Annotated in this window: 200 protein-coding genes, 15 tRNA genes, 7 rRNA genes, 1 riboswitch and 1 other annotated feature (2 of these 224 cut by a window edge); of the genes, 17 read left to right on the forward strand and 205 right to left on the reverse strand. The window is 44.1% G+C overall.

What is annotated here, in order from left to right:
* The 4 genes from ACN6KS_RS27185 to ACN6KS_RS27200 form a co-directional block, all read right to left on the reverse strand.
* A protein-coding gene (locus ACN6KS_RS27185) for a phage tail sheath family protein (RefSeq protein WP_440960877.1) crosses the window boundary here: on the reverse strand, window positions 1-793 show its 5' portion. Its footprint begins 530 nt before the window's first position; the window shows 793 of its 1323 coding nt (coding positions 1-793); its start codon is at window positions 791-793; its stop codon lies beyond the left edge, outside the window.
* Entirely contained in the window at window positions 793-972 is a 180-nt protein-coding gene (locus ACN6KS_RS27190; RefSeq protein WP_440960878.1) for a hypothetical protein, read from the reverse strand. Before ACN6KS_RS27190 ends, ACN6KS_RS27185 begins: the two co-directional genes overlap by 1 nt.
* Window positions 969-1382 (reverse strand): phage tail terminator family protein, encoded by a 414-nt coding sequence (locus ACN6KS_RS27195; protein WP_440960879.1) that lies wholly within the window; start codon window positions 1380-1382, stop codon window positions 969-971. Before ACN6KS_RS27195 ends, ACN6KS_RS27190 begins: the two co-directional genes overlap by 4 nt.
* A 425-nt stretch (window positions 1383-1807) precedes the next feature.
* Complete coding sequence (locus ACN6KS_RS27200) at window positions 1808-2302, reverse strand: ArpU family phage packaging/lysis transcriptional regulator (protein WP_440962452.1); 495 nt, start codon at window positions 2300-2302, stop codon at window positions 1808-1810.
* A gap of 286 nt (window positions 2303-2588) precedes the next feature.
* Here ACN6KS_RS27200 and ACN6KS_RS27205 point away from each other — a divergent pair, with 286 nt between their 5' ends.
* Window positions 2589-3017: a helix-turn-helix domain-containing protein gene (locus ACN6KS_RS27205; RefSeq protein WP_094876700.1), complete on the forward strand. Its 429-nt coding sequence runs from the start codon at window positions 2589-2591 to the stop codon at window positions 3015-3017.
* Window positions 3018-3048: 31 nt separating this feature from the next.
* Window positions 3049-3462 (forward strand): ImmA/IrrE family metallo-endopeptidase, encoded by a 414-nt coding sequence (locus tag ACN6KS_RS27210; RefSeq protein ID WP_094871793.1) that lies wholly within the window; start codon window positions 3049-3051, stop codon window positions 3460-3462.
* Window positions 3463-3563: 101 nt separating this feature from the next.
* Here the strand turns inward: ACN6KS_RS27210 and ACN6KS_RS27215 are convergent.
* The 20 genes from ACN6KS_RS27215 to ACN6KS_RS27310 all read right to left on the reverse strand — a co-directional run bounded on the left by ACN6KS_RS27215 (window position 3564) and on the right by ACN6KS_RS27310 (window position 11487).
* A tRNA-Pro gene (locus ACN6KS_RS27215) sits at window positions 3564-3637 on the reverse strand.
* Window positions 3638-3651: 14 nt separating this feature from the next.
* Window positions 3652-3725: transfer RNA gene (locus ACN6KS_RS27220), tRNA-Gly, on the reverse strand.
* Window positions 3726-3737: 12 nt separating this feature from the next.
* Window positions 3738-3811: transfer RNA gene (locus ACN6KS_RS27225), tRNA-Pro, on the reverse strand.
* Window positions 3812-3839: 28 nt separating this feature from the next.
* Window positions 3840-3916, reverse strand: a tRNA-Arg gene (locus ACN6KS_RS27230).
* 7 nt (window positions 3917-3923) lie between these two features.
* Window positions 3924-3998, reverse strand: a tRNA-Gly gene (locus ACN6KS_RS27235).
* A 6-nt stretch (window positions 3999-4004) separates the two neighbouring features.
* A tRNA-Leu gene (locus tag ACN6KS_RS27240) sits at window positions 4005-4088 on the reverse strand.
* Window positions 4089-4103: 15 nt separating this feature from the next.
* Window positions 4104-4176 (reverse strand) — tRNA-Lys (locus ACN6KS_RS27245).
* 5 nt (window positions 4177-4181) lie between these two features.
* Window positions 4182-4256 (reverse strand) — tRNA-Gln (locus ACN6KS_RS27250).
* Between the two features lie 43 nt (window positions 4257-4299).
* Window positions 4300-4375, reverse strand: a tRNA-Val gene (locus tag ACN6KS_RS27255).
* A 40-nt stretch (window positions 4376-4415) separates the two neighbouring features.
* Window positions 4416-4490 (reverse strand) — tRNA-Glu (locus ACN6KS_RS27260).
* Between the two features lie 11 nt (window positions 4491-4501).
* Window positions 4502-4577, reverse strand: a tRNA-Thr gene (locus ACN6KS_RS27265).
* A 1-nt stretch (window position 4578) separates the two neighbouring features.
* Window positions 4579-4654, reverse strand: a tRNA-Asn gene (locus tag ACN6KS_RS27270).
* A gap of 6 nt (window positions 4655-4660) precedes the next feature.
* Window positions 4661-4777 (reverse strand): 5S ribosomal RNA (gene rrf / locus ACN6KS_RS27275).
* Between the two features lie 75 nt (window positions 4778-4852).
* A 23S ribosomal RNA gene (locus ACN6KS_RS27280) occupies window positions 4853-7780 on the reverse strand.
* A gap of 240 nt (window positions 7781-8020) precedes the next feature.
* Window positions 8021-8096, reverse strand: a tRNA-Ala gene (locus tag ACN6KS_RS27285).
* 20 nt (window positions 8097-8116) lie between these two features.
* Window positions 8117-8193, reverse strand: a tRNA-Ile gene (locus ACN6KS_RS27290).
* 45 nt (window positions 8194-8238) lie between these two features.
* A 5S ribosomal RNA gene (gene rrf / locus ACN6KS_RS27295) occupies window positions 8239-8355 on the reverse strand.
* A 124-nt stretch (window positions 8356-8479) separates the two neighbouring features.
* Window positions 8480-10037, reverse strand: a 16S ribosomal RNA gene (locus ACN6KS_RS27300).
* The 16S, 23S and 5S rRNA genes sit together here with 14 tRNA genes alongside, the layout of an rRNA operon.
* A 358-nt stretch (window positions 10038-10395) precedes the next feature.
* On the reverse strand, window positions 10396-10626 hold the full coding sequence (locus ACN6KS_RS27305) for a hypothetical protein (protein WP_036680631.1): 231 nt from the start codon (window positions 10624-10626) through the stop codon (window positions 10396-10398).
* 252 nt (window positions 10627-10878) lie between these two features.
* Complete coding sequence (locus ACN6KS_RS27310) at window positions 10879-11487, reverse strand: stage II sporulation protein M (RefSeq protein ID WP_373455862.1); 609 nt, start codon at window positions 11485-11487, stop codon at window positions 10879-10881.
* 111 nt (window positions 11488-11598) lie between these two features.
* On the opposite strand from ACN6KS_RS27310, the gene pdaB reads away from it, so the two are divergent.
* On the forward strand, window positions 11599-12402 hold the full coding sequence (pdaB, locus tag ACN6KS_RS27315) for a polysaccharide deacetylase family sporulation protein PdaB (RefSeq protein WP_094871885.1): 804 nt from the start codon (window positions 11599-11601) through the stop codon (window positions 12400-12402).
* 51 nt (window positions 12403-12453) lie between these two features.
* On the opposite strand, the gene ACN6KS_RS27320 is transcribed toward pdaB, so the two are convergent.
* Both ACN6KS_RS27320 and ACN6KS_RS27325 read right to left on the reverse strand, forming a co-directional pair.
* Window positions 12454-13275: a PPK2 family polyphosphate kinase gene (locus ACN6KS_RS27320; protein WP_042192144.1), complete on the reverse strand. Its 822-nt coding sequence runs from the start codon at window positions 13273-13275 to the stop codon at window positions 12454-12456.
* A gap of 343 nt (window positions 13276-13618) precedes the next feature.
* Window positions 13619-14209 carry a KinB-signaling pathway activation protein gene (locus tag ACN6KS_RS27325; RefSeq protein ID WP_440962453.1) on the reverse strand — a complete coding sequence of 197 codons (591 nt, stop codon included), beginning with the start codon at window positions 14207-14209 and terminating at the stop codon, window positions 13619-13621.
* A gap of 129 nt (window positions 14210-14338) precedes the next feature.
* Between ACN6KS_RS27325 and gerD the strand changes: the two genes are divergently transcribed.
* The gene (gene gerD, locus ACN6KS_RS27330; RefSeq protein WP_440960880.1) at window positions 14339-15019 is read left to right on the forward strand and encodes a spore germination lipoprotein GerD; all 681 of its coding nucleotides are present in this window, start codon (window positions 14339-14341) and stop codon (window positions 15017-15019) included.
* A gap of 58 nt (window positions 15020-15077) precedes the next feature.
* On the opposite strand, the gene ACN6KS_RS27335 is transcribed toward gerD, so the two are convergent.
* From ACN6KS_RS27335 to ACN6KS_RS27710, 76 genes are all read right to left on the reverse strand, one after another.
* Window positions 15078-16178, reverse strand: coding sequence for an Mrp/NBP35 family ATP-binding protein (locus ACN6KS_RS27335; protein ID WP_094877198.1), 1101 nt, complete (start codon window positions 16176-16178; stop codon window positions 15078-15080).
* A 90-nt stretch (window positions 16179-16268) separates the two neighbouring features.
* Window positions 16269-17009 (reverse strand): N-acetylmuramoyl-L-alanine amidase CwlD, encoded by a 741-nt coding sequence (gene cwlD, locus ACN6KS_RS27340; protein ID WP_094871880.1) that lies wholly within the window; start codon window positions 17007-17009, stop codon window positions 16269-16271.
* A 78-nt stretch (window positions 17010-17087) separates the two neighbouring features.
* Window positions 17088-18257, reverse strand: a complete 1170-nt coding sequence (gene sat / locus ACN6KS_RS27345; RefSeq protein ID WP_440960881.1) for a sulfate adenylyltransferase — start codon at window positions 18255-18257, stop codon at window positions 17088-17090.
* Between the two features lie 37 nt (window positions 18258-18294).
* Window positions 18295-18987, reverse strand: coding sequence for a phosphoadenylyl-sulfate reductase (locus tag ACN6KS_RS27350; protein ID WP_094871877.1), 693 nt, complete (start codon window positions 18985-18987; stop codon window positions 18295-18297).
* A 234-nt stretch (window positions 18988-19221) separates the two neighbouring features.
* Entirely contained in the window at window positions 19222-19614 is a 393-nt protein-coding gene (gene rpsI / locus ACN6KS_RS27355) for a 30S ribosomal protein S9 (protein WP_025706574.1), read from the reverse strand.
* 20 nt (window positions 19615-19634) lie between these two features.
* On the reverse strand, window positions 19635-20072 hold the full coding sequence (rplM, locus tag ACN6KS_RS27360; protein WP_036680589.1) for a 50S ribosomal protein L13: 438 nt from the start codon (window positions 20070-20072) through the stop codon (window positions 19635-19637).
* 216 nt (window positions 20073-20288) lie between these two features.
* Window positions 20289-21083, reverse strand: coding sequence for a tRNA pseudouridine(38-40) synthase TruA (gene truA / locus ACN6KS_RS27365; protein ID WP_094871876.1), 795 nt, complete (start codon window positions 21081-21083; stop codon window positions 20289-20291).
* A 299-nt stretch (window positions 21084-21382) separates the two neighbouring features.
* On the reverse strand, window positions 21383-21748 hold the full coding sequence (gene rplQ / locus ACN6KS_RS27370; protein WP_019908254.1) for a 50S ribosomal protein L17: 366 nt from the start codon (window positions 21746-21748) through the stop codon (window positions 21383-21385).
* A gap of 34 nt (window positions 21749-21782) precedes the next feature.
* Entirely contained in the window at window positions 21783-22727 is a 945-nt protein-coding gene (locus ACN6KS_RS27375) for a DNA-directed RNA polymerase subunit alpha (protein ID WP_036680585.1), read from the reverse strand.
* 130 nt (window positions 22728-22857) lie between these two features.
* Window positions 22858-23253 (reverse strand): 30S ribosomal protein S11, encoded by a 396-nt coding sequence (rpsK, locus tag ACN6KS_RS27380; protein WP_019908251.1) that lies wholly within the window; start codon window positions 23251-23253, stop codon window positions 22858-22860.
* Window positions 23254-23272: 19 nt separating this feature from the next.
* A complete protein-coding gene (gene rpsM / locus ACN6KS_RS27385; protein WP_036680583.1) occupies window positions 23273-23641 on the reverse strand; it encodes a 30S ribosomal protein S13 in 369 nt (122 codons plus the stop codon).
* Between the two features lie 19 nt (window positions 23642-23660).
* The gene (rpmJ, locus tag ACN6KS_RS27390) at window positions 23661-23774 is read right to left on the reverse strand and encodes a 50S ribosomal protein L36 (protein ID WP_003322638.1); all 114 of its coding nucleotides are present in this window, start codon (window positions 23772-23774) and stop codon (window positions 23661-23663) included.
* A gap of 53 nt (window positions 23775-23827) precedes the next feature.
* Window positions 23828-24043, reverse strand: coding sequence for a translation initiation factor IF-1 (infA, locus tag ACN6KS_RS27395; protein WP_036652996.1), 216 nt, complete (start codon window positions 24041-24043; stop codon window positions 23828-23830).
* Between the two features lie 2 nt (window positions 24044-24045).
* Window positions 24046-24354, reverse strand: a complete 309-nt coding sequence (locus ACN6KS_RS27400) for a KOW domain-containing RNA-binding protein (RefSeq protein ID WP_042131215.1) — start codon at window positions 24352-24354, stop codon at window positions 24046-24048.
* An 11-nt stretch (window positions 24355-24365) separates the two neighbouring features.
* Window positions 24366-25118, reverse strand: a complete 753-nt coding sequence (gene map, locus ACN6KS_RS27405) for a type I methionyl aminopeptidase (protein ID WP_042192159.1) — start codon at window positions 25116-25118, stop codon at window positions 24366-24368.
* Window positions 25119-25122: 4 nt separating this feature from the next.
* Window positions 25123-25767 (reverse strand): adenylate kinase, encoded by a 645-nt coding sequence (locus tag ACN6KS_RS27410; RefSeq protein WP_094871874.1) that lies wholly within the window; start codon window positions 25765-25767, stop codon window positions 25123-25125.
* A 96-nt stretch (window positions 25768-25863) separates the two neighbouring features.
* Window positions 25864-27162 carry a preprotein translocase subunit SecY gene (secY, locus tag ACN6KS_RS27415; RefSeq protein ID WP_042131218.1) on the reverse strand — a complete coding sequence of 433 codons (1299 nt, stop codon included), beginning with the start codon at window positions 27160-27162 and terminating at the stop codon, window positions 25864-25866.
* On the reverse strand, window positions 27162-27602 hold the full coding sequence (gene rplO / locus ACN6KS_RS27420; protein WP_036680569.1) for a 50S ribosomal protein L15: 441 nt from the start codon (window positions 27600-27602) through the stop codon (window positions 27162-27164). Before rplO ends, secY begins: the two co-directional genes overlap by 1 nt.
* A gap of 40 nt (window positions 27603-27642) precedes the next feature.
* On the reverse strand, window positions 27643-27828 hold the full coding sequence (rpmD, locus tag ACN6KS_RS27425; RefSeq protein WP_036680567.1) for a 50S ribosomal protein L30: 186 nt from the start codon (window positions 27826-27828) through the stop codon (window positions 27643-27645).
* A gap of 14 nt (window positions 27829-27842) precedes the next feature.
* Entirely contained in the window at window positions 27843-28340 is a 498-nt protein-coding gene (gene rpsE / locus ACN6KS_RS27430) for a 30S ribosomal protein S5 (protein ID WP_036652980.1), read from the reverse strand.
* Between the two features lie 27 nt (window positions 28341-28367).
* Window positions 28368-28736: a 50S ribosomal protein L18 gene (rplR, locus tag ACN6KS_RS27435; RefSeq protein WP_094871873.1), complete on the reverse strand. Its 369-nt coding sequence runs from the start codon at window positions 28734-28736 to the stop codon at window positions 28368-28370.
* A gap of 84 nt (window positions 28737-28820) precedes the next feature.
* On the reverse strand, window positions 28821-29363 hold the full coding sequence (rplF, locus tag ACN6KS_RS27440) for a 50S ribosomal protein L6 (RefSeq protein WP_036680562.1): 543 nt from the start codon (window positions 29361-29363) through the stop codon (window positions 28821-28823).
* A 30-nt stretch (window positions 29364-29393) separates the two neighbouring features.
* Window positions 29394-29792 (reverse strand): 30S ribosomal protein S8, encoded by a 399-nt coding sequence (gene rpsH, locus ACN6KS_RS27445; RefSeq protein ID WP_036680560.1) that lies wholly within the window; start codon window positions 29790-29792, stop codon window positions 29394-29396.
* 32 nt (window positions 29793-29824) lie between these two features.
* Window positions 29825-30010 (reverse strand): type Z 30S ribosomal protein S14, encoded by a 186-nt coding sequence (locus ACN6KS_RS27450; protein WP_013312154.1) that lies wholly within the window; start codon window positions 30008-30010, stop codon window positions 29825-29827.
* 49 nt (window positions 30011-30059) lie between these two features.
* Window positions 30060-30602 carry a 50S ribosomal protein L5 gene (gene rplE, locus ACN6KS_RS27455; RefSeq protein WP_042131222.1) on the reverse strand — a complete coding sequence of 181 codons (543 nt, stop codon included), beginning with the start codon at window positions 30600-30602 and terminating at the stop codon, window positions 30060-30062.
* 31 nt (window positions 30603-30633) lie between these two features.
* Window positions 30634-30987 carry a 50S ribosomal protein L24 gene (gene rplX, locus ACN6KS_RS27460; protein WP_076286851.1) on the reverse strand — a complete coding sequence of 118 codons (354 nt, stop codon included), beginning with the start codon at window positions 30985-30987 and terminating at the stop codon, window positions 30634-30636.
* Window positions 30988-31036: 49 nt separating this feature from the next.
* A complete protein-coding gene (gene rplN, locus ACN6KS_RS27465; RefSeq protein ID WP_036680556.1) occupies window positions 31037-31405 on the reverse strand; it encodes a 50S ribosomal protein L14 in 369 nt (122 codons plus the stop codon).
* A 38-nt stretch (window positions 31406-31443) separates the two neighbouring features.
* Window positions 31444-31710 carry a 30S ribosomal protein S17 gene (rpsQ, locus tag ACN6KS_RS27470; RefSeq protein ID WP_042131223.1) on the reverse strand — a complete coding sequence of 89 codons (267 nt, stop codon included), beginning with the start codon at window positions 31708-31710 and terminating at the stop codon, window positions 31444-31446.
* A 43-nt stretch (window positions 31711-31753) separates the two neighbouring features.
* Window positions 31754-31951, reverse strand: coding sequence for a 50S ribosomal protein L29 (gene rpmC, locus ACN6KS_RS27475; protein WP_019908232.1), 198 nt, complete (start codon window positions 31949-31951; stop codon window positions 31754-31756).
* The gene (rplP, locus tag ACN6KS_RS27480) at window positions 31941-32375 is read right to left on the reverse strand and encodes a 50S ribosomal protein L16 (RefSeq protein ID WP_042131224.1); all 435 of its coding nucleotides are present in this window, start codon (window positions 32373-32375) and stop codon (window positions 31941-31943) included. The genes rpmC and rplP overlap by 11 nt, the downstream gene beginning before the upstream one ends.
* A gap of 2 nt (window positions 32376-32377) precedes the next feature.
* A complete protein-coding gene (gene rpsC / locus ACN6KS_RS27485) occupies window positions 32378-33043 on the reverse strand; it encodes a 30S ribosomal protein S3 (protein WP_042192169.1) in 666 nt (221 codons plus the stop codon).
* Window positions 33044-33056: 13 nt separating this feature from the next.
* Window positions 33057-33389, reverse strand: coding sequence for a 50S ribosomal protein L22 (gene rplV, locus ACN6KS_RS27490; protein WP_036680546.1), 333 nt, complete (start codon window positions 33387-33389; stop codon window positions 33057-33059).
* Window positions 33390-33422: 33 nt separating this feature from the next.
* Complete coding sequence (rpsS, locus tag ACN6KS_RS27495; RefSeq protein WP_036652940.1) at window positions 33423-33701, reverse strand: 30S ribosomal protein S19; 279 nt, start codon at window positions 33699-33701, stop codon at window positions 33423-33425.
* Window positions 33702-33773: 72 nt separating this feature from the next.
* Complete coding sequence (gene rplB, locus ACN6KS_RS27500; protein WP_042192171.1) at window positions 33774-34604, reverse strand: 50S ribosomal protein L2; 831 nt, start codon at window positions 34602-34604, stop codon at window positions 33774-33776.
* Between the two features lie 27 nt (window positions 34605-34631).
* The gene (gene rplW, locus ACN6KS_RS27505) at window positions 34632-34925 is read right to left on the reverse strand and encodes a 50S ribosomal protein L23 (RefSeq protein WP_036680537.1); all 294 of its coding nucleotides are present in this window, start codon (window positions 34923-34925) and stop codon (window positions 34632-34634) included.
* On the reverse strand, window positions 34925-35548 hold the full coding sequence (rplD, locus tag ACN6KS_RS27510) for a 50S ribosomal protein L4 (RefSeq protein WP_042192174.1): 624 nt from the start codon (window positions 35546-35548) through the stop codon (window positions 34925-34927). Before rplD ends, rplW begins: the two co-directional genes overlap by 1 nt.
* Window positions 35549-35573: 25 nt before the next feature.
* A complete protein-coding gene (gene rplC / locus ACN6KS_RS27515; RefSeq protein ID WP_094871872.1) occupies window positions 35574-36197 on the reverse strand; it encodes a 50S ribosomal protein L3 in 624 nt (207 codons plus the stop codon).
* A gap of 41 nt (window positions 36198-36238) precedes the next feature.
* Window positions 36239-36547, reverse strand: coding sequence for a 30S ribosomal protein S10 (rpsJ, locus tag ACN6KS_RS27520; RefSeq protein ID WP_017692074.1), 309 nt, complete (start codon window positions 36545-36547; stop codon window positions 36239-36241).
* Between the two features lie 226 nt (window positions 36548-36773).
* The gene (locus ACN6KS_RS27525) at window positions 36774-38120 is read right to left on the reverse strand and encodes a protoglobin domain-containing protein (protein ID WP_440960882.1); all 1347 of its coding nucleotides are present in this window, start codon (window positions 38118-38120) and stop codon (window positions 36774-36776) included.
* Window positions 38121-38434: 314 nt separating this feature from the next.
* Window positions 38435-39625, reverse strand: coding sequence for an elongation factor Tu (tuf, locus tag ACN6KS_RS27530; RefSeq protein WP_042192178.1), 1191 nt, complete (start codon window positions 39623-39625; stop codon window positions 38435-38437).
* A 109-nt stretch (window positions 39626-39734) separates the two neighbouring features.
* Entirely contained in the window at window positions 39735-41813 is a 2079-nt protein-coding gene (gene fusA, locus ACN6KS_RS27535) for an elongation factor G (protein ID WP_094871870.1), read from the reverse strand.
* 47 nt (window positions 41814-41860) lie between these two features.
* On the reverse strand, window positions 41861-42331 hold the full coding sequence (gene rpsG, locus ACN6KS_RS27540; protein ID WP_036680520.1) for a 30S ribosomal protein S7: 471 nt from the start codon (window positions 42329-42331) through the stop codon (window positions 41861-41863).
* Between the two features lie 44 nt (window positions 42332-42375).
* On the reverse strand, window positions 42376-42795 hold the full coding sequence (gene rpsL, locus ACN6KS_RS27545) for a 30S ribosomal protein S12 (RefSeq protein ID WP_036680518.1): 420 nt from the start codon (window positions 42793-42795) through the stop codon (window positions 42376-42378).
* A 133-nt stretch (window positions 42796-42928) separates the two neighbouring features.
* Window positions 42929-43180, reverse strand: a complete 252-nt coding sequence (locus ACN6KS_RS27550) for a ribosomal L7Ae/L30e/S12e/Gadd45 family protein (protein ID WP_042131229.1) — start codon at window positions 43178-43180, stop codon at window positions 42929-42931.
* 179 nt (window positions 43181-43359) lie between these two features.
* A complete protein-coding gene (gene rpoC / locus ACN6KS_RS27555; RefSeq protein ID WP_094877202.1) occupies window positions 43360-46971 on the reverse strand; it encodes a DNA-directed RNA polymerase subunit beta' in 3612 nt (1203 codons plus the stop codon).
* A gap of 115 nt (window positions 46972-47086) precedes the next feature.
* Window positions 47087-50632: a DNA-directed RNA polymerase subunit beta gene (rpoB, locus tag ACN6KS_RS27560; RefSeq protein WP_094871867.1), complete on the reverse strand. Its 3546-nt coding sequence runs from the start codon at window positions 50630-50632 to the stop codon at window positions 47087-47089.
* 423 nt (window positions 50633-51055) lie between these two features.
* Window positions 51056-51655, reverse strand: a complete 600-nt coding sequence (locus ACN6KS_RS27565; RefSeq protein WP_094871866.1) for a class I SAM-dependent methyltransferase — start codon at window positions 51653-51655, stop codon at window positions 51056-51058.
* Window positions 51656-51865: 210 nt separating this feature from the next.
* Complete coding sequence (rplL, locus tag ACN6KS_RS27570; RefSeq protein WP_036680508.1) at window positions 51866-52225, reverse strand: 50S ribosomal protein L7/L12; 360 nt, start codon at window positions 52223-52225, stop codon at window positions 51866-51868.
* Between the two features lie 66 nt (window positions 52226-52291).
* The gene (rplJ, locus tag ACN6KS_RS27575) at window positions 52292-52795 is read right to left on the reverse strand and encodes a 50S ribosomal protein L10 (RefSeq protein WP_042192187.1); all 504 of its coding nucleotides are present in this window, start codon (window positions 52793-52795) and stop codon (window positions 52292-52294) included.
* A gap of 64 nt (window positions 52796-52859) precedes the next feature.
* Window positions 52860-53012, reverse strand: a sequence feature (ribosomal protein L10 leader region).
* Window positions 53013-53079: 67 nt separating this feature from the next.
* On the reverse strand, window positions 53080-53772 hold the full coding sequence (rplA, locus tag ACN6KS_RS27580) for a 50S ribosomal protein L1 (RefSeq protein ID WP_036680504.1): 693 nt from the start codon (window positions 53770-53772) through the stop codon (window positions 53080-53082).
* Window positions 53773-53854: 82 nt separating this feature from the next.
* Window positions 53855-54280 carry a 50S ribosomal protein L11 gene (rplK, locus tag ACN6KS_RS27585; RefSeq protein WP_042131235.1) on the reverse strand — a complete coding sequence of 142 codons (426 nt, stop codon included), beginning with the start codon at window positions 54278-54280 and terminating at the stop codon, window positions 53855-53857.
* A 75-nt stretch (window positions 54281-54355) separates the two neighbouring features.
* The gene (gene nusG / locus ACN6KS_RS27590; protein WP_036680499.1) at window positions 54356-54889 is read right to left on the reverse strand and encodes a transcription termination/antitermination protein NusG; all 534 of its coding nucleotides are present in this window, start codon (window positions 54887-54889) and stop codon (window positions 54356-54358) included.
* Window positions 54890-54910: 21 nt separating this feature from the next.
* The gene (gene secE, locus ACN6KS_RS27595) at window positions 54911-55102 is read right to left on the reverse strand and encodes a preprotein translocase subunit SecE (protein ID WP_036680497.1); all 192 of its coding nucleotides are present in this window, start codon (window positions 55100-55102) and stop codon (window positions 54911-54913) included.
* A gap of 20 nt (window positions 55103-55122) precedes the next feature.
* Window positions 55123-55272 (reverse strand): 50S ribosomal protein L33, encoded by a 150-nt coding sequence (rpmG, locus tag ACN6KS_RS27600; protein WP_076099620.1) that lies wholly within the window; start codon window positions 55270-55272, stop codon window positions 55123-55125.
* Between the two features lie 390 nt (window positions 55273-55662).
* Complete coding sequence (gene sigH, locus ACN6KS_RS27605; protein ID WP_036680496.1) at window positions 55663-56307, reverse strand: RNA polymerase sporulation sigma factor SigH; 645 nt, start codon at window positions 56305-56307, stop codon at window positions 55663-55665.
* A 158-nt stretch (window positions 56308-56465) separates the two neighbouring features.
* Entirely contained in the window at window positions 56466-56987 is a 522-nt protein-coding gene (locus ACN6KS_RS27610; protein ID WP_094871865.1) for an NYN domain-containing protein, read from the reverse strand.
* A gap of 2 nt (window positions 56988-56989) precedes the next feature.
* On the reverse strand, window positions 56990-57754 hold the full coding sequence (rlmB, locus tag ACN6KS_RS27615; RefSeq protein WP_042131237.1) for a 23S rRNA (guanosine(2251)-2'-O)-methyltransferase RlmB: 765 nt from the start codon (window positions 57752-57754) through the stop codon (window positions 56990-56992).
* 37 nt (window positions 57755-57791) lie between these two features.
* The gene (locus ACN6KS_RS27620) at window positions 57792-58226 is read right to left on the reverse strand and encodes a Mini-ribonuclease 3 (protein WP_094871864.1); all 435 of its coding nucleotides are present in this window, start codon (window positions 58224-58226) and stop codon (window positions 57792-57794) included.
* A complete protein-coding gene (cysS, locus tag ACN6KS_RS27625; protein WP_440960883.1) occupies window positions 58223-59632 on the reverse strand; it encodes a cysteine--tRNA ligase in 1410 nt (469 codons plus the stop codon). Before cysS ends, ACN6KS_RS27620 begins: the two co-directional genes overlap by 4 nt.
* Before the next feature lie 49 nt (window positions 59633-59681).
* Window positions 59682-60374 carry a serine O-acetyltransferase gene (cysE, locus tag ACN6KS_RS27630; RefSeq protein WP_094871863.1) on the reverse strand — a complete coding sequence of 231 codons (693 nt, stop codon included), beginning with the start codon at window positions 60372-60374 and terminating at the stop codon, window positions 59682-59684.
* A gap of 511 nt (window positions 60375-60885) precedes the next feature.
* On the reverse strand, window positions 60886-62349 hold the full coding sequence (gene gltX / locus ACN6KS_RS27635; protein WP_094877208.1) for a glutamate--tRNA ligase: 1464 nt from the start codon (window positions 62347-62349) through the stop codon (window positions 60886-60888).
* A 53-nt stretch (window positions 62350-62402) separates the two neighbouring features.
* Window positions 62403-62891 (reverse strand): 2-C-methyl-D-erythritol 2,4-cyclodiphosphate synthase, encoded by a 489-nt coding sequence (ispF, locus tag ACN6KS_RS27640; protein ID WP_094877209.1) that lies wholly within the window; start codon window positions 62889-62891, stop codon window positions 62403-62405.
* On the reverse strand, window positions 62888-63586 hold the full coding sequence (gene ispD / locus ACN6KS_RS27645) for a 2-C-methyl-D-erythritol 4-phosphate cytidylyltransferase (protein WP_341135816.1): 699 nt from the start codon (window positions 63584-63586) through the stop codon (window positions 62888-62890). Before ispD ends, ispF begins: the two co-directional genes overlap by 4 nt.
* A gap of 95 nt (window positions 63587-63681) precedes the next feature.
* Complete coding sequence (locus ACN6KS_RS27650; protein ID WP_042131244.1) at window positions 63682-64770, reverse strand: PIN/TRAM domain-containing protein; 1089 nt, start codon at window positions 64768-64770, stop codon at window positions 63682-63684.
* A gap of 179 nt (window positions 64771-64949) precedes the next feature.
* Window positions 64950-65687 (reverse strand): CDP-diacylglycerol--serine O-phosphatidyltransferase, encoded by a 738-nt coding sequence (pssA, locus tag ACN6KS_RS27655; RefSeq protein WP_042192208.1) that lies wholly within the window; start codon window positions 65685-65687, stop codon window positions 64950-64952.
* Between the two features lie 64 nt (window positions 65688-65751).
* On the reverse strand, window positions 65752-66828 hold the full coding sequence (gene disA / locus ACN6KS_RS27660; RefSeq protein WP_042131246.1) for a DNA integrity scanning diadenylate cyclase DisA: 1077 nt from the start codon (window positions 66826-66828) through the stop codon (window positions 65752-65754).
* A gap of 14 nt (window positions 66829-66842) precedes the next feature.
* Window positions 66843-68210: a DNA repair protein RadA gene (gene radA / locus ACN6KS_RS27665; RefSeq protein ID WP_060625849.1), complete on the reverse strand. Its 1368-nt coding sequence runs from the start codon at window positions 68208-68210 to the stop codon at window positions 66843-66845.
* A 193-nt stretch (window positions 68211-68403) separates the two neighbouring features.
* A complete protein-coding gene (gene clpC / locus ACN6KS_RS27670; RefSeq protein ID WP_042131248.1) occupies window positions 68404-70872 on the reverse strand; it encodes an ATP-dependent protease ATP-binding subunit ClpC in 2469 nt (822 codons plus the stop codon).
* Between the two features lie 35 nt (window positions 70873-70907).
* On the reverse strand, window positions 70908-71972 hold the full coding sequence (locus tag ACN6KS_RS27675) for a protein arginine kinase (RefSeq protein WP_042131249.1): 1065 nt from the start codon (window positions 71970-71972) through the stop codon (window positions 70908-70910).
* A gap of 28 nt (window positions 71973-72000) precedes the next feature.
* The gene (locus ACN6KS_RS27680) at window positions 72001-72525 is read right to left on the reverse strand and encodes a UvrB/UvrC motif-containing protein (protein ID WP_042192214.1); all 525 of its coding nucleotides are present in this window, start codon (window positions 72523-72525) and stop codon (window positions 72001-72003) included.
* 30 nt (window positions 72526-72555) lie between these two features.
* Window positions 72556-73017, reverse strand: coding sequence for a CtsR family transcriptional regulator (locus tag ACN6KS_RS27685; protein ID WP_042131251.1), 462 nt, complete (start codon window positions 73015-73017; stop codon window positions 72556-72558).
* A 386-nt stretch (window positions 73018-73403) separates the two neighbouring features.
* On the reverse strand, window positions 73404-74576 hold the full coding sequence (locus tag ACN6KS_RS27690; protein WP_094871858.1) for a GNAT family N-acetyltransferase: 1173 nt from the start codon (window positions 74574-74576) through the stop codon (window positions 73404-73406).
* A gap of 420 nt (window positions 74577-74996) precedes the next feature.
* Window positions 74997-75113: ribosomal RNA gene (gene rrf, locus ACN6KS_RS27695) — 5S ribosomal RNA — on the reverse strand.
* Between the two features lie 127 nt (window positions 75114-75240).
* A 23S ribosomal RNA gene (locus ACN6KS_RS27700) occupies window positions 75241-78168 on the reverse strand.
* A 150-nt stretch (window positions 78169-78318) separates the two neighbouring features.
* Window positions 78319-78394 (reverse strand) — tRNA-Ala (locus tag ACN6KS_RS27705).
* Window positions 78395-78495: 101 nt separating this feature from the next.
* Window positions 78496-80054, reverse strand: a 16S ribosomal RNA gene (locus tag ACN6KS_RS27710).
* Between the two features lie 413 nt (window positions 80055-80467).
* On the opposite strand from ACN6KS_RS27710, the gene ACN6KS_RS27715 reads away from it, so the two are divergent.
* A complete protein-coding gene (locus ACN6KS_RS27715) occupies window positions 80468-81724 on the forward strand; it encodes an MFS transporter (protein ID WP_094870805.1) in 1257 nt (418 codons plus the stop codon).
* Window positions 81725-81736: 12 nt separating this feature from the next.
* Here the strand turns inward: ACN6KS_RS27715 and ACN6KS_RS27720 are convergent, their stop codons facing one another.
* The 31 genes from ACN6KS_RS27720 to ACN6KS_RS27870 all read right to left on the reverse strand — a co-directional run bounded on the left by ACN6KS_RS27720 (window position 81737) and on the right by ACN6KS_RS27870 (window position 116667).
* Window positions 81737-83581, reverse strand: coding sequence for a transglycosylase domain-containing protein (locus tag ACN6KS_RS27720; protein WP_440960884.1), 1845 nt, complete (start codon window positions 83579-83581; stop codon window positions 81737-81739).
* A 59-nt stretch (window positions 83582-83640) separates the two neighbouring features.
* Window positions 83641-84240, reverse strand: coding sequence for a hypothetical protein (locus ACN6KS_RS27725; protein WP_440960885.1), 600 nt, complete (start codon window positions 84238-84240; stop codon window positions 83641-83643).
* A 163-nt stretch (window positions 84241-84403) separates the two neighbouring features.
* Window positions 84404-85516: a sensor histidine kinase gene (locus tag ACN6KS_RS27730; RefSeq protein WP_256990457.1), complete on the reverse strand. Its 1113-nt coding sequence runs from the start codon at window positions 85514-85516 to the stop codon at window positions 84404-84406.
* 19 nt (window positions 85517-85535) lie between these two features.
* Window positions 85536-86243: a response regulator transcription factor gene (locus ACN6KS_RS27735; protein WP_094870809.1), complete on the reverse strand. Its 708-nt coding sequence runs from the start codon at window positions 86241-86243 to the stop codon at window positions 85536-85538.
* 161 nt (window positions 86244-86404) lie between these two features.
* Window positions 86405-88417, reverse strand: a complete 2013-nt coding sequence (gene ligA / locus ACN6KS_RS27740) for an NAD-dependent DNA ligase LigA (protein WP_094870811.1) — start codon at window positions 88415-88417, stop codon at window positions 86405-86407.
* 78 nt (window positions 88418-88495) lie between these two features.
* Window positions 88496-90832, reverse strand: coding sequence for a DNA helicase PcrA (gene pcrA, locus ACN6KS_RS27745; protein ID WP_094870812.1), 2337 nt, complete (start codon window positions 90830-90832; stop codon window positions 88496-88498).
* Between the two features lie 61 nt (window positions 90833-90893).
* Window positions 90894-91613 carry a heptaprenylglyceryl phosphate synthase gene (locus ACN6KS_RS27750; RefSeq protein ID WP_179281620.1) on the reverse strand — a complete coding sequence of 240 codons (720 nt, stop codon included), beginning with the start codon at window positions 91611-91613 and terminating at the stop codon, window positions 90894-90896.
* A 228-nt stretch (window positions 91614-91841) separates the two neighbouring features.
* On the reverse strand, window positions 91842-92708 hold the full coding sequence (locus tag ACN6KS_RS27755; RefSeq protein ID WP_440960886.1) for a phosphatidylinositol-specific phospholipase C/glycerophosphodiester phosphodiesterase family protein: 867 nt from the start codon (window positions 92706-92708) through the stop codon (window positions 91842-91844).
* Between the two features lie 122 nt (window positions 92709-92830).
* On the reverse strand, window positions 92831-94237 hold the full coding sequence (locus tag ACN6KS_RS27760) for an undecaprenyl-phosphate glucose phosphotransferase (RefSeq protein ID WP_042192233.1): 1407 nt from the start codon (window positions 94235-94237) through the stop codon (window positions 92831-92833).
* Window positions 94234-95133: a glycosyltransferase family 2 protein gene (locus ACN6KS_RS27765; protein WP_440962454.1), complete on the reverse strand. Its 900-nt coding sequence runs from the start codon at window positions 95131-95133 to the stop codon at window positions 94234-94236. Before ACN6KS_RS27765 ends, ACN6KS_RS27760 begins: the two co-directional genes overlap by 4 nt.
* A 157-nt stretch (window positions 95134-95290) precedes the next feature.
* Window positions 95291-96313 carry a glycosyltransferase family 2 protein gene (locus ACN6KS_RS27770; protein ID WP_440960887.1) on the reverse strand — a complete coding sequence of 341 codons (1023 nt, stop codon included), beginning with the start codon at window positions 96311-96313 and terminating at the stop codon, window positions 95291-95293.
* A 118-nt stretch (window positions 96314-96431) separates the two neighbouring features.
* On the reverse strand, window positions 96432-97295 hold the full coding sequence (rfbD, locus tag ACN6KS_RS27775; RefSeq protein ID WP_440962455.1) for a dTDP-4-dehydrorhamnose reductase: 864 nt from the start codon (window positions 97293-97295) through the stop codon (window positions 96432-96434).
* An 8-nt stretch (window positions 97296-97303) separates the two neighbouring features.
* Window positions 97304-98326 carry a dTDP-glucose 4,6-dehydratase gene (gene rfbB, locus ACN6KS_RS27780; RefSeq protein ID WP_440960888.1) on the reverse strand — a complete coding sequence of 341 codons (1023 nt, stop codon included), beginning with the start codon at window positions 98324-98326 and terminating at the stop codon, window positions 97304-97306.
* Between the two features lie 54 nt (window positions 98327-98380).
* On the reverse strand, window positions 98381-98929 hold the full coding sequence (rfbC, locus tag ACN6KS_RS27785) for a dTDP-4-dehydrorhamnose 3,5-epimerase (RefSeq protein ID WP_440960889.1): 549 nt from the start codon (window positions 98927-98929) through the stop codon (window positions 98381-98383).
* Between the two features lie 20 nt (window positions 98930-98949).
* Window positions 98950-99693: a sugar phosphate nucleotidyltransferase gene (locus ACN6KS_RS27790; protein WP_440960890.1), complete on the reverse strand. Its 744-nt coding sequence runs from the start codon at window positions 99691-99693 to the stop codon at window positions 98950-98952.
* Between the two features lie 50 nt (window positions 99694-99743).
* The gene (locus tag ACN6KS_RS27795) at window positions 99744-100640 is read right to left on the reverse strand and encodes a decaprenyl-phosphate phosphoribosyltransferase (RefSeq protein ID WP_440960891.1); all 897 of its coding nucleotides are present in this window, start codon (window positions 100638-100640) and stop codon (window positions 99744-99746) included.
* Window positions 100641-100654: 14 nt separating this feature from the next.
* Window positions 100655-101059, reverse strand: a complete 405-nt coding sequence (locus ACN6KS_RS27800) for a divergent PAP2 family protein (protein WP_440960892.1) — start codon at window positions 101057-101059, stop codon at window positions 100655-100657.
* 30 nt (window positions 101060-101089) lie between these two features.
* Window positions 101090-102208, reverse strand: a complete 1119-nt coding sequence (locus ACN6KS_RS27805) for a glycosyltransferase family 4 protein (RefSeq protein ID WP_341059364.1) — start codon at window positions 102206-102208, stop codon at window positions 101090-101092.
* Between the two features lie 5 nt (window positions 102209-102213).
* Window positions 102214-102657, reverse strand: coding sequence for a GtrA family protein (locus tag ACN6KS_RS27810; protein WP_440960893.1), 444 nt, complete (start codon window positions 102655-102657; stop codon window positions 102214-102216).
* A gap of 29 nt (window positions 102658-102686) precedes the next feature.
* A complete protein-coding gene (locus tag ACN6KS_RS27815) occupies window positions 102687-104903 on the reverse strand; it encodes a hypothetical protein (protein WP_440960894.1) in 2217 nt (738 codons plus the stop codon).
* A gap of 152 nt (window positions 104904-105055) precedes the next feature.
* Window positions 105056-106225 (reverse strand): glycosyltransferase family 4 protein, encoded by a 1170-nt coding sequence (locus ACN6KS_RS27820; protein ID WP_440960895.1) that lies wholly within the window; start codon window positions 106223-106225, stop codon window positions 105056-105058.
* Window positions 106226-106248: 23 nt separating this feature from the next.
* On the reverse strand, window positions 106249-107304 hold the full coding sequence (locus ACN6KS_RS27825) for a glycosyltransferase family 4 protein (protein WP_440960896.1): 1056 nt from the start codon (window positions 107302-107304) through the stop codon (window positions 106249-106251).
* A 6-nt stretch (window positions 107305-107310) separates the two neighbouring features.
* On the reverse strand, window positions 107311-108501 hold the full coding sequence (locus ACN6KS_RS27830) for a glycosyltransferase family 4 protein (RefSeq protein ID WP_440960897.1): 1191 nt from the start codon (window positions 108499-108501) through the stop codon (window positions 107311-107313).
* Window positions 108494-108943: a hypothetical protein gene (locus tag ACN6KS_RS27835; RefSeq protein WP_440960898.1), complete on the reverse strand. Its 450-nt coding sequence runs from the start codon at window positions 108941-108943 to the stop codon at window positions 108494-108496. Before ACN6KS_RS27835 ends, ACN6KS_RS27830 begins: the two co-directional genes overlap by 8 nt.
* A 41-nt stretch (window positions 108944-108984) precedes the next feature.
* Window positions 108985-110232: an FkbM family methyltransferase gene (locus ACN6KS_RS27840; protein ID WP_440960899.1), complete on the reverse strand. Its 1248-nt coding sequence runs from the start codon at window positions 110230-110232 to the stop codon at window positions 108985-108987.
* Window positions 110233-110246: 14 nt separating this feature from the next.
* Window positions 110247-111536 carry an ABC transporter ATP-binding protein gene (locus ACN6KS_RS27845; protein ID WP_440960900.1) on the reverse strand — a complete coding sequence of 430 codons (1290 nt, stop codon included), beginning with the start codon at window positions 111534-111536 and terminating at the stop codon, window positions 110247-110249.
* Window position 111537: 1 nt separating this feature from the next.
* The gene (locus tag ACN6KS_RS27850) at window positions 111538-112314 is read right to left on the reverse strand and encodes an ABC transporter permease (protein WP_440960901.1); all 777 of its coding nucleotides are present in this window, start codon (window positions 112312-112314) and stop codon (window positions 111538-111540) included.
* Window positions 112315-112344: 30 nt separating this feature from the next.
* The gene (locus ACN6KS_RS27855; protein WP_440960902.1) at window positions 112345-113286 is read right to left on the reverse strand and encodes a GDP-mannose 4,6-dehydratase; all 942 of its coding nucleotides are present in this window, start codon (window positions 113284-113286) and stop codon (window positions 112345-112347) included.
* Window positions 113283-114269: a GDP-mannose 4,6-dehydratase gene (gene gmd, locus ACN6KS_RS27860; protein WP_440960903.1), complete on the reverse strand. Its 987-nt coding sequence runs from the start codon at window positions 114267-114269 to the stop codon at window positions 113283-113285. The genes ACN6KS_RS27855 and gmd overlap by 4 nt, the downstream gene beginning before the upstream one ends.
* 30 nt (window positions 114270-114299) lie before the next feature.
* The gene (locus tag ACN6KS_RS27865) at window positions 114300-115376 is read right to left on the reverse strand and encodes a mannose-1-phosphate guanylyltransferase (protein WP_440960904.1); all 1077 of its coding nucleotides are present in this window, start codon (window positions 115374-115376) and stop codon (window positions 114300-114302) included.
* Window position 115377: 1 nt separating this feature from the next.
* A complete protein-coding gene (locus tag ACN6KS_RS27870) occupies window positions 115378-116667 on the reverse strand; it encodes a glycosyltransferase (protein ID WP_440960905.1) in 1290 nt (429 codons plus the stop codon).
* A gap of 167 nt (window positions 116668-116834) precedes the next feature.
* Here ACN6KS_RS27870 and ACN6KS_RS27875 point away from each other — a divergent pair, with 167 nt between their 5' ends.
* A complete protein-coding gene (locus tag ACN6KS_RS27875) occupies window positions 116835-119612 on the forward strand; it encodes an O-antigen ligase family protein (protein ID WP_440960906.1) in 2778 nt (925 codons plus the stop codon).
* Between the two features lie 75 nt (window positions 119613-119687).
* Here the strand turns inward: ACN6KS_RS27875 and galU are convergent, their stop codons facing one another.
* The 7 genes from galU to uvrB form a co-directional block, all read right to left on the reverse strand.
* Window positions 119688-120575 carry a UTP--glucose-1-phosphate uridylyltransferase GalU gene (gene galU / locus ACN6KS_RS27880; RefSeq protein ID WP_042131276.1) on the reverse strand — a complete coding sequence of 296 codons (888 nt, stop codon included), beginning with the start codon at window positions 120573-120575 and terminating at the stop codon, window positions 119688-119690.
* A 311-nt stretch (window positions 120576-120886) separates the two neighbouring features.
* Window positions 120887-123409: a DUF3656 domain-containing U32 family peptidase gene (locus ACN6KS_RS27885; protein WP_440960907.1), complete on the reverse strand. Its 2523-nt coding sequence runs from the start codon at window positions 123407-123409 to the stop codon at window positions 120887-120889.
* Window positions 123410-123614: 205 nt separating this feature from the next.
* Window positions 123615-125528, reverse strand: coding sequence for a stalk domain-containing protein (locus tag ACN6KS_RS27890; RefSeq protein ID WP_440960908.1), 1914 nt, complete (start codon window positions 125526-125528; stop codon window positions 123615-123617).
* 27 nt (window positions 125529-125555) lie between these two features.
* Window positions 125556-126665, reverse strand: coding sequence for a S1C family serine protease (locus ACN6KS_RS27895; RefSeq protein ID WP_280787228.1), 1110 nt, complete (start codon window positions 126663-126665; stop codon window positions 125556-125558).
* A 152-nt stretch (window positions 126666-126817) separates the two neighbouring features.
* Window positions 126818-127027 carry a hypothetical protein gene (locus ACN6KS_RS27900; RefSeq protein WP_042192275.1) on the reverse strand — a complete coding sequence of 70 codons (210 nt, stop codon included), beginning with the start codon at window positions 127025-127027 and terminating at the stop codon, window positions 126818-126820.
* A gap of 960 nt (window positions 127028-127987) precedes the next feature.
* Complete coding sequence (uvrA, locus tag ACN6KS_RS27905) at window positions 127988-130861, reverse strand: excinuclease ABC subunit UvrA (protein WP_440960909.1); 2874 nt, start codon at window positions 130859-130861, stop codon at window positions 127988-127990.
* Between the two features lie 494 nt (window positions 130862-131355).
* Window positions 131356-133347 (reverse strand): excinuclease ABC subunit UvrB, encoded by a 1992-nt coding sequence (gene uvrB, locus ACN6KS_RS27910; protein ID WP_440960910.1) that lies wholly within the window; start codon window positions 133345-133347, stop codon window positions 131356-131358.
* 274 nt (window positions 133348-133621) lie between these two features.
* Here uvrB and ACN6KS_RS27915 point away from each other — a divergent pair, with 274 nt between their 5' ends.
* Together ACN6KS_RS27915 and ACN6KS_RS27920 are read left to right on the forward strand one after the other, a co-directional pair.
* The gene (locus tag ACN6KS_RS27915; protein ID WP_280787229.1) at window positions 133622-134404 is read left to right on the forward strand and encodes a flagellar motor protein; all 783 of its coding nucleotides are present in this window, start codon (window positions 133622-133624) and stop codon (window positions 134402-134404) included.
* Window positions 134401-135237, forward strand: coding sequence for a flagellar motor protein MotB (locus ACN6KS_RS27920; RefSeq protein ID WP_094870856.1), 837 nt, complete (start codon window positions 134401-134403; stop codon window positions 135235-135237). Before ACN6KS_RS27915 ends, ACN6KS_RS27920 begins: the two co-directional genes overlap by 4 nt.
* A gap of 400 nt (window positions 135238-135637) precedes the next feature.
* Here ACN6KS_RS27920 and gcvH read toward each other — a convergent pair whose 3' ends face one another.
* On the reverse strand, window positions 135638-136030 hold the full coding sequence (gcvH, locus tag ACN6KS_RS27925) for a glycine cleavage system protein GcvH (RefSeq protein WP_094870857.1): 393 nt from the start codon (window positions 136028-136030) through the stop codon (window positions 135638-135640).
* A 237-nt stretch (window positions 136031-136267) separates the two neighbouring features.
* A riboswitch (glycine riboswitch) is annotated at window positions 136268-136366 on the forward strand.
* A 186-nt stretch (window positions 136367-136552) separates the two neighbouring features.
* On the opposite strand from gcvH, the gene gcvT reads away from it, so the two are divergent.
* From gcvT to gcvPB, 3 genes are all read left to right on the forward strand, one after another.
* Window positions 136553-137665 carry a glycine cleavage system aminomethyltransferase GcvT gene (gene gcvT, locus ACN6KS_RS27930; protein WP_440960911.1) on the forward strand — a complete coding sequence of 371 codons (1113 nt, stop codon included), beginning with the start codon at window positions 136553-136555 and terminating at the stop codon, window positions 137663-137665.
* Between the two features lie 106 nt (window positions 137666-137771).
* The gene (gene gcvPA / locus ACN6KS_RS27935) at window positions 137772-139124 is read left to right on the forward strand and encodes an aminomethyl-transferring glycine dehydrogenase subunit GcvPA (protein WP_440960912.1); all 1353 of its coding nucleotides are present in this window, start codon (window positions 137772-137774) and stop codon (window positions 139122-139124) included.
* A complete protein-coding gene (gcvPB, locus tag ACN6KS_RS27940; protein ID WP_440960913.1) occupies window positions 139121-140581 on the forward strand; it encodes an aminomethyl-transferring glycine dehydrogenase subunit GcvPB in 1461 nt (486 codons plus the stop codon). The genes gcvPA and gcvPB overlap by 4 nt, the downstream gene beginning before the upstream one ends.
* A 501-nt stretch (window positions 140582-141082) precedes the next feature.
* Here the strand turns inward: gcvPB and ACN6KS_RS27945 are convergent.
* From ACN6KS_RS27945 to ACN6KS_RS27970, 6 genes are all read right to left on the reverse strand, one after another.
* Window positions 141083-144097: an efflux RND transporter permease subunit gene (locus ACN6KS_RS27945; protein WP_440960914.1), complete on the reverse strand. Its 3015-nt coding sequence runs from the start codon at window positions 144095-144097 to the stop codon at window positions 141083-141085.
* Window positions 144098-144344: 247 nt separating this feature from the next.
* Window positions 144345-145499: a cation:proton antiporter gene (locus ACN6KS_RS27950; RefSeq protein WP_094870866.1), complete on the reverse strand. Its 1155-nt coding sequence runs from the start codon at window positions 145497-145499 to the stop codon at window positions 144345-144347.
* Window positions 145500-145721: 222 nt separating this feature from the next.
* The gene (locus ACN6KS_RS27955; protein WP_094870868.1) at window positions 145722-146045 is read right to left on the reverse strand and encodes an L-rhamnose mutarotase; all 324 of its coding nucleotides are present in this window, start codon (window positions 146043-146045) and stop codon (window positions 145722-145724) included.
* Window positions 146046-146162: 117 nt separating this feature from the next.
* Window positions 146163-147323 carry an ABC transporter permease gene (locus ACN6KS_RS27960; RefSeq protein WP_094870870.1) on the reverse strand — a complete coding sequence of 387 codons (1161 nt, stop codon included), beginning with the start codon at window positions 147321-147323 and terminating at the stop codon, window positions 146163-146165.
* The gene (locus ACN6KS_RS27965) at window positions 147316-148488 is read right to left on the reverse strand and encodes an ABC transporter permease (protein WP_094876530.1); all 1173 of its coding nucleotides are present in this window, start codon (window positions 148486-148488) and stop codon (window positions 147316-147318) included. Before ACN6KS_RS27965 ends, ACN6KS_RS27960 begins: the two co-directional genes overlap by 8 nt.
* A gap of 17 nt (window positions 148489-148505) precedes the next feature.
* Complete coding sequence (locus ACN6KS_RS27970) at window positions 148506-149441, reverse strand: ABC transporter ATP-binding protein (protein ID WP_094876531.1); 936 nt, start codon at window positions 149439-149441, stop codon at window positions 148506-148508.
* 241 nt (window positions 149442-149682) lie between these two features.
* On the opposite strand from ACN6KS_RS27970, the gene ACN6KS_RS27975 reads away from it, so the two are divergent.
* Window positions 149683-150840, forward strand: a complete 1158-nt coding sequence (locus ACN6KS_RS27975; RefSeq protein ID WP_440960915.1) for a sensor histidine kinase — start codon at window positions 149683-149685, stop codon at window positions 150838-150840.
* A 57-nt stretch (window positions 150841-150897) separates the two neighbouring features.
* On the forward strand, window positions 150898-151551 hold the full coding sequence (locus tag ACN6KS_RS27980; RefSeq protein ID WP_440960916.1) for a response regulator: 654 nt from the start codon (window positions 150898-150900) through the stop codon (window positions 151549-151551).
* A gap of 55 nt (window positions 151552-151606) precedes the next feature.
* On the opposite strand, the gene ACN6KS_RS27985 is transcribed toward ACN6KS_RS27980, so the two are convergent.
* From ACN6KS_RS27985 to ftsE, 5 genes are all read right to left on the reverse strand, one after another.
* Complete coding sequence (locus ACN6KS_RS27985) at window positions 151607-152926, reverse strand: PDZ domain-containing protein (RefSeq protein WP_440960917.1); 1320 nt, start codon at window positions 152924-152926, stop codon at window positions 151607-151609.
* Between the two features lie 83 nt (window positions 152927-153009).
* Entirely contained in the window at window positions 153010-154476 is a 1467-nt protein-coding gene (locus ACN6KS_RS27990; RefSeq protein WP_440960918.1) for a S41 family peptidase, read from the reverse strand.
* Window positions 154477-154601: 125 nt separating this feature from the next.
* Window positions 154602-155909, reverse strand: a complete 1308-nt coding sequence (locus ACN6KS_RS27995; RefSeq protein WP_440960919.1) for a murein hydrolase activator EnvC family protein — start codon at window positions 155907-155909, stop codon at window positions 154602-154604.
* 30 nt (window positions 155910-155939) lie between these two features.
* Window positions 155940-156854, reverse strand: a complete 915-nt coding sequence (gene ftsX, locus ACN6KS_RS28000) for a permease-like cell division protein FtsX (protein ID WP_094870884.1) — start codon at window positions 156852-156854, stop codon at window positions 155940-155942.
* Window positions 156844-157530 (reverse strand): cell division ATP-binding protein FtsE, encoded by a 687-nt coding sequence (ftsE, locus tag ACN6KS_RS28005; RefSeq protein WP_094870886.1) that lies wholly within the window; start codon window positions 157528-157530, stop codon window positions 156844-156846. The genes ftsX and ftsE overlap by 11 nt, the downstream gene beginning before the upstream one ends.
* A 229-nt stretch (window positions 157531-157759) precedes the next feature.
* Here ftsE and ACN6KS_RS28010 point away from each other — a divergent pair, with 229 nt between their 5' ends.
* Both ACN6KS_RS28010 and ACN6KS_RS28015 read left to right on the forward strand, forming a co-directional pair.
* The gene (locus ACN6KS_RS28010; RefSeq protein WP_280787242.1) at window positions 157760-159187 is read left to right on the forward strand and encodes a VanW family protein; all 1428 of its coding nucleotides are present in this window, start codon (window positions 157760-157762) and stop codon (window positions 159185-159187) included.
* A 150-nt stretch (window positions 159188-159337) separates the two neighbouring features.
* Window positions 159338-159739, forward strand: a complete 402-nt coding sequence (locus tag ACN6KS_RS28015) for a CBS domain-containing protein (protein ID WP_341135853.1) — start codon at window positions 159338-159340, stop codon at window positions 159737-159739.
* A gap of 46 nt (window positions 159740-159785) precedes the next feature.
* Here the strand turns inward: ACN6KS_RS28015 and ACN6KS_RS28020 are convergent, their stop codons facing one another.
* From ACN6KS_RS28020 to ACN6KS_RS28055, 8 genes are all read right to left on the reverse strand, one after another.
* Entirely contained in the window at window positions 159786-160388 is a 603-nt protein-coding gene (locus tag ACN6KS_RS28020) for a DL-endopeptidase inhibitor IseA family protein (RefSeq protein ID WP_179281624.1), read from the reverse strand.
* A 293-nt stretch (window positions 160389-160681) separates the two neighbouring features.
* On the reverse strand, window positions 160682-161287 hold the full coding sequence (pilO, locus tag ACN6KS_RS28025; protein ID WP_440960920.1) for a type 4a pilus biogenesis protein PilO: 606 nt from the start codon (window positions 161285-161287) through the stop codon (window positions 160682-160684).
* On the reverse strand, window positions 161274-162875 hold the full coding sequence (gene pilM / locus ACN6KS_RS28030; protein WP_440960921.1) for a pilus assembly protein PilM: 1602 nt from the start codon (window positions 162873-162875) through the stop codon (window positions 161274-161276). The genes pilO and pilM overlap by 14 nt, the downstream gene beginning before the upstream one ends.
* A gap of 15 nt (window positions 162876-162890) precedes the next feature.
* Window positions 162891-163640 (reverse strand): prepilin peptidase, encoded by a 750-nt coding sequence (locus tag ACN6KS_RS28035; RefSeq protein WP_440960922.1) that lies wholly within the window; start codon window positions 163638-163640, stop codon window positions 162891-162893.
* A 91-nt stretch (window positions 163641-163731) separates the two neighbouring features.
* Window positions 163732-164202, reverse strand: a complete 471-nt coding sequence (locus tag ACN6KS_RS28040) for a type II secretion system protein (RefSeq protein WP_280787248.1) — start codon at window positions 164200-164202, stop codon at window positions 163732-163734.
* Window positions 164203-164369: 167 nt separating this feature from the next.
* On the reverse strand, window positions 164370-165575 hold the full coding sequence (locus ACN6KS_RS28045) for a type II secretion system F family protein (protein WP_440960923.1): 1206 nt from the start codon (window positions 165573-165575) through the stop codon (window positions 164370-164372).
* Window positions 165575-166624, reverse strand: coding sequence for a type IV pilus twitching motility protein PilT (locus ACN6KS_RS28050; protein WP_440960924.1), 1050 nt, complete (start codon window positions 166622-166624; stop codon window positions 165575-165577). Before ACN6KS_RS28050 ends, ACN6KS_RS28045 begins: the two co-directional genes overlap by 1 nt.
* A 43-nt stretch (window positions 166625-166667) precedes the next feature.
* On the reverse strand, window positions 166668-168332 hold the full coding sequence (locus ACN6KS_RS28055; protein WP_094877554.1) for a GspE/PulE family protein: 1665 nt from the start codon (window positions 168330-168332) through the stop codon (window positions 166668-166670).
* 375 nt (window positions 168333-168707) lie between these two features.
* Between ACN6KS_RS28055 and ACN6KS_RS28060 the strand changes: the two genes are divergently transcribed.
* Entirely contained in the window at window positions 168708-173288 is a 4581-nt protein-coding gene (locus tag ACN6KS_RS28060) for a DUF5057 domain-containing protein (protein WP_440960925.1), read from the forward strand.
* Window positions 173289-173374: 86 nt separating this feature from the next.
* Here the strand turns inward: ACN6KS_RS28060 and ACN6KS_RS28065 are convergent, their stop codons facing one another.
* From ACN6KS_RS28065 to ACN6KS_RS28075, 3 genes are read right to left on the reverse strand one after another with little or no spacing between them, the layout of a single operon-like run.
* Window positions 173375-175174 carry a hypothetical protein gene (locus ACN6KS_RS28065; RefSeq protein WP_440960926.1) on the reverse strand — a complete coding sequence of 600 codons (1800 nt, stop codon included), beginning with the start codon at window positions 175172-175174 and terminating at the stop codon, window positions 173375-173377.
* A 14-nt stretch (window positions 175175-175188) separates the two neighbouring features.
* Window positions 175189-175734: a PulJ/GspJ family protein gene (locus ACN6KS_RS28070; RefSeq protein ID WP_440960927.1), complete on the reverse strand. Its 546-nt coding sequence runs from the start codon at window positions 175732-175734 to the stop codon at window positions 175189-175191.
* The gene (locus ACN6KS_RS28075; protein WP_440960928.1) at window positions 175718-176269 is read right to left on the reverse strand and encodes a type IV pilus modification PilV family protein; all 552 of its coding nucleotides are present in this window, start codon (window positions 176267-176269) and stop codon (window positions 175718-175720) included. Before ACN6KS_RS28075 ends, ACN6KS_RS28070 begins: the two co-directional genes overlap by 17 nt.
* A gap of 188 nt (window positions 176270-176457) precedes the next feature.
* Between ACN6KS_RS28075 and ACN6KS_RS28080 the strand changes: the two genes are divergently transcribed.
* Window positions 176458-177246 carry an alpha/beta hydrolase gene (locus ACN6KS_RS28080; protein ID WP_440960929.1) on the forward strand — a complete coding sequence of 263 codons (789 nt, stop codon included), beginning with the start codon at window positions 176458-176460 and terminating at the stop codon, window positions 177244-177246.
* 104 nt (window positions 177247-177350) lie between these two features.
* Here ACN6KS_RS28080 and ACN6KS_RS28085 read toward each other — a convergent pair whose 3' ends face one another.
* The 42 genes from ACN6KS_RS28085 to ACN6KS_RS28290 all read right to left on the reverse strand — a co-directional run.
* On the reverse strand, window positions 177351-178181 hold the full coding sequence (locus tag ACN6KS_RS28085) for a phosphoenolpyruvate hydrolase family protein (RefSeq protein WP_094871945.1): 831 nt from the start codon (window positions 178179-178181) through the stop codon (window positions 177351-177353).
* A 41-nt stretch (window positions 178182-178222) separates the two neighbouring features.
* Window positions 178223-179431 carry a Tm-1-like ATP-binding domain-containing protein gene (locus ACN6KS_RS28090; protein ID WP_440960930.1) on the reverse strand — a complete coding sequence of 403 codons (1209 nt, stop codon included), beginning with the start codon at window positions 179429-179431 and terminating at the stop codon, window positions 178223-178225.
* 198 nt (window positions 179432-179629) lie between these two features.
* On the reverse strand, window positions 179630-180829 hold the full coding sequence (locus ACN6KS_RS28095; protein WP_440960931.1) for a phosphoenolpyruvate hydrolase family protein: 1200 nt from the start codon (window positions 180827-180829) through the stop codon (window positions 179630-179632).
* Between the two features lie 144 nt (window positions 180830-180973).
* Entirely contained in the window at window positions 180974-182389 is a 1416-nt protein-coding gene (argH, locus tag ACN6KS_RS28100) for an argininosuccinate lyase (protein ID WP_440960932.1), read from the reverse strand.
* A gap of 93 nt (window positions 182390-182482) precedes the next feature.
* Window positions 182483-183718, reverse strand: coding sequence for an argininosuccinate synthase (locus ACN6KS_RS28105; RefSeq protein ID WP_440960933.1), 1236 nt, complete (start codon window positions 183716-183718; stop codon window positions 182483-182485).
* Window positions 183719-184010: 292 nt separating this feature from the next.
* On the reverse strand, window positions 184011-184979 hold the full coding sequence (gene argF, locus ACN6KS_RS28110; protein WP_440960934.1) for an ornithine carbamoyltransferase: 969 nt from the start codon (window positions 184977-184979) through the stop codon (window positions 184011-184013).
* Window positions 184976-186262, reverse strand: a complete 1287-nt coding sequence (locus ACN6KS_RS28115) for an aspartate aminotransferase family protein (protein ID WP_094871936.1) — start codon at window positions 186260-186262, stop codon at window positions 184976-184978. Before ACN6KS_RS28115 ends, argF begins: the two co-directional genes overlap by 4 nt.
* 70 nt (window positions 186263-186332) lie before the next feature.
* Window positions 186333-187163: an acetylglutamate kinase gene (gene argB / locus ACN6KS_RS28120; RefSeq protein ID WP_094877544.1), complete on the reverse strand. Its 831-nt coding sequence runs from the start codon at window positions 187161-187163 to the stop codon at window positions 186333-186335.
* A 42-nt stretch (window positions 187164-187205) separates the two neighbouring features.
* Complete coding sequence (gene argJ, locus ACN6KS_RS28125; protein WP_440960935.1) at window positions 187206-188438, reverse strand: bifunctional ornithine acetyltransferase/N-acetylglutamate synthase; 1233 nt, start codon at window positions 188436-188438, stop codon at window positions 187206-187208.
* Between the two features lie 20 nt (window positions 188439-188458).
* A complete protein-coding gene (argC, locus tag ACN6KS_RS28130; protein ID WP_094877542.1) occupies window positions 188459-189514 on the reverse strand; it encodes an N-acetyl-gamma-glutamyl-phosphate reductase in 1056 nt (351 codons plus the stop codon).
* Window positions 189515-189690: 176 nt separating this feature from the next.
* Entirely contained in the window at window positions 189691-190575 is an 885-nt protein-coding gene (locus ACN6KS_RS28135; protein ID WP_094871927.1) for a YitT family protein, read from the reverse strand.
* Window positions 190576-190726: 151 nt separating this feature from the next.
* A protein-coding gene (prfB, locus tag ACN6KS_RS28140; RefSeq protein ID WP_341135872.1) for a peptide chain release factor 2 occupies window positions 190727-191840 on the reverse strand; the annotation gives its coding sequence in 2 pieces (ribosomal slippage) (window positions 190727-191767 and window positions 191769-191840; 1113 coding nt in all).
* Window positions 191841-192259: 419 nt separating this feature from the next.
* Entirely contained in the window at window positions 192260-194767 is a 2508-nt protein-coding gene (gene secA, locus ACN6KS_RS28145; RefSeq protein ID WP_076285677.1) for a preprotein translocase subunit SecA, read from the reverse strand.
* A 279-nt stretch (window positions 194768-195046) separates the two neighbouring features.
* Window positions 195047-195595 carry a ribosome hibernation-promoting factor, HPF/YfiA family gene (gene hpf / locus ACN6KS_RS28150; protein ID WP_094871923.1) on the reverse strand — a complete coding sequence of 183 codons (549 nt, stop codon included), beginning with the start codon at window positions 195593-195595 and terminating at the stop codon, window positions 195047-195049.
* Between the two features lie 229 nt (window positions 195596-195824).
* Window positions 195825-197267, reverse strand: coding sequence for an S-layer homology domain-containing protein (locus ACN6KS_RS28155; RefSeq protein WP_440960936.1), 1443 nt, complete (start codon window positions 197265-197267; stop codon window positions 195825-195827).
* Window positions 197268-197651: 384 nt separating this feature from the next.
* Window positions 197652-197849 (reverse strand): cold shock domain-containing protein, encoded by a 198-nt coding sequence (locus tag ACN6KS_RS28160; protein WP_019915069.1) that lies wholly within the window; start codon window positions 197847-197849, stop codon window positions 197652-197654.
* 235 nt (window positions 197850-198084) lie between these two features.
* Window positions 198085-198420: a hypothetical protein gene (locus ACN6KS_RS28165; protein ID WP_440960937.1), complete on the reverse strand. Its 336-nt coding sequence runs from the start codon at window positions 198418-198420 to the stop codon at window positions 198085-198087.
* Complete coding sequence (fliS, locus tag ACN6KS_RS28170) at window positions 198413-198811, reverse strand: flagellar export chaperone FliS (RefSeq protein WP_440960938.1); 399 nt, start codon at window positions 198809-198811, stop codon at window positions 198413-198415. The genes ACN6KS_RS28165 and fliS overlap by 8 nt, the downstream gene beginning before the upstream one ends.
* Window positions 198812-198839: 28 nt before the next feature.
* The gene (gene fliD / locus ACN6KS_RS28175) at window positions 198840-200726 is read right to left on the reverse strand and encodes a flagellar filament capping protein FliD (protein ID WP_440960939.1); all 1887 of its coding nucleotides are present in this window, start codon (window positions 200724-200726) and stop codon (window positions 198840-198842) included.
* Window positions 200727-200743: 17 nt separating this feature from the next.
* Window positions 200744-201142, reverse strand: coding sequence for a flagellar protein FlaG (locus tag ACN6KS_RS28180; protein ID WP_440960940.1), 399 nt, complete (start codon window positions 201140-201142; stop codon window positions 200744-200746).
* A gap of 200 nt (window positions 201143-201342) precedes the next feature.
* Window positions 201343-203073 (reverse strand): flagellin N-terminal helical domain-containing protein, encoded by a 1731-nt coding sequence (locus ACN6KS_RS28185; RefSeq protein ID WP_440960941.1) that lies wholly within the window; start codon window positions 203071-203073, stop codon window positions 201343-201345.
* Between the two features lie 242 nt (window positions 203074-203315).
* Entirely contained in the window at window positions 203316-203558 is a 243-nt protein-coding gene (gene csrA, locus ACN6KS_RS28190; protein WP_440962456.1) for a carbon storage regulator CsrA, read from the reverse strand.
* Window position 203559: 1 nt separating this feature from the next.
* Window positions 203560-204006 (reverse strand): flagellar assembly protein FliW, encoded by a 447-nt coding sequence (locus ACN6KS_RS28195; protein ID WP_440960942.1) that lies wholly within the window; start codon window positions 204004-204006, stop codon window positions 203560-203562.
* Between the two features lie 117 nt (window positions 204007-204123).
* Entirely contained in the window at window positions 204124-204690 is a 567-nt protein-coding gene (locus tag ACN6KS_RS28200) for a DUF6470 family protein (RefSeq protein WP_440960943.1), read from the reverse strand.
* 15 nt (window positions 204691-204705) lie between these two features.
* The gene (gene flgL, locus ACN6KS_RS28205; RefSeq protein WP_440960944.1) at window positions 204706-205623 is read right to left on the reverse strand and encodes a flagellar hook-associated protein FlgL; all 918 of its coding nucleotides are present in this window, start codon (window positions 205621-205623) and stop codon (window positions 204706-204708) included.
* 15 nt (window positions 205624-205638) lie between these two features.
* The gene (gene flgK, locus ACN6KS_RS28210) at window positions 205639-207222 is read right to left on the reverse strand and encodes a flagellar hook-associated protein FlgK (RefSeq protein ID WP_440960945.1); all 1584 of its coding nucleotides are present in this window, start codon (window positions 207220-207222) and stop codon (window positions 205639-205641) included.
* A 54-nt stretch (window positions 207223-207276) separates the two neighbouring features.
* A complete protein-coding gene (locus tag ACN6KS_RS28215; RefSeq protein ID WP_042192416.1) occupies window positions 207277-207777 on the reverse strand; it encodes a flagellar protein FlgN in 501 nt (166 codons plus the stop codon).
* 12 nt (window positions 207778-207789) lie between these two features.
* Window positions 207790-208074 carry a flagellar biosynthesis anti-sigma factor FlgM gene (gene flgM, locus ACN6KS_RS28220; RefSeq protein WP_042192418.1) on the reverse strand — a complete coding sequence of 95 codons (285 nt, stop codon included), beginning with the start codon at window positions 208072-208074 and terminating at the stop codon, window positions 207790-207792.
* A 102-nt stretch (window positions 208075-208176) separates the two neighbouring features.
* Window positions 208177-208587: a TIGR03826 family flagellar region protein gene (locus ACN6KS_RS28225; protein WP_094871892.1), complete on the reverse strand. Its 411-nt coding sequence runs from the start codon at window positions 208585-208587 to the stop codon at window positions 208177-208179.
* A gap of 168 nt (window positions 208588-208755) precedes the next feature.
* Window positions 208756-209574, reverse strand: a complete 819-nt coding sequence (locus ACN6KS_RS28230) for a ComF family protein (protein ID WP_440960946.1) — start codon at window positions 209572-209574, stop codon at window positions 208756-208758.
* Window positions 209571-211586, reverse strand: a complete 2016-nt coding sequence (locus tag ACN6KS_RS28235) for a DEAD/DEAH box helicase (protein ID WP_440960947.1) — start codon at window positions 211584-211586, stop codon at window positions 209571-209573. Before ACN6KS_RS28235 ends, ACN6KS_RS28230 begins: the two co-directional genes overlap by 4 nt.
* A gap of 133 nt (window positions 211587-211719) precedes the next feature.
* Window positions 211720-212166, reverse strand: a complete 447-nt coding sequence (locus tag ACN6KS_RS28240; RefSeq protein ID WP_094877530.1) for a glycosyltransferase family A protein — start codon at window positions 212164-212166, stop codon at window positions 211720-211722.
* A gap of 237 nt (window positions 212167-212403) precedes the next feature.
* Complete coding sequence (locus tag ACN6KS_RS28245; protein ID WP_042131342.1) at window positions 212404-213126, reverse strand: response regulator; 723 nt, start codon at window positions 213124-213126, stop codon at window positions 212404-212406.
* A 4-nt stretch (window positions 213127-213130) separates the two neighbouring features.
* On the reverse strand, window positions 213131-214291 hold the full coding sequence (locus ACN6KS_RS28250) for a sensor histidine kinase (RefSeq protein WP_042192427.1): 1161 nt from the start codon (window positions 214289-214291) through the stop codon (window positions 213131-213133).
* A 57-nt stretch (window positions 214292-214348) separates the two neighbouring features.
* Entirely contained in the window at window positions 214349-217078 is a 2730-nt protein-coding gene (locus ACN6KS_RS28255; protein ID WP_094878371.1) for a stalk domain-containing protein, read from the reverse strand.
* A gap of 228 nt (window positions 217079-217306) precedes the next feature.
* Complete coding sequence (locus ACN6KS_RS28260; RefSeq protein WP_440960948.1) at window positions 217307-221347, reverse strand: Ig-like domain-containing protein; 4041 nt, start codon at window positions 221345-221347, stop codon at window positions 217307-217309.
* 201 nt (window positions 221348-221548) lie between these two features.
* Complete coding sequence (metK, locus tag ACN6KS_RS28265; protein ID WP_042192431.1) at window positions 221549-222751, reverse strand: methionine adenosyltransferase; 1203 nt, start codon at window positions 222749-222751, stop codon at window positions 221549-221551.
* Between the two features lie 341 nt (window positions 222752-223092).
* Window positions 223093-223359 carry an alpha/beta-type small acid-soluble spore protein gene (locus ACN6KS_RS28270; protein WP_341135886.1) on the reverse strand — a complete coding sequence of 89 codons (267 nt, stop codon included), beginning with the start codon at window positions 223357-223359 and terminating at the stop codon, window positions 223093-223095.
* Window positions 223360-223510: 151 nt separating this feature from the next.
* On the reverse strand, window positions 223511-224047 hold the full coding sequence (locus tag ACN6KS_RS28275; protein WP_341135887.1) for a hypothetical protein: 537 nt from the start codon (window positions 224045-224047) through the stop codon (window positions 223511-223513).
* 87 nt (window positions 224048-224134) lie between these two features.
* Window positions 224135-226912 (reverse strand): Ig-like domain-containing protein, encoded by a 2778-nt coding sequence (locus tag ACN6KS_RS28280; protein WP_440960949.1) that lies wholly within the window; start codon window positions 226910-226912, stop codon window positions 224135-224137.
* A 731-nt stretch (window positions 226913-227643) separates the two neighbouring features.
* Window positions 227644-227985, reverse strand: coding sequence for a hypothetical protein (locus ACN6KS_RS28285; RefSeq protein ID WP_440960950.1), 342 nt, complete (start codon window positions 227983-227985; stop codon window positions 227644-227646).
* Between the two features lie 218 nt (window positions 227986-228203).
* Window positions 228204-230686, reverse strand: the 3' portion of a protein-coding gene (locus ACN6KS_RS28290; RefSeq protein ID WP_440960951.1) for an S-layer homology domain-containing protein. It continues 1480 nt past the right edge of the window; the window shows 2483 of its 3963 coding nt (coding positions 1481-3963); its start codon lies beyond the right edge, outside the window; the stop codon is at window positions 228204-228206.

The raw sequence follows: 230686 nt of genomic DNA on the forward strand, positions 1-230686 counted from the left end.
TATCAATCCTAGTTCCGTCACTCAGTACTACCCCGTTCTTCACGCTGATCACACCCTCATGACCCGCAGTAGCATAATCCGATAGTACAGCCTGCACTTTCTTACCTTCCGTTTCCCGTAGTCGTCTTACCCAAGAGCTATACAGCGCCTTAAGCGTACTATCCTGCGATACTAGTCCAACCGTTTGGAACTCAAGCACCTCAAGAGCAGACAAGAAATCGCTGTGCGCACCATTTGTCACCGTACCATTAGCTCCGCCAATAAGCGGCATCCCTGCGGTTAGCTTCAAGCCTTCTACGCCATTTTTCTGGAATTGTACATAATCGTTGGCAACTAACTCTTCAGCCGTTCCAACCGTTTGCTTATTCAGTTCAGTTCCATTCAGCAGTGTCTTTACATCAAAAAGAGCATTATTCTCAATATTCTTCTCAATAACAACAGAAAGATCATTTCCGCGTACACCACCGTATTTAGCAGTTACCTGGAGTCCACTATTAGTTACCGCCGCTTTAACCCCTTCATTCAATCGATAGAGCAGCAAGGTTCCCACCCGTTTCAGTGCTTCGCGTACTGGCAGTAATGATAGATGTTCCAGATCATAACCTAGCAGCTTATTCACGTCGTCCTGCGGGGTGATCTTCATGATCACTCCAGCTTCTCCCCAAGATAAGGCAAGTGCCAAAGCAGTAATCCCGCGTTCTCCCATTTTGCCGATGGCACCTTGATTCGATGCTACATTTACGTACACCCCTGGGCGCACTTTGTTTTGAGTTGTCCATGTTTCGCCTGCCATCAGTTCAAAACCTCCTTATTAATAAACAATCCCATAGATTGCTTCGCTTCTTCGATCGTATAACTTTTGTCATCCTGCAAAATAACGTTCAGCACATCCTTTTCCTTAGCCGTAAAAAGCGATGAATTCACAATCTGCTCTTTACCAAAACGATCTCCACTACTCATCTTTGTGCTCATTTCAGTCTTTCTCCTCCTATCATTTGACCCATATTAATGGGGTCAGGCTTCTCACTTTGCAAATACACCATATAGTCCGTTGTAAAAAGCGGCCCATGCCCCTCTTTTCCAGCTTCCCAAGCTTGCCTAGCTACACGAAAGGCTCCGCCATCCTGCTCCATCCTTGCCATTGCCTCACTCAGCTTATCTGCCATTGTCTCAGCTTCCAGCAAGCTGCCTTGCTCATAACGGATACCAAAACGGTACACCGCTAAATATCTGCCTTCTCGCTGGCGATCCAGTGTCGCTGAAATCAGTCCGGGATAAAAATAAGCCGTCTGAGGTTTCTCCCCATCCACATACACAGGCACATTTGGAAAATATCGTTCCAGCGTACTCGTAATGTGTTTTCGTAATTGTTGTACCGACATCACTCCATTCCTTTCTGAAGGGCGACGATTCGCCGATCCTTGATGGTGTTAACCTTCAATCGCATTAACATTAAGAAGACACCCCCTCTACTAAATTTAAGAACAAAAAAGGATACTATCCGCTGTTGGATAATACCCTTCTACACTAGGCCCATGCCAAAAGAATCTTTCACCGCTAGATTTGTTCACATCACCAGTAGGGCTGAACGATTAGCAGAGCATTCATGCTCTTGCGGTGTTCTTTTTGCTTCATTTGCCATGTTATAAATATACACCCCTATTTGCCTTGCAGAGACGGTAGACCGACGAGGTTTACGCTAACTTTGGGATGGTATAGGGCGGTTTTTCGGAGAATCGTTCTATCCATAAAAAAAGACCGCATCATCCGCTCGGACGATACAGTCTTAAGTAACCCTCTATATTTCTTAGGTAATACTAACCTTCTCTTTTTTCACTCTAGGTGCTGTTATTAAGGTGCTAAGGGACAGTAGACCGAGATCCGTTAAAGCCAAAGCCATCTTGTAAAAAGCCTTCGTGCGTATCTTCACGTAAGTGTCCTTACTTACCGGTGGATCAAACACATGATTGTAGATCGTATAATCGTATGTTTCATCTCTTTTCATATAACGCTCTCTTACTAATTGCTGTTCCCTCGTATCGAGTCTCTCTACCACAGAGTCCATTGCTGAACAAAAAGCTCTTCTAGCAGCCGGTACATCCACATTATAAGAAGCTAACGCAGCAGTCTGATCAGTAACTGTATTCGTAGGGCCATGAAATCTTTCTGTGTAAGAATAAGTAGTACTGGCTTCCTTAGCTTCAAATGTAACGGTCTTAAAAATACGGTATTTCTCTAACATGCTCTCTATAGCGACCTGGGTTCGGCGACGGTCCAACTCTGGTAAGGCGGATAAGTTCATCATTTTATGCACTCCTTTAGGTTTGACAGAATGAGATTAAATTGCGGAAGTTTCCTAAGCAATGTGCTAAAATATATTAGTGTTCGTATTCTGTTCGTATTTTTCTATAATATACCACTTCTCTACCAATCTCGTAAAACCCCGTATTCGTCTGTTTTGGGCGAAATAGAATAGATTTCCCTCCATTATCTTGCCTTTTGGCAATAACATGCGCTTTGTTGTTTACCAATTGGCAAAAATGACTTATATTAATAATATAAGCATCATTCTATAAGGAGTGGTTGAGATGACAATAGAATTTGGGGATTACATGAAGGGACTTCGCGAAGCAAAGGGATTAACGATTAATCAATTGGCAGCAGCAGCGGGGATTAGCGGTTCACAAATTTCACGAATTGAAAATGGTCTAAGAGGCGTGCCTAAGCCAACTACTTTACGCAAAATTGCTGAGGCTACAGGCGTCCCTTACGAGGAGTTAATGGATCAGGCAGGCTATTTACAGGAACATCCCCTTCCAAGCGAAGAGATTGTCCCAGAGTGGGCTACAAGCAAGGATAAGCGTGACTTTCGTAAAATGCTGGAGGATGATGGAGAGCTGATGTTTGATGGAATTCCATTAGACAAGGATGACAAGCAGAGGATAAAAGATGTACTGACCGGATTATTCTGGGAAGCCAAACAGATGAACAAGAGAAATAAATCTAACAACACTTAATAACTACACTAACATGCTGCAGGTGAAGAATATGGATGAACTGATTAATAATCTGATTAAAAAATATAAAACCAACTGTCCGTTCGAACTAGCCTCAGCGCTAGGTATTCACATTCGTTTCATGAACCTTGGGACAGGCACAAAGGGATTATATTACCGAAAACTAAGAAGAAGATTTATCGTCATTCATAATGAGTTGCCAGTTGAGTGGCAGCGCTTCGTTTGTGCGCATGAATTAGGTCATGATCGCCTTCACAAGGGGATTAACCGCTTTTTCCTGGAAGAAAGCTCTTACTTCTCTCCTGGCAAGCTTGAGCGTCAAGCTAACGTTTTTGCTGTAAAGCTACTATCCATAGGCAGTAATCCTGAGCAAGAAGAATCCTGTAAAAGTTATTATCTACGGATTGGCATTCCATCAGAAGTACAGTTTCTTTTGGAAGAATGATAGAACATATGTTATATGAATTTATGCGTGTTTTAATTCTATACATAACAAAAAAAGCTCTTACCGAAGTAAGAGCTATCTAAGAGCAATTAAGCTGAGTATCGGGATGACACGATTTGAACATGCGACCCCCTGGTCCCAAACCAGGTGCTCTACCAAGCTGAGCTACATCCCGTTACTATAAAATTATGGAGCGGGTGATGGGAATCGAACCCACGCTATCAGCTTGGAAGGCTGAAGTTCTACCATTGAACTACACCCGCAAAGGTGAAAAATCGGGATGACACGATTTGAACATGCGACCCCCTGGTCCCAAACCAGGTGCTCTACCAAGCTGAGCTACATCCCGTTATAATACTATAAGTGCTTAATAAAAATGGCGCGCCCTGAGAGATTCGAACTCCCGGCCTTTTGATTCGTAGTCAAACGCTCTATCCAGCTGAGCTAAGGGCGCAAAATTATGGAGCGGACGACGGGAATCGAACCCGCGACCCTCGCCTTGGCAAGGCGATGCTCTACCGCTGAGCCACGTCCGCAATAAGTGGTGCGCGTGAAGGGACTTGAACCCCCACGTCGTGAAACGCCAGATCCTAAGTCTGGTGCGTCTGCCATTCCGCCACACGCGCATGTAATAATAAAAGTGAGCCATGAAGGACTCGAACCTTCGACACCCTGATTAAAAGTCAGGTGCTCTACCAACTGAGCTAATGGCTCGCACTTGGCTGGGGATATAGGATTCGAACCTATGAGTGACGGAGTCAAAGTCCGTTGCCTTACCACTTGGCTAATCCCCATTGATGGTAACTCTATGTTGCCCACAATCTCTCAGGAAGATTATGGTGGAGGCTGAGGGGATCGAACCCCCGACCCTCTGCTTGTAAGGCAGATGCTCTCCCAGCTGAGCTAAGCCTCCATATCTATGGGACCCTCTAAGGGTAAGTACAAGTAAAAGTTGGTGACCCGTATGGGATTCGAACCCATGTTACCTCCGTGAAAGGGAGGTGTCTTAACCCCTTGACCAACGGGCCTTGCAAATCTGTGGAGCTCTCAACCGGATTCGAACCGGTGACCTCTTCCTTACCATGGAAGCACTCTACCTGCTGAGCTATGAGAGCATGGCTCCCCGAACAGGGCTCGAACCTGTGACAACTCGATTAACAGTCGAGTGCTCTACCAACTGAGCTATCAGGGAATATCCGCTTGGCAACGTCCTACTCTCCCAGGACCCTTCGGTCCAAGTACCATCGGCGCTGGAGGGCTTAACGGTCGTGTTCGGGATGGGTACGCGTGGAACCCCTCCGCTATCGCCACCAAACGGGCATTTACAGCGTAAATGCTCAGGCTTGAGTCGCCTGAAAACTGAATCCGAATTGAATTTGCGTTTTAAATATAGGATAAGCCCTCGACCGATTAGTATTGGTCAGCTCCATGCATTACTGCACTTCCACCTCCAACCTATCTACCTCGTCGTCTTCAAGGGGTCTTACTAATTGGGAAATCTCATCTTGAGGGGGGCTTCACGCTTAGATGCTTTCAGCGCTTATCCCGTCCGTACGTAGCTACCCAGCCATGCTTCTGGCGAAACAACTGGTGCACCAGCGGTACGTCCATCCCGGTCCTCTCGTACTAAGGACAGCTCCTCTCAAATTTCCTGCGCCCACGACAGATAGGGACCGAACTGTCTCACGACGTTCTGAACCCAGCTCGCGTACCGCTTTAATGGGCGAACAGCCCAACCCTTGGGACCTACTTCAGCCCCAGGATGCGATGAGCCGACATCGAGGTGCCAAACCTCCCCGTCGATGTGGACTCTTGGGGGAGATAAGCCTGTTATCCCCAGGGTAGCTTTTATCCGTTGAGCGATGGCCCTTCCATGCGGTACCACCGGATCACTAAGTCCGACTTTCGTCCCTGCTCGACTTGTAGGTCTCGCAGTCAAGCTCCCTTATGCCTTTGCACTCTTCGAATGATTTCCAACCATTCTGAGGGAACCTTGGAACGCCTCCGTTACTCTTTAGGAGGCGACCGCCCCAGTCAAACTGCCCGCCTGACACGGTCCCCGTACCGGATTACGGTACTAGGTTAGAACCTAGATACGATCAGGGTGGTATCCCAACGGCGCCTCCACCGAAGCTTGCGCTCCGATTTCTACGGCTCCCACCTATCCTGTACAGATCGTACCCAAATTCAATATCAAGCTGCAGTAAAGCTCCATGGGGTCTTTCCGTCTTGTCGCGGGTAACCTGCATCTTCACAGGTATTAAAATTTCACCGGATCTCTCGTTGAGACAGCGCCCAAGTCGTTACGCCATTCGTGCGGGTCAGAATTTACCTGACAAGGAATTTCGCTACCTTAGGACCGTTATAGTTACGGCCGCCGTTTACTGGGGCTTCGGTTCATAGCTTCGGATTGCTCCTAACCACTCCCCTTAACCTTCCAGCACCGGGCAGGCGTCAGCCCGTATACTTCGCCTTGCGGCTTCGCACAGACCTGTGTTTTTGCTAAACAGTCGCTTGGGCCTTTTCACTGCGGCCCCCTCGTGCTATTCACACTACCGGGGCACCCCTTCTCCCGAAGTTACGGGGTCATTTTGCCGAGTTCCTTAACGAGAGTTCTTCCGCGCGCCTTAGAATTCTCTTCTCGCCTACCTGTGTCGGTTTGCGGTACGGGCACCTTCTCCTGGCTAGAGGCTTTTCTTGGCAGTGTGAGATCATGACCTTCGCTACTGTAATTTTCGCTCCCCATCACAGCCCAGCCTTAACGATGTGCGGATTTGCCTACACATCAGCCTCACTGCTTAGACGGACATATCCATCAGTCCGCGTCACTACCCTCCTGCGTCACCCCATCGCTCATAGCGGATTACGGTGGTACAGTAATTTCAAACTGTTGTCCTTCGACTACGCCTTTCGGCCTCGCCTTAGGTCCCGACTTACCCTGAGCGGACGAGCCTTCCTCAGGAAACCTTGGGCTTTCGGCGGATCAGATTCTCACTGATCTTTTCGTTACTCATACCGGCATTCTCACTTGTATGCTGTCCAGCGCTCCTTACGGTACACCTTCAACCCACATACAACGCTCCCCTACCCCAGATACATAGTATCTAGCCATAGCTTCGGTGGTGTGTTTAGCCCCGTTACATTTTCGGCGCAGAGTCACTCGACCAGTGAGCTATTACGCACTCTTTCAATGGTGGCTGCTTCTAAGCCAACATCCTGGTTGTCTGTGCAACTCCACATCCTTTCCCACTTAACACACACTTGGGGACCTTAGCTGATGGTCTGGGCTGTTTCCCTTTTGACAATGGATCTTAGCACTCACTGTCTGACTCCCGGCAATAAGTATATGGCATTCGGAGTTTGACTGAGCTTGGTAATCCTTGCGGACCCCGCACCCAATCAGTGCTCTACCTCCACTACTCTTATACCGAGGCTAGCCCTAAAGCTATTTCGGGGAGAACCAGCTATCTCCGAGTTCGATTGGAATTTCTCCGCTACCCCCACCTCATCCCCGCATTTTTCAACATGCGTGGGTTCGGGCCTCCAGTGCGTGTTACCGCACCTTCACCCTGGACAGGGGTAGATCACACGGTTTCGGGTCTACGTCCACATACTAAATCGCCCTATTCAGACTCGCTTTCGCTGCGGCTCCGTCTTCTCGACTTAACCTTGCATGTTAAACGTAACTCGCCGGTTCATTCTACAAAAGGCACGCCATCACCCATTAATAGGGCTCTGACTTTTTGTAAGCACACGGTTTCAGGTTCTATTTCACTCCCCTTCCGGGGTGCTTTTCACCTTTCCCTCACGGTACTGTTTCACTATCGGTCGCCAGGTAGTATTTAGCCTTAGCAGATGGTCCTGCTGGATTCATACGGGGTTTCACGTGCCCCGCACTACTCGGGATCCGTCTCGGAGAGAACACAGTTTAGGCTACAGGGCTTTTACCTCTATCGCGGGCCTTTCCAGACCTCTTCGCCTACCATATTCCTTTGTAACTCCATGTGAGACGTCCCACAACCCCTAAGAGCAAGCTCTTAGGTTTAGGCTGTTCCGCGTTCGCTCGCCGCTACTGACGGAATCACTATTGTTTTCTCTTCCTCAGGGTACTTAGATGTTTCAGTTCCCCTGGTCTGCCTCTACATCTCCTATGTGTTCAGAGATGAGTAACTGCGAATTACCACAGCTGGGTTTCCCCATTCGGACACCCCCGGATCAAAGCTTGCTTACAGCTCCCCGAGGCAGTTTCGTTGTTCGCCACGTCCTTCGTCGGCTCCTGGCGCCTAGGCATCCTCCGTGTGCTCTTATTAGCTTAACCAATCGCTCTGGTTATTGGCTTATTCGCTCATCTTGTTTTAAACAGCGCTCTCGAATAAATCCGTTCGCATTTCTGTTTAAAGCCAAAAGTCGCTTACAATCCAAAACCTTCGCTCAGCATCACTATTAATTCTTCACTTGTTTACACAAGTTTAGCTTAAAAGATGTTCTAAAACGCAAATTCGTTTCGGTATCCAGTTTTCAAGGATCAATGTTTAAAGAAGGTATTAAATTAAAATTATGGTGGAGCCAAGCGGGATCGAACCGCTGACCTCCTGCTTGCAAGGCAGGCGCTCTCCCAGCTGAGCTATGGCCCCATAAAAGATATAAAGTTATATGGTGGGCCTTGGTGGACTCGAACCACCGACCTCACCCTTATCAGAGGTGCGCTCTAACCAACTGAGCTAAAAGCCCATATAACATATATAACATTGTGAATCAACCAATGAATGGTTGTCCGCTTGGCGGCGTCCTACTCTCCCAGGACCCTTCGGTCCAAGTACCATCGGCGCTGGAGGGCTTAACGGTCGTGTTCGGGATGGGTACGTGTGGAACCCCTCCGCTATCGCCACCAAACGTATATGAAAGAGACTTACTCTTTCAAAACTGAACACGAGTGAGTGTTCGAACCCGAAGGTTCTATTGTGGAAGTTTAACTTCCGATTTGAATGTCTTCATTGCAAAAGACGATTCTCCATAGAAAGGAGGTGATCCAGCCGCACCTTCCGATACGGCTACCTTGTTACGACTTCACCCCAATCATCTACCCCACCTTCGGCGGCTGGCTCCCTTGCGGGTTACCCCACCGACTTCGGGTGTTGTAAACTCTCGTGGTGTGACGGGCGGTGTGTACAAGACCCGGGAACGTATTCACCGCGGCATGCTGATCCGCGATTACTAGCAATTCCGACTTCATGCAGGCGAGTTGCAGCCTGCAATCCGAACTGAGACCGGCTTTGATGGGATTGGCTTCACCTCGCGGCTTCGCTTCCCGTTGTACCGGCCATTGTAGTACGTGTGTAGCCCAGGTCATAAGGGGCATGATGATTTGACGTCATCCCCACCTTCCTCCGGTTTGTCACCGGCAGTCACTCTAGAGTGCCCAACATTACTTGCTGGCAACTAAAGTTAAGGGTTGCGCTCGTTGCGGGACTTAACCCAACATCTCACGACACGAGCTGACGACAACCATGCACCACCTGTCTCCTCTGTCCCGAAGGCCGCTGCTATCTCTAGCAGATTCAGAGGGATGTCAAGACCTGGTAAGGTTCTTCGCGTTGCTTCGAATTAAACCACATACTCCACTGCTTGTGCGGGTCCCCGTCAATTCCTTTGAGTTTCAGTCTTGCGACCGTACTCCCCAGGCGGAGTGCTTACTGTGTTAACTTCGGCACCAAGGGTATCGAAACCCCTAACACCTAGCACTCATCGTTTACGGCGTGGACTACCAGGGTATCTAATCCTGTTTGCTCCCCACGCTTTCGCGCCTCAGCGTCAGTTACAGCCCAGAAAGTCGCCTTCGCCACTGGTGTTCCTCCACATATCTACGCATTTCACCGCTACACGTGGAATTCCACTTTCCTCTTCTGTACTCAAGTCACCCAGTTTCCAGTGCGACCTCAGGTTGAGCCCAAGGTTTAAACACCAGACTTAAATGACCGCCTGCGCGCGCTTTACGCCCAATAATTCCGGACAACGCTTGCCCCCTACGTATTACCGCGGCTGCTGGCACGTAGTTAGCCGGGGCTTTCTTCTCAGGTACCGTCACTCCGATAGCAGTTACTCTACCGGACGTTCTTCCCTGGCAACAGAGCTTTACGATCCGAAAACCTTCATCACTCACGCGGCGTTGCTCCGTCAGACTTTCGTCCATTGCGGAAGATTCCCTACTGCTGCCTCCCGTAGGAGTCTGGGCCGTGTCTCAGTCCCAGTGTGGCCGTTCACCCTCTCAGGTCGGCTACGCATCGTCGCCTTGGTGGGCCGTTACCCCACCAACTAGCTAATGCGCCGCAGGCCCATCCCTCAGTGACAGATTGCTCCGTCTTTCATTCTTTCTTCAGGAGAAAAAAGAAATTATCCGGTATTAGCTACCGTTTCCGGTAGTTATCCCAGTCTAAGGGGCAGGTTGCCTACGTGTTACTCACCCGTCCGCCGCTAAGTTATTTTGAAAGCAAGCTTTCAAAATAACTCCGCTCGACTTGCATGTATTAGGCACGCCGCCAGCGTTCGTCCTGAGCCAGGATCAAACTCTCCAATTAGTATTGAAAAGAGCGATATGCTCATTTTGAAACATCTGACGAGAAAATTAATTCTCTAATTTTGGATTTCACTTTCGTGATTTCCCACTCACTCGTTGTTCAGTTTTCAAAGATCAATGTCTCTCATTTCGTCGTCGTTGTTTGTCAGCGGCGACCTTTATAATATATCACAGTGTTTCATTGTTTGGCAAGTCTTTTTTTCGAAAAAGTTTTTTTCAATTTTTCTTGCCTTTCGCTTCCCTTTTACACAAGCAAAAGGAGCGCGAGATATAATTTATCACGAGCACTCCTTTTTAGTCAAGCTATTTTATTAAAAAATCTTAAATTCATATAAGACTCTTGCATTTACCGCCTATCCTTAGTGTTTATACTGAGAAGAACGTCCACCCCACGCATACTTGGAAAGTTCTTTCTGAGGAGCAAAACGAGCATACATACGAAATACAGTCTTATATCTATTGGCGATGGCATGCCTGATATTTTGGTCCAAGCGCTGATCGCTCAAATCTAACAGCATCTCATCAAGTTCTTTCCGCAAAACATAATCCAGTTCCTTGCATTCTTTTTCGTTGAACAACATTCCCAACATATGCTTGGCCTCCTTCATGAAGTTGCAAGTAACGCATTCACTAAAACCCAAAACCCCTTGTACATAATTAGTTAGTCCATCTCATGGAGAAAGCTGCCTTAAGATCCTACTACACTAGATTAACCGGAGTACTCTTTTTATAACCATAATTATTAAAAATTCCCTTTATGGTTTCTCCACGATTATATACTTCTGACCTTTAGGCAATCCTTGGATGAATGGTTTTAATGGTATGCTCCATTCCCGGAAGTTTTATGATAAAAGCGAAAAAGTAATTGTACTTTCAATGATGGCAGCTACAAATAACAGGATTACTGTCCAAATAGATGCTGTAAGTGTTTGACGCATGAATGAAGTCCAGTCTACACCTCTGTTCTCTTTTTTAGTGGATGAGCTAAATATACTTGAAAGTACTTTCCCACCGAACTGAAGTCCAAATGCACAAGCAATAATGATCGCTGGAATCTCTATAATCCCATGTGGCAGCAGTCCTTTTACTATTAGTTCGAACAAATCCTGTCCTTGCAGTGCTGATAAATGAATCAGATAGCCGATAACCGCTCCGTTAATAAATAAGAATATGGCTGGCAGTATCCCGAACAACGCTCCTAAAAATATGATAAGAACACCCTTGATGCTGTTATTCAAAAATATAAATACAAAGAAGCTCCATTGCGGATTAGAAGAATCTCTAAGGCTGCCACTGATTTCACTGAGCCCCTCTAATTGCTGAACCAATAGCTTCTCCAGACTGCTAGTAGCTACCCACCCTACAACCGCTCCTACTGCGAAGAGCAGACAGGATAGCAATAAAGCCTTCCGGATTGTTTTTAGATCTTTAATAAACGTGAAGAACGACAACATAAATACCCTCCTGAAATAGTGATCTCTGTTTCTTAGGTCATAACCTTGCGGTACGAGCATACATTTAGAACAAACAAGCATTTCGCATGGGAGAGGAGCGCTGTCATTATGAATTCTTTTTATGTATTCAGCGGCAAAAAGATTAAACGATTCATCTATATCTTCGCCGCTGTGCTTCTTGCTGCTGGAGTTGTCTATGTCGAGAGGGGAAACATAACCGTTTTTTCTGAATCCGGACCTTCCGCGATCTACAGTGTACCCACAGAGAAGAAGCTGATTGCCCTGACCTTCGATATTAGCTGGGGGGAGAAAAGACCCGAACCAATTTTGAAGGTACTTGAAGACAAGAAAGTGGACAAAGCCACCTTCTTCCTGTCTTCACCATGGAGTAAAACTCACCCAGACATTGTAACTAACATCAAAAATGCAGGTTTTGAAATTGGAAGTCATGGTCATAAACACGTTAATTACAGCACACTAAGCAACGAAGAAATTCGTACACAGATCTCAACGGCTCACACCGTACTTACCGAATTAACCGGCACTGAACCCAATTTGATTCGTATGCCTAATGGTGATTTTGACAAAAGAGTCCTTCAGGTTGCCAGCGATCTCGGTTACAAGGTCATTCAATGGGATACAGACTCCCTGGACTGGAAGAACATCGGCGTAGACAATATCGTGAAGCGTGTAACGACAAAAGCGCATCCAGGTGATATTGTCCTTCTACATGCCAGTGATTCCTGTAAACAAACACATGAAGCACTTCCACTCATTATCGATGAGCTCCGCAGACAAGGTTATGAATTCGTTACCGTCTCTGAGCTGATCAGTCAAAGCAACGCCGAAGGTAAAGAAGTTCGCGACTCAGCTTCACTGAGTAATGCCGTTGAGGACGCAGCTGGGCTGTAAAAACACATTTCAATCTCTGGTGCCGTAATGGATGTTGATCTGACCAAAGGATTAATGACGTGGAGAGATGAGTTCCGATATGTCTGGTGTGGGGGTATTCAGCTTCGGATAGCTCAGATCCAGACTCTCCAGTGTCTTTACAACGATGGATAAGGTCAAATAGTTGCGGTACCATTGATGATTGGCGGGTATCCAGTACCAGGGTGCTTTATCTATGCTAGATTCCTTGAAAACATCTTCATATGCTTCTTGGTAATCATCCCAATACTCCCGCTCCTGGAGATCACTTGCATCGAATTTCCAATGTTTTTTGGGATCTTCAAGCCGTTCTTTAATCTTCTTTAGCTGCTTCTCTTTAGAAATATGCAGAAAAAGCTTGATAATTGTCGTTCCCTCTTCCACCAGCATTTCCTCGAACTGCCGTATGTAACGAAAGCGACGCTTCAAGTCATCCTTTTTTAACCCTCCGTGTACCCGCGGTACCAATACATCTTCATAATGCGAGCGGTTAAATGCAGAGATATATCCCTTAGGGGGCGTCTTCTGATGAACTCTCCATAGAAAATCATGAGCCTCTTCCTCTAGAGATGGTTTCTTAAAGCTGGTAACTATAAATCCTTGCGGGTTAATGCCTGAAAAAATATGCTTAACTGTGCCATCCTTACCGCTGGAGTCCATTCCTTGCAGAATAACAAGCAGCGAATGCTTTTTCTGAGCAAACAAAATATCTTGGAGCTCTGCCAAACGTGCTTTAAGCTCTTCTGTTTTAGCTTCCACTTCTTTTTTGGATTTAAAAACACCTGTGTCATCCGGATCCAGCTTGTTAAGCCGGATTTCTTTTGTGTCTTTTATCATATAGCGCTTGATGTCCATATATTCCCCTCCTAAAAGTTTTGTGAGCGTTACTACACTTGTGTTACTTCGTACAAAACTCACTTCGGAAGCATCTACTTAGTTTTGTAAAGCATATGCATCATTGGAACGCTTCGTACAAAACTTACTTCGAAAGCACACGCTTAGTTTTGTGAGCGTTACTCCACTTATGTTACATCGTACAAAACTCACTTCGTAAGCATCTACTTAGTTTTGTGAGCATATCGTTCTTTAAGATTAACCTCTACAAGCAGATTTTAATCGTTAAGCTTCCGTTAGAGCAAAAAACCCCGTCTTCTGAAATCAGAGCACGGGGTTCATTGTTTAGTGCCTTTCCCATTCATTATCCGGCTGCCGGCTTCAGAATACGGTGTAGCATCAAAATTTGGAATGCATTACAAGCGATAAGCGGAACAACAATAAATACCGTCGCACTATCAACACCTATACGGAGTACGCCAATAACTTCCACAATTGAAATAGCTGTCATAAAAAAGAGGGTTGGAATCAAAGCTGAGCTGTTTGTACTTTTTACTTTGAAATAAGACACTATAATAGCTGCTAGCAAAATAACGATTCCTAATATTAGATCAGACATAACATTTCTTTCCCCGCCAACGACGGTACGCAAAAAAATCAGTTCAAGCAATGCGAGTACAGAAAGCACTAGTTGTATGTATTTCCAAACCTTTTGTGGAAAAACTCCGTTGCCCATATAATTCAAAATCAAATAGGCAAAAAAACCAAGTTGCGAATAAACGCTTACAAGCATACCGTAGCCAAGCAGAATCAGCGGGTATAAAAAGAAATCCCCGACACTTTTGAAATCAATCTTACCATTTACGAATTGTAGTGCCAAACCAGCGATTACAGCCCCACCCGCTCCAATAAGAAGGGTAGTCCAAAATAAATGAAACCATTTTTTTATACTCAGCCAATTCACCTCCTCTTGTCAGATTTATTTTACCAAGGATACCGACAAAACGCCATTACACCCACAACATAAATGTGCTCTAATGCGGCATAATACATCAAGAGAATCCTATAAAGGAGGGCAGCGCCAATGAAATGGAGATTTATCGGATCTGTGGGTTTGGCATTGAGCTTTGTTATGGCCTTAACGGCTTGCGGAAGTGAGCAGAGCAGTTCTTCTTCCGGACAAGGCAGTTATAAAGAAACGAAGACCATGGTTTTAGATATATTGAAAAGCGATGAGGGTAAAAAAGCAGTTGAGGAATCATTATCAAGCTCCAGCTCTGGCGGTACCAGTGGAATGAGCATGAAGATGATGCCACTTCAAACATCAGAGGAAATTAAGACCGCTGTAAAGGATACTCTCACTGCGCCGGAATATCAGAAGGAGATCGAGAAAATAATGAAGGATCCAAAGTTCGCAGGTGACTTTGCTAAAGCCATTCAATCGCAAAGCAAGGAACTACACCTGCAGCTAATAAAGGATCCAACTTATCAGAAATCAGTTGAAGAAATTATGAAATCTCCAGAAATGATGACCATGTTTCTAAATCTCACCAAAACACCGGATTACCGAAAACAATCCATGAAAACCATTCAGGAATCTATGCAAACCCCTTTATTCCGTATGGAGGTATTAAATTTACTTAAAAAAGTCGTACAAGAAGAACTTGAACCAAAAGAGAAAAAAGAAAAAGGCAGCGAAGGTGGCGACAAGCAGGACAGCAGTGGCGGCGGTGGCGGCGGTAGCGGCGATGATTCAAGCTCTTAAAAAAGAGGCCTTATCCCACTAACAACGTGTGGGATGGCCTCTTTTTCATGTACAAGAATTAATGCTCATATTTTGAAATAAGTTTATCCGCAATTTCTGCAAATAATATGCCTGTTGGTGTCTCTTCTTTGTATACAGAAGGTGAAAAATCCGGTTCCGAAATATGGTTGTCCGGCGCACCTAACGGCACTTGTGCAAGCAGCTCCGTATGAAGCGTCTCGGCAAGCCTCGCTCCTCCACCTCTGCCAAAGATATAATCTTTCTTACCACAGTCAGTACACTCATAATAAGCCATATTCTCAATGACTCCAATAATCTCATGATCTGTCTGCAGAGCCATAGAGCCCGCTCTAGCCGCCACAAACGCTGCGGTAGCGTGTGGTGTTGTAACTATAATCTCTTTGCTGTGAGGCAGCATCTGATGCACGTCAAGTGCCACATCACCAGTACCTGGGGGCAGATCAAGCAGCATATAATCAAGTTCACCCCACCCGACATCATTAAAGAACTGGCGAAGCATTTTGCCAAGCATAGGTCCCCGCCAAATTACTGGACTATTCTCACGGATAAAGAAACCCATAGACATGACCTTCACTCCGAAACGTTCCACAGGAATAATCGTTCCTTCTTCAACAACAGGCCCCTCTTCGATACCCATCATATCAGGAATGCTAAAACCATAAATATCGGCATCGATAAGACCAACTTTTTTCCCTTTTCTCGCAAGGGCTACGGCTAAATTCACCGTTACAGTTGATTTACCAACCCCACCTTTACCGCTGGCCACGGCAATAAAGTTCACACCAGAGCTCTCGCTAATTAATTCATGGCCATCAAGGCCTGCAGCATGTCCCTTAAGTTTCCCAGGCTCATCAACTTCCTCAGTGCTTTCACCACGAAGTATAGCACGTTCATAATCGGTTGCATCACGAAGCCGGATATGTACATTAGAAGCCCCACCCGCTTCAAGCAATTCACGAACCTGTTGTTCTAGATCCATGCGACTTTGCTCTTCAGGATTCAGACATACGATAGATAAAGAAATACGATCTTCTTTAATCATAATGTCACGAATCAGCTGTAGTTCCACAAGGCTTTTTCCAGTTTCCGAGTCTGTTAATGGCTGCAGTATTTCCTGAATCTGTTCCTTAGTCAACATGGAAAGCACCTCTGTTTCCTTTCCGGATGTGAAATTCTCCGGAGTTTTTGTCTATTATAGCATTACCTGTCTCCCCATGAGTAGTCCTGACTATTCGGAGGCGTAACGAAGAATGCCACGATAAATGCTAGTCGCAACCTTCCGCTGATAAACATCATTTCCGAGTAGAGCGGATTCCTGTGGGTGTGATAAGAATCCTACTTCTACAAGTACTGCTGGTATTTTCAATGCTTTTAGCAGATATACAGTATTCACTGTCTTAGCCACACGATCGGTGTTCTCCAGCGTAGTCTTCAGCTCACTCTGCACAAATTCTGCAATGGCTTTATTATCCTTATGGTTGGGGTAGTAAAAGGTTTGTGCACCGCTCCAACGATTTGAAGGGACACTGTTCATGTGAACGCTTATAAAAAGGTCTGCGCCTTTCTCTTCGATGCTTCTTACTCTTTGTTTAAGATCTTCCGTCTTACGCTTAGAATAGCCCTTAGTGCCTTCTTGAGCCAAATCATAATCACCCTCACGAGTCATTACTACAATAGCCCCTGCCTGCTGCAGATAATCACGCAAATAAAGCGATACCGCGAGATTAATATCTTTCTCAATTAGTCCTTCCCGGCTAACCGCTCCTCCATCAGCTCCACCATGTCCCGCATCAAGAGCAATAACTTTTCCTGACAAGGGCAGACTCCAATAATTTAGTGTTTTAGCGGTAGGCATGTCATACGCTATAATTCCGATCATTATAGCTAGCAGTACCACGCCAAGCATACTTTTTTTGATACTGCTCCATGAAATCCAGACCGAGACCTTATTGTTCTTCCGGCCAGACATAACAAAGACCCCCTCGTCCCGATAGATAATACTCATCTATATGGGACAAGGAGGTCAAATAGTACTAGCTAATGAGGATTACGCGGTTACTTCTTGTGTCATGCCTTCAATTAGAATCTGTGCAACCTCAGGCCGTGTGAATTCTGGTGGAGGACATTGGCCATCACGGAGCAAAGCCCGTACCTTTGTACCCGACAATGTCATGTGATCGTCACTAGGATGCGGGCAAGTTTTACTGGATGCCATATTCCCGCATTTTTTACAGAAGAAGCTATGTTCAAAAAATAATGGAGTAATATCAAGTTCTTCCGCACTAAAATTAGAAAAAATCTCCTGTGCCTCATAAGTGCCATAATAATCACCTACGCCAGCATGGTCACGACCGACGATGAAATGGGTACAGCCGTAATTTTTGCGAACCATGGCATGGAAAATTGCTTCTCTAGGGCCTGCATAACGCATTGCCGCCGGAAAAACACCAAGGAAGGTACGATCCTCAGGATAATAGTTCTCCAAAAGCGCCAGATAGCTCTTCATCCGCACATTTGCCGGTACATCATCTGACTTCGTCTCACCAACAAGTGGATTTAGGAATAGAGCGTCTACAACCTCCATAGCGCACTTTTGAATGTACTCGTGAGCTCGGTGGACTGGATTACGTGTTTGGAAGCCTACAACCGTTCTCCAGCCCTTTTCAGCAAATATCTTCCGCGTATCCGCAGGATCAAAATAAAATTCACCGAACTTCTCTGGCTGTGGGCGGTTCAAGACTGTAATCGGTCCTCCAACATAAGTTACAGGACGCGCCAACAGCTTACTCACACCTGGATGTTCAGGGTCTGTTGTTTTGAAGACATTTTGTGCTTCAATCGTTTGATCTACAGTATAAATACTCTCAATATCCAATAAACCGTAAATCTCACCATCATCCTCACCGATTAGAGAAACTTTATCCCCAATGGATAAACCGGCAGCCACAACATCTTCTACAGCCAGTGTTATTGGAATGCTCCACACTGTGCCATCCGCTAATCGCATGTTTGTTACTACTGAATGATAGTCTTGCTCATTTAAAAAGCCAGTGAGGGGCGAAAATGCACCAACAGCTATAAGATCCAAATCAGATAAGGTCCAGGTATTCAAGGCAATTGCCTTGCTGTCACGTGCGAGATTCAGCAATTCTTCTCTTTCAGTACCCTCTGCTACACGGTTAACCAAAGTTCCGCCATGCGGACGTATTGAAGTCATCTTAGTCTCTCCTTCTATGTTCCCTCAGGGATATGTCTTACTTGTGCAATCCGCACTCTGTCTTCTCTGATCCAGACCAACGTCCAGCACGCGGATCTTCACCTGGCATAACCTGACGTGTACATTGCTCACAGCCGATACTTGGATAGTTACGGTCATGTAGAGGATTATAGATTACGTCATTTTCACGAATATAGTTCCATACATCTTCTGTCGTCCAATCCGCAATCGGATTAAACTTCACTAACCCAAATTTATAATCATACTCGACCTTTTTAGCATTAGCACGGGTAGGCGCTTGATCACGGCGAATTCCAGTAATCCAAGCCTCGTATTGAGATAATATACGAGTCAGTGGTTCAACTTTACGAATTCCACAACATTGGTTAGGGTCAACTGTCCATAACGCATCACCGTATTGAAGTGCTTGCTCCTGCGTTGTGAGCTGTGGAGACACACGTACAAACTCTAATCCGTATTTGTCTGCCATCAAATCTCTGGTTTCGTAGGTTTCCTTAAAATGATAATCTGTATCGAGATAAAAGACATCAGTAGATGGACTAACTTTGTGAAGCATATCAACAAGCACTACATCTTCGGCACCAAAGCTGCAGGCAAAAGTAATATTAGGAAAGGTTTCTACAGCCCAGCGGATAATTTCTTCCGGTGAAGCACTCTCTAATTCTTCGGCCTTTATTCTGATCAAATCTTCCTTCTCGAGCAAGTTCATTAAGGTATTCCTCCATCCAAAATATTAATCGTATGAATAAATGAGGTAAAAGAAGTAATAAAACCAACTATTTCTATATGAAATAGTATATAACTTTTACTGAGGAAGTCAATGAATTTCAACCTTCAAAATCAGTAAATAGATGCTAAAAAAGCCCATTTCTTGTTTGAAAGGGGCTGGAAAGAAAATAAAACCCTCGACCATATAGGCCAAGGGTTGAATTCTTGATAAATATTAACGTTTCGAGAACTGAGGCGCACGACGTGCAGCCTTCAAGCCGTATTTCTTACGTTCCTTCATACGAGGATCACGAGTTAGGAAGCCGGCTTTCTTAAGTGCACCGCGATATTCAGGGTCAACTTTAAGCAATGCACGGGAGATACCGTGACGAATTGCTCCAGCTTGACCGGAAATGCCGCCACCATGTGCAAGAACGATTACATCGTAGTTGCCTAGTGTTTCAGTCAGGTTCAAAGGTTGTTTTACGATCATTTTCAGTGTTTCCACACCAAAATATTCGTCCATCTCACGTTTGTTAATGACAATGCGTCCTTCACCCGGTACAAGGCGAACACGTGCTACCGAATGTTTACGACGACCTGTCCCATAGTATTGTACTTGTGCCATGAAACTGTCCTCCTCTATTCTTATCCGCGAAGTTCGTAAACTTCAGGTTTTTGTGCTGCATGTGGATGCTCGGCGCCTGCATATACTTTCAATCTCAGCTTCATGTGGTCCCCTTGACGAGTCTTAGGAATCATACCATGAACAGCGAATTCAATTACGCGTTCTGGTTTAGTGTTAAGCAGAGTTTCAGCATTAGTAACTTTCAAGCCACCTGGGTGCATCGAGTGACGGTAGTATTTCTTGTTTTGCAATTTCTTACCGGTCAAGTGAATTTTCTCAGCGTTGATTACGATAACGAAATCTCCTGTATCAACGTGTGGAGTGAATTGCGGTTTGTGTTTGCCACGGATCAAAGCAGCGGCTTCGCTGGCCAAACGACCAAGTGTTTTGCCTTCGGCATCAATAATGTGCCAATTGCGTTCAACTTCGTTCGGCTTCGCCATATAGGTGGTACGCATGAATGTTTCCTCCTTGTTCTCGTACGAAAATCTTCTGTTTCGTATATCTTGTTTCTCATTGAATTACAATTATGTGAGTTAAGCAAAGCATTTTTTGGCATTTCCTTGATCGGGGCTGTGGGATAGCCATCAAGAAAACACAACTTTTATATTACAGTATAAACATAACAAGTGCAAGTGATTTTTAGACATTCAGCCTATTATTTAGGAAGAAATTTATAGAAAAAAAGATTCACTTTCAGACTCGTCATATTCTACACTCCACAAAGCCAACCCCTTGGCCATAGCTGTCGGTCCAGCAGCAGAACGATCACATGCCGCCAATATCTCAGCAACATGATCAGCATCTATTTTACCTTCCCCCACATGGATCAAAGTCCCCATAATAATACGAACCATATGCTGAAGAAATCCACTACCTGTTATATAAGTTTGGATCACTCCCTGATCTAATGAAGAGGGTCGGCACATACTGCAGTCTACTTCCATATGAGCTTCAAAGACCGTTCGTATATGAGAGGCTTTAGTAGACCTCCGTGAAGCAAACGAGGTGAAGTCATGTGTCCCTACAATATGCGTTAAGCCTTGCTGCATCGCAGGAATGTCCAACCTCACCGGATGGTGAAGCTGCCAGCGCCGCTGAAACGGATCTGGAAACCTGTTGCCGTTAATCGTGTATCGGTAAGTTTTACGCTTAGCTCCTCTACGAGAGTGAAACGACAGCGGTACTTCCCTAGCCTCAGTAACCACGATATCTTGTGGCAGCCGGGCATTAAGCGCCAGACACCAACGTTCAAGTGGGATTCGAGAGGAGGTCGTAAAGTTAAAAGGCTGACCGTAGGCGTGTACTCCGGCATCTGTGCGGCCAGAAGCAGTAATCTTTAGCTCCTCACCTGTCAGATGGAGTATCGCTTGCTCCAGCCGATCTTGAATCGTATTGCCCTGAGGCTGGGTCTGAAAGCCATCATAATTTGTTCCGTCATAATTGACCTTCATCAATAGATTACGCATTCCGTTCTCCTTTTTAAACCGTTCAGCAGAAACGTCGATCGAAGCACTGTCTGATCTTATTCAAGAGGAAGAAATGGCTTTGCCGTCCCTAGAAGGACGGCATCCATTACACTTCACTCCATTACTTCAAAAAAAAGAGCCCCTGCGGGAGCTCCTTCAATTGAACCAAGGTGATTCCCACGGTTATTGGTACAGCAGAGTCTTGCGCCTCTGCAGCACAATAACGCTGATATTTCCCCCATCTTTACTCCAAAGAGGGCCGGATGAAAGGGAATCATCGGAAATCATTACTTGTGATACTACGCGCGGTCTACCAATTCAAGATAGACCATAGGCGCAGCGTCGCCACGGCGAGGTCCGAGTTTCAGGATACGAGTGTATCCACCTGGACGCTCAGTGTAACGAGGAGCGATGTCAGAGAACAATTTTTGAATTGCATCTTGTTCACCATCAACAGTCTCGCGGCGAACAAATGCAGCTACTTGACGACGAGCATGAAGATCACCTTTTTTAGCTTTAGTGATCAACTTTTCAGCGATGGAACGAACTTCCTTCGCCTTAGCTTCCGTTGTTTGGATGCGCTCGTATAAAAACAGATCCGTTACCATGTCGCGAAATAACGCTTTACGCGCACTGGAATCACGGCCCAATTTTTGGTATGCCATTGTGTTTTCCCTCCTTTACTGTAACAATCTGTAGCTATTCTTCTGTACGGAGTCCCAAACCAAGTTCCTCAAGCTTCTCCTGAACTTCTTCCAAAGATTTACGACCAAGGTTACGCACCTTCATCATATCTTCTTCAGTCTTCGTGGTAAGCTCTTGTACGGTATTAATACCAGCACGTTTGAGGCAGTTGTAGGAGCGGACAGAAAGATCAAGCTCTTCGATTGTCATCTCTAGCACTTTTTCTTTTTTGTCTTCTTCTTTTTCAACCATAATTTCGGCGTCTTTCGCTTCGTCCGTAAGACCTACGAACAGTACGAGGTGCTCGTTCAAAATTTTGGCTCCGAGGCTTACAGCCTCTTCCGGTCTAATACTGCCATCTGTCCAAATTTCAAGCGTCAATTTGTCGTAGTTGGTCACTTGACCAACACGTGTATTGTCTATGCCGTAGTTAACGCGTGAAATAGGAGTGTAGATGGAGTCAACCGGGATAACGCCAATTGGCTGATCGTCGCGTTTGTTCCGGTCCGCTTGGACGTAGCCGCGACCACGGCCTGCAAAAATACGCATGTGAAGTCTCGCACCAGGTCCCAGCGTTGCAATGTGAAGATCCGGGTTGAGGATCTCAACATCGCTGTCCGCACGGATATCACCTGCGGTAACGATGCCTTCCCCTTCGGCATCAATCTCAAACACTTTTTCCTCGTCTGAATGAATCTTCAGGGACAAGGCTTTAAGGTTAAGAATGATCTCCGTCACATCTTCCATTACGCCTGGAACGGTCGAGAACTCATGCAGAACGCCGTCAATTTGGACCGAAGTCACTGCGGCTCCTGGAAGCGAAGAAAGCAATATCCGGCGAAGTGAATTCCCCAGAGTCGTGCCATACCCACGTTCCAACGGTTCAACTACGAATTTCCCATAGGTACCTTCATCATTAGCTTCTACGGTCTCAATCTTCGGCTTTTCGATTTCTATCACGAGTTTACCCCTCCTTCAACGTCGCTCCTATATGAAACTGTCACCCCATCAGGTGCATCATGTAGTATGCCTAAACACCTATTATTAGCAGATGCGTCAGAATTATACCACATTTACAATACTGATTTCACTATACGCGACGACGTTTCGGCGGACGGCATCCATTGTGAGGAACCGGAGTTACGTCTTTAATAAGGTTAACTTCAAGCCCTGCAGCTTGAAGGGAACGGATGGCTGCTTCGCGGCCCGCGCCCGGTCCTTTAACCATAACCTCAACCGATTTCATGCCGTGCTCCATAGCTGCTTTAGCTGCTGATTCAGCTGCCATTTGCGCTGCGAATGGAGTCGACTTACGGGAACCTTTAAATCCTTGGCCGCCGGAGCTTGCCCAGGAAATTGCATTTCCGTGAGGATCTGTGATGGTAACGATGGTGTTATTGAACGTGGAACGAATATGTGCCACGCCGGATTCGATATTTTTACGGTCGCGACGTTTGGTACGTACGACTTTTTTCGGTTTAGCCATTGTCTCTTATCCCCCCTTATTATTTCTTCTTGTTTGCTACCGTACGACGCGGGCCTTTCCGGGTACGGGCATTGGTTTTAGTACGTTGACCGCGAACAGGCAATCCACGACGGTGACGAACACCGCGGTAACAGCCGATCTCAGTAAGACGTTTAATATTCAAGGAAATTTCACGACGCAGGTCACCTTCAACCTTAACCGTTTTGTCGATCGTTTCACGCAGTTTGCTGACTTCATCTTCCGTCAAATCACGGACACGTGTATTAGCGCTAATGCCTGTTTCATTAAGAATTTTCTGAGAAGTCGTTTTACCGATTCCGAAAATATAAGTCAAGGCGATCTCAACGCGTTTGTCACGTGGCAAATCCACTCCAGCTATACGAGCCATTTTACGCTACACCCCCTTCTTAACCTTGTTTTTGTTTGTGTTTCGGATTTTCGCAAATCACCATAACAGTCCCTTTGCGGCGGATTACTTTACATTTCTCGCAAATGGGCTTTACAGAAGGTCTTACCTTCATGTTAATTACCTCCTCAAAGTTTTGCGAAGCAAAACTTTTTTCGTAGTTCCCATCTATTTACGGTAAGTTATACGACCTTTTGATAAATCATAAGGCGATAACTGCACGACCACTTTGTCTCCGGTCAAAATACGGATAAAGTGCATCCGCAATTTACCGGATACATGGGCAAGTATTTGATGACCGTTCTCAAGCTCAACCTTAAACGTTGCATTTGGCAACGGTTCAAGGACAGTACCTTCTACTTCAATGACATCTTCCTTAGCCACAGTTAGTCTCCTTTCTCATCAGCACTTATTCCGGTGGGTCCAGCATACTTCATGACTGCGTAACGCAGCTTTCCGTTTGTTACCCGCCCAGTTTCTTCCAAACTGTTCACAACCTCACTGCTGATGAAGGGTATGAGCTCAAGATGAAGAATATTCTTCTTCTTTGGCCCATCAAACTTACGTTTGTCTCCATCTGCAATGTATACAAATCTGCTATCAACAACTGCGATAACAACGGCTGCCTCTCCGGCATCTTTACCTTTGAGAATTCTCACTAATTGACCAACCTGCGGGCTGCTCACAGTATTCAAGTGGAGATCACCTACGCATTCAGTTTTGTGAAAATTTCCATGCCGTCCGGAGTAACTGCTACTGTATGCTCAAAGTGAGCACATAGTGAGCCATCCACCGTAACGACAGTCCAGTTATCTTCCAGCGTTCTGACATGTCTCTTTCCTACGTTTACCATCGGCTCAATCGCGAGTACCATACCCGGTTTCAGACGTGGTCCGCGGTCCGCTATGCCATAATTCGGAATTTGCGGTTCTTCATGCAGTTTTGCCCCAATACCATGACCAACATACTCACGTACGACTGAGAAACCAGCCTCTTCGATGTATTGCTGGATAGCATGGGAGATTGTAAACAAGCGCACATCCGGCTTAACTAACGCCAGTCCCGCGTACAAGGAGCCTTCCGTAACGTCCAGCAAACGCTGAGCCTCTTCGGAAATGCTGCCCACACCGTAGGTCCAGGCGGAATCACCGTGATAACCGCGGTACTCTGCACCGATATCCAGCGTTACAATATCGCCTTCGATCAGTTTGCGTTTACCTGGAAATCCATGCACTAATTGTTCGTTGACTGAAGCGCAAATGCTGGCAGGAAAACCGTTGTAGCCTTTGAAAGACGGCACAGCACCTTGACTGCGAATGTATTGATCGGCGATTCTGTCGAGATCGCCCGTTGTAATGCCAGGCTCAATGGCCTCAGCAATAAGACGGTGACTCTCGGCAACAATTCGACCAGCTTCCCTCATAAAGGCAAGTTCCTGTTCGGATTTACAAATGATCATTACATTAACCCCGCAATAAAGATACGATTTCAGAAGAAACGACATTGATTTCGTTTTCCCCATTTACCTGACGCAAAAGACCTTTATTATCATAAAACGCAAGCAGCGGCGCTGTCTTATTATCATACTCATCCAGACGCTTGCCTACACTATCTTCATTGTCATCCGGACGTTGATACAATTCACCGCCATCAATGTCGCAAATGCCATCTTGCTTCGGCGGGTTGAAGATTAAATGGTAGGATGCTCCGCAAACTGTGCAGATACGACGTCCAGTAAGACGCGCCATCAACAGTCCACGGTCAACATTCAAGTTGATGACATGATCCAAAGAAGTATTCAAACGGCTTAGAATTTCATCCAGCGCTTCCGCTTGCGAAAGAGTTCTTGGAAAACCATCCAATAGAAAACCTTTTTCGCAATCGGACTGCTGCAGCCGTTCTTCAACTATACCAATGGTCACATCATCTGGTACAAGCAAACCTTGATCAATAAATGATTTAGCCTTCAATCCTACTGGAGTCTCTTGTTTGATTGCCAAACGGAAAGCATCTCCTGTCGAAATATGCGGAATGCCAAATTCTTTAATGATCTCTGCCGCTTGTGTTCCCTTGCCTGCCCCAGGAGGGCCCATGAATAAAATGTTCACGATTTCTCTCTCCCCCCAAAAGTTCGCCACCAAGCAAGAAACAGCACAATAGGTGCCGGGAAGAATAAAAACTTACGCTTCACCGGAACCTATCGCCTATTTATTGATGAAGCCTTTGTAATGGCGTTTGATCAATTGGCTCTCGATCTGCTTCATAGTATCCAATGCCACACCGATTACGATCAGCAGTGATGTACCGCCAATTCGAACTTCTTTAGGCAATCCGGATAAAGCACCGAAGAACATCGGCAATACAGAGATCAAAGCCAGGAACAATGCGCCAGACATAGTCAGACGAGACATTACTCTAGTCAAATATTTCTCAGTAGCTTTACCAGGACGGATACCTGGAATGTAACCACCATTCTTCTTCATGTTATCAGCCATCTGCTGAGGATTCATCTGCACGAACGTATAGAAGAACGTGAAACCGATGATCATCACTACATACAGAAGCATACCAAGTGGTGCATCAGTTGCCAAGTACTTGGCAATCCATTGAGCCCAGGCATGTGTTGACCAGAAACTAGAGAGAACAACTGGGAACTGAAGCAGTGATACGGCGAAGATAACCGGAATTACACCTGCCGCATTAATTTTCAGCGGAATGTGCGTATTCTGTCCACCGTACATTTTGTTGCCGACTACGCGTTTAGCGTATTGAACAGGAATCTTCCGAATACCTTGCTGTACGAAGATAACTGCTGTAATAATCGCTACAATCACAATCAGCACAATAACGACTTTAAGAATATTCAGGAACACTTGATCCGGCTGAATAAAGCTTGAGTTAGCCGTACTCGTGATATATCCCGGGATAGCGGCGACGATTCCCGCAAAAATCAGGATCGAAATCCCGTTCCCGATTCCCTTTTCGGTAATCTGTTCACCAAGCCACATCAGGAAAGAAGTACCAGCCGTCAAGATAATGGCAACCAGTAAGTAGTCAGCAAATGTCGCATTCGGCATCATTTGAGTTCCATAAATCCGGTTAAACCCTATCGACGTAGCAAAACCTTGGATCAGGGCCAAAATCACAGTACCATAACGAGTGATTTGCGCTAGTTGTTTTTTACCGTGCTCCCCTTGTTTAGCCCATTCAGCAAACTTAGGAACAACATCCATCGACAGCAATTGCACGATGATGGATGCTGTAATGTACGGATAAATACTGATCGCAAATATCGAGAAGTTTTTGAGCGCTCCGCCCGAGAAGGTGTTCAAAAGTCCCATCAAAGCGTCACCGCTTTGATTTGCTGTTTCCAGTACATCTTTGTTCACACCAGGAACCGGTACAAACGAACCGATACGGTAGATAATCAGAATGAACAAGGTAAACAGGATCTTTTTGCGCAAATCTTCCACATGCCAGATATTCTTAAGCGTCTTGAACATTAGATCACCTCGGTTTTACCGCCGGCAGCCTCGATTTTCTCTACCGCAGATTGAGAGAACTTATTTGCTTGTACAGTCAATTTAACGGTTAACTCACCATTGCCGAGAATCTTAATGCCGCTTTTGGAATTCTTGACAACACCAGTTTCAAGCAACAACTGCGGAGTCACTTCTGTTCCTTCTGCAAAGCTATTCAGATCTTCAAGGTTCACAATCGCATACTCTTTACGGGTAGGATTGACGAAACCACGTTTAGGCAGACGACGATAGAGCGGATTTTGTCCACCCTCGAAGCCCGGACGAACACCACCGCCAGAACGTGAGTTTTGACCTTTGTGACCGCGACCGGAAGTTTTACCATTTCCGCTACTTGGTCCACGACCAACGCGATTGCGTTCTTTTCGGGAACCAGGAGCTGGAGCAAGTTCATGTAACTTCATCGTTTGCACCTCCTTATGTTTGTTAATTTATGCGAGGCGATTAGCCTTCAATTTCAGTTACAGATAGCAAGTGACTCACTTTGTTGATCATTCCGCGAATTGCAGGACTGTCATTGTGAACCACTGTCGTGTTGAGTTTACGCAGGCCGAGCGTCTTAACAGTAACACGTTGTGTTTCTGGACGTCCGATTACACTACGTACGAGGGTAATTTGCAATTTTGCCATTGACGTTCCCCTCCTTAACCGCGCAATTCTTCGACAGATTTGCCGCGAAGTTTCGCGACCTCTTCAATGCGTTTCAGACGGGATAGTCCCTCCAAAGTTGCATTGACCATATTCATGGAATTCGAAGAACCCAGTGATTTTGTCAAAATGTCGCCAACGCCTGCCAATTCCAATACTGCACGAACTGGACCGCCAGCGATAACGCCAGTACCCTCTGATGCTGGTTTCAGCAACACACGTCCTGCGCCGAAGTGGCCAGTAACGAGATGGGGAATCGAAGTTCCTACGATTGGAATGTGAATCAGGTTTTTCTTGGCGTCTTCAATGCCTTTACGGATGGCATCCGGAACTTCGCCGGCTTTACCGATACCAGCACCGACGTAGCCATTGCCATCGCCCACAACAACGAGTGCACTAAAGCTGAAACGGCGTCCGCCTTTTACAACTTTTGCTACACGGTTAATGTGTACAACTCTTTCTGTCAGTTCTAAACTGTTCGGATCTACACGCAAGTCGTTAACCTCCTTTTAAGAATTATTCTAGAATTCAAGACCAGCTTCACGAGCTGCGTCAGCCAAAGCTTGAATCCGTCCATGGTACAAGTAACCTCCGCGGTCGAATACGACCACTGCATAACCTTTTTCTTTAGCACGCTCAGCGATCAATTGACCAACTTTTGCTGCAGCTTCAACGCTACCGCCATTACCGATGTTAGCAACTAGATCTTTATCAAGTGTAGAAGCGGATACGATAGTAACCCCTTTAACATCATCGATCAATTGAGCGTAGATGTGTTTCGAAGAACGGAACACGTTCAAACGTGGGCGCTCAGTAGTTCCCTGAATCTTCTTACGAACACGCAGGTGTCTTTTGAGACGAGCCTTGTTTTTATCTTCTTTTGTAATCATGACTTCCCTTTCACTCCCTTCAGTTTGCCGTAAACAGCTTCACTTTAAGATGCACGGGGTATCTTACAATTAAGTTCGAACTGGTTATTTCTTCTTACCAGCTTTACCTTCTTTGCGGATGATACGCTCGCCTTCATATTTGATACCTTTACCTTTATACGGTTCTGGCTCACGAACGGAACGAATTTTAGCAGCGTATGCGCCAACGCGTTCTTTATCGATACCTTTAACGATGATCTTCGTGTTCGCAGGAACTTCGAACTCGATACCAGCTTCCGGTGTAATTTCAACCGGGTGGGAATAACCAACGTTCAGAACGATTTTATCTCCGGATTTGCTTGCACGATATCCGACCCCAACCAGCTCCAGAGATTTCGAGAAACCTTCAGTCACACCAGCTACCATATTGTTGACAACGGAGCGGGTTGTGCCGTGAAGTGAACGATGCAATTTGTTATCCGACGGACGAACAACGGTAATTTCGTTATTTTCAACTGTAACCTTCATGTCTTTATGAAGCTCACGAGTCAAAGAACCTTTTGGACCTTTTACTGTAATAACGGCGTTGTCCAAAGTGACATCTACACCGCTAGGTACTGCGATTGGTTTACGACCAATACGAGACATGTGTTGCACCTCCTTATCTTGTGACGTTTATTACCAAATGTAGCAGACAACTTCTCCGCCAGATTTTGATTGACGAGCTTCTTTGTCGGTCATAACTCCCTTAGATGTGGAGATAATCGCGATTCCTAAACCACCAAGTACACGAGGCACTTCATTGCTCTTCGTGTATACGCGAAGGCCTGGTTTACTGATTCTTTTCAAACCAGAAATAACACGCTCTTGGTTAGGGCCGTATTTCAAGAAGATACGGATAATCCCTTGTTTGCTATCTTCAACGAATTCCGCATCGCGGATGAAACCTTCACGCTTCAAAATGTCAGCGATTTGTTTCTTCATAGTAGAAGCAGGCATTTCTACCGTTTCGTGACGCACAATGTTAGCGTTACGAATACGAGTAAGCATATCTGCAATAGGATCAGACATAGTCATGTGTGTAAACCTCCTTCCCGTTTATAAACTTCTTACCAACTTGCTTTTTTCACGCCAGGGATCTGGCCTTTATAAGCTAATTCACGGAAACAAATTCTGCAAATTTTGAACTTTTGCAATACCGAATGTGGACGACCACAACGTTCGCAACGTGTATATGCACGTACTTTAAACTTGGGCGTACGTTGTTGTTTAACTTTCATCGAAGTTTTTGCCACTTAGCCTGACACCTCCTAAACATTTTCGGAGAAAATGGATTAACCGACTTTATTTTGCGAAAGGCATTCCCAGCTGACCCAGCAGCTCGCGGGATTCCTCGTCCGTCTTAGCAGTCGTTACAATAACGATGTCCATACCGCGGACTTTATCCACTTTGTCATATTCGATCTCGGGGAAGATCAATTGTTCTTTAAGACCAAGTGTGTAGTTACCACGGCCGTCAAAGGCTTTAGTGGAAACACCACGGAAGTCACGTACGCGTGGAAGCGTTACGTTGAACAATTTGTCCAAGAAGTAATACATACGCTCGCCGCGCAGTGTTACTTTAACCCCAATCGGCATATTTTCGCGTAGTTTAAAACCAGCGATGGATTTTTTAGCTTTAGTGATTACTGGTTTTTGACCAGCGATCAACTGCATGTCATTAACTGCAGCATCAAGTACTTTGGAGTTTTGAACAGCGTCACCCACACCCATGTTGATGACAACCTTCTCGATCTTAGGCACTTGCATAACAGTTGTATAGTTAAACTTCTGCATCAAAGCAGGTGTTATTTCGTTGAGATAACGTTCTTTCATTCTTGCTGCCATGAAGATTTAACCTCCTTTCTTAAGGGCTAGATTAGTCGATAATCTCTCCGGATCTTTTAGCAATCCGAACTTTTTTACCGTTGTCCAATACTTTGTAACCGATACGTGTTACTTTGCCGGACTTCGGATCGATGTGCATTACGTTGGACACATGAATCGAAGCTTCCTGCTCAATAATTCCACCCTGTGGATTCAGCTGGTTCGGCTTTTGGTGTTTTTTCACCATATTTACGCCTTCTACCAGAACGCGGTTTTCACGAGGATAAGCAGCGATGACACGGCCTTTTTTGCCTTTGTCTTTACCACTAATCACAAGCACCACATCATCTTTCTTCACGTGCAGTTTATTGTTATGGGATTCCAGAACTTTTTTCACTCTAGGCATTTATTACACCTCCTATAACTAACCTTCAACTTATTGGTGCTCGTGTTTATTAGATTACTTCCGGTGCCAAGGAAACGATCTTCATGTAGTCTTTATCGCGAAGTTCGCGAGCAACTGGTCCAAAGATACGTGTTCCACGAGGGCTTCTGTCGTCTTTAACAACAACAGCTGCATTTTCGTCGAATGCGATGTAAGATCCATCTTTACGACGAACGGAACGTTTCGTACGAACAACTACCGCTCTAACAACATCACCTTTTTTGACAACGCCGCCTGGTGTTGCTTGTTTAACGGAACAAACGATCAAATCACCGATTGCTGCTGTACGGCGTCCAGTACCACCCAGTACGCGGATACACATCAGTTCCTTCGCACCAGAGTTGTCAGCCACATGCAAGCGTGTAAATGGTTGAATCATTATAATTTCCTCCTTCCGGAAAAACTCTTTTGATTATCTTAGATGATAACCGCTTTTTCAACCACTTCAACTAGTCTCCAACGTTTGTCCTTGGACAACGGACGAGTTTCCATGACTTTTACGGTATCGCCAATTTTCGCAACGTTTTCCTCATCATGTGCTTTGAATTTCTTCGTAGACTTGATGCGTTTGTGGTACAAGTTATGTTTCTTATAGGTTTCAACAGCGACTACGATGGTTTTATCCATTTTATCACTGACCACTTTACCGATTAGCACTTTACGTGCATTACGTTCTTCGCTCATTAGTTAGCCTCCTTCCTGAATACGGATCTGAGATCCGTCTCACTTAACTAATCCCAAGCACTCTTTGATGGATTACGGTTTTAGCACGAGCTATTTCCTTGCGCACGTCACGAATCCGAGTCGGGTTGTCCAGTTGGCCAGTTGCCAATTGGAAACGGAGATTAAAAAGTTCCTCTTTGAATCCAGCGATCTTTTGTTCAATCTCAGCAGTGGTTAAGTTGCGAAGTTCATTAGCTTTCATTTGCTTCACCACCCAATTCTTCACGTTTCACAAACTTAGTCTTAACAGGCAGCTTGTGAGCGGCAAGACGCATCGCTTCACGAGCGATTTCTTCCGACACGCCTCCGAGTTCGAACATAATCTTGCCCGGTTTAACTACGGCTACCCATTTCTCAACGTTACCTTTACCACTACCCATACGAACCTCGAGAGGCTTTTGAGTAATAGGCTTATCTGGGAAAATCTTGATCCAAACTTGACCGCCACGTTTGATATAACGTGTCATTGCGATACGAGCAGCTTCGATCTGACGGTTAGTGATCCAAGATGGTTCCATTGCAACCAGGCCGAATTCGCCGAAGTTCAATTCAGTACCACCTTTTGCCATACCCTTCATGTGTCCGCGTTGTTGCTTGCGGTGTTTTACGCGTTTTGGTACCAACATGATTAGTTGCCTCCTTCCTGAGCAGCTTGTTTCTTAGCTGGGGGAAGAACTTCTCCACGGTAGATCCATACTTTTACGCCGATAAGACCGTAAGTTGTATGTGCTTCAGCCGTTCCGTAATCGATATCGGCACGAAGCGTATGAAGTGGAACTGTTCCTTCGCTATAACCTTCTGAACGAGCAATCTCAGCTCCGCCAAGACGTCCGCCTACTTGAGTTTTAATCCCTTTTGCGCCAGAACGCATAGTTCTTTGAATCGCTTGTTTGAGTGCACGACGGAACGATACACGGCGTTCCAATTGTTGAGCAATGCTCTCAGCTACAAGAATTGCATCCAATTCAGGGTGCTTGATTTCATTGATGTTGATGTGTACTTTTTTGCCACCAGCGATTGCTGTAACTGCGCTGCGAAGTACTTCTACTTCTGCTCCGCCTTTACCAATAACCATACCTGGTTTAGCAGTATGAATTGTAACGTTCACGCGGTTAGCCGCTCTTTCGATCTCGATATGGGAAACAGCGGAATCCTTCAATTTGCCTTTAAGGTATTCCCGGATTTTGACGTCTTCCATCAGAAGAGTACCGAAATCTTTTCCTGCATACCATTTAGATTCCCAATCGCGAATGATCCCGATCCGGAGTCCGATTGGATTTACCTTTTGACCCACGTGTTATCCCTCCTTATTTCTCAGATACCACCAGTGTAATGTGGCTCGTGCGTTTATTGATCCGACTTGCGCGGCCCATGGCGCGCGGACGGAAACGTTTCATAGTAGGTCCTTGGTTAACGAAAACCTCGCTAACGAACAAACTGTTCACGTCCAAAGAATAGTTATGCTCAGCATTCGCAATTGCCGAATTAAGCAACTTCTCAACGACCGGAGAAGCGGATTTCGGAGTGTGGCGAAGAATAGCAATTGCTTCCCCCACTTGCTTACCACGAATCAAGTCAACAACCAGTTTCGCTTTACGAGCGGAAATCCGCACCGATCTTGCATGTGCTTTTGCTTCCATTGTTTAACCTCCTTTCAAACAGAGACCTTATTATTATCTTCTTGTTTTCTTATCGTCACCCGCGTGGCCTTTGTAAGTACGTGTTGGCGCGAACTCGCCCAACTTGTGACCTACCATATCTTCTGTTACGTATACAGGCACGTGTTTACGGCCGTCATATACACCAAACGTATGTCCGATAAACTGAGGGAAAATGGTTGAGCGACGGGACCAAGTTTTAACTACAACCTTTTTTTCAGCCTCGTTCAGTTCCTCAACTTTTTTAAGCAGGTAGCCATCGATAAACGGCCCCTTCTTTAAACTGCGACCCATGTGTGAATCCTCCCTTCATCCGGTTCTTCAAACCGCGAATCGACGCTTCGCGCTTTATTAACTTGAAGCGTCTTATTTCGTGCGGCGGCGAACGATATATTTATCAGATGCCTTGTTTTTCTTACGCGTTTTGTAACCAAGGGTTGGTTTACCCCATGGAGACATAGGCGATTTACGTCCGATTGGAGCGCGGCCTTCACCACCACCGTGTGGGTGATCGTTCGGGTTCATTACTACACCGCGTACTTCAGGGCGACGGCCAAGCCAGCGACTACGTCCAGCTTTACCGATTTTGATCAATTCATGATCTTCGTTACCTACAGATCCGATAGTTGCACGGCATACGCTAAGGATCTTACGAACCTCACCGGATGACAAACGAACGGAACAGTACTTTTCTTCTTTACCAAGCAATTGAGCTTCTGTACCAGCAGCACGAACCAATTGTCCGCCTTTACCTGGTTTCAACTCAATGTTGTGGATAACTGTACCGACTGGGATATTCTCCAGTGCAAGACTGTTACCAATTTTGATGTCGGCTGTTGGGCCAGACTCTACTTTATCCCCAACTTTTAGGCCTTTAGGAGCGATGATATAACGTTTCTCTCCATCAGCATAGTGGATCAAAGCAATATTAGATGTACGGTTCGGGTCATACTCGATTGTAGCAACGCTACCTGGTATGCCGTCTTTAGTCCGTTTGAAGTCGATAATACGGTATTTACGTTTGTGTCCGCCGCCATGGTGACGAACCGTAATTTTACCTTGGTTGTTGCGTCCCGCATGTTTGAACAGCGGAGAAAGCAACGATTTCTCTGGCTGGTTTGTTGTAATTTCTTCAAACGTAGACACAGACATGTGGCGTCTTGCCGGAGAGGTCGGTTTGTACTTTTTGATTGGCACTATAGTTTCCTCCTTACTTTAAGAGTATTATTCTACCGCTTCAAAAAATTCAAGCGGTTTGCTGTCCGGGCTAAGCTTAACGATGGCTTTTTTCCACTCTGGAGTGTAACCAGAATATTTACCATAACGTTTCAGTTTGCCAGGTACGCGCATTGTGTTCACATTAGTTACTTTTACTTTGAAAATAGCCTCGACAGCTTTTTTGATTTCGGTTTTGTTAGCACGGATATCCACTTCAAAAGCGTATTTCATTTCGCTCATGTAGTCGGAAGTACGTTCCGTAATCACCGGACGTTTGATAATATCACGAGGATCTTTCATTACGCGAACACCTCCTCTACCTTCAGAACTGCTTCTTTAGTGATGATCAGTTTGTCGTACGTTAGTACGTCAAGAACATTAATGCCGTCAGCCGCTACGAATTTCACCCCAGGGATGTTACGAGCGGAAAGTGCTACGTTATCATCATAGCTAGTAGCTACGATCAAAGCTTTGCGTTCCACTTTCAGGTTGTTCAAGATTGCTGCGAATTCTTTCGTCTTCGGAGCATTCATTGTCAAGCTATCCAATACGATAATGTCATTCTCGAGTACTTTCGAGGACAAAGCGGATTTGATCGCCAAACGACGAACCTTCTTAGGCAATTTCCAAGAATAGCTGCGTGGTGTTGGTCCGAAGACAACGCCGCCGCCTTTCCATTGTGGAGAACGAATGGATCCTTGACGAGCGCGACCTGTACCTTTTTGTTTCCAAGGCTTACGTCCACCGCCACGAACTTCAGAACGTCCTTTTACTTTGTGTGTACCACGACGAAGGGAAGCTCTTTGCATAAGCGCGGCTTCATGTAGAACGTGCTCATTCGGTTCAATACCGAATACTGTATCACTTAGTTCTACTTCACCAACTTCGTTGCCACTAATATTAAAAAGTGTTACTTTTGGCATTTCATGTTCCTCCTTTCTTAGGTAATTATTTCTTAACGGTTTGTTTAACTTTCACGAAGCTGTTTTTAGGACCTGGGATAGCGCCTTTAACCAGCAATACGTTACGTTCAACGTCAACCTTGATGATTTCAAGCTTTTGAACCGTGATAGTCGTGTGACCCATATGTCCTGGAAGGCGTTTGCCCTTCGGAACACGGTTAGCTTGGATAGAACCCATGGAACCTGGTCTTCTGTGGTAACGCGATCCGTGTGCCATCGGTCCGCGGCTTTGTCCCCAACGTTTGATGTTACCTTGGAAACCTTTACCTTTGGATGTACCAGTTACGTCAACAAATTCGCCCTCAGCAAAGATATCAGCCTTCAGCTCTTGTCCAACCTCGAGAGTCCCGAGATCAACACCGCGAATTTCGCGAACGTAGCGCTTAGGTGTTGCATTTGCCTTTTTGGCGTGACCCTGTTCAGGCTTATTGGAGCGACTTTCTTTTTTATCAGAAAAGCCCAATTGCACTGCTTCATATCCGTCGATATTCAGGTCTTTCTTTTGCAGTACTACACAAGGTCCTGCTTCGATAACAGTAACTGGAATTACGTTACCTTCTGGAGTAAACACTTGAGTCATACCGAGTTTTTTTCCTAAGATACCTTTCAATGTTGACACCTCTTTTCTTTTCCTAAGTTACTAATAAAGAATTACAATTTGATTTCGATATCTACACCGGACGGTAGATCCAAGCGCATCAAGGCATCCACAGTTTGTGGTGTTGGGTTCACAATATCGATCAAACGTTTGTGAGTCCGTTGTTCAAACTGTTCACGGGAATCCTTGTACTTGTGTACCGCACGGAGAATAGTAATGATTTGCTTCTCAGTTGGCAACGGAATCGGTCCAGATACACCAGCACCCGAACGTTTTGCAGTTTCAACGATTTTCTCTGCGGATTGATCAAGAATTCTGTGGTCGTATGCTTTCAAGCGAATACGAATTTTTTGCTTTGCCATTTTAGTCCCTCCTTCTATCGCCCAATTTATTATCGGACATACTCCGTGAAAATTTTCTGACGTCGACCTCATGGCAAAGGGGCCGGGTGTGTCAGTAACCTCTCACATCATCGCAACGTCTCAGAACAACATTTATTATTATATATAATAGGCGGCAGTATTGCAAGCTTAAATAACAAAACAACGCATATTTTTTTCATGCGCTGCTTTATTACTATTATATAGGTTAAAGATTCTCAGTGGCAGACTTAAAAACTTCAGCTGACTCGGCAGTCTGTGCTGTTGCTGACCCAATTCCCTCTATAGTCTGAATCAATGTTCTTATTTCTTCTTCTACTATAACAATCTCTTGTGTGCTACTTCTCATCGCCTCAACAATTTCAGAAAATAAAAGACTTGTCTCAACGGATTGATGTTTCCCGCTTCTGGTTAGCTCTTGTACCTTACGTATCTCCTCAACGACCTGTTGTGTGAGAATTCCTGATTTGTACGTCAGCTCTACGATCTGAATTACAGTATTCTTCGTATCCTCTGCCAATCGACTAACTTCTTGAGCAACTACACTAAACCCTCTACCATGCACTCCGGCTCTAGCCGCTTCTATCGTTGCATTAAGTGAAAGAATTTTAGTTTGATCTGCAATATCTTTTACTGAGTTTACGATTTTTTGAATTTGTTTAGAGGAATTACTTAATTCGTGGACTGAATGTTCCATTTCACTAGTACTTTGATAAATAAGATTAATCTGTTCTGTTAAGCTATCCAAATGCTCATGTCCATCTGTAGCCAACCCCTGCGACTCTACAGCGGATGTAGCTGTATGTTGGAATGTTCTACTCACTTCATTGCTACTGGCTACTAGCTGCTTCACAGCAGCATTTGTGTCGATACTAAAATCTATTAATTCGCTGCTGAATTCAGCAATTTTCTGCTTTAACTCATTTTTAACCAAAAGGTATTGTTGTTCCTTCTCTTTGACGTTTTCCTTCTCATATTCCTCTAGGACAAGTTGTTGTTCAAGGTTAAGCAGCTTAGTTACGGTCTTAACTACATGTAGACGTGAATGGTCATCCTGTGTTTCATTATAAATAACTTGTATAAAAACGTTCTGAAGATTTTGAAAAGCGGATAAGTACCATTTAGGCTCAAGTCCTACTCTTTTGTGAATATTAGCAATCTTCATTCGCTTTGCTATGTATTCTTCATCAACATTGCCATCAAAAATTTCAATGATATGCTCGCGGAGTGTTGTTTTCAACCTCTCAATACTACTATGCTCCAATATAATGGCTTCGAGTTTATCCACTCCTAATACCGAATTATAAAATTGATCAATGATATAGTCTATATTCTTTTCAACGCTAGGCTTTACCCTACGTAATAATTTCAAATCTGCTTCAGTTAGATCAATCATTCTCATTTGCTCATTGAGTTCGTCATAACCCTCAAGAGTATGAAAAAAATCTTCAGTACGCTTAGTCTGGTGTTCATGTTCTAGATTAGGGGTGTGAGAATCCTCATTATTATTACGTGATGTTATAGCATGCATGAATGAAAAAGGACATTTTCCCATGTTATCACTCTCCCCTTAATTACTATTTTTTTACAATATTACCTCACTTTCATTTTACTCTATGATTATTAAAATTGTAAACAATTTATCGTTGAATTTTGTAGAATTTTGTAGAATCATTCGAAATAATATACTTATTTTAGCTTATATTGTCGAATATTAGATGATTTATCCTCAAATGAAACGAAATATCAATTAATAGTCTATCGAACAAAATAAGAAATTAAGTAATAATACAACAAAAAGCCCCGGATTCTCCGCAAGAAGAATCCGGGGCACTATGATTCAGAGTCTACCCGCAGATAGAAACGAATTTATTTTTGGATGGAAGCTACGCTACCTGCTCCAACTGTACGTCCACCTTCGCGAATGGAGAATTTAGTACCTTCTTCAATAGCGATAGGGGAGATCAAAGCAACAGTTACAGTGATGTTGTCACCAGGCATAACCATTTCAGTACCTTCTGGCAAGTTGATGATGCCAGTTACGTCAGTTGTACGGAAGTAGAACTGTGGACGGTAACCAGTGAAGAATGGTTTGTGACGTCCGCCTTCTTCTTTAGTCAAAACGTAGATTTGAGCAGTGAACTCAGTGTGTGGTTTAACAGAGTTCGGTTTAGCCAATACTTGGCCACGCTCGATCATAGTACGGTCTACACCACGAAGCAAAGCTCCGATGTTGTCGCCCGCTTGAGCGGAATCCAGCAATTTACGGAACATTTCTACGCCCGTAACTACGGATTTCTTAGTTTCTTCGTGAATACCAACGATTTCGATTTCTTCTCCGACTTTAACTGTTCCGCGTTCTACGCGACCAGTTGCCACAGTACCGCGACCAGTGATGGAGAATACATCTTCGACAGGCATCAAGAATGGTTTGTCAGTTTGACGCTCTGGAAGTGGAATGTACTCGTCGATTGTTTCGAACATTTCAACAATCTTCTTAGCATATTCGCCTTCTGGGTTTTGAAGAGCTTCACGAGCAGAACCACGAATGATTGGAGTATCGTCGCCTGGGAAGTCATACTCGCTAAGCAAGTCACGAACTTCCATTTCAACCAATTCCAACAACTCTTCGTCTTCAACCATGTCGCATTTGTTCAAGAAAACAACGATGTATGGAACACCTACTTGACGGGACAACAGGATGTGCTCGCGAGTTTGTGGCATAGGGCCATCAGCTGCGGATACAACCAGGATAGCTCCGTCCATTTGCGCTGCGCCTGTGATCATGTTTTTAACATAGTCGGCGTGACCAGGGCAGTCTACGTGAGCGTAGTGACGGTTAGGAGTTTCATATTCAACGTGGGAAGTGGAGATTGTGATACCACGTTCGCGCTCTTCAGGAGCTTTGTCGATTTGATCGAATGCGATAGCTGCGCCACCGTAAGTTTTGGACAATACAGTAGTGATTGCAGCAGTCAGAGTCGTTTTACCATGGTCGACGTGACCAATAGTACCGATGTTAACGTGCGGTTTGTTACGTTCAAACTTTGCCTTTGCCATTTGAACAGTTCCTCCTTAATGTGGGGTTCCTTATATTTGAGCCGCCCGTATATATGCTTATCTTAGATGACTGAGTGATTATACTCGGACGGCAAGTTAAAACTAGTAATTATTCTCCGCCTTTGTTCTTAGCAGCGATCTCTTCCGCAATGGATTTCGGAACTTCTTCATAGTGAGAAAGCTCCATTGAGAATACGCCACGTCCTTGAGTACCAGAACGAAGAGTTGTAGAGTATCCGAACATTTCGGAAAGAGGCACCTTAGCACGAATAATTTGCGCTCCACCACGGGAATCCATACCTTCGATACGGCCACGGCGGGAGTTCAGCATACCCATAACATCACCCATATATTCCTCAGGAACAGTTACTTCTACTTTCATGATTGGCTCAAGCAGGACAGGCTTACACTTGTCTTTAGCTGCTTTAAGCGCCATCGAGCCGGCAATTTTAAATGCCATTTCGTTGGAATCGACATCATGGTAAGAACCATCAACGATGGTAGCTTTAACGTCTACAAGCGGGAAGCCTGCAAGTACGCCGTTTTTCATTTGTTCTTCGATACCCGCAAGTGCAGGAGCGATGTACTCTCTAGGAACCGAGCCACCGACAACTTTACTTTCGAATTTGCTACCAGTACCTGGCTCGAGGGGTTCAAATTCAACCCATACGTGACCGTATTGACCACGACCACCAGATTGGCGTACAAATTTACCTTCGACGCGAGCAGGTGCCTTGAACGTTTCGCGGTAAGCAACCTGTGGTTTACCCACATTGGTTTCTACTTTGAACTCACGACGCATACGATCGATGATGATGTCCAAGTGAAGTTCACCCATACCAGCCAGGATAGTTTGGCCTGTTTCTTCATCAGTATGAGCACGAAGAGTTGGATCCTCTTCAGTCAACTTACCGAGAGCAACGCCCAATTTATCTTGGTCAGCTTTTGTTTTTGGTTCAACAGCTATTTCGATAACTGGATCAGGGAAGTTCATTGATTCCAAAATTACTGGATGCTTCTCATCACACAGTGTATCACCTGTACTGGTGTCTTTCAAACCAACTGCTGCAGCGATGTCACCAGAATACACGATGGAAATCTCTTGACGGCTGTTAGCATGCATTTGAAGGATACGACCAATACGTTCACGCTTGTTCTTAGTAGCATTAACTACGTAAGATCCGGACTCTAGAATACCAGAGTATACACGGAAGAACGTAAGTTTACCTACATAAGGGTCAGTCATGATTTTAAATGCCAAAGCTGCAAACGGTTCTTCATCCGAAGAATGACGAACTGCTTCAGTTCCATCATCAAGATGTCCAGTGATAGCTGGAACGTCAAGAGGAGATGGCAAGTAATCAATAACCGCATCCAGCATAAGCTGAATCCCTTTGTTACGGTAGGAGGATCCAACAATTACAGGGAACAATTTAACTTCAACTACGCCTTTGCGCAGTGCAGCTTTAATTTCCGGAACTGTAATTTCTTCGCCTTCCAGGTACTTCATAGTCAGATCTTCATCAAGTTCAGCAACTTTCTCGATCAACTCGAGACGCAGCTCCTCAACTTTGGCCAAATATTCTTCCGGAATATCCGTTACTTCGATGTTTTGGCCTAGATCATCTCTGAACATGTGTGCTTTTTGCTCAACAAGGTCGATAATACCAGTGAAATCACTTTCTGCGCCAATTGGCAATTGAATAGCAACTGCATTGGCTTGAAGGCGATCACGCATAGTTTCGATTACGTTAAGGAAGTCTGCACCGATAATGTCCATTTTGTTCACATATGCAATACGGGGTACGTTATAACGGTCAGCCTGTCTCCATACGGTTTCAGACTGAGGCTCAACGCCCTCTTTTGCACTAAATACACCTACTGCCCCATCCAATACACGCAGGGAACGTTCAACTTCAACAGTGAAGTCAACGTGTCCTGGGGTATCAATGATATTGATGCGGTGACCTTTCCACGCAGCAGTCGTAGCAGCGGACGTAATCGTGATTCCGCGCTCTTGTTCTTGCTCCATCCAGTCCATTGTAGCAGCACCCTCGTGAACTTCACCGATTTTGTGCGTACGGCCTGTATAGAAAAGAATCCGCTCTGTGGTAGTTGTTTTACCAGCATCAATATGCGCCATGATCCCGATATTACGTGTATTTTTTAAGGAGAACTCTCTAGCCATGAAATGGATCTCCCTTCAAAATATAAGTTATTTGAATGACCTTAATCCTACCAACGGTAGTGAGCGAACGCTTTGTTTGCTTCAGCCATTTTGTGTGTATCTTCGCGTTTCTTAACAGAAGCGCCTGTGTTGTTGGAAGCGTCGATGATCTCAGCCGCCAAACGCTCTTCCATCGTCTTCTCACCGCGGTTGCGAGAGTAGTTTACGAGCCAACGTAATCCCAGAGCAGTACGTCTCTCTGGTTTAACCTCGATAGGTACTTGATAGTTAGCACCACCGACACGACGAGCTTTGACTTCCAAAACCGGCATGATGTTCTTGATGGCAGCTTCGAAAACTTCCATCGGATCTTTACCCGTACGTTCTTCAATCAATTTGAATGAATTGTACAGAATGCTTTGAGCGACACCTCTTTTACCACCCAGCATAATGCGGTTAATCAAACGAGTAACCAACTTGCTATTATACAACGGATCTGGCAATACGTCTCTCTTAGTAACTGGACCTTTGCGTGGCATGGATATCCCCCTTTCTTAAATGTTTATTATTCTAGAATTTTTTCTTATTTCTTAGCTTTAGGACGTTTAGCACCGTATTTAGAACGAGCTTGCATCCGGTTAGCTACACCTGCTGTATCCAATGCACCACGAACGATATGGTAACGAACCCCTGCAAGGTCCTTTACTTTACCTCCGCGAAGTAATACAACACTGTGCTCTTGTAAGTTATGTCCGATACCCGGGATATAAGCTGTTACCTCGAGACGGTTCGTCAAACGAACACGGGCATATTTACGAAGCGCTGAGTTTGGTTTACGTGGAGTCATAGTACCAACACGAGTGCACACACCGCGTTTTTGCGGAGCGCTCAAATTTGTAGCCTCACGCTTGAGGGCGTTATACCCTTTTTGAAGAGCGGGAGATTTAGATTTTTCGATTTTGGCTTGACGGCCTTTACGAACCAATTGGTTAATTGTTGGCATGTTGTTGCCACCCCCTTCCTGAAATGATAGCCGATTTAAGAACTCTAAGCCCACAGACCCAGGCGGTTCATAAAAAGACAAATGAAAAGTTCTTGCCGCTGGAGTTCACCCCAGTACAAAAACATTTCCGTAGCTATTGTTTTAAGACGGCTGCCATCGCAGCGCCAACTTCTATTCCGCAGGCCTTGCCCAAATTTAGCATTGTATCCACGTATGTGATCTTAACACCTTGTTTGTTACAAAGCATAACTATCCTGGAAGTAAGCCTTTGATCTCCGTCCTCTGCCACATAGACTTCTGCGGCTTGGCCCAACTCTACCGCCTTGACGGTTTGTTTGGTACCGATCTTGACCTGAGCATCCTGTAGTCCTCTATCATCAGTCATAATCATTACCTCCAATGAACAAGGATAACATGGCTACTCACGCACCTTAGACATTTTAGCATTATCAATAGATGGTGTCAAGAAATTCAGCAATAATATTTATCATTATTATACACAGCAGATATTCGTGTCACACCTATGAATAGGTATGACACGAGTTCACTACCATGATTGCTAATTTATTCAGCAGGAACCGGCTCTAAAGATTCAAGCGCGCTTTCTGCATTTGGATCACTTAACTTAACATTACGGTAACGATTCATACCAGTACCTGCAGGAATCAACTTACCGATAATAACATTTTCTTTGAGTCCAAGCAACTTATCTACTTTGCCTTTGATAGCAGCATCTGTTAAGACACGAGTTGTTTCTTGGAAAGATGCAGCGGATAAGAAGGAATCTGTCTCAAGAGATGCCTTGGTAATACCGAGCAAGACTGGTTTAGCAACTGCAGGCTCTTTACCAGACAAGATGGCTTCCTTGTTAGCAGCTTCATATTCATGAATATCCGCAAACGCACCTGGTAACAGACTTGTGTCACCTGCATCAATGATACGGATCTTCCGAAGCATTTGTTTGATCATAACTTCAATGTGCTTATCATTGATCTCAACGCCCTGGTTACGATATACACGCTGAACTTCTTGCAGAATGTAGTTTTGTACCCCACGGATCCCTTTGATTCGCAGCATTTCTTTAGGGTCAATCGAACCGTCTGTCAACTCATCGCCGGCTTCAATCTCTTGGCCTTCGCTGACACGTAGACGTGAACCATAAGTTATGGAATAAGTCTTGGATTCTGCTTCACCTTGAACCTCGATTTCACGACGATCCTTAGTTTCACGGATTTCCTTGATTACACCATCGATCTCACTGATTGTAGCCTGACCTTTAGGGTTACGGGCTTCAAACAACTCTTGAATACGCGGCAAACCTTGCGTGATGTCATCACCGGCAACACCGCCGGTATGGAACGTACGCATTGTAAGCTGGGTTCCTGGTTCACCGATAGATTGTGCAGCGATAATACCAACTGCTTCACCGATCTCAACGTGTTTACCAGTTGCCAAGTTACGACCGTAACATTTCTTACAAACACCATGACGAGCACGGCAGCTTAGTACAGAGCGGATTTGTAGCTTAGTTACACCAGCGTCTACGATTGCTTCCGCTTTATCTGAGTCAATCAAATCGTTGCGGTGAACAATGATTTCGCCTGTTTCTGGATGACGGACAGTCTCGAAGCAGTAACGACCTTCGATACGGTCATACAGATCCTCAATAACCTCTTTACCATCCTGAATACGACTAACTGTAAATCCTTTATCCGTTCCACAATCTTCCTCACGGACGATAACGTCCTGAGCTACGTCAACGAGACGACGAGTCAAGTAACCGGAGTCAGCAGTACGAAGTGCGGTATCGGCAAGACCTTTACGCGCTCCGTGAGTGGAAATAAAGTACTCCAAGACCGTAAGACCTTCACGGAAATTCGCTTTAATTGGCAATTCGAAAATCCGACCCGAAGGTGTTGCCATCAGACCACGCATACCACCCAGCTGAGTGATCTGCGATTTGTTACCCCGCGCTTTGGAGTCAACCATGAGCATGATAGAGTTGAAACGGTCCATCGATTTCAGCAGGATGTTCGTAAGATCATCCTTCGTTTTCGACCAGATCTCAATAACACGGTCGTACCGTTCGTCATTAGTGATCAGACCACGGCGATATTGGTTAGCAACCACATCTACCTTAGCTTCGGACTCTTTCAAGATCGTAACTTTCTCCTCAGGCACGATAACATCCGACACGGCAACGGTAACACCGGAACGTGTGGAATAAGTGAAGCCGAGTTGTTTAATTTTATCCAAAATCATAGAGGTTTTGGTTGTATGATAAGTTTCAAAACAACGTGCGATAATCAGACCCAGATATTCTTTACCTACAGCGCTGGCTTCAGGAGCGGATTCAATCAGCTCGCGAATATCTGCACCTTTTTCATAGATAAAGTATTTTTCTGGCGTGCCGTGCAGCAAGTTAGTCTTAGTCGCTTCATTGATATAAGGGAAACTACTTGGGTAAATTTCATTAAAGATAATCTTACCGATTGTAGTAATCAACATTGCGCCTTGTTGTTTTTCCGTAAAGCAAGTCTTACCCAGTGCTTTAACTGGAATAGCTACACGAGCATGAAGTCCTGCAGTTCCGCGTTGGTAAGCTGATACAGCTTCATTTACGGTACGCAGAATCATACCTGATCCTTTTTCCTCCTTGTTGTCCATGGTCAGGTAGAAAGTACCAAGGACCATATCCTGGGAAGGTGTTACAACCGGTTTTCCGTCTTTAGGGTTCAAGATATTACCGGATGCAAGCATGAGAATACGTGCTTCCGCTTGAGCTTCTGCTGACAGAGGAACGTGCACCGCCATTTGGTCACCGTCAAAGTCGGCGTTATAAGCCGTACATACGAGTGGGTGAAGACGAATAGCATGACCTTCCACCAAAATCGGTTCAAAAGCTTGGATACCGAGACGGTGAAGTGTTGGTGCGCGGTTTAGAAGTACTGGGTGCTCTCTGATTACTTCTTCAAGTACATCCCATACTTCAGGACTTACACGCTCAACTTTACGTTTTGCGCTCTTTATGTTGTGGGCTAGGCCCTTATTAACCAATTCCTTCATGACAAAAGGTTTGAACAATTCTAGCGCCATTTTCTTAGGAAGTCCGCACTGGTACATCTTGAGGTACGGTCCTACAACGATAACGGAACGACCAGAGTAGTCAACCCGTTTACCGAGCAAGTTCTGACGGAAACGTCCTTGTTTACCTTTCAGCATGTGGCTGAGAGATTTTAATGGACGGTTACCAGGACCCGTTACCGGACGTCCTCTACGGCCGTTATCGATGAGAGCATCGACAGCTTCCTGTAGCATCCGTTTCTCGTTCTGCACGATAATGTCAGGTGCACCAAGATCCAGCAGTCTCTTCAGACGGTTGTTCCGGTTAATAACACGACGATAGAGATCATTCAAGTCGGACGTAGCAAAACGGCCACCATCCAATTGAACCATCGGACGAAGCTCCGGAGGAATAACCGGAAGAACATCCATGATCATCCAATCAGGCTTGTTGCCGGAGTTACGGAATGCTTCAATGACTTCCAGACGTTTGATCGCCCGGTTACGGCGTTGGCCTTGGGCCGTACGCAGTTCTTCTTTGAGGAATTCCAGCTCTTTATCGATGTCGATATCTTGAAGAAGCTTTTTAACAGCTTCAGCACCCATGCCGGCTTGGAAACCGTAACCGTATTTTTCACGGTAGCTACGATATTCTTTCTCGGATAGAAGCTGTTTCTTTTCCAGTGGTGTTTCACCTGGGTCAGTTACAACATACGAAGCGAAGTAGATAATCTCTTCAAGTGATCTTGGAGACATATCTAGTGCCAAACCCATGCGGCTTGGGATACCTTTGAAGTACCAGATATGAGATACCGGAGCAGCCAATTCAATGTGACCCATACGTTCACGACGAACTTTAGCACGGGTAACCTCAACGCCACAACGGTCGCAGACTACGCCCTTATAACGGACACGTTTGTATTTACCGCAATGACATTCCCAGTCTTTTTGTGGTCCAAAGATACGCTCACAGAAAAGACCCTCTTTTTCCGGTTTCAATGTACGATAGTTAATGGTTTCCGGTTTCTTAACTTCTCCGCGGGACCATGAACGAATCTTCTCCGGAGAAGCGAGTCCGATTTTCATAAATTCAAAATTGTTAACGTCCAACAAGGAGCAACCCTCCTTAACCTAATCCTGATTTAGTACCGCTTTGCCCTCCTCTGACTGTTACATCAAAAGAGGGCGCGGTCCTTTATAAAATGGAACTTTAAAGCTCCAAGCGTGATTATTCTGCTCCGACTTCTGCGCCTTCTAAATTGAGGCTCAGCTTGTCGCCTGACGTCTCGTCCTCATCGTCCAATTCTCTCATTTCAATTTCCTGCTCGTCACCGCTAAGAATCTTAACATCCATACCCAGGGACTGCAGTTCTTTGATCAATACCTTGAACGATTCAGGAACACCTGGTTCCGGTACATTTTCACCTTTGACAATGGATTCGTACGTCTTCACGCGACCAACCACGTCATCGGATTTTACGGTCAAAATTTCTTGCAATGTATATGCAGCACCGTAAGCTTCAAGCGCCCACACTTCCATCTCCCCGAAACGCTGTCCACCAAACTGAGCTTTACCACCCAGTGGCTGCTGCGTAACTAGTGAGTAAGGTCCTGTTGAACGGGCGTGAATCTTATCATCAACCATGTGCGCCAGTTTGATCATATGCATGACGCCGACAGTAACTTCACGTTCGAAGCGTTCACCTGTCCGACCATCGTACAATATAGTCTTACCATTACGCTGCATGCCAGCTTCTTCCATCGTATCAAATACGTCATACTCACGCGCTCCGTCGAATACCGGCGTTGCAATGTGAATTCCCAGACGCAATGCGGCCATACCAATATGGACCTCAAGCACCTGTCCGATATTCATACGAGAAGGAACGCCTAGAGGGTTAAGAACAACCTGTACTGGCGTACCGTCCGGAAGGAACGGCATATCTTCTTCTGGCAGGATACGAGCAACGACACCCTTGTTACCGTGACGTCCGGCCATTTTGTCACCTTCAGAAATCTTACGTTTCTGAGCGATGTACACACGAACCAATTGATTTACGCCAGGAGGCAGCTCATCGCCGTTCTCACGTGTAAACACTTTAACGTCAACGATAATACCATCACTACCGTGAGGAACGCGTAAAGAGGTATCCCGCACTTCACGAGCCTTCTCACCAAAGATAGCGTGTAGGAGACGCTCTTCTGCAGTCAATTCAGTTACACCCTTTGGAGTAACCTTACCAACTAGAATGTCACCAGCACTGATTTCCGCACCGATGCGGATAATTCCACGCTCATCAAGATTGCGCAGAGCTTCTTCGCCCACGTTTGGAATATCACGTGTGATTTCTTCAGGTCCCAGTTTAGTGTCACGAGCTTCGGATTCGTATTCCTCGATATGAATCGAAGTGTATACATCTTCCTTAACTAGTTTTTCACTTAACAGGATCGCATCCTCGTAGTTGTAACCTTCCCAAGTCATGAACGCAACGACTACGTTACGACCAAGAGCAAGTTCGCCCATTTCTGTAGAAGGACCGTCCGCCAGGATGTCACCCTTCTTAACAATATCCCCTCTTTTAGCTAGAGGACGCTGGTTAATACAGGTACCTTGGTTAGAACGCATAAATTTGTGTAATTTATATTTAACGATATCACCTTTAACTTCTTTGCCTTCGACAGTCTCAACCCGGCGCAGCCAAATTTCATTAGCTGAAGAACGTTCGATAATACCGTCATACTTAGAAACAACACATACGCCAGAATCCTTAGCGGATTTATGTTCCATCCCTGTTCCGACCAACGGAGCTTTAGGAATTAGAAGCGGAACAGCTTGACGCTGCATGTTAGATCCCATCAGAGCGCGGTTGGAGTCATCGTTCTCAAGGAACGGAATGAGCGCCGTAGCGACGGATACGACCTGTTTAGGCGAAACATCCATGTAATCTACACGATTACTTGGCATTGTTGTAATGTTGTCAGAGTCTTTATTGTAACGAACGATTACCATGTCTTCCTTAAAGGAGCCATCTTCATCGATCAATACGTTAGCCTGAGCAACTACATAATTATCTTCCTCATCCGCAGTCAGATAATCGATTTGTTCAGTTACCTTACCCGTCTTTGGATCTACCCAACGATATGGAGCTTCAATAAAGCCATATTCGTTGATACGAGCAAAGGTGGACAAGGAGTTGATCAATCCAATGTTCGGACCTTCCGGTGTTTCAATTGGACACATCCGGCCGTAGTGACTGTGATGGACGTCACGAACTTCAAAGCCCGCGCGTTCACGTGTCAAACCACCAGGTCCGAGTGCAGACAGACGACGTTTATGCGTAAGTTCCGCAAGTGGGTTCGTCTGGTCCATAAACTGAGACAACTGGGAGCTACCGAAAAACTCTTTAATGGACGCGATAACCGGACGAATATTGATCAGAGCTTGAGGCGTAATAGCATTAGCATCCTGAATCGACATTCTTTCACGCACAACGCGCTCCATACGGGACAAACCGATACGGAACTGATTCTGCAGAAGTTCACCTACAGAACGTAGACGACGGTTACCCAGATGGTCAATATCATCGGTATTACCAATTCCGTGAAGCAAATTAATAAAGTAGCTGATCGAGGATATAATATCAGCTTGAGTAATGTGCTTAACAGACTTGTCGATGTTGCCGTTAGCGATCAGCTTAATAACCCGACCTTCTTCAATTGGCGAGAATACGTCAATTGTTTGAAGAGGAATATCTTCACTGTCCGTAACTCCGCCAGTAACACGGTAGTTTTTAAAGGCAACATTCTTTTCGAAATACGGAATCAATTCATCAAGCAGTCTACGATCGACCATTTGGCCGGATTCTGCCAGAATTTCTCCGGTAGAGTCATCAACCAAAGGTTGAGCAAGACGTTGATTGAAAAGACGGTTCTTAATGTGCAGCTTTTTATTGATTTTGTAACGGCCTACATTAGCTAGGTCGTAGCGTTTTGGATCAAAGAAACGCGCAACCAGCAAACTTCTGGCATTGTCTAGTGTCGGCGGTTCGCCCGGACGGAGTCGCTCATAAATCTCAATAAGCGCCTTCTCCGTGGAGTCCGTGTTGTCTTTATCCAGCGTATTGCGAATATATTCATCATTGCCAAGCAATTCCAGAATTTCGGCATCACTACCGAAACCGAGAGCACGCAAAAGTACGGTAACAGGAATTTTACGAGTCCGATCGATACGAACATACATAATATCCTTAGCGTCGGTCTCAAGTTCCAACCAGGCTCCGCGGTTCGGGATTACTGTGGCGGTGTAGGTTTTTTTGCCGTTCTTATCCACTTTTGTGCTGAAATAGACGCTTGGAGAGCGAACCAACTGGCTGACAATAACCCGTTCTGCACCGTTAATAATAAAAGTGCCGGTCTCCGTCATCAGCGGGAAATCTCCCATGAACACTTCCTGCTCTTTGACCTCACCGGTCTCCTTATTAATGAGCCGCACCTTTACACGCAGAGGAGCCGCATACGTCACGTCCCGCTCTTTAGCGTCGTCAACCGTATATTTCGGTTCACCCAGGCTGTAATCAATGAACTCTAGTACCAAATTACCTGTGAAATCCTGGATCGGCGAGATGTCCTGAAACATTTCCCGCAATCCTTCCTCCAAAAACCAATCATAAGATTTTTGTTGGATCTCGATCAGGTTCGGGACCTCGAGTACCTCGTTAATTCTCGCATAGCTCCGCCGAGTGCGTCGACCATACTGAACAAGATGTCCTGCCAACTTTACTCACCCCTCATGTCTACTCACTTAAAAATTGATTGCGAACCCTTGTTTGGAACCGTATAATGGAACCATACTACAAGGATTCAGTCATAAATAAAAGAAAAGCCCTTATCGAAATCTTCGAAAAAAGAGCGCACTTATCCATGACCAAAATACTCCTTATCCAGTAGATTTGCCCAAAACGTACATATTATACGTCACCAAGCAACAGTTTATGCGCTATTATCTATTACCGCGTAACACTCGCTACGCCAGAGCATAGAGAACCAATTCGCAAAAAACTTGCCGTACGGCTTGCGCTAGCCGGCGACAATATATCGCTTGACATTTTCAGCAAACTAAAGACATGGAGCCTATCTTAATACTGACATTTTATAATAATACCATTATCACTATCACATGTCAATAACCTATTGATTTTTATTTTTGAGCTTTAATAATACGATAACCTTTATCTTTGCCCACTTCTTCTACATTTGAGAACAAGCTTTCAAGTTTAGCTACCGCTGATGGAGCGCCCTGCTTCTTCTGAATAACAATCCACAGAAATCCACTCTCATTTAAATGCTCATAAGCTTCTTCAAAAATCTGATGCACTACAGCTTTTCCTGCACGTATCGGAGGATTGGTAAGAATCACATCGAACTTTTGTTGTTCATTCAATGCGCCGAGCACATCGCTTTCCATTACCGTAACATTCCGGATTCCATTGTGCTGGGCATTTTCACGCGCAAGTTCTACCGCACGACTATTAATATCAATCATCGTAACTTGCCCTTTGGGGGCTAGGTATGCTGCACTTATGCCTATCGGTCCATATCCGCAACCCACATCAAGCACTGCTGAACCGTCCGGAATATCCATAGCTTCAATGAGAACTCGACTACCGTAATCGATGTCTCCTTTAGAGAACACACCCGCATCACTTGTAAAACGAAAGCTTTTGCCTCTTAGAACGGTGTCGATGGTACGTCTGTCATGACGCACTTCCGGTTGCTGCGAATAATAATGTTGCGACATCTCTATCCTCCCTTTCCTTTATGTTAATAGTTTGTATTCACACAACCCTACTAACTCTATCAAGCATAAACGCCTCTGATGTCCTTATAAGGACGGTAAGCTTTCAGCGAGAAATATAAAGATAAAGTATAGTATAAAACTTATACTTTCTTATATTTTTATAAAATAAACCCCTTGAACAAGTTCAAGGGGTTTTCAGTATAGAAGGAATTACTTCACTTCTACAGCTGCGCCTGCTTCTTCCAATTTTGCTTTAGTAGCTTCGGCTTCGTCTTTGCTTACTTTTTCTTTGATTGCTTTTGGTGCGTTGTCTACAAGGTCTTTAGCTTCTTTCAAGCCAAGGCCTGTGATTTCGCGAACGATTTTGATAACGTTGATTTTGGAAGCGCCAGCGCCTGTCAAAATTACGTCAAATTCGGATTGCTCTTCAGCTACTGCTGCTACCGCACCGCCAGCTGCTACTGGAGCTGCTGCTGTTACGCCAAATTCTTCTTCAATTGCTTTAACCAGGTCGTTCAGTTCCAATACGCTCATGCCTTTAATTGCTTCCAAGATTGCTTCTTTACTCATGATTGAACCTCCATTTATAATTTAAATTTGTTTGTGGTATTGATTTATGCTGCAAGAGTCAAAGGCTTACGCGCTTTGTTCTTCTTTTTCAGCAACAGCTTTAACTGCAAGCGCGAAGTTGCGCATTGGAGCTTGAAGTACGCTAAGCAGCATGGACAGCAAACCATCGCGGGATGGAAGCTCAGCCAGTGCTTTCAATTGGTCCGCGTCGATGACACGTCCTTCTACTACGCCGCCTTTCAATTTCAAAGCGTCGTTTTTCTTGGCGAAATCGTTCAAAATTTTAGCTGGAGCTACTGCATCAGTTGTGCTGAATGCGATAGCTGTTGGACCAGTCAAAACTTCATCCAACTCAGTCAACTCAGCCGCAGCAGTTGCGCGACGTAGCAATGTGTTCTTCAGGACTTGAAACTCAACGCCAGCTTCACGAAGTTGCTTACGCAGTTCAGTCACTTGGGAAACGTTCAATCCACGATAGTCCGCTACAACAGTCGAAAGACTGTTTTGCAGTTTCGCAGTAACAACGTCAACCGCATCCTGTTTTGCTTGAATTACTTTTGCATTTGCCAATGTATACACCTCCTGAAAATTTATGTGTCGGCGTCCTTTCCAAGGAAAGCATCACCGCTCCTACGCAGGCATTAGAAAAGCCTCCGCAGAATCACGAAGGCTTGATAAAACGAAAGTTATACGAGCAAGCTCGTTACTTCTTGTTTCTATCACAACACCTCGGTAGGAAATTAAGCACTAAGGCACCTACTGTCTACGGTAAGCATATTCAAGGTTAAGATTGATACCTTAAGTTTCACAACTGTTATAGATTATCAAAATCGACTCAAAGAGTCAACCCTTATTTATCTGAAGACGGTTGTGTTCACACGAGCGCTAGGACCCATTGTGGAAGAAATCGAGATGCCTTTAAGGTATACACCTTTAGCAGCAGCTGGTTTCGCACGGTTCAAAGCGTCGATAAGAGCTTTAAGGTTATCGTTCAATTGTGCAGCATCAAAGGACACTTTGCCGATTGGCGCGTGAATTTGACCTGCTTTGTCAAGACGATATTCGATTTTACCGGCTTTGATTTCTTGCACAGCCTTGGAAACATCGAATGTAACTGTGCCAGCTTTAGGGTTAGGCATAAGACCTTTACCACCAAGCAGACGACCCAGTTTACCGACTTCACTCATCATATCAGGTGTAGCTACGCAGACATCAAATTCAAACCAGCCTTGTTGAATTTTGTTGATCATGTCTTGATCACCAACAAAATCCGCGCCAGCAGCTTCTGCCTCTTTCGCTTTTTCACCTTTTGCAAATACAAGCACGCGTTGTGTTTTACCAGTGCCGTGAGGCAGGACAACAACACCACGAACTGCTTGGTCTTGTTTACGCGGGTCTACACCCAGACGAACTGCTGCTTCAACGGTTTCGTCGAATTTTGCAGTCGCTGCCTTTTTCACAAGCTCTACAGCTTCTGAAGGCTCGTAAGTTGCTTCGCTGTTGATCAGCTTAGCAGCTTCTTGGTATTTCTTACCATGTTTAGCCATGAAAATGTTCCTCCTTTGTGGTGTTAGCGGAAATTCCTCCCACATACTTGCGGGTCACGAATGACCGATTCTTCGAAAACTACTAGTCTTCGATTGTGATGCCCATACTGCGAGCAGTACCTTCAACCATACGCATTGCAGCTTCTACAGATGCAGCGTTAAGGTCAGGCATTTTTGTTTCAGCAATTTCACGAACCGCAGCGCGGCCGATTTTTGCTACTTTTTTCTTGTTTGGTTCGCCGGATCCTTTTTCTACTTTAGCAGCGATGCGAAGCAGAACAGCAGCCGGAGGAGTTTTAGTGATGAACGTAAAGGAACGGTCTTCAAATACTGTAATTTCAACCGGAATGATCAAGCCAGCCTGGTCGGCAGTACGAGCATTAAATTCCTTACAGAATGCCATGATGTTGACACCTGCTTGACCTAACGCCGGACCTACTGGAGGCGCTGGATTCGCTTTCCCTGCAGGAATCTGCAGTTTCACCATTTTAATAACTTTTTTAGCCATGAGTGACACCTCCTTGCAAAAATAGTGGTCTTCGAACGCCATTGGCGCTCTCCCACAAGAAACCCTTAGCTTATGTTATATTTTCTCCACTTGAGTGAAATCCAACTCTAGCGGGGTTTCCCGTCCAAACATGTTCACATGCACTTTGATCTTGCTCTTGTCAGCCAAAATTTCTTCCACGGATCCAACAAAATTCGCAAACGGACCAACCATAATACGTACGGATTCCTTGATTTCGAAATCAATCTTCGCTTTAGGTTCAACCATGCCCATATGCTTCAGAATTTGTTCTACCTCTTCCGGAAGCAAAGCTGTTGGTTTAGACCCTGAGCCTGTCGAACCAACAAATCCAGTAACGCCCGGAGTATTGCGGACAACATACCAGGAATCATCAGTCTGAACCATTTCCACCAAAACATAACCCGGGTAAACTTTACGCATAACGGTTTTTTTCTTACCGTCTTTGTTTACAATTTCTTCTTCCATAGGAACAAGAACGCGGAATATTTTGTCTTCCATGCCCATGGACTCAACGCGCTTTTCCAAATTGGCTTTGACCTTATTCTCATACCCAGAATAGGTATGAACGACATACCATCTTTTTTCCATATCAAGCCACCTGGGACCTCTCTAAATAATCGCTTCAATCACAGCGGAAATACCGATGTCCAGAACCCAGAAGTAAATAGCGACAACTACAATTGTACCGAGAACGATCAATGTATAGTTGGTCAATTCTTTACGACTTGGCCAGCGAACTTTTTTGAGTTCACTCCAGCTCTCAGTGAAAAAGGAAAACATAGACTTGAAACTACGTTTCATGCCGACTACACCTCCACAGACTATCTGGTTTCGCGATGAGGAGTTTGCGAGTTACAATACTTGCAAAATTTCTTCATCTCCATGCGGTCGGGGTGATTTCGCTTGTTTTTGGTAGTCGCATAGTTTCTTTGTTTGCAACTTGTACAAGCCAAAGTGATAATTACCCGCATGATGTGCACCTCCCGAGACGTCCTTCTAACAATACAATTAGAAGACGTAAATATTGATCCTAAAAAAAGCCGCGAATTTAGGCCTACCTAAAACACTTTAGCATAATGTCAAGGTCTGTGTCAACGAAAGAATTCCGTTCTGCACTGGGTAATTTCGGGTGTTATAGTCATATGGCCGTACCCTGTCCTTGGGTCTATCTCTTCCTCACACTTCGCTGTCTTCCTTATCATTATGGGGCATTCCGACTGTGTATAAACCTACCCTCAACGGCAACAACTAAAATCGACTCAAATAGAATTTTATGGTGTTAGCTCCTAATTCTATCTAAGCAATTTCATGAGACTAAAAAAAGAACTCGATGTACGAGCCCTCTTGTGTTCATTATATCATTAATTGTCACGCACTTCTAGATATCTTTCTAATTTCCGCTTTACTCGTTGTAAAGCGTTGTCAATGGATTTCACATGTCGCTTAAGATCTTCAGCAATTTCCTGATAAGATCGTCCGTCTAAATACAACATCAGAACCTTACGCTCTAGGTCACTTAAAATCTCTGCCATCTTATCTTCAAGTCCAATGAATTCTTCTTGATTGATAATTAGCTCTTCTGGATCTAGTACCTGAGTTCCACAAATGACATCCATAAGCGTCCGGTCGGAATCTTCATCATAAATGGGCTTGTCCAGAGAAACATAAGAATTAAGCGGAATATGCTTCTGACGAGTGGCCGTCTTAATAGCGGTTATAATCTGACGTGTTATGCAGAGCTCAGCAAAAGCCTTGAATGAAGAGAGCTTGTCACCTTTAAAGTCACGAATAGCCTTATATAGACCAATCATTCCTTCTTGAACAATATCTTCACGATCTGCCCCGATCAAGAAATAAGAGCGGGCTTTAGCACGTACAAAATTACGGTATTTATTAATTAAGTGTTCCAATGCGCCACTGTCGCCACCACGGAAAGCCTCGACAATATCTTCATCACTTATGAAATCATACTCGGACAGCATTATTTCCTTGAGGTCGACACTCACCAAGAATCCCCCCGGCTGCAACGCAAGACACATCGTTACTTCGCGAAATATAGGATCAGTATATATTATGTTACCTTACACCGTCAACCGGATTTGTCCAAAATCAATCTGCAATAGCATAAAATGGAATAAAAATATCACCTAAATCTTCCCACTTGTCACTGCCTACGCCATTTTTCCAATTTACTACGCACATCAGGAGGCAGCTTATCTTCTAAGGAATGACGTGTAGAACTGATGCTACCAGGTTCAATAGCTTTTTTAACTTGCTTCTGGTTCTCCTCAATTTCCAGGTGTAGCTCCCTTGCAGAAATTCGCAATGCACCTTGAGCAAAAATAATATGCTGCTCTATAAGATCACTAGTAGCTACATAGATCTGCCGGCGCCGATTGCTAAATTCCCCAACCAGTCGCTCAATGCATTCATCTGCGGTTTCTTTTTCCTTGGTGAAATACACCTGAACCTTACCCTGGACAAATGACCTTCCTAACCCTGGAACACGGTATGCATCAAAAACTGCAATCACTCTTCGTCCTGAGTAAGCTTGGTAATCCGCCAGCAAATCCATTAAGCGGTCGCGTGCTTCCTGCATACCAATCTGGGACAGTGCCGCAAGTTCCGGCCAGCCACCGATCATATTGTACCCGTCCACAAGCAGCACATCGCGCCAGTCGGCCATAGTTATCCCTGCTGTTGCCGAAGGCGTACCACTTCATACATAATGACTCCTGCGGCGACAGAGGCATTTAATGAATTGATTTTTCCGGCCATCGGCAGCTTAAGTAATACATCACATTTTTCACGAATCAAGCGTCCCATTCCTTTATTCTCATTACCGATTACAACAGCTACCGGTCCTGTGAAAATATTGGATCCAAACAGATTCTGATCTGTATCCACATCCGTACCTACTACCCAGACTCCCTGCTCTTTCAGACGATCAATGGTCTGACCTAGGTTAGTGACCCGCGCAACCGGAACATATTCCACGGCACCTGCTGATGTTTTGGAGACGGTAGCAGTAATCTGAGCCGAACGGCGTTTAGGTACGATTACTCCATGCACTCCAGTACAATCTGCTGTCCGCAGAATGGATCCCAGGTTATGCGGATCTTCAATCTCATCCAGTAAAATCAAGAATGCAGGCTCTCCTTTGGCTTCAGCTGCAGCCAGCAGATCATCTACCTCGACATAGGCAAAAGGTGCCGCTTGAGCAACTACCCCCTGATGTTGAACTCCAGGCGCAAGTTGATCCAGCTTACGCTTGTCCACATGCTGAATAACAATCCCCGCTTTACGTGCTTCAGCGACGATTGGTGCGGTCAGATGCTTCTGGGCCGTTTCTGCAATCCATATTTTATTTAAGGTACGACCCGCACGAAGCGCCTCAAGCACTGAATGCTTCCCAGCCAATATTTCCTCTTCTGTCTTCAAATCTTCTTCCATGTTCACTTCTCCTATTCTCTATTTCGCAAAAGCCTTATCAAGGCTGTTTCAACATAAACTGTATGCCACTGTTCACAATTTCTTGTATTCTCTCCTGTTGACCTGTGTAGTATAAGTAACCTATCAGACACTCAAAAGCAGTAGCATGACGGTATTCAAGCACATCTGCATTCTTAGGAATACTTCCCGATTTAGCATTTCTCCCCTGACGGGCGACATCTTTTTCCTCTTCTGTGAGACTTGACTCCAAAAATCCAAGTATTGCACTCTGCGCCTTAGCGGATACAAGCCCTGTAGCAGAGCGATGCAAATGGTTTGGGCGCAAATTCGGAAGAGATACTAAATACTGGCGAACTGACACTTCGTAAATGGCATCTCCTACATAGGCAAGCACAATTGGCGAGAGGAGTCGCGCAGGTTTGGAAGGCTCGTAAGGAAACCACCCGTTCTGAAACTTGCGTTCCTCACTCATTTACGCCGCCACCGCATTCCTTGCGGAGTATCCTCAAGCAATATGCCCAAGCGCCCTAATTCATCACGAATCTCATCGGACCGGCTCCAATTCTTATTCTTACGCGCTTCAACCCGCTCCGCGATCAATCTTTCAACTTCTTCACTCGCGATCTCTTCTTCTTCATGCTCAGGTGTCAAACGCAGCACAGCATTCATTTCCCCAAAAGCTTGCAGCAGCGCAGCAAAATCAGCAGGGGCTGCTTCACTATTCGCAAGGGTATGGTTGGCAAGACTCACCCAATCAAACATAGCGGTAATCGCATCTGGGGTATTAAAGTCATCCTGCATTCTAGCATGAAAATTGGCCACAATAGCAGATAACTTATCATTAATCTCTAAGCTGACCTCACCCTGAGCACCTTCAGCAGCAAGTTCAAGACGATGCTTAACGTTACTTTCTGCAAGTGAGATACGTTCTACGCTCTTTTCAGCTGAAGTCATTGAATCCACCGAGAAGTTCAACGGATTACGATAATGGGTCGATAGCATGAAATAACGAATAGTCCCAGCTTTAAATTGCCCACGGATATCTTTCACAAGCCAACCGTTACCCAATGATTTCGACATTTTTTCATCACCGATGTTGATAAATCCATTGTGCATCCAGTAATTAGAGAGTGGCTTACCCGTCAGAGCTTCTGTCTGAGCGCATTCGCATTCATGATGCGGGAACTGCAAATCTTGTCCACCCCCGTGGATGTCCATCGTATCCCCCAAGAACTCTCTTGCCATGGCCGAGCATTCAATATGCCAGCCAGGGCGTCCATTTCCCCATGGGCTCTGCCAGTACACTTCACCTGGTTTTGCTGCTTTCCACAGCACAAAGTCCTCAGGTTTCTCTTTCCGTGAGTCTACCTCCACGCGAATACCAAACTGCAATTCATCTAGGTTCTGACGGGACAGCTTACCATAGTCTACAAATTTGGATGTACGGTAGTAAACATCGCCACCACTCTCGTAGGCATATCCTTTTTCCTCAAGCTCTTTAATGAATTCAATGATCAGCTCCATGCTTTCTGTTACCCGCGGATTCAGTGTTGCCGGCTTTACTCCAAGCCCTTCAAGATCCTCACGATAAGCATTAATGAAAATCTCAGCAACCTCAGCTACTGAGGTGTTCATTTCTTCTGCTTTGCGTATCAGTTTATCATCTACATCTGTGAAGTTCGTAACATACCGTACCTCATTACCGAGTTGCTCCAAATAATTCCGGACCATATCAAAGACAATAATAGGCCTAGCATTTCCGATATGCATATATCCGTAAACGGTTGGACCACATACATACATTTTCACCTTGCCCGACTCTTGAGGCACAAACTGCTCCTTGCTGCGTGTCATTGTGTTGTAAATTTGTAAAGCCATCCTATTCCAACCCTTTCTTTTGTCCCGATTCCTTAAGTACCGGATATGCTTAAATTTCGTAATCACCAATGTACTGCTGAGTTTCGACTAGCCGCTGCGCGGTCTTTTGCTTATCTTCTCCGCCAAGCTTCTCTCTGATCTCTTCGATCTCTTTTTGCAGAAAGCGAAGTGAATCTACAAGCGGGTCTGGCATCTTGGTATGATCCAAGCGATCGGATACACGTTCACCGTTACGTTTTACTACACGGCCCGGATTTCCTACTACCGTACTATTATTTGGGACTTCACGCAGTACAACCGCATTCGAACCTATATTTGAATTGTCACCGATACGAAACGATCCTAATACCTTCGCACCAGAACCAATAACTACATTGTTGCCAACTGTGGGATGGCGCTTACCTTTTTCTTTCCCTGTCCCCCCGAGTGTAACCCCTTGATAGATAATAACATCATCACCGATTTCACAGGTTTCTCCAATAACAATCCCCATACCATGGTCGATAAACAGCCTATTTCCGATGACAGCTCCGGGATGGATTTCAACACCGGTCATAAATCTACTAAACTGTGAGACCATACGGGCCATTGTATACCAGCGGCGTTTGAAAAAAGAATGGGCAATCCGGTGACCCCAAATGGCGTGCAACCCTGCATATGTGAAGACAACCTCGAACCAGCTGCGGGCTGCGGGATCGTTATCAAATACCGCCCGAATGTCCGACTTAATATGCTTAAACATCACGGTTCCTCTCTTCTTGACTCCCCCATCTCCTGTTTACAGGTACACAAGGAAGGTATTGTCTCCAATCCATCATTCTTATCATACATATGCTGTGGGTGTTTGCTTGGTTTGTTATATTAGAAAAGATACCCCGAAACAAAAAAAGCCCCTGCAGCATAAAGCTGCAGAGACGTTTAACCGCGGTTCCACTCTGCTTGAACGAATCAAACAGACTGCTGTTGTTACCATCGGCAGAGTTCCTTCGTTCCACTTGGCATCATTAACGGCGATGTACCCGGCGCGATCTAACGAACCTTTAGGATCGTTCAACCGTGCAGCTCACAGGCGCATGTTCTGCCCCGGACAAATGAATAACTCCCAGCCCGAAAGGGTATCCCTTTCTCGGTTATTCTCTCTGGCAATTGCCTTTATGGACGTACTTCTCCTGATCACAGCTATTATCATATGGTTCTATCTTAGCGTAAACGCTAAGGGACTGACAAGAGGCTTAATGATAAGTAATACTACCTTAAGCTCCTTTAATTTGTGATTTCAAACGTTCGATGACACGGTTTTGGCCGAGCAAAGCAATCGTTATATTAAGATCACGTCCGTGCGTTTGTCCGGTTAAAGCCACACGTATCGGCATAAAGAGCGCTTTGCCTTTGTGCCCTGTTTCTTTCTGCACTTCCTTGATCAGTACAGCCATATTACTAGCGCTGAAATCCTGACAAGCTTCAACCTTAGCTAGAAAAGCAGACAAAACTTCAGGCACTTGGCTTTCCGCCAGAACCTGCGCCGCTTCTGTTTCTAACTCCAGATGGCTGCGGAAGAATAGTTCAGATAGCTCTACGATATCGGAGGCAGAGGTCATCTGCTCTTGATACAGTGCTACAAGGCTTTCTGCCCATGCCTGCTGCTCATCATTCAGCTCAGCCGGTATTTTTCCCGCTTTTTGCAGATGTGGAATCGCTAATGCCGAGATCCGTTTAGGATCAGCATGCTTAATATAGTGATTATTTAGATGCGCCAGCTTGTGCTTATCGAATACAGCCGGACTTTTGGACAAACGGTCCGCATCAAAAATAGAAATAAGTTCTTCTTTACTGAAGATCTCCTCTTCTCCCTCTGGCGACCAGCCCAGTAGAGAAATGAAGTTAACCAAAGCCTCAGGCAAGTAACCCAATTCATCATATTGCTCAATAAATGTAATTACAGATTGATCCCGCTTGCTAAGCTTCTTATGGTTGTCACCCACAATCAGTGTCATATGACCAAATATTGGGGGTTTCCAACCAAGAGCCTCATAGATCATAAGCTGACGTGGTGTGTTGGAAATATGATCTTCCCCACGTAGTACATGGGTGATAGCCATCAAATAATCATCAACAGCTACCGCAAAGTTATAGGTCGGAATTCCGTCCTTCTTCACGATAACAAAATCACCCATTTCTTTCGTATCAAAAGAAATAGTACCTTTTACGATATCATCGAACGTGTACGTACGATCTTCTGGTACACGGAAGCGAATGCTAGCTACTCGTCCCTCAGCTTCAAAGGCAAGGCGTTGTTCTTCCGTCAAATCACGGTGTTTGCCGGAATATCGAGGGGTTTCTCCACGTGCAGTCTGTTCTTCACGTTCTGCTTCCAGTTCTTCCTCTGTGCAGTAGCAGCGGTAAGCCAAACCTTTATCCAGCAAATCCTGCCAATATACACGATATAGGTCAAGACGTTCAGTCTGGCGGTAAGGTCCGTACTCTCCGCCAACATCAACACTCTCATCCCAATCCATGCCTAGCCATTTCAAATACTTAAGCTGGCTCTCTTCGCCGCCTGCGACATTGCGCTTCACGTCTGTATCTTCAATTCTGATGATGAACTTACCGCCTTGATTACGGGCGAACAGATAGTTAAACAGCGCCGTTCTGGCGTTACCTATATGTAAATGTCCCGTAGGGCTCGGTGCATAACGCACCCGGACTTGATCCGTCATTATATTCCCTCCGCTTCATATGGTTAAAACTTAGATTTGCTACTTAGACCATCTCAAGATGATATCACATCTTGGAGTAGACAGACAATAGATTGTGCGGCAATTCCTTCGCCACGACCGGCAAAACCAAGCTGTTCAGTAGTCGTAGCTTTAACGTTCACCTTGGACGGGTCCGCGTGAAGCGCACGAGCGATAATCTCCGTCATTTGTGGAATGTACGGCGCCATCTTTGGTTTTTGGGCAATAATCGTTGAATCGATATTCCCAAGCTTGTACCCTCGCTCTCTAGCAAGTGCCCACACTTGTTCTAATAATTTCAAGCTATCCGCGTCCTTAAACGCTGGATCTGTGTCCGGAAAATGTCTGCCAATATCACCAAGTCCTAGTGCGCCTAGAATCGCGTCACTTACTGCGTGCAGCAGAACATCAGCATCGGAATGTCCTACTAATCCTTTTTCATAAGGAATCGTAACGCCTCCAATAATACAAGGCCTTCCCTCAACCAGTTGATGTACATCAAATCCTTGTCCTACAGCGATCATGATTGTCCCTCTCCCCTGTTTCTTTCTGTGAATTCTGCAAAATCCAAATCATCTGGCGTCGTAATCTTAATATTTCTGTAGCTTCCCTCTACCACAGAAACCGGAATACCAGCACGCTCTGCCAAGCTGGAATCATCAGTACCTAGAAATCCATCCCGCTCCGCGGCCGCATAGGCATCCAGCAATTCAGAAAGACGAAAAGTCTGCGGGGTTTGAATCGCCCACAGACTTCGCCGATCCGGCGTAGACAGTACTCTACCTTCGTTATCTACCTGTTTGATCGTATCTTTGACGGGTACAGCAAGAACTGAAGCGCCGATCTGCTTCGCTCGCTCGTAACATGCCTCAATTTCATTCGGCTGCACAAACGGACGAACACCATCATGTACCATTACCCACTGTGTCGTAAGTTTCAACAATCCTTTATGTACGGAATGCTGACGCTCAGATCCACCAGCCACTATAGCCTTAACCTTGTCCAGCTTATAGAGCTGTATCCATTCCCGGCAACGATCAATATCTTCCTTACCGGTTACAAGCACGATTTCGGAAATCAAGTCATGCTGCTGAAATACTTCCAGCGTATGAACGATTACTGGTTTACCCTGTAGTAACAGATATTGCTTGCTCTCTACAGTCCCCATTCGCGTTCCTCTGCCTGCCGCCACAATGACGACGCCCACACTGTTTGACATTACTCAGGCTCCTGTCTTTCACGTATATTCCCATCATAACGTGTTTGGCGGGCATTTCCAACCCATAGGACATTTGCCGTGCACTTTATCTACGCCTATTGTGCTTTTTCCAGCAGCTTTGGCTTCGCAAATATCATCCGTCCAGCTGAAGTTTGAAGCACACTCGTGACGAGAACCTCCATCGTGGTTCCGATATATTCCCGTCCGCCTTCCACAACGATCATTGTTCCATCGTCTAAATAGGCTACCCCTTGTCCATGCTCTTTACCATCCTTAATGACCTGAACTACGATTTCCTCACCAGGCAACACTACGGGCTTCACGGCATTCGCAAGATCATTAATATTCAGGACTGAGACTCCCTGTAATTCGCAAACCTTATTCAAGTTGAAGTCATTAGTAACTACTTTACCTCGCAGTACCTTCGCTAACTTCACCAGCTTACTATCCACCTCAGAAATTTCTTCAAAATCCCCCTCGTAGATTAACACCTTCACATCGAGCTCTTTTTGGATTTTATTGAGAATATCAAGTCCCCGCCGTCCGCGATTCCGTTTCAGTAGATCCGAAGAATCTGCGATATGCTGGAGTTCCTCAAGCACAAATTCCGGTATGACAATCGTTCCTTCAATAAATCCGGTTTTGCAAATATCAGCGATCCGACCATCAATAATAACGCTTGTATCGAGGATTTTATGTTCCTCCAGCCCACGACCTTCCGGCTCAGCCGCTTGCCCCCAGCGTCCAGTTGTCCAAAGTGCAGCTAGTTCCTCTTTTTTCTCCAGACCGATCCGCAGCCCCATATATCCAAAAGCTAACGTAACGGGTACCTGCAGCAACTGCCCAGCTTTTCCAAGCCAAATCATTGCAGGATATAACAGAAGAGATAGCAAAAGCCCCCCTGTAAGCCCAGCTGCACCTGCAGCTAATTCATTCATTGGTATACGCGAACAGTACAGAACCGCCTCCCGCAGTTTTGAACCTCCCCATTCCGCGCATAAAGACCCCGCAAACAAAAAAATAATGGCACCCAGCACCGTAAACAAAATGCTTCCCTCTACAGGTAAACTTTCACTCAGCTTTTCCATCCCCTTAGGGAATCCTCTTTCAAGCGCATGGTATAGCGAAAAACCAGACCAAGCACCACATATTAAAGCAAAAGACAATATCACTTTTTTCCACATAACCTAACGCACCTCCTTTTTATTCATCCTTGAATGATCAATACCTCACCAGTATGTTCCAATTTTCAAGACGATAAACTTGGGATAGCGCTGGAATTGCAAAAAGGCTTTGCCATCCCCTAAGGACGACAAAGCCTCTAGCTATAATTATATTAGTTCAACCTTACTACAAGACTGCTTTAACCGTTCTTCGAGTGATACACTTTATCTTCAGAACGTCTTCTACGACGGTGACGGCGTCTGGCTGTCAATCGATCAATGTTTTGTTTAAAACCATATAATGCGTAAATCCCAAGTAAGACGAAGATTAGCTTAGCAATTTGTTCAGGGAACACAACAGCAACAGCCACCGCAACAACAATGACTACTGGCGCTCCGACAACCACTTTTTTAGGTAATCCAACCTTCTTAAAATTAGGATATTTAACAGTGCTGACCATCAAATATGATAAAAGCAATGTAGCCACGATCATAAATGGAGCGGAAACATCTTTATTAAAAAGAGCTAATGTGGCAAGTACACCACCAGCAGCAGGAATTGGCAATCCGATGAAATAACCAGGAACTCCTGGATGAACATTAAAGCGAGCTAGGCGCAATGCACCAAACACCGGGAAAATTGCAGTTACTGTCCAGGCTAATGCAGAATTTAAATCATGCAGGCTTGAAACATACATAATAACAGCAGGTGCTACTCCAAAAGAAACGACATCAGACAAAGAGTCCAGTTCCTTACCAAATTCACTCTCACATTTAAGTGCACGAGCAACTCGGCCATCTAATCCGTCTAACAGCATAGCAATAATAACCATGATAGCGGCCATGCTAACTTTACCGTCAAAAGCCATCATGATACCAAACATTCCGAGCATCAAGTTACCTATGGTAAAAAGACTCGGAATTGATTTTTGTATCATTTCTTCACCTCAATTTTCTCACATTGGCCTTAAACAGCTCCAATATTACGTGATTGTATGTTATTTACATTTGCCTGTCAATAAGAACTTGCTTCTGTAAACGTTTGAGCCCATCCTGAATATTACGAGCCCGCACCTCCCCAATTCCGTCCACTTCATCCAGTTCAGCTATGCTTGCAGACATCAAATTAGGCAGCATTTCAAACCGCTCCACCAGATTATGAATGATCACATTTGGAAGCCGCGGAATCTTATTAAGCAGGCGATATCCACGTGGAGTAACCACCTCTTCAGAAGAAATTGCCGTAGAAGAGTAGCCCAACAATCGAGCAATATGGTTGTCATCCATTAGGTCATCATCACTAATACGTTTGAGACCGGCAATAATTTCACGAATTTTATCTTCTTGCTCTTCCTTAGCATAGTCTCTGTATAGGAGCCATGCTTCTTCCTCTGTATTTCCAACCAGTTCTTCCATCTGCATGCTGATTAAGCGCCCTTCGTTGCCTAGTTCATTTATATATCGTTTAATCTCCATTTTTATGCGCAAAACCATCTCTACCCGCTGAATCACTCCGACCACTTCGGCCACGGTTACGATTCCCTCATACTCCGAAGCAGACAAATTCGTCAGTCCTTGTGTAAGAACCGCTTTGTACTTTTCGAGAGTCTGAATCGCTTGATTAGCTTTAGCCAAAATAGCTCCGATTTCTTTTAACGCATACCGAATGGAACCTTGATACAGGGTAATGATATTGCGGCGCTGTGAAATAGAAACCACCAGTTTACCTGTTTGCTTCGCTACGCGCTCGGCGGTCCGGTGACGAATGCCTGTCTCGATGGAAGAGATGGACGAATCCGGAATTAGCTGTGTATTTGCATACAAAATGCGTTTCAAATCCTCACTAAGAATAATGGCACCGTCCATTTTGGCAAGCTCATATAAATAATTGGGCGAAAAATCGCAGTTAATGGAGAATCCCCCATCCACTACCTCCATCACCTCAGGACTATATCCAACGACGATTAGTGCTCCCGTCTTAGCGCGCAGCACATTCTCAAGACCTTCCCGAAAGGGTGTCCCCGGTGCCGCCAGTCTGAGCAGATCATTCATATTCTCTAATTGGTTATATTCTTTCATAATCCCTGTGCCCCCTAATCTAACGCGACCGATAGTGCATCTGCTACGGTACTGACGCCAATAATCTGGATATCTTGCGGGTGCTTCCAGCCTTTCAAACTTTTCTCTGGCATGATCACCCGCCGGAAGCCTAGCTTCGCGGCCTCCTTCACACGCATTTCCGCGCGCGAAACACCTCTTACTTCACCTGTAAGTCCTACTTCACCGAAGAAAACATCGTAAGGTTTTGTTGAAATATCACGAAAGCTGGAAGCGATACTAATAGCTACTGCTAAATCAATCGCCGGTTCATCCAGCTTTACTCCTCCAGCTACATTAAGGTAAGCATCCTGATTTTGCAGGAACATACCCATCCGCTTCTCCAGTACAGCGATAATGAGTGCCATCCGCTGGTGATCCATACCTGTGCACATCCGGCGAGGGGAGGGGAAATGAGTGGCAGCGACAAGAGCCTGAAGCTCAACAAGCACTGGTCTAGTCCCTTCCATACTGGCCACAACTGTAGATCCGGCTACGCCGAGTGGACGCTCCGACAAAAAGAGCTCTGATGGATTTTCTACTTCGGTTAGACCCACTTCACCCATTTCGAAAATGCCGATTTCATTCGTTGAACCGAAGCGGTTCTTTACAGCCCGCAGGAGTCTATACGTATGATGCCGCTCTCCCTCAAAATACAGCACACAATCCACCATATGTTCAAGCATCCGTGGGCCTGCAATAGCGCCTTCCTTAGTGACATGCCCAACGAGAACTGTAGCAATTCCCCGAATCTTAGCGATACGCATAAATCTTGTCGTACATTCCCGAACCTGGGTCACACTGCCTGGCGCACTAGTTACTTCTGGCATAAATACAGTCTGAATCGAATCGATAACAAGAAATTGCGGCTGAATTTGTTCAATCGCTTCTTCTATGCTTTCCATATTCGTCTCACATAGTACATATAGCTCAGCTGACAACGCCCCGAGGCGATCCGCACGCAGCTTAGTTTGCCTTACCGATTCTTCGCCCGAAATGTACAGTACTCGCAATCCCTGAGTTGTCAGAGCATGCGACGTCTGTAACAAGAGCGTAGATTTACCGATTCCTGGGTCTCCCCCTACTAGTACCAGCGATCCTGGCACGATCCCCCCACCGAGAACACGGTTAAGCTCACCTATACCTGTCAGTATGCGCGGTTCCTTGTCACTTTCTATACTTATGATCGATTGTGCCTTTTCTTTACTATGAAAAATAGGGGCATTCATTCCCTGTGTTTTGACTACGCTTTCTGTTTCCTCCACCATGGAGTTCCAAGCTTGGCACCCGGGACATTTTCCGAACCATTTTGGTGATTCGTATCCACAGTCGGTGCAGAAAAATTTAGTTTTTGGTTTAGCCATTTGTTCTCCTTACGGTTCCGAACTTTTAAATTGCGGATATTTTCTTCTAATGAAAGTTTACCATTTCTGCCCCTTTAACGAAAGGTCATTCGGAATTTGTACTAAATGTATATTTTTAAGTGATAAATTTATATTAAAAAAGCTTCCGCCCCTCTATAAACTGAGGAGCGGAAGCTTTTTTTATTCCATTTTTTTATTCGGATTCTACTTCTTTTTCAAGCAATGGCGCTACAGGAGCATCCACTTTATTCACTACAAGTTCTCCGCCAACTTCATCAATGTTGAGCGAATCACCCTTTTGGATATTTCCTCGGAGCAATTCCTCGGAAAGACGGTCTTCAATATGCTTCTGAATCGCACGACGCAATGGACGTGCACCAAAGGCTGGGTCGTAGCCTTCCTTAGCCAGGAAAGCCTTCGCCGCATCCGTGAGTACGAAATCAACATCATATTCACGCAGTCGCTTGCGCAGCTCATCAGACATCAACGTAACGATTTCAGCAATATGCTTCTCATCAAGGGAGTGGAAGACGATGATTTCGTCAATCCGGTTCAAGAACTCTGGACGGAAGCTCTTCTTCAGCTCTTCCATAACCTTGCCCTTCATATTACCGTATTCTGCTCCAGCATCTTGCACAGCTGTGAATCCAAGTGTCGAATTCTTCTTGATCGCTTGTGCGCCCACGTTAGAAGTCAGAATAATTAATGTATTACGGAAATCGACTACCCGTCCTTTAGAGTCAGTTAATCGACCATCTTCAAGTACTTGCAGCAAAATGTTGAATACTTCTGGGTGCGCTTTTTCAATTTCATCAAGCAGCACTACAGAATAAGGTTTACGGCGTACCTTCTCGGTTAATTGGCCGCCTTCTTCATAGCCAACATATCCAGGAGGAGCTCCGACTAAGCGGGACGTGGAGTGCTTCTCCATGTATTCCGACATATCAATACGGATGACCGCATTCTCATCGCCGAACATGGCTTCAGCCAATGCACGAGCCAACTCAGTTTTACCTACACCTGTAGGACCGAGGAAGATAAAGGAACCCATTGGGCGTTTCGGATCTTTAAGACCCGCACGCGCACGGCGCAGTGCCCGGCTAACTGCCTTAACAGCTTCGTCCTGACCGATCACTCGTTCATGCAGTAAAGCCTCCATGTTAAGTAGACGGTCGGTCTCCTCTTCCTTCAGCTTGCTTACAGGTATACCCGTCCAGCTAGCTACAACCTGTGCAATGTCTTCAGGTGTAACCTCTGAATCCGTGCGACCCTGTTTTTCTTTCCATTGATTCTTTGTCGTATCGAGTTCTTCACGGATTTTTTGCTCTGTATCACGCAAGGCCGCCGCTTTTTCAAACTCTTGACTCTGCACTGCGGAATCCTTCTCCTTGCGGATATCATCCAAGCGCATTTCAAGTTCCTTCAGATTTGGCGGGATGGTGTAAGAATGAAGCCTTACTTTAGATCCTGCTTCATCGATAAGGTCAATCGCTTTATCTGGCAAGAAACGGTCCGGGATGTAACGGTCGGACAACTTCACTGCTTCCACAATAGCTTCATCCGTAATCTTCACACGGTGATGCGCTTCATAACGATCGCGAAGTCCGAAAAGAATTTGGACCGCTTCCTCAGGAGACGGCTGATCCACCGTGATCGGTTGGAAACGTCGCTCGAGTGCTGCATCTTTTTCAATATATTTACGATATTCGTCAAGCGTAGTCGCACCAATGCACTGAAGTTCTCCACGGGCTAACGCCGGTTTCAGAATGTTAGATGCGTCAATGGCTCCTTCCGCGCCACCAGCACCGATTAGCGTATGAAGCTCATCGATAAAGAGCACGATATTACCTGCTTGGCGAATCTCATCCATAATTTTCTTGAGGCGGTCTTCAAACTCACCGCGATATTTTGTTCCAGCCACTACTGAGCCCATGTCGAGCGTCATGACGCGTTTGTCGCGAAGTGTTTCTGGGATTTCATTATTGATAATCTTTTGTGCAAGTCCTTCAGCGATAGCTGTTTTACCAACACCAGGTTCACCGATCAGTACCGGGTTATTCTTAGTCCGGCGACTCAGTACCTGAATAACACGTTCAATTTCCTTACTACGGCCGATAACTGGGTCTAGATTGCCTTCCTTAGCATAAGCGGTCAAATCGCGCGCAAGACCATCTAGGGTCGGTGTGCTGACGTTAGCCGGAGTCCCGCTATGACTAGAGGCAGCCTCGCTGCTTCCCAGGAGCTGAAGCACTTGTTGACGAGCTTTGTTCAAGCTGATGCCGAGGTTATTAAGCACACGAGCCGCGACACCTTCCCCTTCACGGATAAGTCCAAGCAAAATATGCTCAGTGCCAACATACGTATGACCCAATTTGCGGGCTTCGTCCATCGACAGCTCAATCACTTTTTTAGCGCGAGGAGTATAAGCAATGTTCGTAGGCTGTTCTTGACCTCTGCCAATCAATGTCTCCACTTCGTCCTGGATTTTTTCAAGACCTAGCCCTAAAGCTATTAATGCCTTAGCAGCAATGCCGTCTCCTTCACGAATAAGTCCGAGCAAAATATGTTCTGTACCAATATTGTTGTGTCCTAAACGAACAGCTTCTTCCTGCGCCAGCGCTAGCACTTTTTGTGCGCGTTCCGTAAATCTTCCAAACATCATATCTCCTGCACCTCCATGAATAGTAAATATCTATATTAATGTTGTGTTCCCAATGTCTCTCGGAGCAGTTTTGCCCGATACATATCTCGTTCAGTGGCGTTCAGCTCATCGCCGAACATCTTCTGCAGAAATCCTGGCTGTGTCTTAACGTTAAGTTCATTAAGCACTGAAATCGAAAGGCCTTCCAGAATGCCAAGGTCAACTCCAAGTCTCACATCAGACAGGCGTTGAGCAGATTCTTTAAGCTCCATAAGAGCTGCATAACATAAGATTCCGTAAGAACGCTTCACTCGGTCTGTTATTCTCAACGCGGAATCAACAAGCAACCGTTCACGTGCATTTCGCTCATGCTCTATAATCTGGGTAACTACACTGTGAAGGTTCTCTATAATTTCACTTTCCGTTTGACCGAGAGTGATCTGATTAGAAATTTGAAAGATGTTCCCTACTGCTTCGCTACCCTCACCGTAAATTCCTCTTACAGTCAATCCCACTTGGTTTACTGCAGACAATATGCGGTTGATCTGATGAGTCATTACAAGCGCTGGCAGATGCAGCATTACCGAGGCACGAAGCCCAGTACCCACATTGGTGGGGCAACTAGTCAAATATCCTCTTTTATCATCAAAAGCGTAATTGACAGCTGCCTCGAATATATCATCAATCGCCGTCGCACGTTCCCATGCTTCTCTGACCTGAAGACCAGGAAACAGACATTGAATTCGCAGATGGTCCTCTTCGTTAATCATGATGCTGACCGACTCATCTTCATTTAATAAGACAGCCGCACTGCGCGAATCATTAGCCAAGTTAGGACTGATTAGATGCTTCTCAACCAGTACCTTTTTGTCCAGTTCATTCACTTCATCAAGCTTTAGGAGTTGAAAAGATCCGAAATCTGCAGCTGCTTCCTCATGAAACACAGGAGCCAGTAGCTCTAATACTTCTTCCGATTGCTCTAAGGAAGCCAGCATTGGGAACGGAAGATGCTCTAGATTACGGGCAATACGCATACGACTGCTAATTACAATCTCGGAGTGACTACCTCCAGAACGCATCCAATCACTAAGCGCTTGTTCAGTAAATCGGAGACTTGACATGTCATATCCCCCCTATATATCAAAGACTTTACTCTTGTGCTATTTCTTTTTCAAGTTTACGAATCTGATCTCGCAGCTCCGCTGCTTTCTCGAATTCCTCTTGTGTAATACTTTGCTGTAATTCCTGCTTGAGTTCATCTATTTGGCGTCTAAATACAATCTGAGCTCCTGCACGTTTCGGAATCTTACCTACATGTGAAGTACTGCCATGCACTCGCTTAAAAAGCGGGTCCAGTGCACTGTTAAAATACTCATAACAGGAGCTACAGCCAAAACGGCCTAATTTGCTAAACTGGGAGTACGTCATCCCACAATTCTCACACTGCAGACTCTGCGTAGTCTTCGTTGCAGCCGACTTCTCCTTGCCGGCACCTTCAAGATCAAGCAGACCTGAGAGCAGACTGTGGATAGAGAATCCTCCAGCCGTTCCGGGAATGAGTTCACCCTTCTCCCGTGCACAGCTCTCGCAGATATGAAACTCTGTCTTCTCTCCATTCACGATCTTAGTGAAGTGGAGTGTTGCCGGCTTGACGCCACATTCCTGGCATTGCATAAGCGAAAGCCCCTCCCTTATGGTTGACAATTATTTGCCTAACAAAGAGATTAACATCGCCTTCATAATCTTGGCACGAATCTCATCCCGGTATGGAATCTTAACCGTTAGGCATTCCCGAGAAACAGCAGCGCGCATAAGGCACGCTTCACGCTTACTTAGAAAACCAGCTTCCTCCAGCTGATAAATCAGCCCTTCAGCAGCGTTCTGATCAATCCCGCCACCTATAGTATGGTTTAAATGGGCATGCAGTGCCACGTTTGGTGGTAATTCAAAACGTTGAATACGAATATATCCCCCGCCACCCCGCTTACTTTCCACCACATAACCTTTTTCCAGAGTAAAGCGTGTACTGATGACATAATTGATCTGTGACGGTACGCATGAGAACTGGTCCGCCAGGTCATTTCGCTGGATTTCCACCGTACCTTCGGGACTTTCATGCAAAATATTCTTCAGATATTGTTCGATAATATCAGAGATATTGCGCATCACTCATCCTCCAGTGCTTGAATCTTTATAATACCAATTGCAACTTGTATTCATAATGACAATGGTCTTTAATTGAACTTAAACATTTGTGGATAATCCCACGCGTTCAAAGGATCGGATCGCTGTCATTAAGCTTCGTTGACTTTGACTTTCTTTGACTTTTTAATATTATAACATATTCTGTGCTAATTCCAAGTGGATTCTCTTATTTTTCACTTTTTTCAGCGAATGTATTCGGAAATAAAGAACTCTCCCAACTTCTTTCGAAGGGGAGAGCCTAATTTTTGTCAAGAATAAACGTCTTCGTTGTCCTTATTAGGACGATAAGCGTTTATGCGAGAAATATAACGATAATGTATAGCGTTGAACTTATGCTTTCTTATATTTTAAAAATGATCAAATAAAGCTGTCTGTGCTTGTGGAATAATTTCTTCAAACCATTCCACTGCTGCTGCGTGGCCAGAGACACTTCCATAACGAGCCATCTCTGTTGGTCGTTTGTATCCAAGCATCAAGGCCGTCAATGTGCCTATATCACAGTTTAAGTCTGCTTCCGCCCGTTCCCCTTCCACTCGTGTCAAAGTAGCCGATCCCTCATTAGAGATGTTCCATGCCCACAATCCATCATTCCAAGGTGCATACTTATCTTCGATATATATAAGCTGCTTCTTTTGACTACTGTTTCCTCTGAAGGCGTATGTTTCAATGAATGACTTGACATTAACAATCCGCCCCATAAAATAAGGATAATTCTCTTGTTCTATACGTGGATCTGGCAGCAAGAAAGGTAACATGTCATCCGAAGGCACCAGCTTTAAGGATGCACCGGTCACCATCGAATCATGGTTCGCAAGAAATGTCCACAGCCCCTGCCGAGCTTGTTCATTCAAAAAAACAAATTCATCAATGACCAGTTCTCTGTTCTCTATCTTATACAGCACATATCCCTCTGGTTCACCACTCTTGGAGTAAAATACTGCACTCTTTCCTTCATCTTCTAGAACAGAGTTCTCCCACCAGTCCAAATCGCGCTTAAGTGTCCCGTTATAACTAACAGCGAATCGATTGTATAGGCTATCCAATACTTCGATATCTTTGATGTCCCGTTTAACCTTGCCCTCAACTTCAACCTTTTTGGGAAACTTCGCTACTGGAATAGAGTATTTCTTATATTCACAATAAACCTCCCAGCCAAATTTACGATAAAACGGAATCAGGAACGGGTGTAGAAAAGAGAGCGTTTGACCTGCCTCATTCATCGTATGCAGCGCATGAGACAAAAGATTTGCCACATGCCCTTGTCTGCGGTTCTCTGGCCATGTAGCTACTCCTGCTATACCACCCATAGGTACCACTCTGCCCTGTATGTAGACTTGGAGAGGAATAATCGTCAATTTAGCTTCCAATGTTCCATCCTCAAAAGCACCCCATACCTGTTCAGCCTTGAATCTTTCCTTTGCACTTGCCCTTTTTTCACTAGGAAGCTTGTACTGAAAAGCATATTCTGACAAGTTCATGCTCGCATCAAATTCTTCTGAACGTAACTGTCTTATTACCACAAACTCACCTCATCCTTTATAAAATTACTTTTAGGATAAGTATAACAAGAGCGTCAATTGTGCGCTAATCTATTGCATTATTTATAACTTTATTTTCAGTTATCCACAGCTCTATGCAGGTTTAAAAATAGTCTTGAAATCTTGTCCTATCCAAGTTAAAATAGTTATCCACTTATCAATAGCTCTATCCACATAATTCTCGCTATATCCACAGCAACCCGTGTATTACTTAGGTTTTTTGTTGACAGATCCATATAAATATGTATTTAATCCACACTATTTAGGGATTATTTTTCTCTCAATCATCTATCCACATGTGCGTAACTTTTCTGCAAATTCAAAAGTTTATCCACAAGTTTTCCACAGTCTACAATAAACGCAAAAAAGCCACTGTCGATTACTCAACAGTGGTCTAATTGTGCTTGGCAACGTCCTACTCTCCCAGGACCCTTCGGTCCAAGTACCATCGGCGCTGGAGGGCTTAACGGTCGTGTTCGGGATGGGTACGCGTGGAACCCCTCCGCTATCGCCACCAAACATGCGTCTGTCAAACAGACGCTGTCGCGTGAAATTTGCTTCATCACAGAAGTGCGAATAAATTCCATAGCGTAATCCAGGCTTGATGCCTGAAAACTGAATCCGAATTGAATTTGCGTTTTAAGTATAGGATAAGCCCTCGACCGATTAGTATTGGTCAGCTCCATGCATTACTGCACTTCCACCTCCAACCTATCTACCTCGTCGTCTTCAAGGGGTCTTACTAATTGGGAAATCTCATCTTGAGGGGGGCTTCACGCTTAGATGCTTTCAGCGCTTATCCCGTCCGTACGTAGCTACTCAGCCATGCTCCTGGCGGAACAACTGATGCACCAGCGGTACGTCCATCCCGGTCCTCTCGTACTAAGGACAGCTCCTCTCAAATTTCCTGCGCCCACGACAGATAGGGACCGAACTGTCTCACGACGTTCTGAACCCAGCTCGCGTACCGCTTTAATGGGCGAACAGCCCAACCCTTGGGACCTACTTCAGCCCCAGGATGCGATGAGCCGACATCGAGGTGCCAAACCTCCCCGTCGATGTGGACTCTTGGGGGAGATAAGCCTGTTATCCCCAGGGTAGCTTTTATCCGTTGAGCGATGGCCCTTCCATGCGGTACCACCGGATCACTAAGTCCGACTTTCGTCCCTGCTCGACTTGTAGGTCTCGCAGTCAAGCTCCCTTATGCCTTTGCACTCTTCGAATGATTTCCAACCATTCTGAGGGAACCTTGGAACGCCTCCGTTACTCTTTAGGAGGCGACCGCCCCAGTCAAACTGCCCGCCTGACACGGTCCCCGTACCGGATTACGGTACTAGGTTAGAACCTAGATACGATCAGGGTGGTATCCCAACGGCGCCTCCACCGAAGCTTGCGCTCCGATTTCTACGGCTCCCACCTATCCTGTACAGATCGTACCCAAATTCAATATCAAGCTGCAGTAAAGCTCCATGGGGTCTTTCCGTCTTGTCGCGGGTAACCTGCATCTTCACAGGTATTAAAATTTCACCGGATCTCTCGTTGAGACAGCGCCCAAGTCGTTACGCCATTCGTGCGGGTCAGAATTTACCTGACAAGGAATTTCGCTACCTTAGGACCGTTATAGTTACGGCCGCCGTTTACTGGGGCTTCGGTTCATAGCTTCGGATTGCTCCTAACCACTCCCCTTAACCTTCCAGCACCGGGCAGGCGTCAGCCCGTATACTTCGCCTTGCGGCTTCGCACAGACCTGTGTTTTTGCTAAACAGTCGCTTGGGCCTTTTCACTGCGGCCCCCTCGTGCTATTCACACTACCGGGGCACCCCTTCTCCCGAAGTTACGGGGTCATTTTGCCGAGTTCCTTAACGAGAGTTCTTCCGCGCGCCTTAGAATTCTCTTCTCGCCTACCTGTGTCGGTTTGCGGTACGGGCACCTTCTCCTGGCTAGAGGCTTTTCTTGGCAGTGTGAGATCATGACCTTCGCTACTGTAATTTTCGCTCCCCATCACAGCCCAGCCTTAATGATGTGCGGATTTGCCTACACATCAGCCTCACTGCTTAGACGGACATATCCATCAGTCCGCGTCACTACCCTCCTGCGTCACCCCATCGCTCATAGCGGATTACGGTGGTACAGTAATTTCAAACTGTTGTCCTTCGACTACGCCTTTCGGCCTCGCCTTAGGTCCCGACTTACCCTGAGCGGACGAGCCTTCCTCAGGAAACCTTGGGCTTTCGGCGGATCAGATTCTCACTGATCTTTTCGTTACTCATACCGGCATTCTCACTTGTATGCTGTCCAGCGCTCCTTACGGTACACCTTCAACCCACATACAACGCTCCCCTACCCCAGATACATAGTATCTAGCCATAGCTTCGGTGGTGTGTTTAGCCCCGTTACATTTTCGGCGCAGAGTCACTCGACCAGTGAGCTATTACGCACTCTTTCAATGGTGGCTGCTTCTAAGCCAACATCCTGGTTGTCTGTGCAACTCCACATCCTTTCCCACTTAACACACACTTGGGGACCTTAGCTGATGGTCTGGGCTGTTTCCCTTTTGACAATGGATCTTAGCACTCACTGTCTGACTCCCGGCAATAAGTATATGGCATTCGGAGTTTGACTGAGCTTGGTAATCCTTGCGGACCCCGCACCCAATCAGTGCTCTACCTCCACTACTCTAATACCGAGGCTAGCCCTAAAGCTATTTCGGGGAGAACCAGCTATCTCCGAGTTCGATTGGAATTTCTCCGCTACCCCCACCTCATCCCCGCATTTTTCAACATGCGTGGGTTCGGGCCTCCAGTGCGTGTTACCGCACCTTCACCCTGGACAGGGGTAGATCACACGGTTTCGGGTCTACGTCCACATACTCATTCGCCCTATTCAGACTCGCTTTCGCTGCGGCTCCGTCTTCTCGACTTAACCTTGCATGTTAAACGTAACTCGCCGGTTCATTCTACAAAAGGCACGCCATCACCCATTAATAGGGCTCTGACTTTTTGTAAGCACACGGTTTCAGGTTCTATTTCACTCCCCTTCCGGGGTGCTTTTCACCTTTCCCTCACGGTACTGTTTCACTATCGGTCGCCAGGTAGTATTTAGCCTTAGCAGATGGTCCTGCTGGATTCATACGGGGTTTCACGTGCCCCGCACTACTCGGGATCCGTCTCGGAGAGAACACAGTTTAGGCTACAGGGCTTTTACCTCTATCGCGGGCCTTTCCAGACCTCTTCACCTACCATATTCCTTTGTAACTCCATGTGAGACGTCCCACAACCCCTAAGAGCAAGCTCTTAGGTTTAGGCTGTTCCGCGTTCGCTCGCCGCTACTGACGGAATCACTATTGTTTTCTCTTCCTCAGGGTACTTAGATGTTTCAGTTCCCCTGGTCTGCCTCTACATCTCCTATGTGTTCAGAGATGAGTAACTGCGAATTACCACAGCTGGGTTTCCCCATTCGGACACCCCCGGATCAAAGCTTGCTTACAGCTCCCCGAGGCAGTTTCGTTGTTCGCCACGTCCTTCGTCGGCTCCTGGCGCCTAGGCATCCTCCGTGTGCTCTTATTAGCTTAACCTTGATTTTCCCTAAGAAAAATCTCACTAATAACATTTACTTGTTTACACAAGTTGCTAAAAGATGTTCTAAAACGCAAATTCGTTTCGGTATCCAGTTTTCAAGGATCAAGGTAAAAATATTCTAGACATAACAAATAGATGAAGTTTGTTGGTGGAGCCAAGCGGGATCGAACCGCTGACCTCCTGCTTGCAAGGCAGGCGCTCTCCCAGCTGAGCTATGGCCCCGCAAATTCCATCAAAACCGAACAAATGGATACGCGTTAAATGATTGTGGAAGTTTAACTTCCGATTTGAATGTCTTCATTGCAGAAGACGATTCTCCATAGAAAGGAGGTGATCCAGCCGCACCTTCCGATACGGCTACCTTGTTACGACTTCACCCCAATCATCTACCCCACCTTCGGCGGCTGGCTCCCTTGCGGGTTACCCCACCGACTTCGGGTGTTGTAAACTCTCGTGGTGTGACGGGCGGTGTGTACAAGACCCGGGAACGTATTCACCGCGGCATGCTGATCCGCGATTACTAGCAATTCCGACTTCATGCAGGCGAGTTGCAGCCTGCAATCCGAACTGAGACCGGCTTTGATGGGATTGGCTTCACCTCGCGGTTTCGCTTCCCGTTGTACCGGCCATTGTAGTACGTGTGTAGCCCAGGTCATAAGGGGCATGATGATTTGACGTCATCCCCACCTTCCTCCGGTTTGTCACCGGCAGTCACTCTAGAGTGCCCAACATTACTTGCTGGCAACTAAAGTTAAGGGTTGCGCTCGTTGCGGGACTTAACCCAACATCTCACGACACGAGCTGACGACAACCATGCACCACCTGTCTCCTCTGTCCCGAAGGCCGCCACTATCTCTAGTGGATTCAGAGGGATGTCAAGACCTGGTAAGGTTCTTCGCGTTGCTTCGAATTAAACCACATACTCCACTGCTTGTGCGGGTCCCCGTCAATTCCTTTGAGTTTCAGTCTTGCGACCGTACTCCCCAGGCGGAGTGCTTACTGTGTTAACTTCGGCACCAAGGGTATCGAAACCCCTAACACCTAGCACTCATCGTTTACGGCGTGGACTACCAGGGTATCTAATCCTGTTTGCTCCCCACGCTTTCGCGCCTCAGCGTCAGTTACAGCCCAGAAAGTCGCCTTCGCCACTGGTGTTCCTCCACATATCTACGCATTTCACCGCTACACGTGGAATTCCACTTTCCTCTTCTGTACTCAAGTCACCCAGTTTCCAGTGCGACCTCAGGTTGAGCCCAAGGTTTAAACACCAGACTTAAATGACCGCCTGCGCGCGCTTTACGCCCAATAATTCCGGACAACGCTTGCCCCCTACGTATTACCGCGGCTGCTGGCACGTAGTTAGCCGGGGCTTTCTTCTCAGGTACCGTCACTCCGGGTAGCAGTTACTCTACCGGACGTTCTTCCCTGGCAACAGAGCTTTACGATCCGAAAACCTTCATCACTCACGCGGCGTTGCTCCGTCAGACTTTCGTCCATTGCGGAAGATTCCCTACTGCTGCCTCCCGTAGGAGTCTGGGCCGTGTCTCAGTCCCAGTGTGGCCGTTCACCCTCTCAGGTCGGCTACGCATCGTCGCCTTGGTGGGCCGTTACCCCACCAACTAGCTAATGCGCCGCAGGCCCATCCCTCAGTGACAGATTGCTCCGTCTTTCATTCTTTCTTCAGGAGAAAAAAGAAATTATCCGGTATTAGCTACCGTTTCCGGTAGTTATCCCAGTCTAAGGGGCAGGTTGCCTACGTGTTACTCACCCGTCCGCCGCTAAGTTATTTTGAAAGCAAGCTTTCAAAATAACTCCGCTCGACTTGCATGTATTAGGCACGCCGCCAGCGTTCGTCCTGAGCCAGGATCAAACTCTCCAATTAGTATTGAAAAGAGCGATATGCTCATTTTGAAACTGACGATTCATTAAATGAATCTTTTTAAAAATTAACGCGTTCCATTTGTTCAGTTTTCAAAGAACTTGCTCCTAGCATTTCGACATTCAATGTCTCTTGCACAGGAATTTTAGTATATCATGTTGTCGTATTTCTTGTCAACTTATTTTTTCATCGTTTGTGTTTCATTTGTTCGATGCGTCATAAGCACAAGAGATAATATACCATGCCGTTCTTATGTTTGCAAGCTTTTTTTGAAATAAAAATAATCCACGAATAAATACTTTCAAACTAACACAAACCAACACAAATTGATTCCAATAATTCATAATCTGTGGCTAAATAGAATCTATCGTAATCCCATATATTAACTTCTAATGATACGTACGAAAGGAGTCTAAATGAAAAACAATCCATCTACTGCTACGAGCCAAACAAACACTAAGGACAAGGAGCAGCGTAATCTGCAGCAAGCAACAATTTATAAGATTTTGCTGGCTGTCAGCTTTGTTCATTTATTTAACGATTCTATTCAGGCAGTTATCCCTGCAATCTTCCCTATTCTTAAAGATAACCTGATGCTCTCCTTTGCTCAAATTGGGTGGATCTCCTTCGCCTTAAACATGACGTCCTCAGTGATCCAGCCAGTCATCGGATATGCCGCTGATCGCAAACCTCGTCCTATTTTGTTACCACTGGGCATGTGCAGCACATTTTTAGGCGTACTTTTATTGGCTTATGCCAACAACTATATCCTTGTATTGTTTTCCGTCATGTTAATCGGCTTCGGATCTGCTACCTTTCATCCGGAAGGCATGCGTGTGGCTCATATGGCTGCCGGTCAGCGGAAAGGTCTTTCGCAATCTATTTTTCAAGTCGGCGGCAATGCCGGGCAATCTCTAGGTCCAATGCTTACAAAATGGATTTTCATTCCCTTTGGGCAGATCGGGGCTCTTGGCTTCACTATCGTTGCGGCTGCCGGAATTGCCGTCCAGACCTATGTCGCTCGCTGGTATCGGGAGATGCTGGATGCGGGATATACGTTTCATAAGAAATCAACCGCACGCGCAATCGATCCTGCCCGCCGCAAAAGTATTCGCACGGCAACTATCATCCTTGTGTTCCTAGTCTTTGTAAGATCTTGGTACGGCGCTTCTATCGGCAGTTACTACGCTTTCTATTTAATGGACAAATATCAAATGACGCTTGATAAGGCCCAAATCTATATTTTTATGTATCTGGCAGCTGGAGCTGTCGGTACATTCTTTGGAGGCCCACTGGCTGACCGCTTCGGACGGCGTAATCTCATCCTTCTTTCTATGGTCGGAACAGTGCCCTTTGCGCTGGCTCTACCCTTTGTGAACCAAATGTGGGCAGCTATTCTCCTGCTGATTGGTGGTTTCATCCTTTTGTCCAGCTTCTCCGTTACTGTAATCTACGCTCAGATGCTTTATCCAGGCAATATCGGAACAGTTTCAGGGTTAATCACTGGTCTTGCTTTTGGGCTCGGAGGAATTGGCTCTTTGGTACTCGGCAATCTGATTGACACCATTGGAATTTCAAAAGTGTTTATTGCTTGTGGATTCCTCCCTCTTCTTGGTTTCCTTGCTCTCCTGCTTCCTAGAGACGAGAAACTAGAAGAATGGGCCGCTCAATAAACATCAGTAAAATCAGTAACCACTTAACGCCTTACTCATGACTGCAGAAAATAGAGCGGCAGCCTTCCCGCTGCCCTCTGTCATATAATTATCCCTATTTGTACGATCAAACCCCATCCACACTGCAGCTGTCCATTCCGAAGTATATCCAACAAACCACAGATCGCGATTAGCTTTCTTGCTCACGCCTAACAGGTCCAATTGGGTTGTTCCGGTTTTCCCTGCTACAGGTCTGTTCATTTGTGCTTTTTTGCCTGTTCCTTCATTGACAACATTACGTAACATCATCGTCATTGCCTCTGCGGTTCGTTGCGATATGACCTGACGGGATTCAGAGGGATGTGTGTATACGACCTTCCCTTTTGAATCCATTATCGTGCGTACCATATGAGCCTCATTCAGTTTACCTCCATTAGCAAAGACACCGTAGGCTTGTGTCATTTTAAGTGGAGATACTCCGTTATGAAGCCCTCCCAAAGCTATTGATAAATGGTTATCCTCCTCCGTCAGTACAATTCCTAATTTGGCTGCGAATTGCCGCGCAGATGAGATTCCAACCTGCTTCAAAAGCCAGACGGCTGGCGCATTTATGGATTTTTGTAGCGCTGTGTTCATGGTAATCTTACCTTGGTACACTCCATTCAAATTCTCAGGTACATAGCTTCCATAAGCGTATTTGCGATCAGACAGTATGCTATCCGGGCTATACTTCCCGCTCTCTAGTGCGGGTCCATAGTCAATGATCGGCTTGAAGCTGGACCCAGGTTGCCGCGCATCAATTGTAGCTCTATTCAAGCTCCCCTCGTTATGTTCACGCCCACCAATCAATGCTACCACTTCACCTGTACGATGATCCATAATCGTCATAGCTGCTTCTACCTGCTGATCTTTTCCGTCGGGCGGGAAAGATGAGTGCTTAAGAAAGGCCTGTTCAAGCGCCTGCTGTGCTTTAATGTTCAATCCTGTAACAATAATGTAGCCACCCGTCCGAAGCTCCTCCACAGACTTCCCAGTGATCTGAGCCGCTTCCTTAAGCGTAGCATCCACATAATGTACGCCAATGATTTCTTCTTTGTTTGCAGCGGGAGGATGATACTGTATATCTCTAGCCTTAATCATTTGTTCATTAGTGATCAGTCCTTGATCTAACATAATCTGTAGAACGAGATCCCTTCTTGTTTTGGATAATGTCCAATTATCTACCGGATTATAAATAGACGGTCCTTTAGGAATTCCCGCCAGGGTGGCGATTTGCCATATTTCTAGTTTTTTTAAATCGGATACGCCGAAGTAACGCTCCGCAGCTGCCTTTACTCCATATTGCCCACGCCCCATATAAATCTGATTGAGGTAAAGCCCTAGGATCTCTCGTTTTGTTAACTGTCTCTCTAATGCAAGAGCAATGGATGCTTCATTTAGCTTACGTATGACATTCTTGTTCCTGGTCAAATAAAGATTGCGAGCTAGCTGCTGAGTAATACTACTCCCGCCCTCGGAGAGATCCATATCCACAATATTTTTTAGAAAAGCGCGAGAAATCCCTTTATAATCTAACCCCTGGTGGCTATAAAAGCGCCGGTCCTCCACCGCTAAAAACGTATTGATCAATAATGCAGGCATCTCCTCCAGCTCCGCTGAATGTCTATACCCCGAGCCCGGTAAAGGGATCCTTCGTAATGTCGCCCCATCCGAGGCCTTAATGATGCTCGATTCCGGCAGCTGAAGTTTATCCTCTTGCTGCTTAACCACTTGCCCGCCGTATTGAAATACGTAAAGCAAACCCACGAGCGCTATTATTACTCCAATGATACTCCCATCAAATAATAAATACCCCAGACGGAGTATCCGGGTACGCATGATCCATCTGCCATCCTTGCCTGAACGGGCTACACTTTGTTTTTTTTCGGTAACGGCATTCATGACTCTATAATCAGGTTCTCTAAGAACCGCTCCATACTACGGGCTTCAACATTCGCTGCTTCAAGAAGTGCTTGGGCTTCCATCCCATCATCCGAATTGTCAGCCTCCTCTACCTCACGGAGAGCACGGAGAATTGCCCGAGTTCTTATCAATAAAGCTACTGCTGGTGTGTCCTGCATCGTTTCTGGTGCTACGCCTCTATTTGGAACTTCAATTCTTTGCATGCGATTCAGGTTAGCGGCGATTTGGCCTAATTCTCCTCCGGAGAGAACCTTGATTTCTTTTGTTACTCCCTTATCTGCTAACTCTGAGGTTCCAAGCAATACCGTGTGCAAATCATCGGCAATTTTCTGTGAACGGAGAATAAACAACCCGCTGAAGAATAGAACAAATAGAATTATGGCGCTGGGGATTGTTCCAATATGATTAATGGTCCAATGGATAAGACGAACAAAAAAGACGCCTGATTGCCCCGAATAATGTGCATACAGCAAAGCAACAACCCGCTGGACAGCAAAAAGAAAGGCAGCACTCAAAAGAGCACTCCCTATAAAAACATAAAGATAATGGATGCGAACCGTCCGAAGTTTGTGCATAGTAATCCCTCCTTGTGCTCATAAGAAGAAACGCCTTCGGCGTCCTTTTTAAGGACGATAAGCATTTCTTCGAAAAATATAAGGATAAAGTATAGCTTAAAGCTTATACTTTCTTATATTTCAAGGATAGCTTCCAAATCTTAAGAACCTGCCTAGAGTTTTCTTAAGATTCTATGAAGAAGGGGAAACAGGTGATGAAATCCGTGCGAAGTGGGGAGCTTTCTACATAAATAACGCCATTGTGGCGTTCGATGATACTTTTTGAAATGGCAAGGCCTAAGCCTGAACCGCCTGTATGCTGTGAACGGGACTTCTCTGCCCGATAAAATCGTTCAAAAATAAACGGAATATCGCTCTCTGCAATCCTCTCTCCAAAGTTGCTAATGCGGACAATCGCTTCATTTCCCTTTTTACTGAAACCAATCTCCAGTTTTTTGCCGCTTCTCCCGTAACGGATTGCATTCGTAATCAAATTCTCATAAGCACGAACTAATTCTTTAGGGGAAGCCTCTATCCACAGCTCATCAGCTTGGTCATCGATCTCGTAGGTCATTTCAGCCTTTGTTAGTTCAGGAACCGACTCCTCCGCTAACTGCCGTATAAATGCTTTTAAATCTAATCGCTCCATAGCCAGAGGGTATTCCCCACTATTTACGCGTGTATATTCAAAAAGATCGTCGATCAGTTTACGCAGCACAAGGGATTTGTTGTAGGCTATGCTCACGTAATATCGTATTTCTACTTCTTCCTGGCATCGATCTTGCTCGATATATTCCAGAAAGCCGAGGACAGAGGTGAGTGGGGTTCGTAAGTCGTGTGAAACGCCAGTAATCAAGTCATTTTTCGCATTCACAGCTTTACGTTCCTCTTCCACGGAGTGCTGCAAACGCTCAGCCATTTCATTAATATTCTCAGCCAGCACACCCAACTCGTCCGATGTTCTGACCTCAATGCGGTGAGTCATCCCTGAGCTCGTGATTTCCTGAATCCCTTTGGTGATCTCCTCCAGATACAGCACTACTTTACGAGTATAGATAAAAAAGAACAGCAAAAAGCTGATAATCCCGGCTGCGGTCAGTAGTGGCACAGAGCCAATATGATTAATGATCCAGCGTAAGATACGTGAATAGGGAGCCGACTCTGGAGCTGGATTCAGATAGATCATAAAATTAACGAGCTGGTAGCCAGCCATAAGTAACAAACCACCGGAAAGTACACTAAGTAAAAATGCAAATATAAACTTCCACCGGATCGTTGTTATATATTTCGAATTCAAGAAGCCTCACCTAATCCTTTCAGGAAGGTCCATCTAATTTATAGCCAACTCCCCAGACGGTTTGTATGTAACGCGGGCGCTTTGAATCGATTTCAATTTTGTCGCGGAGATTACGAATATGTACCATAACTGTATTGCCTCCATCTAAAAATGGTTCATTCCACACTTTATCGTAAATCTGTTCTAAGCTGAGTACTTGACCTTGGTGCCTTGCCAAAAGCTCTAGAATAGAAAATTCCCGCGGAGTCAGCTTAATCTTCTGTAGATCTACATGTACCTCATGCTTAGACGTATCTATGGTTAAATCTTCAAAGCTCAGTTTACTTTCACTCCCCAAGCTACTATTATCCTTATTAAATGCGTGGTAACGACGCAGCTGTGACTTGACGCGGGCCACAATCTCTAAAGGATTAAAAGGCTTGCCCACGTAGTCGTCCGCTCCTATGCTCAGTCCTGAGATTTTGTCCATATCGGTATTTTTGGCTGAAAGGATGATAATCGGCATCTTCCGCGCTTCACGGATCTTCATACATGCCGCTAGTCCATCCATCTTAGGCATCATGACATCAAGAATAATTAAATCCACTTCTTCCTTCTGCAGACACGCCAGCGCTTCCAACCCATCATAGGCTTTAAGCAGCCGGTAGCCCTCATTGCTGAGATAAATCGATAACAGCTCTACAATTTCCCTCTCATCATCTACTAACAATATCGTCTCTCTCTTCACGGAAGGGGTATCCTTTCAAATAGAGTAATAAGTATCTATAGCTTATATATTAGCAGATCAATCGAATGACAATAAGAAGAATACGCAAAAAAGGGTTCCAGCTCCTCTCGTACTTAAACGAAATGGAACTGGAACCTTTTGAGGTTCTAGTATAACTATGCTTACATCTCCAGCAATCGAATCAGCTCATCCTCATCCTCAATGACTTGAATGCCCAGCTGCTGCGCCTTGGCCAGTTTACTACCTGCCTTCTCGCCGGCAATAACTAAATCCGTCTTCTTGGATACACTACCGGATACCTTCGCTCCAAGTGCTTCTAAGCGTTCAGCGGCTTCGTCTCGGGTAAGCTTTTGTAACGAACCGGTCAACACTACCGTTTTTCCGCTAAAGAAGGAATTCGTACTAACAGGACGTGGTGCCTCAGGAGCTTTCGCTTCAACCCCAAGCGCGCGTAAACGCGAAACGTTCGCCACAACGATAGGATCTGCGAAGAAGTTAACAATGCTCTCGGCGACAATCCCGCCAATGTCCGGTAACTCAGCGAGTTCCTCTGCTTTAGCCTGCATCACAGCATCCAAATCGCGGAAATGATCAGCCAGCATCCTGGTTGTTGCTTTTCCTGTGTTAGGAATACCTAACGCAAAGAGGAACGAAGCGAGATCACGCCCCTTGCTATCTTCTAACGCTTGCAGCAAATTCTGTGCTTTTTTCTCTCCAAAACGATTTAGCTGTACAAGCTGCTCAAAGGACAATTCATACAGATCGGCAGAGTCATGTACATTAAGCTCGTCGTAGAGCTGGCCTGCCGTCTTCTCACTGAACGTCTCAATATCCATAGCATCACGCGAAGCGAAATGAGTAATCCGGCTAACTATTTGCGGCCTACAATTCAGCTTATTGTTACAGAAAAGATGCGCGCCGCGCATTTCCAGCGGATATCCACAAGCCGGACAATTTTCAGGAAAAATGATCTCTTCACCGTCATTCTCTTCTGTTACTTTGCCAAGGATTTCCGGGATAACATCATTAGAGCGCCGAATAAACACTCGTGAGCCTAAGGCGAATTTCAAGTTTTTGCGCTCAATATCGCCCACATTATTCAAGGTGCAATTCTGTACGGTAACTCCAGCAAGCTCTACAGCCTCAACACGAGCCAGCGGAGTCACTTTACCTGTACGTCCAACATTCCAGCTAACAGACTCTAGCACGGTCGTTGTTTCTTCCGCTTCAAATTTATAAGCCACCGCCCAGCGTGGAAACTTATCCGTATAACCAAGAACCTCACGGATACGGAAATCCGTCACCTTAATTACGGCCCCATCGATCAGGTAATCAAGACTTGAACGACTCTCCTCGATTCCAGCAAGCTGTTCGGTCACATCATCGAAATCATTGCAGTAAGTCAGATAAGGATTTACTTTGAATTTGTTATTCCGCAGAAAATCCATCATCTCCTGATGATCTGCGAAATCTACACCCTCTGCAAAACCTACATTATAGAAATAAGCATTCAACCGACGCTCTGCAGTCGTCTTTGGATTAAGATTACGCAGTGCACCCGCTGCTGCATTACGTGCATTCTTCAGCGGCTCTGCAGCCCGTGTATTATAATCAGCCAGCACAGACAGATTCATAATTCCTTCACCCTGAACCTCAATGACCCCTTCTTTAAAAGGAATCGTTAATGGAACAGACTTAATGGTCTTCACCTGTGCAAGGATTCCTTCACCCACTACACCATTCCCACGGGTTGATGCCTGTTCGAGAACACCATTCCGATAGGTTAGATTTAGCGTCAAGCCATCGAACTTCAGTTCTACTGCATAACAAGGATCAGGCAGAGGGTTGCCTGGGTTCTTAAGATTGTACTCATTCACTAAGCGAAGTACCCGCGTATTCCAGCTCCGCAGCTGTTCGATATTCTGTGCTTTATCCAGACTCCAAAGCGGAGCCAGATGCCGATGCGGCGTGAAGCCCTTAAGAAGATCTCCTCCTACACGTTGTGTAGGAGAATCCGGTAACACGAAGCCACTCTCAGCCTCCAGTGCTACAAGCTTGTCGTATAAAACATCGTATTCCTTATCGCTGACTAGCGGTGTATCCAGCGTATAGTAGTGGTAATTATAGTGATTCAATTCTGCAACAAGCTCTTCCATCACATGCATAGCATCCATGCAGGTACATCCCTCCGTCAATAAGTTTCCTAATGGTTAGCGTGGTCTAAATATCCGTTCGTTAATCGTTTGTTACTATTATTCCACCCTGGTAATCGGTGCAAACCCTGCAAGCAGTCGTTTTACACCCACTGGTGCCGGAAAAGCAATTTGTAGCTCCGTATCATTCCCGGTGCCCTTCACAGCTACAACGGTGCCAGTGCCCCATTTGCCATGCGAAACCTTATCACCCGCTTTGTATTCGCCAGCTGCTGCAGCCCCTGCTCCAGTGGCGCGCTGAGCGCCTCCGGAGGTTACGGTCACGCTGCTCTTGCTTGTCGTTGCTGACGCCGTGCTTCCGCCTGCCGACGTAGCTTCGGCCGCTCCGCCCCGGCCGCCAAAGTTCCCACGGCTACCGCCGCTAAAGCCGCGTCCGCCGTAAGCACCGCCTACGTCCGCGCCTCCGCGCTGGAAGCGGTCCTTCGTCTTAACGGTATCTTCCTTCAGCTCTTCTGGAATCTCCTCCAGGAAGCGGGACGGCTGGTTCGCCGTCGTCCGCCCAAAGAGTGTACGCATCCGTGCACAGGAGAGAAACAGTTGTTTCTCGGCGCGTGTGATCCCTACATAAGCAAGCCGACGTTCCTCTTCGAGCTCATCATTGTCCTGGAAAGCACGGCTATGCGGGAATACGCCTTCTTCCATACCGACGATAAAAACGGTCGGGAATTCCAGACCTTTGGCACTGTGCATTGTCATTAGCACAACAGCATCACTACGATCCTCTTCATCATCGTTGACACTATCAATATCTGCGATAAGGGCCAGATCCGTGAGGAAGGAGACCAGTGACTTGTCCTCGTTATTCTTTTCAAACTCCATCGTCACGGACAAGAACTCATCGATATTCTCTAGCCGGGAGCGAGATTCGAGTGTGTTTTCATTTTGCAGCTCCAAACGGTACTGCGACATCTCCAATATTTTTTCCGTCAGTTCAGTTACAGACAAGAACTCCACCATACGGTGCAGAGCTTCAATCATATCGTAGAACTCTACTAGCATATTCCGCGTCCGTCCGGCAAAGCCCAAATCATCAACAGTTTGCAGTACGCGGAAGATAGAAACACCACGTTCACCAGCCGCAGCTGCCAGCTTGCCAACCGTTGTATCCCCTAATCCCCGCTTAGGTACATTAATAATACGCGTCAGGCTGATATCATCATCAGGGTTAGACAACAGGCGTAGATACGCCAGTAGATCCTTGATTTCTTTACGATCATAGAACTTAATCCCGCCAACAATTTGATACGGAATATCTGATTTAATCAGAATTTCCTCGATTACCCGTGACTGGGCATTCGTACGATACAATATCGCGTGATTCTGATAAGCTTGGCCTTGTTTTACATTCTTACTAATTTCTCCGGTTACAAAGTACCCTTCGTCATGCTCAGAATCTGCTCTGTACACTTTAATCTTGGCGCCTTCTTCAGAGTCGGTCCACAGCTTCTTCGGCTTCCGTCCACTATTGAGCGCGATCACACCATTCGCTGCATTCAGGATATTAGCGGTCGAACGATAGTTTTGTTCTAAAAGAATGGTCTTCGCTTCTGGATAATCCTCTTCAAAATTAAGAATGTTCGTAATATCCGCTCCGCGCCAGCGATAAATCGACTGATCACTATCCCCTACTACACAAATCCGGTGGTGGCTATCAGCTAGCATGCGGCATAACATGTACTGCGCTCTATTCGTATCCTGATACTCATCTACATGGATGTATTTGAATTTCTTTTGGTAGAAATCAAGAACCTCGGGAACTTCTTTAAATAATTCGATAGTCTTCATAATCAAATCATCAAAGTCCAGCGAGTTATTGCTTCTCAAACGTCTTTGGTACATCTTATAAACCTTAGCAATAAGGCCTTCAAAATAATCGCCAACCTTCTGCTCATACTGCGCTGGAGTGATCAGTTCATTTTTGGATGCGCTGATTACAGCTTGTACAGCTTTTGGCTCGAATTTTTTCGTATCAATGTTCAGTTCCTTCATACAGTTACGGATTACCGATAGCTGATCTGTAGAGTCCAAGATGGAGAAGTTGGAGGTAAAGCCAATCCGCTCGATATCCTTCCGCAAAATCCGCACACACATAGAGTGAAAGGTGGATACCCAGATATCTCTTCCCTCAGGTCCAACGAGCTTAGATACCCGTTCCTGCATTTCCCGCGCGGCTTTATTCGTAAACGTAATCGCCAAAATCGCCCAAGGCGGCGCCTTTCGATTGGCAATCAGCCAGGCGATTCTGTGAGTCAACACTCTCGTCTTCCCACTGCCCGCACCAGCCATAATCAAAAGGGGTCCTTCAGTAGTTTCGACAGCCTGTCTTTGTGGAGGATTCAGTCGACTCACTGCATCTTGTATGCTAATAAGTTGCATGTGTAACATGCTCCTTTCTAAATATAAAATCACAAATCATAAGTAGTCCTTGGACTAACCACTACTCAAATTGCTCTTGTACTGTCTTCTTCACAGCCGCAACTGTTAGCAGTGCCTTCTGTACATCACTATAAATAATATTGCCGACCACTACTGTATCACATAGAGCTGCTGCTTGCTCGGCCTCCTCCTCACAAGTAATGCCCCCTCCATAAAAAAGCTGAGCCTGCTCCACCATTTCACGTACCGTCCGCACGGTCTCCATATCCCCGAACCTACCGCTGTATTCAAGATAAACAATCGGCAGTGACATCAGCCTGTCCGCAACCTGGGCATATGCTGCCGCTTCTTCAGCATCAATGGCCGTCTCAGCCCCTGTAATCCGTGCAACTGAAGATTCGCTATTCAGCACAATATAGCCTTCCGTTAGTAACGAATCCCATGGAATCATAAATCCATAGCGTTCAATCGCTCGGCGATGATGGCCTACAATCCAAGCTGGATCAGGCGTATTAAGCACCATTGGAATCATATAAAGATCAAATCCGGGCACAGCAGCTTCAAGTTCGGACACCTCGAGTGCACAGGGCAACTCAAACCGTCTTACTCTGGATAAGAGATCCACTGTGTTCTCATAGGTTACTCCTGTAGAGCCCCCTATCAGTATGGCATCCGTACCAGATAAGCAAACGGCCTCCAAATCCTCATCCAAAATCATCCGGTCAGGGTCAAGCTTAAACACATGCCGCCAAGGTTTGATCATTTGCTGCACTGATTTCATGAGAATCATCCTTAATAGTCATTTGGGCAAGACAAAGACACTCCTGCCGCCGCAAAAGATATAAATCTAGTCTATGCCAGCACAGCAGGTGTGTCAATTTAAAGCGAACAAAAATGCGAACATTTTTTCGCATATAAATTTTGGGAAACCCCGCAAAGTACCTGAATACACGCTAAGGAAAGCAGCAATTTGTGGGGATATATTAATGGCAATAAGTAGTCTACGATTTCAACGTACACCTGAGATGTTAATCAAATCCTTTTCGGGTACAAAATCAGTGTAAAAACCATCCACGCCCATACGGGCCAGTTCCCTAATTTCATCTTCTTCATTTACTGTATGAACATATACTCGAGCGCCAGTCTTCTTCAGCTTTTTAACAAAGCTCTTGGTGGCTCGGCTAACTGGCATGGTAATATCCACACCTGTTTTATTTACAAACTCAATAACCTGTTCATCCGTATCCTTGGATTGGTACAGGGTGTAGAGCACTTCCGGAAAAGAATATACCTTATTGATCTCATCCAGCATCGTCTGATTGTATATTTGTGGAATGATTCGATCTAATATGGCTGGATCCCGGCGCTGCGCCGCTTCTACCAACAATGTAAATTGTTTATTTATAAGTTCAGGTTTGATTTCTTTCGTATCGGTCACGATATAAGCATCTGGATAATGCTGCATCAGATCAAGCAACTTCTCAACATCGATCGGGGAGTATATATTTAAGATTGGACTGTCCATGAATTCCTTATAATCTAGCACTACCCCTTGTTTATTAGCAGGAAGTACATCCAACTGACCTAAAAGCTTACTCATGTTGCCTGACCACTCATGCCTGCCTACTAGCTGATCATCAGCCGATAATAACAAGTCTACTTCAAATACACGAGTTCCCTGTGCATAATTAGCAACAAATGCTTCAAAGGCATTGGTGTATGTATGACCGTTAATGCCACCCATGGCATGTGCTACGACCTTGTGAGCCTCAAAACCACTTGCAGGCTGTTCGTCTTCATTACTAAAAGCGATTACAAGTAACATGATAAGAGCTCCAATTACAATTACGGTAGCAACAATCTTTTTCTTATCCATAGTTGAGAGTTTCCTTTGCGAAGTTTAGATTATAAAACCAATAGAAAAACAATACCCCGCTCTACCATAGGTAGAAACGGGGATCCAATTAAAGTTTTAGAAAATCTGAATAAGTGCAGGAATCAATAAGCATTTTTGTTGACAAAGCCGTTGCGAATCGTTTTGAAAATAATTCGAATGTCAAACAGTAAAGACCAGTTCTCAATGTAGAAAATATCGTGCTTGATCCGCTCCTCGATGGAAGTGTCACCGCGGAGTCCATTACTCTGTGCCCAACCTGTAATTCCAGGGCGTACATGGTGCTTAACCATATACTTCGGAATTTCATCACGGAACTGTTCCACATAATATGGGCGTTCTGGTCGAGGTCCCACCACACTCATATGTCCCAGCAACACATTAAAAAATTGCGGAAGCTCATCTAGACTTGTCTTACGGATAAAAGTACCAAACCGAGTTCTGCGAGGATCTTCACGCGTACTCCAGCCTGTATCCTCTTCACCATCCTGCTGCATCTTCATGGAGCGGAACTTATACATCATAAAATTACGACGGTTCAGACCTACACGTTCCTGCCGGAATATAATCGGTCCCGGAGAGGTCAGCCGGACACCAAGAGCCACGATAAGCATCACTGGAGAGATCATAATAATTGCGAACAAAGAGAACACAATATCAAACAATCGTTTTGCCATCTTATTCCCCGTCATATCTAGTGGAATATCACGAACATTAATCATTGGCATGCCTGCAAAGTTATCAAAGTAAGGGCGGGCGGGTAAGTAGTCGAAAAAATCAGGGATAATCAGTGTGCGTACACCTGCTTTTTCACAGGCCGCAATAATTGAAGGGTACTTCGAATGCGCATCAAGTGGCAGCGCAAGTATAACCTCATCCACAGGCAGCATCTCTAGCATTCCAGACAACTGGTCAACTGTTCCAAGAATTGGTTTATATCGTTGTTCTTCAATTCCATCCCAAGTATGATAGTCATCTAGGAAACCAATCGCTTCGTACCCAAGCTCAGGGTACTGTTCTAGATTATTGTAGAATCTTTTGCCTAGCGTTCCTGCGCCTATAATGAGTACAAACTGTCGGTTGAAGCCCTTTTCGCGAAAAGATTTAAGCATTTTCTTCAGTACATAACGGTACAGCATAATAGAAAGAATGTTCAATCCCATGTAAAGAGCTAGATATGTTCGGGAGATATTTATTTCTTTCACGAAAAACATCAGACCAAGCAGAATGAAAATGCCCATAATATGCACTTGGAAAATCTTAATGAATTCATCGACAAACCGTTTCTTACGCTTCGGCAAATACAGCGACAGCAGTATACCGATTAACACTGCAATTCCGCCATAAATCATACTCCAGTAAGCGTACGACTCTACAGGCAACGGGTTTTCATACTCCATCCAACCACTTCTAAACTTTAGCCACCAGGCTATAAGGAAGGACAGCTGGATAACAAGAAAGTCAGCCACCATATAGAGCTGTGTCAAAAATTTCTGATTACGCCGAATCATAAATTCACCTCAGTATTCTTTTCGTTACGTGCACCTGTTTCATTAGCGGAGTTAAGACTCTGTGCAGGTGATGGAACTCTTTTAGGAGAGATTAAGGCATTCCGCAAAAGAGAAAGTGCGAACTTCACGCCAACTCCAGCATATACTGTTCCATTTATCATACTGTTGTACTTCTTACTATAATGCTTACGATGAAATAAAATCATTGCCCGGTGGAATTCATAGACGATCTTAAACGGTCTGCGTCTGGCACTGCCACCTTTAAGATGTACAATAGAGGTCTTCGGATAATAATAAATCCCCCAGCCAGCCTCTTTAATACGATAACACCAATCTAAATCCTCGCCGTACATAAAGAACTCTTCATCCAATCCACCCACCTGGTTAATCGTCTCCCGCCGCAGCAGCATAAACGCACCAACCAGACAATCTATCGGGTAATCAAGATCAGGGTCCAAATATCCTAACTGGTAACCATTAAACCTCGGACGATCCGGAAATAGCTTACTAAATCCAAAAGCATAATAGAAGGAAGCTGACGGTGTCGGAAATCCCCGCTTACAGGCTTTATCTAGCGAACCATCCGGTAAAATAATCTTACATCCTGACGCCCCAACATCGGGCCGACTGTCCATAAAGGAGATCATTGTCTCCAGCGTATCCTTACGCACTACTGTATCTGAGTTGAGCAGAAGCACATACCTTCCGGATGAAGCCTCCATACCTTGATTATTTGCACGGGCAAAGCCGACGTTGTCGTTATTTGCGATCAACATTACACCTGGAAACTCTCTACTAATCTTCTCTACTGAATCATCATGGGAATTATTGTCTATCAAAATAATCTCATAGGAATAGTTCGTTGCTGAGTCATATACCGACCTGAGACAATCCATCGTCAGGCGACATGTGTTGTAATTAACAATAAGTATACTTACATCTACATTCACTGCGTAACGCTCCTGACAAATATAGTAATCTACCGACAATAATTATAACATAAAACCTCCCTGAGAGGAGGTGACGTTTCAGGGAGGTTTTTCCAAATTCGATTTAGATTTTGTGTTTCTTTCTCTCTTTTATGGTGGTTTGTATATACTTCCGCTTCTTTTTTAATGCAGGGAGCTGAGTGAAAAAGAATTTCCATGCTGTGATTAACTGCGGCTCTCTAAGAAGCATATAGCCGTGCGCGGCAAGCTCATAGGGAAGAGAAATGAAGATTGTCTTCAGCATCGTTCGAGCAGGTTCATTCTTATAGATCATTTTGTAGCGGTTAATGTAAGATATTCGTCGGATGAACATCGCTTTGGTGCTGCGGCCAGACGTTTTCCAGCCACGTTCATGATACCCGATCGCCTCAGCATCATAGCAAGCTTGCCAGCCAAAGAGCTGAGCGCGCCAGGCGACGTCTACGTCCTCCTTATATGCAAAGAAGTCCGCATCAAAAAATTCACCATCGACACTAATGTCGTTGATCATCCGACGAGAATACACCGCAGCCGCTCCAGATACACCAATTACAGATCCAGACTGTGTCCATTGTGCTGCTGGCTCACCCGCACCGCGATCAAACGCACGCCGTGCTCTGTTCATACGGAGACCCGTGCTGTCTACCAGTCCATGATCGCCCTTTAGAAGAAGCTTTCCTGTGGCGCTGCCGATCTGTGGATTATTCTCCATCTGTGTGATAAGTCTGGAGATATAGTCTGGAGCCAGCGTTAGGTCAGGGTTAAGGACGAGCACGTAATCTGTCTCCGTTGCGGCTATCGCCTGGTTGTGGGCTGGGGCGAAGCCTGTGTTAAGCTCATTCTCCAGAAGGTCAATTGTTGGATATTGCTTTATCTCCCTTGCGGAGTTCATAGCTTCATGCCCCACCAAGAATGCAGCCGGTGAGTCCGATTTAAACTGGTGATAGAACGTTCTGACCTTATCCGCCGAACCATCAGTTGAAGCGTTGTCCACTACGACAATTTTTTTGACCAAATAATCCTGTGCCATTACTGCCTCTATACATTCTATGATGTCGTCAGCACTATTATAGGTGACGATATGTACACTAACTGATTTGTTGTTCATGGGTATCCTCGACTTTGTGATTTCTTGTTAACTACCTACTCCCTTCCTATTATAGCGAAAGAATACAAAAAACTCCCGCATCGTTATGAACGATTTGGGAGTTTCAATTGCTACTATCTTATTCTTTTAGCTCTAAGAGGAAATCTCTCAGGCCCTCACGCCAAGGTCGAATATCCTGAAAACCGTTCGTACGTATCGACAGATGCTCCATCACCGAATTCCGAGGACGTGGTGCAGGTCTCGGGAACTGTTCCGTAGCACACGGTTCAACCTTAGCGGTGAATTTCAAACCCAAAATATCCTCAGCCTCTGCAAAGATCGCCTGTGTAAATTCAAACCAAGTACATGAGTCACTATTTGACGCATGGTATACACCATACTTCTCAGTTTGGACAAGCTCAAGCAAGAATCGAGCTAAATCGACTGTATAGGTAGGCGAACCTTTTTGGTCATCTACGACTTGAAGCATTGGCTTTTCTTGACCAAGCTTTAGCATTGTTTTGACAAAGTTATTACCATATTTACCGTACACCCATGATGTGCGTACGATAAAATACTTAGAGGAAAGGGATTGAACTAACACTTCACCCGCACGTTTCGATTTACCATATATACTCTTAGGGTCTGTATTATCATACTCATGGTAAGGTTGTACTCCCAAACCATCAAATACATAATCCGTACTAATGTACACCAGCTTAGCTCCAGCTTTTTCAGAAGCTAGCGCTACGTTTCGACTGCCCGTTGCATTGATTAAATAAGCAGCATCGATGTCACTTTCTGCTGCATCTACTGCCGTATGCGCAGCACAGTGAATGACAGCATCCGGTCCAAACTCACCAATAACCTGGATACACTGATCCAGATCGGTGATATCCATCTCCTGACGGTCGCAGCCCATTACATGGTGACCTTGATGCTGGAGTAGCAAAACTACGTCCTGACCCAATTGTCCGGCCGCACCTGTAACTAGTACCTTCAGTTGCGCCATTATAGGGATTCTCCCAAACGATCACCATACTGTAATTCAGCATACTTTTGATATTCCCCAGATTGAATGCGGGTCCACCACTCGCGGTTATTGAGATACCATTGGATGGTTTCTTTAATACCTGTTTCAAACGTATGCTTCGGCTTCCAACCCAGTTCATTCATAATCTTAGTCGGATCTATACCATACCGGCGATCATGCCCCGGACGGTCTTGAACATAAGTAATCAGAGAATCGGGTTTGCCCAGTTCTTGTAATACCGTATTAACGATATGCACATTCGTACGCTCATTGTTGCCACCGATGTTGTATACTTCACCATTTACGCCCTCATGGATTACTAGATCAATCGCACTACAGTGATCCTCAACATACAACCAGTCGCGGATATTCATCCCATCTCCATAAACAGGCAATGCTTGATCAGCTAGTGCGCGAGAGATCATTAGTGGGATAAGCTTCTCAGGGAATTGGTATGGGCCATAGTTGTTTGAACAGCGGGTAATGTTCACGGGCAGTCCAAACGTCTCGTGATATGCCCGTACAAGCAAGTCCCCACCTGCTTTACTTGCGGAATAAGGACTGTTAGGAGCCAAAGGAGTTTCTTCGGTAAATAATCCAGTCGCTCCCAGTGATCCGTATACCTCATCCGTAGAAACCTGAACGAACTTGGTGACACTGTATTTTTTCGCCGCATCCAAAAGCACTTGTGTTCCAAGTACATTCGTCTTCACAAACACTTCCGGCTCCAAAATACTCCGATCCACATGCGATTCAGCCGCGAAATTCACCACTACATCAACACCTTGGCTTATCAGCGCGTCCATCGCCGCTACATCGGTAATGTCTGCCTTTACGAACTTGTGGTTCGGATGATTTTCAATTGACTTCAAATTTTCCAGGTTGCCTGCATACGTCAACGCATCTACGTTAACGATTTGATAATCAGGATGTTGTTGCAGCATGTATAATACAAAGTTGCTGCCGATAAAGCCGGCTCCGCCGGTAACTAGCAGTTTCATGTGTAGACCACCTTTTGTTCTTTGAAATTAATTTTAAGTCAGTACTTTCGACTGTTAATCAAAGTTTATTTCCGCATCTTTCAGTAATGGATGCCGCTCATCCTTATCCGATAATACTGGACTAGAAGTCGGCCAATCAATACCTAAGGCTGGATCATTCCATAATATGCCGCGATCATTTTCGGGGGAATAATATTCGTCCACCTTATATAACACTTGGGTGTTCGGAACCAATGTGCAGAATCCATGCGCGAAGCCCTTCGGTACAAGAAGTTGGCGTTTGTTATATTCACTAAGAATTACGCCTACCCATTGACCAAACGTAGGCGAATTACGACGTATATCCACGATAACATCGTAAATAGCACCGGTTAAGACACGGATTAATTTCGTTTGAGCCTTAGGATTTAATTGGTAGTGAAGACCTCGCAGGACACCGACCTCTACTGAGAGGGATTGGTTATCTTGAATAAATTGATAGTTAATTCCGACCTTATGCATGATTTCTTCGTTGTAGCTTTCCATAAAAAAACCCCGGTTGTCGCCATGGACAACCGGTTCTAGTAGGCTTGCGCCTTGTAACTTCAAAGGAGTGACATTCATTTTAGATCTCCTCCTCGTTTCTATAGTTTTAATTTTCCAAATTCTTCATCAAACATAATATTTCTGGCCAATTCATTGGCTCTCGCTAGTGACGAATGCGTACCCGCATCAGTCCACCAACCGCCTAGAACATCATACGTCAGTTCATTTCTTTTAATATATGCATTATTTACATCTGTTATTTCAAGTTCTCCTCGATTTGAAGGAGTAAGCTTCTTAATAATCTCGAAGACTTTACTATCGAACATGTAAATTCCAGTAACGGCATATCCACTTTTCGGTGTAGCAGGCTTCTCCTCAATAGATATGATATTATCACCTGCCAGTTCAGGCACACCGAAGCGTTGTGGATCGGAGACCTCTTGGATCAATATCTTAGCTCCGGTTCCTTGAACTTTGAAGTTCTCAATATATTGAGAAATATCCTCTTCGAATACGTTATCCCCAAGAATAACTACACTTTGGTCATAGCCAACAAATTGTTCTGCAAGTCCAAGCGCTTGGGCTATGCCGCCAGCTTCATCCTGAACTTTATAGGTAAAGGAAGCCCCCATAGAGTTACCGCTCCCAAGCAGACTTACCACATCACCCATATGTTCTTTACCAGTAACAATTAGAATATCCTGAATACCGGCCTGTTTGAGCTTATAGATTGCGTGGAAAATCATTGGGTACTTACCTACTGGAAGGAGATGTTTGTTAGTCACTTTTGTTAGAGGGTAAAGGCGTGAGCCTGTGCCTCCGGCTAGGATAATGCCTTTCACTAAAATAACCTCCAGCTATTTGTAAGTATTATAATAAATTTTCTATTAGATTAAATGAATTTTTTAATAACAACAACTAGAATAGCAAACAATATAACTGTAACCAAAATATGTTTATCATTTAATAATATTTCCTCAGGTTTCCCACCAGCATTTTTCATATGGATTAAGTAATAATACCTAAAAATCCCGTATAACACGAAAGGTATAGTAAACATCATTGCTGGCTCTTCCGACGCGGCATACATAGAATAAAACATAATCAGAACGCCAGTAATAATAGTCATTAGTTGATCTAGCATTTCCACACTATAGAAATTTAAGACTTTTCGTTGATTTGAGGGATCATTTTTAAATAACAATAGCTCATGTCTTCGCTTTCCAAGTGCTAAGAACAAAGAAAGTCCAAGAGTACATAAAATAAACCAAGAAGTAAGAACACCATCCACAGCTAAGGCTCCTGTAACAGCTCTTAAAACAAAACCCGCTGCTATAATCATGACATCAATTAGTACTACATGTTTTAAATAAAGGCTATACGAGAGATTCATTACGAAATATGCAAGTACTGCTAGTATTACAGAGTAGTTAATAGAATAGGCTAATCCAATAGCTATAATAAAAGTAATAATCCCGATCATAATCGCCGCAGGGATACTTATCGCACCTGATGCGATCCGTCTATGACACTTTTCTGGATGTAGTCTATCTTTTTCAACATCTACTATATCATTGATAATATATATCGTACTTGCCATAAAAGAAAATGAAAGAAACGCTAAAAAAGCATCTATCAAGGTAGAAGGATTTAAAATCGCTCCTGAAAAAATTGCTGACGCAAATACAAGTAAATTTTTCGTCCATTGTTTAATGCGCATTTCAAAAAGTATATCCGATATAACGGTATGCAATGTTCTTTTTTTCTGAAATACAAGTTGGTGATCCATATTAGACACTCCTACTAAAGAAGATATATTATATATCCTAATAAAATTCCCAGAACAATCCCGCCGGCCACTTCAATTTTGGTATGTCCTATTCTTTCTCTTAGTTTGATAGCAGATGATTCTGAAGTAAGCAGATTAATCTTCTCGGCATGTTGTCCAACATATTTCCTCAGACCCGTAGCATCAAAAATAACTATCATTATCAGGGCAATACCCAGGCCAAAGACCGGAGATTCAAAACCCTCTCTTAATCCAATCAGCCATGTAATTGTGGTTACTACTGTAGTATGGTTGCTAGGAAATCCACCATTCCCAATATATCCATGAGCAGCCTTACCAAAACGATATCTATTGATTAAATATTTTAAAGTACCCGCTACAAACCAAGCTACAAAAGGAACAAAACAATAATAGATCATTTTTATCTCCTATTCATATATAAACATAAATCAGATTTGTTGGAAACACTCGATGTATTTGGTTGCAGCACTCTCAACTCCGAATAGTTCATTGATTATTCTCTTGTCTTTAATGTATTTATCCTTATTTTCCAAAACTTTAATGATAGCTTCAGCTAGTTGTTGTACATCTTTTAACCCAGCCGTTTCCCCCATCATAGTCCTTCTGGTTATCTCTCTCACTCCAGGTAAGTCTGAGGCAACCACTGGTACACCAGCAAGCATCGCTTCAACTTGCACCATCCCAAAAGCTTCAAGAGAGTTTGTACTAGGAAGTACAAATAGGTCTAAAGAATAATAAAAATCAATCAGTTGTTGTGTAGATAACCTTCCCAAGAATTTCACATAGGTTTCATCCCAGCCAATATTTAATTTCAAGTCCTCATAAATGCTTCCACCAGCAATATTATTGTAATCGCCAGCAATTAAGAATTGAACATTCGGTAATACTTTTTTCACAATGGGAGCAGCTTGCAGTAGAATATCTATACCTTTTTCCTCAACTATCCTACCACAAAAACCTATATATGTTTCTTCTTTCTGAGATCTTTCACGAGAAGTATCGAATTCTTTATAAAACGATGAAGTAGGATGTATCTCCAACCATTTATCTTTAAAATCAGGTAGCACTCTTGAGCTCTTTGCATAATCGTAGGAACTGACCACAATTTTCCTGGCTCTTTTAAAACTCGATCGAGAGGATTTATCCATTAGTTTCACTATAATGGAATTCACGAAAGATTGAGGCAAATTCACATCACATTGATAAGTTAAAATCAGTTTTTCTTTACTCGTTAGGTGACTGATAATACCTGCCTCAGCCATTGGTTGATGTAGATTTACTATATCAGCATTTTTTTGAAGTTTATGAAACTTGCGTAAATAATCCAGGCTAATATAACCCTTGCTTACTTTAAATAATAGATTAGCACGAACTACTTTAACGCCATTAATCTCTTCAAACTCTAAAAGATGACTCTCGTGCTTAGCTGTTAGTACCGTTACCTCATGTTCCTTTGCCAACTCTTCGGCTAAAGACTTAGCACATTCAGAGAGGCCACTTATATATGGGTAATAATAATTAAGAACAATTAATATCTTTAATCTCATTTTGTTTACCTCTTCTTTGTATTAAACACAAAAAGTTTATTAACACCAAAAGTCGCAATAATAATAGCTAAACTGAGAAAGACTCTTGAAAAATTCACATTGTAATGCAACGCAGATACCAGTAAATAAAACAGTATGTTATCTATAAGTAAGGATACCAGTCTCACAATAAAAAATTTAATCAGCTGCTTACCGTCTTTATATTCCGAGGAGTCAGATTTAAAAACAAACTTCTTATTAAGAATGTAGTTCACAAATACAGCAAATATATAACTAACTATATTCGCGACAATATAGTACATCCCCAAACTCTCTAACCAAAAAAATGCCAACAGATTAATACCTGTCGTCACAGCTCCCCAGAATCCATACTTAATAAATTCTATTATATTTTTGATATTTTTTTGTTTTTTTTCGTTGGAAACAGTTGAACCTGTCAAATAAAACACCAACTATCGCTTAATTTAGGCTGGATAAATTATTTATTTTTCATATTAATATCGAGGTGCCTAAGTATAAACCCGAAATTCCTGTTATCACCAGTATCTACAGTATTCAATTTCCCATCTGATATAATTGATACACTTATGCTTTCACGAGGCTTTAAGTTTATCAATTCAGTTGTGATAGTAGTATCGGCCCCCCCTTCAGCGATCAACTTTTCTTTAGCGTATACTTTAATATCACGATTATCAAATATTCCCTTCTCAGTTTTCAAAGATATTGTCAGATTTTGTTCGTTATCAGTCGCATTAAAAAGTGATAATTCTGATTTATTAGAACTTGTCCATCTAAAATATCCAACCCCATCTTTTTCAAGATTATAAAATCCATCAGTTGGCCTAATCGCTATTGTAGGAGCATAAAGCAATACATACTTACTGTTATGCCAGAGGACATCTTCAGAATTAGATAAAAAAGAATAATAATCCTGCATGGAAACAACTGAATATTTAGTATTTTCAAATTGGTGTGGAGCAAGGAAACTAAAATAGGAATAATCAACTTCTGATGTTTTATTATGCTTAATTGGGACATCTTTTAATGCATATACAATAGCATGCTTATCTGCCGGAGAACTGCTCGTTATCCCTATAGGCTCATCTAGTGGAACCATATTAGCAGCGTTACGTAGTTCCATAACTGAATGATCAAAATAATATATATTACTTCCCTTATAATTCTGATAGACAGTCATAAGATTCATACCAGCAACAATTATTAAGATACAACTCAATATTATTTTCTTGATATAGGATTTTTTGAGTTTGAGTTTCCAACCATCAGCAAAATACGCGAAGAATATAACTACAAAAGGAGCTATCGTCGTAATATGCTTCATCTCTGCATAAGCATTTGAACTTAATCTTAAATAGATTTCATTCATGAAGAAAAATAAGATAATACCCAGAACTGCATATTTATCCCCATTTTTTTTTCGAAACATACCAACACAAATTACTGTTAAAAATAACAAAGGAAGTATAATCATGAGAAAATCATAACCCAACTGAATCGTTCGAGAGAACATCCCAAAAGAAGATACTGCTGCCTTTAAGCGTTCATAATCAGGTGCACCATACAAGTTACTAATAAGTTGTTTAAAGGGCATCATTCTTCCAAAATAAGCATCGATACTTCCAGAATCAACCATAACGCTTTTTAAGATATTCACATTAAACCTTGCCGCAATAAACATCCCCACAGGATTAAGAAGAAAAGATAACGCGCCAACTTTCAGAGATTCTAACAACACTCTTATTCTCATACCAGTTTCAGCATTAATAATCTTACAAAGAGTAATAATCACATAGATAAAAAACAAGTAAACTGCATATTCAGCATAGACTGTTAGAGTACCAACCAATAATAAAGCAGCTAAAAAAACAAGCCCTTTTTGTTTCTTTCTTGGGTTTACCACTAAATACAAACCTGAAAAACTTAGTAGACATGTTATACCATAAATTTGAGGTGCATACTGGGAGAATATAAGAAAGACCCATAAACCACCAGCCGCAAATATCATTGAAGTATACAGAGAAGTCCTTTTACTTACATCCAAGCAATAAGACATTAGAAAATAACATGAAAAAATTGTCAAAGTACCTAGTGTGTTCGAAAATAAATAGAATATTTCATGTGATTCAAGTTGAAAGATACACATGAAGAATGAGCCTAAAAGATCTGTACCAAATCTTGTGTTAGTGATCATATAATTAGCAAGAGAATTGAAGGGTACTTCTGAAGAATAAACAATAGGCTCAGTTATTCTATGTGATTTAAGCCAATCCATGCTTGACAGATAGAATGCAATATCATTGTTAGAATTCTGCAAGCTTAACAGCTCACCCTTAGAAATTATCGGAAACTGAAGAATAAATAAAGAGCTTAAAACAATAAGCAACAAATATTTATTCTCGAACATTGTCTTTAACCAAAGCACTCCAATATCCTTTATAAAATAGAGGGTGCATATTAATATGAATAAAAGGCCGGGAGCTATTACTTTTACCGGAAAAACAAGTGAAAGAAGTTGAATTATGCAGGTTAAAAAAACTGCTCCTAACACAGGAATGAAACTACAAAAACCTGTGTTAAAAAATAAATTTCTATCAAATCTAAATATTCTGAAACATAATAAACCAAAAACACAAAAAGTTAATATCATTAAAAATGATAATAAAATTGATAACATTACTATTAACTCCCTCTATAATTATCTACAAAAAAGCACCACAATGAGAATTAGATTAAATTACAATCAGTTAATATAGAAAATAAAGGATAATTATTCTCACGAATTACTCATTGGCTATATCGTCTAGACTCATTTATAGAAAAAAGTTCTTATCGTTCAATACATGTGATGAATTCCCCCACTATTACCTTCCAATCAAAATACTTAATAACATATTCTTTCCCACCGGTACCCATCTTGCCTCTTAAGTCATCATTCTTTAACATAACATTTAGACAATATTCAAATTCGTTATAATCGGTATAATACAACCCTGCATTACCACGATCACAATGTCCTACTAAAACATCACATTGTCCGTTAACTAGTACTGGTGTTTCATAGTATAGACTCTCAAGTACAACCATTGATAGGCTCTCGAACTTAGACGGCATCACTAGAATTTTTGCTATCTTCATTGCAGCAAACTTTTCTTCATCAGAGACAAAACCCAGCGGGATAATATCGGGATCCTTAGGAATATCAATGACCGATTTGCCAATCAATACTAATTTCGGGACATTGGGTTCTATTTTTTTATATTTTAGATAATAGTCAAATAACTCTTTACATCCCTTGGATTCATCAATTCTACCAACATACAAAATAAAATCCTCATTCACCTTAAATTTATCTTTAAATGCTTGAATATTTATTTCTTTTTCAGGGACATCTACTCCTACCCCGGCAACAACATTATTGATATATTGATTCTTAAAGGTTTTATGAACAAATTGTTTTTCCTCCTCTGTGAGAAAAACAATAGATTGAGGAAGGTGAAATAATGGCTTGAACATAGAAAAATAAATATAAGGCTCATCATGAGCTGTAGGGACAAGAATAGCTTTTTCCGCAGCCTGGGGAAGGCCAAAAAAAGTTGTGAAATAAAGATACGTAAAAAAAATGATCTTATGATATTGACCATGATTATTTTGGATATACTCAATGAGATCAAACGATGCCGGGCCTTGAGCTTTCATCCATTCTAATTCATCGTATACATTTCTGTTTTTTTTTGTGAAGATACCTTCATTAATTTTATTGAATATTTTATTATCTCTAGGAAAGTCAGTTTTAAATCTTCGAATAGTAATATTATTTATAGAATCTATATCATGTTCGTAATAATTCTCCCAGGTAACATAATCTATTGCTTTGGTAGTTATAATTTCCACGTCGTAAAACTGGCTTAGTTTCTCCGCAATTAAGCGGCAACTCAATTCAGACCCACCGTTAACTTCAAGTCCATATCTCTGTATTACAATAGCTATTTTTTTCATAAGCCCCCCACGATAACTTTTCGTCAAATAATAAATTGTTTCAATATATTTTTAAATTGATCTTCCGCACTCGTTTTCGAATATTTCTGCAGTTGATTTCTTTGATTATGATGGATTTTAGATTTCAATTCTTCGTCTTTTAGTATAACGTTCATTAGTTCTGCTATTTCCTTATGATTTTTTTCTAACGTTACTATTCCACCATTTCCCAGTGTCTCTGTAACTGCAGTACTTTTATACGCAACAATAGGGAGATCAAAATACATAGCCTCAATAATCGGAACACAAAAACCCTCATGCTCACTCATACACAAGAACAAGTCAGAATGATTATAATAATTAAGTATGTCATTAAATGGAATGTGTCCTGTGATATTCACAGAGTCTTCTAACTTTAAATGCTGAACTAATTTTTGTAGTTCTCTATAATATCTATCCATACCTTCATAAGATCCTACCAATGACAATTTAGAACTTTTATTAATATAATTACGATAATAATAGAATGATTTTATAATATCCTCTTGTTTTTTATTTGGAGCGATTCTCCCTACAAATAAAATATTTATATTTTCATCTTTTTTATCTATGGGAAACTTTTTAAAATCCGATTTCGTAGTATAATCTTCATAATTGATAATAATAGAGCTAGTAAATGTATTTTTATAGTTAAGCACTTCAAGTTCTAAACGATTAAACTCCGAATCCGCGATTGCCAAATCAATGTAATTAGATAGAAAGGCCAGTTGTTCTCTTCCTTCTTCACACAGTTTCTTCAACACACCACTGTATCCAACAAAGAAGTGAGCAGGAGTTACGTTATGATACACCAATATTTTCTTTTTTTTAAAACTTGGGATTTCATATGCCAAATCGCTACCTGTGGAAAGATGATAAATTATCGTTTGATCTTTTGGACACAAAGACGCTTTTTTGGCATACCTCTCCATTTTCGGATGTATGTTCTGTGCATAAATATTCGATTCAATCCCCATGTCCCTCAATATTTTCATTATATTAACAGCCGAATTGCTTACTGCATCTCCATAACTAAGTGTAGGAAGTATTTGATTGATCATTAATTTTTACTCCTGCTCCTGAAAACATGTTTTTAAGAAATCAATATATTCATCTATAACAAAATCCCAATCAAAATTTTTCTGAACATACAACTTTCCGTTATTGCCCATTTTATTACTTAAATCAGGATTTGATAGCATAAGTTCTAAACAAGCCTCGAATTCTCGATAATTTCCATAATATAATCCACCATTAGATTCAATACAAAAGTTCTTAGTTACAGCACATTCTTCAAAAACTAGAATAGGTCTACCGCTGTACCAACTTTCCATAATAACTATTGAAAAGCTTTCATTGGGTGAAGGATTACATAGAAGTTCTGATGCTCCATATGCATCATACTTATCTTGTTCCGGTATAAAACCTAAATCAATTACATTGCTTTTAATATCTTCAGGAATGTCTATTTGTCCACCACCGATTAATATAAGATCCACTTCAAACTTTTTTTCATTTCTAAATTTCGAAAAATAGTTTAATAGAATATGGACATTTTTACCGTGGTCTTTTCGTCCTGCGTATAGTATGAATGGGTTTTTAATATTATATTTTTCCTTGAATCTTTTAGGGGAAGATTCGAAACGGCTTATACCCAATCCCAAAACTCTCTGTTTAATATTCTCTATTGGAAATTGTTTATTTGCCCATTCCGCCTCTGCTGATGAAAAAAAGGAGAAACCCTTTACCTTACTATATACTTTTCTGAAATTTTCAAAATAAGCATAACTTTCATCATGAAATGCTGGGATAAGAACAGCCTTCTCTAGAACTCTCTGTGCACCAAAATATGTTGTACCAAACATGTATGGAATAAATATGAAACCTGAGTAGAGTTCCTTATTATCATCAAGATACTTTTCGAGCTCTAAGCTATTGACCATGTTCTCCAAAAATGTCTCTTCTTCTTCTATAGTAATAGATATATTATTCATTAACTTGTAATTAACTTCATCGAATTTTTGAGTATTTCTTTTTTTCACCTTAAACCTTCTAACTACAACCCCATTTATTAGTTCCATGCCTGGTTTATAAAAGTTTTCATTCCAATCACTACTAAACTGTTTAACACAGGTGGTTAGTATCTCCACTTTTACGCCTTTAGCAGCCAATCTCTCTGCAATATTTCTACATGCTGCTTCTGAGCCACCAGGTATGTCAATAGCATACCAAGGGATAACAAATGCTATCTTATTCATGTTTCCCCTTCTTTTCCACGCTATCATTATTTTGTGTTTTATCAATTATAGTGGAATTCATTTTTTGGAGTTCCATATTCTTTATTTGCGATATCAATTCATTATAAGTTTTCACTACATTCGCATTAAATTCCGTTTGTCTTTCAACAATCGGGTTAATATACCATCCAAGAACTTTTCTTATTACTTTTTTCACAAAAACTATTAACCCTCCAACAATTTTTCTGTTAGATATAATAGGAGTAACCGCTGAATTATTCCACGTTCTATTTAGCACTAATTGATATTCCTCTAATAACGAGATATTAATTGCTTGTTCATTATTGATCTCATTTAATGTAATTGTTAAATCATTGGGATATTCTCTTTTATTTATATTTTCTCTAATCTGTTTCATTATTTCTTTAACATTAACATTTTCATCATCGATTTCAATTTCCATTATTATAACTCCCTCTATACATTTTTCCATTATATTGAATTTTAAGTTTTACTATCAAGATATTCTTTATCAATGAAAATCGAGTTTATACCTGTATATGCATATTCTTCATAACCTCTTGTTTCAATAAAAGACTTAATTTCCATATTTTTAGTGTCATAGGCAAGTTTTATATCGTAATCAATCATTTCAATAACAATCATGAGTGGTCTGTATTTTACGTAATCTATGGAATGTAATATTTCTATATCTTTTCCTTCTAAATCAATCGATAAAATAGTTGGAGCTTTACCCAAATAATTTTCTGCGATATCATTGAAAGAGATAGAACTTATAACCTTTTTATCGATGACCTTTAGTGCTGGATTTATCTCACACATATCAATTGTTGATTCATAATTAGTAGTACTTAACCCATCTACGTTCATAATGTAAAACTCAACTTCATTCCCCGTTATTGTATCTACACAATTATTCAAAACAACATCTCTGTTTCTAAAAAATTTAAGTTCTGGTATCAAATTAGGGTTCGCTTCTACTATAACTCCCTTAGAACCTTGACTATAGAAGAAATAAGTATTGCTTAGGTTTTTCGGGTGATTAGCACCTAAATCGATATAAGTAACCTGACTGTATGGAATCCCTAGAACGCGTATAACATAATCTAAAATGTTATCTTCACCAGCTTGTGAGTATGAGTTCATGTAATAAGTCTCAGTGTTCTCTAGGATTTTAAGTTCATCCAACTTATTTAATCTATCTGCAAAACCACTAACCTCGTTTGAAATAAGCTGTTTCTCTTTTTCGTTCTGAAGAATTAGTTCATCATAGTATTTATACCTTTTATTGATATTATCTAATTGCTCATTATAAGAAGCTATCATCTTATCATACTGTTCCTGCTGTATTTGAAGTCGCAAAGATAACTCCTCATACTCAGATTGAGTACTCTGGATTTTACCATTTAAGTTTTTAGTGATATTTAGGAGCTCATTTAACAATTCAGTGCTTTTACCAATCGCCGGTGTAACAGCATTGTTAAACTCAATTTGTTGAAAGGCTAATGGATCCGTATACCATTTAAATAGTCTACTAACAACTTTTTTAAGTATATTTTTAAATGGATTTCTAACTTTCGATTGTAATCTCCAATGTATATCTGGATTATTATCTCTTGTTATTAGCATTTTATTAATATAACTTTCAATTTCAACGATTTTCTTATCAGTCACATTATTTAACGCATAAGGATCTTGTGGTTCATTTACAGAATCACTTTGTTCATTCAAATCAATTCTCCCCCTTACGTATTCGTTTTGTTAATCAACCATTTGTGATCTACAGAGAAGACTCCCACCGATCTGTCGCTAGAAACAACGGTGAAATCCATATAGTACTTTATAAAATCTAGCGCTCTATGACTACCATCCACAACTGCAACATTTAATTTATATCTCCCCGATAATAAATTACATTTATCATTAATAAATTCAACTGTACCAGTTGGATTAATATTCTCTAGTTTAATTTTATCTATCTCTGTGTTGTTCCCATAAATCAAAACATTATCCGAATTATAAAAGCCCATACCAAAAATATACTTTTTTTGTGGACTGTTAACTATATAATCAATCTCAATAGTGAATGGTTTCCCTCCCATGATAACATTTGTTGCTTCTCCACTATGATTGATAATTCTAGCATCAATAATTTCAACTTCTTTAGAGCCCCATCTTACATCTTCGCTGAATTGAGGTACAGATTCATTCTCATTTGTTTCTATTTTCTTCGTAATATCTTGTTCCTTTTTAATATCTTCATTGCTATCAAATTCAGTTTGTCTTTGTTCAACAAACTTCTCGTTCATATGTTGTTGATAGAGATTAATAATCTTATCGGGCTGCCCTTGCTCAATTATTTGACCCTTATCTAGCCAAATAACTCTATCGCAAATTTTTTCAACCGTACCTAAATCATGAGTCACAATTACGATAGTAGCACCATTTTTTTTAAAACTATCAATTTTATCAAAGCACTTTTTTTGGAAATTCTCATCACCAACTGACAGAATTTCATCTATGAGTAATATTTCTGGATCTACGTTAATCGCAACAGAAAAAGCTAGACGCATATACATTCCAGACGAATAAGTTCTCACGGGATTATCAATAAAATCTCCGAGTTCTGAAAAACTGATTATGTCCCCTAGTTTTCCCTCTATTTCTTTTCTAGATAGCCCAAAGATAGCAGCATTAGTATAAATATTTTCTCGACCAGTAAAGTCCGGATGGAAACCAGCACCTAATTCTATCAAACTAGAAATCCGTCCATCTACTGTTATTTTACCGCTATCAGGATATAGTATTTTGGTAATCAATTTTAACAGCGTACTTTTCCCACAACCATTATGACCAATTAAAGCAACCGTTTCACCTTTTTTTATATCTAGGCTAACCTCTTTAACAGCAAAAAAATCACTATAGTCATTACTTCGTAATTTCAATATTTTCTCTTTTAATGTAAGGGGTTTATCATGGTAGATCTTAAACGCCTTGTTTACATTTTCAATGGATATAACAACCGATTCTTCCATATTATAATTCCTCCGCAAATGACTTTTCACATTTTTGGAATACAGCGATCCCAACAATCAATATTACGATCCCAAAAACCCCAGCATAGGCCAATGGTCCCCACTCTGGAGATTTTCCATATAACAACACATTACGAAAAGCTCCTATCACTGGAACCATGGGATTAAATGCAACTAAATCAGCAGCTGACTTCGGAAAAATATCAACAGCAAAAACAATCGGAGTTACATAAAACCACACCATTGTTAAAATATTAACAATATGTTCTAAATCCCTAAATTTCACATACAAAGCTGAAAAAATAAGAGAAAATCCTAATGCAAGTATAAATTCTAACAAAAGAATTACAGGTAGCCATAACACATTAAGTGTTAATGAAACATTCGTAATTAATAGTGCTGGAAAAACAATAATTAATCCAAAAACATAATTCATTAAATTTGTACCAACAATAGAAAGAGGAAGGATTATTCTCGGAAAATAAATCTTCTTAACTAAATTTGCCTCTCCCACGATACTGGTTGTCGATCCTTGTATAGATGATGTAAAAAAAATCCACGGAAGTAGAGCAACAAAAAGAAACATAGGGTAGTTTTCCTGATTATTCTTAAGAATCAAAGGGAATACAATTGAATATACCAATAGTTGAAGTAATGGATTGACAAAAGTCCACAAAAAACCAAGAAAAGACCCTTTATAGCGCGAGCGTAAATTCTTTCTAATAACGCTTACTAACATTTGTCTGTAAGCAAAAACTTCCTTAAACGAATTTATCATTACTCAATCCACCTAAATCTATATTTGTGATTATCCCCTCATATTTAGCCAGTAATTATAAATATCAAGTAGACTCTCGTCCAAAGAAATTTTCGGCTTCCACCCCGTCAAATTTTCCAATTTCTTACTTGATCCATAATATTCATGAACATTAGAAGGTCTGAATTTTCCCGGGTCAACTATGACTTCAATATTTTTATTAGAAAAAGATACGAGTGTTGTTAAAATTTGCTCAATAGAAGTGCATATTCCAGAACATATATTGTATATTTCTGTACTCTCCCCTTTTTCAAATAGCAGCCGATAGGCTTCAACAATATCTCTGACATCGGTGAAATCACGTTTACTGCTTAAGTCACCCACGTGAATTTTCGGTTCACCTTTTTCGTTCTCTATATCAACAATTTGCTTTGCAAAATCACTAGTTACAAACCCTAGCTTCTGTCCAGGACCAATGTGATTAAAAGGTCTGGCATGTATAATATTCATTCCGTAAGATGCACTATAGTTCATTGCAAGTTTTGCAATTGCAAGCTTCGACACACCATATGGATTCATTGGATTAGTATCAGAGGTTTCTTTGATCGGTAGATCAGCTCCTACTCCATATTCTTCCGATGAACCTATCGAAATTAATTTAACCTTACCAATTAGAGAACTATTTTTAACTGCATCCAATAAAATAATTGTTTCCATTACATTCGAAGAGAAGGTTTCACTCACGTGATCCCATGAGTATTTCACTGAACTTTGTCCAGACAAATGAAAGATGACATCTGGACTTATATTGAGTAAAGCACTCTTAACGGATTCATAATTCGAAAAATCAATAGGGACTACATTTAGTCCTTTAATAAAGGAGGGGGAGGAACTTCTAGTTCCGCCCCAAACTTCATACCCATTATTCAATAGATTACTAATCAAGTATTGTCCTACAAACCCACTAGCCCCCGTGATGAGTGCTCTCTTCATTTTGTTATACCTGATGATGCAAATTTAGATACTTTCTCCAGATCACTATCCACCATCATCTTCACTAGCTGCTCAAAGCCTACTTCAAGCTCCCAGCCCAATTTTTCTTTGGCCTTGGTGCAGTCACCGAGTAACAGATCTACTTCAGCTGGTCTTACAAACTTCTGATCAATTACAACATAATCTCTCCAGTTCAACCCAACATGGCTAAATGCGATTTCCACCAATTCTTCAATAGTATGTGTTTCGCCAGTCGAAATCACGAAATCATCTGCTTTATCCTGTTGCAGCATCAACCACATAGCTCTCACGTAATCTCCAGCAAAACCCCAGTCTCTCTTTGCATCCAGATTACCTAAACGAAGTTCGCTTTGCAGTCCCAACTTAATTCTTGCAACCGCATCAGTAACTTTACGAGTAACAAATTCAATTCCCCGGCGCGGAGATTCATGATTAAACAAAATACCGGAGCAAGCATACATATTGTAGCTTTCTCTATAGTTTACTGTAATCCAGTGACCGTATACTTTAGCAACCCCGTAAGGACTACGAGGATAAAATGGTGTAGTTTCTTTTTGTGGAGTTTCTACTACTTTACCAAACATTTCACTACTAGAAGCTTGATAGAACCTAGCATCCGGTTTTACTAAACGCACAGCCTCAAGCATGTTTGTCACACCTATCCCTGTTGCTTGTCCTGTAGCAACCGGTTGAATCCAAGAAGTAGCTACAAACGATTGAGCCGCTAAGTTATATACTTCATCTGGGTTAGAGATGCGTACTGCATTAATCAGAGAGCCCATATCAAGCAAATCTCCATCAATAAATTCTATTTCATTCTGCAAATGTTCGATATTCTCAAGAATTGGCACACTTGTTCTACGGCGTAAACCAAATACTTTATATCCTTTAGAAAGTAAGAGTTCTGCCAAATATGAACCGTCTTGTCCTGTAATACCAGTAATGAGTGCGTGTTTAGTCATTGTAATAAATTCCCCTTTAATATTAATTAATTATAAATATTGTTCAAGCTTCTGCATACGTAATTCTTTAAGCAGTAGCTTAACCTCTTGTGCCTTATCTTTTGTACAAATTAAAGTTACATCTTCAGTATCAACTATTATTAAATCTTCAACTCCAAGAGTAGCAATTAACTTTCCATTACTCTCAATAATACAACGTTTAGTATCCAAATTTAATATGTTGCCCTTAATAACATTACCATTCTCATCGAGATCGCTTATTCTTTCTAGTGCAGTCCAACTGCCCACATCATCCCATCCGAACACACATGGAATAACATAAATATTATTTACTTTCTCCATAATTCCATAATCAATAGACTGGTCTGGCATCTTAAGAAACTCAGAACGAATAATTGCATCCCGGTCTTCAGAATCAAAAACTGTTTTCATAGTCTCTAATATATCATGCATCTCTGGCATGAGTTCTTTAATGTATCCTCTGATAGTCTCGATTTTCCAAACGAAAATACCGCTATTCCAATAGAAATTACCAGATTCGAGATAAGATTGAGCCGTCTCCAAATCAGGTTTCTCAACAAATTTATTCACTTTATGAACACTCAATTGATTGATTTCCTTGAATTGGTCACTGCTTTCAATATATCCATATCCGGTCTCCGGATACGTAGGTTGAATACCAAGGGTAACAAGATTGCTATTTTCCTGTGCTACCTCAACAGCAGTTTTCAAGATTTGTACAAACCCTTCTTCATTCTCAATAATATGATCTGAAGGTATAACTATCATAGTGCTATCTGGAAATCTGTCTTCAATAATAATGGATGCCAACCCAATACAAGGTGCTGTGTTTCTCCCAACTGGCTCAATAATAATATTCGCATGAGGCAAATGTGGTATTTGAGCTTTAATTAATTCAGCATAAAGTTCATTGGTAACAATGAAAATTTGACTGATATCAATCAACTTTTCTAATCTAGCTATCGACTGCTGAATCATCGATTTATTCCCTGAGATGTTTAAAAATTGTTTCGGAAGGTTCGTTCGGCTTTTAGGCCAGAAACGTTCTCCCTTTCCGCCCGCCATGATTACACAAGTAATTGTCATTTCATCCTCCAAATTTCCATAAAGAGATATATTCTAACCTCTTTTTAATCAATTCGCCTATTGCTTGCGGAGAGTAGTTCTTTTTAATATGCTCCTCACCTTTAGACGAAACTTTCTCATAAAAGTTCTTATCGTCACTAAGTTTACGCATATATTGGCTCGCATGCTTCACATCAGGATCGGCCCAATATTGATATGATTTATAAGGCCCATGATCATGATCTAGCTGCACTAATCTATAATCCACTAAGCACGAATTGTTATAGTCCATAAAATCCACATTAGATGACCAGTTTGTCCCAATAACCGGTTTACCTAGATACATAGCCTCTGCTAATCCAAGACCGAAGCCTTCGCTTCGATGAAGAGATACGTAACTATCAATTACAGAAATTAATGCATTGGTATCATTTCTAGATAGAGTTCTATCTATCAAGGAAATATTTTTATAATTTCCGATAAGCTCATGTAATTCATTCAACTCTTTCAAATCTCGCTCTACACTGTTCACCTTAATAACCAAACCAACAGAATCATCATCAGGTGAAAAAGCTAATTGAAATGCCATAATAGAAGCTTGCGGATTCTTTCTGGCCTGATAACTTTTCAGATCATACATAGAAAGAAAGAGAAACGTTTGTTCAGGCAAATTAAAATAAGTCCGATCCCTAACATCAGTAATACTAACTTCAATACTATGAGGAATCTTAACCACAGGAACCGGACTTTTCATAGCAATAGAGTCAACTACAAACGTAGAAGGTGCCCAAATCTCATCTACTAAATTAAAGCTTTCTTTCCAGTCGTCTGGGAAATCAGGTAATTCCCAATGCCAGAATCCAATATTATAACGATTTTTAAAAATAGAGTTCCCGTAATGCGCATAGATTTCAATCATTTGCTCAGCATTAATATGAAACAAATTAAGATTATACTCAGGGTCTGCCATTTCCTTATGTACCCAGGTATTATCATTCATGCTTGCAGAATTAGTACCTGTAAAATTGATAATTCCAAATGGAATCTCTACTGCATTCAGGCCTTTAGCAGCTATTCTGCAAGACTCTCCTATACCCATCTCCGCTCTAGAATACCCAACTAAATTCACACCCGTTAATGCACCTTTATTATTCTCCGATGTGCCATTCTTATGGATTGGGAAGGCTGTTTTAAGTAGCCCTTTTTTTATCTTCTGTCTAATTTCAAAAGAAAACAATTTGACGGCTACAGGCTTTAATTTTACAGCTAATTTATAAAGTTTTTTGTAAATAAAAGATTTAGCATTAGTCATAATCAATTAATCTTCCCATTTCGTTTCATTTATTGATTCCTCCGTACATTGTCTAAATAATGTAATTCACTTATAGTAATTAACATCATAGAATCTGATTAAAGTAGCTCATTGATTATCTAATATGCTAAAATATTGTCGTACCTACAGGAAAAGGAGATTATAACGTGTCGAAACCAGTATACGGTAAAAACGCCGCTCAGTCGAGAAATGTTGAAAAGACAGCAAGTCCGATATGGGCCTTGGTTGTTGCTTTTATTTTATTTTTATGTTGGGCCCCATTTCAAGTGGGATTATTTAACGGACAGCAGATAGACTTCGAGAAGCCCATATATGTGTCTGCGCTAGTATGTGTCCTTTTGCTACTAGTCTGCCTTGGCCTATACTACAAAAAGTTCAAATTAGATGAACAGAGGGACTTAGTAGCTTCAGCTTCAATATTACTACCTCTGACTTATGCTCTATCATTGTTTGTCGCAGTTTCGCATTACATGGCGATGAATATGTTGTTCATTCAAAGTATGTATGTTGCAGTTTTCATTATAGCCTTTTATCTCTTGAAGCAAAAGCAAGTAAATGTTGTCATTCAAAACGCTATATTAGCAATTGCTTATTTCATAGTTGGTTTTGGACTCCTGAATTGGCTAGGTAGCAGCAAACTAGCAGGAATCCTCGTAGGATGGTTTTCTAACACGGTTAGAAATGGTATTTATTTAGATGCTGTTATGACAGACTCTAACGGACTTCGTCTGACTTCGATCTTTCAATATGCAAATACTTACGCAGCATTCTTGATGGCTTTTCTGTTTGTAGCTATATTCGCTCTTATTCGCTCTAAAAAATGGTATGGAACGTTAACACACAGCTTTATGTTAGTTCCCATCATTTTATCGATTTTATTAACATTATCCCGTGGTGGTCTAGTATTGCTACCTGTCGTATTTATATTACTACTGCTGTTCCTGAAACCTGCACAGCAAATCCTCTGGATTCTACATCTTGGTGTAGCTGGTATTGCTTCGTTGCTCATTACGACTCCAGTGACTAACCTAGGTTTAGAGTTAAATACGAATTTCACTTCTTCCGGCGCCTTGAAAGGCTGGGGATATCTGCTTGGAGCTTCAATCGCTGTAACTGTAGTATCTTGGGTCATTCAGAGGTTTGTAGCCCCTTGGCTAGAGGAGAAGCTCGGCAATTGGTCCTCGCGTAAATTAACAGGTCTGTGGATTCCACTTGGTTCTGTTGCACTCGTCGGAATTGTAGCTTTCCTACTAATTAGTACAAGCGCAAAAAATATCTTACCTAGCAATATGGCAACTCGTCTTGAGAACATTAACTTCCAGCAACATAGTGTTCTTGAACGGATTACTTTTTATAAAGATGCGATGAAGGTAGTTAAGGACTACCCGATGCTTGGTGCTGGTGGTGGTGGATGGTCCTCACTATATGAGCATTATCAGAACAACCCTTATGTTAGCCGTCAAGTGCATAACTTCTTTTTACAATACTTGATTGAGGTTGGGATCCTTGGTTTCGTCGTATTCATGGGTTTCATTCTGTATATTTTCTATAAATATATTCGCGGGTATGTGAAACGGAATAAAAATGATTTTGAGAATGGTTTCTTTTATCTAATCATTGCTCTTTCAATTCTTGTACACAGTCTGCTTGATTTCAATATGAGTTATGCTTTTATGGGAATACTCGTCTTCCTTGGATTGGCTGGTATGGCAGTTGTCATGGATAGCAAGAAGCTACAAAAAAAATGGAACAAAACCGGTCTACGTATTGGTTACTTCTCTGTGCTTACAATTGGTACTGTATTCCTGTTATTCCTATCTATTAGCTATATCGGCTCCAGTAATGCCGCCCAAAAAGGTAAAAATCTAATTAGGGTAAGTAATTCATACGAAGAAATTAAGAAGCCTTTAATAGAGGCATTAAAATCCCGCCCAAGTCATCCTGAATCGGCCATTTCTCTATCATCTCTGGATCAGATGGTATTCAGTCAAACACAAGATGAGCAATTTCTTAATGAAGCTTATAGCGTATTAATTCGAGCACTAAAAGATGAGCCATACAACAAATTTCTTTTAGCTCAATTGGTGAACTACTACGATTTGAAAGACCAAAGTGATCTCGCTTACGGTGTTTACCGTGATAATGCAGATAAGTTCAACTGGGATATAGAATGGTACGATACTTTGATTAGCCGTTCTTTCTTATTAGGTCAACAAGCTTCTGTACAAAAAGACGATGCTAAAAAACAGGAGTTTTTCAAAACTGAGCTAGAAGCTTATGAACACGTTCTTGTTGGTGTAGAGCACCTTGCAACTCTTCCATCTGAACAGTTGCAAGGACGTCCATTCTCGGTAACACCAACGATCGCACTAAATGTCGCCAAAATGCAGCAAATATCTGGACAAGCAAATGATGCTGCTGCAACCTTGAAGCTTGGTTTTAATGAGAACTATTCCGATATCATCAACAGCGGAACGCTCTGGGATATGAATTGGTACGAAGCACTCATTAGTCGTGCTTATGAGCTGACGGAACAGGCTCGTGCCGGGAAAGACGATGCTAGTAAACTACTTAATCTCAAGATTGGTTTACAGGCTTATAACCAAGTGGTTGGTGACCTTGAGTATCTACAGACCCTTCCAACAGAAGAACAGAAGGGACGATCACTGACTCTTACACCAAATATTGCTCTCAATTCGGGTAGAATTCAATTAATGTCAGGACAGTTGCAGTCAGCTATAGAGACTTTGAAGCACGGCCTGAGTGACGATTATACGAATGCGACAAATCGCGAAATTGCTCGCTGGTATCTTGCTGCATTGAAAAAATCGAATAATCAGGATCAGACAATTTACGATAAGCTGATCGCATCTGATCCTGCGGAAGCAGCACAGATCGATGCAATTGCAGCTACAGAATTCTAATTAAAAAGAAGTGAAGAAAAGCACACCACTGAGATCACAATGGTGTGCTTTTCTTCGATTACATATGAGTCCTACTTAAAGCCCAGCCTTAGCAACTTCACTATCTACAAGCTCTTTCATATAGCGAAGTAAGTCATCTTTAAGCTCTTCATGCTGAAGTGCATAATGAATCGTGGTCTGAATGAAGCCCATCTTCTCACCAACATCATGGCGTTTGCCTTCAAAGTCATAAGCTATAATCCGCTCCACTTCACTTAAGCGGGAAATGGCATCCGTCAGCTGGATTTCTCCACCTACACCTACCTGCTGCTCACCAAGCATATCAAAGATGCGTGGAGTCAGGATATATCTTCCTAGAATCGCTAGATTAGAAGGAGCATCTTCTCTCTTCGGCTTCTCTACAAGGCGATTGGCCTTATAGACCCGCTCAGCCAATTCAGTTCCATCCACCAATCCATAGCGGGAAACTTCTTCCCAAGGCACAGGTTGGACACCTACAATAGAGGATTTGTACTGTTCATATACTTCCATCATCTGTTTGAGACAAGGTTTCTCCGACTCAACAATATCATCACCTAGCAGAACAGCAAATGGCTCATTTCCAATGAATTTACGCGCACACCAAATCGCGTGACCGAGACCTCTTGGTTCTTTTTGGCGAATGTAATGGATATCAGCCATCTCAGAGGATTTACGAACGGATTCAAGAAGTTCCCACTTCTGCTTCTCAGCTAAGTTAAATTCCAGTTCAAAAGAATTATCAAAGTGGTCTTCAATCGCACGTTTACCTTTACCCGTCACGATAATAATATCCTCGATTCCGGAAGCAACTGCTTCTTCGACAATATATTGGATCGTCGGTTTATCTACTATCGGTAACATTTCTTTAGGCATTGCTTTGGTTGCAGGCAAAAAACGGGTACCAAGACCTGCAGCGGGGATAATGGCTTTACGAATCTTCATCACATTAACTCCTTCTGTCGGTTACTCTTCCATCTAAAATACTCTGTATAGTAAAATTACATACTTCCTTCAATTATAGCAGTTATAGCAGACTAATGTCAGTGAGTTTGTTATATTTGTATATCAATTCCAATCAAACCCGGAGAGAAGGAATTATAAAGCGTTCATCGTAAGTTCCAACACTTTTCTAACACTCACTATATTATCTAGTATATGCAATTAACAAAGAGGACGAGATGATATCTATAAAAAAGGGCCAAGCAACTCCAGCATCCTCTGGTAGTCACCTAGCCCTATTCCTTTAACCTTTATTACTTCGCGTTAACCAATTGTCCACGTGTAACCCCCAGCTGGTTGGTAGCCTTCAAGCTCTTCCATACCTGCGTACCAGAGATCTCACCACGCAGTGCGCGACTATAGAGGCTAATTACCTCAGCCACTTGCTCTGGTGTCTCTTCCAGGAACTCCACACGGTACGAGGATACACCTAGATCACGGAAATTGTTCAAATACTCCGCACCGGACTGGTCAACTGCATTATAGACGGTATTGCGGCAGCCTTCATCCACACGAACTGGGTGAGACATTCCAATACGGTCTTGCAGGGAAGCGCGATGTTCTTCACATGGACGGCCACAGTTCGTAAAGTCTGTGCCTTCACTCATGAAGGTACAGTATACACAGTGCTCTGTGTGGAACATCGGCAAATGCTGATGGATTACGATCTCCATACGAGAAGTATCGCTATGCTCAAGCAGATCGACCATCTGTTGAATGTTCAAATCATAGGACGGTGTTACCATGTCACAGCCTGCCTCAAGGAACAGGTCCACTGCCTTATGATTGGCGATATTCAGTGAGAAATCGCCAATCAAGCGAGGATGCACAGCATCCGGTTGTTCCTGGCGGCGGCGTAGGTAATAATACAGCGCGCCTGTGTTGCGTACTAACACGGCATCAGGCTGCAAGCGCAGGATATTGGCGTGGTAGCCGTTCTCGCCCGGCATATGAATGCGCGGCGTGGCCAGCGCGATGCTGGCCCCTGCAGCCCGTACCGCATCTACCGCTGCCGGGAACTGCTTGATAAACTCGAAGTCGGCGTAGATATTTCTCACGCCGGCCTCGAGCGCAGCCTGCACCTGCGGCAGGCTGCGGCACAGCGCGGTGAGCTCCGCTTCACCAGCGCGCTGCGGAGCGACGCCCCTGCGGGTAACGTCGCCGTAGACCTCGATCGCCCGTTTCACGTACACGGGCGGTTTCGGGCGCTCGCCCGCAAGCAGCTCCACCGCTTGGCGGCGGATGCTGTTCAGCTCGCGCATAGGGACGATCACGTCGCCTTGCAGATGCGACTCTAGCGCATCAAGCTGGAACACGGTCCCGCCCAGGCGGCCGAATTGTTCTTCCAGCAGCGCGGTATCCATCGGACGCTTTTGCGCGGTTTCCAGCGCGAGCTCCGAGTCCACACGGACGGTAACGTTCTTCTGAACGTCCGTCCACCAGGTGGTCAGCTTCTCGCCGACGCAGCCTTGCACTCGCACATGTACCGGGAATACCCGGTACGGCTTCTCAGTCTCATACGTCTGACGTAGCGCCTTGTCTAGCGCAGGGTCATTCGTCTTCCAAATGCGGTCACCAACATTTAGACGGCGCAGGTCTACATCATTACGACCCGCTACGATGTCGATGATCCAGCCTTCTCCTGCTTCACCTTCGAGCTTCACACCTTTACGACGAAGATCGTAAACACGTCCACCTTCTTCTTTTTTCGTCGGATCCCCTGCATCAAACACGATTCCGTCTCCCCGCTTAAGCGGTGCGTGAATACGGCAGACTACGCCGTCACGAAGAATTTGTTCAACTGTTCCGAGATATACACCCCGGCTTTTCGGGAAAGTGCCGTCTACGAGCTTTTTATTGTTCGTTCCATCTAGGAAACCATGCGTGAAACCGCGGGAGAAGCTTTGTTGCAGTTCACGAACTTCTTCCTTCGATGGTTTGGACATATCGCCATCAAAATACCGATCAATTGCCTTACGGTACTTACTAACTACATTCGCAACATATTCTGGGGTCTTGAGACGCCCTTCGATTTTAAAAGAAGTTACGCCCGCCTCGATCAGCTCAGGCATAAGATCAATAGCTGCCAAATCCTTAGGGGAGAGCAAATAAGTCACATCACCCATTGGTTTAACTTCGCCATCCACCATCAGATCATAAGGCAGACGGCAAGCCTGAGCACATTCTCCCCGGTTCGCGGAACGTCCGCCCCACATTTCGGAAGTCAAACATTGACCTGAATAAGACACACACAAGGCACCGTGCACAAATACTTCCATCGGCAGACGGGCTTGCTCCCCAATCGTCTTAATTTGTTTCAGATTGTTCTCACGACCGAGTACCACACGTTCCAAGCTGAAAGGCTTAGTGAACTCGACCGCCTCCGGGGAAGTAATCGTCATCTGTGTCGATCCATGAATCGGGAAGTCTGGTGAGATTTCACGAATCATTTTGACCAAACCTAAATCCTGGACAATCACTGCGTCCACACCAGCATCTACACAAGCGTCAATCAGTTCTTTAGCATCCGTCAATTCATTTTCAAAAACCAGTATATTAAAGGTCAGGAAACCCTTCACACCATAACTATGCAAAAACGCCATAATTTCCGTCAGCTCGTCCATGCGAAAGTTGTTCGCTCTCGCCCGTGCATTAAACTTCTCTACGCCAAAAAAGATAGCATCCGCTCCGTTCGCTACCGCCGCACGCATGCAGTCCCAGTCACCTGCAGGTGCCAATAGCTCCACGTCTTCTCTGCGTATTTGTTGCTCTTTCATTTATATCCTCCCAAACCGCCATGTGGCGGGTCATTTCTAGTTGATTAACTTGATAATTGTATCAAATATCACATCTCAGCGCCATGTGTTTACCAACATTTATATAAAGAAAAGAACGCCCCCGCCATTTTTGCTACAGGGACGTTCTCGTCTAATTGAATTACACTCTGCTATTAGTTAGTAAAGAACTCCAAACATCCCTAAACTACTCATTCCCCGTAAACCGAAACGACTGGAGCGTTTTATCCAACAAAGCTTGCTGTTCTGCAGTAGCATTGGCATCATTCAGCGTAACAGTAATCGTGTAGACCACCTCATTTTTGCCAAAAACAACTTGCTTACTGCGGAGAGGAACACCATTCTTGATTTGATGCACAGTAAGGGTCGTAGCAGGAACACCAGCAAAGGTAGACTCCACTATACTTTCAATGTGAGGACCTTTAGGATCATTATTTTTATTCTGATAGGAATCTTTGAGCATATTTACAGCATAATCGACTGAGCCCTCAGGTTTCGAGTTGATCTGGAAACGTCCTCCGATGAACCGATACTCTACCAGTTGTGTCTCGAATACATCTTGATTGGGTGTCCATAAACGTGGAATGTCGATGGCATAGCCGTATCTTTTGGATACTTTGGTTATCGTTTTATTCTTGATTGTCTTATAATCGTCACTAGCGATTCGACCGAAGTTCTCCTTCATGTGATCAAAATCAATATCAATCGAGGATATAATGGCTTTAAACTTGGCCTTATCTTCTTCTTGTCCAGCAGGTGTCACATATTCAAAATAATACCGATACCCGTTCTTGAGCACGAGTGCCTGATATTCTGTCGTCCAACCGTTTCCAAAATTCAGCTGTGTCTCACTTATTTGCGCAGGTACGCCGGAGATTTCAGACTTCATGCTGTCCTTAAAAACATAAGCGTCCGATACAAAGTTTTCTTGCGTTTTTGTCTTCAACTCTTCAGCCCAGCTCTCTAGTGTAGAACCAGCAGGCGCCGATGTAATCGCCACACTCAAATGACTTCCTTGTTTGCTTTCATAATAGAAATGCTGGTCATCCTTAGTCCAAGCAGCAGGAACCTGTAGTGAGATGCCATAGTCCTCATTATAGGCTTCACTTAAGCCATTCTTTACGGTAGAGAGATCACGGATTTTGTTATCCTTAGTGTCAAAAGAGGGTCGAAAAGAGCCCAGCAATCCTGCATATTTGGCTAAGTCTTTATAATGAGTGGCTTTTTCATCGGTCAAATACATCTCGTAAAGTCTACCTTCAGCATAGATCAGCCTGCTTTCCCAGAGCGCTCCGCTGGAATCTTTACTGACCAATCGTGCATAGGGTACAGAGGCTTTCGGAAACGACTCCTGATCTAATATCAGCTCACCGCCTAACTCGACTTCCCGGACTAGTTGTTCTAATAACCCGTCTGCATCAACAGCAACTGCCTGATCACTTGCATGAATCTCCAAATAATAAAGATTGTCCGTACTGGAGAAAGTAGCCACACTCTCATCACCACCGCTATTTCCAGCAATCAATCCAGACGGATAATTTAGTGTCCATCGAAAATAGCTGTTCCCAATTTGCGTCTTCCCCACATCGCTATCAATACCAGTATCCACTGGCACATCGCCTTCATTATCTGCAGGAACTAAGGTAATGACGAGTTCTCCACCGTTACCTTGGGAAAGAGTTGCACCCAGGATGCTGGCCACAAAACGCAGCGGCACCATCAACACACCTGAAACCATCCGAGGAGCGGAGGTGAGTTTAACTTTAGTCGCATCCTTCCAGGCATTAATACTACCAATCATCATTAACCCTGTATGAGAGCCGTACGTTACTTTCACTATATCATTTCCTTCTAAGGAAACCTTGCTGCCAAATGTCTTTTTAAAAACCCCGAGCGGTACCATAACCGTTCCGTTCTCCATATAAGGCCGCTCGATAGTCACCTTCTTGCCATTCACCGTAGCTGAAGTACTGCCAACTTTAAGACTCAGCTGTAGCTTCTCTGTTTCTGCTGCCCGTGCGGTTTGTATCGGTAATATAAAAAATAGCAATAATAAAGCCAGCATCGCACACAATCCTTGTGTTAAAACTTTAAAGCCCATTTACCGTCCCCCTCACAAGTTTCCTGATCACTCTTCCGTATGCTCGTCCCCATCTGTTCCAGAACTGTCTTCACTTAACAGGGGATCACCCTGAGTGAGCACGACCTTTCGGACGACAATATCCCCATCACTTTGCATAACCAATCGTACCGTCTTACCCGGAGAATAGCTTTTGAACAATTCATTAATATCAACTAGTGAGACCACACGGTGGCCGTCAATGCTGTACAAGACATCGTCTTCGGCAACACCCGCCTTGCGTGCTTCAGCAGATATCACTTTTGTTACGGTAAGTGGATCAAGCGTTGGCAAGCCCACAATCGAGGACCAACTCGGCTCTAACTCCAGTCCAAGACTCGGGTGTTTTACTTCACCGTACTTAAAAAGCTGGTTCATAATATACTGCACGGTATCCGCCGGTATAGAGAAGCCCATATTCTCCACACCCACCGCTGAGTATTTCAGGCTGTTTATTCCCAGCACTTCGCCCTTCATATTCACTAGCGGGCCTCCGCTATTTCCGGGATTAATCGCTGTATCACTTTGGATCAGGCGATAAGCCGCAGCTACTTCACGGTTAAGGCCACTTATAACCCCTACCGTCGCTGAATTCCTTAGAGAAAAGCTAATCGGTGTTCCGATGGCCACTACCTTCTCACCAACAACGGTTTTACCGGTCGATGGAATAAACTTTGCAGGTTTAAGGGAGGTTGCATTGATTTTGATCAGGGCCAGATCACTAACTTCATCTAGATATGTTTCTTTAATGCTGTAGGTTTTGGAGTCTGACGTCACTACCAAGGCATTCTGCAGATCCTTGATGACATGTGCATTGGTTACGATCCATCCGTTCGACTTCACAATAATGCCAGAGCCATGCGTCAGATTGTACCGATCATCCGGTCCGCTATTCCCGCCACTATCGTCTTTGCCGATAATGCCCACTACGGAGGGGGTGATACTTCTAATAATCCCTGGGACAGGGTCTTCAGCTGCTGTAGAATTTTTGATTTTGTTTTTCTGGGTTGTCGTCGACGTGCTAACCTTCTTAGTCGTACTACCAAACGCATAAACCGACTCACTCCATACTCCTGACAGCAACACACCACATAACAGCAGGCCCAATCCTTTCTTCACCAGCTTCTCCCCAATCCTCATCAACCTTCACCAGACCCTCTCTCTGCACATGGATAAATTTTACATTATATAATTTGAAAAAAGACACCTTCAATGCGCCCACGGCGTTAAAGGAGTCTTTTGGTGCAAAGCTGTTCAATTTAATTCTTTCGTTAACTTAACCAATGCATCACCATGGCATAGTCAGAGATTATAAAAACCAACAAACTAACCGCTCCGAAAGCAATGGCGAACTTGTTCTTCTGGGGAGCTCTCAGTAACCGAACGACTCCAACCAAAATTAGGATCGTGAATAAAATCATAAAAACATCAAAGGTATGAAATTTAGACGGTCCTTGCGCGGCAACTTCTGCAAGTAGCATTACCTTACCTCCTCAAAAATGTTGTCAAGCAAGATCCAGTATTCCCCATATCCTCTTCTATGTTATCGCTACCATTTGGGCGATGCAATAGGTTTTGTAGAAAAATTATGTATTTGTCGCAAAAAATATATTTTATCCCTGCAAAATCCGCAAAAATGATGATATTAGTCACTGACGTTTAGCTTTCGATCAAAAAAAATACGTGAATCTAACCAGAGATAGCTTGCGTCGTGAAGGTTCAAAGAGGAAACCAGTTAGTGCTTTAAAGGTACTTTTTTGAAGGTGCTTTTTTGAAGGTACTTTTTAAAGTACTGAGGAATCAATTTGGAGTTCAGTTTAAAATTCAGAGATAGAACTTCACACTTGCGTTCAAATCTTACGTTTTTCAAGAATTAGGGAAACCCTCCCTAAAATCGTACGATTATCAGATCAATTTGAGGTTTTTAGGGAATTTCTCCTTAAAAATCATTAGAAATCCTGCTAAATGATTTTAACTTCCTGATAATTAGGGAGTTTTTACCGGGTTTCATCTTTTATGATCTAGAAACTCAGATTTTTAGGGAGGTTTTCCCTAATCTAATAAAACATTCGTTTGATAGAGTTAAGTCTATAACAATTAGTTATTAATTTTTCAAGGAACCATTGCGCCTATTGCATCCTATTACCCATTAAGCATACCAATAGCAACAGCATACTACTCATTAAATCTTACGACGGACATGCCCTACTTATGCCTATCTCATCTATGATTTTGTTTTCTTTTTATAGGAGTCATATAACGTTTACTAGAACACTCACATCAGAACGGATAATGGCTCTAATTTACAGGTGACTACTAGCATTTTACCTATCAATTGTTTTCACAAAATAATGATTTCGGACGGACAACAAACAAAAAGGTCACGGCAAATTGCCGTGACCTTTTTCATTTAGTAGTTATACTATCCAGCTATTTATAGCTTAGATGGTTTCTGCCGTCTCAAGCATAAGGGCTTTGGTACGCTCTGTATCACGAATCAGAACCGGCTTCAGATACTTACCTGTGTAAGACTCCGTAACGGTAATGAGCTTCTCTGGTGTTCCTGTTGCCAGCACAGTTCCGCCGCCACTGCCGCCCTCTGGTCCCATATCGATGAGATAGTCCGCGGTTTTAATAACGTCCAAATTATGCTCAATGACGAGAACTGATTCTCCGGAATCCACCAAGCGATGCAACACTTCTAGTAAACGACCAATGTCATCCACATGCAGACCTGTTGTCGGCTCATCCAAAATATAAAGGGTCTTTCCGGTACTACGGCGGTATAGCTCGGAAGCCAATTTCACGCGCTGCGCTTCACCACCGGATAATGTGGTACCTGGCTGACCAATCTTGATGTAACCAAGACCAACATCCATCAGTGTTTGCATTTTACGATGGATACGAGGGATATTCACAAAGAATTCTGTAGCATCCTCTACCGTCATCTCCAGTACATCAGAGATGTTTTTCCCTTTATACTTCACTTCCAGAGTTTCCCGGTTATAACGCTTGCCCTTACATACTTCGCAAGGAACATAGACATCCGGCAAGAAGTGCATCTCAATCTTGATAATTCCGTCCCCGCGGCAAGCTTCACAGCGTCCGCCTTTTACGTTAAAGCTAAAGCGTCCCTTTTGGAACCCGCGTACCTTTGCCTCATTCGTCTTCGAGAACAGATCACGAATGTCGTCAAATACACCCGTATAGGTTGCTGGGTTAGAACGTGGTGTACGCCCGATTGGTGATTGGTCGATTTCAATTACTTTATCGAGATTTTCCAAGCCGCGAATTTCTTTGTGCTGACCCGGACGTACCTTCACAGCCTTATTCAGTTGCCGTGCCAAGCTCTTATAAAGAATCTCGTTAATAAGCGACGATTTACCGGAACCAGAAACACCTGTCACCGCTGTAAACACACCTAATGGAATCTTCACATTCACATTTTTCAGGTTATTCTCCTTAGCCCCACGGATTTCTATCCATCGATCATCAGTAGCACGACGCTTAGCGGTTACCGGAATAAATTTACGACCACTTAAATAATCACCCGTTAAGGAATTCGGATCCTTCATAATTTCTTCCGGTGTTCCTTGCGCCATAACTTGTCCACCGTGGATACCCGCACCCGGTCCGATATCAATAATATAATCCGCTGCCATCATCGTGTCTTCATCATGCTCAACAACAATCAGCGTATTCCCTAAGTCACGCATATGCGCAAGGGTCGAGATGAGGCGATCATTATCCCGCTGATGCAGGCCAATACTTGGCTCATCCAGAATGTACAACACACCCATCAAGCTCGAACCAATCTGAGTGGCCAACCGGATACGCTGTGCTTCCCCACCAGACAGTGAGCCTGCTGCACGGCTAAGCGTCAAATAGTCCAAGCCTACATTTACAAGGAATCCAAGCCGATTACAAATCTCTTTTAAAATGAGATTGGCGATGGCTGTTTCTTTTTCGCTCAATTTTATCTCTTCAAACCAATGCTGACAGTCACCAATCGAGAGATCGGTAATGTCCGAAATATTTTGTTCGTTGATCGTCACCGCCAAAATTTCTTTCTTCAGACGCTTGCCTTTACATACATGACAAGGCTTTGCACTCATGAATCCTTCGATAAATTCACGAATACCATCCGAAGCAGTTTCACGATAACGCCGCTCAAGGTTAGGAATAATCCCTTCAAAAGCAACCATCGCATCTTTCTTTTGTCCAAAATCATTCTCATATTTGAAGCGAACCTTCTCACTGCCTGTACCATTTAGTAGTTTGTTCATATGATCAGGTGTTAAACTGCTCACTGGAACGTTCTGTGGAATATTAAAGTGTTCACACACGGATTTCAAAAATTGCGGATAGTAATTGGAGGTACTTCCTGTCCAAGCTAAAAAAGCGCCCTCTTCAATGGATTTCTCAGCATCAGGAATAAGCAGGTCTGGATCGACCACCATCTTTATGCCAAGTCCATCGCACTCTGTGCAGGCTCCGAATGGACTGTTGAAAGAGAACATCCGTGGTGCCAACTCTTCAATACTAAAACCACAAATCGGACAAGCGAAGTTAGAGCTGAACAGCAGCTCTTCCTGACCGATGATATCCACAAGGATTTTACCGCCCGAAAGTTTAAGTGCCGTCTCCAGTGAATCCGTCAGCCGGGTCTCCACATCGTCTTTAACGACGATTCGGTCTACAACAACTTCTATAGTGTGTTTTTTATTCTTCTCAAGTTCAATATCCTCAGACAGATCTCTTAGCTCACCGTCCACACGCACACGTACGAACCCTTGCTTAGAAATGTCTGTGAAGAGTCCTTTGTGTTCCCCTTTACGTCCTGAAATAATAGGCGCTAGGATTTGCAAACGAGTCTTCTCTGGATACTGCATAATCCGGTCTACCATTTGTTCAACGGTCTGGGAAGTAATCTCAATTCCATGTTCTGGACAATGAGGGTGACCGATCCGTGCGAAAAGCAGCCGTAAATAGTCATAGATCTCAGTTACCGTACCTACTGTGGAACGAGGGTTGCGACTTGTTGTCTTCTGATCAATAGAGATTGCCGGGGATAATCCGTCTATCGAATCCACATCCGGCTTCTCCATTTGCCCCAAGAACTGACGAGCATAAGCGGACAAAGATTCAACATAACGCCGCTGTCCTTCAGCATAAATCGTATCAAATGCAAGCGACGATTTACCTGAGCCGCTCAGTCCCGTCAGCACGACGAAACGGTCACGTGGAATCGTCACATCGATGTTTTTGAGATTGTGCGCCCTCGCGCCTTTAATTACAATATTTTCGTTCGCCAACGGAACCTCTCCTTAATGAATCAAATATCAACAAATATCAAATATCAAAGCTTTATCAAAAGCGTTTTCGATCCCTCCCAAACCCTCCCTTCCAAGGGAGGGCCCCAAGGGTTGCACCCTCTGGACACCCGCATTTATTGGCGAAGGAGGTTGGTAGGACGGGACTTAGTGACAGTGCTGCTTGGAGCGCTTATTCCTACGGGACCGCTTGGACGTTAGGCGCACACTAGCTAAGTGCGGGAAGTGCAAGATTACCGCAACTGCTATAACGTTGCAGGGCGCTGTCCCTGCGGGATACGCGTAAGTGCTAAGAGCATTGCGGAGCACTCTCCCTACGTAATACACGTAAGTGCTAAGCTGTCCCTGCGGGATGCGCTAACTACATACAGCACTGTCCCTACGGGATGCGTGTCCATCTATTTATTCAAAAAGAACGGCCTGGACAGCACCGTTCATTTACATATTTTAAATATCGGTGATGCATTTAAGGTTTATTACTCGGCCCGAAGCTCCAACAATGCGTCACGCAGCTCTGCCGCGCGCTCAAATTGCAAGTTCTTCGCTGCGTCCTTCATCTCGGCTTCCAGACGCTGGATCAGGCTTTGTTTCTCTTTCTTATTCATCTTGCCACCAACACCCGTGAGGTAATCCGCTTTAGTCTCAGCAACCTTCGTTGCCTCGATGATGTCACGCACCTTTTTATTAATGGTGGTTGGGGTAATGCCGTGTTTCTCATTATGGGCGATCTGGATGGCGCGGCGACGCGATGTTTCGCTCATCGCTTTCTCCATCGAATCCGTGATCCGATCACCGTACATAATGACTCGACCCTTGGAATTACGGGCCGCACGACCAATCGTCTGAATTAGCGAGCGTTCGGAACGAAGGAAGCCCTCTTTATCGGCATCAAGTATAGCGACCAGCGATACTTCCGGTAGATCGAGGCCTTCTCTTAGTAGGTTAATCCCTACTAGAACATGGAATGTACCCAGACGAAGATCACGTAAGATCGCCATCCGTTCCAGCGTTTTGATATCAGAGTGCATATAACGAACCTTAATTCCAATTTCCTTAAAGTAATCCGTCAGATCCTCCGACATCTTCTTCGTCAATGTTGTGACGAGTACACGTTCGTCTCGTTCCACCCGATCACGAATTTCACTAATCAAGTCATCGATTTGTCCCTCTGTCGGACGAACCTCAATGATCGGATCTAAAAGACCTGTAGGCCGGATAATCTGCTGCACCATGGTGTCACAGTGCTCCATTTCATAAGGTCCAGGTGTCGCAGAAACATATACGATCTGCTTCACCTTTTCTTCGAATTCCTCAAACTGAAGTGGACGGTTATCGAGCGCAGACGGCAAACGGAAACCATGCTCTACCAGTACCGTCTTACGCGCCCGGTCACCGTTATACATCGCCCGAATCTGCGGAAGTGTAACATGGGACTCATCAATAATGATCAGCATATCATCCGGAAAATAATCCATTAATGTATATGGGGTTGCCCCTGGTTCACGGAAGGTGAGTGGTCCGGAATAGTTCTCAATCCCTGAGCAGAAGCCCACTTCCTTCATCATTTCAATATCATAACGTGTCCGCTGTTCCAGACGTTGAGCTTCAAGAAGCTTTCCTGCGTCACGAAGAACCGTTAAACGGTCTTCCAGCTCTTTTTCAATGTTGACCAGTGCTACACGCATTGTTTCTTCTTTGGTAACAAAGTGAGACGCCGGAAAAATAGCGACATGATCGCGTTCCCCGATCAGTTCACCCGTCAGCACATCAATCTCAGTGATTCGCTCAATTTCATCACCGAACAATTCGACTCGAATGGCATGTTCACCCTGAGAGGCTGGGAAAATCTCGACCACATCACCACGTACACGAAAGGTACCACGTACAAAGTTGATATCATTACGCTGGTACTGGATGTCCACTAGCCTGCTCAAAATCTCATTTCGAGGTTTCTCCATCCCAACCCGCAATGACAAAAGCAAGCTTCCGTATTCCATCGGCGAACCAAGGCCGTAAATACAAGACACACTCGCCACAATAATAACGTCACGCCGTTCGAACAAGGAGCTCGTCGCGGAGTGGCGCAATTTATCAATCTCTTCATTAATACTGGAGTCTTTCTCGATATAAGTATCGGAGGAGGGAATATACGCCTCTGGTTGGTAATAGTCGTAGTAGCTGACGAAATAGTCTACCGAATTATGCGGAAAAAACTCCTTAAACTCACTCGCCAGTTGGGCAGCCAAAGTCTTGTTGTGCGCAATAACTAATGTCGGGCGGTTTAATTTGGAAATAACTTGTGCAACGGTAAACGTCTTCCCCGTACCCGTCGCGCCCAGCAGCGTCTGGTGCTTCTTGCCCTGCCGGATACCTTGTAGTAATTCCTCTATGGCATGAGGCTGATCGCCCTGGGGTGTATACTCGGACTCCAATTCAAAAGTCTTCGTACTGACGACTATATCACTCATTTGCCCGTCTCCCCTCTATCGTCTAAACTAGATTAATATATTATAATTGTTGTCTGAATGTTCTCTCTCCATACGATAGCAAGCTAAGCGCCTTTGGCGTCTCTAAAAGACGTTAAGCGTTTGTGCGAGAATTATAAGGTTTAAGTATAACGTGAAACTTATACTTTCTTATAATTAAAAATATGGAAGATAAGAATATGTGTTCCCGTTCATTATACAGTGTTGACTAGATCGATGCAAACCATAATACATAGAAATGTTAGGAGCTTGAAGCATGGATATTACCTCAATAATTGGCCTATTGGCTGGACTGGCTGCGTTAATTGGCGGCTATCTCTGGGAAGGCGGAAGCCTCTCAGGACTGCTGCAGCTTAATGCAGCTTTGATTGTGTTCGGGGGTACATTTGCCGCCGTTATGATCAGCTTCCCGGCATCTAAGCTGCGCTCCATTCCAACAGCACTACGCATGGCTTTCGGCAGCAACCCTGATCGTGATATGGAAAAAGCTGAAGAACTCATTGCAATGGCAACCGTGGCCCGTCGCGGCGGCGTTTTAATGTTAGAAAAACAAGCTGAAGAACATCCGGATTCTTTTACACGTGAAGGTCTGCTTCTTATTGTCGACGGCACTGATCCTGAGCAGGTAAGACAGATTTTGGAACTGGAAATGGACGCTAAAGAATTGAAGCATGAGAACTATGCTAAGATTTTTGAAGCTGCTGGTGGATATGCACCAACGATGGGAATTATCGGGACGGTGATGGGTCTCATCCGTGTACTTGGCAACCTTACAGATCCGTCAAATCTGGGCACATCTATCGCAGTAGCGTTCACTGCAACGTTGTACGGTGTAGCCATCGCTAATCTAATATTTTTACCCATTGCCTCCAAAATCAAATCCCGCAGTCAAAGTGAGCTACATAGCATGGAAATGCTGCTAGTAGGTATTCTTTCTCTACAGAATGGGGATCATCCACTGCTGGTACGTAAAAAACTGAACTCATTCATCTCAGACTCGGACACGAATGACCGTGCGGAAACTAGAGGCCTTTTATGAGACAAAGAGACCGGCGCAAGCGGCGTGTAGAGACTCGGGAAAGCCGTGACCGTTGGATGATTACTTATGCAGATCTAATTACACTTTTACTTATTTTTTTCGTTATATTGTATGCGATGAGCAGCCTGGATACTGACAAATATAACATCGTGACAGGCTCGTTATCCGAGACCTTCAAGTCTGGAACCACTGTCCTTGAGGGTGGGAACGGTATTTTAGATGCTGGGAAATCAACTGAGAACAAACCGGAAAGTACAGACGGAAATGAGGATGCAGCTGCAACTGCAAGACCGAATGACGGATCTGGTGAACAAGCGGAGAATGAAACACCTTCGGCACGTGAGCTCGCTTTTCGAGAACAAGAGACTAAACTTGCTGAATTAATGGGTGTGATCACCCACTATGTGGAGGAAAATAATCTCGGAGAACAAATTTTTGTTGCTGACAAACCGCAGGGGATAGAAATCACACTCAGTGATCGTTTTCTATTCGATATAGGTAAGGCAGACCTGAAATCACCAGCCTTCCCTGCTCTTCAGCAGTTATCTGGTTTATTCAAAGACATCGGCGCAAAGATTAGCATTGAAGGACATACCGATAATACGCCCGTATCCTCGGCTTCTCAATTTAACGACAACTGGGAGCTGTCTGGTGCTCGTGCGCTATCTGTACTGCGCTTTTTTCTAGACCATGAAGGACTGAAGCCGGATACTTTTCAATACGCAGGTTATGCTGACACCCAGCCCACCGCAGATAATACCACGATAGCAGGTAAGCAGAAGAACCGCCGTGTAGAGATCATTGTGCTGCGGCAGCTTCAAGAGGGTGAATAAAATATTGATTGTACTCAGAGCTAGATATAGTAGTTAGTGCGGGTGCGAATCTGCTATCAACATACTAAAATGACTTGCCACTATTAATTACGGAAATACTCCCTGATTAATCCCCTATTTAGTCAAAAATAGCGGTTTCACCGGAATTTTCAGGGAGAAATTGCCTAAAACTCTTTGTGTCACGCTATATTCGTCTAAAATAAGGGAGGTTTCCCCTAATTCCACAACTAGCAGATTCGCTTTTAAATAAAATCAAATAATTCCGAGCCGTCCCAGGGTATGACGCAAAAATCCCTACCCACCTCTAAATAAAAACACCAAACAGCAAGTCCCCAAAAACAGAAACTTGCTGCTACAAATATCACTCGTGATAAAATTAATATACTGTGAAAAATCCCAATTACTCTCCTACCAATGCACGATATCCGGCTGCATCCAGCAGACCTTTTACAGCATCAGCATACTCTCCGTCCACTTCAATTTCAAAAATCCAACCCTCGCCATACGGCTTATCGTTGATCAGCTCCGGACTAGCCTCTAAACCGTCATTAATCTTGGTAACCGTCCCCGAGACGGGTGAATATAATTCCGATACAGTCTTAACAGATTCGATACTGCCTACGCTGTCACCGGCTGAAATGGCCGAGCCCACTTCTGGAAATTCCACAAACACGATATCGCCTAACAAATGCTGAGCATGATCCGTAATCCCAATACGTACTACGCGTCCTTCCACTTGCTGTGCCCACTCATGCTCTTCGCTGTAAAGAAGGTGATCTAAAACTTCACTCATTTCAAGCCGCCTCATTTCCAAATTGGAATTCTAAATTTAGTTATAGCCTAAGTGATCCCAGAGCAGAATGTCAATATTACTAACAGTAAAATAAATTTGTCGTTTTTTTGACTTTTTCTTGTTGACAGCGCCCTCCTATACCCGTTTAATGGAGACATACAAGAAGAAACGACGTTGTCGTCTTTTTTATAGACGATAACCGTTTCTCGGAGAAATATAAAACAAATACAGTTGCGGATGATGGCATAGGGAGAGACTGTCTCACTTGAAGACGGCGCCGAAGGAGTAAGCCCTAACAGGGGTGAATCTCTCAGGCAAAAGGACCTTTGTCGGACGTACCTCTGGAGAGCATCAGACGCGGGGCTGAGTGCGTCAGGTCACCAACGGGGAAACTTGCAGGTTCGTTACGGCAGGGTAACTCTCAGGTACAAAGGACAGAGCAGAAAGCGATTAGTGCATTTATGCATGATTGCTTCTGCCTGTCCTTTTTTTCGTATGTAATCAGACTAGGGGAGTGACGATATGGATGCTTTGAAAAGAACACCTTTTTACGATCTCTATTCCGCTTACACGGAGTCCAGGTGCATTGATTTTGGCGGCTGGGAGCTGCCAGTACAGTTTACAGGTATCGTGAAGGAGCATGAAGCTGTTCGCCAGCAGGCTGGACTGTTCGATGTATCGCATATGGGTGAATTCATGGTGATCGGGAGCGGTGCTGAAGCCTTTTTACAGAAAATGACGACCAACGATGTCAGCCGCCTGACCGATGGTGCGGCACAATATACGCTGCTCTGTTATCCAAACGGCGGTGTGGTCGACGATTTGCTCGTGTACCGAATAAGTGAAGGCCGTTATATGCTTGTCGTAAATGCCTCCAACATCGATAAGGACTTCCAGTGGCTGCAAGAGCATCTGACCTCTGAATTCGGTGAAGTCACACTCACTAATGTCTCTGACGAGACGCTTTTGCTTGCCTTGCAAGGCCCGTTGGCAGAGACCATACTCGCGAAAGTTACTGATGCTCCGATCTCAGAACTCAAGCCTTTCCACTTCATCGAACGCGCAACCGTCTGCGGTGTAGAAGTACTGATCTCCCGTACGGGTTACACCGGCGAAGATGGCTTCGAGATCTACGCTCCGCTGGATGGGGCAGCAACGTTATGGAACGGCCTACTCGCAGCTGGCACTCCTCACGGATTAACACCTGCTGGACTGGGCGCCCGTGATACGCTGCGTTTTGAAGCAAAATTGCCGCTGTACGGTCAGGAGCTGTCAGCTGACATCACCCCTCTTGAAGCTGGAGTACAGTTCTTTGTGAAGCTGGACAAAGCGGACTTTATCGGTCGCGATGCGCTATTGCAGCAAAAAGAAGCCGGTCTACCCCGACGTCTGGTCGGCTTAGAAATGATTGACCGGGGCATTCCGCGCTCCCATTACCCAGTCTATGCGAACGGCGTTAAAATCGGAGAGGTCACAACCGGAACCCAATCACCAACGCTGAAACGCAATCTGGGATTAGCTTTGCTTGATACAGCTTACAGTGAAATAGGCACAGAGGTATTCGTAGAGATACGCGGCAAGCAGCTTAAGGCTGTCGTGATTAAAGCCCCTTTTTACAAGTATAAACGCCTTTAGCGTCCATATTGGGACGGTTAGCTTTTAAGCGAGAAATAGAAGGATAAAGTATAGCGTGAAAATTGTACTTTCTTATATTTTAAAAAAGCCAAGGAGTGAAACCTTAATGAAGCACCGTTATCTGCCCATGACAGCACAGGACCGCGTAGAGATGATGGAAACCGTCGGGATTCAGTCCATAGATGAGCTGTTCTCCGATATTCCTGAAGCCGTCCGTTATCAAGGCACTATGCCGATGTCTGAACCACTCGATGAGTACGCCCTGCTACGTCACATGAAAGGTCTCGCTGACCGAAATGCTGATTTCGATTCGCACGCCAGCTTCCTCGGCGCCGGATTATACGACCATCACATCCCTGTGGTGATCAACCATGTCATTTCCCGTTCTGAATTCTACACTGCTTACACCCCTTATCAACCGGAGATCAGCCAAGGCGAACTGCAGGCGATCTTCGAATTCCAATCCTACATTTGCGAACTAACCGGTATGAAAGTAGCCAATGCCAGCATGTATGATGGCGCAACCGCATTATCCGAAGCAGCAGTCCTCGCAGCTGGTGCTACCAAACGCAAAAAATTAATTGTTTCCCGCACCGTTCATCCTGAAGCGCGCCAAGTGTTACGCACATCGGCTAATGCTTGGGGGCTTGAGGTCGTGGAGATTGACTATAAAAACGGCGTTACCGATCAGGTGAAGCTTGCTGAAGCCATTGATGGTGATACAGCTGCAGTACTGATGCAATCGCCTAACTTTTTTGGCAGCATCGAAGATCTTAGCTCTGTTGAGCCGCTGATCCATGCTGTTAAAGGGTTGTTCGTCGTCAGTGCAAATCCGATCGCTCTTGGCGTACTAGAAACACCAGGCAAGCTCGGAGCCGACATCGTAGTCGGTGACGCTCAGCCACTTGGTATTCCAGCTTCCCTCGGCGGTCCAACCTGTGGATTCTTCGCGGTAGCTGAGCACTTGATGCGTAAGATGCCGGGCCGTATCGTAGGCCAAACGGTTGACCGTAACAGAAAACGCGGTTTCGTTCTGACGCTGCAAGCACGGGAGCAGCATATCCGCCGAGAAAAAGCTACCTCGAACATCTGCTCCAATCAGGCGCTGCTGGCTCTCTGCGCATCGGTTTACTTGTCCGTTATGGGCAAAGAAGGTATGCGTGAAGTAGGCGAGCTAAACATTCGTAAAAGCCATTATGCCGCTGATAAACTTAGCCAACTAACAGGTGCTGAATATGCCTTCTCTTCCCCCTTCTTTAACGAGTTTGTCTTGAAGCTTCCTGAGGGAAGCAGCGTTAGCGCAATTAATTCGAAGCTGCTGAAGGAAGGTTATCTCGGCGGTTATGATCTGGGCCGTGATTATCCTGAGCTTGCTGGACATATGCTGGTAGCCGTTACGGAAAAGAGAAGCAAAAACGAAATTGACCAATTTGCTAGCGCACTGGAGGGCTGTTTATGAAACCGGAGCAAAGTCTAATTTTTGAATTAAGCCGTCCCGGCCGTTCGGCCTATTCTTTGCCACTGTGCGATGTGCCGCAGGAAGAAAGCTTAGAATCTCTGATTCCATCAGGTTTACTCCGTAGCGAACCCGTCGTGCTTCCAGAAGTATCGGAAGTGGATGTCATTCGCCACTACACTTCCTTGTCACGCCGCAACTTTGGGGTAGATAACGGCTTCTATCCACTCGGTTCATGTACGATGAAATACAATCCGAAGATTAACGAAGATGTTGCCCGCATCGTAGGCCTAGCTAAGATCCACCCTTACCAGCCAGAAGAAAGCATTCAAGGCGCACTGGAATTAATGTATACCCTGCAAAATGACTTGTCTGCACTAACCGGCATGGATGCTGTATCTTTACAACCTGCCGCAGGTGCTCATGGGGAATGGACCGGTCTCATGATGATCCGCGCCTACCATGAAAGCCGCGGCGAGACCCGCACGAAGGTTATCGTGCCGGATTCCTCACACGGCACCAATCCTGCTAGTGCTTCAGCCGCAGGGCTTGAAACGATCACGATCCCATCCACAGATAAAGGGATGGTTGATCTTGAAGCGCTGCGGGCAGCAGTCGGCAGCGATACTGCCGCGCTAATGCTGACTAACCCAAGCACACTCGGCTTGTTCGAGACCCAAATCGTCGAGATTGCTGAGATCGTGCATGAAGCAGGCGGCTTGCTCTATTACGATGGAGCGAACTCCAATGCTATTATGGGCATTACCCGCCCCGGTGATATGGGCTTTGACGTTGTGCATTTGAACTTGCATAAGACAATGAGTACCCCGCACGGCGGCGGTGGCCCTGGAGCCGGACCTGTTGGCGTAAAATCCATCCTGATTCCGTTCCTACCACAACCAACTGTGGTGAAAAACGAAGATAACAGCTTCTCACTCGACTTCGGCGGACCTGAATCCATTGGACGCGTGAAAGCTTTTTACGGCAACTTTGGTATTCTCGTTCGTGCCTACGCCTATATCCGTACCTATGGCCCAGATGGACTGCGTGAGGTATCCGAAAATGCCGTGCTGAATGCGAACTATATGATGCACCGTCTGGCGCCGTATTTTGAAATTCCGTATCCGGGCGTATGTAAGCATGAATTCGTAATGTCCGGCAAAAACCTCAAGCAGTATGGTGTGCGCACCTTAGACGTTGCTAAACGATTACTCGACTTCGGCTACCATCCGCCAACCGTGTACTTCCCTCTGACTGTTGAGGAATGCATGATGATCGAGCCTACGGAAACCGAAAGTAAAGAAACGCTCGACGGCTTCATCGATACAATGATCCAGATCGTGAAAGAAGCGCAGGAGACACCGGAGATCGTAATCAACGCACCGCATACCACAGAGATTAGCCGTTTGGATGAGACACAAGCCGCGCGTAAGCCGGTATTGAATTGTTCTTGCGGTTAATAGATAGTGAGCAATATTAAAAAAGCAGGCCACGATAATCGGTTTATCGTCGGCCTGCTTTTTAGTATGCGAATAAAAATCAACACTATGATCTACTCGGCCTGCACCTTCGCAAAAATCTGGAGTTATGATATTCTAATTTGGAGGTAGCGTTTTCCCCTTAGAAAGGAATGTATTCCTTGTGAAATTTGAATTTGTCCATAATGTATTCCACAGAAAATATTTATTGTCCCTTCCCTATTTGCTCCTCGCATTATTTATGTTATCCGCCTTGTCTTCATCCCATAGAATATTCTCTATCATCCCTTTCATATTAATTATGCTAAATGCGTTGTATATCGTTGTAAAAATCATAATTCATAAAATCAAAACTTAGATCTCTCGCACTGTTCAAATACGCAAGTAAATTCTCATTTTCTAAATAATAAGACCCTTCCCAGCATCATTTAAAATGACTGAGAAGGGCCTATTTCAGTTGTTTATCACTATAACTTTTTGAAATTAAGCACCATGCGTCGGAATTTCTACTTTCACCGCGCCCTTGCGCTCCTTAGCCGATTTACGGAAGTAGAACAGCTCGTAAATCGCTGGAACCACAACCAGCGTAAGCAGCGTTGCCGCGGTCAAGCCACCGATGACCACAATCGCCAAGCTTTGCGAGACGATGCTGCCCATCTCGGCATGGCCGAACAGCAGTGGAGTCATGGCGCAAATGGTAGCAATTGCCGTCATCAGAATCGGACGCATCCGTGTTCCTGCCGCTTCCAGAATGGCTTCGCGAACACCCATATGCATTTCATTCTGCTTAATACGGTCAATGAGCACAATGGCATTGGTCACGACGATACCGATTAACATCAACGCCCCGAATAAAGCGGTGAAGTCAGGCGTTACGCCGGATACGATCAGCCCAACAATCGCCCCAATCGCAGCCAATGGCAAGGAGAACATGATTGCCAGCGGAGCACGAAGGGTTTTGAAGGTGAGGACCATGATCAGATACACCAACCCGATGGAGATCAGCGCTGTCATACCAAGGTCAGCGAAATCCTCTGACTGATCCACCGAGGCTCCGCCTGCAAATAGAGTCACACCCTTTGGAAGGGTAAGACTATCGGTTTGTTTTTTAATATCCGCTCCGATTTCAGACACCTTCTTCGGATCCACTTCCGCTGTGATTCTCGCATATGGCTTCCCATCTTTATGGAACAACAGTGCTGGTTCATTCCGAACCTCATAGGTTGCTAGTTGTGACAATGGCTTTGGACCTTCAGCAGTCATGAGCGTCATTGCCTTTAAATCTTGCTCTGTCTTTGGCTCAGCTATAGGATCTAACACTACTCCAGCAGGCGTACCGTCCAGTTCGATTTGCCCTATAGGGATCGGATTCAGCATAGCCGACAATTGCATGGTAATTTCTTGTGCATTCGTCTGTATTGGATCTACCTTAAATGTAAAGACAGGTTTGGTATCCTCCATATTGCTACTGACCTTCTGAATACCCTCCACAGTCTTCAGCTTATCCGTAACTTCTGCTGCAACAGCAGTAATATTAGTAAGATCATCACCCACGATATCAATATACTCGCTAGTGGAGCTTGAACCCATCATACTCATTTGATTGGCCACCAGGGTTGCTCCTGCATAGGAATCCTTCACATCACGGACATAATCGATGAAGCCTTGCGCATCTGCACCTTTTTTCATAACAACGGTATAGTCCACTAAGGTCTCTGAGCTGACACTCCCCCATTGTGCTGCGTCCGCACTATTCCCAGACTGCATGATCACTGTTTCTGCTTCTGGACGTTTCATCAGATCTTGCTCTAGCTGCTTTCCTTTTTCCAAAATCTCTTTAACAGGAACATCCTTCGGATAGTTCAACTGAACAGAGACATAGCTGGCATCTGAAGCATCAAGCGCACCTTTTGGCATCGTCACATAGGCTGCGATGGAGCCAATCAGAAGCAGAAGACCTAGGGATAAAGTGATCCATTTCCGGCGAAGATTCCAATCAAGGAATCGGGTAAACCATTTAGATGGCTCATGTTCTTTCATAGAAGTTCTTCTGAGCAGCCATGAGCTTAACAATGGAACCACCGTCAAGGCTACAACGAGTGAAGTAAGCAATGAATACGTTACAGTTAAGGCAAACGGAAGCAGGAAAGCCTGCAAACTACCACGCAGAAGACCCATCGGCAGAAATACCGCTACCGTTGCAATCGTAGATGAAGTAATTGCTCTAGCCACTTCCCCAGTTGCGCTTATGATCATTTCACGGGAGAAGGGTTCTTTTTGCAGCCTACGGTAAATGTTCTCAATGACTACGATACTATCATCCACCAAGCGACCGACCGCAACAGCCACACCACCGAGCGTAATAATATTCAGACTTATACCGGATATATCCAATAGATATAAAGTAACTGCTAAGGAAAGCGGGATAGAAACCGCCGTAATCAGAGTTGCCCGCAGGTTGCGCAGGAACAACAGAATCACGATCGTAGCGAACAACGCGCCAAGCAATACTTCACGCAGCATACTGTTCACCGAGGTAACCACCATATCTGATGTGCTGAATACCACCGCTGCTTCTGCATTTGGAATGGTTTTGTTAATATGTGCTACGGTATCTTGGATATGATCTCCGACACTCACTGCATTTGCGTTAGCTTCTTTGGTTACTATGGCGAAAAGAACATCTTTCCCATTCGAGCGGCTAACGCTTTCTTGATCCTGCTTCAACTCGACAGCAGCAATATCCTGCAGCTTAACGTCTGCGGAAACAGGGAGTTTTTTTAACGTATCGATACTATCTATTGAAGAAACCACGTTAACATTCCCCGTCTGCCCTCCAATCGTCTGCTCCCCAAGGGATGCCGATACATTACGTCCTTGAAGTAACCCTAACACTTGAGGCGTCGTAATACCTTTTTCAGCCATTAATTTCGGATCTAGCTTCACTCGCACTTGCGGAGTTACTTTGCCATATAAGGCGACGTTGGCTACACCTTCAGCTTGTTGCATCTCTGGAATGATCGTTTCTTCCGCAAGCTTAAGGTTTTCTTTAGTTAGCCCTTCATCAAACGAAAGCGTAACCTGCGACACGGGAATCATGGAAGTATTCAATTGAAGTACAAAAGGAGCCATCACCCCTTCAGGGAATTGCAACGAATCTACAACCTTTTGCACCTCCCCAGCAGCATCCTTCATATTCGTTTTCGAATCATAAAAAATATTCACCTGTGCGTATCCGTCTCCGGAAGTAGACAATATTTCTTTCTTTCCCTTTACAAAAGCAGCCCCAGCCTCAATCGGCTTCGTAACCTTTGTTTCCATCGCATGGGCATCCTGACCCGGACCGAGCACCGTTACAGTCACTTGCGGATTATCCGCCTCTGGCATAAATTCCATCGGCAGCGAAGTGTAGCTCAGCCCTCCCACTACTAGCGCCATTACCACTAAAAGCCCTACCGCCGCCTTGTTACCGAACGACCATTTGGTTAACCATTTCATACTCGTTTCCCCTTCCACCCCGTATATTTCTGGTACTCCTTTTATGACTGCCCCATTATGTATTATTTTCCATCCCGAGATTTAGTTTAGACATTTTTAGCCGAAGTCAAAACAGCCCTACGGCTGGTTTTATACTCCGTCTTGAGGCGGGGAACTTTCTCCTTCTGAAGTACAGGAAACTAGAGCACAAAAAAAAAGCGCCCCATAAGCCATGTAAATGACTTATAGGGCGCCCTTTTCTTTTGCTTTATTTCTCTCCAGCGCGCACTGGATCGCGGAACATATATTTTAAGAGTGGTGGTGTTACAAGTGTAGTTACAATGACAACAATAATTACCGAAGTGAAATACTGCTGCTGCAACAATCCGCTACTCAGACCTGTTGCCGCGATAATCAATGCAACCTCACCCCTAGAAATCATCCCTGAACCAATAATAAGCGAGGAATGGTTATTAAAACCTGTAAGACGCGCACCCAGACCGCCACCAAACAATTTGGTCAGAATGGCAATCACCGTCAACAAGAGGACAAATCCCAGTTGACTGCCAACTCCTTCAAAGGAAACATTAAGTCCGATACTGACAAAGAAGACCGGAACAAAAATCGAATAGGCAATAGGCTCCAGCTTAGATTCCACAGTGTGCTTAAAAGAGGTTTGAGAAATAGCAATCCCAGCTGCAAAAGCACCGATGATGCCTGCCATCCCCATAATTTCAGCAAAATACGCGAACGCAAAGCAAATCATTAGCGCAGCTGCAATAACAGCCTCTGTCACCTTTAGCGGAGCCATCCATTTCATCACCCGCGGCACAACAAACCAACCCACAACAAGCGCTACAGCGAAGAACAGCACTTTTTTCGTAATTAAAAGACCAATGGATACTGATTCTCCTGTGCCAAAAAAGCTCATTAATACAGCGAGCAAAATAACAACCAGAATATCATCCACTACAGCGGCTCCCAGAATGGTAGAACCTTCCCGTGTATTTAGCTTATTCATATCCTTCAGCACCTGTACTGAAATGCTGACCGATGTTGCACTAAGAATGACGCCCATAAACATAGCATTATGATAAGCAAATCCAAACATTTCTCCGATGGCGAATCCACCTAGAAAAGGTAAAATAATACCTCCGACGGCTACTGCGAAAGCTGACTTCCAGTTCTTGCGCAGTTGCTCCAAATCCGTCTCAAGCCCTGCTATAAACATTAACAATAGAACACCGATCTCCGAAAAATAATGAATAAACTCTCCATTTTGAATCCAACCCAGTACCGCAGGACCCAGTATAATACCGACAATTAGCTTACCCAGTACCGACGGTTGTCCCAGTCGTACAGATAAATCACCAGCTAGCTTGGTGAATAGTATAATCAGCATAAGATATAGAACAAACTCCATGTTTCATCCACTCCCTTGTTGTATATAAGAACTGCCAACCAGGGACTTCTCCAAGCCAAAAAAAGACAAAGAGGAGCCCTTGTTGACAGGCTCCTCCAAAAAACAAAAAATTATTCAATTTAACATTATTAAATATATTATAACCGTAATATAAAAGACTGTAAACATGATACGCCGATAATATACAATATGCAAATTTTAGAAATTGCAGAATCGTCTTCGCTATTTTAGGTAGAACACTTCGCGTAAAGGCAACATTGGCACCTCATCATTGAAATCAAATGATCCTTCAACCATCTTTGAGGTAATGGCATTCCATCGGTTGCAGGCGTCGCTTTTGGCAATATAATTGAAAGCTGCTTCGGTATCCTCACATTCAAAGCAATAAAAAAACTGATTCCCATTCTGAAAGATAGAATAGTTAGAAATACCAGCCTTACTGTGCTCCTCCAGAACTTCTGGCCATGGATTTAAATGCATCGCTACATACGCTTCCAGACATTCTTCCCTCACCCGCCATGTCCAAGCCATTTTATTGCTGCTCATCTGTTCATCCTCCTAGAAATGTCCTCTACTGTACATTATAAGAATCAAATACATTGGATACCTATTATTGTACCTGAAGGTAACAGTCCAAGCTATGAATATCTAGCCTTATGCTTTCTAAGCATTAATTCCCGCTTCACTTGGGCGGAGAATGGCAGAACCTATCGCCAGCAACACTGCCGCCATAAGGCCTAAGATCGCAAAAGGTAACCATAACTCATTCCAGCCCCCGCCGGTTGCAGCGATGTCGATCGCTTGAATGGCCCATTTTTGCGGAACAAAGTTAGCTGCCTTCTGCATATAGTCCGGCATAATGGATAAGGGCCAAAAGCAGCCGCCAAGCATACAAGTCGGTGTGATAATTAGGGAATTCAGCATACCCGCATTATTAGGATTTCGAATTAATCCTGCCACCGTACTCGCGATCCCCATGGACACCAGCATAAATGCCGCAAGAACGAGGAAATATAGATAGATTGGAACTTCATAATCATAATGCAGCACCCAGCGACCTAAAGCCAGCACTACGAGGATCTGAATCAATCCGACCATGAAGCTGCCCAGAAAATTACCAATCGCAATTTCATAAGAACGAACCGGAGCACTGAACATCCGCATCATGGTCCGGCCTTTTCGATCATCCATAATTAGAGATACAGAACTCGTGACGAGGCTCATGAGGAACATTAACGTTAAGCCTGTTACGACTCCCAGTCCCTCCCGAGGATATAAATTATAATCGGTTCGGATGCTGCCAATACTGTGCTGTTCCGCTCTTTGCATAACAGTAGTAAACTGTGCGTCATCGTCGCTAGATCCTTCATTAGCTGCTCCAATGATTGTGGCGGTACTCCGCATTTCATCCGCAATTGCGCTCGCTTTTAATTTAATCATAACGGAAGTTTCATTCGTCTTCAGCTCATACACACTAATTTGTGGCTCTTCTCCGGCAAGGAGTGCCGAGGTGAAGCCTGCTGGGATTAGAATCCCCGCTTCTCCATTCTGAGCAACTACGCCTTCCCTTAAAGCATTCTCGTCAGCTTTTTCTACAAATTTATATTCTCCGGAATTGTTTAATTCAGTTAGCAAGTGCTTACCTGCAGTCCCGTTATCCATATTGGAATACAGCACAACAGCTGGGTTCTCCCCTATCGTTCCAGTAACGGAAACAATACCGGCGAGCACAATACAAGGAAGCAAAATATATATGAGCACACCCTTCCTAGTACCAATGGTTCGTTTCACCATGTTCCAGCCAATTGTTAAGATTTTATCCATGATAACCCACCTTCCGGTACGAAATGGCCGCTGCACTGAACAACACAAGACAGATCAGCGATAACACTCCCAAATTCGGCATGATTTGCGATACATCGGCATGCAGCATCATTTTCAAGATTGCTTGCATGGCCCAATGATTAATCGTGAAAGCCCCTATAGAATTCACCCATGATTCTGGAAGAGGTGCCATGCCTCCACTAATAAAGGTCATACTTACTGTTAGCAGAGTTACGATACTCCTTGCGCTTGCTCCAGTCTTGCTGAACATAGAAATAACGATAGATAATGTCATGGAGGCCACGATCATCAGCAGGCAAAATAGGAACAATAAGCCCGGCTGATTCCCCCAATTCACCCCGAAAAGCACATTCGTTAGAATAATAATGGCTGCGCACTGCACTATACTTACAACACCTACGCCAAGCATTTTACCTATGAATAATTCAGATCCTTTAACGGGCATTGCGTTTATCCGGAAGAGGGTATGATTCTCTTTTTCATTAAAAAGAGAAGTACAAACCGTCAAGCCGCTATATAGCAGAAACATCAGCATCATGGACACCGCATAGAACTGTGAAGAAGTATACGAAACCCCTCCCTCACTCAGTTCTCCAAGCTTTACAGAAGGCAGATTACTGGTAGAACTAGATGCCATAACGTTCATAGCTGCCGGACCCAGTGTCATCGCCACAGACTGCTTATAATTAAGACTCCTCAGAAAATTATCGAATACCGTCCCAGCCACCAGGTTATCTGTACTTTTTTTACCCAGTATAAATTCCAGCTGTGCTTCTCCACCGCTCTGTACCTTACTATCAAAGCCTGGCGGGACAATCACCGCATAACCATATTTTCCTGTTCGCAGACCGCTTTCTGCTGCATCCCGACTATTTACGGTAATCGGGGTAATGATATCCTTAAGCTCAGATGATTTTAACAAACTGTCCATCATCGACGAGCTCTCGTAACCCTCCCCAGAAGGATTAACAACAGCCACTCGAACAACATCAATCGTAGAGGGACCTTTGTCACCAACGACACCGGAGAGGGAAGCACCTAAGAGAAAGATCAATAACAGGGGCAGTAAAAACATATTTAATATCATAGAACGTGAGCTAAATAGTCTTCGCAGCTCATAGATCATAATCGTCCAAGTATTCATCAGAATAATCCCCCCCTTTAATCTCTTAAGGTCCTTCCGGTCAAGTTTAGAAACAACGTCTCCAGATCAGGTTCTTCAATATTTAGCGAGCCGATAATCCCTTTATGCTTAGCAAAAATAAAAAGGATGTCCTGTAGCTCCCCTTGTGAAGAAGGAAGATACAGCTCGACTACTTCCTCCTTTGCTTCTACGCGTCTAATTCTAGGGTGAAGCGTCAACTCTTGGACAAGCTCTGGTGTGACATTAGTGGCTTTAATGACGATTTTTTCTTCCTTGGCAACGCGTTCCCGCAGTTCTTTTTCCGTGCCGCAAGCAATGATATGCCCTTTATCCATAATGGCTACCCGATCACAAATGGCCGCAACCTCCTCCATATAGTGACTGGTATAAATAACTGTTGAGCCGAGTCGATTGAGCTCTTTAACTGATTCAAGGATATGATTACGAGATTGCGGATCAATCCCCACGGTAGGTTCATCCATAATAATCAGCTTAGGACGATGCATAATCGCGCAGGCAATGTTCAGACGTCTCTTCATCCCTCCGGAGAAGGTTGAGGGTTTCTCTTTGGCTCGGTCGCTAAGCCCTGTGAACACAAGAGCTTCTTCTACCCGTTCCTTCAAGAGCTTGCCACGCAAACCATACAATCTTCCGAAAAAGGTAACGTTATCCGCCGCTGACATCGTGTCGTATAAGGCTAACTCCTGTGGAACCAAACCAATTCTTTTCTTCACCTCAAGCGATTTCGAGGACACAGGCAGACCGTCGATCACAATGTCTCCTCCGTCAATCTTAAGTAGACCACAGATCATACTGATCGTTGTACTTTTACCCGCTCCGTTCGGGCCCAACAAGCCAAAAATTTCTCCTTCTTCTATCGTCATATTTACATGATCTACTGTTAGCTTACCTTCATATCGTTTCACCACATCGGTTAATACGGCGATTGCCATCCGTTCATCTCTCCTGTCATTTACGCTTTTATAGTTCCAATTCTAGCTTAAAGCGAATGTTCAAGGAGGTACGAAAGGTCATCTTTTGAAGGTGACTTAAGTCATCTCCTGAACTATATTAGTTGAACTTAAGATTTTTCTATTAAGGTAAGTCCGTGACTGCGGTGAATGTTTTTTAGTTCAACTTATATAGTGAGAAAATATGCTAAGATTAGAAAAAAACATAAAGGATGACACAGGCGTGACTAGAGAGCTAGACCTATTGCGTTACTTACTCATCATAGTTCCTGCATGTATTAGCATTTACATCTACCCATATGCCGACTATGGGATTTTCACGTTACATATTCTGATGCTTCTATTCCTTGTAGTCATGGTGCCAAAGCTGCCCCTGTCCTTTCATGCCTTGATAAGCATTGTGGAAATACTGTTCACCGCCTGGTTATGTTACCAGTACGGCAGCATAATGATTTTCCCCGCGATTTCAGCATTGCTTTATTATTCTAGACTTCAGCCTCAAGCAGTGCCTCTCGTGTTTACGGTTGTGCATCTGATTACCTTAAACATCGCGCTCCGGGATTCCCCACAGCTTATAATCACTATCATCAACATTATGTTTCTGCTCATTGCTTATCTCAACGAATTGCTACAGAGGGCGGGGCGGGGCCGTGAGAACACCCTCCATCTATACGACGAGCTGCGAAAAAAGCATTTCGAGCTGGATGAAGCCCGCAACCGACTGCTGGAGTTTAACGCCCAAGTAGAAGATGCAGCCGAGTCCAAAGAACGGGTTCGTATCTCCCGCCAACTCCATGACGATATCGGCCACCGTCTCATTCGTATTAAAATGATGATGGAAGCTGCGTTACTTACCTTACCCACCTCCCCAGAGAGCGGGATGCAAATGATGGAGCTCATTCGAGATCAGTTGTCAGCCAGCATGGACGATATGCGCTCCGCAGTGAAGCGTATCAACTATACGCCACAATTAGAGGGCGCTTACGCGTTAGACCGACTGCTCGAAGAGACAGGGCGCGATACAGGAATTGAGACCTCATACCAAGTGCTTGGGATACCTTATCCGCTATATCCTAGTATTCAAGTGATCTTGTATAAGAACGCCCGGGAAGCCATAACCAATGCCCTACGTCATGGAAAAGCAACAGCCATTTGGATTGAAATCTACTTCAGCGATACTGGAGTTACTATGGAGGTCAGCAACAACGGGACAGTTCCCGAAGGCAGTAAGCTAAGCAAACTACCGGAAAGTGGAGGGGTGGGAATGAAAGGAATGTTAGAACGAACGCAGCTGATTGGCGGAACCTTGGAACTACTGCAGGAGCCACATTTCACCATTGTTACGCGGTTGCCCATTTATAAGCAGGGAGAGATTGTATAGGGAACGTAGGACTCGAGGCAAAGATGAAATCTAAATTATGAAAAAGGAGCCACGCTAATGATTAAGGTGATGATTGTAGATGACGATCCTTTTATTCGTCAAAGTCTGCAAGTGCTGCTAGGGATGGACCCCGATATTGAAGTGATCGGAGCGGCAAGTGAGGGGAATGAAGCCTTGCGTTTGCTTCAAGCGGGGGACATAGCCGATGTGATTCTAATGGATATTCGGATGCCCGGCTGTGGTGGGGTTGAAGGGACAGAGAAGATTAAGCAGGCTTTCCCTCAAGTTTCGATACTGATGCTAACCACCTTCGATGACGATGAGTATATCATTGAAGCGCTTCGCAACGGAGCCAGTGGATATTTGCTCAAAAACATACCGCCAGACCGTATTATACAAGGCGTCAAAACAGTCCATGAAGGTAATATGCTGATTCACCCTGATATTGCGCGCAAGCTTGCCACCTTTCTACAGCCCGCTGCTCGCCCTGAATCTCCAAAGGTACAGCCATTGGAATCTTTTGGACTAACCAAAATGGAACTGGCCGTTGTCGCCTCTATCGCTGAGGGGCATAGCAACAAAGAAATCGCCGGACAGCTGTTTCTTAGCGAGGGTACGGTCAAAAATTACATAACAGATATTCTGAGTAAATTAGAGCTGCGGGATCGGACGCAGATTGCTATTTTTTATTTGAAGGGTGGGCGGGGATAGGAGTTCTACAAAAAAGCCCGGACTCCATATTTCCAGAGTCCGGGCTTAACTTTATCTATCCTTCTGCCGATTCCTTCTTGGCTTTATCGACTTTATCGACTTTGTTCTGTTTGATTCGCCCAATCGGAAGATTCCGGCTGCGAGTACCTGTCTTCATCGCAATGATGCTGAAAATGCTAGAAGGCTTCGCCTCCGCAGTAACTGCTCCATCTGTCTCCGGTACCAGAATGATCCCGAGCTGATGATGGTCCCCGTCGTAGATCGGGCTCTGAAGGTATTTACTCTCCCCTTCACGGTTCTGCACCTCCAGCTTGCAAAACGCTGGATTCATGCGCAGCGCCTCATGTAGCTGCGCGGCATCGGTCAACAGAACCCCGTTGACCTTCAGTAAAATCTCGCCGGGCAAGATGCCCAGCTCCTGCCCGGGACTGCCCGGCAGCACGGCCAGCACTTTGCGGCCGCGCGGTGGATGCACGAAGATGGGACTGATGCTGCGCTCTTCCAGAGCGCTGTACCAGCTTAACCCTTCGTGCAGCACCATCGCTGCGAGCGCCGCGAGCAGGGTCAGCGGGCTCCACCAAGCGGCAAGCAGGCTTAAGCCGAGCAGGACGATGCTGTACATCAGCAGCCGTCCTGAAGTGCGGGCCGCCTTGCGCCCGGGCAGCATGCCCTGCGTCATCTCGCTGAAGCCAATGATGACGGGCAAAGAGACCATGCCAAGCCCGCCGCCCAGCAGCGGCTGCCATGGCAGATCCGTTCCTGCGCCCGAAGGGATCAGCAGGAACAGCGGCAGCGGCCAGAAAGCCTGCAGCTGATAGCCGCCGACAACCATGCCGCGCTTGCCCTTCAAGAAGAGGGGCGTCGCAAGCTTTGCTCCTTGCCAGCGGGCCAGCAGCGCCTCCGCCATGTGCAGTAGCGCAGCTAGCACTAGCAAGGCGGGAATATCCATCTCCCGTATGGCTGTTGTAATATTTCCGACCGTTCCACTATGTAAGGCATCCGGAAAGAACGACAATACAAATTGAACAACGCCTAGCAGACCTATAGAATAGGCGAAGCACAAATACCGCACACGCAATAGCGATAGCAATATACTAACTACCCAAATGCAGGCTACAGCTGTACCTGATAAGGATACCCCTAACAATATGGCTGCAATAGACACCACTAGTCCCATTACCAGCCCGCTCCACACCGTTCGCCACGTTTCTTGACCCCAGCTATGTAACTTCACATGAATCAGCTTACGTTCTAATGCCACCTGCCGACGGTAATACAACGCAATAAATATAATAGCAATATAGTAATATGGCTGGATCAATAAGTGTAAGAACGCCGTGCCCAAGCTTCCTAATAAATCCTGAATCACATTCAAACTGTTCGTCACACTCCTTTTCTTCCCTGAATATTAGCCCTTAATCTTTTTAACAGAAAAAAAGAAGGCTGAATTCAGCCTTCTTACTTTTTCGACGCTGCCGCCTTAATTTCCTTCTGAATTTCAGCAATCCCTCTATTCCGTTGGTTGTCGTGGGTAGGATCCTGGATCACCTTGATCAGTGCCACCTCCAGCGCCTCCGCGGTCTTGGCATCGATCATCCCTGTGACTTGAAGTTTCGCTTCACTCTGGAATTTCTTCACTGCATTCTTAGTGCCAGTATCGAAATAGCCATCTTTACGACCAGGCTTGTAGCCTAAGCCATCCAGCATCGTCTGCGCACTCTTTACATCACCGTTGTTCATGTTATATTGCAGCGTCACGCTCTTGTTAATCGGAGCCACTGAGAAGTAATCCGGCTGCGCTACCGCGATATCCGGTTTAATTCCCTTTCCGTGGATCCATGTGCCGTCCGGTGTAAGCCATTTAGCAATGGTAACCTTCAGCAAGCTGCCATCTCCAAGCTGTTTGTCAAAACTTGTCTGCACCGTGCCTTTACCAAATGAATTATCACCAATCAGCTTGGCTCCCGCTGACTGCTGCAAGGCACCCGCCAATATTTCCGAGGCGCTCGCGCTACCTTTATTCATTAGCACTACCACTGGATAAGCCTTGCTCGACCCCTTGGAGGTGCTAACTTCGCGTTTTTTATCTTTGTATTCTATTTGAACTATATTTTTACCAGCTGGAACGAACTCCTCAGCCATCTCAATAACAATCGGGAGGACACCGCCTGGATCATTACGGACATCAATAACCAACCCCTTCATGCCTTGCTTCTCCAGCTTCCCAAGCTCTTCCTTGAATCGTTCTGCGGTATTTAGGGAGAACTGAGTGACCTCGATTACCCCTACTCCGTCTTTTTCCATAGTTGAGTATACCGTCTCAAGCTTCACATCATCCCGGGTAAGAGCAAACTCCAGAGGCTCTACAGAGCCAGAACGTTGTATTTTCAAAGTGGCCTTACTGCCTTTTGGTCCGCGTATCTTCGCAACAGCCGCATTTAGGTCCAAGCCTTCTAGCGATTCTCCGTTAACAGACAGGATGATATCTTTGGCCTGAATCCCTGCTTTTTCAGCAGGTGAACCTTTGATTGGGGAGACCACGACTACCTTGCCGTTATCCGAAGAAACTTCTGCACCGATACCTGAAAAGGAACCCTCTATGCTCTCTTCAAATTTCTCAGCTGTTTCTTTGCCCATATAGTTGGAATAAGGATCGCCTAGCGCTTCCATCATACCGTTGACAGCACCATCTATCAGCTTCTCCCGATCTACCGTCTCGTAGTAATTGCTCTCAATCAAACTGAGCGCAGTCCCAAGCTTCTGGGATTCCTTCTGCTGTAGACCTGCAACCTGCAACGCAGAGGCCAATCCTTGTCCTGCAGCTTGTCCAAAGACATGAGTATAACCCGTCACGCCCAAGGTTACTAAGCTACCGCATAGCAGGGCGGCGATAATCATAAACGCCGCGGTGCTTTTTTTTAACATGATGTTCCCACCGTCCCTTCTTGTCCATCTTGTAAACAACATCCTAAGTCCGTCCTGAAAGGTACGGTATCTCTTCCAGTATATGCCGTACAATCAAATAATATGAGTGATAAGTTCGTTAAAAATTAGAGATAAGGCATAGGATTCACTGTCTTACCATCAATCCGCACTTCAAAATGAAGGTGAGGACCCGTTGAATTACCTGTGGAACCAGATTCAGCAATCACATCTCCGCGATTAACTTTATCCCCAGAACTAACCCTAATACCGCCTTTGCGGATATGTCCGTAGAGGGTCCAAACCCCGCCTCCATGATCAATAATTACACAATAACCATAGCCGCTATACCATTCAGCTACGATTACTGTTCCGGAATCAGCTGCATGAATACTGGTTCCTTGTGGAACCGCAAAATCGACCCCGGTGTGTACTTTACCCCTCTCACCTGTGATCGGATGTGTCCGTGGTCCATAAGAGGACGAGATCCTTGCTGATCCTACAGGAAGTAGAAACGGTCCATCTCCACCTGAATATCCCGTTTCACTAGAGCTGGAGCTAGAACTACTGCTTCCCTTACTAGCTGCAGCTGCAGCCTTCTTGGCAGCCGCCGCAGCTCTACGAGCCGCTTCCGCCTTAGCCGCTGCTGCTCTGCGAGCGGCTTCCTCTGCCTTAATCTTATCCTTTTGCGTTTCCAGCGCAGAGCGTTCGCTTGCCAGTTTGACCAGCTTTTCATCCTGCTCTTCACTTAAATCATCACTTTCTTGAATTTGCTTATCATAGAATGCGATAAGCTCCTGTTTCTCAGCTTCTTTCTCCTTCAGCAGACTTCTCTGTTGTTCCAAAGAAGTATACAGCTGCTTGGCTTGGGCATATTGCCCTTCAAGCTCTTGTTTCTTCTCTATCACCGTCTGCTTGTCCAGCTTATGTTGAACTAACAGCTCCTGATCCTGATCCACAATCATCTTAAGTGAATCCGCGCGATCCAGAAAATCAGCGAAGCTTGTCGATGAGAGCAAAACATCCAAGTAAGAAACCGCTCCATCGGTATACATCAAGCGAACACGGGACCCCAAGACTTCCTCTCTGGAGGCGACTCGCGCCTCTGCTTTATCCAATTCCGTTGCAGTAACATTCAAAGATTGTTCTGTGTCGGAAATTTTGGTAGAGATTTCGGTCATTTTGCCCTTAACTTGATCCACTTGCTGTAAGACATATTGCAGATTGAGATTCGTCTTATTCTTATAATGCTGTGCTTCCTGCGTTTGGGACGCCGCTTTCTCCTGCTGCGCCTTAGCTTCCTGCACCTCTTTTTGCAGCTGCTTTAGCTGCTTGTCGATTTCGGCAACACTTGTTTTTTTGGCATATCCATCAGAGGTCTGGAATATAGTGACAGCTAGTAACATTACGGCTAGTCCGGCAGCAATCTTCTTCAACTTGCACTCCCCATCCTTCACTTTTTAATATTAAACTTTCAAGAACCTACGAATAGAAACCGTGCTTCCCCAGACGCCGATCAGCACGCCTAGTCCAACTAGTACACCAACGACCAGCATCCAAATACTATCGAACGGAATTAGCTGCAATTGGAGCATAGGATCTCCCTGTACAGTCGATTCCAAAGTGCTGTAACCCAAATACAAGACAACGGAGGTAATGAGCGATCCGATCAGACCGATCAGTGCTCCTTCTATAAAGAAAGGCCAGCGAATAAAATAATTTGTCGCACCTACGAGCTTCATAATGCCAATCTCCTTACGACGAGCAAGTATCGTAACCCGAATCGTATTAGAGATGAGGAACATAGACATGAGCCCCAGACCTGCTACAAAAATAAAACCAATGTTCCGTACAGCGCGGGTTATTTTGAACAAGGTTTCGATCGAGCCCTTGCCATACTTCACTTTATAAATAGGCTGCTCGGTATGTGTCTTGTTGAGTGCTTCGATCTTCTCAGCCACAAAGGCTACCGTAGTAGGTTCAACAACTTCTACCTTAAGCGTATCTGGGAGAGGGTTATTGTCTTCATCGAACCCTTCCAGAAGCTCAGCTGCGTCCTCACCCATGTCTGCACGGAGATCTTTAAGCCCTTGGTCCTTGGAGATGAACGTAATCTTGCTGACCTCCGGCATATTACCAATTTCAGTCTGCAAAGTCTCACGCAGCTTCTGATCTACATTTAGTGCCAAATGCACATTAATCTGTACCTGACTGTCTGCCCCATCCGCTACGGCATTCACATTAAGAACAAGAAGAATAAATACACCTAGGACAAAAAGAGAGACAACTATGGAAGTGATCGAAGCAATCGACATCCAGCCATTACGGAATACGCTTTTGAAGCCTTCCCGCATGTGTCGCAAGAAGGTCTTAAAACTCATAGCCATATTCCCCTCTCGCCTGGTCTCTCACAATGTTTCCGTTCTCAATCGCAAGCACCCGCTTGCGCATTTTATTCACGATATCTCTATTATGGGTAGCCATTACAATGGTTGTTCCACGAAAATTAATTTCGTCCAGCAACTGCATAATGCCCCATGAAGTCTCAGGGTCTAAGTTTCCTGTAGGCTCGTCCGCAATAATAACAGATGGGTTGTTAACGATAGCCCGGGCAATTGCAATCCGCTGCTGCTCTCCACCTGAGAGCTGTGAGGGCTCACGATTTGCTTTATTTTTGAGTCCAACCAGATCGAGGACTTCATTCACACGTTTCTTGATGACCTTCTTCGGTGCTTCAATAACTTCCATGGCAAAAGCAACATTCTCATACGCTGTCATCCTTGGCAATAACCGGAAATCTTGAAACACAACGCCGATATTACGGCGCACATATGGGATTTTACGTTGTTTAAGCTTCCCTATGTTAAAGCCTCCCACAGAAATTTGACCTTTAGTTGGCACTTCTTCTCTATAAATCAATTTCATAAAAGTAGATTTACCCGCGCCGGATGGACCGACAACATACACGAATTCATTGCGGTCAATTTTTACTGAAACTCCTTGCAGTGCGTGAGTTCCGTTAGGGTACGTCTTCCATACATCTTGCATTTCAATCATTTTCTCACTTCCCAATTATGACATTTTCCACTTGTGTGAATCGACAGAGTCCAGCTTAAGTTTCCATAAACTTCAATATTTCCGCAATGTATCTATTGTAACAAATCTGTAACCGATTGAGTACCCCGTAACTGCCCCACTATTCGAAAGTTTTGTAATGTCTGTACATATACATATAAAAAGCACCTACTGTGCTGCTCGCAGAAGCCATCCAGGAAGGAGATTATTCATGAAAAAAATCCATCTTACCCTCATAATAGTCATTGCACTCATTCTTATAGGCTCATTAATCTATGGGGGATTTCAACTATATGGCCATAAAAACACGCTTCCAAAAGGTACAACCCTTGCCGGATGGGAAGTGGGCGGGCTGAATATCTCAGAGGTACGTTCCGAACTGGAGAACAAGCTACAGGCCCTTGAATCTATCCCCCTTGTGTTGCAGGTCGAAGGGAATTCTGAGCTTACCCTCAAACTTAAACAAGCTGGAATGACCTATGAAGCCGCTGCTTTTGAGCAAGGTCTACAAGATCTTACAGAAGGGCGGCTATGGGATCGGGTAAAAACCCGGTACAACTTCCCCCAAAATTGGAGTCTTGAAGCCCATCTGGATATTGCTCAATTACAGTCCATCCTGAGTCCCGCTTGGGAGAGAGAATCCTTCGGAGATCCTGTGGATGCTACACGGCGAATTACCGGAGATGATCGTGTAATATATACGTCTGAAAAGACTTCCCTTGAAGTGGACTGGACAGGAATGGTGACCTCACTATGGGCTGCTGCCCCCACACGGTTTAATCGTCTGATCACGCTGCAAGAAAAGGGGATTACACTGGAAGTTCCTTTAACCATATTACAGCCAGACATCACTTTAAACGCTTTAAAGGAGCAAGGCATTGAGCGAAAAATCATGCAATTCAGTACTTCTCTCGGTGCAAGTGGCCCTGGGCGAATCTACAACGTTGAATCAGCGGCCAAAGCAGTGAACGGAACCGTGCTCCCACCTGGAGCCGTTTTTGACTATGGCAAGGCTATTGAAAAAGCAAAAATTGAATATGGCTTCCGAGAAGCGCCAGTCATTGTGAACGGTAAGCTTCAAGCCGGCATCGGCGGCGGAATCTGCCAAGTTTCCAGTACGCTGTACAATGCCGCTCTGCGCACCGGACTGGAGATTGTGGAGCGCCGCAATCACTCCTTGCCGGTCAACTATCTACCCAAAGGCCAGGATGCCACCTTCGCTGAAGGCTATATCAACTTCCGTTTTCGCAATACGACTGGCAAATATCTAGTCATTAAAGCGGCTGTGCAAGGCCGATCACTAACGATTAAGCTCTTCGGTACTTTTCCGAAAAATGTTACATATAAGGTCCATTCACAAATCGTAGAGGTGCTGCCTCCAGTAGACAAGTATGTAAACGACCCTTCCCTCCCTCGTGGCGGCTCACGCGTTATACAAAATGGAAAAACCGGATATGTTGTTGAGACTTACAGCACCCGGTTTGTTGACGGTAAATCCACTGAGGTAAAGAAATTATCGCGTGACGTGTATTACGCTCAAAAACGATTAATCGCTATCAATCGTGGAGGCGTAAGCAAATCTGTTATTCCAGAAACACCTAGAAAGCAGTTAGTAGAGGATGGCGTTCGAAGTGAATAAATTACCTACAAAAAAACGGTCAGACCTCGTGAGGTTCTGACCGTTTTTGCCTGTGCATCTATTTTACCTGTAGATGATCTTTGTCGCCTTTAAAATTTACGATTCGGGGGTACATTAGAAATAGACCTATAATCAGAAAGGATGAACATCATGTCAACAGCTCTTGTAAATGATCTTTCTAATATTGTCCGCAGTGCCCCTGCTATTTTTGCCTCACGTACTTGCAGAGAAGCCCTTCGCGTCATGTTCCAGCACCCAGAATCCAAATGCATCGTCGTCTGTAACGCCACGAATGAACCGCTTGGATTGTTAATGAGCGAACGTTTCTTTTTAAAAGCCACAGGAAGATCAGGAGTAGATCTGTTCTACAAAGAGCCTGCCATGAAGCTTATGAACAAAACTCCACTCATATTTGATATTTCTACTCCACTTGAATCCGTATTAGATACTGCTATGAGCCGCCCAGATCCTATGAAGAATGATTGTGTCATTATTACCCGCAAAGGTAAATTCGCAGGTGTTGTATATATCTCTGACCTGAAGCGCAGTTAGTTCATAGCCCCTGCCATCCTCTTTCCTCTAATACCTTCCCCTTTCCTCAGAAAAGAATATCCGGTGACGTGTCGATTCTCCAGTATCCCTCCACTTTCTTCAGCTTCACATACACCGACTCACTGCTTTCCTGCGCATCTGGATAAGGAACGGTCAGTTCAAATTCAGCGGTTGTTGCAGTTTTGGAGAGCATGCGGGCGGTGGCTTTTTCATACATCAATAGATTGCCCACATCTGCATTAACCTGCGACATTCTTCCGTTATACTCCAAAAATTGAGTCTGCACATAATATGCCGCTGCATTATGAGTGTAGGCTTTTTTTATGTAATTCATCAGCTTCGTCTTTGTGCCAATGTCACTGGACAGATAACGGTACTCCTGAGCTTTATACGTGAAGGTTTCTATCGGGAAGATGTTTCCGCCTTGATTACTATAGAAATAAAGAGCTCTTGCATGGACTACCAGCGGAATGATGCTTTTCACCGTCAAATTATTAATGGTAGCAGGGCCCTCTTTCCCAGGGGCAGATACAGCCACCTTCTTGATTTCGGCACTCCCTGCTGACGGCGAAGCCGCCATAGCTCCCCCACCTGCTGAGATAAGGCCTATGGAAAGGGCCAACGAACCAATCATCCACTTTTTGTTCATTCGGAATTCCTCCTTTGTCATCCAAGCTAAAACGCCTTCGGCGTCCCTAAAGGACGGTAAGCGTTTATGCGAGAAATATAAAAATAATGTAAAGCGTGAAACGTATACTTTTTATATTTTGAAAAATACAGGCGATAGCCACTGTTTCAGCTTATGCACCCCGCAAGCTAAAATACCCAATAAACAGTAGGATGAAAACGCATTTATATATTTTTAGTAACGAATAAACTCCACCCTCCTGATTTACAGGAAAAATGGAGTCGCATAATGGTGTTATTGCAATGGTTAGAGATCTAATTCGATGATGGAGTGACAGCCTCATAATAAGCTGTGAAAGCTACGTTAGCAGTCAAAATACTTTCAGGGCTGTTCGCAGAACGCTCTTCATAGGATTGCTGGAAATTAAATGAGTCTACATTCACTATACGGGACAGCTTCTGCAACTCGTCCATCCATTGTCGTATACCCGTATACGTACCTTCTATTACTGCATTCATTTTAATCTGTTTAACCGTCGGGAACAGCACTTCAGCCGAGCCCGTCATTTGCTGAATCGGATTAGCCTCATCCAAAATAAAGCTGACGTCCTTTAAGCGTGCTTCTGAGGAAGTGCTAACGCCCCATAAATCAACAATCAAGCCTTCGCTGTCATCGCCTTTCGGGAGTGCTGCCAGGAGCTCCTGTTGTTCTGAATCCACAGAAGTAGCACTGCTTTTTAGTTCATTAATTTTAGTTTGGAGAATCTCTGCTTCTTTTTCCAGCTGGCTAACCTCGGCGTTCTGTGCGGATATTTCCTTATTGGTCGGCTGAACACCTAACATATAAAAGGCAAACAGCATCAAGAACAGAATCAATACACCTATTACGATTGGAGAACGATACTTATTAATCTGTTCCATCGCTGTTCACCTCCTCTTGGCTTGCATCTGTTCCAATTTCCTGCTGCTTATTTTCTACTAAGTTTACTTTATAAATGGCTGTATACATAGTAAAAGAAGTGTTTGCATCCGTTGTTCCTTCGGTCAGCTTCAGAATCGGTGCGTCCACCGTAAAAGACATTTGGCGTAGTTGTCTCAAATAACTGGAGGCATCTACCATAGTAGGTACATTTACAGTCAGATCAATAGCTGTTCGGTAGGTGTAGTTAATGTCACGGATAAAAGCACCCGGTGGTAACCCTTCGACTAATTCATCCAGAATCGGAACAGCAATTACCTTATTGTTCTGAATCTCTGCGATTGCCGTCTTCCGATCTAACTGTCCGGGTCCGCTGTTCTTAAGTTTCCCAAGCTCTACCTGTAGCATTAAACTGCGATCCTGTAAACCTTGCAGCTCCTCTTTACCATTAGAAATTTGACCCTTATTAGCCGAAAAATAAATCCCCGTCCCAATCGTTCCCACCAGCCAGATCGCCACAAGACCCATGGTCACATAGGGGAATAATAACGTCTCCCGATCCTCTCTTGGCAGTAGGTCAATCGTGTCCACGCTGATGACGCTTTTCAGGGCTGTCCCTGCTGCTACTCGGTAATCATTTAGCTCAAGATCAGATACAGCATCGTTACCCATCTGGTCTAGACTTATCGGTGTAATGTCGAGTTCTGCCAGCGACTGCTGAAGCTCTAGATCTAGCTGTTTACGAATGGATGGGGCACCTGTTATAACTAAGTTTTTAATACGAGTCGAGCCATCGTGCAAGCTGTATTGGTAGAAGCTGAGCATCCGTGAGATTTCCGCAGTGATTTCCACCATTTGTTCCGGTGATAATTGCTCTTCCACAGCAACTGCTGTTTCTGCCAAAACCTCACTGTCTGCCATGAACCCCAATGCCGCAACATTTCTACCCTTATGCAGATCAAGCAAGTTAATCGTACGAATGAACACCGGATTTCCGTTTCTGAACATGTAAACGTCCATGACGGATGGCTCTAAATTAATTAGCATCGTTTCTGCAAAGCTTTCCCTATGTCCAGTGGTTATACTGCGCGCCAAGGCGGTTGCCGAAATTTCAACACTGCTTATACGGAGGCCCGCACGCTCCAAAATTTCCACATAATCCTGTATCGATTTCCGTGGAGCGGCAAATACGAGTAAATGACTATGCTCCTCATCCACTTCGAGCGTCACATAGTCATAAACAGGATTTTCAAATGGTAAATGCAGCCCCGTCTCCACTTCCAGCTTCACGAGCTGCTCTACCTGCTTATCGTTGGTACTTGGGATGCTCATTTTGCGGATGATGATCTGCGAAGGTGGAATAGACAAGGAAACCTTACTGCCCCTTAGCCCTTCCTTCTTCACCCACTGTCTTACCCGATCAAAAAGTGCCTCGCTATCCGCCACCTGATTCTCAATGATCATGCCTGGAAGGAGCGGGAGATACCGTTTTTTGCGGACTTCCCATGACTGTTTATTCTTAAAACTAATATAACGAATTCCGGTAGCTTCAATTGAAATTCCGGCCACTTTAGGGCCTAATCCAAGCATATAATCGATGTCCTCCTATCCGATGAGCGAGAGATACGCGCCAATGATGTGTGAACCATATCCGTAACTAATTAATGCCCCTATTGCTAACCATGGTCCAAAAGGAATCGGTTGTTTTCGTTTGATGATTCCGAGCAGCATCAGCAGTCCTCCGACCACACTTCCAAGCAGACAAGCCATCAGAAAAGCCAAAATAACATTAGGAAATCCAATCACTAAGCCCAGCAGCGCAAATAACTTCACATCCCCGGCACCCATCCCACCTAACAGAACAAAGGGGATCAAGACACCTCCACCAAGTACAGCTCCCAGCAAGTGATGCCATAACGGCCCCTCTGGAAAGAGCAATACAAGAATGAGCAGGATCGGCAAAAAGAACAGCAACACCTTGTTCGGAATCAGCATGTACTTCAAATCGGCAATCGTCACAATGACCGCCAGACTCACCAGAATGAATCCGAGAATCCCCTTCCCCGTCAGACCAAATTGCATGTACACCCATAGAAAAAGCAAACCCGTCGCCGCTTCTCCTAGTGGATATAAAGGCGACACCCTTGTGCCGCAGTAACGACACTTGCCTCCTGACAGCAGGTAGCTTATCACCGGAAACAAATCACGCGCCTTCAGCTGCGTATTGCAGTTCGGGCAATGTGACGGTGGATTAAGCAAAGATTCCTTAGCTGGCACCCGCAGTGCCACTACGTTATAGAAGGAGCCTAGAATCAGGCCCAGTAAGGTGATGTAACTTGCGATGATTATCGTCATGGATGTCCTCTGTTGGCTTTTGGATTTTAAAAAAGGAATCGGGAAGTCCGATTCCAAGATGGAAAATATATTCTATGGATAGAAATAATTCTTATTTTTTAGCGCTTAAGACACTAACAGCTGGGAATTTTTTCAGATCCGGTGTTGTATTAGTTCCAACGTCTAACGTAACAGCGTCACCATCTGAAGTTGTAGTATCCACCAACTGACCTGTAGTAGTACTAAAATTAACAGTTCCCTTAATAATCTCAGCTTTTGTACTAGGAAGATAAATTTTATCTAAATAACCTTTAGTTATGATCTCTTCAACTTTTACCGATCCTGCAGTCTTAAAATCCCCATTATTCTCACCCATTACATATAACCTAGCAGCATCATAGACTTGACGAGCCGTTGCCACATCAGAATCCTTTTTTGCACCGGAAATTACATTTCCAATCAAAGGTATCGCAATAACCGCAATAATCCCCAAAATAACGATAACCGCCAGCAACTCGATCAGCGTGAACCCCTTTTGATTTTCCTCTTTACTTAATCTTCTTTTAATCGCTTGTGCTAACATTTGTTTTCCCCCTCTAAGTGGTGTGTGGTAATACAGTTTATATCTTTTATTTCCGTGAATCCCGCTACAATGCTCGTTCTTCCTTGTCTAGCGCCAACAAAAGCTCTGCAATCCTGCCCCGCCTCCCCGGCGTCACCCCTCTCAATATCTTCAAGGAACCGTAAGGTTCACATATTGCCGTACAGACTGAACATCGGCAGCATAATAGCGGCCACAATCACACCTACAACACCTGCTAGAAAAGCAATCAACAACGGTTCAAGCAGCGACTTCAGACGATCAACGGTATTCTCCACGTCCATCTCATAGAAATCAGCTACCTTAGACAACATCGTGTCGAGTGCCCCCGTCTCTTCACCAATCGCAATCATCTGTGTAACTAGCGGCGGGAAGACCCAAGCTTTTTTTAGCGGCTCAGATAGTGGATTTCCTTGTCGCAACGAATCGCCCGCACTTCGGATGAATTTCCCAATCACCTTATTTCCGGCTACTTCCTCTACAATCACCAAGGATTGCAGAATCGGGACTGAGCTGGCATAAAGAGAAGAAAAAGTACGCGTAAACTGAGCAATCGAGCCTTTTTGATTCAGCTTGCCGAACACCGGAATCTTAAGCTTGGCATAATCGAGTGCGTAGGCACCCTTTTCTGTATGTTTTGTAATCTGAAAAGCTATCACTAGGAGAAGAACTCCGAGTATCCAGAAATACCATTGCCCTTGAATGCTTTTACTCAGTGCCAATACCATCTTTGTAATCGCCGGAAGCTCTGCATTCATCGATTCGAACATCGTTACAAACTGTGGAACAATCGCCCAGAGTAGGTATATAACCGCTCCAATCGCCATAACCCCGACCGTAATCGGGTAAGTGAGCGCAGACTTGATCTTCTCTGTCGTGGTGTGCTGTTTCTCAAAAAACATCGCCAGCCTGTCCAAAGTTCCCTCAATATCACCGGATTCTTCACCTGCTCGGATCATGCTGACAAATAGCTGCGGGAAGATTTTTTTATGATCCTGAACGGCTTGTGAGAACGAGATCCCGCGCATGAGGCTAGAATTCACATCTACTAACGCTTTGCGCAGCGGCTTACTCTCAGTTTGCTCTGCCAAAATACGCGTTGCATCCACAATCGACACCCCAGCACGCATTAGCGTGGCGAACTGCCTACAATAAATAATGAAATGAAGCGGCTTAACCGGATTCCCGATATAAATGTCCATCGATAGAATCGTTGTTTTTCGTTCGATCAGCGAGAACACTGTAAGCCCCCGCTTACGCAGCTCTTCCATCGCCGTAGGCTTATCTGTTGCGGTTAGCTTTCCTTTAATGGACTTACCTGCGGTTGTCTTTACTTGATATTCAAAAAGAGGCATCAGTTACCCACCTCCGTCATAAATGCTTTTACGGCAGTCGAGTCAATCAGACCTTGAGATAAATAGTCGCGGATACTCATGTCCAACGTATGCATGCCTTGCGCGCGTCCGGTTTGCATTACATTTTTAATCTGATGTGTCTTTTCGGTACGAATGAGATTGGCTACGGCAGGTGTATTCACTAAGATCTCTGTTGCACATATCCGCCCCCGTCCCCCTGCTCTTGGAAACAACCGCTGACTGACAACTGCCAGTAATACTGAGGCTAGCTGTGAACGAATCTGTCCCTGCTGATGACCCGGAAAAGCGTCAATAATTCGATCAATCGTCTGTGGTGCGTCTGTTGTATGTAAGGTGGCCATCACAAGATGACCTGTCTCCGCGGCAGTAACTGCTGCTGTAATGGTCTCCAAATCCCGCATCTCTCCAACGAGAATAACATCCGGATCCTGACGTAACGCGGCACGAAGTCCGCTCGCAAAGCTAGCTGTGTCGCTACCCACTTCACGTTGATCCACTAGACAGGTTCCGTGACTATGCAGAAATTCTATAGGATCTTCAAGTGTCACAATATGCTTGCTTTCGGTCTTGTTAATGTAATTCAGCATAGCTGCTAACGTAGAGGATTTACCGCTGCCCGTAGGGCCTGTAACTAGAATCAAACCTTGTGGTTTGAGTGACAAAGTGGACAAAATCGGAGACATCGACAGCTGTTCCAGACTCGGAATCTCTGCAGGAATGGCCCGGGCAGCGATACTAATCTCACCCCGCTGACGATAGACATTCACCCGAAATCTTACGCCGCCATCCAGCGGATAAGAGAAATCCACCTCACCTGCATTTCGAAACACTTCATTTCGTTCACTGCCAAGCAGCGCTTCTGCCATTTCTGCCGCTTCATCGGCTGTTACTGGTGCACCCTCAAGTGGGTGAAGCATTCCATCCATACGTATCACCGGAGACGAGCCTACAGAGATATGTAAGTCGGAAGCTTTGGAGGAGTAAGCCGTCTGCAAAAGCTGTCTAATATCCCGCGTATACGTTGGCATCCGCTGCTCCCCCTAGATTAAAATGCAATACACCTTATAAATCCTAATGTGAGACCGTCTCGCGCATGACCTCTTGTAACGTCGTGATTCCCTGACTAACTTTGAGTAGTCCGTCATCCATCAGTTGAACAAGTCCACGCGCTTTTCCTGCGACACGTAGTTCTTCTACCGAAGCAGTGTTCGTAATAAGCTGCCGCAAATGATCGTCAATACTGAGTACCTCATGAATCGCTATTCGGCCACGATAACCGGAACTGCTACAGCTACCGCAACCTCGACCACGATGTAATTCGTCCGCTGGCAACCCCAAGCTACGTAACATAATCGCTTCCTGCTCAGACGGTTTGTAGGTTTCTTTGCAGTCGGTGCAGATTTTACGAACGAGCCGCTGCGCTACCACACCTATTAGTGAAGAGGCAATCAAGTAAGGCTCCACCCCCATATCTCGCAAGCGAGAGACGGAGCTAATCGCATCGTTTGTATGTAAAGTAGACAGCACTAGATGACCTGTTAATGAGGCACGAACTGCAATTTCAGCAGTTTCTGCATCCCGTATTTCACCCACCATTACAATATTCGGATCTTGTCGGAGAATCGAACGTAGTCCCGCCGCAAAGGTTAACCCAATAGCCGAGTTTACGTGCACCTGGTTTACGCCCTCAAGCTGATATTCCACTGGATCCTCAACCGTGATAATATTTGCACTTTCTACATTGAGCTGATTCAGCGCTGAATATAAAGTCGTTGTCTTCCCACTACCTGTAGGTCCAGTGATTAGCAGAATTCCATAAGGACGAGCAATCATTTCCTTAAAAGCTTCCGCATTCCCCTCACTGAATCCCAAAGCATCTACAGATTTAACCCCAGTGCTTAAATCTAGCAACCGCAGCACAATCTTCTCTCCGTGCATCGTAGGTAATGAGGACACGCGAATATCTACCATTTTGAAATCAAACTGCATTTTGATTCGGCCGTCTTGTGGCAAACGCCGTTCTGCGATATTCAGTCGGGCCATTATTTTCAGACGAGCGGTTATAAAGCCCTGCATTTGCTTAGGAATAATCCGCTCTGTCCGTAAAGTTCCATCAATGCGGTAGCGGATGGTTAGATTATTTTCACCTGGATCCATATGTATATCAGACGCCCGCAGGGCAACTGCCTGCTGAATCATTTGATTGACCAAACGAACAATCGGAGAGTCCTCGTCTGTAATCTCTGTTTCTTCTATTTCTTCCTGTGTCGGGAGTTCTACTAGCATCTGATTCATAGAATCACGCATCCCATAATGACGCGCAATCGCCCGCTGCAGCTCATCCCTCGTAGAAATAGCAGGTTCAATCCGGAACCCTGTACTCATTCGCAAATCTTCTATCGCAAAATAATCCAGCGGATCGGCCATCGCAACCATCAGCTTACCGCCTTCTTTTAAAAAAGGAAGTACCTGATAACGCTTAGCCATACTTTCAGGGATAATCTGCGTGATCGCAGGATCAATCTGGTATTTGAATAAACTGACATGCGGAATGCCGAGCTGAAATTCAAGCACTTCAATCAGCTGCTGCTCCGTAATATAGCCTTGAGAGATTAGCAGATCGCCAAGCTTACGCTTGCTCTTACGCTGTTCCGCAAGTGCTTCAAGCAGCTGTTCCTGTGAAATAATATTATTTTCTACCAGCAAATCTCCAAGTCTCTTTTTCGCGATGGCCATGCCCGTTCAGCTCCATATGCCGTTATTGGTTATACCTTTATGCCGACCTATATAATGGATAATACTAGAAATAAACAGAAGATAAATTACCAGTTCTATTTCTGCAAAATATGAAAATTATTTTTTCCATAATTACGGATTCATCATTTTTGTTAAACTAGCGTATTTTTCAGTATACTTGGGACTTTAGTAATAAATTTATAGGTATATTTCAATAGATTTATGTTGTCTATCAATGCTGAATGTCCTAGAATGTATATAACATAGATTGGATAATTTTACAACGAAATCAGCTGAAAAAGCTGTCGTAAACTAGCATATACAACATCAATTCGACCATATCTACCAATAGTTAACAATCAGGGAGAGATGACCATGAAATTTGCCAGTAACAAACGGATTTATCTTTTTACAGTAACGATCTTGCTTCTCCTTCTGCTTGTTCTGCCACTCAAAAATCACTTCACGAATGTCGAAGCCAGTTCAAATGATTATCAGATTCGAATGTTGGAGGTTACGGAGAGTGGGGTTAGTGAGCTTGCGTCTCTAAAAACGGGAATATCTGGCCTTACCATTGATACGATGAGTATGAAGCGCTTTGTGGCGCTGCGGGATGATCTGGATGGAAAATACGATGCGATTTATATCGGGAAGGGGACTTACAATCCTGCACAAGTGAGTAATCAGCAACCGGCCTCGGAGGAGAATAGAGCTAGAGCACTGGACACCAGAAGCATGAAGAACGATATTACTAAGCTGAAGGCAGATCAAATTACGAAGGAATTTATTAATAAAGGATTATATGTTTTCTTTCATAGCCAACCCTTTAATGACAAAGATAATAAACCACAAGCAGAACAAGGTATACTATACAGCTCTTTTAACAGTTACCGTCTTTCCTCATCCAACCCAAAAGTTAAATTTGTGGATGATGCTGGACTCGCAAATATCTTTACCGATTTAAAAAGACAAAACTCAACGTACATAAATGATCTAAAGCAACGTCCCCGCCTTCAAATTACGAACAGAATTCCCAACTATGACCCTAATGCAACTAACAGCAAAATCTATGTTCCTGGGGAGAAACTTTCTTTTAATTTCAATATCACTAACGCACCTAATTTACAAAGCTCTCCGCTCTCAGTCAAACTATATATCGGTCTTGATAAGTCCATCAAGATGGGAGAAAAGCAGGTCGTTGCTGAAACAGAGCTTAATACATCCAGCGGAACTATCGAATACACTTTGCCAAAAACATACTCCGGCTTACTCTATTGGAAGTTAGAAATCAATGATTATCATAAATCGCAATTAAAGGATTTTGACAGCGGGGTAATTCGTTATCGCGGAGAGAAGACCATCGTAAATATTCTTCAGGTTATGCCTGACACTCTAACGGAAAGCAGCCTCCTGAACACTAGTAATATGGATCCACTGTTTTTGAATACAACCGATTATCAACTTAATATAGCGGTCAAAACTATGACCCAATTTAACACATATGTGAATGAAAAATATGCTGCAACACAAAGTTACGGATTAAACGGCACCTATGACATGCTCATCTTTGGTTTTGTCGACGAATACTATAAGAAATCCAACTTAAACACTAATGCAACCAACGCGATTACACAATTCACTGGTACCTTCAAGCAAAGCGCCTTGTTCACTCACGATACCATCATTAATTTAGATGCAAATAAAAAGAACTGGATCAATAATTTCATGGGGATTACCGGTCAGATGAATCCGGAGACCAACTTAGGCCATAATGCCATCAATCTTTCCACCAAGGTTAAGCCGGTGAATGACGGGCTTTTGATGCAATATCCTTTTTATCTAAGCAAGCGGGACGACAGCAACCAGCAAATCGATATCTCCACACCACAAATTGCACCAACACATAACCAGTACTTCACGCTTAATCTTGAAGATCCCGAAGTAGTATCATGGTATAACATTCAAAGCGAAGCGTCAGGTACGAAGATAAAACCAAATGGTGACTATAATCAATACCAACGTGATACCGAGGATAGTTGGAATCAATATTACACATATTCCAAAGGCAATATTACCTACTCGGGTACAGGTCATTTTTTTGGAGTAAGTGATATTCCCGCCAATCTAAGAAATTTCCCAGTTTGGGAACAAAAATTGTTCGTTAATACCATGTATCGTGCTTTTATTGGTGCCAATCATGCTCCTGAGATTACGGTACATACACCGGCTAATGGCTCATCGGTTCCTTCTTATCAAAACACAATACTTGTCGACTATACAGTCACTGATCTGGACTTTAACGATCGTGATCTGACAACTGAAATTCGCTTTAAAAATGAGAGCACGTATTTTACCGACATTGAAATGAATAAAACGAGCATTAAATCAGGGAAAAGTATATATAGAACGGTTAAAAATCCGCTTCCAAATGGGGGCGCACTCGACATCGAAATTAACGCATGGGACCAAAACGGAGCTCTCTCAAGTAAAACTATCAGAGTAAATGTCCTGCCGTCGAACACCAATTTGAGTGTAACACGCTCTCTCTCTCAGAATGTTGTGAATGGTAAAGTAGAAAAGGGAGAACCGGTCACTCTTAGTTATTCCATCACCCCAAAATCTGTACCTTTTGATAAAGTAGGTACGGTCAACCAGACCTCTAACACACAATTAATATCGGATATTGTATTTACTGAGAACCTTCCACCTAACCTGGAGATTTCAGGAGAACTACCAGCCGGTACGATTGTCACTGGAAATGTAACCAGTGGGTTTAGATTGACACGCAATCTAAATAACATAACCTATTCATTAAAAACGGTGAACGGCGCCCAAATCTATAAACCAGACTCTGAGCAACCTATAACGTTCCAAATCACAGTTAAACCGACTCAGATCCAAACCTATACTTTAAATGACTCCAAGCTTAGTTATGTCGATATCCATGCCACATTACCACCTCTGGGAATCACAGGTGAATACAACGCATTTATCCTTCAGACAACCTCACTTCGTGGGGGAACTATTAAGGGTCCATTAGCTTCCGGGGGCACAGTCAACTTCAACAACGCTGGTATTACAGTAAATGAACAATTCAAAGACAAAGTTCCATACGGTATTGTCACGGGCGGAGATGTTTCTCTTCCTGAAGGTACGGTTTACGGAAACATATTGGTTAAGGGCTCCGTTAAAGACCAACGACCTGGTTCTATTCAAAATGGTACTATCACATACGGTGAACTTCTCAATTTCAACAAGCATGAGAGTTATCTCCTTGGACTCTCTGATGCTATTGCTAAGCTGCCTTCCAATACTTCAACGACTCATGAATATGGAAAACTTACGGTAACAGGTAGCTCATCTATCAATATTGTTAATATTTCCACTTCAGTATTAAATACGCTTAACAGCTCCGAGCTCAAGGTTCCGCAAGGATCAACCGTAATTGTTAATGTACAGCAGGACGGTACCAGTGAACCATTCTTACATTTCCCGCTGGGAAGTGACGGCAGCCGTGTGCTATTCAATTTCTCTGGCACAAAGCCTGTGCGGATATCCCAAGCCAATGTATACGGAACCATTCTAGCACCACGGTCTGCCATAACATTCGATGGAGGTCAGGTGTATGGAACAATTATTGGAGCTTCAATGACTATGAGTTCAGCAACTTTATTTCATGTTCCTTTTACCGGTAACCTACCAGCGGAGATCTATCCGCTACTTGTCCCAGCACCAACAGATCCTTCATCAGCTAATTTATCGCGTACTACGATTTCGTTTGAGACCTTAACCTTTACAGCCGAATATAAAATTAAGGCTCTACAATTAGAAAGCAGGACCATCTATGTCGGAGAAGGAATGCGTTTAATTCCGACAGTCATTCCTTCAGATATCCCTGATCTGACGTTTCTGTGGACAACTACCGATACTAATTATGTACAGTTGGATTCAAGCAGTGGTTACATCACAGGCCTCGCCAAAGGCACAGCAACTGTTCATGTGGCTGCACTAGATGGTAGCGGCAAACAGGCTACAGCAACCATAACGGTAGCTGAGCGAACTCCACGATCCTTAACGATTGATGGAGATGGGACTGGTGAAATTAACGATTCTATCCCTTTAAGTGCTATCTATGTGCAAGGCAACCTAAATAATCAAGGACCAGAGGCCAATATTACCTATACCTGGTCGGTCACCAATGTCACCTCTGGAGCAAGCAATGCTGTCATTAATACCAATCCAGACTACCCAAGTGATGATACCAAAAAGGTATTCAGTGCTACACAGTCAGGAACTTACTTGGTGAAACTCACTGTAAATTCTAGTAATCGTGATCCAATCACTGCAGATAAGACAATCGTAATCACTAACCCGCTAAAGTCACTGTCGATTGAAGGTCCAATAACGGTAATGGTAGGGGGGCAAATTGATCTAAAAGCAATTAGGAATCCTGCTGATTCCGATCCATCAACGCTAATCTGGGATTTCGTGCAATCAACGGATAACAAGATGGCTACAATTACGCCTTCTAGTGACGGGTCAACCGCTAAATTGACGGCTGGTAATACCGCTAAAGAAGGACTGCTGATTAAGGTTTCATTCCAAAAAATCACTTCAACACACATGGTTAATATCGTTGATTTAAATGGATTAAGATTCCGGGATCAGTCCATTACTTTAGAGGTAGGCCATACTTTCCAGTTAACCGATATTTTATGGGCATTCCCAACCTCCATCTCAATAGATCAAATCAAAGATAACTTGAGTTGGGTAAGCGACAATTCTGCAATTGCCTGCGTCAATAATGGAACCAATATTAATACCAGGGGAACTGTTACAGGCGTTAAAAAGGGATCCACACTCATCACAGTGACTTATACCGGAAGCACAGGTACAACAGTAAAAGCAGATATTACGGTTAAGGTTGTGGCACCTCAGAATGACGATCGTTACTAAACTTTACATTTAAACAACAAGAAACATCCAACAAAAAAAGGGTATCCCTAAGCAATCGCTTAAGGATACCCTTTTTTCAACTAGTCTTAATGACTTACAAGTTCCAGAGGCCCCACGGTTACATTCACCTGCTGTACACGCGGGAGGCTAGACTGCTGATGAGTAAAAACATCCTGATTATATTGAATCTTAAAACGGTGACCCGAATTATATCGATCCGTATCCTGATTTTCGAAAGTAAAGCCGAGTGCCGGATCTAAGGGCTCAGTCACGCCTCCTAGTACTGCGTTTACTGTAAGATCCCCTTTAGCGAAAAAACCTCCGTTTAACCAAAAGATTGACCCCACTCCGTACAAGTTAGCATCACTATCCGTGTAAAAAAAAGCTTTCATATAAAATGAATCCTGCTCATCCTTTTTCTTAGGTGGATTCGTGAAAGTGTCAATTCGGTTAATGAGCACATCTCCTTGAGATATAAGGACTAACTCCTTACTACTTAATCCTTGGATCACGGCGTCCTCGACTTTCGTTTCCCCTAAAACAAACATAGTAGAGTTGAATTTCACCTGGCCTTTAATAGTAACATTTCCTGTAACTAGAATATTAGCTTGAATCTCCAAAAATTTAGTTATATCTGGGCTATAGTTATTTACCTCCAGATCACCATTAACAATAAGCCATTTGGGCTTGTTGGAAGGATTACCTGTTTTGGCTTCATCACTGAACTTCAACTGTTTGTAATCAATTCCATCGATAAGCAGATTACCGTTATAAATCGTAGAATTATTCAAATCCTTATCCAACAAGGAGTTCTGATACATTCTCAATTGTTCTAAGTATTCGCTGTACTCTAGTTTGTAATTATCCTTTTCTTCTTCTGTTGGATTATCTTTAAGTACTGGCTCAGTGTAGGGTGGATTCTCATCGGGTAGTCTATCTAATGTTGTTGTGCTTAAATAATTCCCCAGTTGATTATCCTTAATAGCTTGCTCAAGTTCAGACTTTTTCCCAGTCAACCCTGTCGCTTCCTCCACTTTATCAAGAAAGGATCCCAACACATTGATCTGAATGAACTTTTTCTGCGGTTTGATAAACACCTGTTCTTCATGAATACCAAAAATAGTAGGAAGAATGCTTGAGGCATTATTCTTATTCACAGCTGCATCAATAACTCCATTTCCAGAATATTTGATACTTTCAAGAGATTGTACATGTACTTCAGGTTGAGGCTCGGTAGAAGTGGCTATAGTTTGGTCTTTCAATAATTCCACTCTAGGATATTGAGTCCTTTCTTTTAGACCTTTCACTCCCTTGTATGTATATACGGCCGTATCACTGATGTGTAATTCTTTACCCGCATATATATTGCCATGGAGACCAGGCGCTCCGTTTAAAGTTAATACTTTTTCCGATCCAAAAGCATATTTAAGAAAATCAGGATAGGTATCAATGACAATCTTTTGTCTCAGCTGTCTGATGACGCCATTAACTGTGGCTTGTGCTTCAATATTGACATAGTATTTTTGCTTATCCTGCTTCTCATAGGTGATGCTTTTGATCGTTCCACCAGCTCCCGATAACTCCGTACTTACGCCGTCGCTTAACCCAACGATTTTGGCGGTCACCTCATTAACAATACTTTTAATCTCATCTTCCATATGATCAGGATCAATATCCTTACGTCCATCCAGCTTCGTCTGTATGTAAGCGACCGCTTCATCCAGCCCTTTCTGTGCAAGGTGTAGACTTTGTACGTCGTTCTCTCTGGTCTCCGTTCGTTGTGCCCCGCCCACCGTCGCCCCGAGCACAGCTAGTCCGAGTATCGTAAGTAGAAGAGCAACAAACATAACTAGTACTAGAGCTGATCCTTTTTCGTTATTCCTCATCCCTCCTACTCCTCCTAGAATCCGAATTTGCTTTTTAACTCCAATGGGTAGTCCCTTCCGTTGTAGCTCTGAACTAGTGATAAATCTATCGATATCAGACCACTGTCACACGGAACGGCGTTCTGACACTCTAAAGTAATTGCAGAACCCTGTGCCAGCCTAGAAACTATGTTTGTTCTTGTGTCCGCTGAAGGATCTATCACATCGGGTGGAGCTATCGTAAGAATGCCATTAGCAATACGAATCCGCGATTTGGTGCCGTCCTGGCGCTCTAACGTAATGAAGCTATCAATAATCTGTGTCTTATCAGCATTCTGGATCATCGTTGGGGTAATCTTATCGGGCGCAAAGGTATAAAGCTCCGTAATTATTGCGGACATTAACAAATCCCCTTCATCCCGCAATGAGTTTTCAATCGATATTTTATGATAACTGCGTAAGCCTAACATCATGATCCCTGAAATAATTCCTGCAGCAACTGTAAATAACGATAGGGCTACAATTAGCTCCACTAAAGTGAATCCACCCTCCCTGCGGAAAAGGTTAACGAATTTTTTCATCGGTAATGTATCCCTCCAAAACAGATTGGGTCTGAGGTCCACTAGAAGAATCCGCTCTGCTGACTTTTACCAATACCGGCAATAGATATGCTGCCATCTTCTGTTCATCTGAATCACTTGGGCTTGGGCTTAAGCTTGGGTTATGCAATTCACGCTGATACTTAATATCGATCTGATAGTTGACCCCATTGATTGAAGGGTTCAAAACCTGATTTAAGATGGCAATATCTTCAACAAGCTGTTTGTAATCATCGCATTTCACGGAATCATCCATATCCTTTTGACATTTGGATGCTTCTAGCAAATCGTTCTCTGTTAAGTAATCCCACATCTCCTTAAAATCCTGCTTCTCCACATAAAACAGCGCGTTCCGCGCTAGATTGACCATAATTGTCTTGTTCTGGTTCGATTTAGAGTAACTCATGGCGTTTGTAAAGTAAGACGTAAGTACCAGTGAAACTATCGATAAGATCACAATAGCGGCCAGCACTTCGATCAATGTAAATCCTTTTTCCTGCTTTAGGCCTGATTTCATCCTACTTTTTTCCTCCTGCCTACGAGAATGCTTTCATATTTGCACGTTTCTTCCTTATTTTTCTACTTCCATTATATTCTCTCATATCGAGCTACAGCAATCCTCAAAACCCTTATAATTCAGATATTTCTACAATATCTCTCACTTTTGGTCTATGCTATGATTTGGAAAGAGAGGGGATGTGTCAAATGGCTTTAATAGAATGCAAATTTTATTCGGAAGCGCTAGAATTGAATACCTCAATGACTGTAATTTTGCCGCAAAAAACAACTACACAAATCGGGATGAGCAACGTGACTAGAGGCGAACTTCACCCTACGCTTTATTTGTTGCACGGTTTGTCAGACGATGATTCGATCTGGCTGCGCCGGACTTCTATAGAACGATATGTAGCAGAGATGGGAATAGCTGTAGTTATGCCGAATGTACATCGCAGTTTCTATACAGATATGGCTATGGGAGGTCGTTATTGGACCTTTATTAGTGAGGAGCTTCCGATGCTGGCGCGTTCATTCTTCCCGTTATCGGATAAACGCGAGGAAAACTTTGTAGCCGGGTTATCCATGGGTGGTTATGGAGCGATCAAGCTGGGACTGCGTAAACCGGAGTCTTTTGCAGCGGCAGCTAGTTTGTCGGGAGCACTGGATATGGCGCATAATTTTATGAACGGGGAAAATCCAAACGTCAGAAGCAAAGAATACGAAATGATTTTCGGAAAAGAAGATATCGCCGGAACGCCCGAAGACCTTTTATGGTTGATAGAGGAAGTAAACCGCTCCACGGGACCAAAGCCAGCGTTGTATCAATGCTGTGGCACAGAAGATTTCCTATATACCGATAACTTGACATTCCGCGATGCCTGCCAAGCAACCTCACTTTCTTTAACCTATGAGGAAGGTCCAGGGACTCATGAATGGGGCTATTGGGATACCAAGATCCGCGATGTACTGGCATGGCTGCCGTTAAGTAATAATTAGCTTTTTCTAATAGACAACAAAAAGGTGCAGCCATAAGCTACACCTTAATATCTGTGCTATGCAGATTGCCCTCTTCGGAGGGTTCTTTTGTTGCCTTATGCCTTTTATTTAGTGATCTTTTTAAATAATCCTGTCTGTTCCGTAATCCCTTTTTCAGCAGCAAATCTTTCAATACTCGATGCACCAAAGAATCCGTCTATGCCTTCTGTCCGTTCAATTACGTACGCCGCATCTTCCGGCTCTGCAATCGGTCCACCGTGGCAAATCACCATAATATCTGGATTTACTGCTTTCCCTGCCTTAATAATCGCTTCGATTCTTTCTACACAATCATCCAATGTCAGGGCCGTCTTCGCTCCAATTGTACCTTTAGTAGTCAATCCCATATGTGCCACCAAAATATCTGCGCCTGCTTCTGCCATGGCTTTTGCTTGCTCAGGATCAAATACGTAAGGAGTTGTGAGCATATCCAATTCATGCGCTGCTCTAATCATATCTACTTCTAAACCATATCCCATCCCGGTCTCTTCCAGGTTCTGTCTGAATACGCCATCGATCAAACCAACGGTTGGGAAGTTTTGCACGCCGCTAAAACCTTGATCCTTAAGCTGTTTCAAATACACCTCCATCACTCTAAAAGGGTCCGTTCCACACACGCCTGCTAGAACAGGAGTATTTTTCACAACAGGTAATACTTCAGAGCCCATTTCGACTACGATTTGGTTGGCGTCTCCATAAGATAGTAGCCCTGCCAATGATCCACGACCTGCCATTCTGTATCTTCCTGAATTATAAACAATTAGCATATCCGCTCCGCCAGCTTCACTGCTCTTTGCAGTAATCCCTGTACCGGCTCCCACGCCTAAAAGAATTTTTCCATTTGCTACTTCTTCTCTAAACTTCTCCATGATTTCAGTTCTTGTATTTTTGTTCATGTGAAACGCCTCCATCATTAATTAAATGTTCTGTGTTAGTGTTATTTGCTCATGAGATCTATTAGCTTCTGTGCGGCAGCTTCTGCAAACTCCACATCATTAATGGCACAATCCATTTCGATAACCTCTACAACATTTCTGTTTACACCATTTCTTAAGGTATCAAATAACATTTGATCTTCCTCTACCCCATAAAAAGCTTCGCCTGCGACATCAATGCCAGATATCCCTTTAAGCGGCAGCATTAACACCGTTTTCTCTTTGGCCATATTTAATTTCTCGACAAGCTTTTTGCCGATGGCTTCATTTTCTTCTACTGTTGTTCTCATCAAAGTAACTGTAGGGTTATGCTTATAGAATTTATGTCCAGCAAATTTCTCGGGTACCGTATCATAAGGACCAAAGTTACACATATCAAGCGCACCTACCGACACAACCTGTGGAATATGATGTTTTCCAGCAGCTTCTAACCGATGAGGTCCAGCATTTAGCACACCACCAATAATTTCGTCCGCCCATTCTGTTGTGGTCAGATCCAATACACCTTCAATAAAACCAGCCTCGATTAGTGCTTCCATGGACTGGCCACCTACACCTGTTGCATGGAATACAAGCACTTCATATCCTCTAGCTTCAAGATAGTTACGGGCTGCCGTCACACAGGGGGTTGTTACCCCAAACATTGTTGTAGCTACTAATGGTTTTTTCTCTATCACTTGTTTATTCTCAAATTTAAGCATACCGGCGATGGCGAAGGCTGCATTCGTAAAAATCTTCGTCGAAATGGAGTTCAGTCCTGCAACGTCTACTACAGATGGCATCATGACAATATCACTAGTGCCTACATATGGAGCAGTATTCCCTGAAGCTACGGTCGAAACCATCACTTTTGGTACACCAATAGGCAGTGCCCGCATACCAGGAGTGACAAGCGAGGTACCTCCAGTACCCCCAAAGGAGATAATGCCATCAAACTTGCCTTGCTTATATAATTCAGGTACTAATTTTTCCATACCTTTAGCTAATAATTCTGTCGCTAACGCTCTATCTTTCTTGGCAACGAGCTCGTCTATACTTACACCCGCGGCTGCTGCTACTTCTCGGTTAGAGATATCCGGTGTAAAAGTGGGCTCAAACACACCCGTATGAATCGTAAACGAACCTAACTCCAAGCTTTCAAGCAAATTTTTAATGTAGAGATATTCTTCACCCTTGGTGTCAAAAGTTCCGGCAATGGCAATCGTCTTCATTTCTTCAACCTCCTCTTCAGATATCTGCAACAAGTATAAATACCTTCGGCGTCCTTTTGAGGACGGCAAGCGTTTAAACGAGAAATATAAGGATAATGTATAATGTGAAACTTATACTTTCTTATATTTCAAAAAAGCATGATCAACTTATGAGTTAATCATACTTCTTTGAATTATGAATGAAAACGCTTTTATGTCTTATGTTTTTGTGTTTATGTTAGATTTATATTGTTTGGGAGAATAACCTTTATACTTCTTAAACATTTTGCTAAACTGCGCATAGTCTTGGTAGCCAACTAATGGCGCCAGCTCAGATAACTGGATAGGGTCTCTATGTAATATTTCCGCTGCCTTATCTATCCGAAATTGCACGAGATACGTTTGGAAGCTGCAGCCTACTTTTTTGGTAAACAAGCTACTTAAGTAACTTCGGGATACATGGGCCACCTTAGCTAAATCTGCAAACAAAATCTCATTCCTATAATTTTGAGCTATGTATTCTTTTACAAATTCAACATAATCATAGTGCTTGGTGATGCCGTCTAACATTTTGACCATAAAATCATCTTCATCCAGCGTCCCCGACACTTTAAAAGCTTTGGTTATATTCGTAATGGACTTCTCCGAGGGAATTCTTTCAAAAGCAGAGCCCCCGATATACCCCATCAAGTTTTGATTATTACTGTACATATACTGCACATCAATTGGCGTTTTCACAGGACCACCATACACCAATTTAATTAAATCGGGCTTTAGCTCATTACATGTATTAAAAATCTTGTCCGCCTTAACCTTGGCTACCTCCAGAGAGAATACTTTTTTGGCTCCTAATAATCCCCCTTCGGTTAAGCCTAAATGTGCACAAATTACATCCGCTCCAGCTTCTATCATCTGAGCAGCTTGAATTTCGTCAAATACAAAGGCTATGGTAAACAAATCTTTTTCATGGGCAATCCTTATAGCTTCTACTTCGAGTAGATAATCATTTCCCTCTTCTTCCAGCGCTTCTCCAAATTGACCATCTATCAAGCCAACCGTGGGGTAATTATTAATTCCGGAAAATCCCTTATTCTTTATTTCACTGATATAGCTCTCCATATCTTTTGTCGGATCGGTTGCATTAAGGCCAAAAATAATAGGAATGTCTCTTACCAAAGGGATGATCTCCCTAGATGCAAAGTCCATCACCATATCATTGCTATTACAAAAAGGCAAAATCCCAGCAAGAGAGCTCCTCCCCATCTGGCGGAATTTACCCGAATTTAACATCAGTAGAAAATCAGCGCCACCCTGCTTCGCATACTTTGCGGTTATTCCAGCACCTGTGGCTACTCCAATAATATGATTCCCCAGCTCTAATTGGGATCTAAGCTCGTCTAGGATTTGCTCTCTACTCATACTTACGCCCCCTCCTATCCTACTCTAAGGATAACCGTAAAGAACACTGCGAATCCAGTTATGTTGTACTTAGAGCCCTTTTAGATAAAAAAATCCCGCCTGCGACCTATAACAGTCTGAGGCGAGATTCGGTATTGATACGGTTTACAATATAGCGTCACCGTGTTTTACTACCCATTCATTAGCTTCGTGCAGTGCCTGCTCCGCGCGTTCGATCGCAGCCTTCACCTGAACAGTAGCTGTGCCGCCATAAACGTTACGGGCGTTAACTACAGCTTCCGGCTGAAGAACAGCATAGATATTCTCGTCGAACAGGGGTGAGAATTGCTTGAACTCTTCCAGCGTCAGATCCAGCAGGAACTTGCCTTCGTTAATGCAGTAGAGCACTGTTTTTCCGATGACTTCATGTGCTTGGCGGAAAGGAAGACCTTTGCCTACCAAGAAGTCGGCGATATCCGTTGCATTCGAGAAGTCCGTGTTCACGGCTTCACGCATACGTCCCTTGTTCACCTTCATGGTGGAGATCATCGGCGCGAACAATTGCAGTGCACCAGTCAGCGTAGTAACGGTATCGAACATGCCTTCTTTGTCTTCCTGCATATCCTTGTTGTACGCCAGTGGCAGTGATTTGAGTACCGTCAGCAAGCCAATCAGGTTACCGTATACACGACCTGTTTTGCCCCGTACCAATTCTGGTACATCCGGGTTCTTCTTCTGCGGCATAATGCTGCTGCCTGTACAGAAAGCATCATCCAGTTCTACAAAGCTGAACTCTGTACTGCTCCACAGCACCAATTCCTCACTAAGTCTGGAAAGGTGGGTCATTACAAGGGCTGCATTCGCCAAGAACTCCACGATGAAATCGCGGTCGCTGACAGCATCCAGACTGTTCTCATATACACTGTCAAAGCCCAGTTGTTCCGCTACAAAATGGCGGTCAATCGGGAAGGTCGTTCCAGCAAGCGCCCCTGCACCGAGTGGCAGCACGTTAATCCGTTTGTAGCTATCCGTCAGACGTTCTGCATCGCGGCGGAACATGGATACGTATGCCAGCAAGTGGTGAGCAAACAGGATCGGTTGAGCCCGTTGCAAATGCGTATACCCAGGGATGATCGTCTCTACATTGTCTTTAGCTTGCTCGATCAAAGCTTCCTGCAATTCATGCAGCAAGCTAACTAGCTCAACTATACGGCCACGTAAATATAGATGCATGTCCGTTGCCACCTGATCGTTACGGCTGCGTCCTGTGTGCAGTTTACCACCGACCGGACCGATTTCCTCGATCAGATGTTTTTCAATATTCATATGGATGTCTTCATCCGCTACGGAGAAAACAACCTCACCAGCGTTAACCTTGTCCAATACTTTGTTCAGACCTTGCTTAATCGTCTCCACATCTTCTTGTGGAAGGATTCCGCACTTGCCCAGCATTGTGACATGTGCCAGACTGCCTTGTACATCTTCTTTAGCCAAAGCCTTATCAAATCCAATGGAAGCCGTATATTCCTCCACCAGTTTGTTCGTTCCTTTAGTAAACCGTCCGCCCCAAAGCTTGCTCACCTGTAGTTTCCTCCTCTTGGACGCCAGAGGGCCGCTCCTATCCTGACGGGAGGAACGGCCTTCGGAATGCCCGTTTAAGTTTATGTTACCGTTCTATTTTGAAGCTCCATTTACACCTGTAGAAACTTTAAGGCGCAATGCGTTCAAGTGGATAAAACCAGTTGCATCTCCTTGATCATAAGCTTGTGTAGGATCAGCTTCCATCGTTGCAATCTCAGGATTGTACAGGCTAACCGGGCTCTTCACTCCAGCGCCAATGATGTTGCCTTTGTACAGTTTAAGACGAACAGTACCCGTTACATTTTGTTGGCTCTGTGTTACAAGAGCTTGCAGTGCAATACGCTCTGGTGCGAACCAGAAACCGTTATACACCAAAGTGCTGTAACGAGTGATCAGGCTGTCACGCAGGTTCATCACTTCACGGTCCATCGTGATGGATTCCATTTTGCGATGAGCGACGAACAGGATGGTTCCACCCGGAGTCTCATACACACCGCGGCTCTTCATGCCGACAAAACGGTTCTCAACCATATCCACACGTCCAATACCGTGTTTACCGCCTAGCTCATTCAGTTTATCCATCACTTGCAGTGGGGATAAGGACTCACCATTCAGGGCTATGCAGTCTCCCTTAACGAAATCGAGTTCCAAATATTCCGCTTCATCCGGAGCATCTTCAGGAGCGTTGCTCAGCAGGAACATTCCTTTGTTCTCCGGTGCACTTGGATCAAACCAAGGATCTTCCAATACGCCGCTCTCATAGCTGATATGCAGCAGGTTACGGTCCATCGAATACGGCTTCGCCGCAGATGCTTGTACAGGAATATCATTAGCTTCCGCATAAGCGATCATTTCCGCACGGCCTGGGAATTGATTGCGGAATTCTTCCAGACGCCAAGGTGCGATTACCTTGATGTCTGGTGCCAAAGCAGCTACGCCAAGCTCAAAACGGACTTGGTCATTCCCTTTGCCTGTCGCGCCGTGTGCGATAGCTGTTGCACCTTCAGCGATGGCGATATCCACCATGCGTTTAGCGATCAGCGGACGAGCAATACTAGTTCCAAGCAAGTATTGGCCTTCGTAAAGCGCGCCGGATTGGAACATAGGGTAGATGAAGTCGCTAGCGAACTCATCGCGCAGGTCATCGATGTATACTTTCGATGCGCCGGTTGCTAGTGCTTTTTCTTCCAGACCGTCGAGCTCTTCCTTCTGGCCGATATCGGCTGTGAAGGCGATGATCTCCGCGTCATAGGTTTCTTTAAGCCATTTCAAAATAACGGATGTATCTAGTCCGCCGGAATAGGCGAGTACAATTTTTTCTTTAGCCATGGTGTGGCAACTTCCTTTCGTGTGGGCTATATAAATTAAAATAACCGTGCTCTCGCTAGCACTTTAACGATTATTCGCAACTACGCTGAATGTTTGGACTTCCGGTCGCTGTTATCATCAGATTTCTTTTATTTCAAACCGCATTATGCGGATGAAATCTGATGATAAAGGCGAACGCTACGCTCCTACAGTTCCAAAAATTCCGCTCCATTACTCCATCGTCCAAAACCTAACTTCGCCCAACATTAATTCAATTTATATAGTGATTTATATTTTATATTATTTAAATTCCTTAACTCATCAGCGCAGCCATTAAAGCCTTCTGCGCATGCAGGCGGTTCTCAGCCTGATCAAAGATCACCGAGTTAGGGCCGTCAATCACACCTGTGCTGACCTCTTCCTCACGGTGGGCTGGCAGGCAGTGCAGGAAAAGATAATCGCTCTTCGCGCCTTTTACAAGCTCCTCATTGACCTGATAGTCTTTGAATGCCGCTTCACGCGCCTTTTGCTCCTCTTCGAAGCCCATGCTCGCCCACACATCGGTGTAGATGACGTCGGCGTTTTGCACAGCTTCTTGCGGGCTGTGAGTGACCACAATCTTCGCTCCGGTTTCTTTAGCGATCTCACGGGCTTCTGCTACAACCGCTGCATCCGGCTCGTAACCTTCCGGTCCAGCGATAGATACGTCCACACCCAGCTTAGCGCCACCAATCATCAGGGAATGTGCCATATTGTTGCCATCGCCGATGTAAGCCAGCTTCAGGCCTTTAAGCTTCCCTTTGTGCTCGTAAATCGTTTGGTAATCCGCCAGCACTTGGCAAGGATGTGCCAGGTCGCTCAGACCGTTGATTACTGGAATAGAAGCATAACGAGCCAGATCTTCTACTTTTTCATGGCCAAAGGTACGGATCATAATGCCGTCGAGGTAACGTGACATTACTTGTGCTGTATCGCCAACCGTTTCACCGCGTCCAAGCTGGATATCATTTTTGCTTAAGAAAAGGGCATGCCCTCCCAGCTGATACATTCCAACTTCAAACGACACGCGCGTACGAGTAGAAGACTTTTCAAAAATAAGACCGATTGTCTTCCCTTTCAGCGGCTGGAATTCTTCGCCATTTTTTTGCTTCTTCTTCAGCTCAATCGCAGAATCTATTAAGTACGTAATTTCTTCCGGGCTGTAATCGTTCAGCTCCAGTAAATCACGGCCTTTCAGTTGCTGTGCAATGGTGATCTTATTACTCTGTACGCCCTGACTCATGAGCTTACCTCCCCGTTTGCTTGTTTAGCATAAGTATGAATGAGTTCGGATAGGATGTCCACCGCCTGGTCGATCTCCTCTTTGCTTACATATAGATTAGGCAGCAGGCGAAGGACATTAGGACCCGCTGTCACGAACAACAGGCCTTTCTTTTGTCCAGCCAATACAATATCGCCCGCTGGTGATTGACATTCAATCCCGATCAACAGTCCTTTACCACGGATATCCTTCACAAAAGAACAGTCCGCCAGCTTCTCTTTCAAAAGACCTGTCAGGTACTTACCCATTTCTTCGGCACGTTGTGGAAGCTCATCCTCCAGCATCGTTTCAATCGTCGCTGCCATAACCGCTGTTGCGAGCGGTGTTCCCCCGAAGGTGGACGCATGGCTGCCCGGTGAGAAAGCCTCACGCAAATAGCCTTTGCCAAGCATTAAGCCTGCTGGAAACCCACTAGCAATCCCCTTAGCCAAGGTGAAAATATCCGGTTCAATTCCATAATGCTGATGAGCGAACAACTTGCCTGTACGTCCCATACCGGTCTGTACTTCGTCTACAATTAGAAGCAGTCCGTGTTTCTCACATAGCGCCACAACAGCGTTCAAGAACTCAGGTTCTACCTCAAGCACGCCACCCTCTGCAAGTACCATCTCCAGCATAATAGCAGCTGTGTGATCGCCAATAGCAGCCTCTAACGCTGGGAGATCATGCAAAGGTACCGTCTTAAAGCCTGCTGGAAGCGGCAGGAAGCCTTCTTTTACCTTTTGCTGACCTGTAGCAGTCAGTGTAGCTAACGTACGACCATGGAAAGATTGTTCAAACGTAATGATTTCATAACGATCAGCACCCTTTACCTTCTGGTGGTAACGGCGAGCCAGCTTAATAGCAGCCTCATTCGCTTCTGCCCCACTATTGCAGAAAAATACTTGATCAGCGCAGCTATTCTCTGTCAAAAGATTTGCAACTTTGTCCTGTCCCGGAATATGGAACAGGTTCGAGACATGCCAGAGCGTGTCAATCTGATCCTTCAGCTTCGCACCGACTTTTTCAGGAGCATGACCTAGACTGGTCACAGCTAATCCACTTGTAAAATCAAGATACTTATTGCCCTTATCATCCCATACCCAGGTGCCCTTGCCTTTAACTAAGCTAAGATCATATCTGGCGTAAGAAGGGAATACCGCGCTAAGCTTGCCTGCTGCAACATCCGGTGTACCTGATCCTACGGTATCGGTCTGCTGTGCCCCTGCTTGCGAATCCAATTCCGTTTGTGTAAGCTTGCTCATTCTAAGTCACTCTCCCATCTTGTGCTCCTGTGTACCAGGCTGCACCTCTAAATGATATTCATCTATGATTCTACGAACGAATAATACGTGTGCCTATCGCTTCACCTTGCAGTACTCGGCTAAGCACCCGCGGTTCTTTTCCATCCACAATAATAACCTCTGAAACGCTGCCTTGAATGCAATCGATAGCTGCCCGTACTTTTGGGATCATGCCGCCGTAGATTTCTCCACTTTCGATTAAGGCTTCGATTTCCTGTACGGTAACGGATGGAAGTACAACCTTTTGGCCTTCCACCGTACTCATAATGCCAGGGACATCTGTGACTACGATCATTTGGGGAGACTCTACATAAGAAGCGACTGCCCCTGCTGCTGTATCTGCGTTAATATTGTAGCGCTGACCTGCAGCATCAACTCCGATAGGCGCAATGACTGGGATATAACCCATGCCAATAATTCCTGTTACAATCTCAGCCTTTACTTCCGTTACTTCTCCTACCAAACCTACTTCAGCGCTATTAGCTACAGGTCTAGCAGTAATCATATTTCCATCAATGCCGGATAGCCCTAGAGCTAGACCGCCACTTTCTTGAATTCGTCTTACAATCGCCTTGTTAATGCTCCCTGCCAACGTCATCTCAACGACATCTAGCACGGCTTCAGTAGTTACTCGCAGACCGTTTACAAAGCTGCTTTCAATGCCCAATTTTGCTAGATTCTCTGAAATGGCTGGCCCTCCGCCATGAACAATTACAGGCTGAATGCCTTCTTGCTGCAAATCTCGCAAATCCTCGAAAAAAGAATCCGGAAGCGCAGCTAACGTACTGCCGCCGCATTTCATCACAAACAATCCACTGCCATCTAATGCATCTATAAGTTCAAGCTCGCTGTTTAGCGTCATATAATCGATATCCTTCCCTTGTGGGCTTAAGCACGCCACAAATTAGGTACGATATGCAGCGTTAATCCGCACATAATCGTAAGTTAGGTCACAGCCCCAAGCTGTAGCCTTTCCGGTTCCATCATGCAAATCTACAGTGATCAGCACAGTTTCACTTTTTTGCAAATAAGCCAAAGCCTTTTCCTCGTCAAAAGCAACTGGCTTCGAGTGCAAGAGCACCTCAATCTCACCTAATGAAATATTTACATGCTCTGGCGATACCGGAACACCCGCACGCCCAACCGCAGCAATAATCCGTCCCCAGTTCGCATCCGCTCCAAAAATAGCAGATTTCACTAGACTAGAGCCTACCACTGTCTTGGCAATCGCTGCTGCCGCCTCATCATGAACTGCACCATTCACTTGCACCTCGATCAGGTGAGTCGCACCTTCGCCATCCCGCGCAATAGCCTTGGCTAGCGTCTGGCAGACATGCGTGAAGCCAGCAGCAAAAGCGTCCCAATCCGGATGAAGCCGAGTCAGCTTCTCATTACCTGCAAGCCCACTAGCCATCGAAACTAGCATATCATTCGTGCTTGTATCTCCATCCACTGTAATCATATTAAAAGTAACGTTCGTAGCAGAACGAAGTAGACTGTGTAAATCCTCCGCTGAAATATCAGCATCTGTAGTCATAAAACCGAGCATGGTAGCCATGTTAGGATGAATCATCCCGGAGCCCTTCGCGGCTCCAGCAATAATAACTTCTACACCACCAACAAGCACCTTTACGGCAACCTCTTTTTTAACTAAATCAGTTGTAAGGATGGCCTGACAGAATTCTTCCGCTCCAGCAGCCCCACCGTCCAGCTTCTCTGGCAGTGCAGTAATACCGCTACGTACGCAATCCATCTTCAGCAGCTCACCGATCACACCAGTCGAAGCGACAGCAACATCATTAACCTCTACGCCCAAATGTTGAGCCGCAGCAGCGCGCATCTCATAAGCATCGGCCTCACCTTGTTCACCTGTGCAGGCATTAGCATTCCCGCTGTTCACGATTACCGCCTGCAACGTTCCGTTCAAAAGACTTTCCCGTGTCACCTTCAGAGGAGCCGCCTGAAAAACATTCGTCGTATACACAGCTGCCGCCGTTGCCGGAACCTCGCAGACAATCACTCCGAGATCGTTGCGATCTGTTTTTTTCAGACCACAGTGCAGTCCTCCGGACTTAAAGCCTTTAGGTGAAGTAATGCTGCCACCTTCCAAGGTAGTAAATAATTCAATCTCGCTCATGTTATTTGTACCGCTGATCCTTATGGATACACAGGTGTGTAGCCGAGGCCAAGGGTTTCCTCCCATCCCATCATCAAATTAAGGTTCTGTATTGCCTGACCTGCCGCACCTTTTACAACGTTATCAATGACGGAGACGATCGTCACCCGCCCTGTACGAGCATCTGTTGCAAATCCGATATCACAATAATTAGAGCCGCTAACTTCTTTTGTCGCTGGAATCACACCTGCATCGCGCACCCGCACATAAGGTCTGCCCGCATAATATTCACGATATAAATTCACAAAATCCTGCTCCGTATAATTGCCCGTCATTCCTGCATACATCGTACTCATAATACCTCGGCTCATCGGCACGAGATGTGTGGTGAACGTTACGGTTACCTTTTCTCCAGCAATCTCCGTGAGCGTCTGCTCAATTTCTGGTATATGTTGATGTTTATTTATTTTATAAGTTTTTAAGTTCTCGTTTATCTCTGCATAATGCACCATCAGACTCGTTCCGCGTCCTGCTCCGGTAACCCCTGATTTGGCATCAATAATAATACTGTCATGCTTAATCCAGCCTGCCTGAATGGCAGGAATTAGTCCAAGAAGTGTAGCCGTAGGATAACAGCCTGGATTAGATATAAAATCAACCCCAGCCGCGCGCTCTCCGAACACCTCACAAAGTCCGTATACAGCCTGCTCTAGGTATTCATCAGCCGGAGCCGGATGTTTATACCAGTGTTCATACTCTGCGCCATTCTTCAATCGGAAATCACCGGATAGATCTACGACCTTTAGTCCAGCTTCCAGCAGCTGCGGCACCAGCTTTGCACTTACACCAGACGGTGTAGCCGTAAAAACCACATCCGCCCGCTCAGCCATCTGAGCCGGATCAACGCCATCCAGCCTTCGGTCAATAATGCCCGTCAAATGAGGAAACCCTTCCTCTATTGCATCCCCTGCACTTGATGAGGAAATCACCGAAGTAATCTCTACCTTAGGATGACTTTGTAGTAGCCGAATCAGCTCTACGCCTCCATAACCCGTTGATCCAACAATCGCCGCCCTCAGCTTGCCTTCCACTGTCATCCCCACTTCCTGCTTATCATGAATATATTATTTAATATAATGCATACCGTCTTAGAAATATGTATTATTATACATCCCAATTAATATAAATACAACACAATATGTGAACTTTATTTCCTCCTAAATATAACCTCATTTACAAAAAAAGAGAAGCGCCGCCTCCCCCGTAGGTGAGATTACGCTTCCCTTTTAAACCCTTCGCCCAGCACTTCATGAGCTTCGGTAATAATCACAAATGCACTTGTATCTACAGATTGGACAATCGCTTTCAGTCTCGACACTTCATTCTGGCCTACCACTACCATCAGAACGGTACGTGCATCACCAGTATACCCGCCATGTGCGTCCAGCTTCGTCAGACCACGATCTAAATCATTTAATATCGCTTCAGATATTTCTTCCGTCTTGTCAGAGATTATGTACGCAACCTTCGTATAACGAAAGCCTACCTCTATCGCGTTAATGGCCTTACCTGTCACAAATAATCCGATCAGCGCATACAGTGCTTGCTCCATACCGAGTATAAATGCAGCTAACACAATGACTGTCCCGTCTAGCAGCACTACAGAAATCGAGAAGCTGAGACCGGATATCTTTTGAATAATCTGCGCCAAAATCGTGAGTCCACCTGTCGATCCACGTCCACGGAACACAAGACCTAGTCCCACTCCGACACAGATACCGCCATAAATGGAGGCTAAGAGTGGATTGGTTGTAGGTGCAGGTAAATCTTTCGTCACAAGGATGAACAACGGCAGTACAAAACTCCCAAGCAGTGAGCGTACTCCATATTGCTTACCTAGGAAAATTACCCCGAGCACAAACAGTGGAATATTAAGTGCCCATTGCGTGTAAGCCGGTTCAGCTCCAAACCAGGCTTCAGCCAATACAGACAGACCGGATACACCACCAGAAGCAATATGATTCGGCAGAAAAAAGAGATTAAACCCCAGCGCTGTCACTAACGAACCGAGCAGAATTAGCGTTGTATCCACTACATGTCGGAGTGGTCCATTTAGAGGAATTAGTGGGGGTTTATTACGTGAATTGATTTTTTGCATTTCAAGGCGCTCCTTAAAGTGTCATCTTGCTTTACGTAAGAAGAAACGGGTACACCATCCATATCAAAGAATGGGATCCGTTTCCTCAAAAAATCAATATAAAGATAGTATGGAGTAACCTTATACTTTCCTATATTCCCGAAAAAATCCCTTAGTCCGCCTCAATCTTGATCTGGCTACGTAAGTAACCATCAATGAATGCATCCAGGTCTCCGTCCATGACTGCACCCACATTCCCTGTTTCTACGGAAGTGCGGTGATCCTTGACCATGTTATACGGATGAAATACATAGGAGCGAATCTGACTGCCCCAGGCAATATCGGATTGCTCGCCGCGAATCTCATCCAAGTGCTGCTGCTGTTCTTGCAGCTTGCGCTCATACAGCTTGGAACGCAGCATTTTCATCGCTTGCTCACGGTTTTTGATCTGTGAACGTTCGTTCTGACAGGTTACCACCACACCCGACGGCAAGTGAGTAATCCGTACCGCAGAGTCCGTGGTATTAATATGCTGTCCACCGGCGCCGCTCGCCCGATACGTATCGATTTTCAGATCCTCAGTACGAATCTCAACGTCTACATCATCGGCAATTTCCGGAACGACATCACAGGATACAAAAGAAGTATGCCTTCTGCCCGAAGAGTCAAAAGGAGAAATCCGTACAAGCCGATGGACACCCTTCTCAGCTTTTAGGTATCCGTAGGCGTTGAAGCCTTTAATAAGTAGCGTGACACTCTTAATTCCTGCTTCATCACCCGGTAAATAGTCCAACACCTCAACCTTGAATCCACGTTTTTCAGCCCAGCGCGTGTACATACGCAGTAGCATTTGTCCCCAGTCTTGGGATTCCGTTCCGCCTGCACCCGGATGAAGCTCTAGAATAGCATTCAGCTTGTCATACGGCTGATTAAGCAGCAATTGCAGCTCAAATTCATCCAATTTTCTGCCTAGGCTGCTAATTGTCTCCCCAATTTCTGCCGCCAGATCTGCATCGCCCTCTTCATCCGCAAGCTCTGCCATCATCGCAGCATCATCGTATTCCTGTTGAAGCTTCTCGTATTGATCTACGGAAGATTTCACAGCATTCATCTCGGCGATTACGCTTTGCGCTTGCTCACTATTATCCCAAAATCCTGGAGCCGCCATTTTCTCTTCAAAGTTAGAAATCATCTCTTGCTTAAGATCTAAGTCAAAGAGACCCCCTAAGGTCAGTTAGTTTCTTGCCTATTTCACGCAAATCCTGCTTTACATTTGGTTCTATCATAGGTCACTTCACCTTTCAAAATAGTGTTACGGTCGTCGCTCTATTGGAGATTTAGTGGGATATAGTGATCAAAGTTCGCTTACGCCTTACGGATTATTCTTCCGATCGCTGTTGTTTCCAGATTCCTTGAATGGATAACCGCATCGCGGTTGGAATCCGGAAACAAAGGCGAACGCTACGCTTCTACAGAACAATTCCGCCTGCTCCGCTCCATGATCACCAAACTACTAAAGATCCAAAAAAGCGACTGGGCCGTAAACGGGGGATCCCCCCGGGCCCAGCCGCTCTTTATGGTTAGTATACCCATGGAAGCGATAATAAGGACTAGATAAATGGCAAGAGCAGAGAAAACCTCAATCAAACACCAACTTTATCTATACCTTAGTTCGCAAAATATGGTGTATTTCTAAATGTTTGTCTTATGCGTTTTGACCGTGACAATTCTTGTACTTCTTGCCGCTTCCGCAAGGGCAAAGATCATTACGGCCAGTTACAGCTTCAACGTGAACCGGACGTTTCTCAACAGGTTCGCTGTTTGTAGAGATCTTGTCTTCATCAATAACGGATTGACGTTCCTGATTCGCTTCGATGTGAGCCTTCATAATATAAGTAGCTACTTCTTCTTGAATCGTAGCAGTCATAGTATTAAACATCTCAAAGCCTTCGAATTGATATTCACGAAGTGGATCCGTACCACCGTAGGCACGCAAGTGAATCCCTTGACGCAATTGATCCATTGCATCAATATGATCCATCCATTTGCTATCTACGGAACGAAGCACGATTACCTTCTCGAATTCACGTACGAGCTCTGAACCCAGACGTTCTTCACGTGCTGCATATTTCTCAAGCACACGTTCGAAAATAAACTCGATAATCTCCTCAGCTTCCTTACCCCATAGAATATCACGGGTCAAAGCACCTTCTTCAAGCAGCTTGCTGTTTACGTAATCAGCAACTTCTTGCAGTTCCCAGTTCTCAGGAATATCATCGCTACAGTGTGCGAGAACGATACGCTCAATTACAGGCTTGATCATTTCAAGCACGATATCTTTAATATTATCGGACTCCAGAATCTCACGGCGTTGTTTATAAATAATTTCACGCTGTTGATTCATCACGTCATCATATTGCAATACGACTTTACGGATATCAAAGTTATTGCCTTCAACACGTTTCTGAGCAGATTCTACAGCACGCGTGATCATGCGGCTCTCAATCGGCTGATCTTCCTCGAATCCGAGACGATCCATCATAGTCAGAACGTTGTCAGCGCCAAAACGCTTCATCAGCTCATCGCCAAGCGACAAGTAGAATTGTGTAGAACCCGGGTCACCTTGACGACCCGCACGACCGCGCAGCTGGTTATCAATCCGGCGCGATTCATGACGCTCTGTACCAATGATATGCAGACCTCCAAGATCTGTCACACCTTCACCCAGAACGATGTCCGTACCACGTCCAGCCATGTTGGTAGCAATCGTAACTGTACCTGGCTGACCTGCATGGGTAATGATTTCTGCTTCCGCAGCGTGATGCTTCGCGTTAAGCACTTGGTGCCTAACACCTTTGCGCTTCAGCATTTCAGAGACGAGCTCTGAATTCTCGATCGACACTGTACCAACCAGTACAGGCTGGTTCTTTTTGTGACGTTCTACGATTTCTTCCACAACAGCCTTGAACTTACCGTTCTCACTCTTGTAGACGACATCCGGCATATCATCGCGCTTGTTCGGCTTATTCGTAGGAACCTGAAGAACTTCAAGACCATAAATCTTCTTGAATTCCTCTTCCTCAGTCTTCGCAGTACCTGTCATACCGCCCAGTTTGCGATACATACGGAAGTAGTTCTGGAAAGTGATCGTAGCAAGAGTCATACTCTCATTCTGTACTTCGATTTCTTCCTTCGCTTCAATCGCTTGGTGCAACCCATCGCTATAACGACGACCTGACATTAGACGTCCTGTAAATTCATCGACAATAACGACCTCACCCTCGTTTACAACGTAGTCTACGTCACGACGCATAATTACATTTGCTTTTAGGGCTTGGACGATATGGTGATTCAAGGTTACATGACTGTGATCATACAAGTTCTCAATACCAAAAGCGCGCTCAGCAGTAGCCACACCTTTTTCAGTCAAGGCTACAGACTTCACCTTAATATCAACTGTGTAGTCTTCTTCAGCCTTAAGCTTTTTCACGAAACGGTCTGCTGAAAAATACAATTCTGTAGACTTCTCAGCTTGTCCGGAAATAATAAGAGGTGTACGTGCTTCATCAATAAGAATAGAGTCCACTTCATCAATAATACAGAAATACAGAGGGCGCTGAACCATTTGCTCTTTATAAAGCACCATGTTGTCACGCAAATAATCGAAACCAAATTCGTTGTTCGTGCCATACGTAATATCGCAGGCATAAGCAGCTTGTTTATCAGCATGGTCCATACCGCTTAGGTTAACCCCAACCGTCATGCCCAGGAAGTTATAGATTTGTGCCATTTGTGCGCTGTCGCGCTGAGCCAAATAGTCATTGACCGTTACAACGTGTACGCCTTTACCTAGCAAAGCATTCAAATACACTGGCAATGTACCTACTAGTGTCTTACCTTCACCAGTCTTCATCTCGGAGATTCGGCCTTCATGCAGAGCCATACCACCAATTAACTGCACATCAAAATGCCGCATACCCAGTGTCCGCTTGGAAGCTTCACGTACGGTTGCAAATGCCTCAGGAAGAATTTCTTCCAGAGTTTCGCCTTTTTCAATACGGGCACGGAATTCTGCTGTCTTCGCTTGTAACTGTTCATCAGATAGCTTTACAAATTCCGGTTCCAATCCATTAATTACATCGACTGTCTTCATGAGACGTTTAACGTCACGATCGTTGGTGTCTCCGAATATTTTCTTTACAAGTCCTAGCATGGTTAACCCCTTTCATGCAACACAGATGGTGGAACCGAGCCCATCCTCACAAAATTGAAAGGGCCATTTATAAATTCGATTCCGCTGCTTCATAAATTGTAACAGTTTGTAAGAGATGCCGCAATACAAGGTGTATCAGCCACATTTTTCAAATATAGTCGCTTATACGCACAAGAGCCCTATTCGCTGCAAGCGAATAGGGGCTCGGTTTAAATTTCTTAGGTTCTGACTAACTCTCGAGGCCCTTTATACTTAGAGCATAACTGGCATCATTGTATCTTAGCCCTGTTCAATCAATCCATATTTACCATCATCACGTTTGTAAACTACGCTTACTTCCGAGGTATCGATATTGGAAAAAACAAAGAAAGTATGTCCTACCATGTTCATTTGAAGAATAGCTTCTTCTACATCCATCGGCTTCATCGTAAAGCGTTTGTTCCGCACAACTTCTAAATCATCATAATCTTGTTCTTCTACAGCAACAGCGGTACTAGCTCCATCCACAAACAGCGTCTTGAGTCCCTCTTGACGGAACTTACGATTGATCTTCGTTTTGTGTTTGCGAATTTGACGTTCCAGCTTGTCCACAACGGCATCTATGGAAGCGTACATGTCATCGCTGCGGTCTTCCGCACGAAGCGTCACACCAGCAAGCGGAATGGTTACTTCCACCGTATGAAGGCCGCGAACTACGCCAAGCGTCACAGACCCTTCAGAGGTAGGGGGTGCTTCGAAATACTTCTCAAGTTTGCTGAGCTTCTTATCAACATACTCTCTCAAAGCGTCGGTCACGTCAATTTGTTGACCTCGAATGGTGAATTGCATGGCCACTCCTCCTTTAGTTACACCTTCATTATACCAAATTGTTAAGGCTAAGTAAAAAGTAATTCCTTACAGCCCTTACAATTAGATAACAAATATTGTCGTAGTGTTCACAAATAAAACAAGTCCGGTAAGAGCAACTATTCGCCTCACCGGACCAATTGTAAACCTGTCGTTATTATAGTACGAATTCCATTCTTATATTCCCAAACTGAGACAGTATAAGATTAAGTTACTTGGTATGAATTTGAATGATTTCGACAGGTGACAATTCTGTACCCGATCCTGTAATAACGTATACCTTATAGGCAGTATTGGCTGTCAATCCAGTCAAAGTATGCGTATGTTTTACACCAGGAGCGAACGTAAGCGTGTCCGTCCATGGAGCAGTCAACGCTGTACCAGTACTATTCTGTCCTAAAGAAATTTGTGCTGCGCTAGGTGCTTTTTCATTAGCTGGTAATACTACATATCTTACTGGGGTTGGAGCGTAACCTGTCACACCATATTTAACATATACATCGGCTGTAACAGTACCTGCTTGTCCTGGTTCAAAAAGTGTAATCGACTTTTCAGTTGCCTGAGCAGTAGTTAATCGAACTGTTGTCACAGTAGACAGATTACCAGATGCATCCGCTGCTACGATATATGTTGCGTATTCTGTCCCAGGATTCAATCCGTAAACCGAGAATGTAACCGTTGTGTTCGGTACAGTTGCAACACTACCATGAATTTCGCTTGCAGTTCCATTGCTGATCTGTCCTTTTTCCACCTGCAATGCACTCGGTGCACTTATGTTAGCAGTATAAGGAGCTACAACATAGTACACTGAGCCTGTTACGGAAGATGTCAGGTATACATCGGCTGTTACCGAACCAACGTTACCATAGGTTGCCCCACTTACGGTTGGTGTAGTGACAGTTCCGCCATCACCGTTACCTCCACCAGATCCACCACCACTTCCTCCACCCGTACTACCACCTGGAGTAGCTGTTGGCGTTGGGGTAGCTGTTGGTGTCGGAGTTGGCGTTGGGGTAGGAATTACTCCACCACCTGTGCCGCTACCTGGGTAATAGATGACCGAGGTATTGATGATACCTACAGCCTCTGCACGTGTTAACGATCTCTTAGGACCGAAGGTTCCGTCCGGATAACCGTTAATAATCTTCTTATCTGCTGCAGCGGCTACTGCACCTTTTGCCCATGCTGCGATTTGTGCATTGTCTTTAAATTTGCTAGTAGTGGTATTAGTGCTCAATTTAAGTAATTTCGCAGCCATTACAGCTGCCTCTTGTCTTGTGAGCGGAGTATTTGGACGGAACGTATTGTCCTCGTATCCCCCGATATAACCAGCTTCCACGGCTTTAGCCACTTCACTGTAGTTCCAGTTTGTGCTTTTCATATCTTTAAAGCTTACAGTTGCTTTTGCTGTAAAACCAAACAGGCGATTTACCATAGTCACATACTCACCGCGCGTAATGGCCTTGTTTGGTTTAACTGTACCGTCTGGGTATCCTCCAAGGTATCCTCTATCTAGCCATTCCTGTAGTTGAGCTTGAGCCCAGTGACCTTGAATATCCTTAGGTACGGAGGCGGCAGATACACTGCCAAGAGATCCTAATAACATACTAACTCCTAAAACTCCGGTCATAAGACCGCGCAACTTCTTTTTCATCCTGCTAATCATCCTCCTAAAAGTTTTGATAGCTTAGGCTATTTGAATCTCTCATGGAAGTGTTGGCCTAGGCTAACATAGTGTGCGTCGAGGTAAGATAAACAGCTCAACGTACAACTATTACCCACATTTCGGAGAGTTCTAACATTTTCCATATTATAAATTTACAAAGTACGCTATTTTCTTTCTATTAACTGCATTGAGAGAAGCTTATGAGCACACAAAATCTCCCCACAAAGTGGAGCCTAAATCGATGCATACTCAGGTACTTTGCGGGGGTCCCAACACACAAAAAAAGGACCTCGGGAGAATTCCCAAGATCCTTGCTAGCGCTGTCTAAATTGCTAACCATCTACTTATATGTAGGTCGGCTGAGCCGTATGATTATAATTTGATTACGTTAGCTGCTTGTGGTCCACGTGCGCCTTCAACGATATCGAACTCTACGGATTGGCCTTCATCCAAAGTCTTGAAACCATCAGTTTGAATCGCGGAAAAGTGTACGAATACGTCGCCACCGTCTGCAGTCTCGATAAAACCATAACCTTTTTCTGCGTTAAACCATTTTACTTTACCTTCCATTGATTAAACATTCCCTTCGTCATCAGATGAACGTGAGTCTTGCTCACAAATCGACTATACCACCGTAACTTCTTCATTGTCAATTGGAAAAGTAAATGTTTACATGCAATAATTTACCACGTAAAATAGGACGTTTAATTTACCATAATCAAGAAATAGCTGCGGCGTAAGGATCAAAAAAAGAGCAGACGGAAATTAATACCCGTCTACTCCTATAGTGAAACACCGAAATAAATTATTTTCTGCGATCCATTAGAAAACTATCTGGGGTGTAAGCGGCCTCGTAGGCGCTGCGCTGTACCTTGGCCTGATTGCGCTTCTGCAACCAGTCTTGCGCTTCCAAACGAAGAGCGTTCATTCTGTCTAGGATCACATTGTCATACTCCAAAATTCGATTAATTTCTTGTTTTTGTGCGGTCGTTGACTTACAAATTTCGGCTTGTTCTGCAATAGAGTCGACAAGCTCCTGACGATCCTCGACAAAAAGCTCCAACACCTCATAGGTAGTCTCATCGAGTCTGTCCGTGATACCTAAGGTTAGTTCCTTCAGGCTCTGAATTAACTCATCCATGAGCACTTTCAGCCTGTCCCTGGCCTGCAGCGATTTTGGATGCCTGTAGCCAAGTTTCACGAAGGTCTGTAAGATAGCCGATGGCCTCTTCCGCTTTTTCCGGGCTTTTGCGGATATTAGCTTCCACTAACAAGAAATTCGTATATTCATAAAGTGAATAAAGATTATTAGATACCTCATAGGAGTAGTCCAATGTACTCATTAATTCACTTATAATCGTTTGAGCTTTGCCAAAATTAAGACTGGTCTTCTCATAGTCTTGTTTGCTAAGACCATCCATCGCTGTTCTAACGAAACGAATGGCTCCATCGTAAAGCATGACTACCAACTGTGCAGGCGTTGAGGTTTTGACAGAAGATTGGCGATACTTGTCATAAGGAGATGTTATCAATAATGTCACCCTCTATTTTATAATTATCTTAGCTGGATGTGGAGAAAAGACTGTTAGACTGTGACTGCAACTTGTTCATTGCCGTTTCCATGGCTGAGAACTGCTTGTAGTAGCGTGTTTCGGCATTATTTAACATAGTCAACATTGAAGTTATACGAGTGTTGTAGAGCTTCATCTTCTTACCCATTACACTTTCTTCTTTGAAGGTGCTGGTAAGGTCCATAGAGAATCTATTTGTACCAGCTCGCTCAGAAATCTTATCAATGGCAGCCGATACTTTATCAGCCATTTTATCCAATATTCCTTCTTTAGGGGCACTGGCTGGCCCTTGCAATAAATCCATGGCTAGCTGCGGATTAGCAGTGATTGCGCTCTTCAGCTTAGCCTCATCTTTTATTATAAGCTTACCGTTCTCCATATAATTTCCGGTTGTAATTCCTAGTGCACTGAGTGGTCCCAGCTTCTCAGTGATAATAGCGCGCATTTCGGACAATACAGATTTAATAATATCATCATTCTTAAGCAGACCGCTCTTAGCCTTTTCTGTCCAAGTCTTAATATCATCATCTTTCAATGCAGACTTTTGTTCATCTGTCAAAGGTCTAAAATCACGATATTTAGCCTCATCGATTTTCGCATTCAAAGATACGACCAAGCTGTTGTAATCCTCAATAAACCCTTTGATGGTCTCCACAGCTTTATCGGGATCTGTCTGCGTCTTGATAATAACCGGAATATCAGCAGAAGCTGCATCTTTTTTTGTCAACTCTTGCAACGTCAGCTGAACACCATTAATAGTAAACGTATTACTGTTAACATTATCAATTTCTACATCGTTGATAGATACTTTAGCATTTACCCCATCTATGGTCTTTTTAATGGAATTATCATCTGCAGGAGTTGACTGCCTCCCATTAAAGAGCTTCATAAATCCATAAGAATCTCCACCGAGATTAACGTCGCCCCCAGAATCGCCAACAAGCTTCAAGGTTCCATCTGTAGTAAAGCTTGCGTTTACTTTGGCACCCGCACCATTAATTGTACTCATAATGGTAGCAATAGAATCTGAACCTTTAACTACTAACTCCTTGCCATTGATAGTAAACTTGATGTCTTTCACATCAGCATCAACTAGGGAGGTACCGTCTCTTTTATTTATTAACTCAGTTACTGTAGTTGCAGTAGTAACGCCCGTAAGTTTATTAGATTCCACCACATTAAGATTACTCTTCGAGAACAGACCCAGCAATGTATTACTGCTTGCAGGCGTCCCCATTGTTACAATACCATCTTTACCGCTGGTCTTGGAGGCAATTGTTAGCTTGCCCGTAATTTCATCATAGCTCGCAATAGCATTTGCTTTGGAGGAAGAGTTAATCGTTGCCACTAATGTTGAAATTGAAGTCAGACCGTTAAAGATGGACTTTCCATCTTTATCTTTGAACGTTTCACCGTTAATGCTGATATCAAAGCCCTTTTTCAAATATTCAGTTCTATCAGTTTCAGACATATTGGAGAGATCAACACCATCTAGTGCAGCTAGAGACATTGTAGCGGGTTTCCCCTGTCCCAAGCCAGGAGTTTCGTACGTCGTTCTTGTTGCCAGTTGGGTAACACTGACCTTCATATCCACTCCATTTGCTGTTGCTAAAGCTTCAGCTTTAACAGCTGTTGTATTTCCGGTAACCACAGCTTTCTGAGCGTTGAGCGCAGCATTCCCTCCGTACTTGGTGATTAATTTATTTGTCCGGAAATCGTACAGCTTGCTGTTCAATTCCCGGTATCCTTCCCTTTGCCATTGCAGGAGCTGCTTGTCTTGATTAAGTTTGTCCAGCGGCACCCTCTTGGCGGCCATCATGCTCTTAACCATACTATCGATATCCATCCCTGAAAATCCATTTACACGTGTAACCAAAACAACACCCCCCTATACTAAATTTTCTCGTCTACAAGTATTCCGGCAATTTCCATCATACTAGCTACGAGATCCAGAGTCTTCTCTGGAGGGACTTCGCGAATGAGCTCACCGGTATCCTTATTAAGCACTTTGACCATAATATCATGCGTCTTCTCGTGGATGCTGATCTCCAGCGTAGTCTGGGGCCCCTGTAAAGATTTCACTGCCCGTTCAATGGTACGAATGAGCTGTCCCTCCGCAACGGATACATTTACACCTTGTTTCTCTCTCAAACTCATATCCTTAGCATTCCGGATAGGAGTTTCTTGAATCGTGGATGTCACCGACGTAGAACTGGACGTTCCTTCAGGTACACCCTGTGAACTTGTTACGGAACTAACTGAACTAGCAGAAAGAGAAAACTGTACATTCATAAACCCCGACCTCCACCAACGCTCATTTTATACTCTTTATATCGGTTGAATTCAGGGATAATTTAGGACTTAAGAAAGATAAACCGGAAAAATCCCGGAAGTCTGAAGTTTTTTTAACAATCACAAATATCCATAAAAAAAGGACCTTGGAAAAATTCCAAGGTCCTTTTTTTATGAAACTATAGAGGTTGGCTTTAAAATTAACGAAGCAATTGAAGAACGCCTTGTGGTTGTTGGTTAGCTTGAGCCAACATAGCTTGTGCAGCTTGTGCAAGGATGTTGTTCTTAGTTTGTTGCATCATTTCTTTAGCCATGTCAACGTCACGGATACGGGATTCAGCAGCAGTCAAGTTCTCAGAAGCTGTTCCCAAGTTGTTGATTGTGTGCTCCAAACGGTTTTGAACAGCACCAAGTTTAGAACGGGAGCTGGATACAGTTGCAGTAGCTTTATCCAGAATTGCAATAGCAGCAGAAGCATCTTCTTTAGTGGAGATGTTCAGAGCTGCTTCAGCGCTCACATCGTTAGTTCCGTCAGTTACAGTGTTAGTCTTAGTGAAACCAGCATCGCCAGCCTTACCAGTGATACCTAGTGCAGAAGAGCGCATGTCACCAATGGACAAGCTCATGGATTGACCAGTGTTAGCACCGATTTGGAAAGAAGTTTCGAAAGATTTTTGAACTCCACCATCCTTAACTTCAATCTTATTTCCATCAAGTCCACCTTCAGTAGCGGTAATTGTAAGTACGCCAGCAGCAGATGTGAATTTCACACCCTCAATTTTGGAACCTACAGTATCGGCAATTGCTTTGGCAATTGCATCGTCTTTATTACCAGCAGTGGCTGCAAGTGCTGTGTCAATAGCCACACCAATGCCCTTGCCTTTATAAGCCCCTTCGCTAGCGTTGTAGAACTCGATTTGTTTATCTCCTACAGAGAATCCTTTACCAACAAGGTTCTTCAGAGCAGCATCATCAGTACCAGCTGCGAATGTAATAGTGCTAGAAGCAGGTACTGCTGCTGTTGATGTGCCCGCATTTGTACTACCTGCAATGTTAGCAACGACACCTGCGCCTGTTGCGGTTGCAGCGGAAACGTTACCAGCTGCCCCTTCAAATTTCCCACCTTTTACTGCCTCAATAACAATGTTGCCACCAGATACTTTGGCAGTGTACTGGCCTTTTAAGGTATCATTTTTGTCGATCATTGCTTGCAATGCACTTGCAATTGCTGTTTCTTGTGTAGGAAGATCCAAAGCACCCGTTCCAACTCCGATAGTTGCAGCATTACCAGTTACAGTTGTATCCTGCAATTTACTTTCAGTTACAGCTGCTGTTGCATCTGTAGCAAAAGTAGCAGTTAAAGTCTGACCATTAATAGTGTAAGAAAGTGTATTACTGTTTGCAAAAGCGGTCGTAACATTATCCGATCTCTTGACTTCTGTTGTAAAAGCTGCCGTTCCACCTGCAAGTTTGGCATCTGCTACTATAGTTGTTCCAGCCAAATTAGCTTTTCCATCACCTTGCAACAATTTCTGAGTATTAAACTCAGTAGTGTTACCGATACGGTTAATTTCGGAAGTCAATTGGTTCATTTCGTCTTGCAGTGCTTGACGGTCAGAATCAGTGTTTGTTCCGTTTGCGGATTGGTTAGCGATTTCGCGTTGACGTTGAAGAATGCTGTGGGTTTCGTTCAATGCACCTTCAGCTGTTTGAATCAAAGAGATACCGTCTTGAGCGTTACGGGAAGCTTGATCCAAACCGCGGATTTGACCGCGCATTTTTTCGGAGATTGCCAGACCAGCTGCGTCATCACCTGCACGGTTGATACGAAGACCGGAAGACAATTTCTCAATATTTTTGTTAGTGTTGGCAGTGTTGATGGACAATTGGCGGTGAGTATTCAACGCCGGTACGTTATGGTTAATAATCATTTGATATTTCCTCCCTGAAATTAAGTTAGTTCCACATCCATGTGGTAAACGCCGATCCATTAAGGTCGGCCGCCCTGCCGGGTCAGCGTCTAATACATATATCGACGGCATGCCCCCAACTGTTTAGAGTATTTCGAATTTTTTTTGAAATTTCTTGGAGAATTTCTCCAAAACACAAATAAAAACCCGAGTCCGCGGTTAAGCAGTCCCAGGTTTTGGATTCTGTGTATACGATATGTCAATTAATCATGCTTATTTACACCACGAAGACGATGGATCAGTGCATTCAGATCAGTCTGCTGTGGAGCAACGGACTCACGGTTCGCCTCTTGAATCGATAGATAAACCTCTTTCCGGAAAATATCAACATGCTTCGGTGCAGAAATGCCAACTTTTACCGTATCACCATCCACACTTAAGATCGTCAGCTCTATCTGATCTTGGATGACGATGGATTCCCCTTTTTTGCGGGAAAGTACGAGCATATCATCCACCATCCTTTCCATCGATAACCGACTGCTCTTGCAGTAGGCTATGTTTCGTATGATAAGGCGCTTTATGCAGCACGATTTGTTTACCAAAGTTCCCTACCGGATTCAATACAATAGGAGCAAGGAGATTAATCGTAGACTGCTCAACATTTTCTTTCAAAGTAATAATACAACGAACGACTACATCCGATTTAATCTCTAACTCTTCAGCCTCATCGTCCGGCAGTTCAAATTCATAAGTTGGATAAAAAGTAAACGGATCACCCAAAAGAAAGGATAGTCCCTTACTTTTTACTGACTGTAAATACCAAAAAGGTGTCTCCGCCATCATGATCAAAGCAAAATCAGTTTCTTCATCAAAGCCAGGGATTCCCTTAGGAAAATGATATAACTGTTCCTTATCTACTTCCAGTTTTCCCCAAGATAGTGTTTCTATAATCAAGTTGTTCACTCCTCAAAAGTTTTGCTATGCAAAACTAGCTTCTTACGAAATTCTACTACATTATATATAGCACAAAAGCTATAGAGGCGCTTTCCGGCACATCTATAGCTTATGAAGCTACAATTGAACATTCAATTCTGGTGGAATAAACTGAATCGAAGCGTATTGCTGCATATATATGTTTAACTTTCCACGGGTATATTCAATTTCCGGATTACGTCTCTCCACCTGAATATCCACCTTCGCGGCTCGAAATTCGATTTGCGGGGCTCTCGTTTCGATATGAATATCTACATTGTCATATGATGCTGGACCGCGAATCTCTGGAAATGAATTTGGCTGGGTATCCGTGCCGTAAACTTCTGCAATTGTGTTACCAGGTCTGAAAAACTGAGCCATACGATTCCCTTGCTCGACCTTTCTAGCAATGCCCTGAAGATACAACTGCTGAATTCCAGAATAAATTCGTCTATTCATATCGAGCATCTTCCCGCCATTATAGGCTTCCCATGCTCGAGATTGATCTACAGTAAGCTCTGGCCGAGTAGATTGAACCGTTAATTGCCCCGGAGTGGTTGTAACATTGACCTCAGCCTTTGGCTGGGTTATCGAGTATGTGCCCGGATCAGCATCAATTCCAATTACAGCAGGTATCTGACGGATTTGCAATATCGGCTGAAGCAACGAGAACCACCTCCGTTATCTTATAAAGTCCACAAGAGATGTTGAAATAATCTTCGCACCTACAGATAAGGAGGCATTATAGATATTCTCTTGAATCTTAGAGTTCATAATCAAACCTTCGTAGTCTGCATCTTCTGTCTTCGCTTGGAGATCGGTTAAGTTTACATTTAAATCACTAAGCCGATCCTGCATCAATTCAACACGGTTAGTCTTTGCCCCTATCTCGGAACGTGCAGACAAAATCGTCTCCATACGCGTATCGAGTACATCCAATTGACCCGATACAACCTTCAGGTCACCAGCCTTTAACCCAGCTGAAAGATTATTAATAATTGCAAACAGATTGTCAGTATCACCCGTATTACCGAATATCTCATTACCAGTCGTACTGATAGGCATACGCACGTCTTCACCTACGATAAACTGAATCTGCCCAGTATCCGTAGTAATCGGCTTAGATACATCGTATGTACCATCTGCACCTTTAACGAAATCATAAGGTTTCGTGTTGTATTGCTCACCATTAAAAATATATTTACCGTTCAGCGTACTGTTAGCAATATCCACAAGCTGTTCCTTCAGCTGCATAACCTCTGAATTGATACTATCGAGTGCGGATTGTGGATTACTTCCAGTTGAAGCCTGAACAGTTAACTCACGAATTTTCTGTACAACATCCCCAGCTTGTCCTAGAACAGTATCATTATAATCCAGCCATGAAAGTGCGCTATCTACATTCTTAGTATATTGTTCATTAGAGGAAAGCTCCGCACGGTAGCGCAGGGAATACGTGATCCCTACCGGATCATCGGAAGGTTTGTTGATCTTGCGGCCGCTAGAAAGCTGTAATTGTGTATCGTTCATTGTACGCGCGTTACGGTTTAGGTTAAGCAGAAGCTGTGAATTCATCATGTTAGAGGTTACTCTCAACATACGCTATATCTCCTTTTATCTGCCGACTGTGCCGGTGGAATTAATCAATTTGTCGAGCAGTTCATCAAAAGTAGTCATAAAACGCGCAGCGGCACTATAAGCATGCTGGAACACGAGCATATTCGACATTTCTTCATCTAGCGATACCCCGCTGACAGATTGGCGACGGGAGTTTACCTGCTCTACCAGATAATCTGAGTTATCGGTCTGACGAGCAGCCTCCTGTGATTGAATACCAAGTTGGCCAACCATAGAGCCTAGAAGCCCACCCACAGTATTGCTAATTTTGCCGTCCGGCGTAGTGAATTTACTATCCTTCAGATTCGTAAGCAAGAGAGCCAAAGTGTTATTCCCTTTAACGACCTGTGTGTTGCCAGCTGCATCTACAGTAGTACGCAGTGAGGTTGCGAATAAACTAACATCCGCAGCAATTTTCGGATTCAACTTGATCGTTCCAGCGTCACCAGAGGTTACAAAGAAGTCACGACCGGAGCTTCCATCCATCGCATAACCTAACTTGTGAAGTCCGTTCAAACCTTTGACAATGGTTTTAGCGTCCTCATACATTGTTGCTCCCTTAGGGATTGCTTGACCAGCGGCCAGAGTAACTACAGTGCCATCTGCTTGCTTAATCTTGGCATCATTTGTCAATATGGTACCCTCAGGAAGATTGGAACCTGCCGGTATTGTAATTTCAACGTCACCCGTAGCAATCGTACTAGCCATATCGTTGAGTTGTTTCTTGTAGTCGGTAACATAAGTATTTTTGGAGAAAATCATTCCGTAAGCCTCGCCGCCCTTCAACGTTCCAGCGGCATAAGCATTATTAAGAAATGCACTATCTACGGTTGCAGTAACTTCTCCACCCTCTACCAATGGCTGTCCACCCAGAGAAACGTTATAACCAGCTTCCGTTTCCACAACGGTAATATTAGCAATCTTGGATAGCTTGTCTGCCATTAGATCGCGTTGATCGCGTAAATCATTTGCCTGATCACCCATACCCTCAATCTTATAGATCGATTTATTCAGATCTGCGATAGCGGTCAGGTAGCCCTGAGCCTCTTTTGCTTTAACGTCAATATTGGTAGCTAGATCCCGATCGAGATTATCTAACTGCGTGCTCATATAATTCATAGCATCGGTCAGAGATTGTGCAGTTTGCACTACAATCTTACGAGCAGTAGGATCTTCAGGGTTCTTACTAAGGTCGGACCATGATTTCCAGAAGTTATCTAGAACTGTACGAATACCTGTATCCGATGGTTCGTTAACAATCGCTTCTAGTTTAGAGAGGGTATCTGCTTGAAGTTTCCAGTTTCCAAATGCAGAATTCTCACCACGGTACTGATCATCCAGAAACATTTCCCGAATCCGATCGATAGATGAGAATTCCACCCCTGTACCCATTTGACCAGGAACGGTAGATTTATTAAATCCATACGCTTCAATAGGCAAAGCAGCCTTCATATTTACACGTTGACGAGTATAACCCTCGGTATTCGCATTTGCGATGTTGTGTCCAGTCGTATTAAGAGCTGCGGTCTGAGTAAAAAGGCTGCGTCTCGCCGTCTCTATTGAATGAAATGTGGATGTCATGCTGCTTACTCCTCCTTATGTTCTGCTCTGACAGAACACTTCATCAGTACAATTCTAGCCTCGTGCATCAAATATCCCCGACCGATTTACGCCATTGCCTTTGTCAGACGGACGATGATACGTGATATCCTGATTCGGTCTTCCGACCAGCAGATCCAAAGAATAATCTATAAAAGTAAGCGACTGCTCTATCAGCTTCTGATTAAGCTCATTTGCTTCTTTCAAGCGGTGCAAAGTGCCAGAAAGCTTCTGCTGAATATGCAGCAGTCGTGCCTTATCTTCAGGGTCAAATATAAGTCTGGACAGCTCAGTTAGGTTCAGGTTCAGGTTGGAACGAATACCTACGCCTTGCAGAACGGTATATGCTGCCGCGATTCGCTGTTCCTCGAGCTGTCCAATCAGCTTCATTAGCTTGGACTCACGGTTCAGGATGTCGATTAAGGCATCCACCTTGTTGTCCATAATCGTCTGTTTTTTCTCAGCGGCCAGCTCCAGCATTTGGTTATGCACTTCGTCCAGCCGCTCCAATAGTTCTATTAATGTCGTCAATGCCATGGATGGTTTCACCTAATTCTCGGAGGATTGCTTAAAGTAAGGGGCGAGTTTCTCTGCTAGCTTAGCTGCATCTACTTGATAGGTACCTGCGGAGACCTGTTGCTTCAAACTGTCGATCTTAAGTGCACGTTCAGCATCATTACCAGAATTCTGTGCTTGCAAGAGCTGAATTGCTTCATCAGAAATCGAAACCTCATCCTTGCGTGAACTTTTCTTCATTTGTTCCTGCCTTTGCGCATCCGCGCTGCGTTGATACGGATTCATCGCGTTAATTCGTCCGGTCTCGTTAATTTTCATAACTTCACCTTCCTCCTAATATAAAAAAGCCGATAATCTTTACTAAGTTTATCGGCGTAGACTGAAACATACTTTATAGCTGCAAACGTTTTTTTGCAGATTTTATAGGTCACGCAACTTGTCTATGGCACGATATGCGCCGTCTGTTGTCTTTTTGGTAGTATCCTCAGCAGCATTTTCCTTGGCGGCATTGGTGAGATCCTTTCTAAGCCGAGTACGGCAGCTATCACACATATGCCCATCGCGAATCAGTGTTCCACACACCTCGCAGGGATACATCATATTAGGAGCATTTGCTATAGATATCCGGCCCTCTCGAATAAAGCGAGTGATCTCCTTAATCGAAATCCCCGTAGCATCGGACAGCTCTTGAATGTTGGTTCCTTTGTTCTCCCGCAAATAATCGACGCAGATCTCATATTCATGCTCCAGCTCTTTGATGCAGGGCTGGCACAACCCCATAAGATTCTTAACAAACAACCGGCCGCACCTTGGACAATTGTCTAGATTCATAACAAGCAGCCGCTCCTCTCCGTACATTCTGTACAATGCATAATATCCTTATGCTCCTAGATTACATGATTGCAAAGAATTCGTCTATGGGACGGAAGAAACGCTATTACGGGCATGGATCTCTTCAAAAAGTGAATGGGCTGTTCACAATCATGCATTTCGCTCTCCTCAGGAACGTGCCCAAGTTAGGCTATATACCTCTATCGTATAACCATAATCTGAACCTATTTGTTGAATGATCTCAGCGCATGCACGAATGGTACTGCCCGTTGTATAAATATCATCAACAATAATAATCCGAACAGGACGATTTAGAGGTACCTCCCGTTTCATCAAATCCGCAAACTGTGTTGTTACTGCCGGATTCTCCGCAAAAGCGTGCTTCATATCCGCTAGTCGTTCCGCCCGGCTCTTAAAGCTTTGCTTTCCCGTATGATGTGTACGGATTAGCAGTGGAAGCTGTTGAACCTTTCTACGTCTAGACAGCACATCCGCCAATCTTTCTGCTTGATTAAACCCCCGCTCCATAAGCCGGGAATCACTGACAGGCACTGGCACTAACAAATCAGCAGACCAAGAGCGATGGATGATGGATGGTTCACGGGATAAAAGAGTGCTCTGCTTCTCTTTTTTTAGGGCTAGATAGGCTCTATCCAGCATAAGGCCAAGTAAAAGGGCATATCGTTCATTTCCGCGATATTTATACTGACCTAGCCATTCTCGCATAACACTATTGTAAGCAACTGCACTCCTGTTACAAATAATCGGTGATGGTTCGGTGCTGCGGGTACAGTCAGGACAGCCCACATGCCGACCACATTTCAAGCAACGCGGGGAACGTATCCATGGAATAGATTCTGCGCAAATCCTGCAAACTCCAGGAAATGATGAGGATCCAGAGATGCGCTTGCCGCAGGTTAAACATGGAGATGCCGAGGGGGAGAAGAGTGACTGAGCTTTGGTTAACCATGAGAACATAGCACTCATGTCGGCGTCTCCTTACTAATAAATCCTTTGCTACGAGCGATTTTGTTCATAGTACGGATCTGAGAGATCGCTCCGCGCTGAGATCGGGTCCACTGTGGAGAGGCGAATACAACACGCCCAGCAGGATCATCTTTAGATCGCCCGGCACGTCCCGCCATCTGAACCAATGAGGCTTCGTCAAAAAGATCACTGTCTGCATCCAAAATAAATACATCGCTGCGTGGTACTGTAACTCCACGTTCCAGGATAGTAGTCGTTACTAACAAGGAAACAGCGCGGTTACGAAAAGCAATTACTTTTTCTGCCCGGGATGGATCTTTGGAGGAAGTCCCCTCGATAACTACGCCGGGAAAGCTCCGGCGAAGCAGAGCCAGCAACCCGTCAATATGAGCGATACGAGAAACAAAACAAAAGATTTGCGCCTTGCGCTCGAGCGACTTACGAAGCGTATGTACGAGAGATCTAGGTAAATTTCCACGCTTTAGGCATGTATGAACGGATGTCATGGTCAAATGCTGCGGTACAGGCAAGGGATGACCATGGAAGCGAACAGGTACTCTGGCATGTGGAAGTCTGCCTGAGCGTACCAACCGCTGCATTTCTTGTGGTGGTGTGGCTGATAAGTAGATAAAAGAGCCATCTACCTTACAGGCTTCTTCAGCGGCATAAGCCAGCATAGGATCATTGTGATAAGGAAATGCGTCCAGCTCGTCTATGATAACGAGATCAAAGGCTCGATGGAAGCGCAGCAGCTGATGGGTGGTCGCGAGCGTCAAGCGACCACACACCCAGCGTTCTGTGCTGCCGCCGTAAAGCACGGCGATAGTCTCCACCCGGAAAGCTTTGGCGAGCCGCGGAGCGAGCTCAAGTACGACGTCGCGTCGCGGCGTCGCTACGAGCGCCCGCCCACCGGCGGCGAGCACGGCCTCTAGGAGCGGGAAGATCATCTCCGTCTTCCCGGCTCCCGTCACCGCCCAGAGCAGGAACCGCTCTGGGCACGAATTGGCGGAGCGCTCACGCCGCTCCGCCAGAAAACCCAGCGCAGCGCCAGCGGCTCCCGCCTGCGCTGGGCTAAGCCCCCACCGGCCTGCGGCCGCGGTGGGGGCAAGGGCGGCCGTGCACCGCACGGCCGGAAGCGCTGCGCTGCGCAGTAGCAGCGCACAAGCCCGGCTGCGCCCAAGTGCGAGGCAGGCCTCGCAATAGGCGCAGCCCATAAGGCCGCACGCGGCGCATGCCGTGCGGCCGGTGGGGGCGCTGCCGCAGCGCAGGCAGCGCGAAACGGCGCGGCGGGCGACAGCGCCGCGCCACCACACGTGCGGCAGGCTAGCCGCCGCACGCGCCAGAGCGCCAGCACCCGCAGGGAGCTGGCGGGCCCACGCCCCAAGCGTAGCCGGGGCGTGACTACCAACGGCGGCGGCAAACGTAAGCCGCCCCTGCAAATGCGCCAGTTGTGCCGCCTGGCGCCAACGACCTGTCAGCTCTGGCAATCCTTCTGCCAGCAGCGCTTCTATTTCCGGCTGCAGTAAAGAGCGGCCGGCCACCGCCCACGATAGTTGTTCTGCTTCCGATTCAAGTAAAGCATAATCGAGATCATTTCCTCCGCAATAATTTCCTCCTTCATTGTTCTTCTTATCCTGTTCAATAAAAATCTTTCTTAGTTCAGAAACCCGCCATAGCGATACCCCATCATTAGGCCACTCTTCCTTTCCCATTCCTCCCGCTTCCCTTTCCTCCCTCAACTCCGGCTCAAGAACAGTGCTTACGTATTGACCCCATTCCTTAGCCCCCCAGTTCCTCATTCCATCTCTTGGTTTAAAATAATCGCGCAGCTTCACCGCCCATCCCAGTGGCAGCGCAGGAGATAATAAAACCAGCTTGTCCTCCGTTATTAAGCCCCTACCTTGACTCTCTGATCCAGCCCCAGACCACCACCATACATCTACTGTAAGATCTAAAGAAATCCAAACACTCCAGATCCCTCTACATTCCAAGACATACACACCCACTCGCATAAAAACCGCCTCCTTAACTCTTAACTCTCACCATTAGTCGCTTTTGCCCACTCCACTTTCCCTGCCTCAAACGCAAAAAGCACACTCCCCCATTTCTTGGAGAGTGTGCTTCACCCGTTACTCACATATTCACTTAAAATCTGTCGCGCTTTGATTCGCATCCCCTACTTCCTGCCATCCCCATAAAGGGCAACGAAACAGATTGCCCTGACAACCGCAAGTCTACCACAATCCCTTGTTGCTGAAGCTCTTCTTCACTCATCTGAAAAGTGTACGTAGATGTTGCAAGATCGATAGAGCAGCCACTATCAGCCAGCCTGGAAACAATTCCAAGGGTTCCATCGCTCGAGCCATCATCCATGAACGTTACTCGAAATCGTTTTCCGGTTAAAAATGCTTGAAATGTCAGCGCCCGAATGTACCATTCCACAACAGATGCATGATTGCGAGTAATCAAAATATAATGAATCCATTTCACGGACTGCGGTGTCTGCCGCACCTTCTGCCGATTATGCAGCATATGAATAATCACTGCAGCGGATACATAAACAGCCGCAATCCATATCAACTGGGCTACCATGGAGATGCACCTCCTCTGTATACCAACACTATATGCCGGCTTTAAAAGGTCGGTGACTGCCCAGCGTTCCTATCAAGCATATACGCCTTCGGCGTCCTTGGAAGGACGGTAAGCGTTTAAGCGAGAAATATAAGACATAAAGTATGGTGTGAAACTTATACTTTCTTATATTTCAGAGGAACAAGCTGTGCTCTCCTTGATTTCATTCCTATATGTACCGTAAATCTGTAAATTTTTTTATAAAGTTACCCAACCATACTTGATCGAGTTGATTACTGCTTGGGTACGATCATCCACTTCCATTTTTTGCAAAATACTGCTAACATGGTTTTTGACCGTTTTTTCACTAATAAACAAATACTCACCGATCATTTTGTTACTCTTACCTTCCGCCATCAACCGCAGTACTTCTGCTTCACGACGTGTTAGAGGATTGTTGTCACCGGCCACAAACTTAACACCGGCTTCCTTCACTACCGTATCTGCAGCTACGCCAGTCTCATTAAGGTAAGTCATGCGCCGCAATTGATTGATTAGCTTTCCGGTAACCTTTGGATGAATAAAAGCGTGACCCTCACAGACCGAACGGATCGCATTAATAAGGGACTCGGCCTCCATATCCTTCAATAAGTAACCATTAGCGCCCTTACGAAGGGTTTCAAACACATAACTCTCATCATCATGAATCGATAAAATAATTACCTTAACCTCCGGGAACATTTCCCGCAGTTTTTGAGTGGCCTCCACGCCATTCTCAATAGGCATATTAATATCCATTAGTACGATGTCTGGTTTAGTTCCGTTACAGAACTCTAATACCTGGATACCGTCACCACATTCACCGATGACTTCGATATCCTCCTCCATGTTCAAAATACGTTTCAGCCCTTCACGAAAAAGCTGATGATCATCCGCCAAAAGAACTTTAATGGGCGTTTTAGTAGAGTTTAAGTTCTCCATCACATTACTCCTTCCCTTTCTCCACGTTCGTCGGAATGTGGATCACGATTGTTGTCCCCTGATTCTCGGCTGATATGATTTCCATTCTGCCTTCAAGCAGCTCTACACGTTCCCGCATACCTACTAGCCCGAAGCTTTCACGATTGCCCTGCGGATTTTTTAATTTCTGCACATTAAAACCTAATCCATTATCCTTAATCACAATCTTAATTAACTGCGCTTGGTAAGTAATCTCTACCAATACGAAACTCGGGTAGGCATGTTTAGCTGCATTAGACAAAGCTTCCTGGACCAATCGGTATACCGCTGCCTCCATGGCTGAAGATAGTCGATGTTCCTGACCTCTGGTTTCCAAGGTCGTCCTCAGCTTCGTCTTCTCCTCAAAATCATGCACATATTTCCGCAAAGTCGGAATTAATCCCAAATCATCGAGAGCCATCGGTCGTAAATTAAAGATGACCTTACGCATTTCTTCCAGGCTGTATCGAACCTGTCCTTTCAAATCTATTACTTCGTCCTGCACTAACCCAAATTCCTGCTTTACCAGCATTCTTTCTACAATTTCCGTCCTAAGGACTAGATTCGCCAGCATTTGAGCAGGACCATCATGAATTTCCCGGGCAATTCTCTTCCGTTCTTCCTCTTGAGCCAGGATTATCTTGAGTCCTATCATCTGTCTGTTCTTGGCAGATTCGACAATTCTCGTCACCTGACCTAGTTCTCCCGACAAATATTCGAGCACTACGCTCATTTGCGAACCAATTGACTCTGCACGTTCTACAGAATTTTCGACACTGCGCACTCGCATTTGTAATTCATCACGTCTTGATCGAAGATAAACCTCTCGCTCACGCGTCATCATGAGTTCGAGCTGTAGCTCCGTAGCCTTCTCATAGGCAATACGGATATCCTTCTCGGAGTAGCGGACAAAGTCCCGGCTGACCTCTGTCAGCCGGATTCTGGAGCGATGATACTGCAGCTCCAGCTTGTCTACTTTTTTCAATGTCTCATCCGTTTCGTCCATGACCCGCTGCAGTTCTTTGTTGAGTGCAGCAAGTTCATCACGCGCAACCTGCAATATTTCAAAAATCTGATACTTGCTGCTCTCCATCACGTCGATGGTATTTTTAATGACGCGATCAATCGCATCGGTTTGAAATTCCACGGATGCTTGCCCCTTTTCTATCGAATCGTTTTAAAGGTTTTCCTTTATATTAACATATCACGATTCGATAGTTACGGTCTTCGTTTTCTGTTCCCATTTTACAGTTAATCCTAGCTGTTCAGAAACTAGTCTTAACGGTACTAAAGTCCTACCTTGTAAAATGATTGGTGCTACTTCAGCACTCTGACGTTTACCGTTCAGCAGATATTCCTTTTTATTTACGGTAAGATCCAGTGCCTTGGCTCCGCGTAATACCATGATCTTCTTATTCACCTGATCCCAAGTAGCGCTGCCTCCGAAAGCATCAAGGACATACCGAATTGGCACATAAGTACTGCCGTCTTTAACAATTGGGGCTACATCAATAGCTTTCTTTGTTCCGTTTACGGTCATTGCTTTCGAGCCAATGCTCATGGAAGCCGTACCTTTCGGTAAGCCTGCATCACTAGAAAGCGATGGCATTGTAAACTTAATATTATCAACGGCAACTGTACCCGTCTTCGCCCGTTCATCTTGGCCTTCCTCTACGTTGACTACATAGAGTCTCTTCAGCGTTGCTGGGAATTTAATGCCTGAGCCTGACAAGTCAATGTTAATGTTCTTCCAACCATTCCAATCGATGATCTTTGCAAGATCCACATAAGCTGTAGCTCCACTGTTGTCTACAAATTCAGCACGCAGCCAATTCAAGCTCATATCGCCCATCACATCAACCGACATCGAAGTTGCAAGCGCTGGAACTGTTTTTCCGCTTGTACCATTAAGCTGAGCATAAGCATACATTTTGCCGCTGCCAGCCGTCATATCATAACTGAGTGACAGCACCTTGGATCCTACTCTTTCAGCCGTTCCATCCACTATTGTTGCAGTACCCTGTACCGCTGGAACATTGGTAGTAAAGTCGATTGGATAGCTTACCTTCTCGAAATCTTCCCATGTTGTAGCTGCTGCTGTTGATAATACAACCACTGCACTAAATCCATCATAACGGGCAATAGCATAACCTGTAGTAACCCCTGCATCCACAGCGTTTACAGTAAGCTTGCCATCTTTCACGGCTCCCTTAAAGCCTACAAACTCCCACTTCAGTGCTGAATCCGGAACATTGATAGTTGTTCCACTCTTCGTTGCCGCTGTAACAGGGACAGACACAGTATTACCGGCTGTCAGTGGCGCTGTAGCTGTTCCTACACTCATACTGGATAGATCATTACCACCTAGAACTGTAACAGTTGTAGAGGCGCTTGCGGCACCGCTTTTAGCCGTTAAGGTAACGGTACCTGGCTTCACTGCCGTTACTTCACCTGCACTTACAGTCGCGCTTCCGCCGCTTGATACCCAAGTAGGATTACCTGCTGCTACATCAATAGGGTTGTAGTAAGTGTCATAACCTTTTAAAGAATACGTTGCCTTTTGTCCAACCAGCAGTGCGGAACTTCCGCTAATTTTGATTCCTTTCACTTCACCTTGCGGTGCGTTAGTGTAGACACCAAGCCCGTTAACGATGCTACGCTGCTCTGTGCCATACTCTGTATTAAAAGTGAGTGTAGTAGAGGTTTCACCGAGGGGCCGGTCTACCATCGTTGTAGAGCCGCCTCCATCGAGATTAAGACCTTTCCAGACTCCGATATTGGTCATAAATGATTGCAATTCGGTTAAAGACATCCCTGAACTATTACCATTTTTCTCAGCAGCTATGATATATACATAACGTCCGTCTTGAGAATATCCTAAAGCTGTGCGTGCACGATAGCCTCCAATACTGCTAGTAGAACGAGAGAACGTTGCTGCCTTTCCGTTATTTACTAGAATCGTATGTCCGCCGATCATGGTTTGCAGATTCGCAGGGTCTAGCGATTGCTGTGTAGTCTTAGATTTCAGGGAATACACACTTGTTACAGGTTGTCCTACCGTCAAATGGGCAGTAACATATCGTGCGGCTAAGCCATGTGCCCGCAAAATATAAGCTCCCTTTGGAACCGCCGTAGGGAGTGCAGCATTTTCTGAAATTTGAGTAACTACACCATTCTCAACAAGTACCTCTGTTGGAGTGGTAGAGCTATTTTTAGGGCGGTCGAGTGCAGTCCATACATCTGTGTAGATATACATAGCATTAGCATGACTATAAGTCGAGCTTCCGCCTTCAGGGCTATAAGCACCTTTATTGATACCGGAGATCTCAAACTGTGCGCCATCTGGCGCGGTTACCATCCCCTCAAAACTGTACTCGTCAATAATAGGTTTGCGGTCTTTTGTCACTGCAAAGGCATACATTCCATCCAATTGTGAAGGGGTAGACACCAGTACTCCACCTGATACTTGTCCACCAATAGGAGCACCCTCTCCACCGGTATTAAAATAATCGCCATTTACTGCCGCCACGGCTCCAGTTTCCTTGGCCATTCCGCCTGTACTTTGCCGAGTAGTCAGGTTTCCACCTTTTCCAGTCATCACATCTAAAGAAACGTATGGATTGTTAAGATCTATACGAATGACATCCGCAAGCCCAGAAGCACTCGCCCCAGAACGTGTAGTAGTATATTTATATTTCATCATAATGGCGCCCGAAGTAATCACTTCTTCTCCCAGCTTACTTACTTTAAAAGGAGCTGTGGCTGCAGCTGCAATTGGTGCAGACCCCTGACCAAACAGCATCATACCTTCACTGCCGATTACCGGCATAATCCATAACACACCAGCCAATGAAGCAGCAATCCACTTTTTAGTGGAAGATAATCTTATTCCCCGTGCAACCTCGCTACTCTTCTTCTCCAAAACTTCATTCATTTCAACGTAACTCTCCCATCTCTTTTGTACTCTATCAGTCCGTATCAGTGTCTGGAAACTGGTTCCTATTTTTCTAGTACTCTTTTAATAGACTGAAAATAAGCCAAAAAGTTGCGAAGTTGAGAGATTTCAAGCTTTATAGAGTCAAAAATGTCATTATTAAACGACAAAAAAAGCCCGGTATATTTACCGGACTTTACCAATTGTTTCGTTGTTTATGAGAGTTGCTTACAAGTAATCTGCCTGTTTCAACATCCGCTGCAGCATCACAGCAGCTTGAGCACGTGTGGCATTTCCTTGGGGCTGGAATTCACTTGTTGTCATGCCCAGAATAATGCCAGATTGCACTGCCTTTGCGACGAACTCAGCGCTTTGATTCTGAATCTTCGACTTATCCTTGAATTTTGCAAGTGTTGAGGCAGAAGTGCCGCTTAGCGTAATCGGATGATTGGTATATTCCATCGCACGAATCATCATAATCGCCATCTGTTCACGTGTTATATTATCATTCGGACGGAAGGTCCCATCCGTATTCCCAGTAATAATACCGGCTTTAGCCGCTGCGCCAATATAGTCTCCAGTTTGTGTGGAAGGCTGCACATCCCGGAAGCGTTGCGCGGTCTCACGATCTCCTAGCAGACCAAGACCACGACTAAGCATTATAGCAAACTCAGCTCGGGTGATTTTTTTCTCCGGATTAAACGTACTACCGTAGCTGCTATCAATAATATTCTTAGCGCTAAGTTCAGCAACAATTGCATTACTCCAATGCTTACCCATATCCGTGAAGGCTCTGGTGGATAAGAAAGTCCCTAATATCTGATTACCAGCGGTACGAGCACGAATAACCGTATAATTACCAACCGTACTGACTTTTGTAGGCAGATAAGCCGCATCGTAATAGGAAAGGTCTAACCTGGCCGCAGATGTCTGCGCACTATTTAATGAAGAAGTAGTACGTACGGTATATTCTCCTGGTACTGTCAGTGCCTTGGCATTCGCATAATTATCACTAATTATCGCAGTCACCCGGACATCCATAAGACTAGTAATGGTTCGCATCCCCATCGTTTGTAGCTTTTGCTCAAAAGGTGTAAATGTGCCTGCTGGAACTTTATCCAAGCGGAACACGAGCGAAATATTTTTACTGTCCGAGATCAAGCTACTCGCAAGTCCGTTCATATCAATATCATTGAGTCCCACACTAAATAGGTTATCTCCATGTCGAATCATAAACTTTGTATTTTTATTACGGTTCACCGCGTCGAGCAATGGTTTTAGCGGAACCGTCACAAAAGCTGCTTGTTCCGTGGAAGGAACCTCAAAAGCTAATACATCATTATTCATCTTATACAGATATTCATAACTGGCAGCTATTCGCTCTGCGTTTAAAGTATATCTTTTTACCGATTGATTATATACAGAACGATCATCCACAATTTGTGAGGAATCGCTCTTTAATAGTGCATACTCTTTTCCAAATTCACTCGTTACAAGTGTTCCTAGATAGGATGGACGATTTCCAGATCCAGTGGTCACTCCGGTTAGATTCTGAACAGATAATGCTGAGAATGAGGATAGTGTATTCCCACTCAAATCCTTAATCGTACCGGTACCAGACATATAGGACAGGTCCACTGTTTGACCGGTCTTTACAACCGAGGATAACGTTATTTTTAGAATATTGCCTGAGATATAGTAGGATTGCACTCCCAAGCTGCTGCCATCTGCTCTAACTCCAAACTGATTCGCGTAAAGGGAACCGGATGCCTGCATATTCTTTGCAAAAGTAACGGTTAACTCGTCACCTGAAACGGTCGCTGAATTAATCTCCGGTATAGTAGTGCCGCTGTTTTCTGAGATGGATACAGGCTGCAGGTTAATATACGCCGCTCGGTTTCCATTCAAATCGCTCACCCCTGCAGAGCCCGGCACATAAGATATAGTCACATTCTGATTCACCGTCAGCGCTGTCTGAAGTGTCAAAGTAACCTGAGTGCCGCTGACCGATACATTAGTTACATAATTAGGCGTGCTGCCCACTAAAACAGAGAATTGGCTATTCAGTGGGAGATTGGTTGTAGACAAGCCTTCATTATAATTCAAAATGATTTTAGTCCCGCCTCCGGTAGCACTTTGAAACACTGGCGCAATCGTATCATTACTGTTACGGATATTGAAATCAGTAAAGTCCGCAATATTTTGTCCATAAGAATTTAGCAAAGGATACGAACCTGCATAGTAGGACACCCGAACGTTCTGTCCATTCGATGCTTCACTGCCCAATGTTAAATATACTGTATTGCCACTGGAACTGATCGAGTTGACCCCAAGTGAGCTTCCATCTGCTGTCACTAGGAACTGGTTATGAGCGTAATAAGAAACCGGCTTTAGTGTGTCATTAAAATTTAATACTACAGATCTCCCCGTGATTCGCCCGTCTTTAGGTGTCGGCATGGAGGACTCAATGGAGTTCGTGATCTGTTTAGAGCTAAAAGTGCTCGCTGCATTTCCGCTTGGATCCTGAATCGTCCGCAGTCCGCCAGTATAGCTGACCTTTACAATCTGCCCAACAGCTACACCTGTACTCAGCACCAGATAAGCGCTGTCTCCCTGAATATAAACACTTTCAATCGCTCGATTCTCGTCGTTCACCGTAACTCCAAAGCTTGAGGTTAACAGCGCTATGGATGAATTGAGAGACTCATTATATTTCAGACGAATGGTTCGGTTGTTCTCAAGCTGTGCAGATGTGAGCTGTGGAGCAGTTTTGTCCAGAGACAAGGTCTTGAAGCTCCATGAATTTTTACCACTTAATCCGTCATATAGAACGTTAGCATCACTTGCGTCTACAAAAGCCCCTTTAGCGATATCAATGTAATAAGTTGAATCACTATCTAACGCTACAGAAGGTGTGATTATAAATTCTTTAGCTGTAGTGGTACTCCGAGTAATGTTAACCGGCACCTGAGATCCTCCGCTTTTATATAGAGCCACACCATTGGCCACTGCACTGTTGTAATTCACATCCCGATTAAACGCAATCGAAAAGGATCTGTTGTTAGCAATAGATTCACTTCGATCAGATGGATTCAAAGCACTTAGACCAAGTCCAGTCAAAGATACCGTTGTGAAGGTCCAAGTGTACGGGCCCGAGGCAGGAAATACATTTCCATCTTGATCATAAAAAGCACCTTGGGGGATGGTAACTGTATATTGCGTGCCGTTTAGCAGAGGTGAGGCTGATGACGCTGGATTCAATGTTATGGTTCTGCTGCTTCCTCCTGTAACGGCTGGGGAGTTCACATCGAGCCATCTTGTTCTAGCATCGTTAGCTGCCCCTGGGGACACCGTAATTACACCCGATGCAGGCATCATAGGACGGTCAAAAGTGAGCTGTAGCGCTCCTGTGGTAGATATACCGCCTGCACCGTTAGCTGGTGATGGAGTCATTGGAATTTCAGCTACACCTTTCGTAGAGAAACTCCATACATTCCCGCTAGAAATCCCAGCAAACGTTCGATTATCAACATCCTTAAAAGCATAGGCATCAATAAGAACATAGTAATTTCCTCCGGCTGCCAATGCTTTCTCCAACGTTAATTTAACTGTAGTAGAGTTAGCATCAGTCAGAACGTTAACTCTAGTGTTATCATCCTTTATTCTGAACTCTTGCACGGTTGTATTATCTGCTGAGGACAGGATTCGGATAGAGCCCCCACCTTTTAACAGCTGCTTATTTAGTGTCAGACTAAGCTCCTTTAAACTCCCGGCATCTACTCTTGCATTACTAGCCGGTGAAAAGTTGCCTGCCGTGATCGCCGTATTACTCTCAGGAGCGGTGGTAAATGCCCATGAAGTAAGTCCTGATTCATTACCCTCGTTATCTTTGAACAATCCTTTGGGAATTGTGACCGTGTATGCCTTATTCGGAGTGAATTGTTGGTTTGGCCCTAGCTTAAGCTCGTAATCTTTTGAACTACCAATTAAACCATAGCTACCAATAGGAATCGTCACAAAAGGTGTACTATCACCCTGACCCGTGATGGTAATTTCTCCAGCCTGTGGGTTTACTTGACGATCAAAGCTTAATTTAAGAGATGATCCGATATTTACATAGGTTGCTCCAGGTGCTGGTGACACACTAATGCCAAATTCCGCTGCAGCATGTACTGCCGATATTCCAATTCCGATAGAAGGATACCCTGCTCCAAGTACCAGTTCTCCTGCTAGAAAAATTGCCGTCCATATTGAAATTTTTCTTTTCATGCCGTGATAGACTCCTCTCAAACCATACTAACGTCTTTATGTATATTCTTATATTTCGGTTAAAGGGCTTACAAAGTTTAGTAGTCTACTTCTCTATGATTAGAATCAATCCTAATTCTGTCCATTACATAAAAATAGCCCGCAGAGCTGACACTAAGTGCCAACTTGCGGGCTTAACGAATTATAAGAACATATAATTAACTACAATCCTGCTTGACCTCTGAGTAATTCCGCTTTATCTACGCGTTCCCAAGGAAGATCAACATCAGTCCGTCCAAAATGGCCGTATGCTGCAGTCTGTCTATAGATCGGTTTACGTAAATCAAGCATAGAGATAATACCTGCAGGACGAAGATCAAAGTTGTTGCTGATCAGTTGAACCATCTTTTCCTCACTGATTTTACCTGTTCCGTATGTATCCACATTAATCGAGACAGGAGTAGCCACACCAATGGCATAAGCAAGCTGGATCTCACATTTGTCAGCTAGACCTGCAGCTACAAGATTCTTCGCCACATAACGAGCTGCATAAGCCGCAGAGCGGTCCACTTTAGTTGGATCCTTACCAGAGAATGCGCCACCGCCATGACGGGCATATCCGCCATACGTATCAACGATAATCTTCCGTCCAGTCAGACCGGCATCCCCTTGAGGACCACCAATAACAAAACGTCCAGTTGGGTTAATAAAATACTTAGTTTCAGCATCGAGTAGTTCCGCAGGAACAACCGGCATAATTACATGCTCTTTAATATCTGCCTGAATTTGTTCAAGAGAAATTTCTTCCGCATGCTGTGTAGATACTACGATAGCATCCACGCGTACAGGCTTCTCATCTTGATATTCGATCGTAACTTGTGTCTTCCCGTCAGGACGCAAATATTCCAAGGTTCCGTTCTTACGAACTTCAGATAAGCGGCGAGCAATACGGTGAGATAAAGCGATCGGCAACGGCATCAGTTCTGGTGTTTCATTCGTAGCAAAACCGAACATTAAGCCTTGATCACCCGCACCAATATTTGCTGTTTCTTCAGCCAATTGTGCTGGATCACGGTGCTCGAGAGCAGAGTTTACACCTTGAGCAATATCAGCCGACTGTTCATTCAGCGAGCTCAAAACTGCACAGGTATTATAATCAAAACCATATTTTGCACGTGTATATCCAATTTCTTTAATGGTATTGCGTACGATGGCAGGAATATCTACATACTCAGATTTGGTACTGATTTCCCCGATCACCAAAACAAGACCAGTTGCTACTGCTACTTCGCAGGCTACACGTGCATTTGGATCATTAGCTAAAAATGCATCGAGTACCGCATCGGAAATCTGGTCACAGATTTTATCCGGATGCCCTTCCGTCACGGACTCGGAAGTAAACAAATGACGCCCTTTAATAGACAAGTATAACAACCTCCCTTATGGTTAGTCTGACACTGTATAAGGAGTTCCTTAATAATCACAGGCCAAATTATAAAAAACTATAAAACTAAGAAACTCAGGAGCCTGTTCTTTTTATGAAGGATGATTGCAGTATTTCATGTTTATATTCACTAAACTCTTCAAAAAAATGAACCTTTCCCATATGGAAAAGGTCTAAGGCTTTCCTCAAAAGTCATATTATCTTATTTGGGAGGTGGTGTCAATTACTCCGAAGCCCCTCCATCACAGTATAAATATTGATTCCACGGTATTAAATAGAAATATCAGATAGGAATAATAAGAATTATTTCACCCTGATATTTTTAAAGAAGAGACTGTTCAGCTTGCTTAATGAGTCTCTTCGTGATTTCTCCGCCAACAGAGCCATTATCTCTTGAGCTAAGATGTCCAAGATACTGGCTACGGCCAGAACCATTACCTCCGATTGCTCCTAATTCAGATGCAAACTCTGTGTCTGCTCCGCCTCCATAATGCGCTCCATATAAACCAAATTCAGCTGCAATTTCATATTGCATTTGCTTTAGCATTGCCCGACTTTCCGGTACCACTGTACGATTGTTACGTGCCATGTTACAGCACCTCCTGTGAATTTGTAAGATTACAGGAATATTGTGCGTCCAACATCTACTCTTCAATCGCGCCAATGATTTGTAACTTTGGAAATCAGTTTGAAGGTATGATCAAGTACTTTTAAGGGCATTATGAATATATGATTACAAATTATTTCAGTGTATAACCACCGCGAACCATGACAACAAGGCCAAGGGTTTGTCCTGCTTGGACAGTAATACCACGACCATCGCGAGGGAAGGATAATAAATGGTTAGATGGCGCAGCTACTCCATTGGCAAGATCTTTACCATCTGTTAAATCAGCAACACCATTTGCATCCTGAGAGTAGATAACCGCTTTACCCGCACGAACGATAAATTCAGCGCCTGCGGAAGCAATTAAGGTTTGTCCTGGTTTTACATCGACAATTACGGATTCATTACTGCTAGTAGTCGGGTTTGTTGTAGCTGTTGGAGCTGAGCTAGGACTCGGAGTAGCTGTAGCTACTGGAGCTGTACCTGTACCACCTGTAAGTGCTTTCTGAATTTGCTGATCTACATAGCTTTTGGTAACCACTGGATCATCTGCTGTGCCAGGCTGTGAACCAACACCTGCACCTTCAGCAGTAACATTCAACAGTGATCCTGCCCATAGACCACCAGCCAGCAATACAGCAGCTGTTGTTATTTTCCATACCGATTTCAATGAAGTTCCTCCTCATGAGTGGGGATAAATGCCTATAAAAAAAGAATAGCCTCCGAAGAGGCTATTCTTTGCATCGGTAATCGGAGATTACTTAGCGTTTACAACAGTACCAGTTACAACTCCATTATTAGCTTCATCTTTAATTGCATTATTAAATACTACTGGAGCTTTGCTGTCTTTTCTCACTTCAACAGTAATTGTATTGATGTTATTAGCGTTAAGGTCTTGTAGACCGCTAGTTCCATCAATGTTATTAAATGTGAAGTAGAATTTACCAGCATCAGAACCTGCACCAGGACGCACAGCACTTGCTGGAGTTACTTCATTATCATTAATTTTGAAGATAAGATCATCGTTACGGATGTCTTTAACATTTTCAGAGAAGCCAACAACAAGAACTGTTTTATCTCCACTAGAAACTGCTGCAGAAGCAAGAGTTGGTTTCACGCGGTCAGTTAGAATAGATTTGTTCTCAGCAACGAGAATTCCGTTACCAGCTTTATCTGCAATACCGAAAGCTTGGAAAACATATTCTTGTGTTTTCTCAATAGTGCTACCAGGGATGTAAACTCTAGCGGTAGCTTGTTTAGGAGCTGTTGCATCATCTCCAGAAGGAACACCATGAACAGTCACAGAAGATCCAACAGGAAGTGCTTTGCTGTCTAGAGTGTAGCTGTTAACATCTGTAAGTGATTTAACATTCAGTCCACCAGCATCTTTAACTGTAACATCATAATAAACATCTGCAATTACAGATCCAGCAGCGTCTTTATCATTAGCAACAATACTAACAACTTCTGGTCTTGTAGTGTCAGCAGAAGAAGTATCTCCTACTGTCAAAGCAATTGTAGTAGCTACAAAAGCATTGTTTGAGAAGGAATCGTCAGTTACCAAACCTTGTGGCAAGCGCACTGTGTAGTTAGCTCCTGATAAAACAGTTGTGCTGAAAGTCAACACTTTCTTATCGGAAGACAAAACGCCGTCTTTTACATTAAGTTTAGTTACTTCTTGACCTGTAGCATCATTAATAACACTAATTACCTTAGTACTTGCTTTATCATGAACAACTTCTTCGTTGAACTTGATTACAAGACCTTTAGAAGAATAAGTAGCACTTGTAATTCCAGGAGCAACAGTATCCTTAGTGAAAGTAATAGCTTGAGTAGCAGCAGCACTCAAAGTGTTACCAAGAGTATCACGTACGGATTGACCAAACACCAGGGAACCTGTGAAAGATCCAGTTGCTGGAAGACTACCCAATGGTGATCTCAATTTAATTGTGTCACTATCAGAAGTATTAACTACTGAGAATACACCTTTGCTTTCGCCGTTAGCGTCCAACAAACGAACATTACCAACCAGGGAATCTTTGTTGATTTTCTTATCGAACTTAACTTCAACATAACGATCTCCAACTGGAGTTACACTCTTAATTACAGGTGCAGCAACATCGGAAACAACTGTTACAGAAGTTTTGATTGGGTTAGGGTTAGCAACGTTACCTGCAAAGTCAGAAACGTTAGTCAGAGATACATCATAAGTAGTGCCACTATTCAAGTTATTAGTAGTCAATACAAATGTATCGTAAGTATCTCTTTGTACTGTTGCAGCTACGCCGTTAACATAAGCAATAATACCAGCTGGTTTAACTGGCTCGCTGAATTTCACATATACTTTGTTTGTAGTTGTTTTTGCAACAGCATTTACAGTTGCTACTGTAGGAGCAGTTGTATCAGCAACAGTCAACAATGTAGTGAAAGCAGGAACCTTTTCGCCTGCAGTTGTCTTAACAGCGTCGTTAACAACAACTGTGTATTGACCCTTCAGGTATTCAAGGTTAGGAACAGTGATAGTAGCCACTGTGCTATCAGCATTCAAAGATACTTCAGCGCCAGCCGGAGTTACAGCAGGAGCGCCGCTCAATGCAGTTACTTGAACTACATCTTTGATCAATTTACCGTCTTCAGCAATAGTATCAGCATCAACAGCACGGTTGAATTTAACAACCAATTGCTTAGCGTTTGGAGCTTCTACGGAAACAACTTTAGGAGCTGCCAATGTTACTTTAGTAGTGTAGTCGTGATCGTTGTGTTTGAAGTTGATTGTAGTTTCAACGCCTGCTACAAGAGCAGTAGTCAATTCAACAGTTGTAGTAGTTTTGTCAGAGAAAGTAACAACTACTTTAGTTGGGCTTACTGCTTCAGCAGAAGCTACAGTAGGAGCTGTTGTCTTTTGATCAACTGCATAAGCTGTTTCAACTACCAAAGAACGGCTAGCGTTAGCTTTGAAGTTAGTGTCTTTAGCAATTAGACCAGCATTGATTACCGCTTGAGCATAACCTTTAGCCCATGCAGATGCAGTGTTGTCAGTTGTAGTTGGTTGTTCCAGTTTCAAAGCACGGAACAATACAGCCGCTACTTCTTCAACAGTTACTTTACCGTTGTAGTCGAAGATACCTTTAACAGTATCTTTACCTTGCATCAAGTTAGCTGCAGTAACAGCTTCGATGTAAGGAACTGCCCAGTTCTTAGCATTGTAACCTTTGTCTTTGTAAGACAATTTGTTAGTTACTTCAGTAAGATCGAACAATTTAGTAACGATCTTCGCGAATTCAGCGCGAGTAAGATCTTTTTCAAGGTGAGCTTGACCATCTGGGTATCCGTTGAGAATACCTTTCGCTGCCAAAGCATCAAATTTTTGTTGCGGAGTTGTTGCTGCGTCACCAAACGCTACAGAGGCAAACATCGAGAATGCCATTGCTGTAGATAATGCTACGGATAAAATTTTCTTCATAACCTTTTTTTCTCCTCCTTGGACGTTCATAAACTGAGATTTTTCTTTAGTTGAGTAGCTCGTGTCACTCATTAGCCGATGCACCCCCTTTCCAGAGTTGAGCAAATTAAGTATAAATAATGTCTGTGACGGGTATCACAGAAACTGGTAAACAATGATCAGGACATGACAATACTAGATTCCTAATTATACCTAAGTATTATACAATGTGCCTCAAGTCACGTAAAGCTAATTTTTCCATTTTGTTAAATTCGCTTTACAACCGGTTAATTTCAACTGCCTGTGTAAATGACTCTACACCTTAAACGCAGAAGATTTGGAAAAGTTGCGGTTTTTCAAAAAAAACTTTTCTTTTTTTGTTTTCCGGTACAATCCCAATAGAAGATACATATGTATGTTCTACTAACTATTGTTAATCTTGGGTTGCCACGGAAAATAGTATACCATAGTCGTTTTCTAACTTCATTATGCAATATTTACTAAGTATCATTAACACTAGTACCATTTATTTAAACATTCCTACAAAATTTGAGTATAAAGGAGCGGAAAGGCCTGATTTCTCACATTCACCGTAGGTTTTTTATATGGCGGTTCCCCCTTCTGAGCTTCAGCTCTTAAAGCTACAACCACCTAAAAACCTTCGCTTACAGGTATGATCAAACATGCTCGTTCTTGGGTCGCCTCCTGGTTCAATGATGGCCCCTATTTACCGTCACCATTCGGAGATTCGCTCTATAGATAGCATCATGCTGAACGCAACAAAAAAGCGCCGTTGCCGGCGCTTGCTTCTATTACAGTAGGGTCTAACGAATCTTCATAGATAACTGGATCAATTCCTGACGCTTTTCAGGACTTGAGTTTACACTGTCGTACATTGCATCAATAGCTGCGCGATTCTCGCGATAGCTCTTCTCATGCTTAATTGTAGTATGAGACCATTCGATAAGGGCATTCTCAGCCACAACAAGCTCGTTGTATGAATCATGGAATCCTGTAGCCTGCACAAGCTCTTCCATGACCTCTTGTGTAATTTCCTGTAGTGCCCGTTTAGCCGCGATTTCCTTCTCTAACACTTTCGCTCTATTCTCAAACATATTCTTGGCTTTCATGTAATCCAACTGTGCTTTTGCTAAAATCGGTTTCATGGTTGGCTTTCACCTTTCAGAAAATAATATTTTCTACGTTATTGTAACGTAAATCTAAGAAGAATACAAAATATATGTCTTTGGTAAGTTTACACTTTTCTCTGAGTTAACGATTATACAACTGTAAAATTGGTTGAGATTACCCATTTAAATGGAATGAAGAACGACCAATCCGCAGATGTTTCTTGCGAAATTGGCCGTTTTTCCATTCTAACGCATTAATTAAAAGTTTTCGGGAAAATACTTGTGCTCTTCTTGAGAAGCTCTACAGCAATCTTACCAGCCTCTGCACGAGTGAGTTTCCCCTTTGGATTGAAATTATATACTGGCTTCTTCTGGCCCGTAATCGTTACTGCACTACCTTCCATGATCTTAGCCTTGGACACTGCTTCAATAGCTGGTCGAGAGTAAAAATCCATATTACCGGTGTCTACAAAAGATTTAGATAGACTGGTTAACAATTTATTGTCATTTGTAGACATTTTCAGTTTAAGTGCCCGAGCGATCATCACAGCCGCTTGTTCTCGCGTAACAGGTTGATCCGGACCAAAGAAACCATCGCTTAATCCTGTAACAATACCAGCTCTTGCTGCAGTCTCAATATGTTTGAAGTCCCAAGTGGTAGACACTGCCTCAGGAACAATATCGAAGAACGTCTGCTGATTGTTATTATAATTCAATGGAAGACTCAAGCCCTTCACTAACAATGTAGCGAATTCTCCACGTGTTGTTGTATTATCAGCACCAAATTGGTCAAAACGCAAATTTTTCATAATGCCTTTAGAGTAAAGACCATTCAATATATTTCTTGCCCATGGATGATTAGTAATATCCGTATATCCACGACGAAGTTTCATGACAGTGTAATATCCGAATTGATCAAATGGAACAGTAATTGTGTGTTTCTTCGTATCTACTTCCCCGCCAATATTCTCCCATTGCCCTGAATCTGTATAACGGAATACTGTGATTGTGGATCCAACTTCATCAACAATATTTGGATTAAAGGTTAGTGTAAGATCACCTCGCTGGGATGGTACAATTTTGCGTTCAGCTTCAATTTGTGTGAAATTACCTTCTATAGAATAAGGAGCAATCCCATTAGTGGCTGGTTTATAAAGAGCAGTGCCCTTCGTACCTTTCTCTCCAAGTCCACCACTAAGCCAATAAATATCGGATACACGTGAGAAGTTATTAGTTTCTACTGTTGAATTAAAACGTAATACAAGATCTGAAGGGATCAACAACGTACTCAATCCACCTGGAGTCCGTGCATCAGCATCGACGTTAATAGTATTGCCATAATCATTTTTACGTTCAACAACACCATCCAATGGATCAGCAATACCGAACAATAGTTTTGTATCTGGATAGTACTTAGCTGCACCTGAGGTTGTATAGCCCTTCATAAGGGTACCTTTAGGGAAGCTCAGTTCTAGTCCCTTATTAAACGCACTATACTTCGTTGCAACTTTCTCAGCCATATACTGCGTGTCTACTTGAACGGCACTCGCATAATACACGCTTATCGTATCACTGAGAGTAGAATCAGCGCGAACAATTTGAATTTTAATTGTTGTCGCTTTATCTGCTTTTAAACCTACATAATCCAGAGTGAAACGATTCGGCAGATCAGTGCGCTTTTCGGCTTCATATTTATCAATAATGACTTTTGTAGCACCTTCAGCCTCAATGTCAAAACGAACGAAGTTTTTGTTAACGACGATCTGTTCACCTACGGTCGCCACTGGGGACAGTATGCGATACGGAGAAACTTCACGAACAACTTCCAGACGCTGATTCGTACGTGCACCAGTGTCATTAATTAATTCGAGATTATATACAATGCTTCCAGCGGTTTCAGCTGGGATATCACGAATACGAAGCATAAATTCCGTGCTGTTACCGGAGAAATCATAATAATATTTTTGATTATTATAGGTGAATTCATTTAGCTTTCTGTGTCCAGCAGCATTTCCGGTCAAAACTTCACTACCAAAAGAAAGAAACAAGTCTGATCCCTGGTACAGGTTAAGCTTAGTAGCCGCCCCGCCTCTTAGCACCAAATCATATTTAGTTTGGCTAGTAACAAATTTTTCATCCTTATAAATGAACTCAGAAGTTAAGCCTAAAATGTCATTAAGCTCTTTATCAGTATAATCCTTCACTAAATCATGAGTAAAATCGACTCGTCCCTTAGATACAGCCGGATGGAACTGTGACAAATTAGAGACATTCGTATCGATGATATAAATCCGTAGCTCTTTACGAATCTCTCTCTTATTTCCCGCTTTGTCCATCGAGGTTCCAACAAACACAATCTTGTTCTCACCATAAACTAGTGGACCAGAGGAGGAAATAGGTAAATTAAAGGAAAACTTTGGATTCGTCAGCGTTACATTAAACTCATATCCATTTTGATGTGCATCTGTTTTTATTTTATCATTCGATATACCATTAATAAAAAATTGAGGATTACCGATGCTTTCAAATCCAATATATTCACCAGAAATAGTCATACTATTAGAGCTAGTAGCAGAATTAAAGGTATAAGTCTGTCCATCATTCAAATTAGCTACATAGATATAATTCTTAGAAACATAGGCGATATCAGCATTATAAAAAGATTGGGACCCCGAAAATTGGAATTTTACTTTTTGCTGGCCATTAGAGAAGCCCTCAACTTTATATACCTTTTCAT

This window comes from Paenibacillus nitricinens (assembly GCF_052056485.1).
GTDB lineage: Bacteria > Bacillota > Bacilli > Paenibacillales > Paenibacillaceae > Paenibacillus_AQ > Paenibacillus_AQ nitricinens.

Coding starts and splice junctions, on each gene's coding strand:
- ACN6KS_RS27190 (WP_440960878.1), bottom strand. CDS start 972: ATGAGCACAAAGATGAGTAGTGGAGATCGTTTTGGTAAAGAGCAGATT.
- secA (WP_076285677.1), bottom strand. CDS start 194,767: ATGCTAGGACTTGTAAAGAAAATATTCGGAGACACCAACGATCGTGAC.
- ACN6KS_RS28155 (WP_440960936.1), bottom strand. CDS start 197,267: ATGAAAAAGAAGTTGCGCGGTCTTATGACCGGAGTTTTAGGAGTTAGT.
- ACN6KS_RS27305 (WP_036680631.1), bottom strand. CDS start 10,626: ATGTTGGGAATGTTGTTCAACGAAAAAGAATGCAAGGAACTGGATTAT.
- ACN6KS_RS27680 (WP_042192214.1), bottom strand. CDS start 72,525: ATGCAATGCCAGGAATGTGGCGTCAAGCCGGCAACACTCCACTTCACT.
- tuf (WP_042192178.1), bottom strand. CDS start 39,625: ATGGCAAAGGCAAAGTTTGAACGTAACAAACCGCACGTTAACATCGGT.
- rpmJ (WP_003322638.1), bottom strand. CDS start 23,774: ATGAAGGTAAGACCTTCTGTAAAGCCCATTTGCGAGAAATGTAAAGTA.
- ACN6KS_RS28180 (WP_440960940.1), bottom strand. CDS start 201,142: ATGAATGTACAGTTTTCTCTTTCTGCTAGTTCAGTTAGTTCCGTAACA.
- ACN6KS_RS27760 (WP_042192233.1), bottom strand. CDS start 94,237: ATGATTCGGCGTAATCAGAAATTTTTGACACAGCTCTATATGGTGGCT.
- ACN6KS_RS28280 (WP_440960949.1), bottom strand. CDS start 226,912: ATGAGTGACACGAGCTACTCAACTAAAGAAAAATCTCAGTTTATGAAC.
- ACN6KS_RS28065 (WP_440960926.1), bottom strand. CDS start 175,174: ATGAGGAATAACGAAAAAGGATCAGCTCTAGTACTAGTTATGTTTGTT.
- ispF (WP_094877209.1), bottom strand. CDS start 62,891: ATGATCGCTGTAGGACAAGGATTTGATGTACATCAACTGGTTGAGGGA.
- ACN6KS_RS27725 (WP_440960885.1), bottom strand. CDS start 84,240: ATGCACAAACTTCGGACGGTTCGCATCCATTATCTTTATGTTTTTATA.
- pdaB (WP_094871885.1), top strand. CDS start 11,599: ATGAATTCTTTTTATGTATTCAGCGGCAAAAAGATTAAACGATTCATC.
- ACN6KS_RS27805 (WP_341059364.1), bottom strand. CDS start 102,208: ATGAGATTAAAGATATTAATTGTTCTTAATTATTATTACCCATATATA.
- rfbB (WP_440960888.1), bottom strand. CDS start 98,326: ATGAAACTGCTAGTTACCGGCGGAGCCGGCTTTATCGGCAGCAACTTT.
- clpC (WP_042131248.1), bottom strand. CDS start 70,872: ATGATGTTTGGAAGATTTACGGAACGCGCACAAAAAGTGCTAGCGCTG.
- ACN6KS_RS27550 (WP_042131229.1), bottom strand. CDS start 43,180: ATGACTGATGATAGAGGACTACAGGATGCTCAGGTCAAGATCGGTACC.
- radA (WP_060625849.1), bottom strand. CDS start 68,210: ATGGCTAAACCAAAAACTAAATTTTTCTGCACCGACTGTGGATACGAA.
- ACN6KS_RS28165 (WP_440960937.1), bottom strand. CDS start 198,420: ATGGATGAGTTAATTCAGAGCCTGAAGGAACTAACCTTAGGTATCACG.
- rpsQ (WP_042131223.1), bottom strand. CDS start 31,710: ATGAGCGAAGAACGTAATGCACGTAAAGTGCTAATCGGTAAAGTGGTC.
- ACN6KS_RS27870 (WP_440960905.1), bottom strand. CDS start 116,667: ATGACTAATGCTAAATCTTTTATTTACAAAAAACTTTATAAATTAGCT.
- ACN6KS_RS28260 (WP_440960948.1), bottom strand. CDS start 221,347: ATGAAAAGAAAAATTTCAATATGGACGGCAATTTTTCTAGCAGGAGAA.
- ACN6KS_RS27900 (WP_042192275.1), bottom strand. CDS start 127,027: ATGCTACTTGCAGAAGTTGCCGCGCAAGGACCGTCTAAATTTCATACC.
- ACN6KS_RS28095 (WP_440960931.1), bottom strand. CDS start 180,829: ATGAGTAGAGAGCAAATCCTAGACGAGCTTAGATCCCAATTAGAGCTG.
- rplE (WP_042131222.1), bottom strand. CDS start 30,602: ATGGCAGCAAGAATGAAAGAACGTTATCTCAACGAAATAACACCTGCT.
- rplN (WP_036680556.1), bottom strand. CDS start 31,405: ATGATTCAACCATTTACACGCTTGCATGTGGCTGACAACTCTGGTGCG.
- ACN6KS_RS27200 (WP_440962452.1), bottom strand. CDS start 2,302: ATGAACTTATCCGCCTTACCAGAGTTGGACCGTCGCCGAACCCAGGTC.
- ACN6KS_RS28225 (WP_094871892.1), bottom strand. CDS start 208,587: ATGAATCTAGACAATTGTCCAAGGTGCGGCCGGTTGTTTGTTAAGAAT.
- pilO (WP_440960920.1), bottom strand. CDS start 161,287: ATGGAACAGATTAATAAGTATCGTTCTCCAATCGTAATAGGTGTATTG.
- ACN6KS_RS27865 (WP_440960904.1), bottom strand. CDS start 115,376: ATGACAATTACTTGTGTAATCATGGCGGGCGGAAAGGGAGAACGTTTC.
- ACN6KS_RS27825 (WP_440960896.1), bottom strand. CDS start 107,304: ATGATCAATCAAATACTTCCTACACTTAGTTATGGAGATGCAGTAAGC.
- ACN6KS_RS27675 (WP_042131249.1), bottom strand. CDS start 71,972: ATGTCAAGTCTCCGATTTACTGAACAAGCGCTTAGTGATTGGATGCGT.
- ACN6KS_RS28020 (WP_179281624.1), bottom strand. CDS start 160,388: ATGAACAAAAAGTGGATGATTGGTTCGTTGGCCCTTTCCATAGGCCTT.
- rpsL (WP_036680518.1), bottom strand. CDS start 42,795: ATGCCAACAATTAACCAATTGGTTCGTAAAGGCCGTCAAGCCAAAATC.
- cysE (WP_094871863.1), bottom strand. CDS start 60,374: ATGTTTAAGCATATTAAGTCGGACATTCGGGCGGTATTTGATAACGAT.
- disA (WP_042131246.1), bottom strand. CDS start 66,828: ATGAAAGAATATAACCAATTAGAGAATATGAATGATCTGCTCAGACTG.
- truA (WP_094871876.1), bottom strand. CDS start 21,083: ATGCGTAATCTATTGATGAAGGTCAATTATGACGGAACAAATTATGAT.
- ACN6KS_RS27965 (WP_094876530.1), bottom strand. CDS start 148,488: ATGAATACTTGGACGATTATGATCTATGAGCTGCGAAGACTATTTAGC.
- ACN6KS_RS27850 (WP_440960901.1), bottom strand. CDS start 112,314: ATGATAAATTCGTTTAAGGAAGTTTTTGCTTACAGACAAATGTTAGTA.
- ACN6KS_RS27830 (WP_440960897.1), bottom strand. CDS start 108,501: ATGAATAAGATAGCATTTGTTATCCCTTGGTATGCTATTGACATACCT.
- rpsG (WP_036680520.1), bottom strand. CDS start 42,331: ATGCCACGCAAAGGTCCAGTTACTAAGAGAGACGTATTGCCAGATCCG.
- ACN6KS_RS27800 (WP_440960892.1), bottom strand. CDS start 101,059: ATGATCTATTATTGTTTTGTTCCTTTTGTAGCTTGGTTTGTAGCGGGT.
- ACN6KS_RS28240 (WP_094877530.1), bottom strand. CDS start 212,166: ATGGTAGCCCAGTTGATATGGATTGCGGCTGTTTATGTATCCGCTGCA.
- sat (WP_440960881.1), bottom strand. CDS start 18,257: ATGACTTCAATACGTCCGCATGGCGGAACTTTGGTTAACCGTGTAGCA.
- rpsS (WP_036652940.1), bottom strand. CDS start 33,701: ATGGGTCGCAGTTTAAAGAAGGGGCCGTTTATCGATGGCTACCTGCTT.
- ACN6KS_RS28115 (WP_094871936.1), bottom strand. CDS start 186,262: ATGAGCAAGCTTACACAAACGGAATTGGATTCGCAAGCAGGGGCACAG.
- gltX (WP_094877208.1), bottom strand. CDS start 62,349: ATGACGGATCAAGTCCGGGTGCGTTATGCACCGAGCCCTACGGGACAT.
- ACN6KS_RS27320 (WP_042192144.1), bottom strand. CDS start 13,275: ATGGACATCAAGCGCTATATGATAAAAGACACAAAAGAAATCCGGCTT.
- ACN6KS_RS27815 (WP_440960894.1), bottom strand. CDS start 104,903: ATGTTATCAATTTTATTATCATTTTTAATGATATTAACTTTTTGTGTT.
- gerD (WP_440960880.1), top strand. CDS start 14,339: ATGAAATGGAGATTTATCGGATCTGTGGGTTTGGCATTGAGCTTTGTT.
- argB (WP_094877544.1), bottom strand. CDS start 187,163: ATGACGCTAAACAGCGAGCTTGAACTTATAGATGCATTAGATGGCAGT.
- flgM (WP_042192418.1), bottom strand. CDS start 208,074: ATGAAAATTAACGAGACCGGACGAATTAACGCGATGAATCCGTATCAA.
- gcvT (WP_440960911.1), top strand. CDS start 136,553: ATGGATGCTTTGAAAAGAACACCTTTTTACGATCTCTATTCCGCTTAC.
- ACN6KS_RS27820 (WP_440960895.1), bottom strand. CDS start 106,225: ATGAAAAAAATAGCTATTGTAATACAGAGATATGGACTTGAAGTTAAC.
- rplM (WP_036680589.1), bottom strand. CDS start 20,072: ATGCGTACCACCTATATGGCGAAGCCGAACGAAGTTGAACGCAATTGG.
- ACN6KS_RS28080 (WP_440960929.1), top strand. CDS start 176,458: ATGGCTTTAATAGAATGCAAATTTTATTCGGAAGCGCTAGAATTGAAT.
- gcvH (WP_094870857.1), bottom strand. CDS start 136,030: ATGAGTGAAGTTTTAGATCACCTTCTTTACAGCGAAGAGCATGAGTGG.
- flgL (WP_440960944.1), bottom strand. CDS start 205,623: ATGTTGAGAGTAACCTCTAACATGATGAATTCACAGCTTCTGCTTAAC.
- hpf (WP_094871923.1), bottom strand. CDS start 195,595: ATGCAATTCACCATTCGAGGTCAACAAATTGACGTGACCGACGCTTTG.
- map (WP_042192159.1), bottom strand. CDS start 25,118: ATGATCATTTGTAAATCCGAACAGGAACTTGCCTTTATGAGGGAAGCT.
- ACN6KS_RS27750 (WP_179281620.1), bottom strand. CDS start 91,613: ATGAAATCAGTGCAGCAAATGATCAAACCTTGGCGGCATGTGTTTAAG.
- ACN6KS_RS27920 (WP_094870856.1), top strand. CDS start 134,401: ATGAGACAAAGAGACCGGCGCAAGCGGCGTGTAGAGACTCGGGAAAGC.
- ACN6KS_RS27210 (WP_094871793.1), top strand. CDS start 3,049: ATGGATGAACTGATTAATAATCTGATTAAAAAATATAAAACCAACTGT.
- rpmD (WP_036680567.1), bottom strand. CDS start 27,828: ATGGCAAAATTGCAAATTACCCTCGTACGTAGTGTAATCGGACGTCCA.
- ACN6KS_RS27855 (WP_440960902.1), bottom strand. CDS start 113,286: ATGAAGAGAGCACTCATCACGGGGGCTAGTGGGTTTGTAGGACAATAC.
- ftsX (WP_094870884.1), bottom strand. CDS start 156,854: ATGAGTTTTAAGACCTTCTTGCGACACATGCGGGAAGGCTTCAAAAGC.
- ACN6KS_RS27950 (WP_094870866.1), bottom strand. CDS start 145,499: ATGGAGTTTGTTCTATATCTTATGCTGATTATACTATTCACCAAGCTA.
- secE (WP_036680497.1), bottom strand. CDS start 55,102: ATGAAACGTAGTTTCAAGTCTATGTTTTCCTTTTTCACTGAGAGCTGG.
- ACN6KS_RS27720 (WP_440960884.1), bottom strand. CDS start 83,581: ATGCGTACCCGGATACTCCGTCTGGGGTATTTATTATTTGATGGGAGT.
- uvrB (WP_440960910.1), bottom strand. CDS start 133,347: ATGAGTGATATAGTCGTCAGTACGAAGACTTTTGAATTGGAGTCCGAG.
- ACN6KS_RS28035 (WP_440960922.1), bottom strand. CDS start 163,640: ATGACGATAATCATCGCAAGTTACATCACCTTACTGGGCCTGATTCTA.
- gcvPA (WP_440960912.1), top strand. CDS start 137,772: ATGAAGCACCGTTATCTGCCCATGACAGCACAGGACCGCGTAGAGATG.
- ACN6KS_RS27845 (WP_440960900.1), bottom strand. CDS start 111,536: ATGGAAGAATCGGTTGTTATATCCATTGAAAATGTAAACAAGGCGTTT.
- ACN6KS_RS28230 (WP_440960946.1), bottom strand. CDS start 209,574: ATGAGTGCTATGTTCTCATGGTTAACCAAAGCTCAGTCACTCTTCTCC.
- ACN6KS_RS27350 (WP_094871877.1), bottom strand. CDS start 18,987: ATGAACTTGCTCGAGAAGGAAGATTTGATCAGAATAAAGGCCGAAGAA.
- rplW (WP_036680537.1), bottom strand. CDS start 34,925: ATGAAAGATCCTCGTGATATTATCAAACGTCCGGTGATTACGGAACGT.
- ACN6KS_RS27620 (WP_094871864.1), bottom strand. CDS start 58,226: ATGAGTGAGGAACGCAAGTTTCAGAACGGGTGGTTTCCTTACGAGCCT.
- ACN6KS_RS27765 (WP_440962454.1), bottom strand. CDS start 95,133: ATGGATTGTCTCAGGTCGGTATATGACTCAGCAACGAACTATTCCTAT.
- ACN6KS_RS28075 (WP_440960928.1), bottom strand. CDS start 176,269: ATGAAATCAGGCCTAAAGCAGGAAAAAGGATTTACATTGATCGAAGTG.
- gcvPB (WP_440960913.1), top strand. CDS start 139,121: ATGAAACCGGAGCAAAGTCTAATTTTTGAATTAAGCCGTCCCGGCCGT.
- ACN6KS_RS27525 (WP_440960882.1), bottom strand. CDS start 38,120: ATGGGAAAATGTCCTTTTTCATTCATGCATGCTATAACATCACGTAAT.
- rpsH (WP_036680560.1), bottom strand. CDS start 29,792: ATGACTATGTCTGATCCTATTGCAGATATGCTTACTCGTATTCGTAAC.
- gmd (WP_440960903.1), bottom strand. CDS start 114,269: ATGACTAAACACGCACTCATTACTGGTATTACAGGACAAGACGGTTCA.
- ACN6KS_RS28055 (WP_094877554.1), bottom strand. CDS start 168,332: ATGGCCATCGCGAAAAAGAGACTTGGAGATTTGCTGGTAGAAAATAAT.
- rfbC (WP_440960889.1), bottom strand. CDS start 98,929: ATGAATGTCACTCCTTTGAAGTTACAAGGCGCAAGCCTACTAGAACCG.
- ACN6KS_RS28045 (WP_440960923.1), bottom strand. CDS start 165,575: ATGCCTCTTTTTGAATATCAAGTAAAGACAACCGCAGGTAAGTCCATT.
- ACN6KS_RS28105 (WP_440960933.1), bottom strand. CDS start 183,718: ATGGCTAAAGAAAAAATTGTACTCGCCTATTCCGGCGGACTAGATACA.
- ACN6KS_RS28085 (WP_094871945.1), bottom strand. CDS start 178,181: ATGAACAAAAATACAAGAACTGAAATCATGGAGAAGTTTAGAGAAGAA.
- csrA (WP_440962456.1), bottom strand. CDS start 203,558: ATGCTCGTACTTTCCCGCAAAAAAGGGGAATCCATCGTCATCCAAGAT.
- ACN6KS_RS27195 (WP_440960879.1), bottom strand. CDS start 1,382: ATGTCGGTACAACAATTACGAAAACACATTACGAGTACGCTGGAACGA.
- ACN6KS_RS28185 (WP_440960941.1), bottom strand. CDS start 203,073: ATGATTATTAACCATAACGTACCGGCGTTGAATACTCACCGCCAATTG.
- ACN6KS_RS27835 (WP_440960898.1), bottom strand. CDS start 108,943: ATGGAAATTGAAATCGATGATGAAAATGTTAATGTTAAAGAAATAATG.
- ACN6KS_RS27885 (WP_440960907.1), bottom strand. CDS start 123,409: ATGAAAGAGCAACAAATACGCAGAGAAGACGTGGAGCTATTGGCACCT.
- pssA (WP_042192208.1), bottom strand. CDS start 65,687: ATGATACAAAAATCAATTCCGAGTCTTTTTACCATAGGTAACTTGATG.
- pilM (WP_440960921.1), bottom strand. CDS start 162,875: ATGCTTGGATTAGGCCCTAAAGTGGCCGGAATTTCAATTGAAGCTACC.
- ACN6KS_RS27565 (WP_094871866.1), bottom strand. CDS start 51,655: ATGTCGCAACATTATTATTCGCAGCAACCGGAAGTGCGTCATGACAGA.
- rlmB (WP_042131237.1), bottom strand. CDS start 57,754: ATGGAAGAAGATTTGAAGACAGAAGAGGAAATATTGGCTGGGAAGCAT.
- ACN6KS_RS28070 (WP_440960927.1), bottom strand. CDS start 175,734: ATGAAAAAATTCGTTAACCTTTTCCGCAGGGAGGGTGGATTCACTTTA.
- rplR (WP_094871873.1), bottom strand. CDS start 28,736: ATGATTACAAAAGAAGATAAAAACAAGGCTCGTCTCAAAAGACACCTG.
- ACN6KS_RS27770 (WP_440960887.1), bottom strand. CDS start 96,313: ATGAACAACAAATCAGTTAGTGTACATATCGTCACCTATAATAGTGCT.
- ACN6KS_RS27890 (WP_440960908.1), bottom strand. CDS start 125,528: ATGGGCTTTAAAGTTTTAACACAAGGATTGTGTGCGATGCTGGCTTTA.
- ACN6KS_RS27960 (WP_094870870.1), bottom strand. CDS start 147,323: ATGGATAAAATCTTAACAATTGGCTGGAACATGGTGAAACGAACCATT.
- ACN6KS_RS28245 (WP_042131342.1), bottom strand. CDS start 213,126: ATGGAGAACTTAAACTCTACTAAAACGCCCATTAAAGTTCTTTTGGCG.
- cysS (WP_440960883.1), bottom strand. CDS start 59,632: ATGGCTTTACAAATTTACAACACAATGACACGCAGCAAGGAGCAGTTT.
- ACN6KS_RS27795 (WP_440960891.1), bottom strand. CDS start 100,640: ATGGATCACCAACTTGTATTTCAGAAAAAAAGAACATTGCATACCGTT.
- ispD (WP_341135816.1), bottom strand. CDS start 63,586: ATGTCAAACAGTGTGGGCGTCGTCATTGTGGCGGCAGGCAGAGGAACG.
- ACN6KS_RS27335 (WP_094877198.1), bottom strand. CDS start 16,178: ATGTTGACTAAGGAACAGATTCAGGAAATACTGCAGCCATTAACAGAC.
- rplF (WP_036680562.1), bottom strand. CDS start 29,363: ATGTCTCGTATTGGTCGTAAACCAATCGCAGTACCTAGCGGTGTAGAT.
- ACN6KS_RS28270 (WP_341135886.1), bottom strand. CDS start 223,359: ATGGCACGTAACAATCGTACAGTGGTACCGGAAAGTCGGGCAATGCTA.
- ligA (WP_094870811.1), bottom strand. CDS start 88,417: ATGGATGCTATGCATGTGATGGAAGAGCTTGTTGCAGAATTGAATCAC.
- galU (WP_042131276.1), bottom strand. CDS start 120,575: ATGAAGATTCGTAAAGCCATTATCCCCGCTGCAGGTCTTGGTACCCGT.
- flgK (WP_440960945.1), bottom strand. CDS start 207,222: ATGACATCCACATTTCATTCAATAGAGACGGCGAGACGCAGCCTTTTT.
- ACN6KS_RS27610 (WP_094871865.1), bottom strand. CDS start 56,987: ATGGCCGACTGGCGCGATGTGCTGCTTGTGGACGGGTACAATATGATC.
- rpmC (WP_019908232.1), bottom strand. CDS start 31,951: ATGAAAGCTAATGAACTTCGCAACTTAACCACTGCTGAGATTGAACAA.
- ACN6KS_RS27915 (WP_280787229.1), top strand. CDS start 133,622: ATGGATATTACCTCAATAATTGGCCTATTGGCTGGACTGGCTGCGTTA.
- ACN6KS_RS28050 (WP_440960924.1), bottom strand. CDS start 166,624: ATGCCAACGTATACGCGGGATATTAGACAGCTTTTGCAGACGGCTTAC.
- rplP (WP_042131224.1), bottom strand. CDS start 32,375: ATGTTGGTACCAAAACGCGTAAAACACCGCAAGCAACAACGCGGACAC.
- rpmG (WP_076099620.1), bottom strand. CDS start 55,272: ATGCGGGTAATTATCACTTTGGCTTGTACAAGTTGCAAACAAAGAAAC.
- argF (WP_440960934.1), bottom strand. CDS start 184,979: ATGAGTCAGGGCGTACAGAGTAATAAGATCACCATTGCACAGCAACTG.
- rpsK (WP_019908251.1), bottom strand. CDS start 23,253: ATGGCTAAACCGAAAAAAGTCGTACGTACCAAACGTCGCGACCGTAAA.
- ACN6KS_RS27990 (WP_440960918.1), bottom strand. CDS start 154,476: ATGTTAAAAAAAAGCACCGCGGCGTTTATGATTATCGCCGCCCTGCTA.
- ACN6KS_RS27970 (WP_094876531.1), bottom strand. CDS start 149,441: ATGGCAATCGCCGTATTAACCGATGTGGTGAAACGATATGAAGGTAAG.
- rplV (WP_036680546.1), bottom strand. CDS start 33,389: ATGGAAGCAAAAGCACATGCAAGATCGGTGCGGATTTCCGCTCGTAAA.
- ACN6KS_RS27205 (WP_094876700.1), top strand. CDS start 2,589: ATGACAATAGAATTTGGGGATTACATGAAGGGACTTCGCGAAGCAAAG.
- ACN6KS_RS27980 (WP_440960916.1), top strand. CDS start 150,898: ATGATTAAGGTGATGATTGTAGATGACGATCCTTTTATTCGTCAAAGT.
- fusA (WP_094871870.1), bottom strand. CDS start 41,813: ATGGCTAGAGAGTTCTCCTTAAAAAATACACGTAATATCGGGATCATG.
- nusG (WP_036680499.1), bottom strand. CDS start 54,889: ATGGAAAAAAGATGGTATGTCGTTCATACCTATTCTGGGTATGAGAAT.
- ACN6KS_RS28090 (WP_440960930.1), bottom strand. CDS start 179,431: ATGAAGACGATTGCCATTGCCGGAACTTTTGACACCAAGGGTGAAGAA.
- ACN6KS_RS28015 (WP_341135853.1), top strand. CDS start 159,338: ATGTCAACAGCTCTTGTAAATGATCTTTCTAATATTGTCCGCAGTGCC.
- rplA (WP_036680504.1), bottom strand. CDS start 53,772: ATGGCTAAACATGGTAAGAAATACCAAGAAGCTGCTAAGCTGATCAAC.
- argJ (WP_440960935.1), bottom strand. CDS start 188,438: ATGAGCGAGATTGAATTATTTACTACCTTGGAAGGTGGCAGCATTACT.
- rplX (WP_076286851.1), bottom strand. CDS start 30,987: ATGCCTAGAGTGAAAAAAGTTCTGGAATCCCATAACAATAAACTGCAC.
- ACN6KS_RS28255 (WP_094878371.1), bottom strand. CDS start 217,078: ATGAATGAAGTTTTGGAGAAGAAGAGTAGCGAGGTTGCACGGGGAATA.
- rpsJ (WP_017692074.1), bottom strand. CDS start 36,547: ATGGCAAAGCAAAAAATTCGTATTCGCTTGAAAGCATACGACCACAGA.
- ACN6KS_RS28040 (WP_280787248.1), bottom strand. CDS start 164,202: ATGTTAGCACAAGCGATTAAAAGAAGATTAAGTAAAGAGGAAAATCAA.
- rpsI (WP_025706574.1), bottom strand. CDS start 19,614: ATGGCACAAGTACAATACTATGGGACAGGTCGTCGTAAACATTCGGTA.
- ACN6KS_RS27945 (WP_440960914.1), bottom strand. CDS start 144,097: ATGAAATGGTTAACCAAATGGTCGTTCGGTAACAAGGCGGCGGTAGGG.
- cwlD (WP_094871880.1), bottom strand. CDS start 17,009: ATGTCTGGCCGGAAGAACAATAAGGTCTCGGTCTGGATTTCATGGAGC.
- ACN6KS_RS28285 (WP_440960950.1), bottom strand. CDS start 227,985: ATGAAACCGATTTTAGCAAAAGCACAGTTGGATTACATGAAAGCCAAG.
- rplK (WP_042131235.1), bottom strand. CDS start 54,280: ATGGCTAAAAAAGTTATTAAAATGGTGAAACTGCAGATTCCTGCAGGG.
- ACN6KS_RS27755 (WP_440960886.1), bottom strand. CDS start 92,708: ATGGATAAGAAAAAGATTGTTGCTACCGTAATTGTAATTGGAGCTCTT.
- rplO (WP_036680569.1), bottom strand. CDS start 27,602: ATGAAGTTACATGAACTTGCTCCAGCTCCTGGTTCCCGAAAAGAACGC.
- ACN6KS_RS27685 (WP_042131251.1), bottom strand. CDS start 73,017: ATGCGCAATATCTCTGATATTATCGAACAATATCTGAAGAATATTTTG.
- ACN6KS_RS27955 (WP_094870868.1), bottom strand. CDS start 146,045: ATGAGCAGCAATAAAATGGCTTGGACATGGCGGGTGAGGGAAGAATGT.
- ACN6KS_RS28215 (WP_042192416.1), bottom strand. CDS start 207,777: ATGGCATTGACGACATTAATAGAACTATTGGAGCGGCTGGACGAAGTG.
- rplL (WP_036680508.1), bottom strand. CDS start 52,225: ATGAGTAAAGAAGCAATCTTGGAAGCAATTAAAGGCATGAGCGTATTG.
- rpsM (WP_036680583.1), bottom strand. CDS start 23,641: ATGGCTCGTATAGCTGGAGTGGATTTGCCACGTGACAAACGCGTTGAG.
- ACN6KS_RS27650 (WP_042131244.1), bottom strand. CDS start 64,770: ATGTGGAAAAAAGTGATATTGTCTTTTGCTTTAATATGTGGTGCTTGG.
- pcrA (WP_094870812.1), bottom strand. CDS start 90,832: ATGCAACTTATTAGCATACAAGATGCAGTGAGTCGACTGAATCCTCCA.
- ACN6KS_RS28135 (WP_094871927.1), bottom strand. CDS start 190,575: ATGCAAAAAATCAATTCACGTAATAAACCCCCACTAATTCCTCTAAAT.
- rplD (WP_042192174.1), bottom strand. CDS start 35,548: ATGCCAAAAGTAACACTTTTTAATATTAGTGGCAACGAAGTTGGTGAA.
- rplQ (WP_019908254.1), bottom strand. CDS start 21,748: ATGGCATACCAAAAATTGGGCCGTGATTCCAGTGCGCGTAAAGCGTTA.
- ACN6KS_RS28060 (WP_440960925.1), top strand. CDS start 168,708: ATGAAATTTGCCAGTAACAAACGGATTTATCTTTTTACAGTAACGATC.
- secY (WP_042131218.1), bottom strand. CDS start 27,162: ATGTTCAAGACGCTTAAGAATATCTGGCATGTGGAAGATTTGCGCAAA.
- argC (WP_094877542.1), bottom strand. CDS start 189,514: ATGACAGTGGAAGGCAAGCTGAGGGCGGCGATTGTTGGATCAACGGGT.
- ACN6KS_RS28010 (WP_280787242.1), top strand. CDS start 157,760: ATGAAAAAAATCCATCTTACCCTCATAATAGTCATTGCACTCATTCTT.
- ACN6KS_RS28235 (WP_440960947.1), bottom strand. CDS start 211,586: ATGCGAGTGGGTGTGTATGTCTTGGAATGTAGAGGGATCTGGAGTGTT.
- ACN6KS_RS28160 (WP_019915069.1), bottom strand. CDS start 197,849: ATGGAAGGTAAAGTAAAATGGTTTAACGCAGAAAAAGGTTATGGTTTT.
- ftsE (WP_094870886.1), bottom strand. CDS start 157,530: ATGATTGAAATGCAAGATGTATGGAAGACGTACCCTAACGGAACTCAC.
- ACN6KS_RS27715 (WP_094870805.1), top strand. CDS start 80,468: ATGAAAAACAATCCATCTACTGCTACGAGCCAAACAAACACTAAGGAC.